The 226,379-nt window shown below is 67.2% G+C and carries 186 protein-coding genes, 14 tRNA genes, 1 other RNA gene and 20 pseudogenes (2 of these 221 only partly in view); 113 read left to right on the forward strand and 108 right to left on the reverse strand.

The annotated features are described in order from the left end of the window. Both N4G47_RS02780 and N4G47_RS02785 read left to right on the forward strand, forming a co-directional pair. Positions 1-510 carry the 3' portion of a LysR family transcriptional regulator gene (locus N4G47_RS02780; protein WP_475285077.1) on the forward strand. It extends 399 nt beyond the left edge of the window, so 510 of the gene's 909 nt are visible here — the last part of the coding sequence; its start codon lies off the left edge, out of view; its stop codon occupies positions 508-510. 25 nt (positions 511-535) lie between these two features. Further along, positions 536-1,286: pseudogene (locus N4G47_RS02785) on the forward strand (sulfite exporter TauE/SafE family protein). An 84-nt stretch (positions 1,287-1,370) separates the two neighbouring features. On the opposite strand, the gene N4G47_RS02790 reads toward N4G47_RS02785, so the two are convergent. Next, the gene (locus N4G47_RS02790; protein WP_475285079.1) at positions 1,371-2,129 is read right to left on the reverse strand and encodes a Bax inhibitor-1/YccA family protein; all 759 of its coding nucleotides are present in this window, start codon (positions 2,127-2,129) and stop codon (positions 1,371-1,373) included. A gap of 179 nt (positions 2,130-2,308) precedes the next feature. Between N4G47_RS02790 and N4G47_RS02795 the strand changes: the two genes are divergently transcribed. Further along, a tRNA-Pro gene (locus tag N4G47_RS02795) sits at positions 2,309-2,385 on the forward strand. Between the two features lie 39 nt (positions 2,386-2,424). Continuing rightward, a tRNA-Arg gene (locus N4G47_RS02800) sits at positions 2,425-2,501 on the forward strand. A 161-nt stretch (positions 2,502-2,662) separates the two neighbouring features. Here N4G47_RS02800 and N4G47_RS02805 read toward each other — a convergent pair. After that, a complete protein-coding gene (locus tag N4G47_RS02805) occupies positions 2,663-2,929 on the reverse strand; it encodes a hypothetical protein (protein WP_475285081.1) in 267 nt (88 codons plus the stop codon). Between the two features lie 232 nt (positions 2,930-3,161). Beyond that, the gene (locus N4G47_RS02810) at positions 3,162-4,094 is read right to left on the reverse strand and encodes a hypothetical protein (protein ID WP_475285083.1); all 933 of its coding nucleotides are present in this window, start codon (positions 4,092-4,094) and stop codon (positions 3,162-3,164) included. Between the two features lie 635 nt (positions 4,095-4,729). On the opposite strand from N4G47_RS02810, the gene N4G47_RS02815 reads away from it, so the two are divergent. From N4G47_RS02815 to N4G47_RS02890, 16 genes are all read left to right on the forward strand, one after another. After that, positions 4,730-4,806: transfer RNA gene (locus N4G47_RS02815), tRNA-His, on the forward strand. A gap of 79 nt (positions 4,807-4,885) precedes the next feature. Then, positions 4,886-4,961 (forward strand) — tRNA-Lys (locus N4G47_RS02820). 196 nt (positions 4,962-5,157) lie between these two features. Beyond that, positions 5,158-5,233 (forward strand) — tRNA-Lys (locus tag N4G47_RS02825). A gap of 224 nt (positions 5,234-5,457) precedes the next feature. Further along, entirely contained in the window at positions 5,458-5,775 is a 318-nt protein-coding gene (locus N4G47_RS02830) for a hypothetical protein (RefSeq protein WP_475285085.1), read from the forward strand. Between the two features lie 110 nt (positions 5,776-5,885). Continuing rightward, positions 5,886-5,969 (forward strand) — tRNA-Leu (locus N4G47_RS02835). A gap of 188 nt (positions 5,970-6,157) precedes the next feature. After that, a complete protein-coding gene (gene tig / locus N4G47_RS02840; protein ID WP_107230004.1) occupies positions 6,158-7,453 on the forward strand; it encodes a trigger factor in 1,296 nt (431 codons plus the stop codon). A gap of 74 nt (positions 7,454-7,527) precedes the next feature. Next, a complete protein-coding gene (gene clpP / locus N4G47_RS02845; RefSeq protein ID WP_004146318.1) occupies positions 7,528-8,154 on the forward strand; it encodes an ATP-dependent Clp endopeptidase proteolytic subunit ClpP in 627 nt (208 codons plus the stop codon). Between the two features lie 126 nt (positions 8,155-8,280). Continuing rightward, positions 8,281-9,570 (forward strand): ATP-dependent Clp protease ATP-binding subunit ClpX, encoded by a 1,290-nt coding sequence (gene clpX / locus N4G47_RS02850; protein WP_004154600.1) that lies wholly within the window; start codon positions 8,281-8,283, stop codon positions 9,568-9,570. Positions 9,571-9,711: 141 nt separating this feature from the next. Further along, a complete protein-coding gene (gene lon, locus N4G47_RS02855) occupies positions 9,712-12,162 on the forward strand; it encodes an endopeptidase La (protein WP_475285087.1) in 2,451 nt (816 codons plus the stop codon). Positions 12,163-12,379: 217 nt separating this feature from the next. After that, positions 12,380-12,652, forward strand: coding sequence for an HU family DNA-binding protein (locus N4G47_RS02860; RefSeq protein WP_004146343.1), 273 nt, complete (start codon positions 12,380-12,382; stop codon positions 12,650-12,652). Positions 12,653-12,663: 11 nt separating this feature from the next. Further along, a tRNA-Val gene (locus N4G47_RS02865) sits at positions 12,664-12,738 on the forward strand. A gap of 26 nt (positions 12,739-12,764) precedes the next feature. After that, positions 12,765-12,841: transfer RNA gene (locus N4G47_RS02870), tRNA-Asp, on the forward strand. Between the two features lie 83 nt (positions 12,842-12,924). Then, positions 12,925-13,001 (forward strand) — tRNA-Asp (locus N4G47_RS02875). 87 nt (positions 13,002-13,088) lie between these two features. Continuing rightward, positions 13,089-13,165 (forward strand) — tRNA-Asp (locus tag N4G47_RS02880). A gap of 106 nt (positions 13,166-13,271) precedes the next feature. Beyond that, a tRNA-Asp gene (locus N4G47_RS02885) sits at positions 13,272-13,348 on the forward strand. A gap of 147 nt (positions 13,349-13,495) precedes the next feature. Further along, complete coding sequence (locus N4G47_RS02890; protein ID WP_107230006.1) at positions 13,496-15,451, forward strand: peptidyl-prolyl cis-trans isomerase; 1,956 nt, start codon at positions 13,496-13,498, stop codon at positions 15,449-15,451. 281 nt (positions 15,452-15,732) lie between these two features. Here N4G47_RS02890 and N4G47_RS02895 read toward each other — a convergent pair whose 3' ends face one another. Together N4G47_RS02895 and gloB are read right to left on the reverse strand one after the other, a co-directional pair. Continuing rightward, the gene (locus tag N4G47_RS02895; RefSeq protein WP_475285089.1) at positions 15,733-16,932 is read right to left on the reverse strand and encodes a lytic transglycosylase domain-containing protein; all 1,200 of its coding nucleotides are present in this window, start codon (positions 16,930-16,932) and stop codon (positions 15,733-15,735) included. Then, a complete protein-coding gene (gene gloB / locus N4G47_RS02900; RefSeq protein WP_475285091.1) occupies positions 16,929-17,693 on the reverse strand; it encodes a hydroxyacylglutathione hydrolase in 765 nt (254 codons plus the stop codon). Before gloB ends, N4G47_RS02895 begins: the two co-directional genes overlap by 4 nt. A gap of 11 nt (positions 17,694-17,704) precedes the next feature. On the opposite strand from gloB, the pseudogene N4G47_RS02905 reads away from it, so the two are divergent. From N4G47_RS02905 to dnaQ, 3 genes and pseudogenes are all read left to right on the forward strand, one after another. Continuing rightward, a pseudogene (locus tag N4G47_RS02905) lies at positions 17,705-18,348 on the forward strand (methyltransferase domain-containing protein). Between the two features lie 13 nt (positions 18,349-18,361). Continuing rightward, on the forward strand, positions 18,362-18,814 hold the full coding sequence (gene rnhA / locus N4G47_RS02910) for a ribonuclease HI (protein WP_014036151.1): 453 nt from the start codon (positions 18,362-18,364) through the stop codon (positions 18,812-18,814). A 4-nt stretch (positions 18,815-18,818) separates the two neighbouring features. Then, on the forward strand, positions 18,819-19,550 hold the full coding sequence (dnaQ, locus tag N4G47_RS02915; protein WP_475285093.1) for a DNA polymerase III subunit epsilon: 732 nt from the start codon (positions 18,819-18,821) through the stop codon (positions 19,548-19,550). A gap of 87 nt (positions 19,551-19,637) precedes the next feature. Here dnaQ and N4G47_RS02920 read toward each other — a convergent pair whose 3' ends face one another. Next, complete coding sequence (locus tag N4G47_RS02920) at positions 19,638-20,342, reverse strand: PP2C family protein-serine/threonine phosphatase (protein ID WP_107230011.1); 705 nt, start codon at positions 20,340-20,342, stop codon at positions 19,638-19,640. Positions 20,343-20,507: 165 nt separating this feature from the next. Between N4G47_RS02920 and N4G47_RS02925 the strand changes: the two genes are divergently transcribed. After that, a tRNA-Ser gene (locus N4G47_RS02925) sits at positions 20,508-20,597 on the forward strand. A gap of 237 nt (positions 20,598-20,834) precedes the next feature. Next, entirely contained in the window at positions 20,835-21,239 is a 405-nt protein-coding gene (locus tag N4G47_RS02930) for a DUF6165 family protein (RefSeq protein ID WP_107230012.1), read from the forward strand. 46 nt (positions 21,240-21,285) lie between these two features. On the opposite strand, the gene N4G47_RS02935 is transcribed toward N4G47_RS02930, so the two are convergent. Next, on the reverse strand, positions 21,286-22,332 hold the full coding sequence (locus N4G47_RS02935) for a glycosyltransferase family 9 protein (RefSeq protein WP_475285095.1): 1,047 nt from the start codon (positions 22,330-22,332) through the stop codon (positions 21,286-21,288). Positions 22,333-22,352: 20 nt separating this feature from the next. Here N4G47_RS02935 and N4G47_RS02940 point away from each other — a divergent pair, with 20 nt between their 5' ends. From N4G47_RS02940 to N4G47_RS02950, 3 genes and pseudogenes are all read left to right on the forward strand, one after another. Next, positions 22,353-23,102 carry a 3-deoxy-D-manno-octulosonic acid kinase gene (locus tag N4G47_RS02940; protein WP_475285097.1) on the forward strand — a complete coding sequence of 250 codons (750 nt, stop codon included), beginning with the start codon at positions 22,353-22,355 and terminating at the stop codon, positions 23,100-23,102. Further along, positions 23,102-23,868: pseudogene (locus tag N4G47_RS02945) on the forward strand (MBL fold metallo-hydrolase). Before N4G47_RS02940 ends, N4G47_RS02945 begins: the two are co-directional and overlap by 1 nt. Continuing rightward, positions 23,865-24,254: a nuclear transport factor 2 family protein gene (locus N4G47_RS02950; protein ID WP_475285099.1), complete on the forward strand. Its 390-nt coding sequence runs from the start codon at positions 23,865-23,867 to the stop codon at positions 24,252-24,254. The pseudogene N4G47_RS02945 and the gene N4G47_RS02950 overlap by 4 nt, the downstream one beginning before the upstream one ends. A gap of 83 nt (positions 24,255-24,337) precedes the next feature. On the opposite strand, the gene ffs is transcribed toward N4G47_RS02950, so the two are convergent. Beyond that, an RNA gene (gene ffs / locus N4G47_RS02955) (signal recognition particle sRNA small type) lies at positions 24,338-24,428 on the reverse strand. A 299-nt stretch (positions 24,429-24,727) separates the two neighbouring features. Between ffs and N4G47_RS02960 the strand changes: the two genes are divergently transcribed. Then, positions 24,728-25,045 (forward strand): DMT family transporter, encoded by a 318-nt coding sequence (locus tag N4G47_RS02960; protein WP_107230015.1) that lies wholly within the window; start codon positions 24,728-24,730, stop codon positions 25,043-25,045. A gap of 366 nt (positions 25,046-25,411) precedes the next feature. Then, a pseudogene (locus N4G47_RS02965) lies at positions 25,412-36,301 on the forward strand (autotransporter-associated beta strand repeat-containing protein). A gap of 57 nt (positions 36,302-36,358) precedes the next feature. Here the strand turns inward: N4G47_RS02965 and N4G47_RS02970 are convergent. The 5 genes from N4G47_RS02970 to N4G47_RS02990 form a co-directional block, all read right to left on the reverse strand. Next, positions 36,359-36,802, reverse strand: coding sequence for a GNAT family N-acetyltransferase (locus N4G47_RS02970; protein ID WP_475285101.1), 444 nt, complete (start codon positions 36,800-36,802; stop codon positions 36,359-36,361). Positions 36,803-36,986: 184 nt separating this feature from the next. Beyond that, the gene (locus N4G47_RS02975; RefSeq protein ID WP_475285103.1) at positions 36,987-37,319 is read right to left on the reverse strand and encodes a hypothetical protein; all 333 of its coding nucleotides are present in this window, start codon (positions 37,317-37,319) and stop codon (positions 36,987-36,989) included. Between the two features lie 8 nt (positions 37,320-37,327). Beyond that, positions 37,328-38,218: an RHS repeat-associated core domain-containing protein gene (locus tag N4G47_RS02980; RefSeq protein WP_475285105.1), complete on the reverse strand. Its 891-nt coding sequence runs from the start codon at positions 38,216-38,218 to the stop codon at positions 37,328-37,330. A gap of 319 nt (positions 38,219-38,537) precedes the next feature. Next, complete coding sequence (locus N4G47_RS02985; protein ID WP_475285107.1) at positions 38,538-39,665, reverse strand: DUF3667 domain-containing protein; 1,128 nt, start codon at positions 39,663-39,665, stop codon at positions 38,538-38,540. Between the two features lie 527 nt (positions 39,666-40,192). Beyond that, positions 40,193-40,285 (reverse strand) — tRNA-Ser (locus N4G47_RS02990). A 142-nt stretch (positions 40,286-40,427) separates the two neighbouring features. Here N4G47_RS02990 and dnaX point away from each other — a divergent pair. The 4 genes from dnaX to N4G47_RS03010 all read left to right on the forward strand — a co-directional run bounded on the left by dnaX (position 40,428) and on the right by N4G47_RS03010 (position 44,048). Next, complete coding sequence (gene dnaX, locus N4G47_RS02995; RefSeq protein WP_475285109.1) at positions 40,428-42,491, forward strand: DNA polymerase III subunit gamma/tau; 2,064 nt, start codon at positions 40,428-40,430, stop codon at positions 42,489-42,491. A 6-nt stretch (positions 42,492-42,497) separates the two neighbouring features. After that, on the forward strand, positions 42,498-42,818 hold the full coding sequence (locus tag N4G47_RS03000; RefSeq protein ID WP_005408298.1) for a YbaB/EbfC family nucleoid-associated protein: 321 nt from the start codon (positions 42,498-42,500) through the stop codon (positions 42,816-42,818). A gap of 203 nt (positions 42,819-43,021) precedes the next feature. Then, positions 43,022-43,621 carry a recombination mediator RecR gene (gene recR / locus N4G47_RS03005; protein ID WP_154262515.1) on the forward strand — a complete coding sequence of 200 codons (600 nt, stop codon included), beginning with the start codon at positions 43,022-43,024 and terminating at the stop codon, positions 43,619-43,621. Positions 43,622-43,688: 67 nt separating this feature from the next. Next, complete coding sequence (locus N4G47_RS03010) at positions 43,689-44,048, forward strand: histidine triad nucleotide-binding protein (RefSeq protein WP_249844866.1); 360 nt, start codon at positions 43,689-43,691, stop codon at positions 44,046-44,048. Positions 44,049-44,141: 93 nt separating this feature from the next. Here the strand turns inward: N4G47_RS03010 and N4G47_RS03015 are convergent. The 4 genes and pseudogenes from N4G47_RS03015 to N4G47_RS03030 all read right to left on the reverse strand — a co-directional run bounded on the left by N4G47_RS03015 (position 44,142) and on the right by N4G47_RS03030 (position 48,506). Next, positions 44,142-44,668, reverse strand: a pseudogene (locus N4G47_RS03015) (Slp family lipoprotein). After that, positions 44,665-46,613 (reverse strand): annotated as a pseudogene (locus tag N4G47_RS03020) (transglutaminase TgpA family protein). The pseudogenes N4G47_RS03015 and N4G47_RS03020 overlap by 4 nt, the downstream one beginning before the upstream one ends. Next, positions 46,606-47,550, reverse strand: coding sequence for a DUF58 domain-containing protein (locus N4G47_RS03025; RefSeq protein ID WP_475285112.1), 945 nt, complete (start codon positions 47,548-47,550; stop codon positions 46,606-46,608). Before N4G47_RS03025 ends, N4G47_RS03020 begins: the two are co-directional and overlap by 8 nt. A gap of 2 nt (positions 47,551-47,552) precedes the next feature. Then, on the reverse strand, positions 47,553-48,506 hold the full coding sequence (locus tag N4G47_RS03030) for an AAA family ATPase (RefSeq protein WP_249844863.1): 954 nt from the start codon (positions 48,504-48,506) through the stop codon (positions 47,553-47,555). A gap of 41 nt (positions 48,507-48,547) precedes the next feature. Between N4G47_RS03030 and N4G47_RS03035 the strand changes: the two genes are divergently transcribed. Then, entirely contained in the window at positions 48,548-50,383 is a 1,836-nt protein-coding gene (locus N4G47_RS03035; RefSeq protein WP_475285114.1) for a glycosyltransferase family 39 protein, read from the forward strand. Positions 50,384-50,477: 94 nt separating this feature from the next. On the opposite strand, the gene N4G47_RS03040 is transcribed toward N4G47_RS03035, so the two are convergent. Beyond that, positions 50,478-51,047 (reverse strand): Maf family protein, encoded by a 570-nt coding sequence (locus tag N4G47_RS03040; RefSeq protein WP_475285116.1) that lies wholly within the window; start codon positions 51,045-51,047, stop codon positions 50,478-50,480. A gap of 114 nt (positions 51,048-51,161) precedes the next feature. Here N4G47_RS03040 and N4G47_RS03045 point away from each other — a divergent pair, with 114 nt between their 5' ends. The 14 genes from N4G47_RS03045 (at position 51,162) to N4G47_RS03110 (ending at position 62,658) form a co-directional block, all read left to right on the forward strand. Then, positions 51,162-51,671, forward strand: coding sequence for a YceD family protein (locus tag N4G47_RS03045; RefSeq protein ID WP_107230026.1), 510 nt, complete (start codon positions 51,162-51,164; stop codon positions 51,669-51,671). A 107-nt stretch (positions 51,672-51,778) separates the two neighbouring features. Continuing rightward, positions 51,779-51,973 (forward strand): 50S ribosomal protein L32, encoded by a 195-nt coding sequence (gene rpmF / locus N4G47_RS03050; protein ID WP_005408308.1) that lies wholly within the window; start codon positions 51,779-51,781, stop codon positions 51,971-51,973. 91 nt (positions 51,974-52,064) lie between these two features. After that, positions 52,065-53,042, forward strand: coding sequence for a beta-ketoacyl-ACP synthase III (locus N4G47_RS03055; protein WP_107230027.1), 978 nt, complete (start codon positions 52,065-52,067; stop codon positions 53,040-53,042). A gap of 75 nt (positions 53,043-53,117) precedes the next feature. Then, positions 53,118-53,900, forward strand: coding sequence for a BUD32 family EKC/KEOPS complex subunit (locus N4G47_RS03060; RefSeq protein WP_107230028.1), 783 nt, complete (start codon positions 53,118-53,120; stop codon positions 53,898-53,900). 229 nt (positions 53,901-54,129) lie between these two features. Beyond that, a complete protein-coding gene (fabD, locus tag N4G47_RS03065) occupies positions 54,130-55,074 on the forward strand; it encodes an ACP S-malonyltransferase (RefSeq protein ID WP_475285119.1) in 945 nt (314 codons plus the stop codon). A gap of 82 nt (positions 55,075-55,156) precedes the next feature. Then, positions 55,157-55,900 (forward strand): 3-oxoacyl-ACP reductase FabG, encoded by a 744-nt coding sequence (fabG, locus tag N4G47_RS03070; RefSeq protein WP_005408312.1) that lies wholly within the window; start codon positions 55,157-55,159, stop codon positions 55,898-55,900. 152 nt (positions 55,901-56,052) lie between these two features. Then, entirely contained in the window at positions 56,053-56,292 is a 240-nt protein-coding gene (gene acpP, locus N4G47_RS03075; RefSeq protein ID WP_005415509.1) for an acyl carrier protein, read from the forward strand. Between the two features lie 142 nt (positions 56,293-56,434). Continuing rightward, positions 56,435-57,697, forward strand: coding sequence for a beta-ketoacyl-ACP synthase II (gene fabF, locus N4G47_RS03080; protein WP_107230030.1), 1,263 nt, complete (start codon positions 56,435-56,437; stop codon positions 57,695-57,697). Positions 57,698-57,884: 187 nt separating this feature from the next. Beyond that, on the forward strand, positions 57,885-59,249 hold the full coding sequence (locus tag N4G47_RS03085; protein WP_475285121.1) for an aminodeoxychorismate synthase component I: 1,365 nt from the start codon (positions 57,885-57,887) through the stop codon (positions 59,247-59,249). A gap of 191 nt (positions 59,250-59,440) precedes the next feature. Continuing rightward, complete coding sequence (gene mltG / locus N4G47_RS03090) at positions 59,441-60,502, forward strand: endolytic transglycosylase MltG (RefSeq protein ID WP_475285123.1); 1,062 nt, start codon at positions 59,441-59,443, stop codon at positions 60,500-60,502. Next, a complete protein-coding gene (gene tmk / locus N4G47_RS03095) occupies positions 60,499-61,164 on the forward strand; it encodes a dTMP kinase (RefSeq protein WP_475285125.1) in 666 nt (221 codons plus the stop codon). Before mltG ends, tmk begins: the two co-directional genes overlap by 4 nt. After that, on the forward strand, positions 61,161-62,117 hold the full coding sequence (locus tag N4G47_RS03100) for a DNA polymerase III subunit delta' (protein ID WP_475285127.1): 957 nt from the start codon (positions 61,161-61,163) through the stop codon (positions 62,115-62,117). Before tmk ends, N4G47_RS03100 begins: the two co-directional genes overlap by 4 nt. Next, positions 62,114-62,467, forward strand: a complete 354-nt coding sequence (locus tag N4G47_RS03105; protein ID WP_004146965.1) for a PilZ domain-containing protein — start codon at positions 62,114-62,116, stop codon at positions 62,465-62,467. Before N4G47_RS03100 ends, N4G47_RS03105 begins: the two co-directional genes overlap by 4 nt. Positions 62,468-62,583: 116 nt before the next feature. Continuing rightward, positions 62,584-62,658: transfer RNA gene (locus N4G47_RS03110), tRNA-Val, on the forward strand. 84 nt (positions 62,659-62,742) lie between these two features. Here N4G47_RS03110 and N4G47_RS03115 read toward each other — a convergent pair. The 5 genes from N4G47_RS03115 to N4G47_RS03135 form a co-directional block, all read right to left on the reverse strand. Continuing rightward, the gene (locus N4G47_RS03115) at positions 62,743-63,306 is read right to left on the reverse strand and encodes a hypothetical protein (RefSeq protein WP_475285129.1); all 564 of its coding nucleotides are present in this window, start codon (positions 63,304-63,306) and stop codon (positions 62,743-62,745) included. Positions 63,307-63,358: 52 nt separating this feature from the next. Further along, positions 63,359-63,766 carry a hypothetical protein gene (locus N4G47_RS03120; protein WP_475285130.1) on the reverse strand — a complete coding sequence of 136 codons (408 nt, stop codon included), beginning with the start codon at positions 63,764-63,766 and terminating at the stop codon, positions 63,359-63,361. A 466-nt stretch (positions 63,767-64,232) separates the two neighbouring features. Beyond that, entirely contained in the window at positions 64,233-64,868 is a 636-nt protein-coding gene (locus N4G47_RS03125; protein ID WP_475285131.1) for an SMI1/KNR4 family protein, read from the reverse strand. Further along, positions 64,865-65,149, reverse strand: coding sequence for a NucA/NucB deoxyribonuclease domain-containing protein (locus N4G47_RS03130; RefSeq protein ID WP_475285133.1), 285 nt, complete (start codon positions 65,147-65,149; stop codon positions 64,865-64,867). The genes N4G47_RS03125 and N4G47_RS03130 overlap by 4 nt, the downstream gene beginning before the upstream one ends. Beyond that, entirely contained in the window at positions 65,146-65,934 is a 789-nt protein-coding gene (locus N4G47_RS03135; protein WP_475285135.1) for a hypothetical protein, read from the reverse strand. Before N4G47_RS03135 ends, N4G47_RS03130 begins: the two co-directional genes overlap by 4 nt. Before the next feature lie 276 nt (positions 65,935-66,210). On the opposite strand from N4G47_RS03135, the gene N4G47_RS03140 reads away from it, so the two are divergent. The 4 genes from N4G47_RS03140 to N4G47_RS03155 all read left to right on the forward strand — a co-directional run bounded on the left by N4G47_RS03140 (position 66,211) and on the right by N4G47_RS03155 (position 70,953). Beyond that, complete coding sequence (locus N4G47_RS03140; protein WP_180866944.1) at positions 66,211-66,591, forward strand: tautomerase family protein; 381 nt, start codon at positions 66,211-66,213, stop codon at positions 66,589-66,591. A gap of 190 nt (positions 66,592-66,781) precedes the next feature. After that, positions 66,782-67,168, forward strand: a complete 387-nt coding sequence (locus N4G47_RS03145) for a DUF2946 family protein (protein ID WP_475289882.1) — start codon at positions 66,782-66,784, stop codon at positions 67,166-67,168. Between the two features lie 129 nt (positions 67,169-67,297). Beyond that, positions 67,298-69,436, forward strand: a complete 2,139-nt coding sequence (locus N4G47_RS03150; RefSeq protein ID WP_475285138.1) for a TonB-dependent receptor — start codon at positions 67,298-67,300, stop codon at positions 69,434-69,436. Between the two features lie 11 nt (positions 69,437-69,447). Further along, a complete protein-coding gene (locus N4G47_RS03155) occupies positions 69,448-70,953 on the forward strand; it encodes a PepSY domain-containing protein (RefSeq protein WP_475285140.1) in 1,506 nt (501 codons plus the stop codon). A gap of 9 nt (positions 70,954-70,962) precedes the next feature. On the opposite strand, the gene N4G47_RS03160 is transcribed toward N4G47_RS03155, so the two are convergent. Then, entirely contained in the window at positions 70,963-72,096 is a 1,134-nt protein-coding gene (locus N4G47_RS03160) for an MFS transporter (RefSeq protein ID WP_309339231.1), read from the reverse strand. After that, a complete protein-coding gene (locus N4G47_RS03165) occupies positions 72,068-72,883 on the reverse strand; it encodes a DeoR/GlpR family DNA-binding transcription regulator (protein ID WP_475285142.1) in 816 nt (271 codons plus the stop codon). Before N4G47_RS03165 ends, N4G47_RS03160 begins: the two co-directional genes overlap by 29 nt. Positions 72,884-73,033: 150 nt before the next feature. Here N4G47_RS03165 and smqnr point away from each other — a divergent pair, with 150 nt between their 5' ends. Then, entirely contained in the window at positions 73,034-73,681 is a 648-nt protein-coding gene (gene smqnr, locus N4G47_RS03170; RefSeq protein WP_409461028.1) for a SmQnr family pentapeptide repeat protein, read from the forward strand. Between the two features lie 144 nt (positions 73,682-73,825). On the opposite strand, the gene N4G47_RS03175 is transcribed toward smqnr, so the two are convergent. Further along, positions 73,826-74,500: a class I SAM-dependent methyltransferase gene (locus N4G47_RS03175; protein ID WP_475285144.1), complete on the reverse strand. Its 675-nt coding sequence runs from the start codon at positions 74,498-74,500 to the stop codon at positions 73,826-73,828. Positions 74,501-74,586: 86 nt separating this feature from the next. Then, positions 74,587-75,285 (reverse strand): glutathione S-transferase family protein, encoded by a 699-nt coding sequence (locus N4G47_RS03180; protein ID WP_475285147.1) that lies wholly within the window; start codon positions 75,283-75,285, stop codon positions 74,587-74,589. A gap of 115 nt (positions 75,286-75,400) precedes the next feature. Here N4G47_RS03180 and N4G47_RS03185 point away from each other — a divergent pair, with 115 nt between their 5' ends. Further along, positions 75,401-76,345 carry a LysR substrate-binding domain-containing protein gene (locus N4G47_RS03185; RefSeq protein ID WP_475285149.1) on the forward strand — a complete coding sequence of 315 codons (945 nt, stop codon included), beginning with the start codon at positions 75,401-75,403 and terminating at the stop codon, positions 76,343-76,345. Here the strand turns inward: N4G47_RS03185 and N4G47_RS03190 are convergent. After that, positions 76,284-77,663, reverse strand: coding sequence for an aminotransferase-like domain-containing protein (locus N4G47_RS03190; RefSeq protein WP_475285151.1), 1,380 nt, complete (start codon positions 77,661-77,663; stop codon positions 76,284-76,286). The genes N4G47_RS03185 and N4G47_RS03190 overlap by 62 nt on opposite strands. Positions 77,664-77,794: 131 nt before the next feature. On the opposite strand from N4G47_RS03190, the gene N4G47_RS03195 reads away from it, so the two are divergent. The 3 genes from N4G47_RS03195 to N4G47_RS03205 all read left to right on the forward strand — a co-directional run bounded on the left by N4G47_RS03195 (position 77,795) and on the right by N4G47_RS03205 (position 80,612). Beyond that, positions 77,795-78,658, forward strand: a complete 864-nt coding sequence (locus N4G47_RS03195; protein WP_475285153.1) for a DMT family transporter — start codon at positions 77,795-77,797, stop codon at positions 78,656-78,658. 155 nt (positions 78,659-78,813) lie between these two features. Continuing rightward, entirely contained in the window at positions 78,814-79,695 is an 882-nt protein-coding gene (locus N4G47_RS03200) for an SDR family NAD(P)-dependent oxidoreductase (RefSeq protein ID WP_475285155.1), read from the forward strand. A 38-nt stretch (positions 79,696-79,733) separates the two neighbouring features. Beyond that, on the forward strand, positions 79,734-80,612 hold the full coding sequence (locus N4G47_RS03205; protein ID WP_475285157.1) for a LysR family transcriptional regulator: 879 nt from the start codon (positions 79,734-79,736) through the stop codon (positions 80,610-80,612). A gap of 13 nt (positions 80,613-80,625) precedes the next feature. On the opposite strand, the gene N4G47_RS03210 is transcribed toward N4G47_RS03205, so the two are convergent. Then, complete coding sequence (locus N4G47_RS03210; protein ID WP_475285159.1) at positions 80,626-81,525, reverse strand: LysR family transcriptional regulator; 900 nt, start codon at positions 81,523-81,525, stop codon at positions 80,626-80,628. Positions 81,526-81,631: 106 nt separating this feature from the next. Here N4G47_RS03210 and N4G47_RS03215 point away from each other — a divergent pair. Then, positions 81,632-83,148, forward strand: a pseudogene (locus N4G47_RS03215) (MFS transporter). Here the strand turns inward: N4G47_RS03215 and N4G47_RS03220 are convergent. Both N4G47_RS03220 and N4G47_RS03225 read right to left on the reverse strand, forming a co-directional pair. Further along, a complete protein-coding gene (locus N4G47_RS03220) occupies positions 83,132-85,219 on the reverse strand; it encodes a TonB-dependent siderophore receptor (protein WP_475285161.1) in 2,088 nt (695 codons plus the stop codon). The pseudogene N4G47_RS03215 and the gene N4G47_RS03220 overlap by 17 nt on opposite strands. Before the next feature lie 331 nt (positions 85,220-85,550). Next, entirely contained in the window at positions 85,551-85,955 is a 405-nt protein-coding gene (locus N4G47_RS03225) for a GFA family protein (RefSeq protein ID WP_475285163.1), read from the reverse strand. A 160-nt stretch (positions 85,956-86,115) separates the two neighbouring features. On the opposite strand from N4G47_RS03225, the gene N4G47_RS03230 reads away from it, so the two are divergent. Next, on the forward strand, positions 86,116-87,090 hold the full coding sequence (locus N4G47_RS03230) for an Lnb N-terminal periplasmic domain-containing protein (protein ID WP_475289883.1): 975 nt from the start codon (positions 86,116-86,118) through the stop codon (positions 87,088-87,090). After that, positions 87,090-89,111 carry an esterase/lipase family protein gene (locus N4G47_RS03235; RefSeq protein ID WP_475285165.1) on the forward strand — a complete coding sequence of 674 codons (2,022 nt, stop codon included), beginning with the start codon at positions 87,090-87,092 and terminating at the stop codon, positions 89,109-89,111. The genes N4G47_RS03230 and N4G47_RS03235 overlap by 1 nt, the downstream gene beginning before the upstream one ends. Positions 89,112-89,149: 38 nt before the next feature. Here the strand turns inward: N4G47_RS03235 and N4G47_RS03240 are convergent, their stop codons facing one another. Then, a complete protein-coding gene (locus N4G47_RS03240; RefSeq protein ID WP_475285167.1) occupies positions 89,150-90,568 on the reverse strand; it encodes an MFS transporter in 1,419 nt (472 codons plus the stop codon). 29 nt (positions 90,569-90,597) lie between these two features. Between N4G47_RS03240 and soxR the strand changes: the two genes are divergently transcribed. Beyond that, the gene (gene soxR / locus N4G47_RS03245) at positions 90,598-91,032 is read left to right on the forward strand and encodes a redox-sensitive transcriptional activator SoxR (RefSeq protein ID WP_107230054.1); all 435 of its coding nucleotides are present in this window, start codon (positions 90,598-90,600) and stop codon (positions 91,030-91,032) included. A gap of 50 nt (positions 91,033-91,082) precedes the next feature. Here the strand turns inward: soxR and N4G47_RS03250 are convergent, their stop codons facing one another. After that, complete coding sequence (locus N4G47_RS03250) at positions 91,083-91,685, reverse strand: short chain dehydrogenase (RefSeq protein WP_475285169.1); 603 nt, start codon at positions 91,683-91,685, stop codon at positions 91,083-91,085. A 97-nt stretch (positions 91,686-91,782) separates the two neighbouring features. Between N4G47_RS03250 and N4G47_RS03255 the strand changes: the two genes are divergently transcribed. Beyond that, positions 91,783-92,658 (forward strand): LysR family transcriptional regulator, encoded by an 876-nt coding sequence (locus N4G47_RS03255; RefSeq protein WP_475285171.1) that lies wholly within the window; start codon positions 91,783-91,785, stop codon positions 92,656-92,658. Positions 92,659-92,706: 48 nt separating this feature from the next. Here the strand turns inward: N4G47_RS03255 and proC are convergent, their stop codons facing one another. Then, entirely contained in the window at positions 92,707-93,528 is an 822-nt protein-coding gene (proC, locus tag N4G47_RS03260; RefSeq protein ID WP_475285173.1) for a pyrroline-5-carboxylate reductase, read from the reverse strand. A gap of 18 nt (positions 93,529-93,546) precedes the next feature. Beyond that, positions 93,547-94,224 carry a YggS family pyridoxal phosphate-dependent enzyme gene (locus N4G47_RS03265; RefSeq protein ID WP_475285175.1) on the reverse strand — a complete coding sequence of 226 codons (678 nt, stop codon included), beginning with the start codon at positions 94,222-94,224 and terminating at the stop codon, positions 93,547-93,549. 87 nt (positions 94,225-94,311) lie between these two features. Between N4G47_RS03265 and N4G47_RS03270 the strand changes: the two genes are divergently transcribed. From N4G47_RS03270 to N4G47_RS03280, 3 genes are all read left to right on the forward strand, one after another. After that, a complete protein-coding gene (locus N4G47_RS03270) occupies positions 94,312-95,349 on the forward strand; it encodes a type IV pilus twitching motility protein PilT (RefSeq protein WP_006422551.1) in 1,038 nt (345 codons plus the stop codon). A gap of 77 nt (positions 95,350-95,426) precedes the next feature. After that, positions 95,427-96,590 (forward strand): PilT/PilU family type 4a pilus ATPase, encoded by a 1,164-nt coding sequence (locus N4G47_RS03275; protein ID WP_107230059.1) that lies wholly within the window; start codon positions 95,427-95,429, stop codon positions 96,588-96,590. 172 nt (positions 96,591-96,762) lie between these two features. Then, positions 96,763-97,746, forward strand: coding sequence for an aldo/keto reductase (locus tag N4G47_RS03280; protein WP_475285178.1), 984 nt, complete (start codon positions 96,763-96,765; stop codon positions 97,744-97,746). A gap of 78 nt (positions 97,747-97,824) precedes the next feature. Here N4G47_RS03280 and N4G47_RS03285 read toward each other — a convergent pair whose 3' ends face one another. Beyond that, positions 97,825-98,721, reverse strand: coding sequence for a LysR family transcriptional regulator (locus tag N4G47_RS03285; RefSeq protein ID WP_475285180.1), 897 nt, complete (start codon positions 98,719-98,721; stop codon positions 97,825-97,827). A gap of 315 nt (positions 98,722-99,036) precedes the next feature. Here N4G47_RS03285 and N4G47_RS03290 point away from each other — a divergent pair, with 315 nt between their 5' ends. Continuing rightward, positions 99,037-99,249, forward strand: a complete 213-nt coding sequence (locus N4G47_RS03290; RefSeq protein ID WP_099553959.1) for a DUF4287 domain-containing protein — start codon at positions 99,037-99,039, stop codon at positions 99,247-99,249. A gap of 111 nt (positions 99,250-99,360) precedes the next feature. Next, positions 99,361-100,068, forward strand: a complete 708-nt coding sequence (locus tag N4G47_RS03295; RefSeq protein ID WP_029379885.1) for a YitT family protein — start codon at positions 99,361-99,363, stop codon at positions 100,066-100,068. A 76-nt stretch (positions 100,069-100,144) separates the two neighbouring features. On the opposite strand, the gene N4G47_RS03300 is transcribed toward N4G47_RS03295, so the two are convergent. The 3 genes from N4G47_RS03300 to N4G47_RS03310 are packed head-to-tail and all read right to left on the reverse strand — an operon-like array spanning position 100,145 to position 102,482. Then, a complete protein-coding gene (locus tag N4G47_RS03300) occupies positions 100,145-100,690 on the reverse strand; it encodes a DNA-3-methyladenine glycosylase I (protein WP_475285183.1) in 546 nt (181 codons plus the stop codon). After that, entirely contained in the window at positions 100,687-101,943 is a 1,257-nt protein-coding gene (locus N4G47_RS03305; protein ID WP_475285185.1) for a DUF4153 domain-containing protein, read from the reverse strand. The genes N4G47_RS03300 and N4G47_RS03305 overlap by 4 nt, the downstream gene beginning before the upstream one ends. After that, the gene (locus N4G47_RS03310; protein ID WP_475285187.1) at positions 101,880-102,482 is read right to left on the reverse strand and encodes a hypothetical protein; all 603 of its coding nucleotides are present in this window, start codon (positions 102,480-102,482) and stop codon (positions 101,880-101,882) included. The genes N4G47_RS03305 and N4G47_RS03310 overlap by 64 nt, the downstream gene beginning before the upstream one ends. A gap of 80 nt (positions 102,483-102,562) precedes the next feature. On the opposite strand from N4G47_RS03310, the gene N4G47_RS03315 reads away from it, so the two are divergent. The 4 genes from N4G47_RS03315 (at position 102,563) to N4G47_RS03330 (ending at position 105,206) form a co-directional block, all read left to right on the forward strand. Then, positions 102,563-103,129 (forward strand): YqgE/AlgH family protein, encoded by a 567-nt coding sequence (locus N4G47_RS03315; protein ID WP_107230064.1) that lies wholly within the window; start codon positions 102,563-102,565, stop codon positions 103,127-103,129. Beyond that, positions 103,122-103,589, forward strand: coding sequence for a Holliday junction resolvase RuvX (gene ruvX / locus N4G47_RS03320; protein WP_107230065.1), 468 nt, complete (start codon positions 103,122-103,124; stop codon positions 103,587-103,589). The genes N4G47_RS03315 and ruvX overlap by 8 nt, the downstream gene beginning before the upstream one ends. Before the next feature lie 16 nt (positions 103,590-103,605). Then, positions 103,606-104,556, forward strand: coding sequence for an aspartate carbamoyltransferase catalytic subunit (locus tag N4G47_RS03325; protein ID WP_107230066.1), 951 nt, complete (start codon positions 103,606-103,608; stop codon positions 104,554-104,556). 158 nt (positions 104,557-104,714) lie between these two features. Further along, on the forward strand, positions 104,715-105,206 hold the full coding sequence (locus N4G47_RS03330) for an REP-associated tyrosine transposase (RefSeq protein WP_475285190.1): 492 nt from the start codon (positions 104,715-104,717) through the stop codon (positions 105,204-105,206). 87 nt (positions 105,207-105,293) lie between these two features. Here N4G47_RS03330 and N4G47_RS03335 read toward each other — a convergent pair whose 3' ends face one another. The 16 genes from N4G47_RS03335 to N4G47_RS03410 all read right to left on the reverse strand — a co-directional run bounded on the left by N4G47_RS03335 (position 105,294) and on the right by N4G47_RS03410 (position 118,660). Continuing rightward, positions 105,294-106,091 carry a carboxylesterase family protein gene (locus tag N4G47_RS03335; protein ID WP_475285192.1) on the reverse strand — a complete coding sequence of 266 codons (798 nt, stop codon included), beginning with the start codon at positions 106,089-106,091 and terminating at the stop codon, positions 105,294-105,296. Positions 106,092-106,160: 69 nt separating this feature from the next. Further along, complete coding sequence (locus N4G47_RS03340) at positions 106,161-106,427, reverse strand: hypothetical protein (RefSeq protein ID WP_475285194.1); 267 nt, start codon at positions 106,425-106,427, stop codon at positions 106,161-106,163. A 91-nt stretch (positions 106,428-106,518) separates the two neighbouring features. Continuing rightward, entirely contained in the window at positions 106,519-107,880 is a 1,362-nt protein-coding gene (gene mgtE / locus N4G47_RS03345) for a magnesium transporter (RefSeq protein WP_005408383.1), read from the reverse strand. Between the two features lie 194 nt (positions 107,881-108,074). After that, the gene (gene ptsP, locus N4G47_RS03350) at positions 108,075-109,844 is read right to left on the reverse strand and encodes a phosphoenolpyruvate--protein phosphotransferase (protein ID WP_249844821.1); all 1,770 of its coding nucleotides are present in this window, start codon (positions 109,842-109,844) and stop codon (positions 108,075-108,077) included. A gap of 2 nt (positions 109,845-109,846) precedes the next feature. Beyond that, on the reverse strand, positions 109,847-110,116 hold the full coding sequence (locus tag N4G47_RS03355) for an HPr family phosphocarrier protein (RefSeq protein ID WP_107230071.1): 270 nt from the start codon (positions 110,114-110,116) through the stop codon (positions 109,847-109,849). Next, complete coding sequence (locus N4G47_RS03360) at positions 110,109-110,501, reverse strand: PTS sugar transporter subunit IIA (protein WP_057497257.1); 393 nt, start codon at positions 110,499-110,501, stop codon at positions 110,109-110,111. Before N4G47_RS03360 ends, N4G47_RS03355 begins: the two co-directional genes overlap by 8 nt. Before the next feature lie 426 nt (positions 110,502-110,927). Continuing rightward, positions 110,928-111,812, reverse strand: coding sequence for an RNase adapter RapZ (gene rapZ, locus N4G47_RS03365; protein ID WP_057497258.1), 885 nt, complete (start codon positions 111,810-111,812; stop codon positions 110,928-110,930). Between the two features lie 26 nt (positions 111,813-111,838). Then, complete coding sequence (gene hprK / locus N4G47_RS03370) at positions 111,839-112,789, reverse strand: HPr(Ser) kinase/phosphatase (RefSeq protein WP_057497259.1); 951 nt, start codon at positions 112,787-112,789, stop codon at positions 111,839-111,841. Continuing rightward, positions 112,786-113,238 carry a PTS sugar transporter subunit IIA gene (locus tag N4G47_RS03375; protein ID WP_475285197.1) on the reverse strand — a complete coding sequence of 151 codons (453 nt, stop codon included), beginning with the start codon at positions 113,236-113,238 and terminating at the stop codon, positions 112,786-112,788. The genes hprK and N4G47_RS03375 overlap by 4 nt, the downstream gene beginning before the upstream one ends. A 21-nt stretch (positions 113,239-113,259) precedes the next feature. Further along, positions 113,260-113,577: a ribosome hibernation-promoting factor, HPF/YfiA family gene (gene hpf, locus N4G47_RS03380; RefSeq protein WP_057497261.1), complete on the reverse strand. Its 318-nt coding sequence runs from the start codon at positions 113,575-113,577 to the stop codon at positions 113,260-113,262. A 58-nt stretch (positions 113,578-113,635) separates the two neighbouring features. Next, positions 113,636-115,057: an RNA polymerase factor sigma-54 gene (locus tag N4G47_RS03385; protein ID WP_475285198.1), complete on the reverse strand. Its 1,422-nt coding sequence runs from the start codon at positions 115,055-115,057 to the stop codon at positions 113,636-113,638. Between the two features lie 40 nt (positions 115,058-115,097). Next, the gene (gene lptB / locus N4G47_RS03390) at positions 115,098-115,817 is read right to left on the reverse strand and encodes an LPS export ABC transporter ATP-binding protein (protein ID WP_107230074.1); all 720 of its coding nucleotides are present in this window, start codon (positions 115,815-115,817) and stop codon (positions 115,098-115,100) included. Beyond that, the gene (gene lptA, locus N4G47_RS03395; protein ID WP_475285201.1) at positions 115,817-116,335 is read right to left on the reverse strand and encodes a lipopolysaccharide transport periplasmic protein LptA; all 519 of its coding nucleotides are present in this window, start codon (positions 116,333-116,335) and stop codon (positions 115,817-115,819) included. The genes lptB and lptA overlap by 1 nt, the downstream gene beginning before the upstream one ends. A gap of 101 nt (positions 116,336-116,436) precedes the next feature. Beyond that, positions 116,437-117,012, reverse strand: coding sequence for an LPS export ABC transporter periplasmic protein LptC (gene lptC, locus N4G47_RS03400; protein ID WP_475285203.1), 576 nt, complete (start codon positions 117,010-117,012; stop codon positions 116,437-116,439). Next, positions 117,009-117,551 carry a KdsC family phosphatase gene (locus N4G47_RS03405; RefSeq protein ID WP_475289884.1) on the reverse strand — a complete coding sequence of 181 codons (543 nt, stop codon included), beginning with the start codon at positions 117,549-117,551 and terminating at the stop codon, positions 117,009-117,011. The genes lptC and N4G47_RS03405 overlap by 4 nt, the downstream gene beginning before the upstream one ends. Before the next feature lie 71 nt (positions 117,552-117,622). Then, complete coding sequence (locus N4G47_RS03410; RefSeq protein WP_475285205.1) at positions 117,623-118,660, reverse strand: KpsF/GutQ family sugar-phosphate isomerase; 1,038 nt, start codon at positions 118,658-118,660, stop codon at positions 117,623-117,625. Positions 118,661-118,677: 17 nt separating this feature from the next. Here N4G47_RS03410 and N4G47_RS03415 point away from each other — a divergent pair, with 17 nt between their 5' ends. From N4G47_RS03415 to N4G47_RS03425, 3 genes are read left to right on the forward strand one after another with little or no spacing between them, the layout of a single operon-like run. After that, positions 118,678-118,908, forward strand: a complete 231-nt coding sequence (locus N4G47_RS03415; RefSeq protein WP_021202589.1) for a BolA family protein — start codon at positions 118,678-118,680, stop codon at positions 118,906-118,908. Positions 118,909-118,929: 21 nt separating this feature from the next. Next, the gene (gene murA / locus N4G47_RS03420) at positions 118,930-120,201 is read left to right on the forward strand and encodes a UDP-N-acetylglucosamine 1-carboxyvinyltransferase (protein ID WP_249844815.1); all 1,272 of its coding nucleotides are present in this window, start codon (positions 118,930-118,932) and stop codon (positions 120,199-120,201) included. Then, positions 120,198-120,524: an EF-hand domain-containing protein gene (locus N4G47_RS03425; RefSeq protein WP_475285208.1), complete on the forward strand. Its 327-nt coding sequence runs from the start codon at positions 120,198-120,200 to the stop codon at positions 120,522-120,524. Before murA ends, N4G47_RS03425 begins: the two co-directional genes overlap by 4 nt. Positions 120,525-120,628: 104 nt before the next feature. On the opposite strand, the gene N4G47_RS03430 is transcribed toward N4G47_RS03425, so the two are convergent. From N4G47_RS03430 to purM, 7 genes and pseudogenes are all read right to left on the reverse strand, one after another. After that, complete coding sequence (locus N4G47_RS03430) at positions 120,629-121,261, reverse strand: DUF3108 domain-containing protein (RefSeq protein WP_475285210.1); 633 nt, start codon at positions 121,259-121,261, stop codon at positions 120,629-120,631. 52 nt (positions 121,262-121,313) lie between these two features. Next, the gene (locus tag N4G47_RS03435) at positions 121,314-122,135 is read right to left on the reverse strand and encodes a DUF3108 domain-containing protein (protein ID WP_475285212.1); all 822 of its coding nucleotides are present in this window, start codon (positions 122,133-122,135) and stop codon (positions 121,314-121,316) included. 67 nt (positions 122,136-122,202) lie between these two features. Beyond that, entirely contained in the window at positions 122,203-122,865 is a 663-nt protein-coding gene (gene purN / locus N4G47_RS03440) for a phosphoribosylglycinamide formyltransferase (RefSeq protein ID WP_475285214.1), read from the reverse strand. Next, positions 122,865-123,440 (reverse strand): DUF2238 domain-containing protein, encoded by a 576-nt coding sequence (locus N4G47_RS03445; protein ID WP_475285216.1) that lies wholly within the window; start codon positions 123,438-123,440, stop codon positions 122,865-122,867. The genes purN and N4G47_RS03445 overlap by 1 nt, the downstream gene beginning before the upstream one ends. 114 nt (positions 123,441-123,554) lie before the next feature. Beyond that, positions 123,555-123,977, reverse strand: a complete 423-nt coding sequence (locus N4G47_RS03450; protein ID WP_475285218.1) for a hypothetical protein — start codon at positions 123,975-123,977, stop codon at positions 123,555-123,557. Continuing rightward, positions 123,974-124,460, reverse strand: a pseudogene (locus N4G47_RS03455) (hypothetical protein). The gene N4G47_RS03450 and the pseudogene N4G47_RS03455 overlap by 4 nt, the downstream one beginning before the upstream one ends. A 22-nt stretch (positions 124,461-124,482) precedes the next feature. Beyond that, positions 124,483-125,540 (reverse strand): annotated as a pseudogene (gene purM / locus N4G47_RS03460) (phosphoribosylformylglycinamidine cyclo-ligase). Positions 125,541-125,639: 99 nt separating this feature from the next. Between purM and N4G47_RS03465 the strand changes: the two are divergent. The 3 genes from N4G47_RS03465 to hda are packed head-to-tail and all read left to right on the forward strand — an operon-like array spanning position 125,640 to position 128,651. Further along, positions 125,640-126,779, forward strand: a complete 1,140-nt coding sequence (locus N4G47_RS03465; RefSeq protein ID WP_475285220.1) for a DUF2066 domain-containing protein — start codon at positions 125,640-125,642, stop codon at positions 126,777-126,779. Further along, positions 126,776-127,939: an AI-2E family transporter gene (locus N4G47_RS03470; RefSeq protein WP_475285222.1), complete on the forward strand. Its 1,164-nt coding sequence runs from the start codon at positions 126,776-126,778 to the stop codon at positions 127,937-127,939. The genes N4G47_RS03465 and N4G47_RS03470 overlap by 4 nt, the downstream gene beginning before the upstream one ends. Positions 127,940-127,943: 4 nt before the next feature. Beyond that, complete coding sequence (gene hda, locus N4G47_RS03475; RefSeq protein WP_295570273.1) at positions 127,944-128,651, forward strand: DnaA regulatory inactivator Hda; 708 nt, start codon at positions 127,944-127,946, stop codon at positions 128,649-128,651. A 591-nt stretch (positions 128,652-129,242) separates the two neighbouring features. Here the strand turns inward: hda and murU are convergent. The 4 genes from murU to N4G47_RS03495 form a co-directional block, all read right to left on the reverse strand. Next, entirely contained in the window at positions 129,243-129,953 is a 711-nt protein-coding gene (murU, locus tag N4G47_RS03480; RefSeq protein ID WP_475285225.1) for an N-acetylmuramate alpha-1-phosphate uridylyltransferase MurU, read from the reverse strand. After that, on the reverse strand, positions 129,950-130,975 hold the full coding sequence (locus N4G47_RS03485) for an aminoglycoside phosphotransferase family protein (RefSeq protein WP_475285227.1): 1,026 nt from the start codon (positions 130,973-130,975) through the stop codon (positions 129,950-129,952). The genes murU and N4G47_RS03485 overlap by 4 nt, the downstream gene beginning before the upstream one ends. A gap of 55 nt (positions 130,976-131,030) precedes the next feature. Further along, positions 131,031-131,300 (reverse strand): GlsB/YeaQ/YmgE family stress response membrane protein, encoded by a 270-nt coding sequence (locus tag N4G47_RS03490; protein WP_107230094.1) that lies wholly within the window; start codon positions 131,298-131,300, stop codon positions 131,031-131,033. A gap of 69 nt (positions 131,301-131,369) precedes the next feature. Continuing rightward, positions 131,370-132,863, reverse strand: a complete 1,494-nt coding sequence (locus N4G47_RS03495; RefSeq protein ID WP_309341209.1) for a M20 family metallopeptidase — start codon at positions 132,861-132,863, stop codon at positions 131,370-131,372. 201 nt (positions 132,864-133,064) lie between these two features. On the opposite strand from N4G47_RS03495, the gene N4G47_RS03500 reads away from it, so the two are divergent. The 4 genes from N4G47_RS03500 (at position 133,065) to N4G47_RS03515 (ending at position 136,201) form a co-directional block, all read left to right on the forward strand. Further along, a complete protein-coding gene (locus tag N4G47_RS03500) occupies positions 133,065-133,391 on the forward strand; it encodes a ComEA family DNA-binding protein (protein WP_249844800.1) in 327 nt (108 codons plus the stop codon). A 351-nt stretch (positions 133,392-133,742) separates the two neighbouring features. Further along, complete coding sequence (locus tag N4G47_RS03505) at positions 133,743-134,819, forward strand: L,D-transpeptidase (RefSeq protein ID WP_475285230.1); 1,077 nt, start codon at positions 133,743-133,745, stop codon at positions 134,817-134,819. 16 nt (positions 134,820-134,835) lie between these two features. Next, entirely contained in the window at positions 134,836-135,561 is a 726-nt protein-coding gene (locus N4G47_RS03510) for a murein L,D-transpeptidase catalytic domain family protein (protein ID WP_004147404.1), read from the forward strand. Between the two features lie 34 nt (positions 135,562-135,595). Next, positions 135,596-136,201, forward strand: coding sequence for a HutD/Ves family protein (locus tag N4G47_RS03515; protein WP_475285232.1), 606 nt, complete (start codon positions 135,596-135,598; stop codon positions 136,199-136,201). Positions 136,202-136,285: 84 nt separating this feature from the next. Here N4G47_RS03515 and N4G47_RS03520 read toward each other — a convergent pair whose 3' ends face one another. The 18 genes and pseudogenes from N4G47_RS03520 to N4G47_RS03605 form a co-directional block, all read right to left on the reverse strand. Further along, positions 136,286-137,890 carry a sulfite reductase subunit alpha gene (locus N4G47_RS03520; RefSeq protein WP_475285234.1) on the reverse strand — a complete coding sequence of 535 codons (1,605 nt, stop codon included), beginning with the start codon at positions 137,888-137,890 and terminating at the stop codon, positions 136,286-136,288. Further along, positions 137,887-138,857, reverse strand: a pseudogene (locus N4G47_RS03525) (FAD:protein FMN transferase). The gene N4G47_RS03520 and the pseudogene N4G47_RS03525 overlap by 4 nt, the downstream one beginning before the upstream one ends. 52 nt (positions 138,858-138,909) lie before the next feature. Further along, the gene (locus N4G47_RS03530) at positions 138,910-139,713 is read right to left on the reverse strand and encodes a DUF4198 domain-containing protein (RefSeq protein WP_475285236.1); all 804 of its coding nucleotides are present in this window, start codon (positions 139,711-139,713) and stop codon (positions 138,910-138,912) included. Positions 139,714-139,829: 116 nt separating this feature from the next. After that, positions 139,830-140,348, reverse strand: coding sequence for a DUF2271 domain-containing protein (locus tag N4G47_RS03535; RefSeq protein WP_099590125.1), 519 nt, complete (start codon positions 140,346-140,348; stop codon positions 139,830-139,832). A 26-nt stretch (positions 140,349-140,374) separates the two neighbouring features. Then, positions 140,375-141,013 carry a PepSY-associated TM helix domain-containing protein gene (locus tag N4G47_RS03540; RefSeq protein WP_475285238.1) on the reverse strand — a complete coding sequence of 213 codons (639 nt, stop codon included), beginning with the start codon at positions 141,011-141,013 and terminating at the stop codon, positions 140,375-140,377. Positions 141,014-141,174: 161 nt separating this feature from the next. Next, entirely contained in the window at positions 141,175-143,595 is a 2,421-nt protein-coding gene (locus N4G47_RS03545) for a TonB-dependent receptor domain-containing protein (protein WP_475285240.1), read from the reverse strand. Positions 143,596-143,743: 148 nt separating this feature from the next. Continuing rightward, positions 143,744-144,145, reverse strand: a complete 402-nt coding sequence (locus tag N4G47_RS03550; RefSeq protein WP_475285242.1) for a hypothetical protein — start codon at positions 144,143-144,145, stop codon at positions 143,744-143,746. A gap of 164 nt (positions 144,146-144,309) precedes the next feature. Further along, entirely contained in the window at positions 144,310-144,987 is a 678-nt protein-coding gene (locus N4G47_RS03555; RefSeq protein ID WP_475285243.1) for a Fe2+-dependent dioxygenase, read from the reverse strand. Positions 144,988-144,997: 10 nt separating this feature from the next. Next, positions 144,998-145,717 carry a tetratricopeptide repeat protein gene (locus N4G47_RS03560; RefSeq protein ID WP_475285245.1) on the reverse strand — a complete coding sequence of 240 codons (720 nt, stop codon included), beginning with the start codon at positions 145,715-145,717 and terminating at the stop codon, positions 144,998-145,000. A gap of 68 nt (positions 145,718-145,785) precedes the next feature. After that, positions 145,786-148,074 (reverse strand): TonB-dependent receptor, encoded by a 2,289-nt coding sequence (locus N4G47_RS03565; RefSeq protein ID WP_475285247.1) that lies wholly within the window; start codon positions 148,072-148,074, stop codon positions 145,786-145,788. Positions 148,075-148,220: 146 nt separating this feature from the next. Further along, positions 148,221-148,625, reverse strand: a complete 405-nt coding sequence (locus tag N4G47_RS03570; RefSeq protein WP_475285249.1) for a hypothetical protein — start codon at positions 148,623-148,625, stop codon at positions 148,221-148,223. Positions 148,626-148,800: 175 nt separating this feature from the next. Further along, positions 148,801-149,133 carry a non-heme iron oxygenase ferredoxin subunit gene (locus tag N4G47_RS03575; protein ID WP_475285251.1) on the reverse strand — a complete coding sequence of 111 codons (333 nt, stop codon included), beginning with the start codon at positions 149,131-149,133 and terminating at the stop codon, positions 148,801-148,803. Continuing rightward, complete coding sequence (locus N4G47_RS03580) at positions 149,130-149,669, reverse strand: GNAT family N-acetyltransferase (RefSeq protein WP_475285253.1); 540 nt, start codon at positions 149,667-149,669, stop codon at positions 149,130-149,132. The genes N4G47_RS03575 and N4G47_RS03580 overlap by 4 nt, the downstream gene beginning before the upstream one ends. Positions 149,670-150,277: 608 nt before the next feature. Continuing rightward, positions 150,278-151,534, reverse strand: coding sequence for a cysteine desulfurase (locus tag N4G47_RS03585; RefSeq protein WP_475285255.1), 1,257 nt, complete (start codon positions 151,532-151,534; stop codon positions 150,278-150,280). Further along, positions 151,531-152,793 (reverse strand): Fe-S cluster assembly protein SufD, encoded by a 1,263-nt coding sequence (gene sufD / locus N4G47_RS03590; protein WP_475285257.1) that lies wholly within the window; start codon positions 152,791-152,793, stop codon positions 151,531-151,533. The genes N4G47_RS03585 and sufD overlap by 4 nt, the downstream gene beginning before the upstream one ends. Continuing rightward, positions 152,793-153,557 carry a Fe-S cluster assembly ATPase SufC gene (gene sufC / locus N4G47_RS03595; protein ID WP_249844783.1) on the reverse strand — a complete coding sequence of 255 codons (765 nt, stop codon included), beginning with the start codon at positions 153,555-153,557 and terminating at the stop codon, positions 152,793-152,795. Before sufC ends, sufD begins: the two co-directional genes overlap by 1 nt. 75 nt (positions 153,558-153,632) lie before the next feature. Further along, a complete protein-coding gene (gene sufB, locus N4G47_RS03600; RefSeq protein ID WP_249844782.1) occupies positions 153,633-155,108 on the reverse strand; it encodes a Fe-S cluster assembly protein SufB in 1,476 nt (491 codons plus the stop codon). A 17-nt stretch (positions 155,109-155,125) separates the two neighbouring features. Further along, a pseudogene (locus N4G47_RS03605) lies at positions 155,126-155,579 on the reverse strand (SUF system Fe-S cluster assembly regulator). Positions 155,580-155,789: 210 nt separating this feature from the next. Between N4G47_RS03605 and N4G47_RS03610 the strand changes: the two are divergent. Further along, on the forward strand, positions 155,790-156,257 hold the full coding sequence (locus tag N4G47_RS03610; RefSeq protein ID WP_108748844.1) for an SET domain-containing protein: 468 nt from the start codon (positions 155,790-155,792) through the stop codon (positions 156,255-156,257). 152 nt (positions 156,258-156,409) lie between these two features. On the opposite strand, the gene N4G47_RS03615 is transcribed toward N4G47_RS03610, so the two are convergent. The 4 genes from N4G47_RS03615 to N4G47_RS03630 all read right to left on the reverse strand — a co-directional run bounded on the left by N4G47_RS03615 (position 156,410) and on the right by N4G47_RS03630 (position 158,671). Continuing rightward, on the reverse strand, positions 156,410-157,006 hold the full coding sequence (locus tag N4G47_RS03615; RefSeq protein ID WP_249844780.1) for a DUF1439 domain-containing protein: 597 nt from the start codon (positions 157,004-157,006) through the stop codon (positions 156,410-156,412). Between the two features lie 79 nt (positions 157,007-157,085). Continuing rightward, positions 157,086-157,622, reverse strand: coding sequence for a hypothetical protein (locus tag N4G47_RS03620; RefSeq protein ID WP_475285260.1), 537 nt, complete (start codon positions 157,620-157,622; stop codon positions 157,086-157,088). Positions 157,623-157,678: 56 nt separating this feature from the next. After that, positions 157,679-157,987, reverse strand: a complete 309-nt coding sequence (locus N4G47_RS03625) for a DUF3861 family protein (protein WP_107230117.1) — start codon at positions 157,985-157,987, stop codon at positions 157,679-157,681. Between the two features lie 285 nt (positions 157,988-158,272). Next, positions 158,273-158,671 (reverse strand): HU family DNA-binding protein, encoded by a 399-nt coding sequence (locus tag N4G47_RS03630; protein WP_053516661.1) that lies wholly within the window; start codon positions 158,669-158,671, stop codon positions 158,273-158,275. Between the two features lie 373 nt (positions 158,672-159,044). Here N4G47_RS03630 and N4G47_RS03635 point away from each other — a divergent pair. Next, positions 159,045-159,475 (forward strand): annotated as a pseudogene (locus N4G47_RS03635) (OsmC family protein). 90 nt (positions 159,476-159,565) lie between these two features. Here the strand turns inward: N4G47_RS03635 and N4G47_RS03640 are convergent. After that, a complete protein-coding gene (locus N4G47_RS03640) occupies positions 159,566-160,444 on the reverse strand; it encodes a PhzF family phenazine biosynthesis protein (protein WP_475285263.1) in 879 nt (292 codons plus the stop codon). Between the two features lie 97 nt (positions 160,445-160,541). Continuing rightward, positions 160,542-161,417 carry a PhzF family phenazine biosynthesis protein gene (locus N4G47_RS03645; RefSeq protein WP_475285265.1) on the reverse strand — a complete coding sequence of 292 codons (876 nt, stop codon included), beginning with the start codon at positions 161,415-161,417 and terminating at the stop codon, positions 160,542-160,544. A 71-nt stretch (positions 161,418-161,488) separates the two neighbouring features. On the opposite strand from N4G47_RS03645, the gene N4G47_RS03650 reads away from it, so the two are divergent. From N4G47_RS03650 to N4G47_RS03665, 4 genes are all read left to right on the forward strand, one after another. After that, positions 161,489-164,086, forward strand: a complete 2,598-nt coding sequence (locus N4G47_RS03650; protein ID WP_475289885.1) for a bifunctional aspartate kinase/diaminopimelate decarboxylase — start codon at positions 161,489-161,491, stop codon at positions 164,084-164,086. A 76-nt stretch (positions 164,087-164,162) separates the two neighbouring features. Continuing rightward, on the forward strand, positions 164,163-165,515 hold the full coding sequence (murL, locus tag N4G47_RS03655; protein ID WP_475285267.1) for a UDP-N-acetyl-alpha-D-muramoyl-L-alanyl-L-glutamate epimerase: 1,353 nt from the start codon (positions 164,163-164,165) through the stop codon (positions 165,513-165,515). Continuing rightward, positions 165,496-166,905 carry a UDP-N-acetylmuramoyl-L-alanine--D-glutamate ligase gene (gene murD, locus N4G47_RS03660; protein ID WP_475285269.1) on the forward strand — a complete coding sequence of 470 codons (1,410 nt, stop codon included), beginning with the start codon at positions 165,496-165,498 and terminating at the stop codon, positions 166,903-166,905. Before murL ends, murD begins: the two co-directional genes overlap by 20 nt. Before the next feature lie 97 nt (positions 166,906-167,002). After that, positions 167,003-167,536, forward strand: a complete 534-nt coding sequence (locus N4G47_RS03665) for a hypothetical protein (protein ID WP_475285271.1) — start codon at positions 167,003-167,005, stop codon at positions 167,534-167,536. Positions 167,537-167,624: 88 nt separating this feature from the next. Here the strand turns inward: N4G47_RS03665 and N4G47_RS03670 are convergent, their stop codons facing one another. After that, complete coding sequence (locus tag N4G47_RS03670) at positions 167,625-168,218, reverse strand: SMI1/KNR4 family protein (RefSeq protein WP_475285273.1); 594 nt, start codon at positions 168,216-168,218, stop codon at positions 167,625-167,627. A gap of 130 nt (positions 168,219-168,348) precedes the next feature. Here N4G47_RS03670 and N4G47_RS03675 point away from each other — a divergent pair, with 130 nt between their 5' ends. Continuing rightward, complete coding sequence (locus tag N4G47_RS03675) at positions 168,349-169,134, forward strand: dienelactone hydrolase family protein (protein WP_475285275.1); 786 nt, start codon at positions 168,349-168,351, stop codon at positions 169,132-169,134. A 117-nt stretch (positions 169,135-169,251) separates the two neighbouring features. On the opposite strand, the gene N4G47_RS03680 is transcribed toward N4G47_RS03675, so the two are convergent. Beyond that, complete coding sequence (locus N4G47_RS03680; protein ID WP_249844769.1) at positions 169,252-170,250, reverse strand: polyprenyl synthetase family protein; 999 nt, start codon at positions 170,248-170,250, stop codon at positions 169,252-169,254. 213 nt (positions 170,251-170,463) lie between these two features. Here N4G47_RS03680 and N4G47_RS03685 point away from each other — a divergent pair, with 213 nt between their 5' ends. Continuing rightward, positions 170,464-172,077, forward strand: coding sequence for an alpha-glucosidase (locus tag N4G47_RS03685; protein WP_475285278.1), 1,614 nt, complete (start codon positions 170,464-170,466; stop codon positions 172,075-172,077). A gap of 259 nt (positions 172,078-172,336) precedes the next feature. Here the strand turns inward: N4G47_RS03685 and N4G47_RS03690 are convergent, their stop codons facing one another. Next, positions 172,337-175,093: a TonB-dependent receptor gene (locus N4G47_RS03690; RefSeq protein WP_181358654.1), complete on the reverse strand. Its 2,757-nt coding sequence runs from the start codon at positions 175,091-175,093 to the stop codon at positions 172,337-172,339. 251 nt (positions 175,094-175,344) lie between these two features. Then, positions 175,345-177,390 carry a glycoside hydrolase family 97 protein gene (locus tag N4G47_RS03695; protein WP_475285280.1) on the reverse strand — a complete coding sequence of 682 codons (2,046 nt, stop codon included), beginning with the start codon at positions 177,388-177,390 and terminating at the stop codon, positions 175,345-175,347. Positions 177,391-177,630: 240 nt separating this feature from the next. Here N4G47_RS03695 and N4G47_RS03700 point away from each other — a divergent pair, with 240 nt between their 5' ends. The 7 genes from N4G47_RS03700 (at position 177,631) to N4G47_RS03730 (ending at position 185,946) form a co-directional block, all read left to right on the forward strand. Further along, a complete protein-coding gene (locus N4G47_RS03700; protein ID WP_475285282.1) occupies positions 177,631-179,823 on the forward strand; it encodes a glucosidase family protein in 2,193 nt (730 codons plus the stop codon). Continuing rightward, positions 179,820-181,307, forward strand: coding sequence for an MFS transporter (locus tag N4G47_RS03705; RefSeq protein ID WP_475285284.1), 1,488 nt, complete (start codon positions 179,820-179,822; stop codon positions 181,305-181,307). Before N4G47_RS03700 ends, N4G47_RS03705 begins: the two co-directional genes overlap by 4 nt. After that, positions 181,307-183,022 carry an alpha-amylase family glycosyl hydrolase gene (locus N4G47_RS03710; protein WP_475285286.1) on the forward strand — a complete coding sequence of 572 codons (1,716 nt, stop codon included), beginning with the start codon at positions 181,307-181,309 and terminating at the stop codon, positions 183,020-183,022. The genes N4G47_RS03705 and N4G47_RS03710 overlap by 1 nt, the downstream gene beginning before the upstream one ends. 134 nt (positions 183,023-183,156) lie before the next feature. Further along, positions 183,157-183,543 carry an SseB family protein gene (locus N4G47_RS03715; RefSeq protein ID WP_249844760.1) on the forward strand — a complete coding sequence of 129 codons (387 nt, stop codon included), beginning with the start codon at positions 183,157-183,159 and terminating at the stop codon, positions 183,541-183,543. Between the two features lie 94 nt (positions 183,544-183,637). After that, positions 183,638-185,149, forward strand: a complete 1,512-nt coding sequence (locus N4G47_RS03720; RefSeq protein ID WP_475285288.1) for an amidohydrolase family protein — start codon at positions 183,638-183,640, stop codon at positions 185,147-185,149. 45 nt (positions 185,150-185,194) lie between these two features. After that, positions 185,195-185,659, forward strand: coding sequence for a GNAT family N-acetyltransferase (locus N4G47_RS03725; RefSeq protein WP_475285290.1), 465 nt, complete (start codon positions 185,195-185,197; stop codon positions 185,657-185,659). Continuing rightward, on the forward strand, positions 185,656-185,946 hold the full coding sequence (locus N4G47_RS03730; protein WP_249844757.1) for a hypothetical protein: 291 nt from the start codon (positions 185,656-185,658) through the stop codon (positions 185,944-185,946). The genes N4G47_RS03725 and N4G47_RS03730 overlap by 4 nt, the downstream gene beginning before the upstream one ends. 126 nt (positions 185,947-186,072) lie before the next feature. Here N4G47_RS03730 and N4G47_RS03735 read toward each other — a convergent pair whose 3' ends face one another. The 5 genes and pseudogenes from N4G47_RS03735 to N4G47_RS03755 form a co-directional block, all read right to left on the reverse strand. Then, positions 186,073-186,381, reverse strand: a complete 309-nt coding sequence (locus N4G47_RS03735) for a hypothetical protein (protein ID WP_475285293.1) — start codon at positions 186,379-186,381, stop codon at positions 186,073-186,075. A 40-nt stretch (positions 186,382-186,421) separates the two neighbouring features. Further along, positions 186,422-190,006, reverse strand: coding sequence for an ABC transporter permease/M1 family aminopeptidase (locus N4G47_RS03740; RefSeq protein ID WP_475285295.1), 3,585 nt, complete (start codon positions 190,004-190,006; stop codon positions 186,422-186,424). A gap of 12 nt (positions 190,007-190,018) precedes the next feature. Continuing rightward, positions 190,019-190,920 (reverse strand): annotated as a pseudogene (locus N4G47_RS03745) (ABC transporter ATP-binding protein). Between the two features lie 144 nt (positions 190,921-191,064). Then, on the reverse strand, positions 191,065-191,523 hold the full coding sequence (locus N4G47_RS03750; RefSeq protein ID WP_475285297.1) for a GNAT family N-acetyltransferase: 459 nt from the start codon (positions 191,521-191,523) through the stop codon (positions 191,065-191,067). Positions 191,524-191,730: 207 nt separating this feature from the next. Continuing rightward, positions 191,731-192,759 (reverse strand): LacI family DNA-binding transcriptional regulator, encoded by a 1,029-nt coding sequence (locus N4G47_RS03755; protein WP_475285299.1) that lies wholly within the window; start codon positions 192,757-192,759, stop codon positions 191,731-191,733. Positions 192,760-193,016: 257 nt separating this feature from the next. Between N4G47_RS03755 and N4G47_RS03760 the strand changes: the two genes are divergently transcribed. From N4G47_RS03760 to N4G47_RS03810, 11 genes and pseudogenes are all read left to right on the forward strand, one after another. Further along, positions 193,017-195,155, forward strand: coding sequence for a type I secretion system permease/ATPase (locus N4G47_RS03760; RefSeq protein WP_475285301.1), 2,139 nt, complete (start codon positions 193,017-193,019; stop codon positions 195,153-195,155). 30 nt (positions 195,156-195,185) lie between these two features. Next, positions 195,186-196,589, forward strand: a complete 1,404-nt coding sequence (locus N4G47_RS03765; RefSeq protein WP_475285303.1) for an HlyD family type I secretion periplasmic adaptor subunit — start codon at positions 195,186-195,188, stop codon at positions 196,587-196,589. A gap of 84 nt (positions 196,590-196,673) precedes the next feature. After that, positions 196,674-202,193 carry a calcium-binding protein gene (locus tag N4G47_RS03770; RefSeq protein WP_475285305.1) on the forward strand — a complete coding sequence of 1,840 codons (5,520 nt, stop codon included), beginning with the start codon at positions 196,674-196,676 and terminating at the stop codon, positions 202,191-202,193. A 26-nt stretch (positions 202,194-202,219) separates the two neighbouring features. Further along, a pseudogene (locus N4G47_RS03775) lies at positions 202,220-202,303 on the forward strand (hypothetical protein); the annotation flags it as partial. A gap of 21 nt (positions 202,304-202,324) precedes the next feature. Further along, positions 202,325-209,485, forward strand: a complete 7,161-nt coding sequence (locus N4G47_RS03780) for a cadherin domain-containing protein (protein ID WP_475285307.1) — start codon at positions 202,325-202,327, stop codon at positions 209,483-209,485. Beyond that, positions 209,482-210,033 (forward strand): toxin-activating lysine-acyltransferase, encoded by a 552-nt coding sequence (locus N4G47_RS03785; RefSeq protein WP_475285309.1) that lies wholly within the window; start codon positions 209,482-209,484, stop codon positions 210,031-210,033. The genes N4G47_RS03780 and N4G47_RS03785 overlap by 4 nt, the downstream gene beginning before the upstream one ends. A gap of 193 nt (positions 210,034-210,226) precedes the next feature. Next, entirely contained in the window at positions 210,227-210,796 is a 570-nt protein-coding gene (locus tag N4G47_RS03790) for a single-stranded DNA-binding protein (protein ID WP_043396898.1), read from the forward strand. Positions 210,797-210,998: 202 nt separating this feature from the next. Further along, a complete protein-coding gene (locus tag N4G47_RS03795; RefSeq protein WP_475285312.1) occupies positions 210,999-211,895 on the forward strand; it encodes a hydroxypyruvate isomerase family protein in 897 nt (298 codons plus the stop codon). 27 nt (positions 211,896-211,922) lie between these two features. Then, positions 211,923-213,606, forward strand: a pseudogene (locus tag N4G47_RS03800) (GMC oxidoreductase). Continuing rightward, entirely contained in the window at positions 213,606-214,181 is a 576-nt protein-coding gene (locus N4G47_RS03805) for a gluconate 2-dehydrogenase subunit 3 family protein (RefSeq protein WP_475285314.1), read from the forward strand. Before N4G47_RS03800 ends, N4G47_RS03805 begins: the two are co-directional and overlap by 1 nt. Beyond that, positions 214,166-214,939: a 3-keto-disaccharide hydrolase gene (locus tag N4G47_RS03810; RefSeq protein WP_475285316.1), complete on the forward strand. Its 774-nt coding sequence runs from the start codon at positions 214,166-214,168 to the stop codon at positions 214,937-214,939. The genes N4G47_RS03805 and N4G47_RS03810 overlap by 16 nt, the downstream gene beginning before the upstream one ends. Before the next feature lie 79 nt (positions 214,940-215,018). Here the strand turns inward: N4G47_RS03810 and N4G47_RS03815 are convergent. From N4G47_RS03815 to N4G47_RS03840, 6 genes and pseudogenes are all read right to left on the reverse strand, one after another. Beyond that, positions 215,019-215,218: pseudogene (locus N4G47_RS03815) on the reverse strand (c-type cytochrome); the annotation flags it as partial. A gap of 45 nt (positions 215,219-215,263) precedes the next feature. Then, the gene (locus N4G47_RS03820) at positions 215,264-216,130 is read right to left on the reverse strand and encodes a sugar phosphate isomerase/epimerase family protein (RefSeq protein WP_475285318.1); all 867 of its coding nucleotides are present in this window, start codon (positions 216,128-216,130) and stop codon (positions 215,264-215,266) included. Positions 216,131-216,149: 19 nt separating this feature from the next. Then, positions 216,150-216,761, reverse strand: a pseudogene (locus N4G47_RS03825) (Gfo/Idh/MocA family protein); the annotation flags it as partial. A 52-nt stretch (positions 216,762-216,813) separates the two neighbouring features. After that, positions 216,814-217,272: pseudogene (locus tag N4G47_RS03830) on the reverse strand (Gfo/Idh/MocA family protein); the annotation flags it as partial. A gap of 12 nt (positions 217,273-217,284) precedes the next feature. After that, entirely contained in the window at positions 217,285-218,502 is a 1,218-nt protein-coding gene (locus N4G47_RS03835) for a nucleoside permease (protein ID WP_475285320.1), read from the reverse strand. A gap of 27 nt (positions 218,503-218,529) precedes the next feature. Further along, entirely contained in the window at positions 218,530-219,582 is a 1,053-nt protein-coding gene (locus N4G47_RS03840; protein ID WP_475285322.1) for a sugar phosphate isomerase/epimerase family protein, read from the reverse strand. A gap of 95 nt (positions 219,583-219,677) precedes the next feature. Here N4G47_RS03840 and N4G47_RS03845 point away from each other — a divergent pair, with 95 nt between their 5' ends. Then, on the forward strand, positions 219,678-220,685 hold the full coding sequence (locus N4G47_RS03845) for a LacI family DNA-binding transcriptional regulator (protein WP_475285324.1): 1,008 nt from the start codon (positions 219,678-219,680) through the stop codon (positions 220,683-220,685). A 15-nt stretch (positions 220,686-220,700) separates the two neighbouring features. On the opposite strand, the gene arsB is transcribed toward N4G47_RS03845, so the two are convergent. Genes arsB through N4G47_RS03860 form a run of 3 tightly spaced genes read right to left on the reverse strand, consistent with a single transcriptional unit; the run spans position 220,701 to position 222,591 of the window. After that, the gene (arsB, locus tag N4G47_RS03850; RefSeq protein ID WP_475289886.1) at positions 220,701-221,726 is read right to left on the reverse strand and encodes an ACR3 family arsenite efflux transporter; all 1,026 of its coding nucleotides are present in this window, start codon (positions 221,724-221,726) and stop codon (positions 220,701-220,703) included. 14 nt (positions 221,727-221,740) lie between these two features. Beyond that, a complete protein-coding gene (locus tag N4G47_RS03855; RefSeq protein WP_475285326.1) occupies positions 221,741-222,247 on the reverse strand; it encodes an arsenate reductase ArsC in 507 nt (168 codons plus the stop codon). A 14-nt stretch (positions 222,248-222,261) separates the two neighbouring features. Next, entirely contained in the window at positions 222,262-222,591 is a 330-nt protein-coding gene (locus N4G47_RS03860) for an ArsR/SmtB family transcription factor (RefSeq protein WP_309334628.1), read from the reverse strand. Between the two features lie 17 nt (positions 222,592-222,608). On the opposite strand from N4G47_RS03860, the gene arsH reads away from it, so the two are divergent. The 4 genes and pseudogenes from arsH to N4G47_RS03880 all read left to right on the forward strand — a co-directional run. After that, entirely contained in the window at positions 222,609-223,340 is a 732-nt protein-coding gene (arsH, locus tag N4G47_RS03865; protein ID WP_475285328.1) for an arsenical resistance protein ArsH, read from the forward strand. A 113-nt stretch (positions 223,341-223,453) separates the two neighbouring features. Continuing rightward, positions 223,454-224,505: pseudogene (locus N4G47_RS03870) on the forward strand (sensor domain-containing diguanylate cyclase). A 174-nt stretch (positions 224,506-224,679) separates the two neighbouring features. Beyond that, positions 224,680-225,645 (forward strand): AI-2E family transporter, encoded by a 966-nt coding sequence (locus N4G47_RS03875; RefSeq protein ID WP_475285330.1) that lies wholly within the window; start codon positions 224,680-224,682, stop codon positions 225,643-225,645. A 55-nt stretch (positions 225,646-225,700) separates the two neighbouring features. Then, positions 225,701-226,379 (forward strand): annotated as a pseudogene (locus N4G47_RS03880) (GGDEF domain-containing protein); it runs 1,063 nt beyond the window's last position.

Genomic DNA, 226,379 nt, shown 5'->3' on the forward strand with positions numbered 1-226,379 from the left:
GTGGTCGGCGGTGGCTTCGATCTGGCCCTGCGCATCGCCGCCACGTTGCCGGACAGCCAGCTGGTCGCGCGCGAACTGGCCAGCTGCCCGCGCATCCTGGTGGCTGCGCCGGCCTATCTGGCACGTCGTGGTCTGCCGCGGCAGGCTGCGGATCTCGAACAGCACACGCTGCTGGGATTCAGTCCCACGCCGTCAATGCCGCCCTGGCAGCTGCAGGGACCACGCGGTGCCAGCGTGAGCATCGAGGCCGGCCAGCGCCTGCGCGTGGATGCCACGCCCGCGCTGTATGCCGCCGCGCTGGCCGGAATGGGCATCAGCCTGTTCACTGCACTGACCGTACAGGAGGACCTGCGCGCGGGCCGCTTGATCCGCGTGTTGCCGGCCTGGCATGCCGGGCAGCGCCGCTACTTCGCGCTGTATCCGCATGCACGTGCGCTGGCGCCGAAAGTGCGCGCGCTGGTCGAGCACCTCGCAGCGCACTACGCTGCCCAGGTGGGCGCGGTAGGGTAGTCGCGCATCTGCAACCGAGGTGGTGATGGAGTCGGTGTATCTGCTGGTCGCGCTCGGCGCGATCGTCGCTGGATTCGTGCAGGGCTTGTCCGGCTTCGCCTTCGGCATGGTGGCGATGTCGTTCTGGGCATGGGGACTGGAGCCGAGATTGGCGGCCACGCTTTCGGTGTTCGGCGCGCTGGTCGGCCAACTGGTGGCGGTGTTTACCGTGCGCCGCGGCTTCAACCTGCGCCTGCTGCTGCCCTTCGTGCTGGGCGGGCTGGCCGGCATTCCAATGGGCGTGATGGTGCTGCCGCAGCTGGACATGGACTGGTTCAAGGCGCTGCTGGGCGGCTTCCTGGCACTGTGGTGCCCGGTGATGCTGATGGTGCGGTCGTTGCCGCCGATCACCGTGGGTGGCCGTGTGGGCGATGCGATCGCCGGCATGGCCGGGGGTGCTCAGTGGCATTGGCGGTTTCGCCGGACCGGTGCCGACGCTGTGGAGCACGCTGCGGGGCTTCGGCAGGGACGAGCAGCGCGCGGTCATCCAGAACTTCAATCTGGCGATGCTGGCGGTGACCATGGCCACCTATGTCGGAAGTGGCCTGGTGACGCGGCAGATGCTGCCGTACTTCGCCATCGTGGCACCGGCCATGCTGGTGCCGACGCTGTTGGGCGCGCGGGTCTACATCGGTATCAGCGAGACACGTTTCCGGCAGGTCGTGCTGAGCCTGCTGACCGCCTCCGGCATCGCGCTGCTGGCGTCGTCGCTGCCGGTGCTGCTGGCCGGGCGGTAGCCGTGGAAGGTCGTGGGATCCTGTTCCTACGAAAAAGCCGCGGCCCTTGCGGATCGCGGCTTGTCGTTTACGGCGCGCCAGGACTCAGCGCTGCTGGATCTTCGACAGCAGTCGCAGGAACTCCACATACAGCCAGACCAGGGTCACCATCAGGCCGAATGCGCCATACCATTCCATGTACTTCGGCGCGCGCTGGGCCACGCCGGTCTCGATGAAGTCGAAATCCAGCACCAGGTTGAGTGCGGCCACCACCACCACGAACAGGCTGAAGGCGATGCCCAGCCAGCTGGCGTCGTGGATTACCGGCACGTTGATGTTGAAGAAGCCGAGTACGAACGAGGCAAGGTAGAGCAGGGCAATGCCGCCGGTGGCGGCGACCACGCCCATCTTGAAGTTCTCGGTGGCCTTGATCACGCCGCTGCGGTAGGCGATCAGCAATGCGGCCAGCGTGCCGAAGGTCAGCAGCACGGCCTGGAACACGATGCCCGGGTACTTCATGTTGAACAGGGCCGAGACCGCGCCCAGGAACAGGCCTTCGACCAGTGCGTACATCGGTGCGGTGACCGGCGACCATTCCTTCTTGAAGACGGTGATCAGCGCCAGCACCAGGCCACCAATCGCGCCGCCCATGGCGTACAGGCCGGCACCGCCGGTCATCTGGCCGTATGCGTCGACCGACTGGTTCCAGGCGAAGGCGGCGGTCAGCACGGTCAACAGCAGCAGGATGCCGGTCTTGTTGGCGGTGCCGTTGAGGGTCATCACCTGGTCGGGGCGGGTCACCACCGAACCGTTGGCGAGGTCGAGGAAGGTCGACTCGGAAAGAGCCGGGCTGCCGCTGCGCATGCGCGTTCTCCGTGCGAATGAGGGTCTGGACGGCCATCCGGCCGATCACCGCGAGCATAGCCGATGACCGCGCACGGCGCTGTTGCCGGCGCCCGCGTCGCGCTGCCCGCGTTGACAGTTCGCAATGCGCTTGGCGACAATGGCCAGCTCCCGGGCCCGGCCCGAGGGGATTGCAAGACCGGGGTATAGCGCAGTCTGGTAGCGCGCCTGCTTTGGGAGCAGGATGTCGGGGGTTCGAATCCCTCTACCCCGACCAATCCCACATCACGTCGGATTGGACACCGTTCCGGTTCGGGCGCCCGTAGCTCAACTGGATAGAGCACCGGCCTTCTAAGCCGGCGGTTACAGGTTCGATTCCTGTCGGGCGCGCCATTGGAATCAATGGCTTATAGATTATTCTGATGCTGGCGGAGCCCCCGGGAACACCGGGGATGCGCGGATCGCGACATCGTGGGCAACAAAGAAAGGCCAGCGCGGTGCGCTGGCCTTTTTGCGTCCTGGCAGGGCACTGCGTTGAAGCGCCCCGTGTGGAATCACAGCTGTTCGAGTTCGCCCACATCAACCCTGCCGCCACCGCAGTTGCCGTGGCAGCCGCCGCCGATCGGGCCGCTGCCGCCACCGCCACCGCCACCACCGCCGCCACCACCGCCGCCGCCACGTGCAGGGGGCGGCAGGACGGTGGAAACAATCGTGCCACTGTCGAACACCTGGTTGTAGCGCAGGGTGTAGTCCGCGCAGACGATGCCATTGCACACCGTCAGGGTGTCGCCGGGCTTCATCCGGTTCGCGACCTGCCACACGGTCCCGCTCGAGGGGCTCTGGCGCTCACGCTCCCGGGACAGCACGCGATACGTTGCTTCATCCGGATTCGGTACGGTGACCGTGCACTCGCTGCAGTTGAGAACGCCGCGATTGGCCGCAGACGCCTCCCAGGCAGTCATAAGTACCAGTGCGCCGAGCAGGATCGAAAGATGCTTCGTTCGAAACCCTGGAGTGTCCTTGATTCCCACAGTTTTCATGTTTTCCTTTCCCCTATTTCAGGATGCAACAGTTCTGATAGATGTTTTCAGCAAGGGTTCGTGAGTTGGCCTTCTCCTCCTGAGTCAGGTCTTTCTCGTAGCGCATCAGATCGTCTTGGGTGACCAGGCGCGGGTTGACCCTCTGCAACGCGCGCGCGTATGCCCAGGCGCGCACAGGGTCGGGTTGCGTGAAGCTGCCGGCGGCGTACGCCCTTTCCAGATCACCGAGTGCGGAAATGTTTCCCTGTGCAGCCAGTGCATCGAGATAGTTGAGCGCGGTCTCCTTCCATTGGCTGAGCCGGGCTGGATCCCGAATGGCGTCATCCAGTGAGCCGATGACCTTCTCTGGAGAGAGCGAGTAGGCGCGCATGGCTTCCTGCGAGCCCATTGCAGCAGCCTTGGAGAGCCAGTCGGTGTGGTAGATGTCGCGCTCCAGCGCCAGCGATTCGCACTCCTTGAGCAGGCGCTCGGATCGTTCCAGGAACCAGCCGCCCGCACCGACGCTGGCGGCCGAATCGGCCAGTACGTCAGCGCGCTCCGAAGTGAAGGTCTGGCACTGTTCGATGGTCAGATGGATCTCGTACGTGGCCGTGGCATCGCCGGCATCGGAGCGCAGCATCAGTTGCCTGACGTGGGCGAGTGCATCGCCCGCAGGGCGGAATTCGTGTGCCCGGGTGATCTGGTAGGCCTTGGGTCCCACCGCGGTGTACGAGCCGGGCGGGATCCTGCTGTCCCTCTCAAGCCGCTGTGCGGTTGCCGCACCGGAGCCTTGCGGCTGCGCCTGCCGGGTCGATTCCTGCGTCGGGCCGACGCGTCTGGTTGCATCCGCGTGCATGGCATCTGCAGGCGCCTGCTGCAGGTGGACGAACAGTGCAACGGCCGCCACTGTCAGCACCGCTGTCAGTGCGATCACTCCGATTTGCCGTTTTCTCATCTGGTGTTTCACCTTCGTTGCCGGACGTGACAGGGTTTCAAACGTCCGCCTCGCCTTCCATGTCCCGCTGCTAACGGTGCATGAGCGGATCTCCCCAGCGTCATTCGCGATTTGTTCACTATTTATTCATCTTTTGTTCATGCCTCGGCTCGCCGATGAGGGGCGGGGCTGGCGCCCGGAACTGGGCGTCGGAGGCGTTGTGGTGGCGGGCCGTCCGTGCGCTGCGGCGCAATGCCACGACGTGGTGGGTGGACAGCCGTGTGTCGTGTTGTCTGGATGGCCGATCCGGTTCCGCGTCCATCACCGGACTGCGCGTTTCCGATCATGCGTGGCCAATGACGGAGGCGTGCATCGCACTGCGTCCACACCTGGCCGCAGGAGAGTGGAGAACACGCGTGATGTTGTGGGTCGCCGCAGAGCAGAAACGCGGCTGGCGCCGCTGACCGTTCGCGGCGCAGGGTGCGAAATTGTGGCCACGCACCGCTGATGCAGGTGCCTGCACATCAATGTGAAGAAACGCTTGCAATTCCTTCGCGACTCCCGGAAAATGCCGGACTCGCTTCGGGGGACGGACTTCTGGTTCCACCCGGTTGCAAAGCATCAGGTTCCAACGCCAGCCTCATCGGCGGGGAGCAGACGTTTCAGTGGTGGCTGTAGCTCAGTTGGTTAGAGTACCGGATTGTGATTCCGGTGGTCGGGGGTTCGAATCCCCTCAGCCACCCCACTGTTTCAACCGCGTCGGCGCAGCCGAAACGGTATTGCAATAAACAGAATGCACGCTACAATGTGCGTCTGAGTTTCACGGGCCGTTAGCTCAGTTGGTAGAGCAGTTGACTCTTAATCAATAGGTCCAAGGTTCGAATCCTTGACGGCCCACCAAGACGGAAGCCACCTGGTACGCCAGGTGGCTTTTTTCTTTAAGTGTGACTCCTTCTTTCTGTTGGATCACACGCCGCAGATCCCCGCCTGGCGTGGATCTGCCGCAGTAGCGGGATCGCAGTACTGGTTTCAACGATGTTGAAAATAGTGCTTGCGCCCACCGAGCGGATCGGGTCATAATTCGCGCCCCGATTTCGGGCTGTTAGCTCAGTTGGTAGAGCAGTTGACTCTTAATCAATAGGTCCAAGGTTCGAATCCTTGACAGCCCACCAGACGAAAGCCACTTGGTTTGCCAAGTGGCTTTTTCTTGCCCGCGCGCGTGGGCGGGGCGGCCTTCATCCACCCATGGCGTGGATCTACTGAAGCGGTGATGAAACCCGGGGCATACGCGTCATCGGTGTTTTCAATGCTGTGCGCTGCTTCTCACCGCATTGCCTCGTGCATCGCACCCAATGGTGGTTCCGCGCCGAAGGCGCATGCATGGAGGACGATCCTGATGGCCGATTTCAATCGACTGCGCCTGGCGCTGCTGTTGCCGTTCGCACTGGTGGCGCTGACCGCGTGTGAGGCGGTGAGTGAGGCCGGGAGTGAGGCTGCCGGACATGATGCCGCTGCGCAGAGTGCTCCGGCTGCTCCGGCTGCTTCGGCCGGGGAGGCGATGCCGATGCAGCCGACCGCGCCGATGGAGGGGGCGGCGCCGTCCGGGGCGGTGCAGATGCGCCGGACCGATGACGGTGGTGTTGAGATCCGCAGGATGGACGCGGCAGACGGGCAGGGCGCTGGCGCGGCGCCGGCCGAACCCCGCCAGCCCTGATCCATCAGCGTCCCGGGCGGCTGCCGGTCGCCCGGGGCGGCAGATTCAGCTTTGTGCAGGCCTTCCGCTTCCTGCGCCCGCCTGCGACAATGAACGCCTGTGCCGGCCACGCGAAAGTGGCGGAATTGGTAGACGCCCTGGATTTAGGTTCCAGTGCCGCAAGGCGTGGGGGTTCGAGTCCCCCTTTCGCACCAGTGCCGGCCTGTCCCCGCCCTGATCGGGCCATCGGCGCCCCCTTGACCGGCACGCGCTGGCAGTGCACGCCGAATTGGGCGAAACTAAAGGGCTGCGGCAAGCAGGCGCGTCCCAGACGTCGTGTCCTTACAACCGTTTCATCCCATCATCGAGCCGGGGGCCTGGGCCACCGGTGGCAGGAGTCAACATGCAAGCTTCGATCGAATCCACCGGCAACCTGGAACGCCGCCTGAGCTTCTCGCTGCCGGAAGACCGTCTGCAGAGCCACATCGTCGGCCGCCTGGGCGAAATCGCCCGTACCACCCGCATCAAGGGTTTCCGTCCGGGCAAGGTGCCGGCCAAGGTGATCGAGCAGCGCTTCGGCGCGCAGGTCCGTGGCGAGGCGCTGGACGGCCTGCTGCGCGAAACCTTCGACGCGGCCGTGCGTGAGCACGACCTGCGCATCGTCGGCAGCCCGCGCATCGACAAGGGCGAGGAGGGCGAGTTCTCGTTCGTGGCCACCGTGGAAGTGGTGCCGGACTTCGGCGACCTCGACGTCAGCAAGCTGACCGTGGTGCGCCACACTGCCGAGATCAGCGACGCCGACATCGACCAGATGATCGAGAACCTGCAGAACCAGCGCCGTACCTGGGCCCCGGTCAGCCGTGGCGCGCAGGACGGTGACCTGGTGGCGGTGGAGACCTGGTCGCAGGCCGGCGAAGAGCGCCTGCCGGCCGAAGGCACCGAGAAGGGTTCGATCGTGCTCGGCCAGGGCATGATGTTCGACACCATCGAGAAGGGCCTGGTCGGCCTGGCCAAGGGTGAAGAGAAGACCCTGGACGTCGACTTCCCGGCGGACTGGCGCGTGCCGGTGCTGGCCGGCAAGACCGTGCAGGTCACCGTCAAGGTGGCTGAAGTGTCCGAGCCGGTCGTGCCGGCGGTGGACGAAGCCTTCATCAAGAGCTTCGGCGTGAAGGGCGGCGACGTCGAGCAGTTCCGCAGCGACATCCGCGCCAACCTGGAGCGCGAGCTGAAGGGCGCGCTGATGAACCGCCTGCGCCGCGAAGTCGGTGAGCAGCTGATCGCCGCTTACTCTTCGGTGGAAATGCCGCCGCGCCTGGTCGACAACGAAGCCCGCGCCATGCTGGCCCAGCAGGTCGAGCAGATCCGCCGCAACGGCCAGAACGTCGGTGAGATCCCGGCCGACGCCCACGAAGGCTTCAAGGACGCGGCCGCCAAGCGCGTGCTGGTCGGCCTGGTGGTGGGTGAAGTGGCCCGCACCAACGACCTGCGCCTGGAACCCAAGCGCCTGAATGAAACGATGCGTCTGATCGCTTCGACCTACGAAGAGCCGGAACAGGTCATTGAGATGTACCGCAACGACCCCCAGCTGATGTCTGGCCTGCAGAACCGTGTGATGGAAGAGCAGGTGATCGACTGGATCGCCGAGCGTGCCCAGCACACCGAAGAGAAGCTGTCGTTCCAGGACGCGATCCGCCAGTAATCCCGGGCGGATCACCGCATCCCCCGCGTCGTTGCCGGCGCGGGGTTGTTTCCCCAAGACAGGTACCTCACGTAATGGACAACCGAACCAAAGCCCTGAACCTGGTTCCGATGGTGGTCGAGCAGACCAGCCGCGGCGAGCGTGCCTACGACATCTATTCGCGCCTGTTGAAGGAGCGCCTGATCTTCCTCGTGGGCCCGATCGACGATCACATGGCCAACGTGGTGGTGGCGCAGTTGCTGTTCCTGGAATCGGAAAACCCGGAAAAGGACATCAACATCTACATCAACTCGCCGGGTGGCGTGGTCACCGCCGGCATGGCGATCTACGACACCATGCAGTACATCAAGCCGAATGTGAGCACCACCTGCATCGGCCAGGCCGCCTCGATGGGCGCCCTGCTGCTGGCCGCGGGCGAAGCCGGCAAGCGCTATGCGCTGCCGAACTCGCGCGTGATGATCCACCAGCCGCTGGGCGGCTACCAGGGCCAGGCCACCGATATCGACATCCACGCGCGTGAGATCCTGACCCTGCGTTCGCGCCTGAACGAGGTGCTGGCCAAGCACACCGGCCAGTCGCTGGAGACGATCGCCCGCGATACCGAGCGCGACAACTTCAAGAGTGCCTTTGAGGCCCAGGCCTATGGTCTGGTCGACCAGGTGCTGGAGCGTCGTCCGGATGAGTCGATCCAGGCCGGTTGACCGGCCTTCACGGGGCCATGGAGGCCTCGTTCCTGCAGGGTCGGGCGGGACTGGTGTCCCCTCGGCCCTGTGCTATTCTCGAATCGAACCCCCGTTCAGCGGGTGGGGCAACTGGGTAAGCGAAGCATGAGCGAAGACCGCCAAGGTCGTTCCACGGACACCGGCAAGATCCTCTACTGCTCTTTCTGCGGCAAGAGCCAGCATGAAGTGCGCAAGCTGATTGCGGGTCCGAGCGTGTTCATCTGCGATGAATGCGTGGAGCTGTGCAACGACATCATCCGTGAGGAGCTTGAGGAAAAGGCGCAGTCGGCGCGCAGTTCGCTGCCCAAGCCGCGCGAGATCCTCGAGGTTCTCGACCAGTACGTGATCGGCCAGAACCGCGCCAAGCGCACCCTGGCCGTGGCCGTGTACAACCACTACAAGCGCATTGAGAGCCGGCAGAAGAACGACGACGTCGAACTGGCGAAGTCGAACATCCTGCTGGTCGGCCCGACCGGTTCGGGCAAGACCCTGCTGGCCGAGACCCTGGCCCGCCTGCTCAACGTGCCGTTCACCATGGCCGACGCCACCACGCTGACCGAAGCCGGTTACGTGGGCGAGGACGTGGAGAACATCATCCAGAAGCTGCTGCAGAAGTGCGACTACGACGTCGAGAAGGCGCAGCAGGGCATCGTCTACATCGATGAGATCGACAAGATTTCGCGTAAGAGCGAGAACCCGTCGATCACCCGCGATGTGTCCGGCGAAGGCGTGCAGCAGGCGCTGCTGAAGCTGATCGAAGGCACCGTGGCCAGCGTGCCGCCGCAGGGCGGCCGCAAGCACCCGCAGCAGGAATTCCTGCAGGTGGACACCAAGAACATCCTGTTCATCTGCGGCGGCGCGTTCGCCGGGCTGGACAAGGTGATCCAGGCCCGTTCCACCGACGTGGGCAGCATCGGCTTCGGTGCCAAGGTCAAGAGCAGCGAGCGCAAGCAGGAAGTGGGCAAGGTGCTGGCCGAAGTCGAGCCGGAAGACCTGATCAAGTTCGGCCTGATTCCCGAGTTCGTCGGCCGCCTGCCGGTGGTGGCGACCCTGGAGGAGCTGGACGAGCCGGCCCTGATCAAGATCCTGACCGAGCCGAAGAACGCCATCACCAAGCAGTTCAAGAAGCTGTTCGAGATGGAGAACGTCGAGCTGGAGTTCCGTCCGGACGCGCTGTCGGCCATTGCCCGCAAGGCGCTCAAGCGCAAGACCGGTGCCCGTGGTCTGCGCACCATCGTCGAATCGGTCCTGCTGGACACCATGTACGACCTGCCGTCGCAGGAAAACGTCAGCAAGGTGGTGGTGGACGAGTCGGTGATCGAGCACAAGTCCGAGCCGTACCTGATCTACCAGACCCCGGCGGCCCCTGAACAGAAGGCCGCAGGCGCCGAGTGATCCTTCCAGGTTGTTGATTGGAAAGGATTTTCAACGAACGCCTTGCATCTGAAAGCCGATGGCCCCATAACGGGGCCATCGGCTTTTTTGTCTCCGGAAGATGCCCTCCCGGAGGCGGTTTTCCCCTTCCCTGGAGCCCCCATGGCCCGTTCCCCAAGTGAAACCCTCGACCTGCCGGTCCTGCCGCTGCGCGACGTAGTGGTGTTCCCGCACATGGTCATCCCGCTGTTCGTCGGCCGTGACAAGTCCATGCACGCGCTCGAACAGGCAATGGAATCGGACAAGCGCATCCTGCTGCTGGCGCAGAAGTCGGCCGAGACCGACGACCCGCATGCGGCCGACCTCTACCAGGTCGGTACGCTGGCGCAGGTGCTGCAGCTGCTGAAGCTGCCCGACGGCACCATCAAGGTGCTGGTCGAAGGCCTGTCGCGCGTGCAGGTCACCCACGTCGACGAGCGCAACGGCTCGCTGCACGGCCAGGCGGTGGAGATCGACGCCGTTGACGGTCGCGAGGCGCGCGAGGTCGAAGCGATCGCCCGCTCGCTGATGTCGCTGTTCGAGCAGTACGTGAAGACCAACCGCAAGCTGCCGCCGGAACTGCTGCAGACGCTGTCGGGCATCGATGAGCCGGCGCGCCTGGCCGATACCATCGCCGCCCACATCAGCGTGCGCCTGGCCGACAAGCAGCGCCTGCTGGAAACGCTGGCGGTGAGCGACCGCCTGGAGATGCTGGTCGGCCTGGTCGATGGCGAGATCGACGTGCAGCAGATGGAAAAGCGCATCCGCGGCCGCGTGAAGTCGCAGATGGAGAAGAGCCAGCGCGAGTACTACCTCAACGAACAGATGAAGGCCATCCAGAAGGAACTGGGTGACCTGGATGATGCGCCGGGCGAGCTGGAAGAGCTGGCGCGCAAGATCGCCGAGGCCGGCATGCCCAAGGCCGTGGAAGCCAAGGCGCGCAACGAACTGAACAAGCTCAAGCAGATGTCGCCGATGTCGGCCGAAGCGGCGGTCGTGCGCAACTACCTGGAGTGGCTGCTGGGCGTGCCGTGGAAGAAGCGCAGCAAGGTGCGCAAGGACCTCAAGGCTGCGCAGGACACCCTGGACGCCGATCACTACGGGCTGGAGAAGGTCAAGGAACGCATCCTGGAATACCTGGCGGTGCAGTCGCGGGTGAAGCAGATGAAGGGCCCGATCCTGTGCCTGGTCGGGCCGCCGGGCGTAGGCAAGACCTCGCTGGGCCAGTCCATCGCCAAGGCCACCAACCGCAAGTTCGTGCGCATGTCGCTGGGCGGCGTGCGCGACGAGGCCGAGATCCGTGGCCACCGTCGCACCTACGTCGGTTCGATGCCGGGCCGCATCGTGCAGAACCTCAACAAGGTCGGCAGCAAGAACCCGCTGTTCGTGCTCGATGAGATCGACAAGATGTCGATGGACTTCCGTGGTGATCCGTCCTCGGCGCTGCTGGAAGTGCTCGATCCGGAGCAGAACAACGCGTTCAACGACCACTACCTGGAAGTGGACCTGGACCTGTCCGAAGTGATGTTCGTGGCCACCTCGAACTCGCTCAACATTCCGGGCCCGCTGCTGGACCGCATGGAAGTGATCCGCATCCCCGGCTACACCGAGGATGAGAAGCTCAACATCGCCACCCGCTACCTGGTTCCGAAGCAGATCAAGGCCAACGGCCTGCAGCCGGAAGAGCTGGAGATCGGCAGCGATGCCATCCAGGACATCGTGCGCTACTACACGCGCGAATCGGGTGTGCGCAACCTGGAGCGTGAGATCGCCAAGATCTGCCGCAAGGTGGTGAAGGAGATCGCGCTGGCCGGCCCGCAGCCGGCGGCAAAGGCGAAGAAGGGCGCCAAGAAGAAGGCGCTGGTGAGCGTGTCCGGCAAGAACCTGGACAAGTACCTGGGCGTGCGTCGCTTCGACTTCGGCCGTGCCGAGGAAGAGAATGAGATCGGCCTGGTCACCGGTCTGGCCTGGACCGAAGTGGGCGGCGACCTGCTGCAGATCGAATCGACGCTGGTGCCGGGCAAGGGCCAGCTGATCCTGACCGGCCAGCTCGGCAACGTGATGAAGGAATCGGCGTCGGCGGCGTTGTCGGTGGTGCGTTCGCGCGCGGTCGGCTTCGGTATCGATCCGGAGTTCCTGCAGAAGCACGACGTGCACCTGCACGTGCCCGATGGTGCCACGCCGAAGGATGGCCCGAGTGCCGGTGCGGCGATGGTCACCTCGCTGGTGTCGATGCTGACCAGGGTGCCGGTGCGTGCCGACGTGGCGATGACCGGCGAGATCACGCTGCGCGGTCGCGTCACCGCCATCGGCGGGCTGAAGGAGAAGCTGCTGGCGGCGCTGCGCGGCGGCATCCGCACGGTCATCATTCCGGAGGAGAACCGCAAGGATCTGGCGGACATCCCGGCCAACGTCACCCGCGATCTGAAGATCGTGCCGGTGAAGTACATCGAAGAGGTGCTGGATCTGGCATTGGAGCGTCCGCTGGCGCCCAAGAAGGCGCGCAAGAGTGCGCAGCGCGTCACTGTGCGCAGCAAGGCCAAACCGAGTGGAAGCGCGCGCGTCAAGCATTGACGCGCGCTGTCCAACGGCCCGAAACCCGCGTCGTTGCTGGCTTTCCAGCTTGCGTGGGGGTAGGGCCGCTGGTATAAAAGCAGCACTCGCGAATGAGTGATCGCTGTCAGCGATGACTGAATCGGCGAACCGTTTCCACATGGCGGCCGCATGCAGAACGCGTGCGGTTGCTTCCCTGTCGAATAAGCGGAACCCACCGCCAAAGGAGTTGTAGAGAATGAACAAGACCGAATTGATCGATGCCGTTGCTGAAGCTGCCGACCTGACCAAGGCCGAGTCCAGCCGCGCTGTCGATGCCGTCGTTGCTGCCGTCACCAAGGCGCTGAAGGACGGCGATGCGGTCACCCTGGTTGGCTTCGGTACCTTCCAGGTCCGCGACCGTGCTGCCCGCACCGGCCGCAACCCGAAGACCGGCGACACCATCAAGATCGCTGCTTCGAAGAATCCGTCGTTCAAGGCTGGTAAGGCCCTGAAGGATGCTGTAAACTAAGCGGCTCGCTGGGGTGCTTAGCTCAGCGGTAGAGCGTCTCCTTTACACGGAGAGGGTCGGGGGTTCGAAACCCTCAGCACCCACCACAGCACCGCGGTAAAAGTTTGAGTGTGGAGCGGTAGTTCAGCTGGTTAGAATGCTGGCCTGTCACGCCGGAGGTCGCGGGTTCGAGTCCCGTCCGCTCCGCCATTCAACGAGGCCTCCGGCCAAAAGCTGGAGGCTTTGTTTTCTCCCCGGTCCAGGCCGACAGAAAACAAAAGCAGCAACAACGCGGAGCGGTAGTTCAGCTGGTTAGAATGCTGGCCTGTCACGCCGGAGGTCGCGGGTTCGAGTCCCGTCCGCTCCGCCACTACATCGAGGCCCCCGGTTCAACGCTGGGGGCCTTGTCTTCTCCCCGGAAGGTTCGGGAGGAAGGCGAAAAGGTTTTTGCAAGAACGGAGCGGTAGTTCAGCTGGTTAGAATGCTGGCCTGTCACGCCGGAGGTCGCGGGTTCGAGTCCCGTCCGCTCCGCCATTGCAGAATTCTTAAGTCCCTGTGAAAAAACTTTGAAAAAAGTGTTCGCCGGGCTGGGTTTCCAGGGAGTCTTCGGATATACTGGGCGCCTGCAAAGTTTCAGCGCGGAGCGGTAGTTCAGCTGGTTAGAATGCTGGCCTGTCACGCCGGAGGTCGCGGGTTCGAGTCCCGTCCGCTCCGCCAACTCTAAAAGCCCTCGGCGCAAGCCGGGGGCTTTTTCTTTGTGTCGTTGCGAAGCGGTGCGCAGCCCACGCCGGTGCTGCTTTTGGTCCCTGCCACGAAGCGGGTTACACTGCCGGGCTCGCCAATCAGGCCTTGTGATTCCTCACCATGCTGCAGAAACTCCGCGACAAGACCTCAGGCTGGATCGTCACCGTGATCCTGGGGCTGCTGATGATTCCGTTCCTGTTCGTGATCGACAACAGCTACCTCGGTGGCGTTGGCGCACAGAACGTGGCCAAGGTTTCCGCGCCGCCGACCTGGTGGCGTTCGGCACCGTCGTGGTGGCCGGTGCGCATGCTGTGGCAGCACCATGAGATCAGTGCGCAGGATTTCCGTACCCGCTTCGAGCAGGAGCGCATGCGTGAGCGCCAGCAGCAGGGCGAGAACTTCGACCCACGCGCGTTCGAAAGCACCCAGAACAAGCTGGCCGTACTCGACCAGCTGATCGACGAGCAGGTGGTGCGCCTGGTCGGCGAGCAGGCCGGCGTGGTGATCGGTGATGGCGCGGTGCGCGAGTACATCGCCACGATGCCGGCCTTCCTCGATGCGAACGGCAAGTTCAACGAGAACAACTACCGTCTGGCGCTGGCCGGCGGCAATCCGCCGCGTACGCCGACCCAGTTCCAGGAACTGGTGCGCGAGAGCCTGCAGCAGTCGGTGATCCCGGCCGGCCTGCAGAACTCCGGCTTTGTCACCCAGGCCGAAACCGAGCGCCTGCTGAAGCTGCTGGGCGAGACCCGCGACGTTGAACTGGCCGCGCTGCCGGAAGTGCCGGCCGATACCGCGCCGGTCACCGATGCACAGATCAAGCAGTGGTACGACAGCCACGGCAAGGATTTCCGCCAGGCCGAAACCGTCTCGCTGGAGTATGTCGAGATCAACGGTGGCAATCTGCCGGCGCCGACCCCGGCCGATGAAGCAACCCTGCGCAAGCGCTATGAGGAAGAGAAGGCGAAGTTCACCTCGCCCGAGCAGCGCCAGGCCTCGCACATCCTGATCACTGGTGACGGTGCCGAAGCCAAGGCCAACAAGCTGGCGGCCGAAGCCAAGGCCGCCGGTGCCGACTTCGCTGCATTGGCCAAGGCCAATTCGGAAGATCCGGGTTCGAAGGCGCAGGGCGGTGACCTGGGCTGGGTCGAGCGTGGCGCGATGGTCAAGCCGTTCGAGGACGCCCTGTTCGCGGCCAAGGCGGGCGAGGTGATCGGCCCGGTCAAGACCGATTTCGGCTACCACATCATCAAGGTGGCCGCGGTGCGTGGCGGCCAGGGCAAGTCGTTCGAGGAAGTGCGTGACACGCTGGCCGCCGAGCAGCTCAAGGCCGATGGCGAACGTGGCTTCAACGATCTGGCCGGCCGTCTGGTCGATGCCATCAACAAGAGCCCGAGCGATCTGGCAGCGGCGGCCAAGGAAGTGAACCTGCCGCTGCAGACCCTGGGGCCGATCACCCGTGCCACCGCCAGCGGTATTGCCGCCGATCCGGCCGTGCTGCGTGCTGCGTTCTCCGACGTGCTGGTGCAGGACGGTACCGCCAGCGATCCGATCGCCCTGGGCGGCGCCACCAACCACAGTGTGGTGATCCGCGTGGCCGCGCACACCCCGGAACAGGCGCTGCCGCTGGACAAGGCGCGTGAGCAGGTGATCGCCGCGATCCGTGCCGACCGCCAGCGCCAGGCCAGCGACAAGGCCGCTGATGCCATTCTGGCAAAACTGAAGGGTGGGGCCACCCTGCAGTCGCTGGCGGCCAGCGAGAAGCTGCAGCTGAGCCCGATGCCGGGCCTGCCGCGCAGCCAGCCGGTGCCGACCCCGGAAATCAACCGCGCGATCTTCAGTGCGCCGGTGCCGGCCGAAGGCAAGCCGAGCTACGGCAAGGTGGATGTCAACGGCCACGCGCTGCTGTTTGCGGTGAACAAGGTCAACCCGGGCGACATCAAGGAAGTGACTGCCGAGCAGCAGAAGCAGCTGAAGGACCAGCTGAGCCAGATCGACGGCATGGCCGCTGCGAAGGGCTACATCGAGACGATGCGCAAGAAGTTCGTGATCCAGACCACCGAAGCGAACCTGTAAGCGCTACGCCATCGGTGAGCGGAAAAGGCCCGGCATTGCCGGGCCTTTTTTGTGGGTGTGCGTAAGCGCGGAGCTTGCTCGGCCACGTCTTGTAGAGTCGAGCTTGCTCGACTGGATACACAGAAGCAGTCGAGCAAGCTCGACTCTACGGGAAGCGCGGTCGAGCAAGCTCGACTCTACGGGAAGCGCGGTCGAGCAAGCTCGACGCTGCGAGGTGTGTTTCGAGGGCAAGAAAAAGCCGAGCGTGGGCTCGGCTCTACAGAGAGTGCCTGGCGGGCGCGTCAATCTTCGACGCGCAGCACCGCGCCCGGCTTCAGCACGCTGCTGCCGCTCAGGCCGTTCAGCGACAGCAGGGCCTTCACCGGCATGCCGTAGCGGCGTGCGATGGTCCAGGCCGACTCACCATCGCGGACGGTGTGGCGGCGGCTGCGCGGACGATCGGCGATCGCGGCAACGGTCTTGGCGACCTGCGGCGTGGGCGCTGCGGCAGCCACCGGTGCGGCGCTGGCGACCAGCGCGGTCGCCGTCTCGGTCACCGTCGCATTGGCGGCCGAGACCGGCGCCAGCACGCGGGTGGTGCCCGAGGCGCGGCCACCGCCGGCCAGGGCCGGATTGAGGCGGGTGATGCGGGCCGGATCCAGGGCGCGCTGTGCGGCCCACTGCTGCACGCTGGTACCGGCCGGCAGGGTGTGGTCCTTCAGTACCGGTACGGTGCGGTCCAGCGAGGCCATCACGCCCGGCTGGTCTTCCACGTCTTCCAGCACGCAGGCCAGGGCATGCAGCTTCTCGACGTAGGCATAGGTGACCGGCGACAGGCCGGGCAGGGCGGACGGCTTGGCGTTCTGCGCGTTCATGCCGGCCTTGCGCAGCGATTGCAGCACGCGGTACTCACCGGCGTTGTAGGCCATCGTGGCCAGGCGCCAGTCGCCACCGAACATGCCGTGCAGGGTCTTCAGGTAACGCACCGCAGCCTGGGTCGAATCCACCGCCGACAAGCGGCCATCGTAGCCGTTGCTCATCGGTACGCGGTGGTTGCGTGCGGTGGTGGCAATGAACTGCCACAGGCCGGTGGGGCCGCTGCCGTTGCGGGCGTTCGGCCGGTAGCCGCTTTCCACGAACGGGATCAGGGCGAACTCGGTGGGCAGGCTGGCCTTGCGCAGCTCTTCGACCACATAGCCGAACAACACCAGGGCATCGTCATCCTGGTTGGCCAGGCGCGAGGGCGCGTGAGCGAACTGTTTCTGCCAGCGCGGGCTGGTGGCCTCGGCGTCGCAGCTGGGCTCGGCCAGGCCGTCGCGGAAGCTGGTGAAGATCTCCTGGCCGTTGCGTACCGAGGGTGCCGGCAACGCTGCCGGATCCAGCGGCAGGGCCGCTGCGGCGGTCAGGTTCTGGCTGATGCCGGCGCCCAGCGACTGCGCGCCCGCGTTCCCGGCCAACCCCAGGGCAAGCCCCAGGGCCAGCGTCAGACTTCGGCGCATCATGCGCGGAAGCCGTCTTTCCAGTGCCGGAGACCGGCCATCACGTCGACGTCGTCCACGACGTCACGGCCCAGGTGTGCCGACACCGACGCACGGATCGGTGCGGTGTGCACACGCAGGAAGGGATTGCAGTCCAATTCGTTGGCCAGGGTTACCGGCAGGGTGGAACGGTCATCGCGGCGCATGGCCAAAGCCTCCTCTTGGCGCTGCCACAGGGCAGCGTTGGCGGGGTCGACATGCCGCGCGAAGACGGCATTTGACACGGTGTACTCGTGGGCGCAACAAAGCAGCAGTTGCGCGGGCAAGGCGCCCAGCTTGCGCATCGATGCCAGCAGCTGGGACGGCGTACCTTCGAACAGGCGTCCACAGCCCAGGCTGAACAACGAATCTCCGCTGAAAAGATGTTCAGCAGTGTGAAACGCGATGTGGCTGCGGGTATGCCCGGGCACGGATAGTACGTGGAACATCTGCCCCAGTGCCTGAACGCGTTCACCTTCGCCGACCCGCTCGGTCGCGCTCGCGATGCGTTCTTCCACGGGAGCCACCACCCGCACGCCGGGAAAACGGGCCTGCAACGCGGGCACGCCGCCGATGTGATCGTCGTGGTGGTGGGTGAGCAGGATCGTGTCCACGCGCAGGCCCTGATCGGCCAGTGCGAGCACCGGGGCAGCATCGCCAGGGTCGACGACCACGGCCGCGCCGTCGTCGCCGACCAGTGTCCAGATGTAGTTGTCCGCAAATGCGGGCAGGGCAGTCAGTCGCATAGAATTGGACCATGCCCGCGCTGCAGAGCACCCGTCAAGCGAGCCAGACCCCGTGGTTCGACAGCGAACCGGCGGCGGCCCTGCGCGTTCTGGAACGACAGTTGCTGCTGCCGCAGCTGTCAGCGCTGCCCACGCAGCCCTGGTTGTGGATCGCGCCGAGTGCGGCCTGGCTGGGCGACGCAGCACTGGGCGGGCGCGGCCTGCGCCTGTATCGGCAGGGGGCGGCTATGCCGGCGATACCCGTTGCGCGCTGCCGTTGCCGCTGGCCAACGAGAGCGTCAATGCCATCGTGCTGCAGCATGTCACCGCCGCCGATGCGGACCGGCTGCTGGACGAGTGCGAACGCGTGCTGATGCCGGGTGGGCACCTGTGGTTGAGCAGCCTCAATCCGTTCAGCCCCTACCGCACGCGCTGGCGCCAGCATGGACTGGTGGTGCGCACGCCGCAGCGGATCCGCCTGCTGCTCGGCCGTCATGGCCTGGAGTGCGACGATATGCGTTACCTCGGCCCGCTCTGGCGCGGCGCCGGCAGCCGCCGACCCGATGGCTGGGCGCCGCTGCGCGCCGCTTGCCTGTTCCATGCGGAAAAACGCACGCTGGCCCTGCCCGGGCCGAAACCGTTGCCGGTGCGCTGGCACGGCACCGTTGCTACCTGATCCTGGAGTTGTATTGAAAACCATTGAAATCCACACCGACGGTTCCTGCCTTGGAAATCCCGGCCCGGGCGGCTGGGCTGCGTTGCTGCGTTACAAGGGCCATGAGCGCGAACTGAGCGGCGGCGAAGCGCACACCACCAACAACCGGATGGAACTGATGGCGGCGATCTCCGGGTTGGAGACGCTGACCGAACCGTGCAACATCGTGCTCTACACTGATTCGCAGTATGTGCGGCAGGGCTTGACCCAGTGGATGCCCGGCTGGATCCGCAAGAACTGGAAGACCGCCGGCGGCGATCCGGTGAAGAACCGCGAGCTGTGGGAGCGCCTGCATGCGGCCACGCTGCGGCACCAGATCGACTGGCGCTGGGTGAAGGGCCACTCCGGTGACCCGGACAACGAACGGGTGGATACCCTGGCCCGCAACGCGGCGATCCAGATCCGCGATTCCAGCCCGGTAAACTGAGCCCATGCGTCAGATCATCCTCGATACCGAAACCACCGGCCTGGAATGGAAGAAGGGCAACCGCATCGTCGAAATCGGCTGCGTGGAGCTGTTCAAGCGCCGCCCGACCGGCAACAACTATCACCAGTACATCAAGCCGGACTGCGAGTTCGAACAGGGCGCGCAGGAAGTTACCGGGCTGACCCTGGAGTTCCTGGATGACAAGCCGGACTTCGCGCAGATCGCCGATGAGTTCCTGGCGTTCATCGATGGTGCCGAACTGATCATCCACAACGCGGCGTTCGACCTGGGCTTCCTCGACAACGAACTTTCGTTGCTCGGCCCGCAGTACGGGAAGATCACCGATCGCTGCACGGTGATCGATACCCTGGTGATGGCGCGCGAGCGCTTCCCGGGCCAGCGCAATTCGCTGGATGCGCTGTGCAAGCGGCTGGGCGTGGACAACTCGCACCGTGCGCTGCACGGCGGCCTGCTCGATGCGCAGATCCTGGGCGATGTCTACATCGCGCTGACCTCGGGCCAGGAAGAGATCGGCTTCGGCCTGGGGGATGACGAAGGCGGAGGTGCCGGTGCGGCGCTGCACGCGTTCGACACCAGCAAGCTGCTGCCGCGCCCGCGCGTAGTGGCTACGCCGTCGGAACTGGAAGCGCACACCGCGCGGCTGGAGCGACTGCGCAAGAAGGCCGGCCACGCCCTGTGGGATGGCCCGAAGGTGGAAGGGCCCGCCAGCGCGTAATGCATCGAGGTAGTGCCGGCCGCTGGCCGGCATCTGCGTGATACGAGGTTTTCCGATGAGCCGGCCAGCGGCCGGCACTACCGTGCGTCAGTGGCAGCGCACCAGGATCACGCTGATGTTGTCGCGGCCGCCGCCATCGAGTGCGGCGGCCACCAGGGTGTCCACGCATTCCTGCGCGCTGGCATCGTCGAAGGCCAGGGTGCGCGCGATGCCACGGTCATCCACCTCTTCGGTGAGGCCGTCGCTGCACAGCAGCAGCTGCATGCCCGGGCGCAGCTCACCGCTGGTGGTGGCCACATTCAGATGCGCCGGATCGGTCACACCCAGTGCCTGGGTGACCACGTTGCGGTGCGGATGCGCACGCGCCTGTTCGGCGGTCAGGTTGCCCTGCGCGACCAGCTCCTGCACCACGCTGTGGTCCTGGCTGAGCTGGGCCAGCTGGCCGTCGCGCCACAGGTAGGCACGGCTGTCGCCAACCCAGGCCACTTCATAACGATTGCCCTGCACGCGTGCGGCGACCACGGTGGTGCCCATCGGCAGCGTGTCATTGCGCCGGCGCGAGGTGCGGATGATCTCTTCATCGGCGGTGCGGATGGCCTGCACGAGCGGTGCACCGCGCCGCACTTCGCGGACGATGGTCTCGCGAGCCAATGCGCTGGCCACTTCGCCGCAGGCGTGACCGCCCATGCCGTCGGCCACCAGCCACAGGGCCAGCTCGCTGTCACCGTAGTAGGTGTCCTCGTTGAGCTCGCGGCGCAGGCCGGGGTGGGTGAGGTGTCCGAATTCAATCATGGTGGGTCGTGGGCGGGGTGTTGCGGGGGAGACAGGCATCATCGGGGGCCGCCGGCATCCGGCAAGGCATGCGCCGAGGAAATTTTCACTTCATTGGCTGGAATGACTTGTCGCCAGCCTCACTTCCTCGTATGATGCGCGTCCCCGGTCCGCCGGGGACCACCCGGAGAGGTGGCAGAGTGGTTGAATGTACCTGACTCGAAATCAGGCAGGCGTTTATAGCGCCTCGGGGGTTCGAATCCCCCCTCTCCGCCAGATTAAAGAAAAAGGGCTGCCGAAAGGCAGCCCTTTTTCTTTATCTGGCGCGGGACGCGCCGCCCCTGTCGGGGCAGCCCCTCAACAGAGGGGCTTGTTGCTCCAGATGCATCAGTAGATCCACGCCATGCGTGGATGCTGTCCTGCCGGGCTGGACCATCCACGCATGGAGTGGATCCCCCATCCCTTCGCGGGCCGCGGGTTAAACTGCCTGCATCACTTGCTGGAGCTTTCCCCATGACCGCTGAAATCCTCGTTCCCGTTTCTTTCGGCGAGCTGCTGGACAAGATCTCGATCCTGCAGATCAAGTCCGAGCGCATCAGTGACGAGGGCAAGCTGGCCAACGTGCGCAAGGAGCTGTCGGCGCTTGACCAGACCTGGATGGCGCACCCGGCGGCGGTGAAGGACATCGCCCGGCTGCGTGCCGAGCTGAAGACGGTCAACGAGCAGCTGTGGGACATCGAGGACGATATCCGCCTGAAGGAAAAGGCGCAGGCGTTCGACCAGGGCTTCATCGATCTGGCGCGCAGCGTCTACCTGCGCAATGACGAGCGCGCACGGATCAAGAAGGCGATCAACCTGGCGCTGGGTTCGGCCTATGTGGAAGAGAAGTCCTACCAGGATTACGCGCAGCGCGGGTGAGGTAGACCCGCCGGGCGTGGCCCGGCGCTACCGATGATCCATCGACTCAGGTGAGGTGGTCCGCCACGTAGCGTTCGAAGGCGGCGATACCGTCTTCGACGGTGATCAGTTCCATGACCTCGTCGAACTCGATCTTGGTGCCCCATTTCAGGTCGGCCGCCTGCTTGCCGAGGTACTTGCGCGCAGCATCGTCATAGCGGTCCACGCAGTAGCGGCGGTCCGAGTAGGGGCCGCTGCGGTGCGGGTTGCTGGCCGCATGCAGGCCTAGCACCTTGGTGCCCATCGCGTTGGCGATATGCATCGGGCCCGAGTCCGGGGTCATCACCAGGTTGGCGCGGGCCAGCAGGGCGGGCAGCTGCTTGAGCGTGTCCTTGCCGACCAGATCCAGTGCCGGTACAGGCAGCTGCGCCTGGATGGCATCGGCCATGCTGCGCTCCAGTTCGCTGCGGCCACCGCACAGCACGACCTGCCAGCCGCGCTGTGCGGCATGGTTGGCCACGGCGGCATAGCGGTCGGCGTACCAGTTGCGGCGCACGTGGCTGGAACACGGCGAAATCATCAGCACCGGGCGGCCGTCGTCCTGCCACTGCGCGGCAGCCCACTCATGCGCGGACGGTGGCACCGCCAGATCCCAGCTGACCTCGGTCTGGCGCAGCCCCAGCGGCTCGCAGAAGCTGCCGATCGCATCCAGTACGTGGATGCCCGGGCGGTCGGCGATGCGTTCGTTGATGAAGAGCCCGTGCAGGTCCTTGGAGCGGCTGCGGTCGTAGCCGATGCGGCGCTCGGCCGGAATGAAGGCCGACAGCAGATTGGCGCGGAACGCGACCTGCATCTGCAGCAGCGCTTCGAAACGCCCGGGTGGCAGCTGCTTGCGCAGCTCCTTGACGCCGGCCATGCCGCTCTTCTTGTCGTAGGCATGGAAGGTGACGCCCGGCAGGCCATCCAGCAGCTTGTGGCCGGCCTTGTCGATGATCCAGTGGATCGGCGTATCCGGGCGCGCGGCCTGCAGGGTGCGCACCAGGGGCACCACGTGGGTGACATCGCCGAGTGCGGACAGGCGCAGGAGGCACAAGGAAGAGGACGCTGATGCCATGTGTTGTTAGACTCAATGAAATGGTCGCATTCGACGCCAATGAAGCGCTGACGCCATGCCGCGAGGGTCGCGGCATCGGGGCCATTCTGTTCGACCGCGAGCGGCTGCGGCAAGCCGAGATCGGCCTGTTCTCGCCGCAGCACTGGGGCAGCAGGGCCCGGCCGGTGGGCGAGGGTGGCCGTGGCAGTGCCTGGTTCGTCGATGCGCCGTTCGGCGCCAGCGTGCTGCGGCACTACCTGCGGGGCGGCCTGGCCGCCAAGCTCAGCCATGACCAGTACCTGTGGCGCGGCTCGGACCGGACCCGCAGCTTCGCCGAATTCCGGTTGATGCGTGCGCTGCGCGAGAAGAAGCTGCCCGTGCCCCGGCCGATCGCCGCGTTCTACATGCGCGAGGGCCTGCGCTACCGGGCCGCGATCCTGATGGAGCGGATCGAGGGCGTGCGCTCGCTGGCCGATCGTGCACTGGTGGCCGGTCGCGGCGCGCCGTGGGAGGAGGCCGGTCGGCTGATCGCCCGCTTCCATCGTGCCGGGCTGGACCATGCCGACCTCAACGCGCACAACATCCTGTTCGATGGCAACGGCCACGGCTGGCTGATCGACTTCGACCGTGGCGTCATCCGCATTCCCGCCACCGCCTGGCGCGAACGCAATCTCAAGCGCCTGCTGCGCTCGCTGATCAAGCTGCGCGGTGAACGCAGCGTGGAAGACGTGCAGAAGGACTACGCGCGGCTGCGCCGCGCCTATGACATGGCCTGGAACCGGGGCACCTGATGGACTGGTCGTTGCGTTTCCTCGGCGTCGGCAATGCATCGGCGGTCGAGCTGGGGTCGCCGATGTCGGTGATCGAGCGCGAGGGCCGGCCGTGGCTGACCATCGACTGCGGCGGTGAAGGTCTGACCGCGTTCAAGGCGCACTACGGGCACATGCCGCAGGCGCTGTTCGTGACCCATGTGCATCTGGACCACGTGGCCGGCTTCGAGCGGCTGTTCGTCGATACCTTCTTCAATGCGCACCGGCGCGGCAAGGTGCGCCTGTACGTGCCGGCCACGGTGGTGCCGCTGCTGCACAAGCGCATCGGTGACTACCCGAACGTGCTGGCCGAGGGCGGTGCCAACTTCTGGGACGCGTTCCAGCTGATCGCGGTGGGCGATGCGTTCTGGCACGAGGGGTGCGCCTGGAGGTGTTCCCGGTGCGCCACCACTGGCCGGAGACGGCCTATGGCCTGCGCCTGCAGGGCGCGCTGACCTGGAGCGGCGATACCCGGCCGATTCCGGAGATGCTGGCCCGCTTCGCCAGCGACAACGAACTGATCGCCCACGACTGCGGCCTGCACGGCAACCCGTCGCACACCGGCGTGGATGACCTGGAGCGCGAGTACAGCGCTGAACTGCAGGCGCGGATGATGCTGTACCACTACGCCAGCGTGGCCGATGGTGCGGCGCTGGCCGCGCGCGGGCACCGCGTGGCGCAGCCGGGGCAGTGCGTGCCGCTGGCCAGCCCGACGGCGCCGCACGTGCTGGTGCAGGATCCGCCGTGAGCGGCTCCGGCCAGCCCGCCGACGCGGCGCTGGCCGCCGAACTTGAGGCATTGGAACGTGCGCTGCACGCACCGCAGGTGCGAGGTGATCGTGCGCGGCTGTCGGAACTGCTGGATGAGGATTTCAGCGAAATCGGCAGTTCCGGGCAGTGCTATGGCCGTGCGGCCGCGCTGGCGGAAATCCCGTTGGAGCGGGCGCAGGTACTCATCGAGTCGGACCAGTACGCGGTCTCGCTGCTGACGCGGGACCTGGCTCAGGTGCGTTATCGCAGCCGCTACCACCTCGATGGCCAGCCGCAGGGCTGGGTACTGCGCAGTTCGCTGTGGCGCAGGCAGGCGCAGGGGTGGAGGGTGGTGTTCCACCAGGGGACGCCGCAGGCACGGTAGCGCCGGGCCATGCCCGGCGAGGGGCGCCAACCAAGGTTGGCAGCTACCCGGGCCGGGCGTCGCCGGAAAAGGCGATGGCCCCGCCGGCTGGCCTCGGCGCCCGCGTCGATCGATACCGTTGCTGCCTTCCGGCCCTGGCGGGGTTTTCGACCTAGCGTCGCGAGGGGCCGACGGGGCCACCATAGAGACGTTGGCCGCCCGGTGGGCGGCCAGTTCACGGATCAGGGGAAGCAGCGCGGGTTGCGCCGGAGACCACAGCCGGACTGCGCATCGGCTGGCCGATGGCAGACGCGCATTCTACCGCACGCGCACGCACCGGCGCCAGCTTCACGCACTGAATCGGCTGTAACCCGTTCCCGGCCAGGCCGGCCGCGGGGTTCCCCGTTGCTAGAATGCCGGCCAGGAGGAACGACCTCCCCCACATCGGGAATCAAAGACCAGGACGGCCTGGCCCTACCAAGAGGAGGGCCGTCATGGCCTGGATCTATCTGTTGTTCGCCGGCCTGCTGGAAATCGTCTGGGCCGTGTCCATGAAGCAGTCCGAAGGCTTCAGCAAGCTCACCCCCACCGTGGTGACCATCATCGGCATGATCGCCAGCTTCTGGCTGTTGGCGGTGGCCATGCGCAGCCTGCCGCTGGGGACCGCCTACACGATCTGGACCGGCATTGGTGCGGTCGGCGCATTCGTGGTCGGCATCGTGTTCCTCGGCGAACAGGTCAGCCCGATGCGGATTGGTGCGGCGGTGCTTATCGTTTCCGGCCTGGTCCTGATGAAACTCTCCAGCAGCTGAGGGTTTATCCCGGCCGGATTATGCAGGGCAGGGTCTGCCTGCTGTGAATATGCAATGTGCATTTTCGGCAAAATAGATTTACCCGCCCGTTTTATTTGACGCGCGTCATGAAATTTCGTTGAGTGATTCACGCGGCACTGGCGGCATCCGTCGCACAGTGCCGCCATTCGTCGCGCGGAATCGGGGAGTTTCCGTGCCGATGGATACGCTGGAGCGCCGCTCTCGATGCGCGCCCGCGTGAAGATGTGAAGATTTTCCGAAGTTAATGCGCCAGGCCTTGTTTCCGCAGCGGGAACCGGGATGGGCCGCATCGTCTTCAAAAAACCTGCCCGCAGTGCCATCCGGTCTTTTCATGGAGATTTACCGATGAACCGCATTTACCGTCTGGTTTTCAATCGCGCCCTCGGCGTAATGCAGGTTGCATCGGAGGTTGCCCAGAATCCGGGTGGAAGCGCAGTTGCCAGCGGGCGGCCACCGCGCCTGCGGGCGCATCAGCTGGCGATGGCGTTGGCCGCCACGCTGGCCAGTGGTTCGGCGTTCGCTGCGTGCACGGGAACTACAACGGTCAATTGCGATGGCGCAACCAACCTCGTCAACTACGCCAATGGCACCAGCGGGCTGACCCTGAACATCGCCAGCGGTGCAGTGTTCAGCGTGCCACCGATCGTGGGTGGCAATGCGGTGACGCTGACCGGCAGCAACACCACCGTCAACAATGCCGGCACGATCGATCCGTTCCTGACCGGTGGGCTGAGCCTGGCCGCTGCCGGCCTGGTGGTCGGCAACAACACCGCCGGTGGCAGCACGATCACGGTCAACAACGAGACGGGTGGCCAGATCAAGGGCATCTTCAATATCGGCACGCTGCTCGGCTTCGGCGGCCAGGCGGTGACCGCGCAGAATGCTGCCGGTGGCACGACCACCCTGGTCAACGACGGTTCGATCGGAATGTCGCTGCTGGGCTTGGGCCAGGTGGCCGATGCGACCTCGGTGGTGACCTACGGCGGTGCACAGGCCAACGTGACCAACCGCGGCAGCATCACCGGCCGTGTCGGCCTGGGTGCTTCGGCCGGAAATACCTTCACCAATGCGGGTACGGTCAGCGGCAGCGTGCATCTGGGTGATTCCACCGGGGGCAATACCTTCACCGCCGTGGCCGGCTCCAGTGTCGCTGCGGGCGGTGGCCTGGCTGCAGCGGGCACGCTGGTGGGCGTGGCCGGGGTGAAGGTGGCGGCCGCCGGATTCGTCGACGCCGGCGCCGGTACCGGTGCGGCCAACAACACGCTGGTGCTGCAGGACAATGCCGGCAACAACGGACCGGCCACCAGCATCGGCTGGAGCAACTACGTCGGGTTCCAGAGGCTGACGGTCAACAGCGGCACCTGGAACCTGCAGGGACCGTGGTCGGGAACCGGCGCGATCACCCTCGGCGGCGGCCTGGTCAACTTCAACAGCAACACCTCGTTCGGCTCCGGGCTGTTCACCGTCAACGGCGGCACCATCGCTGCCAGCGGCGCAGGCCTGGCGCTGGGCAACACCTTCACCCTCAACAACACGTTGACCCTGGGCGGCACGCAGGGCTTTGCCTTGAATGGCGTGCTGTCCGGTGGCGGTGGCCTGACCATCAGCAACACGGGTGTGGTGACGCTGGGTGCTGCAAACCTGTTCGGCGGCGGCGTCAACCTCAATGCCGGCGGCCTGCTGCTGGGCAATGCCGGTGCGCTGGGCAGCGGCAACCTGACCGTCGGTGGCGCCGCCTCGCTCGATACCAGCGCCGGCTTCGTGCTGGGCAACAACCTGGTGATCAGCGGCAGCGGCTCGCTGAACCTGCTGGGCAACAATCCGTTGTCATTGAACGGCTCGATTTCCGGTGCCGGCAACCTGATCAAGAACGGTGCCGGCACGCTCACCTTGAACGGCGCCAATTCGCTGACCGGCAACTTCAGCCTTGCCGGGGCTCGCTTGCGCTAGGCGCGGGCGGCAGCCTGTCACCCACCGGTGCGATGACGCTGGGCGTTGGCACCACGCTGGACCTGACGGCAGCGGTCAACCAGACCATCGGCTCGCTGGCCGGCCTCGGCGGCGCGGTCAATCTGGGCAGCCACACGCTGACTTTGGGCGGGCTGGGCAACACCAGCTACAGCGGCACGTTCGGCGCGGGCACCGGTGGCCTGATCAAGCTGGGGACCGGCGTGCAGACGCTGTCGGGAGTCAACAATCTCAGCGGCGGTGTTGCGCTCAACGCCGGTGGCCTGGTGCTGGGCAACAACGCTGCACTCGGCAGCGGCGCGCTCAGTGTGGGGGCAACGTAAGTCTGGACGGAACCACCGCGCTGTCACTGACCAATGCGATCACGCTGGGCGCCGGTGGAACGCTGAACCTGCTGGGTAACCAGGCACTGACGCTCAACGGTGTGATCGGTGGCGTGGGTGGGCTGACCAAGAACGGCGCGGCAACGCTGACGCTCAATGGTGCCAATACGTTCGGTGGCGGGCTGGCGTTCAACGCCGGCAGCCTGGTGCTGGGCAATGCCGGCGCGCTGGGCACCGGTGCGCTGAATGTCGGTGGCGCGGTGACGCTGGATGCCGGTTCGGCGCTGAGCGTGGGCAATGGCATCAACCTGGGCGGCGGTGCGTCGCTCAATGTGCTCGGCGGCAATGCACTGACGCTGGGCGGTGTCATCGGCGGCAGCGGCAGTCTGGTGAAGAATGGCGCCGCAACGCTGACCCTGAGCGGTGCCAACACCTACACCGGCGGCACCGCCATCAATGCGGGCACGGTGGCGATCGGTGCCGGTGGCAGCCTGGCCGCCACCGGCGCGGTCACCCTCGGTGGCGTCGGTGCGGTGCTGGATCTGTCCGCCGGCGGCAACCAGACCGTCGGCGCACTCAGTGGCGTGGCCGGCAGCACGCTGGCGCTCGGTGCCACGACGCTGACCTTCGGCGACGCCACCAACCAGACCCTGGCAGGCGTCATCACCGGTACCGGCGGCCTGGTCAAGCAGGGCGCCGGCACGCAGACACTGAGTGGAGCCAACACCTTCAGCGGTGGCCTGAACCTGGCTGCTGGCGGGCTGGTGCTGGGCAACAACGGTGCCCTCGGCAGCGGCGCGTTGACGGTCAGCGGCAACGGCACGCTGGACGGCACCGCTGCGCTGAACCTGGGCAATGCGGTGAACCTGACCGGTTCGCTGACGCTGCCGGGCGCACAGAACCTGACCCTGGGCGGTGTGGTGGCCGGGACCGGCAGCCTGGTCAAGAACGGCGCTTCGGTACTGACACTGACCGGTATCAATACCTTCAGCGGCGGGCTGACGCTCAATGCCGGCAGCCTGCTGCTCGGCAACAGCGCCTCGCTCGGCAGCGGCGCACTGAACGTCAATGGTGCCGCCACGCTCGATGGCCTGACCGCGCTCAACCTGGCCAACAACATCGCACTGGGCGGCGGCGCCGCACTGACGCTGCCGGGCACGCAGGCGGTGACGCTCGGTGGGGTGGTATCCGGTGCCGGCAGCCTGACCAAAAATGGCGCCAGCACGCTGACGCTCAACGGTGCCAACACCTTCACTGGCGGCCTGGCGCTGAACGGCGGTGGCCTGCTGCTGGGCAACGCCGGAGCACTCGGCACGGGTGCACTGAATGTTGGCGCAAACGCGACGCTGGACAGCAGTGTGGCGGCCAACCTGGGCAATGCGGTGAACTTGGCTGGAGGCACGGTGCTGAACCTGCTGGGCAGCCAGGATGTGACGCTGGGCGGTGTCATCGCCGGAACCGGCGAACTGGTCAAGAACGGCGCTTCGACGCTGACCTTGAATGGCCCCAACACCTTCTCCGGAGGTGTCGGCCTCAATGCCGGTGTGCTGCGGCTGGGCAATGCCGGCGCACTGGGCACGGGCGCACTGGATGTGGGTGGCAATGCGTCGCTGGATGCCAGCGCTGCACTGAACCTGGGCAACAGCATCGGCCTGGCCGCAGGTGCCAACCTGACCGTGCTGGGCAGCAACGACCTGACGCTGGGTGGCCCGGTGTTCGGCGCCGGTGGATTGATCAAGGACGGTGCGGCACGGTTGACCCTGAGCGGTGCCAACCTCTATGCCGGCGGCACCACCATCAACAACGGCACGCTGGCGCTGGGGGCCGGTGGCAGCCTGGCGGCGGGCGGCGATGTGACGCTCGGCAACGCCGGTGCGGGCTTCGACATTTCCGCGGCCGGCGGCAACCAGACCATCGCTGCGTTGAACGGCGTGGCCGGAACCGCGCTGACGCTGGGCGGCAATTCGCTGACCTTCGGCAGCAATGCCAACGCCACCTTTGATGGCGTGATCAGTGGCACCGGCGGCCTGGTCAAAACCGGTACCGGCATCCAGACGCTGTCCGGTGCCAACACGTTCAGCGGTGGCCTGGCGCTCAACGGCGGCGGGCTGGTGCTGGGCAACGCCGATGCGCTGGGGAGCGGCGCGCTCGGTGTGGGTGGCTCGGTCAGCCTCGACAACACGGTGGCGCTGAACCTTGCCAACGCGGTGAACTTCGGTGCCGGCACGCAGCTGACCCTGGGCGGCAGCAATGACGTCACCCTGGGCGGCGTGCTGAGCGGCAACGGCAGCCTGGTCAAGAACGGTGCTGGCCTGCTGACGCTCAACAACAGCAACACCTTTGGCGGCGGCCTGACCTTGAATGGTGGCGGCCTGGTGGTCGGCGCCAGCGGCGCGCTGGGCACCGGTGCGTTGAATGTGTCCGGCAGCACCACGCTGGATGCCGGCGCTGCGGTGACGCTGGGCAACGCGGTGAACCTGGGATCGGGCGTGGCACTGACCCTGCCGGGCAGCAACGCGCTGACCCTGGGCGGCATCGTGGCCGGCAATGGCAGCCTGATCAAGAATGGTGGTGCGACGCTGACACTGTCCGGCGCCAACACCTATACCGGTGGCACCACCGTCAATGCCGGCACGCTCGCGTTGGGCGCGGGCGGCAGCCTGGCCGCGGCAGGTGATGTCACGCTGGGCGCTGCAGGGGCGACCTTCGACATCTCCGGCGCAGGCAGCAGCCAGACCATCGGTGCGCTCAACGGCGTGGCAGGAACTTCGCTGGCCCTGGGCGGCAATTCGCTGACCTTCGGCACCGCTGGCAACGGCGCGTTTGATGGCCTGATCAGTGGCGGCGGCGGGTTGGTGAAGGTGGGGGCGGGTGTGCAGACCCTGTCCGGCGCCAACACCTTCGGCGGCGGCGTGACGCTCAATGCCGGCGGCCTGGTGCTGGGCAATGACGCGGCGCTGGGTACCGGCGCACTGACCGTCGGTGGCGCGGCCACGCTGGATACCACCGCGCTGGCGACGCTGGCCAACAACGTTGTGCTCAACGCCGGGCTGACCGTGCTGGGCACCAACGCACTCACCCTCAACGGTGTGCTCTCCGGTACCGGCAGCCTGACCAAGAACGGCCTTGCAACGCTGACCTTGAACGGCATCAACACCTACACCGGCGGTACCAACATCAATGCCGGTACGCTGGCACTCGGCGCCGGCGCCAGCCTGGCCGCAAGCGGCACCGTCAATCTCGCCACCGGCGCCACGCTGGACCTGTCGGCCGGCAACGGCACGCAGGTGTTCGGCACACTGGTGGGCAACGGCACGGTCAACCTGGGGGCCAACAACATCGAAGTGGGCAGTGCCGCCAACGGCACCTTCAGCGGCTCGATCGCCGGCACCGGTGGCCTGACCAAGGTCGGCAGCGGTATCGAAACACTGACCGGCATCAACACCTACACCGGCGGCACCACCATCAACGCCGGCACGCTGGCGATCGGCGCCGGTGGCAGCCTGGCGGCGACCGGTGCAGTGAACGTGGCGGCGCCAGGTGCGGGCTTCGACATCTCGGCCTCCGGCGCCAACCAGACCATCGGTTCGCTGTCCGGCGTGGCCGGCTCGACGGTCAGCCTGGGCGCCAACACCCTGATTCTGGGTGGCGCCAGCAGCAGCACCTTCGATGGCGCGATTGCCGGTACCGGCGGGTTGGTCAAGAACGGCGCGGGCATTCTCACCCTCGGCGGCGCCAATCTGTTCAGTGGCGGCGTGGCATTGAACGGTGGCGGGCTGGTGGTCGGCAACAACGCGGCACTGGGCAGCGGCGCGTTGAGCGTCGGTGCCGATGCGTCGCTGGACAGCAGCCTGGCGGTGACCCTTGGCAATGCCATCGACCTCACCGCCGGTGCCAACCTCAACCTGCTCGGCAGCAATGCGCTCACGCTGGGGGTGTCATCAGCGGTGGCGGTGGCCTGATCAAGAATGGTGCGGCGACGGTGACCCTGACCGGCGCCAACACCTACACTGGCGGTACCGCCATCAACAGCGGCACGCTGGCCATCGGTGCCGGCGGCAGCCTGGCCTCCACCGGCGCGGTGAATCTTGCCGGTGCCGGCACGCTGGATATTTCCGGCGGTGGCAACCAGAGCATCGGTTCGCTGGCCGGTGTGGCCGGTAGCAGCGTGGCGCTGGGTGGCAACTCGCTGACCCTGGGCGGCGTGGCCGACAGCACCTACAACGGCGTGATCAGCGGCAGCGGCGGATTGATCAAGAACGGTGCCGGCGTGCAGACACTGACCGGCGCCAATACCTTCGGTGGAGGCGTCAGCCTCAACGCCGGTGGCCTGGTGGTGGGCAACAACGCCGCGCTGGGTACCGGCACGGTGACCGTGGGTGGCAATGCCACGCTCGATTCCAACAGCGCGATCACCCTGGGCAACAACTTCGTTCTCAATGCCGGCCTGACCGTGCTGGGCAGCAACGACCTGACCCTCAACGGCAGCCTCAGCGGCACCGGTTCGCTGACCAAGAACGGCGTGGCCACGCTGACCTTGAATGGCGCCAACACCTATACCGGCGGCACGTTCATCAATGCCGGCACGCTGGCGCTGGGGGCAGGGGCCAGCCTGCATGCCAACGGCATCGTCAATCTGGCCAGCGGCGCCACCTTCGATCTGTCGGCCGGCGCCGGTACGCAGCAGTTCGGCACGCTGATCGGCGACGGTACGGTGAACCTGGGCGCGAACACGCTGACCATCGGTGATGCCACCAACGGCACCTTCGCCGGTTCGGTGGCGGGCACCGGTGGGCTGATCAAGGAAGGCACCGGTACCCAGACCCTGACCGGCACCAACACCTTCACCGGCGGCACCACCATCAACGCCGGCACGCTGGCGATCGGCGCTGGCGGCAGCCTGGCGGCGACCGGTGCGGTCACCCTGGCCAGCGCCGGCACCGCGTTTGATATCTCCGCAGGCGGCAACCAGAGCATCGGCTCGCTGGCGGGCGTGGCGGGCTCGGACGTGTCGCTGGGCGGCAACACGCTCACCCTCGGCGGCGTCGGCAACACCACGTTCAACGGGGTCATCGGTGGCACCGGCGCGTTGATCAAGGACGGCGCGGGCGTGCAGACGCTGGGCGGTGCGAACACCTTCACTGGCGGGGTCACCCTCAATGCCGGTGGCCTGGTGGTCGGCAACAACGCGGCACTGGGCAGTGGTCCGCTCACCGTCGCCGGCAACGGCACGCTCGATGCCAACGCGGCGGTGACCCTGGCCAACGACGTCGCCCTGGGCGCCGGCGCCAACCTGGACGTGCTCGGCAGCAACGATCTGACGCTGGGCGGCGCGATTTCCGGCGCCGGCGGCTTGATCAAGGATGGCCCGGCCACGCTGACCCTGACCGGCGCCAGCAGCTATACCGGCACCACCACCCTCAACAGCGGCACGCTGGCCGTGGGCGCGGGCGGCAGCCTGTCCGGCGCCAGCACGGTGAACCTGGCCGGCACCGGCACCCTGGACATCAGCGCCGGTGGCAACCAGAGCATCGGTGGTCTGGCTGGTGTTGCCGGCAGTACAGTCGCGCTGGGTGGCGCCACGCTGACCACCGGCGGCAACAACGCCAGCACCACCTTCGCCGGCGTGCTCAGCGGTACCGGTGGCCTGGTGCAGGGCGGTACCGGCACGCTGACCCTCAGCGGCGACAACACCTATACCGGGGGTACCACCGTCAATGGCGGCAGCACGCTGCAGATCGGCAACGGCGGCAGCACCGGTTCGGTGCTGGGCGACATCACCAACAACGGCAGCCTGGTCTACAACCTCGGCAGCACGGCAACGGTGGGTGGCGTGGTCAGCGGCAGCGGCGGCCTCACCCAGGCCGGCAGCGGCACGCTGGTGCTGACCGGCAACAACACCTACACCGGCGGTACCACCATCAATGCCGGTGGCACGTTGCAGGTCGGCAATGGCGGTGCCAGTGGTGCGATCGTCGGTGACATCACCAACAACGGCGCGCTGGTCTCCAACGTGGCCGGCAACACCACGCTGGGCGGCACCATCAGCGGCAGCGGTGGCCTGACCCAGGCCGGCAGCGGCACGCTGCTGCTGACCGGCAACAACACCTATACCGGAGGCACCACCATCAATGCCGGTGGCACGCTGCAGGTCGGCAACGGCGGCGCGACCGGTGCGATCACCGGCAATGTCGCCAACAACGGCAGCCTGGTGTTCGACGTGGCCGGCAACACCACCGTTGGTGGCGCGATCAGTGGCAGTGGCGCGCTGACCCAGGCCGGCGCGGGTGTGCTGACCCTGGTCGGCAACAACAGCTACACCGGTGGCACCACCATCAATGCCGGTGGCACGCTGCAGGTGGGTAATGGCGGCGCCACCGGTTCGATTGCCGGTGACATCACCAACAATGGTGCGCTGATCTCCAACGTGGCCGGCAATACGCAGCTGGGCGGCACCATCAGCGGCAGCGGTGGCCTGACCCAGGCCGGCAGCGGCACGCTGCTGCTGACCGGTAACAACACCTACAGCGGTGGCACCACCATCAACGCTGGCGGCACGCTGCAGCTGGGCAATGGCGGCGCGACCGGCTCGATCGTCGGCGACATCACCAACAACGGTGCGCTGGTGTCCAATGTGGCCGGCAACACCACGCTGGGCGGCACCATCAGCGGCAGCGGCGGCCTGACCCAGGCCGGCAGCGGCACGCTGACGCTGACCGGCAACAACACCTACACCGGCGGCACCACCATCAACACCGGTGGCACGCTGCAGGTCGGCAACGGGGGCGCGACCGGCGCGATCGGCGGCAACGTCAGCAACAATGGCAGCCTGGTATTCAACGTCGGTGGCAACACCACCGTCGGCGGCACCATCAGCGGCAGCGGTGGCCTGACCCAGGCTGGCAGCGGCACGCTGATCCTGGGCGGCAACAACAGCTATACCGGTGGCACCACCATCAACACCGGTGGCACGTTGCAGGTCGGCAACGGTGGCGCCAGCGGTGCCATCACCGGCAATGTCAGCAACAACGGCAGCCTGGTGTTCAACGTGGGCGGCAATACCACGGTGGGCGGCACCATCAGCGGCAATGGCGGCCTGACCCAGGCCGGCACCGGTACCGTCACTCTCACCGGCAACAACACCTACACCGGCGGCACCACCATCAATGCCGGCGGTACCGTGCAGGTCGGCAACGGCGGCGCCAGCGGCGCGATCACCGGCAACATCACCAACAACGGTGGCCTGATCATCAATACCGGTGGCACCACCACGCTGGGCGGCACCATCAGCGGCGGCGGCAGCATCGTGCAGGCCGGCCCGGGTGGGCTGAACCTGGGCGGCAACAGCGGTGGCTTCAGCGGCACCGGCCAGGTCACCGGCGGCGGCCTGAATGTCACCGGCACCATCGGTGGCCAGTGGACCATCGGCAGCGGCACCACGCTGTCCGGCACCGGCACCATCGGTGGCACCGGCGGTGGCGTGACCGTATCCAGCGGCGGCGTGCTGTCGCCGGGCAATGGGCCGGGCAACGGCAGTGGCGCCGGCAACGGCACCGGTACGATCACCGTGGGCGGCAACCTGACCCTGTCGCCGGGCAGCACGCTGGGCATCGACCTGGGTGCCACCGGCAGCGACACCGTGCAGGTTGGTGGCAGCGCGACGGTGGGCGGCAGCACCGTGCAGGTGAACACCATTTCGCCCAGCACCAGCTACCAGCAGGGCCAGCAGTACACGGTGGTCAACGCGGCCGGTGGGGTGAGCGGGCAGTTCGCTTCCGCGACTTCGCCGTCGGCGTTCCTGACCATCACACCGGTCTACACCGCCAACACCGCCAATCTGAAGATCGACGTGGCGCAGACCGCGGCGTTCACTTCGGTGGCCAACAGCCGCAACCAGTACAACACCGCAGCCGCGCTGGACAGCCTGCCGCAGAGTGGTCCGGCGCTGGGCCTGTACAACACCGTGCTGATCTATGACGCGGCCACCGCGCGCAGCGCGTTCGACCAGTTGTCCGGTGAAGTGCATGCGGCCAGCCGTGCGGTGCTGCTGTACGACAACTACCTGGAAGAAGGCATCCGCCAGCGCCTGGGCAGTGAACTGCCGACCGTGCGTGGCGAGCGCGCCTCGGCCTGGCTGGCCGGCAGCGGCAAGGTGTTCAAGCAGGATGGCGATGGCAACGGGGATGAGATCCGCGCCAACCGCAATGCGCTGATGGCCGGCGTCGATTGGCAGCTGGGCGAGCACGTGGTGCTGGGTGCGGCAGCCGGCAATGAACGTCTGGATACGCGCCTGTACGATCGCAGCTCGCGCGCCCGCCTGCGTGGCAATACCTTCGGCCTGTACGCACAGGGCGAGTGGAACAACGGCTTTGCGGTTGGTGGCAGCGTGTCGCGCGGAGACTACCGTACGCGCACCACGCGTGAAGTGCCGCTGCTGGGCCAGACTCTGTACAGCCGCCAGGATTCGGACGTGACCATCGCCCAGGTCGAAGGCAGCTGGACCTGGAGCCACGGCCGCACCCAGCTGCAGCCGTACGTGCAGTTCACCAAGCACTGGGTCGACAGTGATAGCGCAGTGGAGCAGGGCGGGACTGCCGCGCTGGTGCTGGAAGGCGGCAAGGACACGCTCAATGTCAGCACCGTGGGCGTGCGTGGCCGCTGGGATGTGGGCAGCGGCGAGCGCTTCCCGGCGCAGCTGACGGTTGGCCTGGGCTGGCAGCACGCGTCGGGTGATTCCGACGTGGCCAGCCGCAACCGCTTCGCGGTCGGCGGCAATGCCTTCGATGTCTACAGCGCGGTGATGGCACGCAATGCGCTGGTCAGCCAGGTCGGCGTGGCGGTGGGCCTGGGCCGCAACAGCCAGCTGTCGATGTTCGTGCAGGGCCAGCACGGCGATGGTCGCCGCGATGTCGGCGGGCAGATCAACCTGCGCGTGGGCTTCTGAGGGGAGTAGGGCAGCAAGGGATCCACGCGCGGCGTGGATCCGGGCCGGGGCGGAGGGTTACACCCTCCGCTCCATCTCCACGGCGTCGATCCCGGCGCCGTGGCCATCGGCTACCAATCGTGTCACCTGGAAGCCGAGGCCGGCGTAGAACCCCTGGGTGTGCTGGCTGGTGCTGAGCGTGATGCGGGTGATCGACCGATCCGCTTCGGCCTGGTGCAGGCGCGCCAGGGCCAGTTCGCGGCCGATGCCGTGCCGGTGCAGGGCGCGTTCGACCATGCCCCAACAGAAGCCGGCACTGCCATCGTCGCGGCGCGAGAGCCCGCCGCAGGCCACGATGCGGCCATCGCGTTCGATGACCTGGAACGTGCAGGCCATTGCCTGCTCACGCAGGAAGCGTTCGAAATCACTGCGCTCTTCAGGCGCGAAATAGGTGGGCACGTTGCCGTCGAAGATAGACAGGCAGGCGTTGGCATCCGTGTGCCGGTAGAGTCGGAGTGTCATGCGTCCACGATAGACGATCGGCGGTAGATCCACGCCACGCGTGGATTCACTGCCTGGATGCCCTGCGTGTTCCCGCTTACGCCGAAATGCCGGCCAGCGTTGCGTACATCACCACGAAGCTCACCAGGCAAAGGTAGATGCCACCGATGATGAGATAGCGCGCGCAGCCGAGGCTGCATCGAACTTAGTTCCAGATCACGATGGTTCCATCTGGACTGTTCAACTGCATCGCCTCTGGGCCAGAGTAGCCGTCGTCACTTAGGTCGACTATGAGTGTTACCCCTCCAGAAAACTGCGCAACCATTGTCTCGTGATCGAACCGGCAATCCTCCAGCACCAAGCTCAGCGTTGAGGGCGGAGGGGTCTCCGCAATGCCATCGCCAAGGAGGCTGAAAGAGTTGTAGATGTGCAGCTCCCAGCCATCGTGCGTATCTATCGTGGCCATGCCATCTTCCACTACGAGTGTCACCTTTTTTCCGATCAGTGGCTGAAGGGCTTCCGTCTGGTGGTCGATCATGTTCAGGCCTATCTGACTGGGAAGTGAGACTTCGAATTGGGTAGCGTTTTTCCCGAGAGCGGATCTACGCCTTGCTTTCCAGCATTCTCGTACTTGATATAGCCAGCTGGATATCCGGGGCTGTTTCCCCTGGGAGGGGTTGGGTCCATCATCCGCATGGTGGCTACTTGCCCATTACTGCCTCCGGCACCCCCAGTGAATGCGACGCCGGTCTGTTTTCCTGCGGGGTTGATGACCGGAGTTGGTCCGCTCGCACCTGTGGGTACCGGAAATGCTGTTCCGTTCGATGAGACGACATAGCTGGGGCCAGAAGGTGTTGTCGGGGCAGCGGCAGGAGTTGGCACGGAGGGCACTGCAGGGGCTGGTGCTGGCAGGGCTAGTGGTTGCGCCGAATTAATGGAGCCAGACATTGCCGATGCAGCAGCAGGCCCAACAACTGGCGTCGCGCGCACAATCGCGGTTGTTACCGCAAGTACCGCAGGGCCGAACACGTCATATGCCGAGGGTGAGCTCGCCACCGAGTCGGCATGTCTCTCCGCCGCCCGCTCCTGGCGACCATCAGGATCGACGAATCTGTAGGGATTGCCCGCAGCGTATCGATAGCGGTTGAAGGCAGAGCCCGGGTTGTCGTTTGGCGGGACGGGATCTACAGAGAGAAAAAGCCCTAGTTGGGGATCGTAGTAGCGCTGCTGCATGTAGCTCAGCCCCGTGGCAGCATCGCTCACGTGCCCCGTGTAGCCAGGCCCATCCGTGGCGGGTTCGTCCACGACACCCCCGTAGGGCTCGTAGTCGTACCGCTTGATCACCTTGCCAGCTTCATCGGTTTCGGCAACGACCGAACCAAGTGCATCGGTATGGATGTAAGTGACCGTCTGGGCGCTCGCGGTTGGCGTGAGCATCAAGCAAGCCAGCAGCACGCAGCAGAGCCAAGCGCCCAAGGCGCTCGTCTTGCTGAAACGCGTTCTCAAGCCCCTGGCGAGAGCGGGAGCAACGCACGCGGTTCTCTCAAGCCGTCTCATCCTTCCAATCCTTGAAAGAGCCCTCCAGCAAGGCATTGCCTTCTTATCACAGTCTCCGTCGGCGTGACGATCGAAGGCGGCACCAGGCGCTGGCATCTTCGGGCAGGTAGAGGCGGCGTTTCATGGGGCCACGATAGACGATCGGCGGCAGGTCCACGCCCTGCGTGGATTCACCTGCGGAATGCTGTTCGCGCCCCGCTTACGCCGAAATGCCGGCCAGCGTTGCGTACATCACCACGAAACTCACCAGGCACAGGTAGATGCCACCGATGATGAGATAGCGCACGAGGGTCAGCACCTTGTTGCCGCCATAGACGCTGTGCTGCATCCACAGCAGGTAGATGGGAACGGCCAGCCACAGCAGCGCGTACAGCCACGAGCTGACCGCCGAGAACGCTGGCGAGGCGAAAGCCGTGCCCAGGCCGGCGATGAGGAACGTGGCCAGCAGCACCATCATCAGCCAGCAGTGGCTGTACAGCGCCACCACCAAATGCTCGAGATAGCCCATCGCACGTGGGATGTAGGCCACGCGCAGGACCAGTGCGAAGACCGGCATCAGGAAGAACAGCGCGCCGGGCAGCGCGGTCAGGATCGCCTGCATGTACAGATCGGTCTTGCCGCCCATGCGCTGGATGTTGGCGTTGCCGTTCTGCAGGCGCTTGTTGAGCCACTGGTTGGCGAACTGTGGCCAACCGGCAATGACGATCGGATTGCGGTCGGCGTCCCACGGTTTGCCGTTGACGGTGTGGCTGAAGAACGAACCCCCGCCGGAGGCGGTGTCCTCGCTGCCGGCATCCTGCTGCCCGCCGGTCAGCTCGGCCCGGCGTTGGGCCGCCGCGGCGTTCAGCGCTGCCCTGGCCATCGCGAAGGCGGCCGGGCCGGCCGTGGCCGCGTCGGCCTGCTGCCGTTCGAGCAGGGTGATCTGCTCTGCGCGCAGCGCATCGACCTGTTCGACGGTCGTGGCGCGGGCAAACAGGGCGTCGCGGCCACCGCCGCTGCTGATGCCGAAATCGTCGACATGCACCAACAGCTTGCCGATGAAGAAGGTGAACAGCGTGAGGATCACGAACAGGCGCAGCGGCTGTACGTAGCCGACCCGACGGCCGTTGAGGTAGTTCAGCGCGATGCGGCCGGGTATGCACAGATCGCGCAGCGTGCGGAAGATGCGTCCATCCAGATGCCAGAACGATTCGAACACTTCTTCGATGGCATGGCCCACGTGCTTGAGCGGGTTGTGCGCCGATTGCCCGCAGCGATGGCAGTAGTGGCCCTGCAGGGCGGTGTTGCAGTTCTCGCAGGCGGCGTGCGCGCTGTCGGTCGGGCTCATGGGCGATGGGCGACGCGTCGGATTGAAGGCGCCTACGATAGCGAATTTTCAGGTTTCGTTCAGTTTTGTTTGGGGGGAGCGAGAGTCTGGAAGGTGACCCGGCGCATCCACGCATGGCGTGGATCTACGGATCGGTCTGGAGGAACAAGCCCCTCTGTTGAGGGGCTGCCCCGACAGGGGCGGGGAGAGGCAGGCAGAGGGAGGGGCCCAATCGTTGCGCAGCAACGTTTGGGGCGAAGCGCGCGCAGCGCGTTTCGCGTCCCGCGCCAGATAAACAGGAAAAGGCGTCTGCCAGATCGGGGGCATCCGGTGGCGCGCCATCCACGCATGGCGTGGATCTACTGATCCGTCTGGGGGAACAAGCCCCTCTGTTGAGGGGCTGCCCCGACAGGGGCGGGGAGAGGCAGGCAGAGGGAGGGGCCCAATCGTTGCGCAGCAACGTTTGGGGCGAAGCGCGCGCAGCGCGTTTCGCGTCCCGCGCCAGATAAATAAAAAGGCCACCCAAAGGGCGGCCTTTTTTATTTATCTGGCGGAGAGAGGGGGATTCGAACCCCCGAAGCGCGGTTTAGACGCTTACACACTTTCCAGGCGTGCTCCTTCAACCACTCGGACACCTCTCCGGATCCCTGCCATCGGCAAACGCCTCAGCAGGGGCGCAGATTCTAGCGGGCGGCGCGGCAGGACACAAGCACCCCGATCAGGGATGCATCCCGGGGCGTTGAAGGCGAGGGGCTGGACAGGCATGGCACAATGGAACATCCGATGGAAAACGGTGGCCTGATGTCCTATCTCGTCCTTGCCCGCAAGTGGCGTCCGAAGCGTTTTGCCGAGCTGGTGGGCCAGGAACACGTGGTCCGTGCGCTCAGCAATGCGCTCGACAGCGGCCGGGTCCACCATGCGTTCCTGTTCACCGGCACCCGCGGTGTGGGCAAGACCACCATCGCGCGCATCTTCGCCAAGTCGCTGAACTGCGAGCAGGGCACCAGCGCCGACCCGTGCGGCCAGTGCGCGGCGTGCCTGGACATCGACGCCGGCCGCTATATCGACCTGCTGGAAATCGACGCCGCGTCGAACACCGGTGTGGACGACGTGCGCGAGGTGATCGAGAACGCGCAGTACATGCCCTCGCGCGGCAAGTACAAGGTCTACCTGATTGACGAAGTGCACATGCTGTCCAAGGCGGCGTTCAACGCGCTGCTGAAGACGCTGGAAGAACCGCCGGAGCATGTGAAGTTCCTGCTGGCCACCACCGACCCGCAGAAGCTGCCGGTCACCGTGCTCAGCCGCTGTCTGCAGTTCAACCTCAAGCGCCTGGACGAAGACCAGATCCAGGGCCAGATGACCCGCATCCTGGCCGCCGAAGAGATCGAGGCCGACGGCAGTGCCATTGTGCAGCTGGCCAAGGCCGCCGACGGCAGCCTGCGTGATGGGCTGTCGCTGCTCGACCAGGCCATCGCCTACGCCGGTGGTGCACTGCGCGAGGACGTGGTGCGCACCATGCTGGGCACGGTCGATCGCACCCAGGTGACGGCCATGCTCGATGCGCTGGCCGAGGGCGATGGCCCGCGCCTGCTGCAGGTGGTGGCCGCGTTGGCCGAGTTCTCGCCGGATTGGAGTGGTGTGCTGGAAGCGCTGGCCGAAGGCCTGCACCGCATCCAGGTGCAGCAGCTGGTGCCGGGGGCCGCGACTGCGGAAGGTCTGGATGCGACTGCATTCGCCGAGCGCCTGCGCCCGGAAGTGGTGCAGCTCTGGTACCAGATGGCCCTGAACGGCCGCCGTGACCTGCCGCTGGCGCCGAGCCCGCGCGCGGGCTTCGAGATGGCCGTGCTGCGCATGCTGGCGTTCCGGCCAGCCGCCGCGGTGCCGCCGGTGCCGAAGTCGGTCGACGCTGCTGGCGGTGGCGTGCAGGGCGGCACTGCTGCCGGTGGTGGCGGCGCCGTCCCCGAAGCGGCGCCGGCCGCCGCTGGCGCCTCGGCCGCCCAGGCCGCAGCGCAGACGCCCGCGCCGGTACAGGCTGTGCCGCGTGAGCCTGAACCCGAACCTGAGCCGGCCCCGCAACCGGAGCCGACACCCGACCCCGAGCCGGAGCCGGAGCCGGTTCCGGTCGAAGAGCCCGTGTCGCCGCCGCCGCTGAAGGCGGAGGCCGCGCTGCCGGCGGCCGCCGCTGACGCTGCTGGGGCGGGCGATGATCTGCCGCCGTGGGCCACCGGCGAAGCCGAGGCCCGTGATGCGGCGCTGGCGGCGGAGATGGCGGGCCCGGATGCGGCCATGGTCGCGCCCTGGCACGAGCCGCTGGCCCCGGCCGTCGCGCCTGCTGAAGCCGCGCCAGCCGAGGCGGGGCGTCCGTTCCGCGCCGAGGGCATTGCCATCGCGCCAGCCGAGCCCGTCGCGATGCTCGAGACTGCGCCGCAGGAAGGTGTCAGCGAACTGGCCACGGCCGAAGACTGGCTGGACCTGGTGGCCAACAGCGGCCTGAGCGGCCCGTCGCGGCAGCTGGCCGCCAACGCCGCGTTCATCAGCTGCCAGCACGGGACCTTGAAACTGGGCCTTTCGCCCGGATTTGAATACCTGCGTTCGGAGCGCGCGCTGACCGCCCTGGGCGAGATGCTGGCCAAGGCGCTCGGCCAGGCGCCGAAGATCGTGGTCGAGACCGTGGAGACCGAGCACGTTCCGGCCGAGACCCTGCACCAGCGTGCCGACCGCCAGCGTGGCGAGCGGCAGCAGCTGGCAGAGGCTGTTTTCATGGACGACCCGGAAGTGCAGGTGCTGATCCAACAGCACGGTGCGCGGGTCGTTTCCGATTCCATCCGTTCTTTTGACGAGTAAGACACCATGCGCGGAAACATCGCCCAACTGATGCAGCAGGCCCAGAAGATGCAGGAGAACCTGCAGAAGGCCCAGGAAGAAATCGCCAAGATCGAAGTGACCGGCAGCGCCGGTGGCGGCATGGTCAGCGTGACCCTGACCGGCGCCAAGGAGTGCCGCAAGGTGCGCATCGATCCGTCGCTGACCAGCGATCCGGAAATGCTGGAAGACCTGATCGCCGCCGCTTTCAACGACGCATCGAACAAGATCGATGCCGAGTCGAAGTCGAAGATGGGTTCGGCCACCGCCGGCATGCAGCTGCCGCCGGGCATGAAGCTGCCGTTCTGATAGCGGGTAGCGTCGAGCCTGCTCGACTGCCTTCCTCGTAGCGTCGAGCTTGCTCGACTGCATGCATGAAGCAGTCGAGCAAGCTCGACCCTACAACGCTCTTCAGTCGAGCAAGCTCGACCCTACAACGCTCTTCAGTCGAGCAAGCTCGACTCTACCAAGCCCTTCAGTCGAGCAAGCTCGACTCTACAAAGCCTGTCGCCGTGTCCGCACCCCTGCTTGAACAACTGATCGATGCGCTGCGGGTGCTGCCTGGCGTTGGCCAGAAGACCGCCCAACGCATGGCCTACCACCTGCTCGAACGTGAGCGCGAAGGTGGACAGCGCCTGGCCGAAACATTGGCGCTGGCGGTGGAGCGCATTGGTCATTGCGCGCAGTGCCGCGACTTCAGCGAAACCGAGCTGTGCCCGACCTGCGCCAACAGCAGCCGTGAGCGCAGCCAGTTGTGCGTGGTCGAATCACCGGCTGACCGGCTGGCCATCGAGAATGCTACCGGCTTCCGCGGTGTGTACTTCGTGCTGCAGGGCAGGCTGTCGCCGCTCGATGGTATCGGGCCGCGCGAGCTGGGTCTGGAGCAGCTGGAGCAACGCCTGGCCGAAGGCGAGGTACAGGAGCTGATCATCGCCACCAGCGCCACGGTCGAGGGCGAGGCGACGGCGCATTACCTGGCGCAGCTGGCACGGGCGCGCAAGGTGCAACCCAGTCGCCTGGCCCAAGGGCTGCCACTGGGCGGTGAGCTGGAGTACGTCGACCGCGGCACGCTGTCGCACGCGTTCGGAACGCGCAGCGAGTTCCGCGATTGAGCGTCAGCCGGGCATTGCCCGGCGCGGGCGGCCTACAATGCGGATGACATCTCCGCCGAGGCCGACCATGAGCACCGAAACCCTCTTCAGCAAGATCATCCGCCGCGAGATCCCGGCCACCATCGTCTATGAGGATGATGAGGTGCTGGGCTTCAAGGACATCGCGCCGCAGGCACCGGTGCACGTGTTGTTCATTCCGAAGAACGAGATCATCCCGACCCTGGATGACCTGCAGCCGTCGCAAGCGCACCTGATCGGCAAGCTGGCGCTGGCCGCGGCCGAATATGCGCGGCGCGAAGGCTTCGCGCAGGACGGCTACCGCATCGTGATGAACTGCCGCGAGGACGCAGGGCAGACCGTGTTCCACATCCACATGCACCTGCTGGCCGGTGCGCCGCTGGGGCATTTCGGTGCGCCGGGGCGGTGATGCGCCCGGCATCCCTCCAGTAGATCCACGCCATGCGTGGATGAAAAAGGCCGCCCGAAGGCGGCCTTTTCCGTCAAACGTGGCGCGTGGCGATCACCACCAGCCCCAACGGCCGTAGCCGCCCCAGTACGGGCCATACGGGCCCGGGCCCCACGGACCATAGGGGTAGGGCACCACGTCGACCTGGCGCTGTTCCGGCCACAGGTAGATCACATCGGCCGACAGCTTCGGCAGGCGGTAGTCGTAGTCGCCGATGCGGGTGTTCTGGTAGCCATCGATCTTGCCGATGAAGGTCACATCACGCCCGGCTTCGAACACGGCCGGATCGTAGAAGCCGGCGCGGCAGGCAATGAAGCGGCCATCGCTGGCATCGGAGGAGGTGGTGTTCGGGCGGCCGCTGGCGTTGAGCGGGCGCGAGATCATCTGGAAGCAGGTCTCGCCCTGGCCGGGCTTGGTTTCAATGATGCGGCCACCCCACCGGACCGGCGTGCCGACCTGCTGGGTAGCGACCGAGTCGCGGGGGAAACCAGGCTGAATTGTCCCTGCAGCGGCTTGGGGGCCGTGGCGCAGGCCGACAGGGCCAGCGTGGCCACAGCGGTGAGAAGGAACTTGGTGTTCATGGGGAGGCTCCGGAAGTCGGGCGATGCCTGCGCAGGTCCCGCAATAATGAAGCGAGGTCGGTGCAAGTTCCAGCGTAACGCGCGTCAGCGAAACGCTGGCTGAGTGCGAGCAGGGCCGGATCGGGCCGCGCGGCATGCACCCGCCGTGCCCAGTCGTGTGCGGTTTCGTGCGGCTCCCGGGCCAGCCCGAAGCGGGCGTAGCGACGGGCCAGGCGGTGCCAGGCGCGCAGTAGCGGGTCGCGCTCGCGTTCGCCCCGGGCCAGCAGCCAGGCCATCCAGGCCAGCGCCATCAACGCGGCGATCACAAAACCGGCCAGCAGCTGGGCAGGCGCCAGATCGTCCAGGCCGAACGGCTTGAGCAGCTGCTGCTGGCGCTGGGCGTCGAAGGACAGCACCAGGTCGTTCCAGCCGCGGCGCAGCCAGTCGCCCACCTGGCCCAGTTGCAGCCAGCGCTGCTGCAGCGGGGTATCGGCGGCGGCCAGCAGGCGGTCATCAAGCGTATCGAGGATGCGCTCCGGCGCCACCGCAGCGGTCGGGTCGATGCGCACCCAGCCGCGCTGCGGCAGCCACACTTCGGCCCAGGCGTGCGCATCCATCCGTCGCACCACCCAGTAGTCGCCGATCGGGTTGCGGGTGCCGCCGGCAAAGCCGGTCACCACGCGCGCGGGGATGCCGGCATTGCGCATCAGCACCACGAAGAGGAGCTGAAGTGTTCACAGAAGCCGGCCTTCTGATCGAACAGGAACTCGTCCACCGGGTCGCGGCCGGCCGGCGGCGTGTCCAGCGTGTAGGAGAAGTCGGTGCTGATCCATTGCAGTGCGCGCCGCACGAGGGCTTCATCGTCGGCGCCGGCCTGCTGCCGCCATTGTCGGGCCAAGGTCGCCGTGCGCGGGTTGAAGCCGGCAGGCAGCTGCAGGGTGGCGCGGCGCAGGTAGGGCGACAGGCTGGCGTCGAAGCGCTGCACCGGCGCCGAGTGCAGGCGCCAGCGGCTGAGCGAGGTGAGCGGGCGTTCGCTGCCCAGGCTCATGTCGGCATCGAGCTGGCTGCCGGCCGGCGCTTGGCTGGGCAGGTCCAGCGCCACCAGCTGGCGGCGGTCGGTCGGCTCGTAGTCGATCTGGTAATCCCATCCGCTGCCTGCGGCCTCCACCTGCGGCACCGGCCGTCGCGCGCTGGCACGGTCCCGGGTCCAGCGCCGGCCATCGAAGGCGGTCAGTACCGGGCCACGCCAGTAACGCTGTGCCGGCTCCGGTGTTGCGCCGAAGAACTGCACGCGCAGTGCCGGTGTGTCGTCGGACATCAGGTCCAGCCACTGGCCCGGCTCCATGCTGTCGGACAACCCCGGCGTACCCACCGCGCGCTCGGGCACACCCCAGAGCGGGGTGGCCAGCCGCGGGAACAGCCAGAAGCAGGCCAGTGCCAGCGGCAGGCCGATCGCCAGCAGGCGGCCGACACCCCGCAGTTGGCCACGCAGCGGCAGGCGGCCGGCGTGGCCCTCATCCTGTGCCAGTCGTTGCAGTGCCAGCAGCGCGCTGACCCCGGCCAGCGCGGCCAGGGTGGTCGTCAGCGGTCCCTGGTCGAGCAGAAACGCGGCAAAGGGTGAGAACAGGGCGAATCCGAGCAGGCTGCGGGCATCGCGCAGGCTGCGCAGTTCACTGGATTTGATGGCCAGCATCGCGGCCAGCAGCGCACAGCCGGTATCGCGTCCGGGTCGCACCAGGCCCATCTGCCACACGATCGCCGCAAGCATGCCCAGCACCAGCAGCAGACGCAGCGGCATCGGCAGCACCCGCCGCCACGACAGCGCGGTGGTCAGCAGGGCGGCCACGGCGATCAGCGTCGCCAGTACCGGCGGCAGCTGCAGCAGCAGCGGCAACAGGGCCAGCGCGGCACTGGCCAGCGTTGCGTTGCGCGTGGCGCGATCAAGTTCGATGGCGGTGTCAGTCATGGGGCATCAGGGCCAGTGCACGCAGGCACAGCTGATGGTGGCTGGCGCCCTGGCCGGGCCCGAAGGCAGGATGTGCCGGCAGCAGCAGCGTGTAGCGGCGTCCTTCGCGCTCGGCACTGTCGACCCAGCGTGCCAACCGCGCGATGCGTGCTTCGCCGCCCAGTGGCGCCAGCGTGTGCCAGTCCAACACCACGTCGATGCCGATGGGCTTCTCATACTCACGCACCAGCAGGCTGTCACGCCGCGCCGAGTGCTTCCAGGAAATGCTGCGCGGCGCATCGCCGGTGCGGTAGGCGCGCAGCTGGTGCAGTTCTTCACCGCTGGCGTGGGCGCGGGTGTGCAGCGGGTCGTTGCCACTCTCGGGTAGCGCCGGCGCCATCGCTTCGGCCAGCGGATGGACCAGCAGCGGTTGTTCCGGCCACACCCACGACCACGCCCGCACCAGCCCCAGCGGCTGGGTGGTGGACAGGCGGATGCGCGGCAGTTCCAGCCAGCCGCGTCGCTCGCTGGGGACATCCAGTTCCACCTCGCAGCGGCCGTGCGCCGGCAGCGATGCCCAGGCCTGGCTGTCGCCCAGTTGCAGATGCAGCCCATGCCGTGCGCGCGGATCACGCAGCGACAGGTCCACCCGCAGGCGCAACGGCTGGCCGGCCGGCACCGGTTCGGCGGCGATCGCATCGACCTGCACGCCGGACAGCTGCAGGTGCGCGGCGATGGCGCTGGCGATGGCCGCAGCGGCCAACAGCAGCGCCAGCAGCAGGGCCGGGTTGTTGTTGTAGTTCAACGCCCCCAGCAGCATCGCCGCCAACACGCCGGCGACGAACAGGCCGAAGCGGGTGGGCAGTACATAGATGCGGTGGCGGTCCAGCCGCTGCGGCAGGGCTTCGGGACTGCGTGGGCGGGCCAGCAGCTGGAGGCGTGCCCAACGCGAGGCCATGTTCAATCCACCGCGACGGTCTGCAGGATCGCCCGCGCCATGGCCGGTCCCGAACTGGATTCGGCCTCGGCAACCAGCCGATGCCCGGCCACCGCCACGAACAGGGTCTGCACATCCTCGGGGACCACGTGGTTGCGGCCGAGCAGCAGCGCGTGCGCCCGGGCCGCGCGCAGCAGCGCCAGGCCGGCGCGCGGCGACAGGCCCACGCGTACGCCGGCGTGCTGGCGGCTGCGGGTCAGCAGTGCCTGCACGTAGTCGATCAGCGCGTCGCTGGCATGCACCTGACCGACCGCCTCGCGCAGCGCACGCACCTGACGGTCATCCAGCTTCGGCACCGCACGCGCGATCAGGTCGCGACGATCGGTACCCCGCAGCAGTTCGCGTTCGGCCTGTGCGCTGGGATAGCCCATCGCCAGGCGCAGCAGGAAACGGTCCAGCTGCGAGTCCGGCAACGGGAACGTGCCGGACAGATCAACCGGGTTCTGGGTGGCGATCACGAAGAACGGATCGGGCAGCGGATGGGTCTGTCCGTCCAGCGTGACCTGCTGTTCGGCCATGGCTTCCAGCAGGGCGCTCTGAGTGCGCGGCGGAGCGCGGTTGATCTCGTCGGCCAGCAGCACATGAGTGAACACCGGGCCGGGATGGAACTGGAACTGGCGACTGCCGGCCTCGTACACCGATACGCCAAGCACGTCGGCCGGCAGCAGATCGGAGGTGAACTGCACGCGCTGGAAGCCCAGGCCGAGGCTGCTGGCCAGCGCGTGCGCCAGTGTGGTCTTGCCCAGGCCAGGCAGATCCTCGATGAGCAGGTGGCCGCCGGAGAGCAGGGCGACAAAGGCCAGCCTGACTTCCGGCACCTTGCCCAGCACCAGTGCGTTCACCTGATCCTGTGCCTCCCGCAGGGCCTGGCGCAGTTGATCGGTTAGCATGCTGGGATTGGGGGACGAAGCTGGCATGATCGTCTCACGTCTGGAATCCATCGATTATCCATAGAGCAATGCAAGGCGAACAGCGCGCACGGACGATATTTCTCTGGTTATGGACGCTGGTCACAGCGGCCAAGCTGGTGGTGGCTGCGCGCCTGCCGCTTTTTGTCGATGAAGCGTTCTATTGGCAGGAAGGCCAGCACCTGGCCGCCGCCTATTCCGATCTGCCCGGCTTGACCGCATGGCTGGCGCGGCTGGGCGCGGAGATCGGTGGCGGGCATGTGCTCGGGTTGCGGCTGCCGTTCCTGGCCATCGGCGCGTTGCTGCCGCTGCTGGTGGTACGCATTGCCACGCGCTGGTTCGGCAACGTCGCCGGCTGGCAGGCCGGCAGCCTGACCTTGTTGATGCCGCTGTCGGCCACGCTGGGCCTGCTGGCGGTGCCGGATGTACCGATGGCGCTGGCGGCGGTGATCTGCCTGAGTGCCGGCGCACGCCTGCTGCACAACGTGGATGCGTCCTCGGCGATGAAGCTGGCACTGGGCCTGCTGATTGGTGCGCTCAGCCACTACCGTTTCATCGGTGTCATCGGCGTTGGCTTCATCGCCTTGCTGGCGCTGCCGCAGGGCCGGCGCATGCTGGCCGACCCGCGCGTCTGGGTGGCGCTGGCGGTGGGCGTGCTGGCGTGGCTGCCGCTGCTGGCGTGGAATGCGGACAACCACGATGCCGGCCTGAAGTTCCAGGTGGTCGAGCGCCATCCCTGGGCCTTCGAGTGGAACGGGCTGTGGTTCCTGGTGATCCAGCCGATGCTGGTGACGCCGATCCTGTGCATCGCGATGTGGAAGGTGGCGCTGGCCGGTACCCGCAGCGGTGGCGGTGCGCGCGTGCAGTGGCGTTACTTCGGCCTGGTCGGCGGCGTGTCGACGCTGGGCATCTTCGTGCTCGGCTTCTTCACCGATGTCGAACGGATCAGCTTCCACTGGCCGCTGCCGGGCTACCTGGCACTGCTGGTGGCGGTGCCGGTGGTGCTCAACGGTTGGCCGCGCTGGTTGCGCCGTGCCGGGTGGTGGCTGGCGGCGGCCGGCGCGGTGCTGGCCTTCGGCTACTACCTGATGGCGTCGACCCCGGCGCTGCGCGAGCAGCTGGCCGGCAGCAAGTATTACCCGCGCAACTTCGCCGGTTGGCAGCCGCTGGCCGTGGCGGTGCGCGACGAACTGCGGCAGATGCCGCAGGGCACGCGCATTTTGGCGGGCAACTTCAAGGTGGGCGCCGAACTGGGCTTCCAGCTGCGTACCGGTGACATCGAGGTGCTGCCGCATCCGCTCAACGACAAGCACGGACGGACCGCGCAGCTGGCGCAGTGGAACCTGCTGCACGATGGCCAGCGTGGTGCGCCGATGCTGCTGGTGCTGTCACCCAGCGATCAGCGCTATCGCGATCTGCTGGCGCGCTACCACGCCATCTGCGAGCAGGTGGGGCCGTTGCCTGCACCGCGGGTGGTCAGCAGCGATCATGGATTCCAGCGCTTCCTGTTGTTCCGCCTGCCCGCGCAGCGCGCGCCGGGCCCCTGCGTCACCCCGGCCATGGCGTGGCTGGATTCGCCGGCCAACGGCCAACGGGTGTCCGGCACGCTGGCGATCAAGGGATGGGCGTTCAAGGATGGTGTCGGGCTGGAGCGCGTGGAGATCCTGGTCGATGGCCGCCGCATCGGCGATGCGCGCTATGGGCGCGTGTTCGACGTGCGTCACACCTGGCCGGACAGCACGGATCCGCAACATCCGGCGGTGGGTTTCGATTCGGCGCTGGATACCACCACGCTCGAACCCGGCCGGCACTGGCTGGGCCTGCGCCTGCACGGGCGTGATGGCAGCGTTGAAGAATGGCAGGAGCAGCCGTTCGAGGTTCGCTGAGGCATCCGCTTTCGTAGAGTCGAGCTTGCTCGACTGCTTCTGTACCAGGTGACGGTTGGCCGGAAGAGCAGTCGAGCAAGCTCGACTCTACCGTTCAGGGCACCGCGAACCCGGCCTTGCGCAGCAATCGGCACAGCGCGATCAGCGGCAGTCCGATCAGCGCGCTCGGGTCGCGGTTGTCGATCGCCTCGAACAGGCTGATGCCCAGACCTTCGCATTTGAAGCTGCCGGCGCAGTCCAGCGGTTGTTCGGCGGCCACATAGCGGGCGATCTCAGTCTGTTCCAGCGTGCGGAAGCGCACCTCGGTCATGTCGAGCGCGGCCAGGGATTCTCCGTCACGAGTGAGACTGATGGCGGTATGGAAGCGCACCGTCTGCCCGGACATCGCCGCCAGCTGCGCGCAGGCCGCCTCGGCCGTCCCAGGCTTGCCCAGCGGCTGCCCGTTCAGGTCCGCCACCTGCTCCGAGCCGATCACCCAGGCGCCGGGATGGCGGGCGGCCACCTCGGCGGCCTTGGCGGCCGCCAGGCGCACGGCCAGGGCCTGCGGTGCCTCGCCGCGCAGCGGAGTCTCGTCCACCTCCGGGCGTGCGCAGTCAAAGGGCAGCCCCAGCCGTTGCAGCAGCTCGCGGCGGTAGCGGGACGTGGAGGCCAGGACCAGTGACATGCGACAATACCGGGGCAGGGCGGGGCAGTCTGGCCCGTCGCTGGCGCCCGCAGCAAGACCCTGTATGGCGGGCATTTGACAGCCGCCGCCCCGATCCTTAGTATTCAGCGGCTTATGTCCGCGAACGTGCCCGAAACGCTGGATGCCTGGCGGATGGTTGTAGCGCGAAGGCGCTTCGACGGCCAGGTCTCCCTGGCTGAATTGACCCGCCTGCAGGGGTTGGTCGCCGATACCGACGGCGAGTGTGTCTACTCGCTTGAATTCGGTCGCGACGACGTCTTGCGGGTATCCTATGTGGAACTGACCATCGATACCGCGCTGCCGCTGATCTGTCAGCGCAGCATGCAGCGATTCCTGTTGCCGGTGAAGGTGACCCAGAGGCTTGGCCTGATCCGCGACGAGGACGAGGAATCGTCCCTGCCGGAGGAATACGAGGCGTTGCTGGTGCCGGAAGATGGCCAGCTGAAGCCGCTGGATCTGGTCGAGGACGAATTGGTGCTGGCGGTGCCGGTGGTACCGCTGTCGCCCGACGGTGAAGCAGTCGACAAGGACTGGGCGCCGAGCGAAGAAGAAACGAAGAAGGCCAACCCGTTTGCGGCGTTGGCGGCATTGAAGAAACAATAGCAGCCGGTTGTCGTCGGCGGCTGCGGCGAAAGCGAAAAGTGTGCTGGGCGCTGGCGTCCTGTGCGACGAAACGACGAAGCAAAACGAACCGAGTTTGGAGCAATCCCATGGCTGTCCAGAAATCCCGTGTTACCCCGTCCCGTCGCGGCCAGCGCCGTTCGCATGACGCCCTGAGCGCCAAGCAGCTGTCGACCGACCCGACCACCGGCGAAGTGCATCTGCGTCACCACATCACTGCTGACGGTTTCTACCGCGGCAAGAAGGTCATCCAGACCAAGACCTCGGCCGTCGAAGAAGATTGATGTGCCGGGAAGGCCGCTGCCTCCGGGCAGCGGCCTTTGCCTTCTTTCCCGGGCGTGCCGGTGATCGGCGGCCCGCGCAACAGGAAACATGATGAGCAAGCGGATCTACTCGAGGATCGCGGGCACCGGTAGCTATTTGCCGGAAAAAGTCCTGACCAACGCCGACCTGGAAAAAATGGTCGAAACCTCGGATGAGTGGATCCAGTCGCGCACCGGAATTCGTGAACGGCACATCGCGGCCGAAGGCGAAACCACCAGCGATCTCGGCTACCAGGCCGCGCTGCGCGCGCTTGAAGCGGCCGGCATCGACGCTTCGCAGCTCGACATGATCGTGGTCGGCACGACCACGCCTGATCTCATTTTCCCCTCCACCGCGTGCCTGATCCAGGCCAAGCTCGGTGTAGCGGGGTGCCCTGCCTTTGACGTCAACGCCGCCTGCTCGGGCTTCGTGTTCGCGTTGGGCGTGGCCGACAAGTTCATCCGTTCCGGCGACTGCAAGCATGTGCTGGTGATCGGCACCGAAACGCTGACCCGCATGGTCGACTGGAACGATCGCACCACCTGCGTGCTGTTCGGCGATGGCGCTGGCGCCGTCGTGCTCAAGGCCGACGAAGAGACCGGCATTCTCAGCACCCACCTGCATGCCGATGGCAGCAAGAAGGAACTGCTGTGGAACCCGGTGGGCGTCTCGACTGGCTTCAAGGGCGGCGCCAATGGCGGTGGCACCATCAACATGAAGGGCAACGACGTGTTCAAGTACGCCGTCAAGGCGCTGGACTCGGTCGTGGACGAAACCCTGGCCGCCAATGGCCTGGACAAATCCGACCTGGATTGGCTGATTCCGCACCAGGCCAACCTGCGCATCATCGAAGCCACTGCCAAGCGCCTGGACATGTCGATGGAGCAGGTGGTGGTGACCGTCGACAAGCACGGCAACACCTCGTCCGGTTCGGTGCCGCTGGCGCTGGACGCCGCGGTGCGCTCGGGCAAGGTCGAGCGTGGCCAGCTGCTGCTGCTGGAAGCCTTCGGTGGCGGCTTCACGTGGGGTTCGGCCCTGCTGCGCTATTGATAGTGCAAGTTACGACAACGTGAAGTCTGTCGTTACGGCCCCTCTGGGGCCGTAACGCGTTTAGGAGGTCCTGTCATGGTTGAGCCCATCGTCATTGAAGGGCAGCGCGCCTGGCTGAAGCAGTACGGCAAGGGAAGCCGCGCACTGGCCCTGGGCCTGCTCAATGTCATCGCTCGCCGTTTTCATCTGGATGCCCTGCGCCCGCCGCCGCACCGGGGCGGCGATGCCGCGCGTGAAACCGAGGCCCGTCGCCTGGCTGAACTGCAGGCGCAGGGTGTGAACGTGCCCGGTGTGCTGGGCAGCGGCCACGCCGCGCTGGTGATCGGCGACAACGGCAGCTCGTTCAACACCTGCCTGCGCGAGGCCGACGACGCACAGCGCGACCGCCTGGTGATGGCCGCGATGCAGTCCCTCGCCGAGGCACACGCGCGCGGCGCCTACTTCGGCCAGCCGCTGCCGCGTAATCTCACCTGGGATGGGGAAAAGGTCGGTTTCATCGACTTCGAGGAAGATCCGCTGGAAGTGATGGATCTGGCCGAAGCGCAGGCCCGCGACTGGCTGATGTTCGGCTACGGCGTGGCCAAGTACTACGCCGACCGCCCCGAGCAGCTGCAGGCGATGATGGCCGAGGCGATGGGTGAGGTTCAGGCGCCGGTGCGCGAGCACGTGCACGCCGTCAGTGGCCGCCTGCGCAGCCTGGCCCGGGTCTGCATGAAGCTGGGCCGTTCGGCGCGCGCGCTGGCCCATTCGATCTTCATCACCCATGGCGCCAGTACCGCTGGCGTGCTGATGCTGGTGGGGCTGTGCGTGGACTTCCTCGCCGACGGCGATCTGGACGTGCTGCAGCTGTTCTGCTGATGGCTGGTTCGCGCTGCGGTAAAGTCGACTGTCAGTCGACTTCCGCGCGCAGCGCGGGTTTTCAGGGGCTGATCGAAAGGCAGTCGACTCTACCCGGGCGGGGACACCGCGCCGGATGCCGGGTTGTCCCGCGGCCGCACTCCATACGCCTGCATACGCGCACGTACAGACGACACAGCGGATTCGCCCTTATCATGGCCCGCTTCGATTGCAGCAAGCGGATGACCGCGTGACCGTATCCACCCTCGCTTTTGTCTTCCCCGGCCAGGGCTCGCAGTCTGTGGGCATGGTGGCCGAGCTGGCCGAACTGCACCCGCAGGTGCGTGAAGCCTTCACCGAGGCATCCGACGGTGCCGGTGTCGACCTGTGGGCGCTGTCCCAGGGCGGCCCGGAGGAAATGCTCAACCGTACCGAATACACCCAGCCGGCCCTGCTGGCCGCAAGCATCGGCGTGTGGCGTGCCTGGAGCGCCGTCGGCGGTCCGCGTCCGTCGGTGCTGGCCGGCCACAGCCTGGGTGAGTACACCGCCCTTGTCGCTTCCGGCGCGCTGAGCCTGCACGACGGCGCCCATCTGGTGCGCCTGCGCGGCCAGCTGATGCAGGAAGCCGCGCCGGCCGGTGTTGGCGCCATGGCCGCCGTGCTCGGTGCCGAAGACCAGCTGGTGCTGGACGTCTGCGCCGAAGCCGCAGGCAGCCAGGTAGTGGTGCCAGCCAACTTCAATTCGCCGGGCCAGATCGTGATCGGTGGCGATGCCGAGGCGGTCGACCGCGCGCTGGCGCTGCTGGCTGAAAAGGGCGTACGCAAGGCGGTCAAGCTGGCCGTCAGCGTGCCCTCGCACACCCCGCTGATGCGCGAAGCCGCCAACCGCCTGGCCGAAGTGATGGCTGGGCTGTCCTGGCAGGCGCCGCAGCTGCCGGTGGTGCAGAACGTCGATGCCAAGGTGCATGACGGCGTCGATGCCATCCGTACCGCGCTGGTGCAGCAGCTGTACCAGCCGGTGCAGTGGACCGGTTGCGTGCAGGCGCTGGCCGCCCGTGGCATCACCCAGGTTGCCGAGTGCGGCCCGGGCAAGGTGCTGACCGGCCTAGTCAAGCGCATCGACAAGGCCATCGACGGCCGTTCGCTGGCCACGCCGGGCGACTTCGAAGCCGCCCGCGAGGCATGGTCGGCCTGACCTTCCCTGTTCCTGCCGACCGTACCGGTGGCCGCTGCACGCGGTCCGGGTGCGGCGGCCGCTCCCGCCTGAGGAAAACATCATGAGCAAGCCCCTGCAGGGTGAAATCGCACTGGTCACCGGTGCCAGCCGTGGCATTGGTGCCGCCATCGCCGATCTGCTGGCCGCCCAGGGCGCCACCGTCATCGGCACCGCCACCACCGAATCCGGCGCTGCCGCGATCGGCGAGCGTCTGGCCGCCCACGGCGGTCACGGCCGCGCGCTGAACGTCACCGACGCTGCCGCACTGGACAGCGTGCTCGATGGCATCGCCAAGGAATTCGGCCCGATCTCGATCCTCGTCAACAATGCCGGCATCACCCGCGACAACCTGCTGATGCGCATGAAGGACGAGGACTGGGCGTCGATCATCGACACCAACCTGACCAGCGTGTTCCGCACCAGCAAGGCGGTCATGCGCGGCATGATGAAGGCGCGCAAGGGCCGCATCATCAACATCGCATCGGTGGTGGGCGTGACCGGCAATGCCGGCCAGGCCAACTACGCCGCGGCCAAGGCCGGCATCATCGGCTTCAGCAAGTCGCTGGCCAAGGAAATCGGTTCGCGCGGTGTCACCGTCAATGTGGTCGCACCGGGCTTCATCGACACCGACATGACCAAGGCGTTGCCGGAAGAGGCGCGTACCGCGCTGATCAACGACATCGCCCTCGAACGCCTGGGTTCGCCCGAAGACATCGCCCATGCGGTGGCCTTCCTGGCCAGCCCGGCTGCCGGTTACATCACCGGCGAAACCCTCCATGTGAACGGTGGCATGTACATGCCGTAAGCAAGGGGCGCAGGGATTGCGCCGCAAGTGGTTGATCTGCTGAGGTTTTTGCTGCGATGCAAGGCCGCGCCGGTTTCCACTACACTATCCCACGGCCATCGCCTTTGATGGCGACCACTTTTGAACCACAACTCCATCTGGAGCGAGATCCCATGAGCACCATCGAAGAACGCGTCAAGAAAATCGTCGTCGAACAGCTTGGCGTCAAGGAAGAAGAAGTCACCAACAGCGCATCGTTCGTCGATGACCTGGGCGCTGACTCGCTGGACACCGTCGAGCTGGTGATGGCCCTGGAAGAAGAATTCGAGTGCGAGATCCCGGACGAAGAAGCCGAGAAGATCAGCACCGTGCAGGCCGCCATCGACTACATCAAGGCCCACGTCAAGGCCTGATGTCAGACGGCAGTGCGCGCGCGGGTCTCCGCTCGCCGCGCACCGCACCCCATGGGGCCGCAGTTGCGGCCCCGTGTGTTTGAGCATCACACCGAAGCAAACCGTGTTACCCGATTGAACCTTCGGGTCAGGAGAATCAGCAATGAAGCGTCGCGTCGTCGTAACCGGCCTGGGTATCGTCTCGCCGTTGGGCAATGATCTGGCCAGCAGCTGGGAAGGCATCACCCACGGTCGTTCGGGCATCGGTCCGCTGACCAACGTTGCCGATGCCTACCTGGACCGGTTCACCACCAAGATTGCAGGTGAGGTCAAGGGTTTTGACATCACCGCCGACAACGAACTGTTCGGCAAGTACCGGGTCAGCGGCAAGGATGCCAAGAAGATGGACCCGTTCATCCATTACGGCCTCGGTGCCTCGTTCATGGCCCTGCACGACTCGGGCCTGGAAATCACCGAAGCCAATGCCGAGCGCATCGGCGCCATCGTCGGCGCCGGCATCGGCGGCCTGCTCGGTATTGAAGAGCAGACCATCGAGTTCCACGAGGGCAAGAAGATCTCGCCCTTCTACGTGCCCAAGACCATCATCAACATGCTGCCGGGCCAGCTGAGCATCATCAGCGGCCTGAAGGGCCCGTCGTTCTCGGCGGTGTCGGCATGCGCGACCTCGAACCATTCGATCGGTACCGCGATGCGCATGATCCAGTACGGCGATGCCGACGTGATGGTGGTCGGTGGTGCCGAGCGTGGCTCCTCGCCAACCGCACTGGGCGGCTTCTGCGCGATGAAGGCGATGAGCACCCGCAACGACGCTCCGGAACAGGCCTCGCGCCCGTGGGACAAGGACCGTGACGGCTTCGTGCTGGGCGACGGCGCCGGCATCCTGATCCTGGAAGAGTACGAGCACGCCAAGGCCCGTGGCGCGAAGATCTATTGTGAGCTCGCCGGTTTCGGCGCCAGCTCCGACGCGTACCACATGACCGCCCCGAGCGAGAACGGCGAAGGCGCCGCGCGCTGCATGGTGATGGCCATGAAGGACGCCGGCGTGACCCCGGAACAGGTCGGTTACCTCAACGCGCACGGCACTTCCACGCCGCTGGGCGACCTCGGCGAAACGATGGCGATGAAGACCGCCTTCGGCGACCACGCCTACAAGATGATGGTCAGCTCCACCAAGTCGATGACCGGCCACCTGCTCGGCGCGGCCGGCGGCGTGGAAGCGATCTTCTCGGTGATGGCGCTGCAGGACAACGTCATTCCGCCGACCATCAACCTGCAGCAGCCGGGCGAAGGCTGTGACCTGGACTACGTGCCCAACGAAGCACGCCAGGCCAAGGTGGACGTGGTGATGTCCAATGGCTTCGGCTTCGGCGGCACCAACGGCACGCTGATCTTCAAGCGCGTCTGACCGGTGTTGCGACGTCGAGCGATGCTCGACGTCGCCTTGGTAGGGCCGAGCCATGCTCGACTCCGCCGTTGTGTAGAGTCGAGCTTGCTCGACTGACCGCGCAATGCAGTCGAGCAAGCTCGACTCTACGCAGCAGGAGGCCGCCGCAAGGCGGCTTCCGTGCATCTGAACCCCCGAACTGGCCGCCATGACCCACGCACCGCTGATCCACCCGCTACCGCACCCGATCGACCTGCTGGCCCTGCAGCAGCACGACCCGGCGCGTTTCCCGCTGCTGATGGAATCCACCGCCTCGGGCACCGCCCAGGGGCGCTGGAGCCTGCTGCTGGCCGCGCAGGGCGATGGCCTGCGGCTGGATGCCGATGGCCAGGTGCGCGATCTGCACGACGTGGTGCAGCCCGGCACGTTCCTGCAGGCACTGGACCGTGCCTGGCAGCATGAGCGCCTGCCGCATGATGGCAGCCACAGCCTGCCGTTCCGTGGCGGCTGGGCGCTGATGCTGGATTACGAAGTGGCCAGCCAGATCGAACCGGTGCTGCCGGCACGTGCGCGCGAGGACGGCCGCTCGACCGCGCTGGCGCTGCGCTGCCCGGCCGCCGTGCTGCATGACCATCACAACGACGCCAGTTTCGTCATCGCCGAAGCGGGCGAACAGGCGCTGCTGGATGCGCTGGTGGAACTGGCCGCGCAGGCACTGCCGGATGCGGGGCAGGGCTGGCAGCCGCCGCAGGCGGTCGGCGAAGACGCGCCGCAGCGCTTCACCGATGGCGTGCGCCGGGTGATCGACTACCTGCGCGCCGGCGACGTGTTCCAGGTGAACCTGTCGCGGCGCTGGAGCGCGCAGTTCGCCGCGCCGGTCAGCCCGCAGGCGCTGTATGCGCAGCTGCGCCGTGCCAACCCGGCGCCGTTTGCCGGCCTGTTCAGCGCACACGGCCGTCACGTGGTCAGCTCCTCGCCGGAGCGGCTGGTCTCCGTGCATGCCGGGCATGCGCAGACCCGGCCGATTGCCGGCACGCGGCCGCGCTTCGAGGGCGATGATGATGCCGCGCGCATCCAGGAGCTGGTCGGCCACCCCAAGGAGCGTGCCGAGCACGTGATGCTGATCGACCTGGAGCGCAATGATCTGGGCCGCATCTGCCAGCCCGGCACCGTGGTGGTCGATGAGCTGATGACCGTGGAGAGCTACGCGCATGTGCACCACATCGTCAGCAACGTCAGTGGCCACCTGCGCCCGGAAGTCACTCCCGGCGAGGTGATCGCCGCTACGTTCCCGGGCGGCACCATCACCGGCTGCCCGAAGGTGCGCTGCATGCAGATCATCAGCGAGCTGGAACAGGTGCCGCGCGGGGCCTACACCGGTGCGTTCGGCTGGCTGAACCGCGATGGCGACCTGGACCTGAACATCCTGATCCGCACCGCCGAAGTGGACGGCCATGAGGTGAGCTTCCGTACCGGTGCCGGCATCGTGGTGGATTCGGACCCGGACAAGGAACTGGACGAGACCCGCGCCAAGGCCCGCGGCCTGCTGCGCGCGCTGGGCCAGCAGGGCTGATTCGGCCGGGGTCGGATCCCTCGCGCACCGCGCGAGGGCTCTGACCCCGGCGGTCATGTTGGTGGGTGCCGGTGGGGGCCATTGTTCGGGTGGGTGCCGACCGTTGGTCGGCACGACGACGCCACCCCGGTCATGACCCCACACCACCGGCACGGTATCCTGCACGACGGAATCGAGTTCAGAGGTAGTCCATGGCGGGAGCCAAGCGCGGGTGTCTGTTCGTGGTAACGCTGGTGGTGGTGCTGGCCGCCGTCGTGGCCGGCGCGGGCGCGTGGTTCTTCTACCAGCAGACCCGCTTCGCCGACGCCCCGATCACCCCCTCCGCCGAGAGCGTGGTCATCGCCAGCGGCGATGGCATGAACAGCGTGCTGCGCAAGCTGCGCGAGGCCGGCGTGGATGAAGGCCAGGACACCCAGTGGCAGCTGCTGGCGCGCCAGCTCGATGCCGCCGGCAAGCTGAAGGTGGGCGAGTACGCACTCAGTGGCGAGCTGACCCCGCGCGAGCTGCTGCTGCGCATGCGCGCCGGCAAGGTGCTGCAGCACCGCCTCACCATCATCGAAGGCTGGAACATCCGCCAGGTGCGTGCCGCGCTCAAGCGCGCCGAACCGCTGCTGCACACCACCGACAGCCTGGATGATGCCGCGCTGATGCAGCGCCTCGGTTTCGGCGGCCAGCATCCGGAAGGCCGCTTCCTGCCGGAGACCTACATCTATCAGCGCGGCGACAGCGATCTGGACGTGCTCAAGCGCGCCCATGCCGCGATGGAAAAGGCACTGGACGAAGCCTGGGAAAGCCGCGCGCCGGACCTGCCGATCAACACGCCCTACGAACTGCTGACGATGGCCTCGATCATCGAGAAGGAAACCGCGCTGGCCAGCGAGCGCCCGCAGATTGCCGGGGTGTTCATGCGCCGCCTGAAGATCGGCATGCGCCTGCAGACCGACCCGACCGTGATCTACGGCATTGGCGCCGCGTACGACGGCAACATCCGCCGCCGTGACCTGACCACCGATACGCCCTACAACACCTATACCCGTGCCGGCCTGACCCCGACTCCGATTGCCATGCCCAGCCGCGACGCGCTGATGGCGGCCGCACAGCCGGCTGCGGGCGACGCGCTGTACTTCGTCGCCGTCGGCGATGGCAGTGGCGCGCACGTGTTCTCGCCCAGCCTGGACCAGCACAACGCCGCAGTGGCCCGCTACCTGCAGCAGCTGCGCCAGCAACGTACCCAGGAGACCCCGGCGCAATGAGTCCCGCGCTGCTTCGCCACCCGCGTTTCGTCAGCCTGGAAGGCGGCGAGGGCGCGGGCAAGACCACCGCCATCAATGCCATCCGTGATTGCCTGCGCAGCCACGGCCACGAAGTGGTGCTGACCCGCGAGCCGGGCGGTACACCGCTGGCCGAGCGCATCCGCGGCCTGGTACTGAAACCCGATGCCGAGATCGCCGCCGAGCCGCTCAGCGCCGAAGCCGAACTGCTGCTGGTGTTCGCCGCGCGCGCACAGCATGTGCGCCAGGTGATCCAGCCGGCATTACAGCGCGGTGCCTATGTGTTGAGTGATCGCTTCACCGATTCCAGCTACGCCTACCAGGGCGGCGGCCGTGGCCTCGATCCGCAGTGGATTGCCGACCTGGAGCGCCGTGCGGTCGGCCTGCTGCCGGGGCTGACCCTGTTGCTGGATGTGGACGTGGCCGTCGGCCGCGCGCGCGCCAACGGGCGCGACCTGTGGCCGGACCGCATCGAAAGCGAACAGGATGATTTCTTCCAGCGCGTGCGCGAGGTGTTCCGCAGCCGCGCGCAGCACGACCCGCAGCGCTTCGCGCTGATCGACGCCGGCCAGGTGCAGGAACGCGTGGCCGCCGATGTGGTCGCGCAGGTCGAGCGCTGGCTGCGGGACGGGGAGGGCGCATGAGCACGTTTTCGCCGTGGCAGCAGCGCGCCTTCGACCAGACCGTGGCGGCACTCGATGCCGATCGTCTCGGCCATGGCCTGCTGATCTGCGGCCCGGCTGGGCTGGGCAAGCGCGAGGTGGCGCTGGCGCTGGCCGACCATGTGCTGGCACGTGGCGACGCTGCGCATGCCACGCGCACGCGCCAGCTGATTGCGGCGGGTACGCATCCGGACCTGCAGCTGGTCAGCTTCATTCCGAACAAGAGCGGCGACAAGCTGCGCACCGAGATCGTGATCGAGCAGGTGCGCGAGATCACCGACAAGCTGGCGCTGACCCCGCAGTACGGCGTGGCACAGGTGGTGATCGTCGACCCGGCCGATGCGATCAACCGCTCGGCCGCCAATGCACTGCTGAAGACCCTGGAAGAGCCGCAGCCCGGCCGTTACCTGTGGCTGATCAGCAGCGACCCGGCGCGACTGCCGCAGACCATCCGCAGCCGCTGCCAGCGCCTGGAGTTCAAGCTGCCGCCGCAGCACGAAGCGCTGGCCTGGCTGCAGCAGCAGGGCCACAGCGAGGCGTCGGCGCGTGAAGCGCTGGAGGCCGCGCGCGGCCATCCCGGGCAGGCCGACAACTGGCTGCGCGAAGACGGCCTGAGCCTGCGCCGCGAGGTCGGCCGCGAGCTGGAACAGCTGGCCGCCGGCAAGACCGGTGCGGTGGAGCTGGCGCAGAAGTGGTGCGGCGATGACAACGCGGCGCTGCGCCTGCGCTTTGCCGCCGACCTGGGGCTGGCCCAGGCCAGCACCGATGCCTTGACCACGCCGGAGCGATTGCACAAGCTTGCAGCCTGGTTCGATGCGGCCAACCGCACCCGCGACCTGCTGCGCACCACGGTGCGTGCAGACCTTGCCGTGGTCGAGTTGCTGCTGGCCTGGAACAAGGTGAACGAGCGGCCTGCCGCAAAGGGAAATCGATGAGTGCCAGCAACGCCCGCCAGGGCATCCTGTCCCTGGCTGTGAAGGACAAAGCCGCGCTGTACAGCGCATACATGCCGTTCGTGAAGAATGGCGGCATCTTCGTGCCCACGCCCAAGCGCTACTTCCTGGGCGACGAGGTGTTCCTGCTGCTGACCCTGCCCGATTCCAGCGAGCGCCTGCCGGTGGCCGGCAAGGTGATCTGGGTGACCCCGGCCGGCGCGCAGGGCAACCGCACCGCCGGCATCGGCGTGCAGCTGGCTGACGGTGCCGAAGGCGAGGGCGTACGCCACAAGATCGAGACCCTGCTGGCCGGCCTGACCAGCTCGGACAAGCCGACGCATACGATGTGATTCCGGTAGCGCCGGGCCATGCCCGGCGGCGACCTCGAAACCCCCGTGAACACGAATGTGAAAAACTGTTGACGGCCTCTGAAAAGCCCCTATAATGAGCGGCTCAGCAACACACCGGGCGGTTAGCTCAGCGGTAGAGCATTGCCTTCACACGGCAAGGGTCACAGGTTCGATCCCTGTACCGCCCACCATGTTGCAGAACGAAAGAAGCCTCCAGCAATGGGGGCTTTTTTGTTGCCTGCGATCCAGCAGATCAGCCGAATGCGCGCACCGCCTCAACCGTGCTCCTCCAGCAGCTCGCGCGCGATCATCGCCGTAGCATCCAACAAGTCGTGGCCGCTACCGGCCTGCACCACTACCGCCAGCAGACCACGGCCCACCTCGGCATTGCCGCTGGTCAGTTCCATCTCGCCTTCAAAGCACAGATCGGCCAACCATTCATGGGCCTGTTGCAAGCCTCGCTTGCGGACGCGGCGGAACTCGGCGAGCAGCTTCGCCTGACCGGCCTCCTGCTCGCCCTCGGCCAGCAGGCCGATGGCACCGCCGTGCGCCGCGCGCCAGATGGCAGGCAATGGGCGACCGTTCGCATCCACCACATCCACCGAGAACTGGGCGCAGTACATTTCGTAGCGTTTGCCCGCCGTACTGCCGGGCACGATGCCGGCCTCGGCGAGCAGGCGTTCGGCTTCATCCAGTTTGCTGAACTTCAAGCGCAGCAGTGCAGGGCGGCTCAGCTGTTGTGCCAGCGCGTGCTGGTTTGCGGCAAACCATACGTTCCAACCCACGGTTGCGCGGCCTTCCAGTGCGGCTTTGAAGTACTCCAGGTGTTCGGCGTCCATTGCGGCCTCCTGCGTTCCCTGCGCGATTGTAGCGGGAGCGTATCCGGGCGGGTCAGGCGTCACCGCCGGAGAGGCAGTGATGCGCCTCGCGCACCAGTTGTCGCGCGGCCACGATCAGTCCATCAGTGTGGAAGGCACCCAACTGCTGGTCCGGTCCACCCTCGGCGCGCGCTCGATCGCCCGCCTGCAGAAGATCGAGCAATGCACTGAGCCTGGACAGCGAGCGGCGCAGTGACGCGTGATTGCTGGCGCAAAGGGTGAGGCTGCTGCACGGTTGTCCGTCATCGCCGTCGGCATGGTTGATGGCATTGAGGCAGGTGAAGAAGGCAGGCGACTGCACGGGCAGATTCTGTTCGTGCAAGGCGCACTCGATCTCGCGTGCGAGGTCCTCGGGCACGTCGGCGGCGATGTCGCCGATCAGAGCGTAGAGGCGGGGATGGACGGCGGTGCGGTTGGTCATGACAGAACCCTCACTGGCGTGGAGCCACCTCCCAGAGTGAAGGTGGCGGACGGTGCGGGTTGGCGTACCAAGGCAAACGAACTTCCACCGAGAGGAAGGCCTGGCGGATCTGTCGATCCCCACGCACCGGCCGCCATTGAAGGCAATCGGTGCATTCTCTCTGCTGCGGCGTGAACCGCAGTGGTGGAAGTTCGTTCGTTTATTCGAGACGCCAATCCCGACCAAGGCACTTTGCCTCGGCGGGGCCATCATCGAACTGCCCTGACTGACAAGTCAGTAAGGAAAGTTGCATTGAAACGGCGACAACGCGGGCATCTCCAGTTCTGTGCGCCATTGCCGCCCTCGCGTGTGCGCAGGGACAAGCCGGACAGTGTCGATCTGCGCACGTGACGTGATTCGCTGACCAGGAAGGGGCAAAAGCGTCAGCGTGCGATGGTTCACCCTCCCGAAGGAGGGTGCAATGGGGTCACAAGTTGAACGTTGCTTTCTCCGCCATCAGCTGTGCAAACGATGCGTACCAATCGATATCAACACGGCTGTAGAGGTGCGCATCGCATTCATTCAGTGCTGTGGAGTGATGGGTGTCGAGCAGAATGAAGTCATCGCCCATCTGCGGCGTGCCGCTGACCTGTATGGCGCGGTCCAGGTGATACTCGAACGCTTCCACCACCGGATCTACAACCAACTCTCGACGAATCTGCACGATCTCCTCGTTGTCCTGCCCGAACGGGCGGATCAACTCGACGGGCAACAGGATGTCGATGAAGCGTCCTGGCATCGCAAAGCCATTGCTGACCTTCAGGAAATCGCGATAGCTCTTTGGCAATCTGACGCCAAGGCGCGTTTCAGCATCAACGATGGCCTGTTCACTGGCGCCGGGCACGCCACACCAATCGAGGGTTCCGGTCAGCGCGCGCCGGGCTACATCCGCCAAAGGACTGTCCGGGTACCGCTCGGCGAACGGTTGCATGCCCATGTCAATTTCTGGCGCGGCGAGCCGTTCTTCCAGCGTGGAGAGCGCTTGTTGACTGAGCCGGGTGAGAAGATCGAGCCAATCATCTGCACTGGCGGGAACGCGAGGGTGTTCTCTCTGTGTACTCATGGGATGATCCTCACCCAGAACTCTTCACCATCGACGATGCGCTCGCTCCCACAATAGAACTGGCCAAGTTTCCCGCCGACGCGTCGGTTGTCCGATGAATCCAGGTACTGGACGGACATCTGGTCCTCTGGCACAAGACTGGCACCCTGATAAGTCGATGCGAAGGGATATTCGTCGCAATCCTTCCCTGCCCCTGGCTGCCCTGGGAACCTCTGCAGGCAAAGCATTTTGCTCGCGCGTTGATTTGCCAGTCTTGCGGTATCGTTTCGCATGCGCGTCATTGCCTTCCCCACAGTGAAACATCAGGATCCCAGCGTCCGATGTTGTTGGGCAGTGCGGCCTGCGCCGCAAGAATGTGAGCAGCCGACTCATCAACGTCCGGGTCTGAAAGGCTGAGTTCAAGAACACCCGGATAATCCGGATGTCGACAACCAGAGTGGCTGTTCGCCAGCCTCTCGCACCGCAGTTCCGGCGCCGACATTTCGATCAGCGTCTGCTCCACGTTGAAGCGGTTCAGAATAAGCTGGGTGTTCTGGCTGGTGCGTCCATCCTCGGTATCCATGCCCAGCGTCACGGCGAAGTCATAGGTACCCTGTCCTCCGAGCCCGATCATCTGGAACTGCTGCTTTTCGGTACAGCTGCCGCAGTACAGGAAGGGCGCCATGGTCAGCCCCTTGGACGCCTCGCCCAGCACGTCCTGGATCACCACGCGCACACGATGCGTCCAGGTGGTGCCTGTGCGTGGAAGGTAGGCGTAGTCATACATCGTGACGTCCGAATACTCCTCAGCGCCGATGTCGGTGTTGTAGGACACGTAGCGCGCGGTTCGCTTGACGCAGTAGTGCCGGCGCGACCCTGCCGCCTCCTCCTCGTCCTTGTCGGTGGCGTCATTGCAGAGCTCCTCGAACGAAGGCTCTTCATTGCGCATGTCCGCTTCGTACCGATCAAGTTCGGCGAAGGACATGGTGGCGATCATCTGCGCGTCGCTGGGGCAGTCATCTTCCTGCTGCGCGCGTGCGGTGAACGCGCACAGCGTCGCGGCCAGGGCCAGTGGCGTCAGTTTCATCGGGGTCTCCTTGGGTTGGACAGGTGACCGGCAGAAGTGCCGGTTCCCCTTGATGCGCCTGCCCGCAGGAGGAGGAGGGTAGGAGTACCCCGGCCGTTGGTCGGGGCGTGATGCCGAGCACGGCCCGGATGTGGCGTCGATCACTGGCGTGTGGGTGGCCAGTCACATTGGCCCGTTCACCCCTGGCCCGACGCGACAGCCGCGCAGCCCTTGCCGAGTGCCGCGCAGCGTGCTCCCATCGGCAGGGACACTTCGCCGCGCCTCTGGAGCCCCGCCATGCCGCTCGCCCGCATCGATCTTCGCAAAGGCAAATCCGCCGACTACCTGCAACGTGTCGGTGAAACCATCTACCAGGCCATGCGCGCGGTCGGCGTGCCGGAAAACGACCGCTTCCAGATCTTCCAGGAACACGCGCCCGGCACGCTGATCTACGACCCCGGCTACCTGGGCGTGGACCGTACCGACGATTTCATCTGCATCCAGATCACCTGGAACGAAGGGCGCACGCTGGAGCAGAAGAAGGCGTTGTACCTGGGCATTGCCGAGGGCCTGCACGCGGCAGTGGGCATCCGCCGCGAAGATGTGTTCATCAATCTGGTGGAAGTGAAGAAGGAAAACTGGTCGTTCGGTAATGGTGTGGCCCAGTACGTGAGTTGATGGGCGAAAAGCATCCACGCATGGCGTGGATCTACTGAATGGACGGCGTGCGCGGGGAGGGCACTCCTGCGTCACCGTGTCGCAGGGGGCAAACCCTGAACGGGGTCCAAGGTTGGCTGCGTGCCCGTAGAATGGCCGGGTGCGTCATTCTGTCCTCCACCGCCGGTTCCAGGCCCTGGCTTGGCTTGCCCTGCTGCTGGTGCTGCTCGCCCCGCTGGTGAGCCGCTGGCTGGCGCACGGGCACGTGGCCGCGGCGGTGCCGGTGGCGGCGATGGATCATTCCCAGCACGCACAGCACGCGATGGAAGGCCATCACGACCACCACGCGATGGCGATGCCGCACGGCGAATCGACGCCGAAGCCGCCCGCCGATCCCCATGCCGATCATGAGATGGGTGTGGATTGCGATTACTGCCTGATCGCAGCGCGGTTGATCACGCTGTTGGTAGCGGCGTTGTTGCTGCTGGTGCCGATGGCCGCGGTGTGCCGCGCGCTGCGCGGTGCGGTGCGGGTGTTGCCGCAACGCGTCAGTGGCACATTGGGAGCGCGTGGGCCGCCGGTCTTGATGGCCGTCTGAGACCTGCGCGTACGCCGTTGGATTGATGCTTCCGAGCTGCCAGGCATGGCCTGGCACTACTGCGTGCGCGATTCCCGAACTCCTTGAGCTGCCCTGCTACTGCGGGGTGGCCTTGCCTGCCGTGAAACAATGAAAACGAACCCCAACTCCGCGCGCCTGCGCCGGGCGGCGCTGTCTGTCGCCTGCGCGCTGCTGCTGCACTCCACTTCTGCCCTTGCTGCCGACGCAGCACCACCGACCACGCTGGATACCGTGCGCGTGATCGATACCCGCAGCGGCGAGCTGTCATCCACCGCCAGCGCCGGCTCTGCGTTGGGCCTGAGCGTGCTGCAGACGCCGGCCAGCCTGACGGTGATTTCGCGCGAACAGCTGGAGCAGCGCGGCGACAGCAACCTCAACGATGCGATCAGCCGGGCCGGTGCGATCAGTGCGATGCCGCATCCGGGCAACGGCCTGAGTGCGTTGTCCAGCCGTGGCTTTACCGATGGCGCTTCGGTGATGCGTCTGTACGACGGGCTGCGCCAGTACGGCGGCGTGGGCATCACCTTCCCGTTCGATACCTGGTCGATCGAGCGCATTGAGGTGCTGCGTGGGCCGGCCTCGGTGATCCACGGCGACGGCGCGATCGGCGGGGTGATCAACATCGTGCCGAAGAAGCCCTCGCGCGGGGCCATCGACAACGAGATCAGCGTGACGGTGGGCAGTGAAGACACCGCGCGCCTGGGCTTCGGCAGTGGTGGCGCGCTGACGCCGGAGCTGGCCTATCGGCTGGACGTGAGTGGCAACTACAGCGGTGGCTGGGTGGACCGTGGCCGCAACAGCGATGCCACCTTCTCCGGCGCGCTGCTGTGGCAGCCGCGTACCGACCTGCAGCTGACCCTGACCCATGCGCAGGGCCATCAGAAGCCGATGCGCTACTTCGGCACGCCGCTGGTGGACGGACGCCAGTTGGACGCGCTGCGCCACCGCAACTACAACGTGGAAGACAGTGACATCCGCTTCCGTGACCGCTGGACCCAGCTCGATGCGTTGTGGACGCCGAACGCGAAGGTGGAATGGCGCACGCGCGTCTACCAGATCGACAGCCAGCGCGATTGGCGCAACGCCGAGGCTTATGTCTACAACCCGCGCACCGGTTTGGTCGACCGCTCGGGCAACACCCAGATCACCCACAACCAGGACCAGACCGGGCTGACCTCGACGCTGCGTGTGCAGGGTGAGGTGGGCGGTCTGGCCAACAGTTTCGCGGTGGGGATGGATGCCAACCGCGCGCACTTCAAGCACACCAACAACACCTATGCGGGCAGCTCCGGCCCGGTCGATCCGTTCCATCCGGTGCCGGGCCAGTTCGCCAGCGATGCACCGAATCTGCCGCGCTACCGCAACGCCGCCGAGCAGTACGCGCTGTTCGTGGAAGACCACCTGACGCTGAGCGAGCGTTGGTCGGTGCTGGGCGGCCTGCGCCATGACCGCGCGCGCATCGATCGCACCGATCTGATCAGCGGCCAGAACGCGTTCTCGAAGACCTACAGCAGTACCGGCTGGCGCGCCGGCACGGTATTCGCGCTGCAGCCGACGCTGAGCCTGTACGCGCAGTATTCGCAGGCGGCCGACCCGGTCAGCGGCCTGCTGATGATCAGCCCGGCCAACGGTGCCTTCGATCTGGCCAAGGGGCGGCAGATCGAGGTGGGCCTGAAGCAGGCCTTCGACGGTGGCGAGTGGACGCTGGCGGCGTACCGGATCCGCAAGACCGGGCTGCTCAGCCGCGACCCGCTGCTGCCCGATCGCCGGGTGCAGGTAGGGGCGCAGACCTCGCGCGGCATTGAAGCCTCGTTGAACTGGGCCTTCGCGCCGCAGTGGTCGCTCGATGCCAACGCCACGCTGCTGAAGGCCGAGTTCGAGGACTTTCTGGAAACCACCGGTTCGCCGGCGGTGCTGGTCTCGCGCGATGGCAATGTGCCGCCGAACGTGGCCGAGCGGCTGGCCAATGTGTGGCTGAGCTGGCAGTTCCTGCCCGACTGGACCGTGGCCGGTGGCGCGCGTTACGTCGGCAAGCGCTATGCCGACAACGCCAACACCCTGCAGCTGCCCGGCTACAGCACCAGCGACCTGGCGCTGAGCTGGCAGGCGGCACCGCGCACGCGGGTGAGCGCGCGCCTGTTCAACGTGTTCGACAAGGCGTACTACGCGACGGCGTACTACACCAGCACACAGTGGCTGCTGGGCGCGGACCGCCGCGTCGAGTTCACGCTCGACCACCGCTTCTGAGGACGCCGGCCATGTCGCTGCGATCCACCGCCAAGCGCTGGACTTACCTGGTGCACCGTTGGCTGGGCATCGGGGGATGCCTGCTGATGCTGCTGTGGTTTGTCAGCGGCATGGTGATGCTGTTCGTGGGCTACCCGAAGCTGACGCCGGGCGAGCGGCTGGCGGCGTTGCCGGTGCTGGGCGATGCGCACGGGCTGCTTGGCTTGTCGGCGTTGCCGGCAGCAGTGCAGGCGGAGCCGGAAAGCGTGGCGCTGACCACGCTGCGCGGTGAGCCTGCCTACGTGGTGCGTAGTGGCAACCACGTGGGGGCGTGGTCGGCGCACACCGGGCAGGCCCTGCTGCCGGTCTCGGCACAGCGCGCCGAAGCCTCGGCGGCGCAGTTTGCCGGCGGCCCGGCGTTCGTCGGTGCGATGCGCGTGGATGAGGACCGCTGGACCCATTCGCGTGCGCTGGACGCGCATCGGCCGCTGTACCGGGTGGAGGTGGGCGGTGCGCAGCCGGGTGACCTGTACGTGTCTTCGCGCACCGGTGAGGTGGTACTGGATGCCCCGCATGTGCAGCAGCGCTGGAACTATGTGGGGGCGTGGCTGCACTGGCTGTACTTCCTGCGCATGCAGTCGGTGGACCCGGTGTGGACGTGGGCGGTGATCGTGCTGTCCGCGCTGTGCACGCTGGCGGCGGTCAGCGGCATCGTGGTGGGGGTGTGGCGCTGGCGCTTCGCTGGCCACTATCGTTCCGGTGCGAAGACGCCGTACGTCGAGCCGTGGATGCGCTGGCATCATCTGATCGGCCTGACGGCTGCGGCGTTCGTGTTCACCTGGATCTTCAGTGGCCTGATGTCGATGAATCCGCTGGGCGTGTTCAGCAGTACGCGCGGGGCGATCGACATGGCGCAGTATCGCGGCGATGCGGTGGCGGTGAATGGCGCACTGGGTGAGCCGGCGAAGCTTCTGGCGGTGGCCGATGCCGAGCGCTTCCGGCCGGTGGAGATCCAGTGGCGACGGATCGGTGGTGAGCTGTTCGCGGTGCTGCTGGATGGGCAGGGCGAGACCCGCATCGTGGCCGCGGGCGAAGGGCATCTTCGGATGATGCGGCAGCTGCCGCTGGCGTGGCTGCAGCAGAAGGCGCAGGCGATGTCCGCCGCGCCGATGCATCGGTTCGCGCTGCTGCCTGCAGCCGATGCCTATTTCTATCCACGTGTGCCGGAGGCGATGAACGGTGCGGCGGTGCGCCGCTTCCCGGTAGCGGTGGCGGACTTCGGTGATGCCGAAGCAACGCGCGTCTACGTCGATCTGGCCAGCGGTGACCCACTGCTGACGTTGGGGCATCGTGAGCGGGTCGGGCGCTGGCTGTTCTACTTCCTGCACAGCTGGGACCTGCCGGCGATGCTGCGGCAGGAGACGGCCCGGTTGGGCGTGCTGCTGCTGTTGAGCATGGCCGGCACCGCGCTGTGCGCGACCGCTACGGTGATCGGTTACCGCCGGGTGCGGATGAAGCTGCGGCGCCGGCGCCGTTGATGCCGCGCGCTACACCCGCAGCCAGCGCGTGGACACCGCCACCAGCAGCAGTGCGATGGCCACACCGATGAATGCAGCGATCAGGCCGAAGTGGTTGGCGGCAAAGCCGATCAGTGCAGGGCCGGCGAGGATGCCGGCAAAGCCCAGCGTGGACACGGCGGTGATCGCCAGTGCGCCGGGCATGCGGGTCTGGTGGCCCGCCAGTGAGAACAGCGCCGGCGCGATGTTGGCGCAGCCGAGGCCGACCAGCACATAACCTGCCAGTGAGGCCTGCCAGGGCGTGACCAGCGTGAGCACCAGTACGCCGCTGGCAGCGAGCAGGCCGCCGAACACGATGGCGCGTTCGCGTCCCACCCGCGCCACCAGTGCATCGCCGAACAGGCGCGCGACGGTCATGGTCAGGGTGAAGGTCACATAGCCGATGCCGGCCAGGCTGGCATCGACGCGACGCACGTCGCTGAGGAACACCGCGCTCCAGTCCAGCATCGCGCCTTCGCCGAGGAAGGCCACGAACGCGAGCACGCCGATGAACAGCACGATGCCATGGGGCATCGCCAGCATCGGGGTGTCGTGGGGCATGCGCTCGCTGTGCCAGTACGACGCCGACACCAGCATCGCGAGCAGCATTGCAGCCACACCGATCAGCACCGAGGCCAGCGGTGGCAGCTGTGCGGAAAGCAGCAGGGTCATCATCGCCGCACCGAGGAAGCCACCGATGCTGAAGAAGGCGTGGAAGCCGGACATCATCACGCGCCGTGCCTCGCGCTCGACGATCACCGCCTGTACGTTCATGGTGCAGTCCATCGCGCCCACGGCAGCACCGAACACGAACAGCACCAGGCCCAGCAGCCACGCCGAATCGGCCAGTGCCAGCCCGGGCACGGTCAGGCAGATCAGCAGGCTGCTGGCTACCATCACCCGGCGGCAGCCCAGGCGCGCGGCCAGCACGCCGGACAACGGCATCGCCAGCAATGAACCGGCACCGAGGCAGAGCAGCACCAGGCCCAATGTGGCGTCGTTGATCTCCGTACGTGCCTTGGCGAAGGGGACCAGCGTGGCCCACAGCGCGGTGGCGAAGCCGGGAATGAAGAAAGCAGCGCGGGTCGCGTGCTGTTCAGCACGCGCGCGGTTGGCAAGGGACATGAGCGGTACGGTCAGGGGGAGTGGGGTGCACCGCGATGCCGGCGGCGCGGAAGCGCGCGGCCAAGGCCGGCGGTGCGCTGGTGGTGAGCACCAGATCGTCGATCTCGTCCAGGCTGGCAATCTGCCAGTGGCCACGGGCGCCGAGCTTTTCGGTGGTGGCGGCGACGATGACACGGCTGCTGCAGGCCACCATGGCACGCTTCAATGTGGCTTCTTCGGCATCCATCGCCCACACACCGGTGTCGCCGTCTACCGCGCACGGGCCGGGCAGGTACACATCGGCCCGCAAGCGCTGCACCTGGGCCAGTGCTTCGGCGCCCACCGCACCTCCGCCGCTGGCCAGGCGGCCGCCGATCAGCTGAACGGAAGTGCCTTCATGCAGGCTGGCGGCGGTGGCGATCTGCGGCGCGTTGGTGATCACCGTCAGTGCCAGTTCGGGCGGCAACTGCTGGGCGATGGCCAGGTTGGTTGAACCGGCATCGAGCAGCACCACCTGGCCAGGTTGCAGCAGGGCACAGACGCGCGCGGCCAGTTCGGCCTTGTCGCCACGGTCGCGGGTGAGCCGCTCGCGCAGCGGGCGTTCCTTCGGCGGCGGCAGCACGGCACCGCCGTAGACGCGCTGGCACAGGCCCTGGGCGGCCAGTTCGCGCAGGTCGCGGCGGATCGAATCTTCGGAGACGGCATAACGACGCGCCAGCTCGGCGGCCACCACGCGGCCCTGCTCGCGCAGTTCCTCGAGGATCAGTCGGGTGCGCTCGGCGGGGAGGGAATTGGATTCGGAGCTCATGGTGTGAGTGTGCATGTTCGTGCATGAACGTGCAACAACAGGCATTGAGCGATGGCGCGGCCGATGAGCGGGTGAGCCCGTGCCGGCGTAGGGCTTTGGAATGTGGCAGTGGCCCGGCATCATGGCTGCGCTTCTGGCATGGAATCCCTGATGTCCCCCACCGTTCACCGCAGGCTTCGCATCGGCGCGGACCAGTACACCGGCCAGAAAGTGGTCGACCAGCAGTTCCACGAATGCGATTTTTCCGGCGTGGACCTGACCGGCACCGAGTTCATCAACTGCAGCTTCTACGATGCCGACAGTCGCCTGGGGTGTCGCTTCAACGGCGCCACGCTGAAGGAAGCCAGCTTCCGCAGCTGCGACCTCAGCCTGTGCCATTTCAACTTCATCAAGGCGCTGGGCCTGGAGATCAGCGAGTGCCGCGCGCAGGGCGCGGACTTCAGCAACGCCAGCTTCATGAACCAGATCACCACGCGCAGCTGGTTCTGCAGTGCGTTCATCAAGAAATCGAACCTGCGCTATGCCAATTTTTCGCGGGTGACGCTGGAAAAGTGCGAGCTGTGGGAGAACTGCTGGGACGGTGCGAATGTGAGCGGTGCCAGCTTCGCCGGCTCGGACCTTTCCGGAGGCCAGTTCGAGGGCATCGACTGGAACAGCGCAAACTTCACCGACTGCGATCTGACCAACTCGGAGCTGGGCGAGCTGGACCTGCGCAGCACCAACCTGCGTGGCGCCACGCTGGATGTGCAGCAGGTGGCGCTGCTGATGCAGCGCATCGGCATCACCGTGGTGCCCTGAGCGCACCCGTAGCGTCGAGCGTGCTCGACGGCTCTTCAGCCTTCGTAGCGTCGAGCGTGCTCGACGGCTCTTCAGCCTTCGTAGCGTCGAGCTTGCTCGACGGCCGACGCCGCATCCAGACCTGGCCTCGGCTGCACCAAGGCGTCAAGCCGCATAAGCCACCCAGCCCTTGAAGCTGAAACCTGCATAGAACAGCTCTGCGCCCTCGAAGCCGGCCTCCCGCAGTAGCGCGACCTCCTGCTCGGGTGCCAGCAACGGCAGCCGCTCGGCGATGGCCTCGATCGCGCGCTGCGCATCAGCATGTGCCACGCCGGATGCTTCGGCGAAGGCTGCATAGCGCTGCAACCAGCGCCGCTTGCCGGCCGGATCCTGCGGCACGCTGTGGTGGGCCACCACCAGTGGCGCGCCGCGTTGCAGGCGCCGGTGCAGCTCGCGCAGCGTGTGCAGGCGCTGCGCGGCGTCGAGGAAGTGAAGGGTCAGCAGGCAGCTGGCACCATCGAAGCGCATGTCCGGCGCATCGTCGATATAGCCTTCCAACAGCTGCACACGCGATAGCAACGGGCCCAGTGTCTGCTCCGCCAGGGCCAGCATCGGCGCAGCCGGGTCGACCCCCAGCAGCTGCCAACCCGGTTGCGCCTCGGCAAAGGCCTTCAGTTCCAGCCCGCCACCGGCGCCGAGCACCAGCACACGGCCCTGCGCTGGAACCCGTTCGGCCAGCAGCAACTGGCTCATCTGCTGCAGGGCCAGAAAGCCCGGCACCTGGCGCAGTGGGCCTTCGGCGTAGCGGGCTACCGCCTGCGGATCGGAGAACGTGGACATGCGCGGTTTCCTGCAACGGGCGACATACCACTGTAGCGCGGCGCGCAAGGGCATTGCGCGCCGCTGCCGCACAGGCAGGTGAGCGCTCAGGCCGCTTCCGCTTCCAGCACATCCTGCAGCCGCACCTCGCCAAGGAAACCGCCGCTGCTGGTTGCCGTCCGCTGCGCCTCGATGGCGTGGGCGAACTGCACGCCGGCATCGTCCTGGAGTCGTTCGAACAGCTGCTGCAGCTTCGGGAAGTCGCGGCGGTCGACCACCTGGTGGTAGTCGTTCCAGCGGGCGATGCCGGCGAAGTAGGCGTCGGCCAGGCTGCGCTGTCCGCCCAGCAGCCAGGGGCCGTTGCCGATCATCTGCTCAAGCGCCTGATGCACGTGGCGTACTTTTTCCGTGCCGTAGCGGCGCAGGGCTTCGCCGTCGGCACCTTCGGCATGTTCCAGCGCATGCCAGAGCGGGGCATAGGCACCAAAGAAGCTGGTGTTGAGGTAGGCCAGCGCCTGGTTGAGGCGGTCGAAGCCGGGCGTGCCCTGCGCGAAGCCCCAGCCCTGGGCGATGCCGCGCGCGGCCAGATGGTTGAGGATGGCCAGGCTTTCGCTGATCAGTTCGCCGTTGGCGGTGCGCAGGGTGGGCGTTTCTCCCAGAGGATTGAGGCGGCGATAGTCTTCGCCCTGTACCTGGCCGGGCATTTCGATGCGGCACAGCTGGTAGGGCTGGCGCAGCCATTCCAGGGCAACGATGGAGCCGAACGAGCAGCCCGAGGGCACGCCGTAGAAGAGGATCGGGGTCATGGCAGGTTTCCGGTTGAAGCCGCGGTGCGGCGGGTAGGGGAAGCGTGCCTGCATGGACATTGCGACAGAAGCCATTCGAATGGCATCCTGAAGTCCACATCTGTGGACGTTGCGCATGCTCAATCTCAACGACCTGGCCCTGTTCGTCACTGCCGTGGAGCAGGGCGGCTTTGCCGCCGGCGGTCGCCATCTGGGCCTGCCGCGCTCGACCCTGAGCAAGCGTGTGGCATTGCTGGAGGAGCATCTGCAGGTGCGCCTGCTGCAGCGCAGTTCGCGTCGCTTTGCGCTGACCGAGGTCGGTCAGGAGTTCTTCGAACGCGCACGCGCGGCGTTGTCCGAGGTTGAGGCTGCCGAGGCCATCGTCCGCGACCGCCAGGCCGAACCCAGCGGCAGCGTGCGCATCAGCGCTTCGATTCCGGTGGTGCAGGGCGAGCTCGCCGCATGCCTGCCCGCGTTGGCCCGGCGCTATCCGCGGCTGCGCATCGAAGTTGAAGTGAGTGATCGTTTCATCGATCTGACGCAGGAAGGCATCGACATCGCCCTGCGCAGCCACTTCGGCCCCTTGCCGGATTCGGGGCTGGTGCAGCGCACGCTGGGCAGCGAACGCATTGTGCTGGTGGCGGCGCCTGCGTACCTGGCCGCCGCGCCTGCGCTGGATGCGCCGGAGCAGCTGCGCGGGCATGCCGGGCTGCTGACCGCGCGCCATGCAACGCGCTGGACACTGCACGGGCCGGCCGCGCGCAGCGTGCAGGTGGAACCGCAGGTGGCGATGGTCGGCAACGAATCGCAGCTGCTGATCGCGGCGGCCGAAGCCGGCCTGGGCATCACCGTGTTGCCGCACAGCCTGTGTGCGGCGGCCATTGCCGCCGGCCGCCTGCAGCGGGTATTGCCGCAGTGGCATGCCGGAGAGGTGACCACCAGCGTGCTGCTGCCGCATCGTCGCGGCCAGTTGCCGGGCGTGCGCGTGGTGGTGGACGCGCTGGTGGCGCATTACCAGCTCAGCGCAGCGCCTGCGCCAGCACCTGCCAGATCCGTGGGTCCTGGCACTGCGAAACGTTGAAGCGCAGATAGTCGGCCGCGCGCTGCGACTGGCTGAAGGCATTGCCCGGTGCCAGCACGATGCCCTCGCGCAGGCATTGCCGCGCCAACGCAGCGGCATCGCGGCCATCGGGTAGCTGGCACCAGAGGAACAGGCCGGCTTCCGGTTGCAGCCACGCGGTGATGCCCAGCGCGTGCAGTTTCCGCAGCGTGTGCCGGCGCGCATCGGCCAGGCGCGAGCGCACCGACTGCATGTGGCGGCGATAGCCGCTGTCGGTCAATGCGATGTGCATCAGCTGCGCGGCCAGGTGGCCACCGCCGAAGCTGGTGGCCAGCTTCAGATCGGTCAGCGCTTCGATCCACTCCGGGCGCGCGGCGATGTAGCCGCAGCGCGAGGCAGCCGACAACGTCTTGGAGAAGCTGCCGACATGGATCACCCGCGACAGGCCATCGAGCGCGGCCAGCCGCGGCGCAGGGTGCAGCTCGAAGTCGGCGAAGATGTCGTCTTCGATGATGATCAGTTCGCTGCGTTCGGCCAGCCCCAACAGCCGATGCGCGGTGCTGGCCGAGAGGATCGCGCCGGTCGGGTTGTGCAGGCCGGAATTGGTGATGTACAGCCGCGGCGCGTGCGCCTGCAGCGCCTGCGCGAACGCGTCCAGATCCGGGCCGGTGTGCGTGTACGGCACCCCCACCGCCTGTACCTGGTGCGCCTTCAGCAGGGCGTGGTAATTGAAGTAGCTGGGGTCATCGACCAGCACGCAGTCGCCGGGCTTGAGCAGGAAACGGCAGATCAGGTCGACGGCATGCGTGCCCGATTCGGTGAGCAGGATCTGCTCCGTCGGCGCGTCGATGCCCAGCATCGCCGCACGCCGCTGCAACAGCTGGCGCAGGGCGGCCAGCCCGAGCGGTCCGGCGTAGTCGACCAGCTGCGGTGCATCGACGCGCGCCAGCCGGCGCAGGCCGCGACGCATGCCATCGTGGTACAGCCAGGTGCTGGGCATCCAGCCACAGCCGGGCTTGAGGTGGCCGGCGGGTGTTTCCAGCGATTGTCGTGACACCCACAGCGGATCCACCGCACGGTCCAGCCGCGGTTCCATCTCGGCCAGGGCCAACGGCGCCACCGGGCCGCTGACGTAGAAGCCGGACCCGGCGCGGGCGGCGATCACGCCTTCCGCTGCCAGGCGCTCGTAGGCCTCGACCACGGTGGACACTGACACCCCCATCGCCGCCGCCTGCGCGCGCACCGAGGGCAGGCGCGAGCCCGGCCCGTCCAGCCGTGCGCTGATGCGGCTGCGGACCATCTGGATGACCGATTCAATGCGGGTAAGGGGGCGGTTCATGGCGGGACTGTAGTGGAAGTGTGAGCAGTACAGTTTCTTGAAACTGTACTGGATTGTAGCTGGGGAGATGCGGCGGTCGATGCTTCCATGGACGTCCACCGGGCATCGCCCGGCATTGCGGGAGCACAGCTGTGGAACGGTCGGCGAGTGGGTGGGTCAATGGCTTCATTGGTGTGGTGATTTTTGCCGGCTCGTTGCCGGCCACTCGCCTGGCGGTGCTGCAGCTGGATGCGGGGTTCGTCACCGCCGCGCGCGCCAGCATCGCCGCCGTGCTCGGGCTGGGGCTTTTGCTGCTGCTGCGCCAGCCCTGGCCCCGGCGCGCAGACCTGCCCGGGCTGGCGGTGGTCAGCCTGGGCGTGGTGGTGGGCTTTCCGCTGTTGACCGCGCTGGCCCTGCGCCATGCGTCCTCGGCGCACACGATCGTGTTTCTCGGCCTGCTGCCGTTGAGCACGGCCTTGTTCGGCGTGCTGCGGGGCGGTGATCGTCCGCGCCCGGCGTTCTGGCTGTTCTCGCTGCTGGGCAGTGCCTGCGTGGTCGGCTACGCGGCCCGCAACGGTATCGAGGCCTCGCTGCAGGCCGACCTGCTGATGCTGGCGGCGATCGTGGTGTGCGGGCTGGGCTATGCAGAGGGCGGCCGGCTTGCGCGACATCTCGGTGGCTGGCAGGTGATCAGCTGGGCGCTGCTGCTGGCGCTGCCGGTGATGTTGCCGCTGACGGTACTGATGCGCCCGGTCTCGTTTGCTGCGGTGGATGCCTCGGCATGGTGGGCGCTGGGGTACGTGGCGGTGTTCAGCATGCTGCTTGGGTTCCTGTTCTGGTACCGCGGCCTGGCACAAGGCGGCATCGCGGCCGTCGGCCAGTTGCAGCTGCTGCAACCGTTCTTCGGCCTGGCGCTGGCGGCACTGCTGCTGCACGAGTCGGTCAGCCTGGGCATGGTGCTGGTGACGCTGGGCGCGGTGATCTGCGTGGCCGGCGCCCGACGCTTCAGCCGCTGAAAAAAGGGACGGAGGGGATCAAGTCGTTCCTGGCACTTCATGGGCGATTGCGCCTTAATCCCCACCGTCCCCTTTTCTGGCGATAGCGTGGGCGTATCGTGGTGGGTGGCCAACGGTATTGGCCAGCGCCGTCGCTCCTGGTTGAAGCTGGGCCGATGCAGCCGATTTCCCCTATTTCCTTTGAGGGCCAGGTGGGCCTGGTGACCGGCGCCGCCGGTGGGCTGGGCCTGGCCTACAGCCGCCTGCTGGCCCAGCGCGGTGCGCACGTGGTGATGCATGACGTGGGTGCGGGTACCGATGGCCGTGGTCGCGACCCGCAGCGCATCCTGCACAGTGTCGAGACGCTGCGGGCGCAGGGCCTGTCGGTGCAGGGCGCAAGCGGACCGATCGACGACCGCGCCGGTTGTCACGCTGTCCTGCATTCGTTGTTGCAGCAGCATGGCCGCATCGACTTCCTGATCCACAACGCCGGTTGGGTGGAGTACCAGGCGCTGGAAGCCATCGAGGACGAGGCGCTGGAGCGGATGCTGTGCCTGGCGGCGAAGACCCCGCTGTGGCTGGCGCAGGCAGCGTGGCCGGCCATGCGCGACGCCGGTGGCGGACGCATCGTCATCACCACCTCTGATCGCGCGCTGTATCCGCAGTACGCACAGCGTGGGCTGTCCGCCTATGCGATGGGCAAGCTGGCTGCGCTCGGGCTGGTCAATGTGCTGGCGCTGGAAGGGGCCGCACACGGCATCGTGGTCAACGCGGTGTCGCCGGTGGCCAAGACGCGCATGTGGGGCATCGACGGCGAGCCGGATGAACTGCATCCGGAGGCGGTCGCACACGGCGTGGCCTACCTCGCCTCGCCGCGCTGCCTGCAGGGCGGGTGGACGCTGCGCGCGAGCAACGGGCAGTTCCACGCGCTGCGCCTGCAGGAGGCCGAGCATGTGGCCTACCCACGCGATCTGCGCGCGATCAGCGCCGACAGCATCGAAGCGGTGGCGTTGCAGTGGCCGGCCATCGCCCGCGCCAGCGTGGACGTGCGCAGCTGAGGGCGTACGCTAGGCAGGTTTCCATCGGCTGCATCCAGATGATCGACCTGCGCCTGCTCCGCCAGTTCGTGGCCGTGGCCGAAGAACTGCACTTCCACCGCGCTGCGGCCCGCCTGCACATGTCACAGCCGCCGCTGACCGCGGCGATCCGGCGTCTGGAAGACGCGTTGGGCAGCGAGCTGATCGTGCGCGGCAACCGCACCCTGGGCCTGACCGCGGCCGGGCAGACCTTGCTGGTGGAAGCACGGGCGACCCTGCAGCAGGCCGAGCAGGCGTTGCAGCGCACCCGCGCTGCCGCCGCCGGGCACTGTGGCAGCCTGCGCGTGGGGTATGTGGGCAGCGCACTGTACGGACGCCTGCCGGGATTGATCCGCCACTTTCGTCAGCAGTATCCGCAGGTGCAGCTGCATCTGCACGAAGCCACCTCGCGCCAGCAGCAGCAATGGCTGCGGGAACAGCGCATCGACGTCGGCGTGCTGATTCCACCGATTCCGGCCGCCGAGCTGCTGCTGCACGACTTCGATCACGACCGCCTGGCGATTGCGCTGCCGCGTGCACATGCACTGGCCGACGCAGCGCAGGTCAGTGTGGCGATGCTGGCCGACGAACCGTTCGTATCGTGGCCAGCGGGCGAAGGCACCGGTTTCCATGCGCAGGTGCTGGGCCTGTGCACCGCCGCAGGCTTCACCCCGCACGTGGTGCAGGAAGCACAGGGCATGCACGCGGTGCTGTCGCTGGTGGCGGTGGAAGCCGGGGTGGCGATCGTGCCGGCCAGCATGGCCAGCTTCCGTCCGGAAGAAATCGTCTATCGCGAGCTGGAAGGCGATGCAGCGCGCTTCGCCCTGCAGTTCTGCACGCGCCCGCAACAGCCCTCGCCGGTGCTGGGCAATTTTCTGCAGGCGGCGACCAGCGGCTGATACGGCGGGTCAGCTAACCCTTGTCACTGCGGAACAGATGCGTAGCGGCATAGTCGATGAACACCCGCAGCCGTGCACTGGGGTGGCGCCCACCAGGCCATAGCAACGAGAACTGCCCTTCGTAGGTGGGCAGCGCGGGCAGCACCCGTTGCAGGCGGCCGTCGGCCAGTGCGTCGGCGGCCAGGAAGTCGGGCATCCAGCCCAGGCCCATGCCACCGATGGCGGCGGCCAGCAGGGCTTCCATGTTGTTGCAGGTCATCGCCGTTGGAAGGTGCGCTCCGGCGTCACCTTCAATCCCCGGCAGCCGCCACGGATGCAGCTTTCCGGTGGTCGGGTAACGGAAGCGCAGTGCTGCATGCATGCGCAGGTCGCCCACGTCGGCGGGCGTGCCATGCGCCTGCAGATAGCCGGGCGCGGCACAGAGCATGAAACGAAAGCCACCCAGCCGCCGCGCGGTCAAGCTGGAGTCGGCCAGTTCACCGCTGCGTATCACCGCGTCGAGGCCTTCGCTGACCACATCGACGATGCGGTCGTTGAAATCCAGTTCCAGCTGTACCTGCGGGTAGCGCTGCTGGAAGCCGGACAGCACCGGCAGCAGGAACCGGTAGCCGATGGTGGGCAGGCCGATGCGCAGCAGGCCGCTGGGCGCGTGCTGGCGCTGCGCCAGATCCGCCTGTGCCTCGGAAAGCTCGTCCAGTGCGCGCCGGCAGCGCTGCAGCAGCAGTTCGCCTTCGTCGGTGAGGTGCACGCGGCGGGTGGTGCGATGGAACAGGCGCGTGCCCAGGTCCTGTTCGAGGCGTGCGATGCGCTTGCCGACCGCCGAAGCGGACAGGCCGAGCACACGGGCGGCGCCGACGATGCTGCCGGCCTCGGCGGTTCGGACGAAGGCGAGCAGGGCAGAGATGGAGTCCATACGGGCATGATTGCGGAACATCTGGCCGTAATCAACGTCCATTCAGCCTGTTTTTCAGCAATAGCGGCCTGCCCATCATCAATGCCCCTGATGGAAGGAGGCCCGCATGGCCCCGGTTTCGATGCTCCCTGAATCTGATCGCACGCAGCAGCGCTGGGCGCTGCTGGCGGTCTGCCTGGCCGCGCTGGCGCTGCCGCTTTCGTTCTCGGCCGGCGCGGTTGCGGTCCCCGTGCTGGCCCGCTCCGCTGCGGCTTCGCCGACGGCCCTGGCCTGGGTGACCAATGCGTTCATGCTGACCTTCGGCAGCCTGCTGCTCGCTGCCGGTGGCCTGGCCGACCGCTATGGGCGGCGGCGGCTGTTCCTGCTGGGCACGGCCGGGTTCACCGCCGCCACCGGCGCCGCATGCCTGGCACCGGCGCTGCCCTGGCTGGATCTGGCGCGAGGTCTGCAGGGCGTTGCCGCCGCTGCGGCGCTGGCGTCCGGCACGGCGGCGCTGGCGCAGGCCTGGCAGGGGCCGGCGCGTGGCCGCGTCTTCGCCCTGCTGGGTACGACGTTCGGTGCGGGGTTGGCATTGGGGCCGCTGCTTGCCGGCCTGCTGCTGCAGGCACTGGGCTGGCGCAGCGTGTTCGCCGCCGGCGGCCTGCTGACGTTGGCGGCCTTCGCACTGGGTGCACGCGTGTTGCCGGAAAGCCATGGCGAGCGCGGCCGGCTGGACATCGCCGGCATGCTCGGCTTCAGCCTGATGTTGGCGGCGTTGACCCTGGCCCTGCTGTGGCTGGGCGAATTCGGCGTGCAGGCACTGCGTGTGCGGGTGGCGCTGCTGGCGACGCTGCTGCTGGGTGTGGCGTTCGTCGCCCTCGAACGTCGGCAGGCGTCACCGCTGCTGGACCTGACCCTGTTCGCGCAACCGGCGTTCCTGGGGTGCAGCTGCTGCCGGTGGCGACCTGCTTTGGCTATGTGGTGCTGCTGGTGGTGCTGCCGCTGCAGCTGATGGGTGTGCATGGGCAGAGCGCGGCCTGGGTCGGCCTGCAGATGCTGGCGCTGTCCGCACCGATGCTGGTACTGCCCCTGCTGGCCGCGCGCTGGGCGCAACGGATCGGCAGCGCACCGCTGTGCACGTTCGGCTTGTTGGCCGGTGCAATGGGCCTGTACCTGTTGTCGCGGCAGGCGGTACATCCTTCGCCAGCGCAGTGGATGCCGTTGCTGCTGCTGATCGGTGCCGGCACCGCACTGCCGTGGGGGCTGATGGATGGCCTGTCGGTGAGTGTGGTGCCGGTGCAGCGCGCTGGCATGGCGGCCGGCATTTTCGGCACGGTGCGGGTGGCCGGCGAGGGCATTGCGCTGGCGGCGGTCACTGCATTGATCGCGCTGTTGATCGGCCAGCGGCTGCACGGCGCGTCGCCGGCAACGGTGGCCAGGGCGGCGGCCTATCTGGCTACCGGCGCGCAGGCGCAGGCCGCAGCGCTGTTGCCGGCGATGACTGCCACGCAGCTGCAGCAGGCCAGCGCCCAAGCACTGGCGGCGCTGCTGCGCGTGCTGGCGGTGCTGACCGCCGCATGCGCGGTGCTGTTGCACCTGCTGCTGCGGCGGCCAGCGCCGGCGGTGCTCAGAACCGATAGCTGATGGTGCCGGTGACCACGCGCGGATAACCGGCGAAGCAGTCGCCGAAGGTGCGGCACGGTGCGTAGTAGCGCTTGTCGGTGAGGTTGGTGATGTTCAACGCCATCGTCCAATCGGTTACCTGCACCTCCAGCAGTGCATCGGCCAGCGTGTAGCTGGGGGTGACGATGCGCCCGCCGTTGCCCAGCGAGACCGTGTTGCCGACGTGGCGCACGCCCAGGCCCAGGCGCAGGCGTGCGGCATCATCCAGCTGGAAGCCCTTGGACACCCAGGCCGAGGCCAGGTCCTGCGGCGTATCGTTCAGACGCTCGCCCACTTCCAGCGCGAAGTTGCTGCGGCTGACTTCGGCTTCGTTGCGTGCAACGGCGGCGGTGACGGTGAGGTCGTTGGCGAACTGGAACTGGCCTTCCAGCTCGATGCCCTTGGAACGGATCTGGCCGGTCTGCACCACGTTCAGCACGTTGTCCGGATCGTTGGTCTGCCGGTTGGTTTCGGTGATGCGATAGGCCGCCATCGTCAGCAGCAGGTTGCGTGCCGGCTGCCACTTGATGCCGGCTTCGCCCTGGCGGCCGCGCATCGGCTTGAAGGCCTGGCCGAACAGGTCCTGGCCGGACACCGGCAGGAACGATTCGCTGTAGCTCAGGTAAGGCGACACGCCGGCTCCCACGTCGGCAATCAGGCCGGCGCGATAGGTGGTGGCGTTGTCGGTCTGGCTGGGCTGGCCCTCGGTTTTGGAGCGCGCATGGTCGCGACGCGCACCGAGCACCAGCGAGACGCGGTCGGCCCAGCGGATCTGGTCCTGCACGTACAGGCCCAGCTGGGTGGAGGTCTGGTCGGGCTGGCGTTCCCAGCCGCGCACCGTCGGCGCCACCGACACCGGGTTGTAGATGTCGATCGGCGTGCCGGTGGCATCCAAGCGCTGCAGCTGTTCCTTGTACTGGCTGTAATCCACGCCTGCCAGCAGCAGGTGCTGGAAGGCACCGGTGGCGAAGTCGAACTGCAGCGCGTTGTCGGCGCTGAGGATCTGCACGTCCGGGCGGGTGCCGTAGGCGGTGCGGTTGACCACGCGGCGCGCAGCGTCGATGAACGGATCGGCCGGATTGCTGTAGCTGTCCACGTACATCTGCTGCAGCGTGGTCCTGCCGTCGATGTAGCGCAGCGCCGAGCGCAGGCTGAGCACGTCGCTGAAGCTGTGGTCGAACAGTGCAGTGAGGCTGTAGACGCGCGAGTCGATGCGGTCGAAACCGGGGTCGCCGATGAAGGTGGACGGATCCAGGCGGCGCCCGGGCGGCGCCAGCAGGGTTGCCGCCAGGGGCAGGAACTGCTGGCTGGAGCCGGTCTTGTCATGCTGGTAGCTGGCCAGCAGGGTGAGGTTGCTGCGCTCGCCGCGCCAGCTGATCGACGGGGCCAGGTAGACGCGATCATCCTTGAGCGTGTCGGTCTGCATGTTCGACGCGCGCACCAGCCCGACGAAGCGTCCGGCTACGCTGCCATCGGCGTTCAACGTGCCGTTGAGATCGCCCTGCAGCTGGCGCCGGTCGAAGCTGCCGAGCTGTACGCCGAGCTCGCCGCTGGGCGAGGCGAAGGTGGGGCGCTTGCTCATCGCATTGATGATGCCGCCGGTGGCACCGGCGCCGTACAGCACCGAAGAGGGGCCGCGCAGCACCTCCACCCGTTCCAGGCCGTAGATCTCCGGTCGTGCCAGCGGGCTGAAGCCATAACTGCGGCGCAGACCATCGAGGTACTGCACCGGGTCCAGGCCGCGCACCGAGGTGGCGTCGTTGCGGGTATCCAGGCCCCAGGCGTCGGCGGTGACGCCGGCGCTGTAGCGCAGCACTTCCTGCAGATTGTGCGCGCCGCGATCGGTGAACAGCTGCTGGGTGACCACGCTGATCGCCTGTGGCGTCTGGGTCAGCGCGGTATCGGTCTTGGTCGCGGTGCTGGCACGGTCGGCGACGACGCTGACCCGGTCCAGGGTTCGCGCATCAGGCGCGTCATCGGCCAGGGCCAGCGGAGCGGTGAGACAGGCGGGAAGGCAGAGCGCAAGCGACAACAGGGTGCGGCGGGCGGGCATGGCGGTCGGTCCACAGGAGATCGCCGCGGATTATCGGGACCGGCTGCACATGATGCAAATGATTCTCAATGGCGTGTCATCTGGAGGTCGTCCGCGCATCACGCCGTGCATGCCGCCGTGGGCCCAGTATCGATCGTCCCCGTCCCCCACGGAGACCCGCCATGTGGCTGCTTGACCATCTCTGGCCCGGCCGCAGGCCCGTGCCCGCCCCGGTTGCCGCCGAGCCACCGGCGATGCCCCGCCGGCCCTGGCTGAAACGCCCCGCGCGGGCCGGCCGCAGCGGTATGGCGCCCTGGCAGAAGGTCGCCGCACCGCCGCGGCGCAGCCGCCACTAGGCGCTGCGGTCGGCGGGGTGGTTGACCCCGTCGTTGACCGGGATCACGCCCAGCGCGAACGGGTCGATGCCTTCCAGGCAGGCCACGTTGTAGCCGTACTGGTCGGGGTTGGAGCGCCGGCGATGATGGGTGTAGATGCCGCATACGCCGCAGAAGTAGTGCTCGGCCACGTGGGTATTGAACTGGTACCGCTGCAGGTGGTTCTGCCCGCGCAGCACCTGCAGGCCTGCGCGTGTGACGCTGGCGGCGATGGCGCCACGGCGGCGGCACATCGAGCAGTCGCAGCGGCGCGGGTCGACGATGCCATCGGGCAGATCGAGCAGCAGTTCGACCGCACCGCAGTGGCAGGTGGCGCGGTGCCGGGCTTGGACCGGAACGCCGGCCACGGACGTAATGCCCATTGTTGATCCTGTGTGGTGGAACGTGGTCCAAGACCCTGCGCCGGCCGGCCTGAACGGGCCGTAGATGCCACGCTGAGCCGGCTTGTGGCTAACTATGCGGCTTCAAGACCGCCACAGGATGCCAGTGAACGCCGCAGGACGTTGGATGACAGGAAGTGCCATGGCGCTGGCGGCGTTGTGGGTGACCGGCCTGCTGGCCTATCAGCTCCCCGGGCCGGGCTGGCTGGCCACGGGCGTGGCGATGCTGTGGCTGCTGCTCGCCCTGTGGGCCTCGTGGCAGGTGGCGCGCGGTCACGGCACGCGCCGCCTGGGCCTGGCGTTCAGCGCATCGTTGGCGCTGGCCGGGCTGTGGTGGCTGCTGCTGACCCCGCGCCAGGACCGGGTATGGGCCGACGATGTTGCCCAGCGCCTGCACGTGGTGTCTTTCGACGGCCGCCATGTGGTGCTGGACAACGTGCGTGACTTCACCTGGCGCAGCGAGACCGACTACGACGCGCGCTGGGTGCGCCGCCAATACGATCTTGACCAGCTGCGCTCGGCCGACCTGGTGCTGTCGTACTGGATGGGCCCGGCCATTGCCCACACGCTGATCTCGTTCGGCTTCGACGATGGCCGCCATGTGGTGTTCTCGCTGGAGATCCGCAAGGAACGCGGTGAATCGTTCTCGGCGTTGGGCGGCTTCTTCCGCAAATTCGAGATGACCCTGGTCGCCTCGGAGGAGACCGACATCATCCGCACCCGCACCAACGCGCGCGGCGAGGATGTCTACCTGTACCGCCTGCATGGCATGGACCGCGCGCAGCTGAAGGAGCTGTTTGCCGCGTACATCGCGCAGGCGCGCGAGCTGGATGCGAAGCCGGGCTTCTACAACACGCTGACCAGCAACTGCACCACCATCGTCTTCGACCTGGCCCGGCATATCGCGCCGCGTCTGCCGCTGGACTACCGCCTGCTGCTGTCAGGCTATCTGGCCGAGTACGCGCAGGACGTCGGCGCGCTGACCCCGGGCGTGACGTATGCCGAACTGCATGACAAGGGCCGCATCACCCAGCGTGCGCTGGACCTGGGCGACGGCGCCCATTTCTCCACCGTGATCCGCCAGGGCGTGCCCGGCACCGAGCAGGACCCGCAGTAATGACCCCATTCTTCCCGTCCCGCTGGCAGCGCCTGCTGCCGGCGTTGTTCGCCGCCTTCCTGCTGCTGGGCAGCAGCGGCTGTGCGATGGTCACCGTCAAGCAGGTCACCTCCAGCGATTCGCTGGTCAACAAGCGTGCCGACGTGCTCAACACCGGCAAGCTCAGCCCCGCCGCGCGCGAGACGCTCAGCGCGGCGGGACTGGACGAGTCGCAGTGCGAGAAGGACTTCTTGGTCTGCCGCAGCACGCTGCTGATGACCGATGACCTCAACGTCGAGCAGCGCCTGTCGGCGCTGTCCGAGCTGTGGGTGAAGGCGGCGCTGGCGCTGACCCCGAAGAAGACCGCTGCCGGCGATCCACCGATGAGCGACGCGGCGCTGGATGCCTGGCTGGAAGCCGCGCGTTACGCGTATGCCTACCTGTTCTACAGCGGCCGCTCGCCGTCCGACCGCGCCTTCGAGGATCGGCAGACCCAGGTGCGCGACTACTACAACTATGCGGCCGAGAAGGCAGCGGTGGTGCTGTTCGTGCGCGCGCGTGCGGCGGCATTGGCCGGCGAGGACTATACGAAGCCGCTCTCGGTCGGCAGCTGGTCACTGGCCTCCAACTACCAGCAGTTGAACCTGAAGAGCATCCCGGCGCAGCTGGTGCCGGCCGGCACGGTCAGCTTCGTCGGCCTGCGCAGCACCTATCGCCGCGACGGCTTCGGTGCCGAGCTGGTGATGGTGATGGACCCGCCGAAGCTGGTCGCACCAGTGATCGCACCCGATGGCCCCAAGGCCGATAGCGCGCCGGATGACGAAGACGATGCGCGCCGCGGTCGCCGCCATCGGCATGACGACTCGGTACCCGAGTTCAGCGAAATGTCTTCGATCAATGTCACCGCGCTGCTACGCTTCGAGGGCAGCAATCTGGACGATGTGATGCGCACGCGCCGGGTCGAGCTGGACGCTTATTCGCCCGAAGCCACCGAGCGCATCACCCTGCACGGCGAACAGGTGCCGCTGGCCGGCAACTTCACCGCCGCCTACGGCCTGTGGCTGGCGCAGAGTGGCTTCGCCCGGCAGTCGCTGCGCACGCTGTTTGGCATGAGCGAGGGCATCGGCGAACCGCACATCTACCTGATGCAGCCTTGGGACCCGAACCGGCGCATCATCTTCATGCTGCACGGCCTGGCCAGCAGCCCGGAAGCATGGGTGAACCTGGCCAACGAGATCATGGGTGATCCCGAGCTGCGCCAGCAGTTCCAGGTGTGGCAGGTCTATTACCCGACCAATGCGCCGATCGCGCTGAACCGCTACGAGATCGCCAACGCGTTCAATGACACACTCAAGCACTTCGATCCCAACGGCAGCACGCGTGCATCGAAGGACATGGTCTACATCGGCCACAGCATGGGCGGCGTGCTCGCGCGCCTGCTGGTCAGTGATTCCGGAGACGTGCTGTGGAATGACCTGCTGGCCAACTACGACCTGAAGGGCGAGCGCCTGAAGCGCGTGCAGAACAAGCTGGGGCCGTTGCTGCATTTCAAGGCGCAGCCGAACGTGGAGCGTGCGATCTTCATCGCCGCACCGCACCAGGGCACCGATATTGCCGGCAACAAGGTCGGGCGCCTGATCGGCCGCCTGGTGCGCCTGCCGCTGACCATCCTCGGCAAGTTCGAGGACGTGTTCATGGCGCTGGCACAGGCCGAGCAGCAGGTCGACGGCACCGCCAAGCCGAAGATCCCCAACAGCATCGACAACCTCAAGGCCAGCGATCCGTTCGTGAAGGCGGCCGCGCAGCTGCCGATCGAGGCCGGCCTGAAGTACCACTCGATCATCGCCCAGCGCAAACCGGAACTGCCGGTGCAGAAGTCCGACGATGGGCTGGTGCCGTACTGGAGCGCGCACCTGCCGGGCGCGCTGTCGGAGAAGGTGATCATCTCCGGGCACAGCGTGCAGGAGACGCCGCAGGCGGTGCTGGAAGTGCGCCGCATCCTGCATCGGGATATCGATGACATGGGAGCGGCTGCCCGGTAGTGCCGGCCGCTGGCCGGCAATCCCACAATGCGCCGGCGCTACACCCGCCGTGCGATCACCGCAGCCAGCACCGCCAGGCCGAAGGTGATCGCCAGGCACAGCAGGTAGCCGGTGTGCGGTGCGCTGCCCACGAACGCGAACAGCGCGCCGGAGACCGCCAGGGCGGTGGTCACCGACAATGCCTCGCTGAGTTGCAGCGCGGAGGTGTTGGCGCCCTGCTCATGCGGCGCCGACAGCGAAAGCGTCAGCACCGACAGGCTGGCGTAGATCATGCCCATGCCGAAGCCGGTCACGGCCCAGCCGAGCAGCGACAACGGCAGCGGCACTGCGTTGAACAGCACCGCCAGCGTGGTGGCGATACCGACCGTCATCATCGCGGTGCCGGCGCGCAGCAACTGCTGGCGCGACCAGCCCCGCTGCTGGTGGCCCTGCAGCCACGAACCGGCAAACCAACCCAGCGCGCCCAGACTGAGCACGGCGCCGGCACCACTGGGCGTGAGCCCGCGCTCGCGCTGCAGCAGCAGCGGCAGGTAGGCCTCGCAGGCGAAGAAGGCCGCAGCGGCGATGCCGCGCAGCGCGATCACGCTGGGCAGCCCGCGGCGCAGCAGCAGAGTCCCCGGCGGCAGCAGCCGGTACACGCAGAACAGCAGTGCCAGCATCGCCACGCCGATGCACAGCAGGGCGGTCACGCCGCGCTGCTGGCCGCCGAAATACAGCAGCAGCGCCGCCAGCGACGCACCACTGGCCCAGCGCACCACGTTGCCGCGCGCACCGTCGTCGCTGCCGGCCACCGGCGGCTGCAGCCGCGCCAGCGCCGGGCGCAACAGCAGAGCCGCGGGGACCGCCAGCAACGGGACCGCCAGGAACACCCAGCGCCACCCCAGGTGCTGCACGATCAGGCCGCTGAGCGCAGGGCCGATCATCGACGGCACCACCCAACCTGCGGAGAACGCCGCGAACACCTTTGGCCGCAGCGGTTCGGGGTAGCTGCGGCCGACCATCACATACAGCGATACCGAGATCGCGCCAGCGCCCAGGCCCTGCAGCAGGCGCCCGGCTACCAGCACGCCCATGCGCGTCGCCAAGCCGGCCAGCAGCAGGCCCAGCACGAAGCAGGCCAGGCCGTACCACAGCGGGCGCGCCGGCCCATGGCGGTCAACCCAGCGCCCGGCCAGAGTCATGCCGATCACGCTGGTGGCCAGCGTGCCGCCAAAGGCCAGCGCATACAGGCGCAGTCCATCCAGCGCCTCGGCCACGGTCGGCATCGCTGCGGCCACCGCCAGCGCCTCGAACGCATGCAGCGCAACCAGCGCCACCATGCCGAGGGTGGTGGCGCGGTAGCGGGAGGACAGGATCGACATGGCGGCCGGCGGGTGCGTGTCGGCGGGCGAGAGTGTTGTGTTCATACCAGGCAGGGGCGGGCCGCGCTTGTCAACGAGCGGCGAAGATAGCAGCATGACACCTCAACCGTAGTTGAGGTCAAGGCATGGCATCCCAGGAATTGAGCGTGGGAGAGGTTTCCCAGCGCAGTGGCGTGGCCATTTCCGCGTTGCACTTCTACGAGCGCAAGGGCCTGATCAGCAGCCTGCGCACCTCCGGCAACCAGCGCCGCTACAACCGCGACGTGCTGCGCCGGCTGGCGGTGATCCGTGTGGCGCAGCGGGTGGGCATGCCGCTGGAGGCGGTCGCGCGGGCGTTCGAGAGCCTGCCCGAGGGACGGACACCGACCAAGGCCGACTGGGCCAAGCTGTCCGCACGCTGGCGCACCGAACTGGAACAGCGCATCCATATGCTGCAGCTGCTGCGCGATGAACTGACCGGCTGCATCGGCTGTGGTTGCCTGTCGCTGAAGCGCTGCCGCCTGGCCAACCCCGAAGACATCCTCGGCGAACGCGGCGACGGCCCGATGCGCTGGGAATGACGCACAGCAGAGGGGGCGGCTCGCGGTAGCGCCGGGCCATGCCCGGCGGATCACCAGACGGTGAGGGTCTCGCCGCTCTGGATGCCCTCGACCGCGCGCTGGAACGCCAGCGCGGCGCGCTGTGCGGTCACCGCTTCGAAGCCCGGGAAGTAGGGGCCGTAGTCGGCCATCGACTCGACCAGCACGTTGGGGCTGATCACGTTGATGCGCAGGCCGCGCGGCAGCAGCTCCAGCGCGGCGGCACGCACGAAGCCTTCCAGCGCGGCATTCACCGCCGTGGCGTTGACGCCATCGCGGATCGGATGGGCGCTGATGATGCCGCTGGTCAGGGTGATCGAGCCGCCCGCGTTGAGATGATGCTGCGCGGCCAGCGCCAATCGCACCTGCCCCAGCAGCTTGTCCTGCAGGCCAAGGTTGAACTGCGCTGGCGTCATCTCCTGCAGCGGGCCGAAGTGCACTGCGCCGGTGGTGGAAATCACCGCATCGACCGTACCGGTGCGCGCGAACAGATCAGCGACGCTGGCATCGTCGGTCAGGTCGACGCGCAGTTCGCCGCTGTGGCGGCCGGCAGACAGGATCTGGTGCTGCTGGCCGAGCTGGCGCGCGACTGCCTGGCCGAGGGTGCCGTTCGCGCCGACGAGGAGGATCTTCATGGCCGTTCCTTGCGAGTGGGATGGGCGCAGTCTGCGCCGTCACAGCCAGGTTAGGTAAGTGGCGTATGCTTCGCAGATTCCTAACGGTGGGTTAGTAATGGATACCTTGCGCTGCATGCACGCGTTTGTCGCCGTGGCCGAGCGCGGCAGCTTCACCGGCGCCGCCGAACAGCTGCAGGTGTCGGCGGTGATGGTGGGCAAGTACATCCAGCAGTTGGAAGCGCACCTGGGCACCGCGCTGCTGCAACGGAACACCCGTCGCCAGCGCCTGACCGAAGCCGGCAGCGCCTACCTGGCCGGGTGCCGGCAGGTGCTGGAACAGGTGCAGCAGGCCGAGGCCGATGTAGCCGGCCTGCAGGTGCAGCCGCGTGGCCTGCTGCGGGTCAGCGCGCCGACCACCTGGGGCAGCTGCGTGCTGGCGCCACCACTGGCCGGCCTGTTGCGCGCGCAGCCGCAGTTGAATATCGAGCTGGATCTGAGCAACCGGCGTGTGGACCTGATCGAGGATGGGTTCGATGTGGCGATCCGGGTGGGTCCGCTGCCGTCGCAGGAGGTGGTGGCGCGGCCGCTGCCGCCGTATGCGATGAGCCTGTGCGCATCGCCGGCCTACCTGCGCCGGCGCGGCACGCCACGGACACCGGCCGACCTGGCCGGGCACGATTGCCTGAGCCATCTGGCCTGGCGCGGCGGCCATGGCTGGCAGCTGGCCAATGGCGAGCAGGTCGATTGGGAAGCGCGCCTGACCTGCAACGATGGGTTCGCGTTGCGCGAAGCGGCCGTGGCCGGAGCGGGACTGGTGCTGCAACCGACCGCGTTGCTGGCGGGCGAAATCGCCGCAGGGCGCCTGAAGCCGCTGTTGCGCGACTACCTGCCCGAACCGCGGCCGATGCATCTGATCTACCTGCCCGATCGTAGGCCGCGCCCGCGATTGCAGTGCTTCGTGGATTTCGTCATGACCACCTTGGGGCGATAGATGGGGTCAGATCCCTTTGCCTCGGCAAAGGGATCTGACCCCAGCGGATCAATCATTGGCCGCAGACAGTTCCTGCCCACGCACCTGCGCGGCGCGCAGGGCGTTGTCCACCAGCGCCTCGAAACCTCCGGCCTGGAAGCTCTCGATCGCGGCCTGCGTGGTGCCGTTCGGCGAGGTCACGCGACGGCGCAGTTCCGCCGGGCTTTCGCCGGCCTCATCGAGCATGCGCGACGCGCCCAGCAGGGTCTGCACCACCAGCGTGCGTGCCGCCTCGGCCGGCAGTCCCTGGGCGATGCCCGCCGCTTCCATCGCTTCGGCCAGCAGGAACACATAGGCCGGGCCGCTGCCGGAGACGGCGGTGACCGAATCCATCAGCGCCTCGTCATCGATCCACACGGTGCGCCCGGCACTGGCCAGCATCTGTTCGGCCTGCGCGTGCTGCGCCGCATCCACCGCCGGCGTGGCGAACAGGCCGGTCACACCGGCGCCGAGCAGGGCGGGCGTGTTGGGCATCGCGCGCACCACCGGCAGCTGGCCACCCAGCCAGCGCTGCAGCTGCGCGCTGGTGATGCCGGCGGCGATCGACACCACCAGCGGGCGGTTGTCCTGCGCCAGTGCCTGCAGCGACTGGCAGACCTCACGCAGCACCTGCGGCTTCACCGCCAGCAGCCAGGTGCTGCCCTGCGCGGCCGCGTCGGCGGCGTTGTCGTGCACCTGCACGCCGAAGTCGGCGGCCAATGCCTGGCGCAGTCCGGCCACCGGTTCGGCCACATGGATGCGTGCGGCAGGCACGCCCTGGCGGATCAGGCCGGCGATCAGGCTGCGCGCCATGTTGCCGCCGCCGATGAAGGTGATGGAATCAGTTGCCATGGAAGTCTCCTTCGAATGTCAGGCCGGGCGCGGGCGTGCGCCGAACAGGGCGGTGCCGATGCGCACCAGGGTGGCGCCCTCGGCGATGGCTTCGGCGTAGTCACTGCTCATGCCCATCGACAGCGTGTCCAGCTGCGGGTGCTGGGCGGCCAGTGACTGGAAAAGTGTGCGCATGCGCACGAACGCGTCGCGGCGGCGCTCGGCCTCGGGCCACGGCGCGGGAATGGCCATCAGGCCACGCAGGCGCAGGCGGGGTTCGGCGGCAATCGCGGTGGCCAGTGCCACCACGTCCTCCGGTGCACAGCCGTGCTTGCTGGATTCGTCGTCGATGTTGACCTGGATCAGCACGTTCAGCGGGCCACGCACCTCGGGGCGGTGCCGTGCCAGCGCGGTCACCAGCTTGGGCCGGTCCACGCTCTGCACCCAGTCGAAGTGGGCGGCGACGGCGTCGGCCTTGTTCGACTGCAGATGGCCGATCAGGTGCCATTCCAGCGCCAGGTGCTGCAACGCCTGCATCTTGGCCAGCGCTTCCTGCACGTAATTCTCGCCGAACGCCTGCTGGCCCTGGGCGGCCAGCGCGGCCACGGCCTCGGCCGGTTGGGTCTTGGACACCGCCAGCAGGCGCGGGTCGGGCCGGCCGGCCGCTGCGGCGGCGGCATGCAGGTTGCTCAGGATCTGGGGCAGGGGAGTGGCCACGTAACGCGTTCCATTGAATCAGGAGGCTATACTGCCGCCCGGGGAAAGATCCTTCCAGTCGAAGCCGTTATTGGGGAGTAGCCGCTCATGGATATCGCCGAACTGCTGGCGTTTTCCGTAAAGAACAAAGCGTCCGACCTGCACCTGTCCGCAGGCCTGCCGCCGATGATCCGTGTGGACGGCGACGTGCGCCGGATCAACATTCCAGCCCTGGACCACAAGCAGGTCCATGCGCTGGTGTACGACATCATGTCCGACAAGCAGCGCCGCGATTACGAAGAATTCCTCGAAGTGGATTTCTCGTTCGAGATCCCGTCGCTGGCGCGCTTCCGAGTGAACGCGTTCAACCAGAACCGTGGTGCCGGTGCGGTGTTCCGTACCATTCCCTCCGAGGTGCTGACCCTGGAGGACCTGGCCTGCCCGCCGTTGTTCCGCGAGGTGATCCAGCAGCCGCAGGGCCTGATCCTGGTGACCGGTCCGACCGGCTCGGGCAAGTCGACCACGCTGGCGGCGATGATCGACTACATCAACAAGAACGAATACGGCCACATCCTCACCGTCGAGGATCCGATCGAATTCGTGCATACCTCGCAGAAATGCCTGATCAACCAGCGCGAAGTGCATCGCGATACGCACGGCTTCAACGAAGCGTTGCGTTCGGCACTGCGCGAAGACCCGGACATCATCCTGGTCGGCGAACTGCGTGACCTGGAAACCATCCGCCTGGCGCTGACCGCCGCAGAAACCGGCCACCTGGTGTTCGGCACCCTGCACACCAGTTCGGCGGCCAAGACCATCGACCGCATCATCGACGTGTTCCCGGCCGGCGAGAAGCCGATGGTGCGCTCGATGCTGTCCGAATCGCTGCGCGCGGTGATCTCGCAGGCGCTGCTGAAGAAGGTCGGCGGCGGTCGTACCGCAGCGTGGGAAATCATGGTGGGCACCCCGGCCATCCGCAACCTGATCCGCGAGGACAAGGTGGCGCAGATGTATTCGGCCATCCAGACCGGCCAGCAGTACGGCATGATGACCCTGGACCAGCACCTGCAGGATCTGGTCAAGCGCAGCCTGATCACCCGCAATCAGGCCCGCGACTACGCCAAGGACAAGCGCCTGTTCGAGTAAGGCGGGACGACCACGGGCGGCGTGCGCCCCGCGCCGCCGTTGCCGTGCTGTTTCCTCCACCGACCGTTTCCTGGTACATGCCCCATTGGGAGCCCGCCGTGAACACCACCGCGACCACCATCGATTTCACTTCGTTCCTCAAGCTGATGGCGCACCAGCGCGCCTCGGACCTGTTCATCACCGCCGGCATGCCGCCGGCGATGAAGGTCAACGGCAAGATCTCGCCGATCACGCAGACCCCGCTGACGCCGCAGCAGAGCCGCGACCTGGTCCTCAATGTGATGACCCCGGCGCAGCGCGAGGAGTTCGAGAAGACCCACGAGTGCAACTTCGCCATCGGCCTGTCCGGTGTCGGCCGCTTCCGTGTCAGCTGCTTCTACCAGCGCAACCAGGTCGGCATGGTGCTGCGTCGCATCGAGACGCGCATCCCGACCGTGGAAGAGCTGAGCCTGCCGCCGATCATCAAGACGCTGGCGATGACCAAGCGCGGCATCATCCTGTTCGTCGGTGCCACCGGTACCGGCAAGTCGACGTCGCTGGCGGCGATGATCGGCTATCGCAACCATAATTCGACCGGCCATATCATCACCATCGAAGACCCGATCGAATTCGTGCACAAGCACGAAGGCTGCATCATCACCCAGCGCGAAGTGGGCATTGATACCGACAGCTGGGAAGCGGCGTTGAAGAACACCCTGCGCCAGGCGCCGGATGTGATCATGATCGGCGAGGTGCGCACCCGCGAGGGCATGGACCATGCCATCGCCTTCGCCGAAACCGGCCATCTGGTGCTGTGCACGCTGCATGCCAACAACGCCAACCAGGCGATGGACCGCATCATCAACTTCTTCCCGGAAGACCGCCGCAACCAGTTGCTGATGGATCTATCGCTGAACCTCAAGGGTGTGGTGGCGCAGCAGCTGGTGCCTTCGCCCGATGGTCGTTCGCGCAAGGTGGCGATGGAGATCCTGCTGGGCACGCCGCTGGTGCAGGACTATATCCGCGATGGCGAGATCCACAAGCTGAAGGAAGTGATGAAGGATTCGGTCCAGCTGGGCATGAAGACCTTCGACCAGAGCCTGTTCGAGCTGTACCAGGCCGGTGAGATCAGCTACGAGGACGCACTGCGCTACGCCGATTCGCAGAACGAGGTACGCCTGCGCATCAAGCTCAGCCAGGGCGGCGATGCGCGCACGCTGTCGCAGGGGCTGGACGGCGTGGAGATTTCCGAGATCCGGTGACCACCGATCCGTAGAGTCGAGCTTGCTCGACCACAAAAGCAGTCGAGCAAGCTCGACTCTACCGGGCGCGCGGGCGATTGATGAATTCCAGTCATGACCGACTGCCATCCAGTCGGTTCAATCCATTGCCATTGCAGGCGTATCGTCAGCGCTCCCCCTCTGGAGCACGACGATGCAGACACGTGAACTCGGCCGCAGCGGCCTGAAGGTTTCCGCCCTGGGCCTGGGCTGCATGGGCCTGAGCCATGGCTACGGCCAGCCGGTCGAGCGCAGCCAGGGCATCGCTCTGCTGCACGCCGCTGTCGAGCGCGGCGTGACCTTCTTCGATACCGCCGAAGTGTACGGCCCGTATACCAACGAAGACCTGCTCGGTGAGGCGCTGGCGCCGTACCGCGACAAACTGGTGATCGCCACCAAGTTCGGCTTCAAGGATGCGCGGGTGGATACCGGCCTGGACAGCCGTCCCGAGAACATCCGCGCGGTGGCCGAGGCCAGCCTCAAGCGCCTGCGCACCGACCATATCGATCTGTTCTACCAGCACCGGGTCGACCCGAACGTGCCGATCGAGGATGTGGCCGGCACTGTGCGCGACCTGATCGCCGAGGGCAAGGTCGGCCACTTCGGCCTGTCCGAGGCCAGCGCGGCCACCGTGCGGCGCGCGCACGCGGTACAGCCGGTGGCGGCGGTGCAGAGCGAGTACTCGCTGTGGTGGCGTGAGCCGGAGCGCGAGCTGCTGCCGACCCTGCAGGAACTGGGCATCGGCTTCGTGCCGTTCAGCCCGCTCGGCCGCGGCTTCCTGACCGGTGCGATCAACGCCGATACGACCTTCGACGCCAACGACTTCCGCAACACCGTGCCGCGTTTCGAAGTGGAGGCGCGTCGCGCCAACCAGGCGCTGGTGGATCGCATCAGCACGATTGCTGCTGCTCGCGGTGCGACCCCGGCGCAGGTGGCGCTGGCCTGGCTGCTGGCACAGGCGCCGTGGATCGTGCCGATTCCGGGCACCACCAAGGTTCATCGCCTGGAAGAAAACCTGGGCGCGGCCGCGCTGCAGCTGGCGCCGGAGGAACTGCAGCGCATCGCACTGGCGCTGGAGGAAGTCTCGATCGTCGGCGAGCGCTACAACGCGCAGCGTGCGGCACAGGCCAAGGGCTGACCGCCCGGTGGGTGCAGAGTGTGGTGGGTGCGGACCGTTGGTGGTGGGTGCGGACCGTTGGTCCGCACTCCTTAGCCCTCACCCCATCGGCCCACGCAGCGCATCCAGCACCGTGCGCATCGCCACCGTTACGTGCCGGCGGGACGGGTAGTACGCGTAGTACCCATCGAAGTGCGGGCACCAATCGTCGAGCACCGACAGCAGCCGCCCATCATCGAGCATCGGTTGTACCTGGTCTTCCGGCAACCAGGCCAGGCCGCTGCCGGCCAGTGCGGCGGCGCGGGTCATGCCCATGCTGTTGAAGATCCACTGGCCACTGACGCGTACGCTCAGTTCATTGCCGTCCTTGCCGAAATCCCACGGCATCAGCCCGCCGTGTGTGGGCAGGCGCAGGGTCACGCAGTTGTGCGCGGCCAGGTCATCCGGGTGCCGTGGCACCACGTGCCGGCGGAAATAGCTGGGCGCGCCGACCACGCGCATGCGCAGCGGTGGGCTGACAGGTACGGCGATCATGTCCCTGGCCAGCCGCTCGCCCAGACGGATGCCGATGTCGTAGCGCTCGGCGACGATGTCGGCCAGGCCGTAATCGGCGGTCAGTTCCACCTTCAGGTCCGGGTACTGCTGCAGCAGCGGCGCCAGTCGCGGCCAGGCGATGTACTCGGCGGCATGGCCGGTCGCGTTGATGCGGATGGTGCCGGCCGGGCGCTCGCGGTACTCGGCCAGCGCGGCCAGTCCGTCCTCGATCTCGGCCAGTCGCGGGGCGAGCGTTTCCAGCAGGTGTGCGCCGGCCTCGGTGGTGGACACGCTGCGCGTGGTGCGGGTCAGCAGGCGCACGCCCAGGCGCTGTTCCAGACCGCGCATGGCATGGCTGAGCGCGGACTGGGAGACGCCCAGCTGCGCGGCCGCCCGGGTGAAGCTGCCCTCGCGGGCGACGTGGACGAAGGCCTGCAGGTCGTTGAGGTTTTCACGGGGCATGCGGGAATGATACGGCCGGGCTGCGCCCGGCACCTGCCGAATCAACGTCAACGGCAACGTCAAAAGCTGGCTTCCCGTGGGAGGCGGGGTGGCTCAGGTCGCGGGGGACGGCGCAAGTACGTCCATGTAGCCTCGGTCGCGCCATCCATGGCGCTCACGCCCCCGCAACCTGAGTCACCCCGCCTTCGACAGTTTCCCGCTGCTGTTGGTGGGTGCCGCCCGCTGGTCGGCACGGGATCCGGCACCACTACGTGAGGGTGTGTCGATTTCTGCGTCTGTGGTTCGTCGAATGAATGACTTCAACCGGAGCTGCACATGAGCACTGACACCAAGCCGAAAGGCCCGGCCTCGTATTTCCCCTCCATCGAAAAGACCTACGGGCAGCCGGTGGCGCACTGGTTCGGCCTGCTGTCGAAGAAGAAGGGGCTCAAGCACATGGAACTGGTCAGCTTCCTGAAGAGCGAGCACGGCCTGGGCCATGGGCACGCCAACGCGCTGGTGGCGCACCACCTGGCCGGCAAGGGGTGACCGGCGGCCGGCGGAGGGCAGGGTGGGACGCATTCAGCTGAACGATTTCATCTGCAACTGTCATGCGGATCGTGTCTAATAGCGCTCCCCACCTGCTGTTCCCCCACCCGCATGTCCCTTCCCTCCCATGGCCCCGCGCCGTGCGACGACGCTGACGGCCACCTGGTCACCGCCGGTCCGCTGACCCCGCCGCCCGACAGCGCCGGCACCACCGCCGATGAAAAAGCGCTGCGTCACTCGATCGCCGAGGACGTGCAGGGCATGGTGCTGGCCACCATGGTGGCCTCGCTGGGCCTGGCCATCTTCGCCAAGAGCGGGCTGATGATCGGCGGCATGGCCGGCATGGCGTTCCTGCTGCACTACGCGCTGGACTGGAACTTCGGCGTGGTGTTCGTGCTGGTCAACCTGCCGTTCTACTGGGTGGCGGTGCGGCGCATGGGCTGGGAATTCACCCTGAAGACCTTTGCCGCGGTCACCGCCTGTGGCGTGCTGACCGACCTGCTGCCGCGCTGGATCGACTTCTCGCACATCCACCCGCTGTATTCGGCGATCGTCGGTGGCGCGCTGTCCGGGCTGGGCATCCTGTTCTTCATCCGCCACCGCGCCAGCCTCGGCGGCATCGGCATCCTGGCGGTGTACCTGCAGCGCACCCGTGGCTGGAGCGCGGGCAAGGTGCAGATGTCCTACGACGCGTGCCTGATGGTGGCTGCGTTCTTCGTGTTGTCGCCGTCGAAAGTGCTGTATTCGGCCATCGGCGCAGTGGTGCTCAGCCTGGTGCTGATGTTCAACCACCGCCCGGGCCGTTACATGGGGGTGTGATCGCGTTCGCCGGGCATGGCCCGGCGCTACCGGAACCACCACCTGGTAGCGCCGGGCCATGCCCGGCGGATTTGCATCAGCGGCCAGCCACCTGCAGCCACGGCGGTGACAGCTTCAGCAGCCGCGCCTGCACCGGGCAGTCCTCGGCATGGGCGCCGGGCAGGTAGCCCAGGCTCATCAGGAATTCGCCGGTGATCTCGCCACCGGTGAAGCGGAAGGTCTTCTTGAACAGCTTCACCCAGTCGGCCTTGCTGCGCGGGTGATGCGCATCCAGCCACGCCGCGAAGCTGCCATGGCTGGCCCGCAGCTGCTGGATCACCTGCGCGTTGTGGATCGCCGCCAGCACCTTCAGCCGGTTACGGATGATGCCCGCGTCCGACAGCAACCGCTCGATGTCCTGCTCGGCGTAGGCGGCCACGCGGTCCACGTCGAAACCGTCGTAGGCCGCGCGGAAACCCTCGCGCTTCTTCAGGATGGTCTCCCAGCTCAGCCCGGCCTGGTTGATCTCCAGCACCAGCCGCTCGAACAGTTCGCGCTCGTCACGCTGCGGGAAGCCGTATTCGTTGGCGTGGTAGTAGTCGTGCACCGGGTGGCCCGGGGCGATGAGGCAGTATCCACTCATGGTGCAGCCGCCTCCTCGCGGCCTTCGTCTTCATCCAGGGAAAGCTGTGCCGGAATGCCCTCCAGGCGCATCTCGGGCCAGCGTGGGGGCCGTGTTTCCAGCCCGCCGCCGCGCAGCGCACGGGTCAGCGTCTGCGCCTGTGCGCTGCTGTGTCGTGGGAACGATACGCTTCCCGCCGAATGCCATGCACCCTTGTGCCGCACGTGCAGTGCGCAGTCAGGCGGCAGATAGGGCGAAATCCGGCACAGCAGCACCTCATCTTCGCCGTCCTGGTCGAGATCACGACGCACCGCGATGCATTCCTCATCGGTGTCCAGGCAGCCATCGGCACGGATCTGGCGGGCGTGCAGCAGCGCCTGCCACCAGTCATCGGCAGGCATCGGGCTGCCCTTGGCCACGATGATGCGTGCATGCAGCTGGTCCAGCGAGCGTGGGGCGGAGGGCGCAGGCACATCGCGTCCTGCGGTGGGGCGCGGCAATGCCTCGGCCAGCACGCTGCGCGCGTGCGGGTCGGCAATGACGCCCGGTTGCTGCTGCAGTTCGTTCAGCGCGCGCACGCCGCGTATCCCCAGCTCGAAGCGCAGCATGCTGGCATCGCCACCGGTGATCTGGTCGGGCTGCGCGGTGAAGCGCGGTACCTGGCTGGCCAGGGTCAGCCGGATCGGGTCGATCAGCGGCGAGCTGCCGAGTATCGCCACCACCAGCACCAGCCCGCACATCCAACGGTTGACCGCTTCCAGGCCCTGCAGCCAGCGGCCCTGCCGGCGCAGCACGGCCAGCGCATATCCCAGCGCGTAGCCCGCCACCAGCAGCGCGGTCGCCAGGCCCCAGAACCGATCCACGGTCATGCCGTGCTGGCCCAGGCGCAGGCCGATGGCAAACAGCGCCAGCGCCGCGTACACCGGCAGTGTCAGCAGGCCGGCGTCCACCAGGCGGCGCACCCCGCGCGGATACACCGCAGTATCGCTGTCGTGCTGGTAGACCGCGTTGGCGAACGCGATCAACAGCAGGGCCATGGCCAGCAGCAGGCTGGCTGCAGAGCGGGTGCCCCACAGCGGCGCCAGGCCGGTGAACGGCAGCGCAGAGACGAACAGCAGCGCAATCAGCGCCAGCAGCGGCAGCAACCCGCGGCAGACGGCAAACAGCACCTGGCGGGTGATCTGGATGGCACGGTGCTGGGTGCGGCCGATCAACAGGCCGAACCCGGCCAGCAGTCCGGTCGCCAGCGCCACAAAGGCCGGGTGCAGGAACAACTGCTGGAAAAATCCACGCGCAGCAGGCTGAACAATGCGGCGCACAGCCACAGCAAGGCCCAGGTCAACCCGGTGAACGCGCCCGCCAGCGCCAGCGTGAGCCCGTTCTGCCAGGCGCGCTCGAACAGGGCCGCGTAGCTGGCATTCCAGTGCCCCTGCTGCAGGCGGAACTGCCACCACGGCAGCGCAATGAAGACGCCGATGCCCAGGCAAACGGACAGCGGCATCAGCACCGGTGTGGGGTTGAGGCCGGAGGCTCCCTGCAGATTCCACGCGGCCCAGGCCCCCAGCCCGAGTACCAGCAGCGATGCCAGCCCGGCATGCTGCCAGAGGCGGCGGTCCTTCACCTCGACCACGGTCAGGGCCAGTGCGGTGGGAACGCTCAGCAGCCACGCATACGCGCAGTAGCGCCAGACGCCATCGCGGACCTGCCAGCGCTCGGCCAGTTCCTGCATCGCATACAACACCAGGCCCTGCAGCAGCGCGATCAGCACGATCATGCGGCGCGTGCCCCGGGCCAACGGCACTTCCTGTTGCATTGTCCAACCTCCTTGCAAGGGCGCCATCCTAGCCGATCCCTTCGCGCCCGCGTCCCGGCCCCAGCGGGTAGAATGGGCGCATGCCTGTAACGCCGACCTCCCTTGCCGATCACCTGCTCGTCGCGCTGCCGTCGCTGCTCGACGCGACCTTTGCCCGCAGCGTCGCGCTGATCTGTCAGCACGACGAGAACGGGGCGATGGGCGTGCTGGTCAACCAGCCGTCCGAGTACACCCTGGGCGAAGTGCTCGCGCAGATGGATATCAGCACCGGTGATGGCGATCTGCAGGCACGCATGGTGCTCAACGGCGGCCCGGTGCATCCCGAACGCGGCTTCGTCATCCACGACGACGCACGGGCGTGGGATTCCAGCCTGATCGTGGGCGAAGGCCTGTACCTGACCACCTCGCGCGACATCCTCGAAGCGATGGCGCGTGGCGAAGGCCCGGCCAACGCCGTGGTCACCCTCGGTTGTGCGGGGTGGGGCGCCGGCCAGCTGGAAAGCGAGCTGGCCGAGAACAGCTGGCTGACCGTGCCGGCCGATGCCGAACTGGTGTTCCAGCTGCCGCTGGAGCAGCGCTGGCAGGGCGCGGCCTCGCGCATCGGCGTGGACCTGTTCCGGCTGACGGACTACAGCGGCCATGTCTGAGCCGGCCGTGATCCGCCGTGATGGCACCGTGCTCGGCTTCGATGTGGGCTCGCGGCGGATCGGCGTGGCCATCGGCAGTGCCTTCGCCGCGCATGCGCGCGCGGTGGCCGTGGTTGACGTGCATGGCAACGGCCCGGACTGGACCGCGATCGAACGCCTGCTCAAGGAATGGAAGCCCGATGGCCTGGTGGTGGGCGACCCGCTTACCCTCGACGGCCAGGACCAGCCCAATCGCAAGCGCGCGCAGGGCTTTGCCCGCCAGCTGCGGGAACGTTTCAAGCTGCCGGTGGTGATGATCGACGAGCGCTCCAGCTCGGTCGAGGCTGCCCGCCGCTTCGCTGTCGAGCGCGCCGAAGGGCGCAGGCGCCGCCGTGACGCGGCCGCCCTCGATGCGGTGGCCGCGGCGGTGATCATCGACCGCTGGCTGTCGTCACCGGACGACGCCACTCCCATTCCTTGACTGCACGACTCCCGCCATGACCGCCCAGCAACTCGATGCCTCCGGACGCCTGCGCCACCTGCTGACCCTTGAGGGCCTGCCGCGCGAAACCCTGCTGCAGCTGCTCGACCGTGCCGGGCAGATCCGCGATGCCGCAGTCGGCCGCGTCGGCAACAAGCGCCACGTGCTGGCCGGTTCTGCGGTGTGCACGCTGTTCTTCGAACCGTCCACGCGCACCCGCAGCTCGTTCCAGCTGGCGGCGCAGCGGTTGGGCGCCGACGTGCTGAACTTCGACGCCTCCACCTCGTCCACGCGCAAGGGCGAAACCGCCTGCGATACGCTGCGCAACCTGGAAGCGATGGGCGTGCGCGGCTTCGTGGTGCGCCACCCCGATGACGGCGCCGTGGCCGCACTGGCCGAGGCGGCGGGCGAGGGCACGGCGTTGATCAACGCCGGCGACGGCCGCAGTTCGCACCCGACCCAGGGCCTGCTGGACATGCTGACCCTGCGCCAGGCCAAGGGCCCGGATTTCTCGAAGCTGAAGGTGGTGATCGTCGGCGACGTGAAGCACTCGCGCGTGGCGCGCACCGACCTGCATGCGCTGCGCACGCTGGGCGTGGGCGAGATCCGCGTGTGCGGCCCGCAGTCACTGCTGCCCGACGATGAGACCCTGAAGGGCTGCGTGGTCGGCGACGATTTCGACGCGATGCTGGAAGGCGTCGATGCGCTGATGATGCTGCGCCTGCAGCGCGAGCGCATGGAAGAGGGCCTGGTGCCGTCGCTGGAGCAGTACCACGCGCAGTACGGCCTGACCAACGCGCGCCTGGCGCGTGCCGGCAAGGACGCGGCGGTGCTGCACCCCGGTCCGATCAACCGCGGCGTGGAAGTGACCGACGAGGTGGCCGACGGCCCGCAGTCGTGGGTGCTGCGTCAGGTCGCCAACGGTGTGGCCGTGCGCATGGCCGTGCTGGAAACCCTGCTGGGCTGATCTGCCTGCATTTGCCTGGGTAGGTGCCGACCGTTGGTCGGCACAGAGCAACACGTCACGTGAACTCCTGGGCGCGACCATTGATTGGCCGCAGCCCTACCTCCATCGGAGCGTTTACCTGATGGAAGCAAGCTGGCGGCGGGCACAAGCTTGGGCCCATGAGCCGTGCACGTCTACGCCTTGGCCGCCATTCCCGGATCGGGCAGACCTACATCCTGACCACCGTTACCGGGAGTCGTCGACGCTACTTCGACGATGCCAATGCGGCGCTGATGGTGATGGACGTGGTCCGCCGCATTGATGCTGAAGGTCTGACGCACTCGCTTGCCTATGTGGTCATGCCGGACCACATCCATTGGCTGGTGGAGCTCCGCGCGTTCTCACTGGACTACATCATGCAACGCTTCAAATCGAGCAGTGCATTGCGGATCAATCGCATGCTGGGTAGAACAGGACGATTCTGGCAATCGAGCTATCACGATCACGCCATTCGTTCTGAAGAATCACTGTTTCGCCATGCGGTGTACATCGTCGCCAACCCGGTCAGGGCGAACTTGGCGAGCTGCGTGGGGGAGTATCCGTATGCCTGGTGCCGATGGGAGATCGATGTGAGTTGCCAAGCAATGGATTTCCCCGAAGCGGAGAGATAGTGCCGACCAACGGTCGGCACCCACCAACATCCATGCCGACCAACGGTCGGCACCCACCAACAGATGTTTCCCAGCAGAAGCGGTGGCTCACCGCTTCTGCGCGAACAACCACGCCCACATCGCCGGATCGGCGTAGGTGGCATCCCAGGCGTTGTGGTTGCCGTCGGGGTATTCGGTATAGCGCACGTCGCGCGCGCCGGCAGCCTGGAAGGCGGTGTGCAGGCGACGGTCATCGGCAGGCGGCACCACGTCATCCAGCGCGCCGTGGAAGATCCAGATCGGGGTGTGCCGCAGGCGCTGGGCGATGGTCGCGTACGGGTCGGCCTCGTGGGCGACCTGTTCGACGAACAGGGTCGGGCGTACCGCACGCGGGGCCAGTACCGCGCCGCATACCGGCACGATCGCCGCGAAGCGGCGTGGGTCGTCCAGCGCGATGTTCCAGCTGCCATAGCCGCCCATCGACATGCCGGTCAGGTACTGGCGCGCCGGGTCGGCGCCGAACTCGGCAATGGCGGCGTCCAGCGCGGCCAGCGCCACGCGGTTGTTGCGTCCGCTCCATTCCTCGCGCCCCGGCACCTGCGGAAACACCGCCAGCGCCGGGAAATCGGCCGCATGCGCACGCAGGTACGGCCCCAGTCCAGCGTGGGTCTGCTTGACGCCATCGCCGCCGCGCTCGCCGGATCCGTGCAGGAACAGCACCACCGGCAGCGAGCCGGGTGTGCGCGCCGACGCTGCCGGAACGAACACCTGGTAGTAGGCCGTTTCGCCGTCCACCTTCACCGCGCGCGCTTCGAAATGTCCCCGCGTGCTGTCCGGCATCGAGGTGCAGCCGGTCAACATCAGAACGGCCAGGGCTGGCAGCCAGCGCGAGATTGAACGGAGCATGAGGCTTCCCGAAGCGGCGAGGTCACTGCATCGTAGTCCGCTGCCGTCAGCGCGGCATCGTGCGCCGCGTCACTGCGGGCGTGGAACGCTGGCGATGATGTCCAGCTGCTCCTGGGCCTCGGCATTGCCGTCGGCGGCCGCGGCCTGCACCTGCGCCAGGTCCGGGTGCAGGACCACCAGCAGCGGGTTCTCGCAGACCGGGCAGTCGTACTCGGTGGCGTCTTCGTCCAGCTCCATCTCCATTGCACGCGAGCTGCCCTTCCATTCGCAGGCTGGGCAGGTGTGCTGCTGGTCGCGCCAGCCGGGCTGGAAGTAGTTTTCGATGGTGGTTGCCATGAGGGGATCCAGTGGGGATCGGGTCAGAGCCCCGCGCAGCGGGGATCCGACCCTGGGTTTGGAGCAGGTCGGGAATCTGACCCTGCAGGGTTCAGTGCAGCAGCACCAGCGTGGCCAGGCCGAGGAAGGTGAAGAAGCCCATCGAGTCGGTCACGGCGGTGAGGAAGATGCCGCTGGCCAGCGCCGGGTCGAAGCCGAAGCGTTTCAGGGTCAGGGGTACCAGCACGCCGGCCAGTGCCGCAAACAGCAGGTTGCAGGTCAGTGCGATGGCGATCACCGCCGACAGCCCCGGCGAGTGGAACCAGGCCAGCACGATCAGGCCCAGCACCGAACCGAGCATCACGCCGTTCAACAGCGCGACCCGGACTTCCTTCCACAGCAGGGTGCGGGCGTTGGAGGCGCCCACCTGGCCCAGCGCCAGGCCACGCACCATCAGTGCCAGCACCTGGGTACCGGCGTTGCCGCCGAGGCCGGCGACGATCGGCATCAGCACCGCCAGCGCCACCAGCTTGTCGATGGTGCCTTCGAAATGGCCGACCACGCTGGAGGCCAGGAAGGCGGTACACAGGTTCACCGACAGCCACATCAGGCGGCGGCGCATCGCGCGCCAGACCGGGCTGAACAGGTCCTCGTCCTCGTCCAGACCGGCCGCGCCCAGCGCCTGGTGCTCGGCCTGGCCGCGGATGATGTCGACCACGTCATCGATGGTGATGCGGCCGATCAGGATGTTGTTGTCATCCACCACCGGCGCGGAGATCCAGTCATGGTCGGAGAACTGGCGGGCGACTTCCTGATCGCTCTCGCCGACATCGATCGCCGGTTGCTCGTCGTCGATCAGCCGGTTGATCGGCGTGGTGTCCTCGTGGGTCACCAGTGCCGCCAGCGACACCCGGCCCAGGTACTGATGGCGGCGGCTGACCACGAACAGGTGATCGGTGTGGTCGGGCAGTTCGCCGCGCAGGCGCAGGTAGCGCAGCACCACGTCGACGTTGACGTCGGCGCGCACGGTCACCACGTCCGGGTTCATCAGGCGCCCGGCGCTGTCCTCGGGATAGGACAGCACCTGTTCCAGGCGCTCGCGGTTCTCCCGGTCCATCGACTTGAGGACCTCGTCGATGACTGTGTCCGGCAGGTCTTCGACCAGGTCGGCCAGATCGTCGATGTCGAGGTCTTCGACCGCGGCGATGATCTCGTCCGGGTCCATGTCGGCCAGCAGGCTCTCGCGCACGTCGTCGCCGACGTGGACCAGCACCTCGCCGTCATCTTCCGGATCGACCAGGCCCCACACCACCTCGCGCTTGCCGGGCGGCAGCGATTCGAGCAGGTTGCCGATCTCGGCCGGGGCCAGGGTGTTGACCAGGCGGCGCACCGGACCCAGGCGGCCACTGTCCAGTGCATCGGACAGCATCCGCAGTTGGCGCGCAGTCTTGTCGTGGCGTACAGCTTCAGCCATCGCAGCTCCCGCGGGATAAGAAAAGCCGCGATCCCGGCAAGGATGCGGCAACAGGGGTGTTCAGCGCGTCATTATCGCAAGGGGATGTTTCAGCGCATAGCCGCCGGGCGGTGGTAGTGCCGGCCACTGGTCGGCAATCGTCCCCATCGACGTCCATGAGGTAGCCGGCCAGCGGCCGGCACTACCCTTGGGGGTCAGGGCGTGTCGGCCACCAGCGCCAGCCAGCGCTCGATGGCGCGGCGGTCGCGGGCGGCCAGCAACTTCGGTGCTCGCGCGCGCAGCGTGGCCAGATCGGCCTCGCGGATCGCGCGGCGCACTTCCAGCAGGGTGCCCGGATGCAGGCTGAACTCGGTCAGGCCCAGCGCCAGCAGCAGGGGCGTCATCCGTGCATCGCCGGCCATCTCGCCACACACCGCTACCGGAATGCGATGGCGCGCGCCGGTCTCGATCACCATCTGCAGCAGGCGCAGCACCGCCGGGTGCAGGGGCGAATACAACTCGCCGAGCGCTTCGTTGTTGCGGTCGGCGGCCAGCAGGTACTGCACCAGGTCGTTGGTGCCAACCGACAGGAAGTCGACCAGATCGATGAAACTCTCCAGCGCCAGCGCGGCGGCGGGTACTTCGATCATCGCGCCCAGCGGCACATGCTCGGACACCATGTGGCCTTCGCCGCGCAGCTGCTCGGTCAGCTTCAGCATGCGCCGGCGCACCGCCAGCAGTTCCTCGCGGGTGCTGATCATCGGCAGCAGCACGCGCAGCTTGCCGTAGGCCGATGCACGCAGGATCGCACGCAGCTGGGTATCGGCTACCTTCGGCCGCGCCAGCGACAGGCGTACGCCACGCAGGCCCAGCGCCGGATTCTCCTCGTTGCTCAGGGTCAGGCCAGTGCGGTCGGCCTTGTCCGCACCCAGGTCGAGCGTGCGGATGGTCACCGGCCGCCCGCTCATGCCCAGCGCGGCGTCGCGATAGGTCTGGAACTGTTCTTCCTCATCCGGCAGCTCGTTACGCTGCAGGAACAGGAATTCGGTGCGGTACAGGCCCAGGCCCTGGGCGCCCAGCGCATGGGCCTGGGTCACATCTTCCAGCGATTCGGCATTGGCCAGCAGGGCGATGTCGACCTGGTCGCGGGTGCGGCTGGGCTTGCTGCGCAGGCGCCCGAGCTCGCGCTGTTCGCGCGCGTGTTCCTTCAGGCGCGCGCGGTAGTCGCGCAGGTTGTCGGCCAGCGGGTTGGCGGTGATGCTGCCGTCGGCACCATCGATGATCAGCACATCGCCATCGGCGACGCGACTGAGCAGCTGCGGCACGTTCACGATCAACGGCAGATGCAGGCTGCGCGCCAGGATGGCGCTGTGTGACAGTGCGCTGCCGGCCGCCGTGACGATGCCGACCACGCCCTGTGCCTGCAGCTGGGCCAGCTCGGACGGGGCGATGTTGTCGCAGACCAGGATCTCGCCGGCCAGGCCCTTCACCACCGGCGCACGCTCGGGTTGCAGGAAGGCATGGATGCGGCCGATCACGTGGTCCAGATCGTCCATGCGGCTCTTCAGATAGGCATCGTCCATGCCATCGAAGACCTTGGCCAGACGGTCGCGTTGCACGCGCAGGGCATAGCCGGCGCTGTACGGGCCGCTGCGGATCAGCTCATCCAGCCCGTGCAGCAGCTCGGGGTCGTCCAGCAGCAGGGCGTGCAGGTCGAGGAATTCGCCCACTTCCTGGCTCAGGGCACCGTGCAGGCGCTGGCGCAGCTCGTGCATTTCGGTACGCGCGGCGGCCACTGCGTGGTGCAGGCGGGCCAGTTCGGCCTCCACCTGGCTGGGCGCCACCCGTTGTTCGGCTACCTCCAGCGCATGCGGCAGGCGCACCCGGGCGCGGCCCATCGCCGTGCCGCGTGCGGCGCCGTGGCCGGCCAGCAGCTGCACCGGCCGCAGGCCGGAAGAAGGCTGGCCGGCGCGCGCGCGTGGCACGCTCAGCTGTCCTCGTCGAAGCGGCGTTCGAACAGGTCCACCACCGCATCCATCGCGGCCGACTCGTCCTCGCCGGTGATGCGCACGGTGACCGGCGTGCCCTGGCCGGCGGCCAGCAGCATCACGCCCATGATGCTCTTGGCGTTGATCTCACGGCCCTTGGCGGCCATGGTCACGTTGCAGCGGAAAGGCGCCAGGGTCTGCACCAGCTTGGCGGTGGCCCGGGCATGCAGGCCCAGGCGGTTGCTCACGGTGAGTTCTCGTTCAAGCATCGTCGACTATCGCTCCATTACGGGTACCCGCCGCGGCTGTGGCGGGCAGTTGATCCAGTCCCTGTTCCGGATAATTCATCACCCGCAGCAACATCGGCAGGCTCAGCGCCGACACCCGGCGAACCGGGGTCCCCAGCCGGGCCAGCTGCCCGGCAAGATTGGCGGGGCTGGCACCGTACAGGTCGGTCAGGATCAGCACGCCTGCACCACCATCGACCCGCCGCAGGGCGGCCGAGGCGAGCGGGAGCAGGGCGTCCAGGTCTGCGTCGAACGGTACTTCGAAAGCTTCGGTCTTCAGCGGCAATTGCCGCAGGAGCCGGGTCGCCACATCAAGCAGGGCGGTCCCGACCCCAGGGTGTGTTACGAGGAGAATGCCACAGGTCATTACTGCACGTTAACAGGTCAAGGTGAATCGGCGATAGCAGCAGGCGAGGGGCACTGTGTCCCGTATTCAGCGATGCCGGGGTCGGATCCCTTTTCCACGGAAAAGGGCTCTGACCCGCCACGGGTTCCGATCCCTCCACGCATGGCGTGGGTCTGCAGTGTCGACCAAGGTCGACACCCACCAACAGCGGTCGACACGCACCAACAGCACACGGAGTCTGTCAGAGGCGGGGTGGGTCCGGTTGCGGGGTGTCCGCGGCATGGATGCCGCGGCCAAGCCCCCATGGATGGGTTTACTGCGTCCCCCGTAACCGGACCCGCCCCGCCATCCCACGGAATGCCGCTTCTGCTTTTGCTTTTGCAGATGCTGTTGCCGGCCAGCGACCGGCACGACCGGTCGGTGCCGGGCGCAGCCCGGCCGACGCCCTCAATCCTGTTCGCGGTGGTAGGTCGCCACGTCTTCCCAGCCCATCTCGCGCGCATGCCGCGCCATGCGCTCGGCCAGGAATACCGAGCGGTGCTTGCCACCGGTGCAGCCGAAGGCCACGGTCACGTAGCTGCGGGTGCCGTCGCCCAGCTTCGGCAGCCAGGTATCGAGAAAGTCCATCAGCTGGGCCAGATAGCGCTGCACATCCGGCTGCGCCTCCAGGTAGTCGCGCACGCCGGGTTCGCGGCCGCTGAGCGCGCGCAGGTCGGGATCCCAGTGCGGGTTGGGCAGCACCCGTGCGTCGAACACGAAGTCTGCTTCGGCCGGCACGCCACGCTTGTAGGCAAACGATTCGAACAACAGCGACAGGCTGGTGGCATGGCCCATCGCGAACTCGGTGATGATGCGACGGCGCAGCTGATGCACATTGAGGCTGCTGGTATCGATCACCGCGTCGGCTTCGCGCCGCAGCGGCGCGGTCAGTTCGCGTTCGCGGGCGATCGCCTCGGGCAGGGAAAGACCGAGCTGGCTCAGTGGATGCCGGCGGCGGGTGTCGGCATAGCGCTTGAGCACGGTCTCGTCGCTGGCCTCGAAGAACAGCACCTTCACTTCAACGCCGGCGTCGGTGGCCAGCTGCCGCCAGTCGCCCAGCTGGCTCAGGTCGGCCTGGCCGCGCACGTCGATACCCACCGCCAAGCGGCGCGGCGCGCGGCCGTCGTGGTTGTCCAGCAGGCTGCGCACGAAGTCCGGCAGCAGGTGGATCGGCAGGTTGTCCGAGCAGTAGTAGTCCTGGTCCTCGAAGGTCTTCAGGGCGACGGATTTACCCGAGCCGGACAGGCCGCTGACGATGATCAGGGTCGGGGCGGTGGGAGTGACGGTGCTCATGGACAGGCTCTTGGCAGGGCAGGGGGTCAGGGCGTTCGCCGTTCCAGCAGGTTGCTGTGGCGGGCGATGAACATCGCCGCAGGGTCGATGCCCTTGGTACGCAGGATATGCAGGCGGGTGGCCGCCTCGGTCAGCACGGCCAGGTTGCGGCCCGGCATCACCGGCAGGGTGATCAGCGGCACGTCCAGGTCCAGCACATGGCGGGTGCCCGAATCGCCGGTCAGGCGCTCGTAGCCATGCGGCGTGGGTTCGGTCATCGGCTTGGTCAGGTGGACGATCAGCCGAAGATACTTGTTCTTCTTTACAGCCGTGTCGCCGAACATCTCGCGCACGTTCAGCACGCCCAGGCCGCGCACTTCCAGCAGGTCCTGCAGCAGCTCCGGGCAGGTGCCATCGAGCACGTCGGGGGCGATCTGGGTGAACTCGGGGGCGTCGTCGGCCACCAGCCGGTGGCCACGGCTGAGCAGCTCCAGCGCCAGCTCGCTCTTGCCCGAGCCGGCCTCACCGGTGATCAGCACGCCGATGGAGTAGATCTCCATGAACACGCCATGCAGGATCACCCGCGGCGCCAGCGTGCGCGCCAGGTGGTAGGACAGATGGTTGAGCAGCTCGTGGCCGCGCTTGGGTGACAGCCACAGCGGCGTGCCGGATTCATCGGCGGCGGCGCGCAGGTCTTCCGGACAGGGCTGGTTGCGGGTCAGTACCAGCGCCAGCGGATGCGACTGCATGATCTTCTCGATCGTTTCCCAGCGCTGGCGCGGTTCCAGCGCATCCAGCCAGGACAGCTCCTCGGTGCCCAGGATCTGCACCTTGTTGGGGTAGATCGCATTGAGGTAGCCGGCCAGCGACGGGCGCCGCGAGACCGTGTTGCCGGCCTCCAGCTCGCGCTTCTCTCCGGACTGGCCGGCGGCCCAGCGCAGGCCGAGCCGCTCGCGCTGCTGTTCGAACAGTTCGCGTGCGGTGATGCTGGTATTCATGCGGCGCTCGCAGGTGGGGGCAGGTCCAGCGCCTGGCGCAGGGCCCGGGCGTCGCCGGCGTCACGCAGGGCCTGGCGGATCGCCGGCGAGGAGAACAGTTCGGCCAGCTCGGACAGCAGCATCAGGTGCTGGTGCGTGTAATGGGCGGGGACGGCGATCGCAAATACCAGGTCGACCGGTTCGTCGCCGCCGAAGTCGACCGGGGTGGCCAACCGCAGCAGGGCGCCGCGTGGGCGGTCCAGGGTCGGCGCGCGGCCGTGGGGGATGGCGATGCCGTGACCGATCGCCGTGCTGCCCAGCGCTTCACGCTGGCACAGGTTCAGGTAGATCTGTTCGGCGTTGGCCTGGCGGCAGGCCAGCAACCCGGCGGCGGCCTGCAGGACGCTGTCGCGGTCGGTGGCCGTGCAGAGCTGGGTCTGCACGGCCGCCAGGAGGTCATTCAGGGGCATGTCTGCGGGAAACGGTGGCGATCAGCCGCCATTGTCGCCCACCGGCAGCGGTGCGTGCTGCTGTTTTTTCTCCTTGTGCTTGATCACCAGGCGGTCAAGCTTGTCCGCAAGCACGTCGATCGCGGCATACATGGTCTGGCCGCCGGCCTCGGCGTGCAGGGTCTGCCCCGGAATGTTGAGGCTGGCGTCGACGTGGTGCTCGGTCTTCTGCAGCTTGAGGGTCACCCGCGCTTCGCAGTGCTGGTCGAAGTGTTTTCCGATCCGGGCCAGCTTCTCCTCTACATAGGACTGCAGGGCCGGGGTGACTTCGACGTCTTTGCCAAACGTTTCGATGCGCATCGGGTTTCTCCTGTGTTCGGATGTGCCAATGAACCTCTCCGCCGGGCGCGGCGGTGCGTCAAGCGATTCTGACCCTTTCGTGCGAGGCGGAGATGTTCATGGCTTCACGATACTTCGCCACGGTGCGCCGCGCTACTGGAATTCCCGACGATTTGAGCAGGTCAGCCAGCTTGGCGTCAGAAAGCGGCTTGCGCGGGTTCTCATCGTCGATCAGGCGCCGGATCATCGCCTGGATGGCGGTGCTGGAGGCCTCGCCGCCGCCGTCGGTATCGATGCCCGAGGCGAAGAAGGCACGCAGCGGCAGGGTGCCGCGCGGGGTGCGCACATGCTTGCGGGCGATCGCGCGCGACACCGTCGATTCGTGCAGGCCCAGTTCGGCGGCGATCTCGCGCAGGGTCAGCGGGCGCAGCGCCTGTTCGCCGAATTCGAGGAATCCGGCCTGTTGCAGGATCAGGCTGCGCACCACCCGCAGCAGGGTCTCGCCACGCTGCTGCAGGCCCTTGAGCAGCCAGCGCGCTTCCTGCAGCTGGGCGCGCAGATAGCCTGCATCGGCGTCGCCACAGCGGCGGATCAACTGTTCATAGCCACGGTGGATCACCACCTTCGGCCCGGCATGCCCGGCCAGTGCCGCGCGCCAGACACCGTTCTGCCGCCACACCACGACGTCCGGCACCACGTAGGTGTCCTGCGACAGCGGCGCGATCTGCGTGCCCGGGCGTGGGTCCAGCGAGCGCAACAGGGCCACGGCGGTCTCGACCTCGGCCAGCGGCTGCTTCAGTTCGTGGGCAAGCCCGGACACGCCACTGCGCGGCAGTCGTTCCAGCGGGCCTGCGGCAATCTGCCGCGCCAGCGCCAGGCCGGGCGTGTCCTCGTCCAGCACCTCCAGCTGCAGCTGCAGGCATTCGCCCAGCGTACGCGCGGCCACGCCCACCGGATCGAAACGCTGGATGCGATGCAGTAGCGCCAGGATCTCATCTTCGTCGGCATGGATCGCCGGCAGCAGGGTTTCGGCGATGGTTGCCAGCGGCTCGCGCAGGTAGCCATCGTCGTCCAGTGCATCGATCAGCGCCGCGCCGATGCTGCGGTCACGCGCCGACAGATGCGACAGGTGCAGCTGCCACAGCAGATGGTCGGCCAGGGTTTCGGTTTCGGCCACGCGCTCGGCGGCGCTGCCGGTGTCGTCATCGTCATCGAAGCTGCCGCCGCTGCCGGCGGCACTCCAGTCCAGCTCGGCCGGCGCCCAGTCGTCGCCGCTGTCGCTGCGTTCGGCCGGGGCCTCGCTGTCGCTGCCGTCGCTGCCCTCGTTGGCCGCGTTGCCGTCGCTGCCGTCGGCCCAGTCCAGCAGCGGATTGCTTTCCACCGCTTGGGCGATCTCCAGCTCCAGCTCGGTGGTGGACATCTGCAGCAGCTTGATCGCCTGCTGCAACTGGGGCGTGAGCACCAGGTGCTGTCCCAACGATGTCTGCAGCCGAGTCTTCATGCCAGTGCCGAACGGAAGGAAAGGGACCCGGCGCCTGCGATCACAGCTTGAAGGAATCCCCAAGGTAAACGCGACGTACGTCGGCGTTGTCCAGGATCGCCTCCGGCGACCCCTGGGCGAGCACGCTGCCCTCGGCGAGGATATACGCGCGGTCACAGATTCCCAAGGTCTCGCGCACGTTGTGGTCGGTGATCAGCACACCGATGCCGCGCTGCTTGAGATGGGTGACGATGCGCTGGATTTCGCCGACCGAGATCGGGTCGACACCGGCGAACGGTTCATCGAGCAGGATCAGGCGCGGCTGTGCGGCCAGGGCTCGGGCGATCTCGCAACGGCGGCGCTCGCCACCGGACAGGCTGGCGCCGAGCTGGTCGGCGACGTGGCCCAGCTGCAGCTCGTCGAGCAGGCTGTTCAATTCGCGCTCGCGGCCGGCCGAATCCAGGTCTTCGCGCAGTTCCAGCACCAGGCGGATGTTGTCGGCCACGGTCAGCTTGCGGAACACCGACGGCTCCTGCGGCAGGTAGCCCACGCCCTGCTTGGCGCGGGTGTACATCGGGTCGCCGGTGATGTCCTTGCCGTCGAGCACGATGCTGCCGGCATCGGCGGCGACCAGGCCGACGATCATGTAGAAGCAGGTGGTCTTGCCGGCGCCGTTGGGGCCCAGCAGGCCGACCACTTCGCCGGCATCGAGGGTCAGCCCGAAGTCCTTGACGACTTCGCGCTGCTTGTACTTCTTGCGCAGGCCCTGGGCGACGAGCATTACTTCTTGCTCCCGGCCGGCGCCGCCGCCGGCGTCTTGTTCTTGGGCGGGATAACGGTGCGCACGCGGCTGCCGTCGCCACCGGAGTTCATCTCGCCGCTGCGGGTGTTGTAGACCATGCGCTGGCCGGCATTGGTGCCGCGCGCGCTGGTGACCTTGTAGTTGCCGGTCAGGGTGATGATCTCGGTCTTGATGTCGTAGTCGATGCGGTCGGCCAGCGCGTCCATCCAGGTGCCGTCATCGAGCTGCTGCTTCATCTTGGCCTGCTTGCCGGTGAACACCACACGCACCGCTTCGCCGTCCTTGAGGTAGATCTCGGCCTCGGACGAGCGCAGGTCCAGCGTGCCCTGGGTGATGATCACGCCCTGCGACAGCACGGTCTTGCCGTCGCCGGTGAGCATGCCCGACTGTGCGCCGGAATCGATGTGCATGTCTTCGTTGCGGTCGGTGGACTTGGCGAAGGCAGCGCTGGGCACAAGAAGACCGAGCGCGAGTACGGCTGCAAAGGGAATCTTCATCGGGGTCCGTTCTACCGGTGGGGCCTCCCGGCGGACCGGGGGCGGGTGGGTGGGCTGTCCGCCTTGCGCCGGTCCGGAGACGTCGCAGGCGGGCGGCGGAATCAGCGTCGGGGCGTGTAGCGGCCCTTGGACTGGCTGAGGAAATGATACGTGTTGTTCTTCGAATCCACCTCGAAACCCACACCGGACTGTTCCATGCCCGGACGGGTCATGGTGACCAGGGCATCGGTGCGGGCGCGGCTGTCCTTGGGGAACACGTCCAGGTGGTCGGTGCGGAAGGTGGTGGGCACCACGCCCGGGCCGGCCGGGCTGTCGCCGGCGACGTTGCCGCGCAGCTTCATTTCATCGCCCTTGGCGCTGAGCCAACCGGTTTCGGCGCGCAGGGTCCAGTGCTTGCCATCCTTGTCGGGCATCTCGAACAACGGGGTGGCGATGGAGATGGTCTGGTCACCGCGCTGGCGCTCCAGCAGCGGCGCCCGCAGGGTGGTCGATTCCTTGCCGTGCTCATCCAGTGCCACGATCTGGAAATCGTGCAGCACGTAGTCCACGCCCAGTTCCTGGCTGTCGTTGGCCGGGCCCTTGTCGCGGTTGCGCAGGGCGGCCCAGCTGCTGAGCAGGGCCGCCAGCAGCAGGCCGATGCCCAGCACGGTGCGCCAGTTCAGTGTCGGCAGGTTCATGCGCCGAACCTCGCCAGCGCGGCGTCCACGTGGCCCTGTGCGGCCAGCAGGATGTCGCACAGTTCACGGGCCGCGCCACGACCGCCCTCGGCCCGGGTCTGCCAGTGCACGCGCTCGGCAATCCACGGGTGGGCATTGGCCGGGGCCACCGCCAGGCCCACCGCGCCCAGCGGCGCCAGGTCGGGCAGATCGTCGCCCATGAACGCCACCTGGTGCAGCCCGATGCCGTGCCTGGCGCACAACGCCTGCACGCTGGCCAGCTTGTCGCCCACTGCGATCTGGGTATCGATGCCCAGGTCGGCGCCGCGCTTGAGCGCGGACTGGCTGTTGCGCGCGGTGATCAGCACGGGGTGGATGCCGTGCTGCTGCAGCAGTTTCAGGCCCAGGCCATCCTGCACGAAGTACGCCTTGCTCTCGTTGCCGTCCTTGTCGTAGTACAGCCGACCGTCGGTGAGGGTGCCGTCCACGTCGAAGCAGGCCAGGCGGATGCCGGCCGCCGTGGCGTGCAGGGGAGCGGGAAAGGCGGACAGGGGGACCAGGGCATCAGGGCGACAGACTCGGTGGCGGCAGGAAGGGCATTACAGACTGAATGGGGTCTACGGACTGTCGGTTAAACCACCCGGGCCCGCAACAGGTCATGAATGTTCAGGGCGCCGACCGCCCGGCCCTGGCCATCAACCACGATCAGGCCGTTGATCTTCTGGGTTTCCATCTGCCGGGCGGCTTCCACAGCCAGCTGGTCGGCACCGATGGTGCGTGGGTTGCGGGTCATCACATCGGCGATCCTGGCGGTACGCACATCCAGCGCACTGTCCAGCGCACGGCGCAGGTCGCCGTCGGTGAACAGGCCGATCAGCACGCCATCGGCGTCCACCACGGCGGTCATGCCGAGCCGTTTGCGGCTCATTTCCACCAGCGCTTCGCTGAGGCTGGCGTCGGCCGGGACCTTGGGCAGGTCGTCGCCGGTGTGCATGACGTCGGTGATGTGCAGCAGCAGGCGGCGGCCGAGGCTGCCGGCCGGATGCGAGCGGGCGAAATCATCGGCGGTGAAGCCACGGGCGTCGAGCAGGGCCACCGCCAGCGCATCGCCCATCGCCAGCGAGGCGGTGGTGCTGGAGGTGGGGGCCAGTGCCAGCGGGCAGGCCTCGGCCGGTACGCTGACGTCCAGGTGCACGTCGGCCGCGGCAGCCAGGCTCGACTGCGGGCGGCCGGTCATGGAAATCAGCACGTTGCCCTGGCGCTTGAGCACCGGCAGCAGCATCAGCACCTCGTCCGACTCGCCCGAATAGGACAGGGCCAGCACCACGTCGTCCTCGGTGATCATGCCCAGGTCGCCATGGCCGGCCTCGCCCGGGTGCACGTAGAACGCCGGGGTGCCGGTGGAGGCCAGGGTGGCGGCGATCTTGCGCGCGATATGCCCGGACTTGCCCATGCCGGTGGCGACCACCCGGCCGCGGCTGGCCAGGATCACCTGGCAGGCCTGCTGGAAAGCCTCGCCGAGGCGGTCGGCGACGGCATCCAGGGCCTGCTGCTCGATCTCGAAGACACGGCGGCCACTGGCGACCAGGCTGGCCGGATCGACGGAACGGGGGGCAGGAGGGACTCGGCCATGCGGACGCCACGCAGCGGAAGTAGAATGAGCGCTCATTTTATTAGGAAAGCCCGTTGGACGCCGACACCATCCGCAACCTGATCGAAACCGGCCTGCCCGGCGCCCGCGCCGATGTGCGTGGCGACGATGGCGTGCATTTCGAAGCGACCGTGGTCTGCGAGGCCTTTGCCGGCAAGATGCCGCTGGCCCGCCACCGGATGGTCTATGCCACCCTGGGCGACCTGATGGGCGGCGCGATCCACGCGCTGGCGCTGAAAACCGTGACCCCGGCCGAAGCCGGCTGAACCGCAGAAGATTCCCTATACATGGCCAAGATCGTTGTGACCGGCGGCGCTGCGCTGCACGGTGAAGTGAGCATCTCCGGCGCCAAGAACGCCGTCCTCCCCATTCTCTGCGCGACCCTGCTGGCCGATGCGCCGGTGGAGATCACCAACGTGCCGCACCTGCACGATGTGGTCACCACGGTGAAGCTGCTGGGCGAACTGGGCGCCAAGGTCACCATCGACCAGGGCACCCTGTCGCGTGGCAGTGCGATCGTGGTCGACCCGCGTTCGGTGAACCAGCACGTCGCGCCGTATGAGCTGGTCAAGACCATGCGCGCCTCGATCCTGGTGCTGGGCCCGCTGCTGGCCCGCTTCGGCGCTGCCGAAGTGTCGCTGCCGGGTGGCTGCGCGATCGGTTCGCGCCCGGTGGACCAGCACATCAAGGGCCTGCAGGCGCTGGGTGCGGACATCGTGGTAGAGAACGGCTTCATCAAGGCCACCGCCAAGCGTCTGAAGGGCGGCCACTTCACCTTCGACATGGTCAGCGTTACCGGTACCGAGAACGTGCTGATGGGCGCGGTGCTGGCTGAAGGCACCACCATCCTCGACAACTGCGCGATGGAGCCGGAAGTGACCGATCTGGCGCATTGCCTGATCGCCCTTGGCGCGAAGATCGAAGGCCTGGGCACCGCCCGCCTGGTCATCGAAGGCGTCGAGCGCCTGTCCGGTGGCCGCCACGAAGTGCTGCCCGACCGCATCGAGACCGGCACCTTCCTGGTGGCCGCGGCGATGACCGGCGGCAAGGTCACGGTCAACCGTGCGCGCCCGAACACCATGGACGCGGTGCTGTCCAAGCTGGTCGAGGCCGGCGCGAAGATCGACACCACCGAAGACACCATCACCCTGGACATGCAGGGCAAGCGGCCCAAGGCGGTGAACCTGACCACCGCGCCGTACCCGGCGTTCCCCACCGACATGCAGGCGCAGTTCATGGCGCTCAACTGTGTGGCCGACGGTGTCGGCGTGATCAACGAAACGATCTTCGAGAACCGTTTCATGCACGTCAACGAACTGCTGCGCCTCGGCGCGGACATCCAGGTCGAAGGCCATACCGCCATCGTGCGGGGCAGCGAACACCTGAGCGGTGCGCCGGTGATGGCCACCGATCTGCGTGCGTCGGCGTCGCTGATCCTGGCCGGCCTGATGGCCAGCGGCGATACCACCATCGACCGCATCTACCACCTTGACCGTGGCTACGAGAACATCGAAGAGAAGCTGTCTTCGCTCGGTGCCACCATCCGGCGCGTGCCATGATCCTGCGCGGCAAATTCAGCCCGCGTCGCAAGGCGCTGCTGGCGCTGGTGCTGATCGTGCTGGCGTGGCTGGGCTATGCCTGGTACGCCAACCTGGCCATCACCCAGGGCATCGAGCAGAAGGACATGGACTGGAATGGCGATGGCACGGTCAGCCGTGACGAGATCATCCAGTCGTTCTACGCGGTGGCGGTGAATGACAGCCAGGACGGCAACCGCCATTGCCGCACCTTCGTCTGGCGCAGCACCGGTGAGCAGATCCGCGTGGACTGCCGCACCGAGTTCGCGCCGGCCGAAGCGAAGCCGGCCGAACAGAAGAAATAAGAAAACGCCCGCGAAAGCGGGCGTTTTTCTGTGCGGGCTCCGACCCCATCCACGCAACCGGGGGTCAGAGCCTGTCCCGTTGCGAAGGGATCCGACCCCCGCGGTCAGTTCATCGCCTTGATGGTCAGGTCCAGCGCGTCACGGCCTCCCTCACGCTGCAGCATGCGCGCCGGTACCGGGAACTCCGGCACGATCCAGGCGATCAGCTCCTTGTTGCCGTCGGCACGCGAGACCTTGGTGGCGTCGTAGCTCTTGCCGCCCACGGTGATCGATTCCTTGCCGATCACCCGGTAGGTCATGTTCTTGATCCGGCCTTCGTCGACCATGCGGTAGGTCAACGGCTTGCCGGCGGCCAGGTCGCGGGCGATCGCCAGGTTGATCAGCAATGCATCCATGTCACCGCTTTTCAGCGCGATCGGTCCGGCGCGGTCCGGCTTGATGTCGCCGGTCCAGGTGGCCTGGTTGCTGGTCCAGTTGTAGTTGGCCTGCACATTGCGCTTCTTCACCAGCAGCGCCGAACGGTCCTGGCTGCTGAGCGGGCGCAGCTGGCCGCGCACTTCCTCGAACACGGTGCTCTGGCTGAGGTCGGCCAGCTGGTTCTTCACCTGCAGGGTGTAGCGCCACTTGTTGGCGCCTTCGCTGCTCAGGGTCATGCTGCCGTTGGCCTGCATGCCCATGTAGCTGGCCAGGTAATCGGCCTTGAACGGCTGCAGGGCCATGGCCGGCAGACTGGCCATCGACAGTGCGGCTGCGGCGATCCAGGTGAGGGGCGGGTCAGGGTGCTCATGCTCAGACTCCTTGGTATTCGATCAGTCGAAGGTCGACGCGGTCTTCGCCGTCTTCGCGTTGCAGGATGCGCACCGGGGTGGGAACACCGTTGGCGATCCAGAGAATGGTTTCGTTGTTGCCGCCGTTGGTGCGGTACACCTTCAGCGCGTTGTAGGACAGGTCGCCGACCTCGACGTTCTCGGTCTGCGCCGCCGCCTGGTAGTCATGCTGGCGGACCTTGCCCATGTCCACGTAGCGGTAGTGCATGGCCGCGCCCGGACGCGCATCGCGCATGATCGCCAGGTTGATCAGCAGTGCGCTCTGGTCGCCCGGCTGCAGCGGGATCGGCTGCGCGCGATCCTTCTTCACATCGCCGGTCCACTGCGCGGTGCCGGCCTGCCAGTTGTAGGTGCCGACCGCCTTCTTGCCCAGGAACAGACCCTTGCGCACGGTGCTCTGGCTGAGCGGCGCGTAGCTGCCGCCGCGTTCCTCGAACACGGTGCTCTGCTCGATGTTCAGGCCCAGCACGCTGGCAAAGCCGCGGCGGCCGACCACCTGCATGTCCACCCGCCATTGGCTGCCGCCGGTGTGGGTGACCTGCATGCTGGCGTCGCCGGCCTCCTTGCCCTTGTAGAAGGCCTGGTAGGTGGCGCTGAACGGCTGCAACGGCGGCGGCTCCCAGGCCAGGGCCGCAGGCATCGGCACCGGCGGTTCGGCCGGCGCCTGCACCACGGGCACCGCAGCCGGTGCTGTGGCGGGCGCTTGCGCCTGTCCCCAGCCCGGGCCGGGGAACGCGGCAAGCGACAGCAACAATGAAGTGGACAGCAGGGTCGTGGTCTTCATGGAGGGCAGGGACCGCAGGAGGGGGCAGGATGCCAGCCGCGCAGTCAGCGGGGCGTGTGCAAGCCGGTTACCGGTTCAGGTTCCCGGCGGAATCTAGAGCCAACGGGTTAAACAGGGGGTGACCATCCAGCCAGGGTTGCCCGTCCCGTTCAGCCAGACGGCCGCTGCACAGCAGCTGCAGCGTGGCGATCAGCAGCGGATGCTCCACCGCCAGCACGCGAGCGGCCAGCGCCTGTGCGTCATCGCCGGGCCATACCGGCACGCGGGCCTGCGCCAGCACGGCGCCGGCATCCAGCTCGGGAACCACCAGGTGCACGCTGGCGCCATGCTCGGCATCACCGGCCTGCAGCGCCCGCGCATGCGTGTCCAGGCCCTTGTGCAGCGGCAGCAGCGAGGGATGGATGTTGACCAGGCGGCCAGCGAAGCGCTGCACGAAGATCGCGCCGAGGATGCGCATGTAGCCGGCGCAGATGATCCAGTCCGGCTGCGCTGCCGCCAGCGCATCGCCCAGGGCCTGCTCGTAGGCGGCGCGGTCACTGAATTCCTTCGGTGCGTGCGCCCAGCGCAGGCCCGGATCGACGCGTTGCAGCGCCTCGGCCGCGGGGCGATCGGAGAACACACCGACCACCTCGGCGGGCAGCCGGCCGCTGCCGATGGCGTCGAGGATGGCCTGCAGGTTGCTGCCACGGCCCGAGGCAAGCACGGCGATACGGGTGCTGGAAGCACTCATTACGGGGAACTCCGGCGGATCAGCGGCCAGGTGAGCAGGCTGCCCACGGTGGCCATCAGCATGTCGGCGTGGGCATCCCACAGGTCGCCCTGCTGGCCGTTGTAGGCCTCGGCGGCATCGGGGGACAGGGCCAGTGCGATGGCCCATTCAAACCACTCGTAGACCAGGCTGGAGCACATGATGGTCATCACCGCCAGGGTGAAGGCGTGGCCCCGGCGCAGTGCCGGCCAGGCGTGGCGGGCCAGCTGCAGCAGTGCCGGGGTGAAGCAGACGCCGTACAGGAAGTGGATGAGGCGATCGAAATGGTTGCGCTGCCAGCCGAACGCCGCATTGGGCGACCAGCCGGTCAGCGTCTGCATCCACGCGTCGTAGGGCACGTTGGAGTACAGCCAGCGCGCCGCCACGCAATGAAGGGCGATGAAGCCGCAGATGGCGATGAAGGCGCCATTGCCCAGCCAGCCACGGCGGTCCACCCACACCAGGGCGACCAGCCCGAGCACGGTCAGCGTGCTGTGCAGGGCCTGTTCGGTCGGCCACAGCGGCCGGAACCAGCTGATCGCGAACACCGCCAGCACGGCGGCGAACGCCAGCTTCTTGGCGCCCGATGCACGGTAGGCGGAGGCAGGGGGGCGAGGGCACGCGAGGACATGTCGGGTCGATCGGGAAGGGACGGGTATTCGCCGGCCGGCTCAGACGCTGAGATGGTCGCCGCGGTCGAACAGGGCAGCCATCTCCGGTTTGGACAGGAACACCAGCGCATAGGCGGTCAACGCCATGCCCAGCGGCCCGGCCAGCACGGCCAGCCAGGCCGCACGCCGGCACGCGGCCAGACCGGTGCGGCGCGACAGCAGGCGGGCGGTATGCAGCTGCACGAAGCCCAGCACTGCGGCCAGCACGGCGATTGCCGCATAGACCGTGGCCAGCACTGCGCCGTCGTCGAGCCCGCGCGAGCTGGCCACCAGACCGATGAAGGCGGTGAAGGCCAGTGCGGCCAGCCAGTGGAACCCCGCCAGCGCGTAGAACAGCACTTTCAGCGTCTGCAGATGGCTGGCCAGCTGCAGCTGGGCCAGGGTCTGCTGCGGCAGCGGTGGCGGATGGCCTGCGGCGTTCACAGGGCAGCGCCCGGTGCATCGAAGGCGGCCTTGACCTGCGGGCGCAGCAGGGTGATCAGGCTCAACACGCCCAGCGCGGTGCCGATCGGGGCGACCAGACAGGCCAGGCCGGCCACGATCAGGCACAGCAGATGACGGCGACGGCGTGTCAGGCAGCGCCCGGCATAGGCGACGAACGCGCCCAGCGTGACGCCCCCGAACACCATGACGCAGCCGAGCACGGTGAACACCCAGCCCATCAGCTGCTGCTCGGCCAGTGAGGAGGGCTCACCGCCGGACTTCATCGGCAGGCTGCCGGTCAGGGCGGCGATACCGATCACGATGTGCAGGATGAAGATCAGCGAGAACAGTGCGATCAGACCACCGACCACGTAGTGCGCGATGGCCAGCATGCGCAGGTGGTCGGCATCCTGGGAGGTGAACACCGGCACCGTCGCCAGCGGCGGCGGTACCGGAGCGGGTGGCAGGGGGCGTTGCGTCCATGCGGGCTCCTTGGTTGCCGGGATCAGCCGATGTGGACGCGCTCGGCGCCTTCGGCGCTGACCACCTGGCCGATGGTCCAGTGTTCCAGGCCCTGCGCCTTGACCGCCTCGGACACGGCCGCCACCTGATCCGGAGCGACGATCAGCACGAAGCCGATGCCACAGTTGAAGGTGCGCCACATCTCGCTGTCGGCCACCGCGCCTTCCTTCTGCAGCCACTGGAAGACCGGCGGCAGGGTCCAGGACGACGCCTGGATGTCCAGGCCGAGGCCGTCGGGCACCACGCGGATGATGTTCTCGGTCAGGCCGCCACCGGTGATGTGGGCCATGCCGTGGATGGCCGGACCGTGCGACTTCAGCAGCGACAGGATCGGCTTGACGTACAGCCGGGTCGGCGCCATCAGCGCATCGACCAGCTTCACGCCGCCTTCCAGTTCCAGATCGGCCGGGCGGCCGGCGCGGTCGTAGATGCGGCGCACCAGCGAATAGCCGTTGGAGTGCGGGCCGGAAGAGGCGATACCGATCAGCACGTCGCCGTTGGCCACGCTGGCGCCGTCCTTCAGCTCGCTCTTCTCGACCGCTGCCACGGTGAAGCCGGCCAGGTCGTACTCGCCCGGGGCGTACATGTCGGGCATTTCAGCGGTTTCGCCGCCGATCAGGGCGCAGCCGGCCTCGGTGCAGCCGTTGGCGATGCCACCCACCACGGCCGCGGCGGTGTCGATGTCCAGCTTGCCGGTGGCGAAATAGTCCAGGAAGAACAGCGGCTCGGCGCCCTGCACCAGCACGTCGTTCACGCACATGGCGACCAGGTCGATGCCGATCGTATCGTGGCGGTTCAGCTGGTGGGCCAGCTTCAGCTTGGTGCCCACGCCGTCGGTACCCGACACCAGCACCGGCTCGCGGTACTTGTTGGACAGGTCGAACAGGGCGCCGAAGCCGCCCAGGCCGCCCATCACTTCCGGCCGGAAGCTGCGCTTGACCAGGGGCTTGATGCGCTCGACCAGCGCGTTGCCGGCGTCGATGTCGACACCCGCGTCACGGTAGGTAAGGGGGAGGGGGCGGAAGACGGGGTGTTGGTCACGGGCGTCGGCGCTGGCAGGGGTTGAACGGGCGATTTTAACAGGCCGCATTGGCGCAAAGTCCGTATTCGGGCAACAATTCCCCCGGATACGTCGAGCCAATGGATGTCCTGATGCGCCGCAGCCTGATTCTGACCCTGCTCATTGCACTGAGCCTGCCGGTGGCCACGATGGCCCAGAGCGGCCTGCGCACCGAGGGTGATGTCGCCACCGCCACCGGCGCGTACGAGGCCGAAGTGCCCGTCAACAGCCAGGCCGAAGCCGATCGCAACGGCGCCCTGGCCCGCGCGCTGAGCGTGGTTCTGGGCAAGTTGTCCGGCGATCGCAGCGTGATGTCCCGCCCCGGTGTGGTGCAGGCGCTGCGCAACGCCAAGGATTACGTGGCCAGTTACGACTACAAACAGGACCAGAGCGTGGGCGCCAGTGGCGCGCCGAGCTTCCGCACCCTGCTGGTGGCCCGTTTCCGCGAGGATGACGTCGATTCGCTGGTCTCCGCCCTGGGCCTGCCGCTGTGGCCGCAGCCGCGACCGAAGCCGGTGCTGTGGCTGGCGGTGGATGACGGCAGCGGCCCGCGCCTGGTCAGCGTGCAGCAGGCCAATGCCGCCCGCCCGCTGCTGAACCGCGCCATCGAACGCGGTTACAAGCTGGGCCTGCCCAGTGGCGGTGCCGCCGAACAGGCGCTGGCCGGCGCCATCTGGCGCCAGGACAGCGCTGCGGTGGCCCGTGCCTCGTCGCGCTATTCGCCGCCGATGCAGCTGATCGGCAAGCTGTACCGCGCCAATGGCGGCTGGCAGGCGGACTGGGTGTTCGTCGACAACGGCCGTGAACTGAACAAGTGGACCAGCAAGGACGCCAACGCCATGCGTGCGATGGCCGCCGGTGCCGATGGCGCCGCCGACGCGCTGGTCAAGCGCTATGCCAAGGCCGGCGTGGCCACCGGGCAGGCCGGGACCTACCGCGTGGTGGTGACCGGCATCAACAGCGCCGACGATTACCTGCGCCTGGCCGCGGGCCTGCGCGAGGTGCCGGTGGTGCGCAATGTCACCCCGCTGCACGCCTCGGCCGGCCAGCTGGAGCTGAGCCTGGAGATGACCACCGGCCTGGCCGGCTTCAACCGCATGCTGGGCGACAACGGTGTGCTGGTGCCGAGTGCCACGCTGCCGGCGCTGCCGACTCCGATCGATGAGACCAGCGGCGCCCCTGTGGCCGCTCCGGTCAGCAACGAGTACCGCCTGCGATGACTCTGACCCCGGAAGCGGAAATCGCGCAGTTCCTGCGGCGGATGAAGTACATCCTGTTCGCCGGCCTGGTCGGCTGGATCGTCTGGCTGCTGGCGCCGATCCTGACCCCCTTCGTACTGGCGCTGGCCCTGGCCTGGCTGGGTGACCCGCTGGTGGACCGCATCGAGGCCACCGGCCGCTCGCGCATGACCGGCGTGGTGCTGGTGTTTGCGGCCATGGTGCTGGTGATCGTGGCCCTGCTGCTGGTGCTGGTGCCGATGATCGAACGCCAGATCACCACCCTGATCGCGGTCGCGCCGCAGGCGCAGGCGTGGCTGATGGAAAAGGGCATTCCCTGGTTCGAGCAGAAGACCGGCCTGGAAGTGATGCAGTGGCTGGACCCGGATCGTCTGATCGACTGGGTGCGCAGCCACTGGCAGCAGGCCGGCGGCTTTGCCACCACGTTCATGGGTTATGTCTCGCGCTCGGGCTTTGCGATGGTGACCTGGGTGGTCAACATCCTGCTGCTGCCGATCCTGGCGTTCTACTTCCTGCGCGACTGGGACAAGCTGGTGGAGCGGGTGGCGTCGGTGATCCCGCGCAACCACATCGGCACCATCAGCGCGCTGGCGCGCGAGTCCAACGACGTGCTGGGCGCGTTCATCCGCGGCCAGTTCCTGGTGATGCTGGCGCTGGGCGTGATCTACGCCGGCGGTCTGTCGCTGGTCGGCCTCAAGCTGGGCCTGCTGATCGGCCTGATTGCCGGCCTGATCAGCTTCATCCCGTACCTGGGCGCGACCACCGGCATCGTGATGGCGATCGTGGCCGCGCTGGTGCAGTCGCAGGGCTTCGACCTGAAGCTGCTGATCCTGGTCGGCGTGGTGTTCACCGTTGGCCAGCTGCTGGAGAGCTACGTGCTCACGCCGCGCATCGTCGGCGACAAGATCGGCCTGCACCCGGTGGCGGTGATCTTCGCGGTGATGGCCGGTGGCCAGCTGTTCGGCTTCCTCGGCATGCTGCTGGCGCTGCCGGTGGCGGCGGTGACCAACGTGCTGCTGCGCTACGCCCACCAGCGTTATCGGCAGAGCGAGCTGTACGTGGGCGAGAAGCCGGCAATCGTGCTTGATGGCGTGGTCGATACCCCCATATCATCATTCCGAACGACAAGGGCCCCGACCTGAAGTGATGGGTGTGCCGCAACTGCCGCTGGCCCTGCATTACCCGCGGGACCAGCGCCTGGAGACCTTCATCGGCGCGCCGGATGGCGCGCTGGCGCAGCTGCGTGCGATCGCAGTGGGCGCCAGCCACGATTGGGTCTACCTGGAAGGGGCGGCGGGCACCGGCAAGACCCATCAGGCGCTGGCGATGTGCTCCAGTGCCGAGCAGGCCGGGCGCCTGCCGACCTATGTACCGCTGGCCAGCGCCGCCGGCCGTGTGCGCGCGGCGCTGGACGGGCTGGAGTCGCGTGAACTGGTGGCGTTGGATGGCCTGGATGAGGTGGCCGGCCACCGCGAGGACGAGATCGCGCTGTTCGATTTCCACAACCGTGCGCGCGCTGCCGGGGTGACCGTGCTGTACACGGCGCAGAAGGCGCCGGAAGAACTGGGCCTGGTGCTGCCCGACCTGCGTTCGCGGCTGGGCCAGTGCGTGCGCGTGCTGCTGCAGCCGCTGGATGAGGAAGGCCGCGCGGCGGTGCTGCGCGAGCGCGCGTTGCGGCGTGGGCTGGCGATCGACGAGGCCGCCATCGAGTGGCTGCTGTCGCACACCGGGCGTGAACTGGGTGGACTGATCACGCTGCTGGACTGGCTGGACCGCGAATCGCTGGCGGCCAAGCGGCGGATCACCGTGCCGTTCCTGCGCCAGGTGCTGGAAGAAGGCCGCCCTCGTTATTGAGGGAGGGTGGGGAGGCAGGGCTGCGCCCTGCACCCGCGGTAGTGCCGGCCGCTGGCCGGCAACGGCAGACGCAACGTCAACGTCAACGTCAAATGCGGGCTATCCGTGGGATGGCGGGGCGCTGTGGGCTTGCGGGGCCGCCGTAAACCCGTCCATGGGGGCTTGGTCGCTGCATCCATGCGGCTCACACCCCGCAAGCCCACAGCGCCCCGCCTTCGACAGGTTCCCGCGGCTGTTGGTGGGTGTCGACCTTGGTCGACACCAGAGGAAGCGCAGCGCAGCGACCCGCTTTTGATTTTCTTTTTCTTTTTCTTTTCCGTGGCTGGACGTACACGGAAACTGTCAGAGGCCGGGCGGGTGGGCCATGCAGGGGCGTTGGCGCCATGGATGGCGCCATCGAGCTTACAGGGGTGAAGGCGCTTTGCTTGCGAAGCACTGCTTCGCAAGCGCCTGAACGCACAGCCGCCAGCGGCTGGGCCGGGCCCCGGAGGGGACTTGCAGCGTCCCCTGCATGGCCCACCCGCCCGGCCAAGCACGGCTTTGCAGTCGAGCAAGCTCGACTCTACCGATCGCGCGATCAGCCACGAGGGCTCAGCCGTTCGCTGCCAACTCCGCGTCCAGCGCACGCAGGCGATCCACGGTGCCGACATCGGTCCAGCGCCCGCGATGGTGCTGCCCGGTCATCAATCCCTGCGCCATGAAGTGCTTCTGCAGCGGTACCACCGAAAATTTCGGTGGCACCCGCTCGCTGCCCGGCGCATCCCCGATCACCGCGCGCCAATCGGCCACGATCGAAGGGCGGTACACGCCGATGCCCGCGTACGTCAGGCACGGTCCTTCGCGGTCGTGATGCAGCACGCCCTGCGGGTCCAGCCGGTAGTCGCCGTTGGGGTGCTGCACCGGATTGTCGACCAGCACCAGATGCGCCTGGCCCTGCGGTTCGCGCGGCAGGCCGGCAAAATCGAAATCGGTCCAGATATCGCCGTTCACCACCAGGAACGGGTCCTCACCCAGCACCGGCAACGCGTTGAGGATGCCGCCGCCGGTTTCCAGCGGGCTCGCCCCTTCGTGGAGGAAATGCAGGTGCAGCCCCCATTGGCTGCCATCGCCCAGCGCCGCCGGAAACTGCTCGGCCAGCCACGCGGTGTTGATCACCACCTCGCGCACGCCCAGCGCGGCCAGGCGCTCCAGGTGCCACACGATCAGCGGTTTGCCCGCCACGTGCAGCAGCGGCTTGGGCGTGTGCAGGGTCAGCGGGCGCATGCGCTCGCCCAGGCCCGCGGCAAAGATCAGCGCTTTCATCGGGCCACGCGCATCGGTGCAGCCAGTTCGGCCAGCGCCGGCTTGATGCGTGTCTCCAGCAGCTGCTGCAGCGGTGCCAGTTCGCGATAGCGGGGCAGCACTTCCTCCAGGTAGCCGATGAAGCGCGGCGCGTCATCCAGGTAATGGCCCTTGTTGTCGCGATAGCGCAGGCGGCAGAACAGGCCGAGGATCTTGACGTGGCGCTGGATGCCCATCCAGTCGGCATCACGCAGGAAGGTAGCGCGGTCGGGCACCGGCAGGCCGGCATCCAGCGCGCGCTGGTGGTACTGCGCCAGCCATTCGTCCACGCGCTGCAGCGGCCAGCTCAGGAACGCATCCTTGAACAGGCTCACCGCATCGTAGGCGATCGGGCCACGCACCAGATCCTGGAAATCCAGCACCGCAGGGCCATTGTCGACCGGCATCAGGTTGCGTGGCATGTAGTCGCGGTGGGTCATCAGCTGGGCCTGGCCCAATGCGTTTTCCATCAACCGGCGATGCACCAGCTGCAGGCCTTCGATTTCACCGCAGTCCAGTTCCAGGTTCAGATGGCGCTGCAGGAACCATTCGTCGAACAGCCCGGCATCGCGTTGCAGCAGTGCTTCGCCGAACTGGCCGAAATCAGCCGGCACCGGAATCGCCTGCAGGCGCAGCAACTGTTCGATTGAACGGCCGAACCATTCATCGGCATTGCGTTCGTCGAGGATCTTGGCCAGCGTCGGGCCACCAAGATCCTCCAGCAGCAGGAAACCGGCATCGAGATCCTGGGCAAGCAAGGCGGGCACGCGCAGGCCATGGTCATGCAGCAGGCCGCGCATGCGCAGCCACGGCCGCGGATCTTCCAGCCCCGGCGGCGCGTCCATCACGATGTGGCTGCCGCGCGTGCTGGTGGTGCGCCAGTAGCTGCGCATGCCGGCATCGACCGAGGCGCGCTCGACCACCGCGTTGGCATCATCAAGCTGGGTACGGGCCCACTGCAGGCGCTGCGCGCTGCGCTGGGGGTCGGAGGCGGGTTCGGTCATGCAGGCAGTTCCGGGCGCGCCAGGCGCGCCACGCTCAGGAGAGAGGAAAGGGGTGTCAGCGGCGTGGGCTGAACAGGCGCATCAAGGCCAGCACGGCCACCGCGCCGATCACGGCGCCGAGGAAACCGGCCGGCTCGCCGGGGCGGTACCAGCCCATGTACTGGCCGAACCAGCCGGCCACCAGCGCGCCGACGATGCCCAGCACGATGGTCAGCAGGCAGCCCATGCGGTTGTTGCCGGGCATGAAGAAGCGCCCAAGCAGGCCGACGAAGAAGCCGACCAGCAGGATGTACAGCCAGCTGCTGCTGCCGAACAGACCATTCATGCGCGCGGATTCCGCTTGAGTGTGGACGCAGCCTAGCAAGGCCAGGCTGCGTCCGTCACGGGTGCCGGATCAGCAGCAGCCGTGGTCGCCGTGGCGGGTGCCGCTGTCGGCAGCCACCGGCGAACCGCTGGTCTCGCCGCGCAGGCTGGCGGCGTAGTGCTCGCTGATCACCTTGGACACGCAGGCGGTGACCTTCTTGCCCATCGGAATGTGCAGGAACTCGTTCGGGCCGTGCGCGTTGGAGTGCGGGCCGAGCACGCCGGTGATCATGAACTGCGCACCCGGGAACTTCTCACCCAGCATGCCCATGAACGGGATCGAGCCGCCTTCGCCCATGTACATCGCCGGCTTGCCGAAGAAGGCCTGGCTGGCGTCGTCGATGGCCTGGGTCAGCCACGGCGCCATGGCCGGGGCGTTCCAGCCGGTGGAGGCCTTTTCCAGGTCCAGGGTGACCTGCGCGCCGTTCGGCGGGTCGCGCAGCAGCGCTTCCTTCAGCAGTTCGCCGCAGGTCTTGCCATCGGCGGTCGGCGGCAGGCGCAGCGACAGCTTCACCGAGGTCTGCGGGCGCAGCACGTTGCCGGCCGATTCCAGCGGCGGCATGCCACCGATGCCGGTGACCGACAGCGCCGGGCGCCAGGTGCGGTTGAGCACCAGCTCGGTCAGGTCTTCGTTCATCGGGCGCAGGCCGTCGACCATCGGGAACTTCTCGAAGATCTCGGTATCGACCACTTCGGCAGCACGCTTGGCCTGCTCCTGGCGCTCGGCGGGGATCTCCACGTTCATGCCGTCGATCAGGATACGGCCGGTGTCCTGGTCCTCGATGCGCGAAAGGATCTGGCGCAGCAGGCGGAAGCTGGACGGGATCACGCCGGAGGCATCGCCGGAATGCACGCCTTCGTTGAGTACCTTCACGGTGAAGTTGCCGCCGGTCAGGCCGCGCAGCGAGGTGGTGCACCACAGCTGGTCGTAGTTGGCGCAGCCCGAATCCAGGCAGACCACCAGCGACGGCTTGCCGATGCGGTCAGCCAGGTGGTCGACGTAGGCCGGCAGGTCGTAGCTGCCCGACTCTTCACAGGCTTCGATCAGCACCACGCAGCGGGCGTGCGGCAGGCCCTGGGCCTGCAGCGCCAGCACCGCGGCCAGCGAGCCGAAGATGGCGTAGCCGTCGTCGGCGCCACCGCGGCCGTACAGCTTGTCGCCGCGCAGCACCGGGGTCCACGGGCCGAGGTCGTCGTCCCAGCCGGTCATTTCCGGCTGCTTGTCCAGGTGGCCGTAGAGCAGGATGGTGTCGTCGCCGGTCTCGGCGCCGGTAGCCGGAATTTCCAGGAAGATCAGCGGGGTACGGCCTTCCAGGCGCACCACCTCGACCTTCAGGCCGGGCAGCTGCTGGGCCTTGGCCCAGTTCTCCATCAGCGTGACTGCCTGTTCCATATAGCCGTTCTGCACCCAATTGGCGTCGAACATCGGCGACTTGTTGGGAATGCGGATGTAGTCGACCAATTGCGGGACGATCTCGCTGTCCCACTTGTCATTGACGAATTGGCCGAGCTTGGCGCTGTCCATCTGAAACTCCGGTTGCATGGGCTGTGATCCGGCCATTCTACGCCTGTGCCGAGGGTAGGGTTTTTCCTACATCACGTCGGGTATTTGGCTGGCTTACTGGAACGCGGGAAACCGATAGGCTGTGCACATGTGGAGACGGACACTGTTCCTACCGGCGGGATTGCCGGGAGGGGCCACCCGAACCACAAGGAGATACACGTCGTGCCTTGGTTTGTCGTGTTAAGGGCACTGGTACTGGGAATGTGGATCGCAGGGGCGCACGCCGCCGCTCCGATCGACATCAACCGGGCCGATGCCCAGGCGCTGCAGCAGGGACTGACGATGGTCGGAGCCGTCAAGGCCGAGGCGATCGTCGAGCACCGGCGCAGACACGGCCCGTTTCACCGCGTCGAGGACCTGACGCAGGTGAAGGGGATAGGGAAAGCAATCGTCGAACGGAATCGACAGCGGATCACCGTAGGCAACAGGGCGTTGCCGGCGGATCCGGTACCCGGATCGGTACCGGTGCGAACCGTACCCAGGCGCTGACAGCAGGATCGTCGGAACCGGCAGGAGGCTGGTTCATCGGGCACGGGCAGGAAGGCCGTGCCCACCGACCGCCGCAGGACGCGGCACCAATCACCAGGACGGTGGCATCACAGACCTGTGGAAGGGGCTGAGATACAAGCAGGACGAACGCGGTCGCGTGCAGGATGCAACGCTGTCCCCACAGCGCAGGAAGCGAGGGGACGGCAGCAGGCCGACAGGGATGTAACGATTGCCCGGTACGACACAAGGCTGTGTCGCCGGGCAATTTCATTTGTGGCGTCCGTTCTTGCCGCGGCCACCACGCGCCGATGAGGTACGGTAACCGCCTCGCATGGAAAGGACCGCCGCTGGATGCCTCTGTACCGCCCCACGACGCTGATGTTTGCCCTGGCCCTGGCCCTGCCGCTCATGGCCCGTGCCGCCGCGCCCGCCAAACCGGTGGCTGCGGCCGCCAGCACGGCGGAGGTACGCGGTCCGACCGACCTCAAGCCGGGCGAGTACCTGTGGCATCCGGAAATCTCGCCCACCGGCCCGATCGTGCTGGTGGTCAGCCTCGACGAGCAGCGGGCCTACGTCTACCGCAACGGCATCGCCATCGGCTTGACCACGATCAGCTCGGGCAAGGCCGGGCATGAAACGCCCACCGGGGTGTTCACCATCCTGCAGAAGGACAAGGACCACAAATCCAACCTCTACAACAGCGCGCCGATGCCCTACATGCAGCGCCTGACCTGGGACGGCATCGCCCTGCACGGCGGCAGCCTGCCCGGGCATCCGGCCTCGCATGGCTGCGTGCGCCTGCCACAGGCCTTCGCGCAGAAGCTGTTCAGCGAAACCCAGCGCGGCGACACGGTGGTCGTGGCCGATGCCAAGAGCTCGCCGATGACCCTGGCCTACCCCTCGGTGCTGGCACCGGTGAACGCGCGCGGCCAGGCGCTGCCGGAAACCGAGGGCGGCGCCAGCGCGCAGGCCTGGTGGAACGACAGCGCGGCCCCGGCCGGGCAGGTCGGCATCCTGGTCAGCCTGCACGACCAGCGTCTGTACGTGCTGCGCGATGGCGTGATGATCGGCGAGTCGCCGCTGAAGGCTGACGCGCTGCCGGCGTTCCAGGGCACCACCCTGTTCGTGATGGGGCAGGGGTACAGCGACACGCCCAGCCCGCTGGATGTGAACCAGCGCCTGCACCAGTGGACGGCCTATCCGCTGCTGGGCCAGGACCGTGCCCAGGCCACCCCGGACCTGCTGGCCACGCCGTCGTTGCCGATGGCGCTGCCGGCCGATTTCGCCCGCCAGCTGTACCAGGTGCTGGTGCCGGGCACGACCCTGCTGGTGACCTCGCTGCCGGCGGTCCGCCCAAGCCCGGCTGAATCCGGAATGCAGCCGGTCTTGGAATCCGAGCCGCCAGGGTCCACCCTCAAGGGCAACTGAGCCCCTCGTCGTGCCCATGACTGCATCCCGCCTGTGCCGGCTGGCCGCGTTCGGCCTGCTGGCGACCTCGGCCAGCGCCCCGGCGCTGGCACAGACGCCCGCCCTCGCCACCTCTGCCGATGATCTGGCCGCGCTGCTGTCGCGTAGTGCGCCCAAGGCCGACCGCCACGTGTTGCAGCTGGCGGCGCACGCCATGCGCTGCGCATTGCAGCGCCCCGAGCTGGGCATCAACGGTGATCGCCTCAGCGTGATCGATTATTCGCGGCCGTCCACCGAGCCGCGCCTGTGGGTGTTCGACCTGGCCCACCAGCGCCTGCTGTTCGAGGAATGGGTGGCACATGGGCGCAACAGCGGCGAGAACCGCACCGAGCACTTCTCCAATCGCGACGGCAGTTTCATGTCCAGCCTCGGCGCTTTCACCGCGCAGGAGACCTACATGGGCGGCAACGGCTACTCGCTGCGCCTGGCCGGGCTGGAACCGGGCTTCAACGACCGTGCGCGCGAACGCGCGATCGTCATCCACGGCGCGCCTTACGTGAACCCGGCAACCGCGCAGCTGCAGGGACGGCTGGGCCGCAGCCTGGGCTGCCCGGCGGTGCGCCTGTCGGTGGCCAAGCCCCTCATCGACGCGTTGCGCGGCGGCACGATGGTGTTCGCGTATTACCCCGACCAGGACTGGCTGAAGCATTCGCAGCTGCTGGGCGGTGAGTGCGGCGGCCAGGGCACGCTGGCCACGCGGTGATGCACGATGGCGCGCGGCGTGATGCAATGCGCCGATGAACGTCGACTCCCTGCTGCACACTCCGAGCCAGGTCATCTCCCGCCTGGACTACCGCCGCGAACGCTGGCGCAACGGCCTGGGCTGGACGCGCGAGATCCTGCGCTTGCCCGCGCAGGGCGACGACTGGGCGCTGCGCCTGTCGGTGGCCGAGATCGAACAGGATGCCGCGTTTTCCGCCTTCCCCGGTGTGGAGCGCGAACTGGTGCTGTTGCAGGGCAACGGCGTGCGCCTGCGCTTTGAAGACGGCCGCGTGGCCGAGGTGCTGCCGCCACATGGTCGCGTGCGCTTTGCCGGCGAGGAAGCGCTGCAGGGCGAACTGGTCGATGGCACCACCCACGACTTCAACCTGATGTGGAAGCGCGATCTGCTGCAGGCCGAACTGCTGCACCGGCCGCTGGTGGGCTCGATGTTCTTCTTCTGCGAACCGGGCGTGGCCTGGGCGTTGCACCTGTTGGCCGGGCACGCGGAATTTGGCGGGGATAGCGGGCTGCCGCCGATGCAGGCTGGCGATACCGCGTGGCTGTCGGCCGGTGAAAGGCAGCGGCACGCGTTGCAGGGCGGTGGCGAGTTGTTGGCGATCCGGGTGAGTGCGGCGGCGTGATGATTCGTTGGCGCCGGTGGGCGCGGCCAGCCGAGCATGGCTCGGCTCTACAGTAGATCCACGCCATGAGTGGATGCGGCGACCTCAATACACATCCCGCCGGTAACGCCCGGCCAGCAGCAACGCTTCCTTGCCCTCCGCTCCCAGCACCTGCTCGATCACTGCATCCACCGCCGGGGCCATGCCCTGCAGGCTGCCGCAGACCAGGATCGTCGCGCCTTCATCCACCCATTGCCGCAGCGTCGCCGCCTCGGTCAGCAACCGGTCCTGCACGTAACGGTGCGCGCCACCGTCGCGGCTGAACACCGCGTCCAATCGCGCCAGCGTGCCGTCGGCCTGCATCGCCTGCAGTTCTTCACCGAAGTGGAAGTCGTGCGCTGCGGTGCGCTCGCCGAACAGCAGCCAGGTACGGCGCGCGCCACTGCGGGCACGTTCGTGCAGATGGGCTCGCAGGCCGGCGATGCCGGTGCCGTTGCCGATCAGCAGCAGTGGCACGTCGGGCGCCACGCCATGGAAATTGTCATTGCGGCGCAGGCGCAGCTGTACCGCCTCGCCGATCACGGCGTGGTCGCACAGCCAGCCGCTGCCGATGCCGGGCGTGCCATCGCTGCGCAGCTGGCGCCGCAGCAGCAGTTCCAGCGCGCCGTCGGCCATCACCGAGGCGATCGAGTATTCGCGATGCGGCAGCGGCTGCAGCGTCGCCAGCAATGCCGATAGATCTCCGGGAGGAACCAGCGAGGGCAGGTGCGAGCGTTCGACGCGGGCCAGCAGTGTCTGTCCATCTTCCAGCACGGTATCGGCATCGAATCCCTGCGCGACCAGCCACGCGCGCGCGCTGTCCCGTGCGTGCTGTGGACCGATCTCGGCGATGTCACCGGCCTGCCACTGCACATCGGCAGTGCCCGGCGGTTGCAGGCGCAGCCAGTACACCGCGCCGCCCGGGCTGCCGGGATTCAGATGCGCGCGCTGCTGCAGCGTCCATGGCTGGTACTCGGCCGGGCTCCAGTCGGGCAGCTCGCTGGCGCCGCCGCCGAGCTGCCCGAGCAGCTGCTGCCAGTGGCGCAGTGCGGCCGGGTCGGCGTTGTCGACTTCGATCGCGTCGAACAGCGGATGCGCACCGTGCTGGCGCAGCCACTGGTCAAGCTGATGGCCGAACCCACAGAAGTGGCCGTAGCTGCGGTCGCCCAGTGCCAGCACGCCGTACTGCAGGTGCTGCAGCGAAGGCGGCGCGGCCATCACCCCGCGCAGGAACGGCAGCGCATGATCGGGTGGGTCGCCTTCGCCAGTGGTGCTGGCGATGAACAATGCACGCTGGCTGTCGGCCAGCAGTGCGGCGTCCACCTCATGCAGACCGCGCACACGCACCGGCACGCCGGCACCACGCAATGCCTCGGCACTGCGTTCGGCCAGTTCGCGGGCAAAGCCGGTCTGGCTGGACCAGACCAGCAGCAGCGGCCGCGTATCGCCGGATGCAGCGTCGTCGCGCGGGCGCCCACGCCACCACAGTGCGGCGCAGGCCAGCGCATACAGCGTGGACGCGGCCGCGGCGATCAACTGCTGCCGTCCCGGCGGCGCGCCCTGCCACCAGGATTCGCCGAGGTGCAGGCGCAGCAGCGCCCAGCCGATCACCGCCAGCGCGATCAGTACAAGCGTGTTGCCGAGCAGTGCGCGCGACGGCCGTGCGCTCATGCGTCCTGCTCGTCGAGCAGGCGCTGGAAGGCGCTGCTGAGGAACTCGCGCGGGCCGTCGACGGCCCGTTGCAGGTAACGCACGGCCAGGCCTTCGCGCTCGGCCAGCGCCAGGCCCTGATCGTGGCCGAGCACGGTCAAGGCGGTGGCCCAGGCATCGGCGTGCATCGCGTCGTCGGCCACCACGGTTACCGCGGCGGCGACCTGGCGAACCGGCATGCCGGTGCGCGGGTCGAGGCTGTGGCTGTAAGCCTGGCCATCGGCCTGGTACTGGTGCCAGCGATCACCGGAGGTGGCGACCGCTTTGCCATCCAACGCCAGCACCCGCGGGGTGTTCCGGTGTGTGCGTCTTCTTCCGGCGCCGATTCCACCAGCACGCGCCAGGGCTGGCCGTCCGGCTTGCGGCCGTAACCGGCCAGTTCGCCACCGACTTCGATCAACGCGGCAGTGATGCCTTGGCTGCGTAGCCACGCCGCCACGTGATCGACGCCGAAGCCCTTGGCGATCGCAGAGAGATCCAGTTCCACTCCACCCGGTTGCAGCAGCGCATCGCCCTGCCATTGCAGGCGCTGCCAACCGCAGCGATCACGCGTGGCCTGCAAAGACGCGGTATCGGGCTGGCGGCGTTCACCGGCATGCGCACCGAAGCCCCACAGTGCAACCAGCGGACCGACGGTGGGATCGAAGGCGCCGTCACTGGCGGCGGCGATGGCCTGTGCGCAGGCCAGCACCCGGCGCGTCTCGGCCGGCAGCATGCACCACTGGCCGGCGGCGGCCAGATTGAAGCGGCTGAGGTCCGAGCCGGCCTCCCACGTACTCATCTGCGCGACCACCTCATCCAGTCGCGCCTGGATGCCGGCGTGCAGCGGGTGCAGGTCGCGCTGGCGCGGTGCGACCAGCGACACGCTCCAGGTGGTGCCCATGGTGGTGCCACCGAGGCGGGCGATGTCGTGCAGGGAATCGGTCATGGCGGGGCGGTGCGGGCGCGATGCCGGGGCCTGCCCGGCATCGCGATCCACGTTACTGCGGCAGCACTTCCAGCGTGGCCACGTAGCTCAGGCGACGCTTGGCAGCCTGCTTGACCGAGGTCTTGTTGTCTTCGGTGCCGGTTTCCAGCCAGTACATGCCGGCTTCCGGCCAGGTCACCTTGATCTCGCCCTTGGCGTCGCTGGTCAGCTTCAGCTCGTCCTGCGCGTTGCGGTAGCGGGTGGCGCCACGCACGATCTCGAACTCCAGGCCAGCGGTCGGCTTGCCATCGACCAGCACGCGGAAGGTCGCTTCCTCGCCGGCGAACAGGTCGTTCGGATGGCCCACGGCGATCAGCTCGATGCCGCGGTTGGTCGGCTTCAGCGCGGTGGCGTTCGGCGCACCGTTGGTGACGAAGGTCTCCACGCGGCCAACCGACTGGCTCACTTCCAGCTTCTTCGCGTCCTTGGGCAGTTCGCCGAAGGTGGCGGCGGTACCGCGCCAGCGCTTGCGCTCGCCGTTCTGTTCGTAGGTGGCGAACAGGCCGTCATTCACCGACGCGATGCGGTAGGTGCCCGGCTGCTTCAGTTCCAGGTCGAACACGCTGCGGTACTTGCCGGTGGCCGCGTTCTGCGGCTGCACGCTGCTGCCGTCCGGCGCGGTGATTACCAGCGATTCCAGGCGCAGCGGCACATGGTTGAAGTAGAACAGGTCGTTGGAGACCGCACCGTCGACGGTGATCCACGGCGCGTTACCGGCGATCACGGTCTGCGAGGGCAGCAGCCAGGCCTTGTGGGCCAGGGCGGAGAAAGGAAGGGCAGCGGCCAGGGCGGCGGCGAGGACGAGCGTGCGCTTCATGCGGAAGACTCCAGGGACGTTGGGTGGGTGGGGTCAGAGCCCTTCCTGCGGAAAGGATCCGACCCCGGGGTCGGATCCCTTTCCAACGGAAAGGGCTCTGACCCCGGCTCAGGCAGTTACGGCTTTACGGCGAGGGTGACCTGGCCCAGTTCGGTGGCGCCCTGCGCCTTGCCGTTCTGCGCGGCGGTGGCCGGCCAGGTGAAGGGGATCTTCAGCAGTTCGCGGCCGCCGACTTCGCGCACCGCTTCCACCACCAGGGTGTAGTTGCCCGGTGCCAGCTGCTTCAGCGCCGGCTGCTTGTCGTTGAACGACAGCGCGTGCTTGCCGGCCGGGCGGGTCGGGCCGGTCACGCCGTCCACCGGCACCTGCAGGGTGCGGCCGCTCTTGCGCCACCACTGGCGCAGGTCGGGCAGCCACTTGGTGCCGTGGCCTTCACTGTTGCTGGTCTGCTGATACCAGACCGACAGGTTGGCCGCGACCTTCTGGTCGGCGCCTTCCAGCCACACCGCCACATACGGGCGGTGGTATTCGGCCACGTTGAGCTTGGGCACTTCGACGTTGATGTCGAGGGTGGCGGCATAGGCCGGCGAGGTGGCCAGCAGGCCGCTGAGGGCGATGGTCAGGGTGACGCGCATGGGGCGGCTCCGGGAACGAGGGAAAGTCAGTGGATCAGCAGCAGGGCGATCAGCAGCGGGATCATCAGGCCCAGGCCGACCAGCGGCCAGGTCATGCGCCGCTGCCGCGCATGCAGATGCAGCAGGAACAGGCCGGTGATGCAGAACACCAGGCAGGCCACGGCGAACAGGTCCAGGAACCAGCCCCACGCCGGACCCGCGTTGCGGCCCTTGTGCAGGTCGTTGAGGTAGGACACCACGCCGCGCGAGGTCGATTCGTACTCCACCGCGCCGGTTTCGCGATCGATGCTCAGCCAGGCGTCGCCGCCGGGGCGTGGCAGCGACAGGTAGATCTCCTCGGCCGACCACTCGGCGGGGCGGCCGCCGATGGCGATGCCCAGCTGTGCATCCAGCCATTGCCGCGCCGGGCGCGGGATCGGTGCGTTGCCGTCCTCGCGCGTGCCGAGCTGGCCGAGCAGTTCGGGCGGCAGTTCCAGGTGCTGGTTCTGCACCTGGGGCGTGGCCTCGATCTTCGCCGCGTGGTTGAGGGTCAGGCCGGTCACCGCGAACAGCAGCATGCCGATCAGGCAGACCGCCGAGCTGATCCAGTGCCACTGGTGCAGCGTCCGCAGCCAGAAGCCACGGCTCTGTTGCTGCTGCACGGTGGAGGAGGCGGGACGGCTCACGGCACGGTTCGAGGCGGACGGGGACTGCCCATTACATCATTGATGAGAATAGCTCGCAATTGCGTATCTTTCTGTATCCCGTGAAGGAGAGCCCGGGTAGTGCCGGCCGCTGGCCGGCAAACCCGCAATGCCGGCCAGCGGCCGGCACTACCAGAACGTGGTCAGAACTTCGCGTTGAGCGAGATCCAGTAGCTGCGGCGCTGGTCCTTGGTCGCATAGTCGTCCACGCAGTTGAACTCGCTCTGGCTGATCAGCAGGCACGACTGCGAGACGAAGTCCTTGTCGAACAGGTTGTTGACCCGTGCGTTCACCGTCAGCCAGGGCGTGGCCTTCCAGCTGCCACCGAGATGGAAGATCGTGTAGTCCTCGTAGTAGCGGGTCTGGCTGGCGCCGTTGGCGTCCAGCAGCGTGTCGCGGTAGCGGTCGTAGCGGCCCTCGCCGATCAGCGACAGGCTGATGGCCTCGTTGAGCTGCCAGTTCAGGCTGGCGTTGGCCATGTGCTTGGCCGGGGTGGTACCGGTGATCGGCAGTCCCTTCTGCGGGCCGCTGGTCTGCTCACTCTTGGTCCAGGTGTAGTTGCCGCGCAGCTGCAGGTTGTCGAGCAGGTCGACGTGGCCAGCCAGTTCGGCACCACGGGTCTCGGCCTTTTCGATATTCACGCTCTGGGTGAAGGTGCTGTAGCCCAGCGCGGCCCAGCCCGGGCCGATGTCCACGCAGTAACCGCTGCCGGCCGGCGCCACTTCGCAGTTCGGGAAGGTGCCGCCGCTGGCGATCTTGTCCTCGAACTTGTTGATGAAACCGGTGACGTTGAAGCCCCAGCGCTGGCCTTCGTAGTAGGCGGCCAGCTCGTAGTTGGTGCTGGTTTCCGGCTTCAGGTTGGGCGAGCCCACCAGCGGCAGCACGCCCTGGCCACCGAAGCCGGTGATGCCCGGGAACAGCTGGTCCGGGCGCGGGGTCTTGTAGCCGGTGCTGACGCCACCCTTGAAGGTCCACGCATCGCTGGCGTTCCACACCAGGTAGCCGCGCGGGCTGAGATGGCTGCCGAAGATGTTGTGGTCGTCGTAGCGCAGGCCGAAGGTGGCGGTGAGGGTGTCGGTCAGCGCCCAGTTGTCCTCGGCGAACAGCGCCCACATGCGGTGCTTCTGTTTGGTGTTGCTGCGGTAGCCGGCGCCGTCCATGCCGAACACGCCGTCGATCATGTCGGTGTCGTTGTACTGACCGCCGACGGTGAGCGTGTGCGCGCCGAAGTCGAGGTCGAGCATCGTGTCGAGCACATAGCCTTCCAGTTCCATGGTGCGCAGCGGACGCGGCAGGAACGCCTGCAGGCGCGCCATTTCGCTGGGATTGAGCGCGGTCAGCGCATTGCCACGGCCGGCCGCGCAGTTGTCGGCCGCGCCGGTGCGGCGGCACACGTCGTTCCACAGCGTCTGCAGGTTGGCGCGCTCGTCCAGGGTCAGCGGCAGCGAGCGGCCCAGGTTGCTGCTCTTGCTGTGGGTCAGCGAGGTCTGCCAGGTGCCGAAGCTGTAGCGGCCCTGGTGGGTCAGCGACAGCTGGTCGCGCTCGTAGCGCTGGTAGGCGGTGTAGCCCACGCGCGGCTGCACCACGCGGCGGGTGACCGTGCCGTTGCCGTTCGGATTGGGGATGACGGCGTTGCCGACGCGCCACAGGCTGGCCAGGCTGTCCAGGGTGCCGGTCTGGCCTTCGCTGTTGTCGTACTTCTGCCGCGAGACGTCGTAGTCCAGCCACAGTTCGTGGTCATCGTTGACGTGGAAGTCCAGGCGCACGCCGGTGTTCCAGTTGGTGTTGGCCACCGACTTGCCGCCGCCACCGAAGCCGATGCTGCGCTCCCACAGCGTGCCGTCGGGCAGAGTCAGTGCATCCCATTCCGGGTTCGATGCCTTGGCATCGTAGTAGCTGCCGCGCACCGCCAGGCTCAGGCGATCCTTCAGCAGCGGGCCGCTGAGGTACAGGTCGGTGGTGCGTGCATCGCCGAACTGGTCGTCCTGCTGGACGGTGAAGCCCTGGGTGAGCGCGCCGTGCCAGCTGTCCTGGTTGCGGCGGGTGATGATGTTGATGACGCCGCCCATGGCGTCCGAGCCGTACAGCGTGGACATCGGGCCGCGCACCACTTCGATGCGCTCGATCGCGTCCAGCGGCGGCAGGTAGGCGAACTGGCCGCCACCGAAGTTGTTCGGGTACAGCTGGCCGACGTTGCTCTGGCGGCGGCCGTCGATCAGCACCAGAGTGTATTCGGAGGGCAGGCCGCGCATCGAGATGGTGGCGCGACCGTTCTTGTCGGTGGCTTCCAGGCCGACGTCGATGCCTTCGACATCGCGCAGCGCGTCGACCAGGTTGGTGTACGGGCGCTTGCTCAGTTCCTCGCGGCTGACCACGCTGATACTGGCCGGTGCGTCGATCACCTTCTGTTCGAAGCCGGAGGCGGTGACCACCACCTTGTCCAGCGTCTGCGGGGCGCCGGCGATCTCTGCATGGGCGAGAGCAGGGGCCGCCATCGCCGCCAGCACGGCGCTGGTCAGCAGGGGGCGGGACAGGGACGAACGGACACGATGGCGCTGGGCCATGGCAGATACCTCGAAGGATGTAAGGCAGCGCGATGCCGGGTGCGGAGCGCGCACGGCAGGGCAGGGAAAGCCCGGTCAGGGGCGGCAGGGATGAAACAGGCAGCGGCGTGTGCACGCGACCGCGCAGGCGGTCACGTCGGGCCGTGGATCAGGCGAGCGGCGGCGCCTGGCCGCGTTGCTGGCGACGCCCGGGCGCATCGGCCCAGGGCGTGTCCGGAGCGGCCAGCGGCCAGTCCGGGCGCACGCCGGGCATGGCCGGCGTGGCGGGTACGAGTTCAAGTTCGGTACGCAGCCACTGGCTGGCCAGCAACAGCGGCGGCGGCGCCTTCTCGGCCACTTTCACCGGGGTGGAGGCGCAGCGGCGCAGTTTGGCCGGGGCCTCTTCCTGCAACGGGCCTTCGCCACCACGTTCTTCCAGCGGGACCTGCACGGCCATCGCTGTGGCCGGATGCGGCAGCAGCGGCAGGGTGCCCAGCAGCAGCACCAGCATCGCCACCCACGCCAGCAGGCTGGCCAGCGCGGGACGCTGACCGCGCATGGCGGTGCCCATCTTGCGATGGATCAATGGGCGAGGGCGGAGCGGGCGCAGCAAGCAGGAATCCCCGGACGGTCGCCGGCAGCGGCCGGCATCAACGGGGCGTGATTGTAATGAGAGCCGTTAGCTGTTGCAAATGAGAATGATTGCCAAAAGATCGCGGGGCGGCCGCAAACGGCTCAGACCTCGCTCCAGCGCCGCAGCAGGTTGTGGTACACGCCGGTCAGCTGCAGCACCGCCTCGGCGTCGCCGCCGGTCTGGCGCAGGCGCTCGATCGAGCTGTCCATTTCCCACAGCAGGCGCCGCTGCACGTCATCGCGGATCATGCTCTGCACCCAGAAGAACGAGGCCACGCGGGCGCCGTCGGTGACCGGCCGCACCTGGTGCAGGCTGCTGGACGGGTACACGATCAGGTCGCCGGCCGGCAGCTTCACTTCATGCTCGCCGTAGGTGTCGCTGATGATCAGCTCGCCGCCCTCGTACTCGTCCGGATCGGACAGGAACAGGGTGCAGGAGATGTCCGATCGCAGCTGTTCGCCGTTGCCCAGGTTCATCACCGCGCCATCGACATGGAAGCCGTAGGTGCCACCGCCGGTGTAGCGGTTGAAGCGCGGCGGCAGGTACTTCAGTGGCAGCGCCGCGCTGAAGAACAGCGGGTGCCGGGCCAGCGCGACGAGAATGATCTCGCCCAGCTCGCGGCGCAGCGGCGAGGCTTCCGGCAGCTGCTGGTTGTGCTTGGCCTGGGCGCCCAGATGGCCAACCGTCTCGCGGCCATCGGTCCAGTCGGCGGCGTCGAGGTGGCGGCGGAACTCGGCCACCTGCGCGGCGCTGAGGATGTCGGGGATGTGCAGCAGCATGCGGAACTCCTCAGTGGGACGGCGGCGCGACCAGCGCGCGCACCTGCGGATGCGGGGACGCCGCCAGCTCCGGCACGATGTGCGCCATGAACGCCGGGCTGCCGTGGGCCAGCGCCAGCTGCAGCCAGTGCACGGCCTGGTCGACCTGGCCGGCCTGCAGCAGGATCGAGGCATAGTTGGCCTGGCCGCGGAAATCGCCGGTCTCGGCCGCACGCCGGTACCAGCCCAGCGCCGCCTGCGGATCGCGCTCGATCTCCAGCCCGTCTTCCAGGTGGCGCGCCAGCAGGTTCATCGATTTGGCGTGACCCAGGTGCGCGGCGCGGGTGTACAGCGCCAGCGCCTGCGCGCGGTCCTGTGGCACGCCGCGGCCGGTGGCCAGCAGGTTGGCCAGGTTGTACAGGCCCCAGTCCAGGCCGGTGTCGGCCGCGCGCCGGTACCAGACCGCGGCCAGCGTCGGGTCAGCGACAGTGCCCTGGCCCAGTTCATGGCAGCGGCCGAGCATGTTCGCCGCCATCGGCGCGCCATTGTTGGCGGCCGTTTCGTACCAGAGCAATGCGGCCGAGGCGTCCTGTGGGGTGCCTTTGCCTTCCATGTGCATCTGCGCAAGCAGCAGTTGTGCATCGACCTGACCGGCCTGCGCAGCATCGCGAACGTGCGCGAACGCGGCGGCCGGGTCGTGCTGCAGCAGCTCGGCCAGGGCATCGCTGTCGATGGGAGTACGGGTAGCCATGGAGTGAGTATCGCCGGAAACAAAAACGGCGGCAGGAGATCCTGCCGCCGTGGTGGAGCAACGCTGGATCAGAACTTCACGTTCAGTGCCAGGGTGGCCGAGCGACCCGGGGCGATGCTCGCGTAGTGCGAGGCATAGGCCTTGGTGAAATAGGTCTTGTCGGTCAGGTTCTGCACGTTCAGCTGCAGGCTGATGTTGTCCTGGATCGCGTAGCTGGCCATCGCGTCGAAGCGGGTGTAGCTGGCGATCCACTTGGTGTTGGCCACATCACCGTACTGCTTGTCCGAGTAGAACGCACCGGCGCCGACGGTCAGGCCGATCGGGAAGCGGTAGGTGGTCCACAGGTTGGCGCTGTGCTTGGCGGTGTTCGGGAACACGTTGCCGTTGTACGGCGAGGGCACGTACACGTTGGACGGGCAGGTACGGCCCGACACGGCGCACACAAAGCCGTTGTCCTTCAGTTCCGAGTCCAGGTAGGTGTAGCCGCCGTACAGGCTCCAGGCATCGGTCAGCTGGCCGTTGAAGCCCAGCTCGAAGCCGTTGATCTCCTTCTTGCCCGCGTTCTGGCTGGTGCCGTTGTCCACGGTCACGCGTGCGTTGTTCATCACGGTGTGGAAGATCGCCGCGGTCAGGTTCAGGCGGTTGTCCAGCAGGTCCCACTTGGTACCCAGTTCCAGGTTCTTGGTGTCCTGCGGCTTGAGGTCGGCCACCGCTGCGCTCAGGCCGTCCGAGCCGTCGCCACCGTCCATGCCCGGCGGGGTCGAGGAGGTGCCCCAGGACAGGTAGATGCTGCCGTTGGCCGCCGGCTTGAACACGACGCCGGCCTGGTAGTTCAGGAAGTCGTTGTCATTGCGCACGCGGGTCGGGGCCTTGCCCGCCACCGGGGTGGTCAGGGTGGTGCTGTAGTCGTCGTAACGCAGGCCGACGTTGAAGCTCCACTGTGCGTTGAGCTCGAGGGTGTCGAACAGGTAGGCCGACTTGGTCTTGGTGCGCTGTTCGACGTCCAGCGCCTTGTCGCTGCGGTACACCGAGTGGGTGGACGCCCACGGATCGTTCGGGTTCGGGTTGGTGAAGCTGGTGCAGTTGTAGCCGGTGGCCGCGCCGGTGGTCGGGCACTTGCTGTTGCCGGTCAGCGGGTTGCTGGTGCCCGGGGTCATCAGGTAGCTGCCGCGGGTCATCTTCTCGTCGCTGTACTCCACACCCGCGCTGTAGCTGTGCTTGAGCGCGCCGGTCTGGAAGGCACCGGTCAGGCCCAGCTGGTCGGCGAAGCTCTTGACGTCGACCGCGCGGCTGTTGGTACGGCGCCACAAGGTGCCGTAGTTGTTCGGGTTGCCCTGGCTGTCGTCCGGCTGGGTCCACAGGTAGTCGTTGCTGGTGTTGCCCAGGCGCGCGATGTTGCGCAGCTTGTGGCCACCGAAGTCGTAGCTGGCATCCAGCGTGCTGATGTCGGCGCGGGTGCGCTGGAAGTCACGGTCGACCAGGCCGTAGTAGTTGTTGCGGTCGGGCACCATCGGGCGGCCGTCGACCCACTTCGAGACCGGCGCACCGCCCGGGTTGCCGTACGGGAAACCACCGGCATCGGGCAGGTCATCGCTCTGCATGTGGTAGTGGCTGGCGATCAGCTGCGCCGGGCCGTTCAGGCCGAACGCGATCGACGGCGCGATGCCCCAGCGGCTGACGTTGGCTGCATCACGGCCGGCGATGTCCGACTCGTGTTTCATCAGGTTCAGGCGGGCGGCGATGCCGTCGCCCAGCACATAGTTGGCGTCGACGGTGCCGCGCGCGTAACTGTCGGTGCCGATGCCCATGCTGGCGCTGGTCTCGTTCTTCAGCTTCGGCGTCTTGCTCACCAGGTTCAGGCTGCCGCCACCGGAGTCACGGCCGCCGTAGGCCGAGCTCGGGCCCTTGACCACTTCCACCTGCTCCAGATCGAAGATTTCGCGGGTCTGCGAGCCGACGTCGCGCAGGCCGTCGACGAACACGTTGCTCTGCGAATCGAAGCCACGGATGAACGGGCGGTCGCCGGTCGGGTTGCCGCCTTCGCCGGCGCCGAAGGTGATGCCCGGCACCATGCGCAGCGCATCCTGCAGGTTGGTTGCACCGGTTTCGGCAATCAGCTTCTCAGACACGATCGACACCGACTTCGGGGTGTCCAGCAGTTCAGCGGTGAACTTCGGCGAGGACGGATTGAACCAGCTGCCGCGCACCTGCACCTTGTCCAGGTCGGTGGCCTTGTTGGCGCCGGAGGCGGCGCCGTCGGCGGCCTGTGCGGCCAGCGGTGCGAAGCCGGCGGCCAGGGTAGCCGAGGCGAGCAGGGAAACGCGCGGGGCGTACTTGCGGGTCTTGATATGGGTCATGGCGGTGGGTGGTGGCTTGGATCGGGAAAGGGCGCGGACCGGCACGCAGGCGTGGCGGCAGGCAGGAGACGGGTGCTGTAGAGCCGAGCCGATGCTCGGCTACGCGGTGAACGACTTCAGGCGCACGGCAACAGCCGCAGGGCGCCTCAGCTGGCGTGCGGTGCGGGCGGTGCGTGGCCGGGGTTCAAGCGCAGCGCAGGATCGTGCAGCTGCCAACGCAGGGCGTCAGAACGCCACAGCGGAATGTGCGCGACCAGGATGGCGCGCGGCGACGGTGTGCCGGTGCAGGGCGTACCGGCCTCGCCATCGAGCGGCGGCTCGGGGGCCGGCGCGGCGTGCTGCGGGCAGTCATCGGCCGGCGAGTCCGGCAGCGGCATGGCCTGCAGCAGAACGTCCGCGTGTGCCTGCCAACCGCGCGCGGCCGGGTTGCTGCCACGTCCTTCGTGCAGTGCCGACCAGCCCAGCAGCAGCGTCAGCAACCCGGCCACGAGCAGCGGCCACCCGTGGCGGGCGAGCTGGCACAACGTGGCGGTGGGCGCGGGCGAAGCCATGGCGCAGGGGCGGAGTCGTTACGAAGATGTTACGTAGAATAACATCAACGATAATGATTCGCATGTACGGAATGTGGCGGGCCGCCGGGGTGGCCCCGAAACGCCCTGGGAAGGCCCTCACGGCGCTGCTGTGGATCCACCCCACGGGTGGATGCCCACGGCCAGGGGCGCGGCCTCAATCGCGGTCGTCGCGCGTCCAGACTGCGTCGTGCTCGCGCTTGACCGGGAACTTGGGCACCGGGGTATAGGCCGGGGCGCACAGGGCGCGGCCATCGCGCACGTCGAAGCGCGCGCCGTGCAGCACACACTCCACGCTGCCTTCGGTGGTGTTGAACTCGCCGGAGGACAGCTCGAACTCTTCATGCGTGCACTGGTCCTCCAGTGCATACAGCTCGCCGTCGAGGTTGAACACCACGATCGGGGTGCCGGTCACTTCGTCGAACACGCTCTTCATTTCACCCGGCAGCAGCTCGCTGCCGGCACAGACGAAGGTCCAGGTATCGCTCACGCAGCGGCTCCGGCCAGCGGCTTTTCCAGGATCTCGAAGCGCAGGTCGTCGCGCTTGGGGATGCCGAAGCGTTCGTCGCCGTACGGGAACGGCTTCTTGATGCCGGTGCGGCGGTAGCCGCGGCGTTCGTAGAAGGCGATCAGTTCGTCGCGCACGTCGATGACCGTCATCTGCATCACCGGCACGTTCCACGCGCGCGCGGCGTGCGCTTCGGCCGCGTCCATCAGCTGCTTGCCGACGCCGCCGCCCTGCTGGGCCGGGTCGACCGAGAACATGCCGAAGTAGCCCTTGCCGTCGACATCGGCGACATGGGCGCAGGCCACCAGTTGGCCCTCGCGTTCGGCCAGCAGGATGGTGGAGCGCGGGCGGTCGAGGTCGCCCTGGATGCCTGCGGCGTCGATGCGGGCGCCGTCCAGCAGGTCGGCTTCGGTGGTCCAGCCGACGCGGCTGGCGTCGCCTCGGTAGGCCGAGGTGACCAGGGTGATCAGGGCGGGGATGTCGGCCGACGTGGCGGCGCGGAAGGTCAGGGTGCTCATCGGCCCATTCTAGGTGGGGTGGGGGCGGGCGCAAATGGGGCACCCCGGCAGTTCCGGCAACGGTATGCTCGCGCTTCAGCAATTGACATACAGGGCCATGGCGTGGACGCGTCGCAGGGAATCGCGCTGGTGTTGACCGCGGGGATGATGATGGCTCTGGTACGTCTGCCGGTGCATCTGGACGGCGGCGGCATGGCGCCCAACGGCCTGGGGTGCCCGGGTTTCAGTCCGTCCCGTGCGTTGCCGGTCACGCTGGAGGCGCTGCGGGCCGATCCCATGCGCTATCACGGGAGATTGGTGCGCGTGCGGGGGCCTACGTTGATGGTTTTGAAATGTCTGCGCTGCATCCCGGGCCGCCGGTACAGGACCCATGGGCGGCTGAGGGCGTGTGGGTGAATGGAATTCCCATCCTGGTGCTGCCGCCGGAGCAGGCGGTTGAACTTACCGGAATCGTAGCGGCGGGCCGGCCCGTTTTCCCTTTCGGCAAGGGGCATCTTGGGCAATGGCCTGCGGAGCTCTGCGTGTCTTCGATCCTGCCGTTGGCGCCGCCATGAAAAACGCCGCGGTTTCCCGCGGCGTTCTCGATGCGTCCGGCTGGCCGGGGAATCTCACCCCAGCAGCTTGCGTACCTTGGTCAGCGCGGTCATGAAGCGCTCGATCTCGGCGTGGGTGTTGTAGAACGCCAGCGAGGCACGGCAGGTTGCCGCCACCCCGAAGTACTGCAGCAACGGGTGCGCGCAGTGCTGGCCCGAGCGCACGGCCACGCCTTCCAGGTCGAGCAGGGTGGCCAGATCGTGCGCATGCGCGCCGTCGATCAGGAACGAGACCACCGCCGCCTTCTCCGGCGCTTCGCCGATGATGCGCAGGCCGTCAACGCGGCGCAGTTCTTCGGTGAAATGCGCAAGCAGTTCGGCTTCGCGCGCTTCCACGTTGTCCTGGCCCAGCTGCTGCAGGTAGTCGGCGGCCACGCCCAGGCCGATGAAGCCGGCGATGTTCGGGGTGCCGGCTTCGAACTTGTGCGGGGCATCGTTGAATACGGTGCCGTCGAAGCTGACTTCCTTGATCATCTCGCCACCGCCGAGGAACGGCGGCATCGCGTCCAGGTGCTCGCGACGCGCCCACAGCGCACCGGTACCGGTCGGGCCGCACATCTTGTGGCCGGTGATGGCGTAGAAGTCGCAGCCGATCGCGGCGACGTCGACCTTGCGGTGCGGCACTGCCTGCGAGCCATCGACCACGGTGATGATGCCGCGCTTGCGCGCTTCACGGCAGATCTCGCGCACCGGGTTGACCGTACCCAGCACATTGGACACATGGGTGACCGCCAGCAGCTTGACCTCGGGGGTCATCGCCGCACGCAGCGCATCCAGGTCCAGCGCGCCATCGGGGGTGATCTCGGCCACGCGGATGGTGGCGCCGGTGCGCTGCGCGACCAGCTGCCACGGCACGATGTTGGCGTGGTGCTCCATGCGTGAGACCAGGATCACGTCACCGGCCTTCAACCGTGGCAGGGCCCACGAATACGCCACCAGGTTGATGGCGAAGGTGGTGCCGCTGCACAGCACCAGGTCGCTGGGGCGCACGTTGAGGAAACGCGCCAGCTTGTTGCGTGCACCTTCGTAGGCGTCGGTGGCTTCGCTGCCCAGCGCATGCACCGCGCGGCTGACGTTGGCGTTGTAGCGGCGGTAGAACTCGTCCACCGCGCCGATCACCTGCACCGGCTTCTGGCCGGTGTTGGCATTGTCGAAATAGACCAGCGGCTTGCCGTGCACTTCGCGCATCAGCAGCGGGAAGTCGAGGCGGACGCGGTCCCAGTCGAGGGCGCCGCTGGGGGTTTCGATCGGGCGCGGGGTGGACAGGTTCATGCCACACCCGCCTCGGCCAGGGCCTTGTCCAGGCGGCGTGCCAGCTGCTCGCGCAGCGCGTCGGGCAGCACCTTCAGCGGTTCGTGGCAGAACGCGGCGCTCAGCAGCGCCTGCGCCTGGGCCTGCGGCAGGCCACGCGAACGCAGGTAGAACAGCGCATTGGCATCGAGCTGGCCGACGGTGGCGCCATGGGCGGCCTTCACTTCATCGGCGTCGATCACCAGCGTCGGCTGGGTATCGATCTCGGCGTCTGCCGACAGCAGCAGGTTCTTGTTGGACAGGTTCGCATCGGTGCCGTCGGCGCCTTCGCGGATCTGGATGCCACCATGGAACACCACGCGGCTGCGGTTGGCGGCGACGCCGCGCCACAGCAGTTCGCAGCTGGTATCGCGGGCGATGTGATCGATACCCAGGCGGGTCTCGACGTGGCGGCGGCCAGTGCCGAGCAGCACGCCATTGGCGGTCAGCTGGGCGTTGTCGCCTTCCAGGCGCACGTTCAGTTCATGGCGGCTGAGCGCGGCGCCCAGTTCCAGGTCCACACGGTGGTACTGGGCATCGCGTGCCAGCACCGCGTCGGTACGCAGGAAGCTGGTCTGGCGCGCGCTGCCGGCCTGCACGCGGGCATGCTTGAGCACGGCATCGCGGGCGACATGGGCGTGCAGCACGGTGTTGTCCAGGTGCGCCGAATCGCCCACGCTGAAGCGGTGTTCGACCACGCCCAGGCTGGCGCCGGCACGCAGTTCGATCAGGTGGCGGTGGTGCCAGGCCAGATCGGTATCACCGGCGACGCTGGCGAACACCAGTTGCAGCGGCGATTCGACCTGCACGTCTTCGTCGACACGCAGCACCACGCCTTCATCGGCCAGTGCGGCGTTGAGGCGCGCGAAGATCTCCTCACTGCGCTCGTAGCGGCGACCAAGGAAATGCACGGCATCCTCGCCAGCCGCCAGCGCAGCCGACAGCGGCTGCAACTGCACGCCGGCCGGCAGTGCCTGCACATCGCTCAGCGCAGCATCCAGGCGGCCGTTGACGAACACCAGGCGCGGCGCCGGGATGTCCTCCAGCAGCGCGGCATCCAGTGCCGGCGGGGCCAGCGGTGCGGCGGCGAACGCACGGCGCTCCAGCTGGCGCAGCGAGGTGTACTTCCAGGCTTCGTTGCGGGCGGCCGGCAGGCCGTCACGCAGGGCCGCGTCGAGCACTTCACGGCGCGCATCGCTGCCGCAGAAGGCCTGGGCCATCGAGTCGAGCAGCGCGCTCATCAGACCGCCGCCTCGCGCACCACGCGATCCTTGAGGAAATCGTAGCCGTGCGCTTCCAGTTCCAGCGCCAGTTCCGGGCCGCCGGTCTTGACGATGCGGCCATCGGCCAGCACGTGCACTACGTCCGGCTTGATGTAGTCCAGCAGGCGCTGGTAATGGGTGATGACCAGGAACGAGCGGTCGGCGGCACGCAGTGCGTTGACGCCGTCGGCCACGCTCTTCAGCGCGTCGATGTCCAGGCCCGAATCGGTCTCGTCCAGGATCGCCAGCTTCGGCTCCAGCACAGCCAGCTGGAAGATCTCGTTGCGCTTCTTCTCGCCACCGGAGAAGCCCTCGTTGACGCCACGGTGCAGCAGCTCGTCCTTCAGGTGCAGCACGGCCAGCTTCTGGCGTACCAGCTTGAGGAACTGCATGGAATCCAGTTCGTCTTCGCCACGCGCCTTGCGCTGCGCGTTGAGTGCGGCACGCAGGAAGTAGGTGTTGTTCACGCCCGGGATTTCCACCGGGTACTGGAACGCCAGGAACAGGCCGGCGGCGGCGCGCGCTTCCGGGTCCTGGTCGAGCAGGTCCTTGCCTTCGAACTGCACGCTGCCTTCGGTCACTTCATAGCCGTCACGGCCGGCCAGGACATTGCCCAGGGTGGACTTGCCGGCGCCGTTGGGGCCCATGATGGCGTGCACCTGGCCGGGCTTCACGTCCAGCGACAGGCCCTTGAGGATTTCCTTGTCGCCGATGCGGGCGTGGAGGTTTTCGATCTTCAGCATGGTGGGGGTTCCGTGGGGCGGGCCGTGGCCCGCCGGTAAAGAGAATGCGTTTGCGAGGGGGCAGGGGGCGGGCGATCAGCCCACCGAACCTTCCAGCGAGACTTCCAGCAGCTTCTTGGCTTCCACCGCGAATTCCATCGGCAGTTCGCGGAACACCTGCTTGCAGAAGCCGTCGACGATCATCGACACCGCGTCTTCCTGGCTGATGCCACGGGCGCGGCAGTAGAACAGCTGGTCGTCGGAAATCTTGGAGGTGGTGGCCTCGTGCTCGACGGTGGCGCCGGGGTTCTTCACCTCGATGTAGGGGAAGGTGTGGGCACCGCACTGCTTGCCGATCAGCAGCGAATCGCACTGGGTGTAGTTGCGCGCGCCATCGGCATTGCGGTCCACCTTGACCAGGCCACGGTAGGTGTTCTGGCCGCGGCCGGCGCTGATGCCCTTGCTGACGATCTTGCTCTTGGTGCGCTTGCCGACGTGGATCATCTTGGTGCCGGTGTCGGCCTGCTGGCGGTGGTGGGTCAGTGCCACCGAGTGGAATTCGCCCACCGAATCGTCGCCCAGCAGCACGCACGACGGGTACTTCCAGGTGATGGCCGAACCGGTCTCGACCTGGGTCCAGGTGACCTTGCTGCGCGCGCCACGGCATTCGGCACGCTTGGTGACGAAGTTGTAGATGCCGCCCACGCCGTTCTCGTCGCCCGGGTACCAGTTCTGCACGGTGGAGTACTTGATCTCGGCATCTTCCAGCGCGACCAGTTCCACCACCGCCGCATGCAGCTGGTTCTCATCGCGCATCGGCGCGGTGCAGCCTTCCAGATAGGACACGTAGGCCTTGTCCTCGCACACGATCAGGGTGCGCTCGAACTGGCCGGTGTGGCCGGCGTTGATGCGGAAGTAGGTGCTCAGTTCCATCGGGCAGCGCACGCCCTTGGGAATGAACACGAAGCTGCCGTCGGAGAACACCGCCGAGTTGAGCGCGGCGAAGTAGTTGTCGCCGACCGGCACCACGGTGCCCAGGTACTGGCGCACCAGTTCGGGGTGCTCCTTGATGGCCTCGGACATCGAGCAGAAGATCACGCCCTTCTCGGCCAGCTCCTTGCGGAAGGTGGTGCCGACGGAGACCGAGTCGAACACCGCATCCACCGCCACCCCGGCCAGCTTGGCGCGCTCATGCAGCGGCACGCCCAGCTTGTCGTAGGTGTCGAGCAGTTCCTTGGGCACGTCGTCCAGCGAGGCGTACTTCGGGCCCTTCGGCGCGGAGTAGTAGCTGAGCGCCTGCAGGTCGATCGGCGCGATCTCCAGCTTGGCCCAGTCCGGCATCGGCATGGTCAGGAAGTGGCGGTAGGCGTCCAGGCGCCACTGCGTCATCCACTCCGGCTCTTCCTTCTTGGCCGACAGGGCACGGATGGTGTCCTCGTCCAGGCCGGCCGGAAGCGAGTCCGATTCGATCTCGGTGATGAAGCCGGCCGAATACTTGCGGCCGAGCTGCTCGTGGATCTCGCGGTTGGGGGCGTCGTCGTGGGCGACGTTTTCGATGGTTTCGGTGGCCATGGGGGGCTGCCTACGGATCAGGAGACGACGTCGACAGCGATGGTGCGGCGCTGTTCGTCATCGACAAGGGGAAGGGGGCAGGATCTGGGCCAGGCTGACATCGCGCAGGGCCTCGGATACCACATCGTTGATCAGCCGCCAGCTGCTGCGCGCGCCGCACTTGGGCGCCATGCCGCACTGGTGGTGGTCGTGGCTGCATTCGGTCAGGGCCAGCGGCCCTTCCATCGCTTCGACCACTTCAAACAGCGAGATCTCGAGGGCCGGGCGGGTCAGGCGGTAGCCGCCACGCACGCCGCGCAGGCCCTCGACCAGGCCGGCCTGGGCCAGCGGCTTGAGCACCTTGCTGACGGTGGGCGGTTCCAGACCGGTGAATTCAGCCAGTTCGGTGGCACTGAGCACCTCGCCCGGGCGGGCGGCGAGCACGGTCAGTACGACGGTGGCGTAATCGGTGAGCTTGGTGACGCGCAACATGGGGATGCGAGTGGTTCTTAAAGCGGACTGAAATTGTACGCTTTTCTTCGCCGCCATCCAACCCGGGTATTCAGCCGGCGCTGGGGCCTGGCCGGGAGCACACACCGGGGCCGTTGCCGGGGGCGCCATGCTGCGCTACCGGGGTGATTTTCGCAATCACCCGGAATGGGCGAGAATCCCCCTTCCTTTCGCTGCAAACAGCCCGTGCCGATGCCGAAGAAGATCCAAGCCCGCAAGTCCGCCATCCATGGCAACGGCGTGTTCGCCGTGGCCCCGATCAAGCAGGGCGAGCGCGTGATCCAGTACAAGGGCCTGCTGCGCAGCCACGGCGACGTCGATGCCGATGACAGCGGCGATGTCGAAAGTGGTCATACCTTCCTGTTCACCCTCAATGACGACTGGGTCATCGATGCCAACTACAAGGGCAACGATGCGCGCTGGATCAACCACAGCTGCGACCCGAACTGCGAGGCGGTGATCGAGGAGGACGAGGACGGTGACAGCCGCGGCGACAAGGTGTTCATCGAGGCGCTGCGCGATATCAAGGCCGGCGAAGAGCTGACCTACAACTACGGCATCGTGCTGGCCGAGCGCCACACCGCGAAGCTGAAGAAGATCTGGGAGTGCCGTTGCGGCTCGCCCAAGTGCACCGGCACCATGCTGCAGCCCAAGCGCTGACAGGAATCGTAGAGTCGAGCTTGCTCGACTCTACGAGCAAAGGGCAGTCGAGCAAGCTCGACTCTACGAGCAAAGGGCAGTCGAGCGAGCTCGACTCTACGAGCAATGGGCCGTCGAGCGTGGCTCGACTCTACAAATGGCCTGGCGCTACCTCATTTGCCGAGGATGCCAGCCGGCACCAGGTTGCCCAGGTTCTGGTTGAAGGTCACCACCAGCTTGCCGTTCTTGACCTGCGCCGACTGCACCTGCAGGGCGCCCAGCACCCCGGCCACGGCCGGGTCCAGCTTGTAGATCGGTTCGCGCTGGGCGTAGTCGCTCAGCCATGCGTTGAGCAGGCCGCGGGTGCGCGAATCAAGGCGGCCGCCCTGGTTGGCCGGGGTGAAGTCATCCACGCTCGGCTGCTGCAGGTGGAAGCCCTGGGTCTGCGCGTCGTAGCGCAGGCCGCTGCTGAGCTTGACCGTGCCGAGCTTGGCCGGATTGCCGCCAGCGGTGGCCAGCGCCACGTCCATGCCCAGGTTCAAGCGTTCGCCAGCCGGCAGGCTCAGTTGCGGGTGGCTCATGGTCAGCGCGATCAGCCCACCCAACGCATCCTGGGTGCGCGGGAAGCTGCCGTCGAGGTACTGCTGCACATCGCTGGCGCCGACCGACAGTTCGCGGCCGGAAATCGAGGGCGCCGCCTGCGCGCCGATCGCCGCGGCGATCAGTACGGTGGACGCGGCGAGGCGGGTCATCAGGGAACGCAGGCGCATGGTGGTGACCGATGGCGGAATGGATGAAGGACAGAGTAGTCCTGCTGGCTGAATCGTGCGTGCATGCCGTTGCAACGGTTCAGTCCAGCGATGGCCGCAGTTGCGCCGACTGGATCTGCCAGGCGCGCCCATCGGCGCTGGGCTGCACGCGGTACCAGCCGCCGAAGCGGAAGGTGCCGTTGGCGGTGAGGGCGCGCACCTGCACGGGAACTTCCAGCAGCCGTGGTGGCTGCTGGCCATCGCGGGCGATCGGCAGTTCGGTGCTCAGGCGCATGCTGCGCACGCCCTCCAGCTGGCGCAGCGCGGCATCGTCGGCACGGGCGTCGTCGCTGGGAGGGAACGTCCAGGCGGCGTCGGCGGTGGCACGGTCGCGGTTGAGCAGCGCCATCACGTAGCGGTCCAGCAGCGCGGCCGGTGGCTCGGCATCGGCATCGACGGCGGCGAACAACGGCGCGACGGCCGGCGTCTGCAGCGCGGGCAGATCGGCTTCTGCGCGCGCCGTGGCGCTGCCCGCGTCGGTAGCGGTGGCAGGTTTGCCCGCAGGGTCCTGTGTCGTGGCGGGCCGGGAACAGCCCAGCAGCAACAGGGGGACGACCAGCAGCAGTTGGCGGTACATGCCTGCCTCCTCCCCGAGGCAACCTGGAAGGCGGCAGTGTATCGATTCCCTGGCCGTCAGCGCGAGGAGGGCAGTTGCTCCAGCGCGTCCAGCGCGGCCAGCGTCTGCGCGGCAACGGCGGCCAGTGCGTGGCCTTCGCTGCCGGCGTGGCGCTGCACGATGTCGCGCAGCAGCTGTGCCGCGATCACCAGGGTGGCGCGTTCGTCGCCGCCCAGCCCGGCCGTGCGCGGTGCGGCTTCCAGCAGGCGCATCAGGTCGCGGCTGGCGCGATGCTCCAGTTCGATGGTGCAGCGCCCGGTGCACTGCACCCCGTCCTTTTCGATGGGCGTCACCGAGATGCGGTAGCGGGTGGAGGGGCTGGCCATGGGGGATGCTCGCCGTAGCTGTGGAGGATGTGCCCACCATAGGCAAGCACGCGGCCGGCGGCGACGGCCGGCGCTGCACGCAGTGTTCCACCCGGTACGTTCCGCCGCTGCGGCAGGTGGGGCGCGGCCAACAGTGGCGGGCCTGCACAGGGGATGACGCAGGCCGGGAAACGCTGTGTTGCGGCCGATGGAGCCACGCGCGGCGGGGTTCCGCGCAGCCGTGGCGCGGGCAAAAAACGGGACGGCCAAGGCCGTCCCGTCGCGAACCAGCAGAAGGGTACGCGCTTACAGCGCGGCGTCCTTCAGCTTCTTCAGCGGGCGCACCTTCAGCTTGGTGGTGGCCGGCTTGGCGGCGAACCACTGCTCTTCCTTGGTGAACGGGTTGATGCCCTTGCGCTTCGGCTTGGCCGGCACATTGACGGTGGTGATCTTCAGCAGGCCCGGCAGGGTGAAGGAGCCAGCGCCCTTCTTGTGCACCGAGGAGGCGACTGCGCCTTCCAGCGAGGCCAGCACCGCGCGGACGTCCTTGGCGACAACGCCGGACGCTTCAGCGATGTGTGCAACCAGGCCCGACTTGGTCAGCACTTCCTTGATCGGCTTCGGAGCGGCCGGCTTGGCGGCTGCCTTCGTCGCGACTTTCTTCACTGCCTTCTTCGGGGCAGCCTTCTTAGCGGTCTTTGCCATGGTTTCCTGTTCCGTGAACGGTTGGTTGTTTGGTCGGCGCCGAACCCCGTCGGCAAGCGCAATGTAGGGCAACTCTCGGGCGCCGCCAATAGCCCGAAGTGCGGAAAGTGCATGTTTTTTCATATCCAGGCCGATTCAGTACATGGCCGGTGGTGGGGGATGGGGGCGCTCGGGCATGCCCGGTGGCGGCAGCCCGGAGCAGGGTGAAATGCGCGAAACCACTGAAATCAAGGGAAAAATGCGTGACGGCCTGGCGAGCAGACGTCCATCCGCAGCGCGCGCGGCGGACGCTCTGGCTGCGGCGGAGCGACGCAGGGCTAACGCGCCGCGTGCGAGGGTGAGCGTTCATCACCACCACGCAGGAGCCGCACGAATGGGAATCTCACGACACGCCACCGCGCACTGGGAAGGCGATCTGAAGTCGGGAAAGGGCCAGTTGAGCACGCCGCAGAGTGGCCTGCTGGACAAGACCCGCTACGGCTTCAACAGTCGTTTCGGTGAGGAAAAGGGCACCAATCCCGAAGAGCTGATCGCCGCCGCGCACGCCGGCTGCTTCACCATGGCGCTGTCGGCCAAGCTCGGCGAAGCCGGGTTCACCCCGACCTCGCTGGATACCGAGGCCAGGGTCGATCTGTCGCTGGAAGGGGGCCGCAACTGTCGCAGATCCGGCTGAAGGTGAAAGCGGTGGTGCCGGGCATCGACGCGGCCGCGTTCCGTGCCATCGCCGATGACGCCAAGCAGAACTGCCCGGTGTCCAAGGCACTGAGCGCGGTGCCGATCAGCCTGGAAGCCGAGCTGGGCTGAGCGGGTAGTGCCGGCCGCTGGCCGGCAATCGCACGATGCTGAAGCCAAGGTGGCAGCCGGCCAGCGGCCGGCTCTACCCTCCAGCAGCAATCACCAATCAAGGGTGCCGGTAATCACCGTCTGCACCTGGCCGCCCGACCAGACCTCTCCGTCCTCGTCGACCCGCAGCGTCAGGCGCGCATCATGGCCGACCTCGCGGCCCTGACTGACTTCGAACGGTGCACGGCCACGCGGCAGCGCATCGCGCAGGTCCAGCCACGCGGCCAGCACGGCGTTGGCGGCGCCCGAGGCGGCGTCCTCGAAGCGGCGTCCATTGCCGACGAAGGCGCGTACCGCCAGGTCGAAGCCCTCACGGCCATCGCAGAAGGCATAGGCGAACACGCCCATGCTGTCGGTCGATTCGGCCAGCGAGGCCACCGCGTCCCAGTCCGGGCGCAGCGCGCGCAATGCCGCTTCATCGGCCACCTGCACCACCCACCAGCTGCGGCCGCCCTGCATGCGTGCCGGTGGCAGCGGGCCCAGCGGCCAGCCCTTCAGCGCCGCCTGCAGCCGCGGATCGCTGGCCTCGGCGGTCTCGGCCAGCTGCGCGCGCGGGGTGCGGATGGCGATGCGCTGCTGGCCGCCTTCGCCACTGACGCGCAGCGGCAGCGCGCCGGCGATGCCGTCCTGCACCAGCACACCGTCCACCGGCACCGCCAGGCCCGCCTTGAGCACCGCATGCGCGGTGCCGACGCTGGGATGGCCGGCAAACGGCACTTCCTTCTGCGGGCTGAACATGCGCAGCCGGTAGCTGGCGCCGGGCGCCTGCGGCGGGAACACGAAGGTGGTCTCGGGCAGCCGCGTCCAGCGGGCGATGGCCTGCATCGCGGCATCGTCCAGGCCTTCGGCATCCAGCACCACGGCCAGCGGATTGCCGGCGCCGGCGCGCGGGGAGAACACATCGAGCTGCAGGAAACGGCGTGCGGACATCAGGGATAGCTCCAGCGAAATGGGGAAATGGTAGCGCGGGGCCATGCCCCGCGAGCGCGCATCGCGGCGCGGTGATGCCGCCGGGCATGGCCCGGCGCTACCAGTGGATGTGGCCTTCGATGACCGGCTGCACCTGGCCGCCGATCCACACGCTGCCCTGCGCATCAACCTGCACCTGCACGCGGCCATCGCGGCCGACTTCGCGGCCCTGGCTGGCCACGTAGCGGCCCTCGTGGCCGGGCAGGGCATGGCGCTGCCGCAGCCAGGCGCCGATCAGCGCATTGGCGCTGCCGGTCACCGGGTCCTCAGGTACGTTCACCGCGTCGCCCGGGCAGAACGCGCGCACCACGCGGCTGTGGTCGGTGGCGGCTTCATCGGCGAACACGGCAACGCCGGTCGCGCCGGTGGCATTGGTCCAGTCACGCAGCGCTGCCATGTCCGGGGCCAGGCCGCGCACGGCGGCGGCATCGCGCAGCGGCAGCAGCCACCAGCGCGGGCCGTTGTCCCACAGTTCCGGCCGATGGCCGGCGGCGACCAAGGCCAGCAGCGGTTCCGGTACCGCGCCGGGCGCGGTCGGCAGCTGGCGCGCCGGTGGGCTGGCCAGTTCGATGGTCGGCGCATCGGCGTTACCCCTCACCCGCACCGGCAACAGGCCGGCGGCGCACTGCTGGACCAGCGCGCCGCCCGCGCGCGGGGTGGCCAGGCCGCAGGTGACCGCTGCCCAGGCCGCACCCACGCTGGGGTGCCCGGCAAACGGCAGCTCGCTGCCCGGGGTGAAGATACGGATGTGGTAGTCGGCGCCCGGGGCGCTGGGGTGCAGGAAGAACACCGTCTCGGACAGGTTCAGCCAGGCAGCGAGCGCCTGCATGCGGGCGCTGGACAGCGCGTCGGCGCCCAGCACCACGCCCAGCGGATTGCCGCTGCCGGGGTGGGGGGCGAAGACATCCAGCTGCAGGTAACGGAAGGCGGCCATCGGCGGGTCCATTGGGCTTAGAATCGAAGGTTCCGCCCCCACGGGCGGCTTCCCCACATTACACATAGCCTATCCATGTCAGCTTCCCCCTTGTCGATCGTTGGATCGTACTGAAGTTCGGCGGCACCTCGGTGTCGCGTCGCCACCGCTGGGACACGATCGGGAAGCTGGCGAAAAAACGCGCGGAAGAGACCGGCTCGCGCGTGCTGGTGGTGGTTTCGGCACTGTCGGGCGTCACCAATGAACTGACCGCGATCGCCGACGGTGCGCCGGACAGCCGTGATCGCGTGGCGGCGCTGGTCGAACGCCATGAAGGCTTCCTGGACGAACTGGGGCTGGGCCGCGAGGTGCTGGCCGAGCGCCTGGCCGCGCTGCAGAGCCTGCTTGACAACGCACGCGCGACCGGCCGTCCGCTGGACTGGCAGGCCGAAGTGCTGGGCCAGGGCGAGCTGTTGTCCTCCACGCTGGGCGCGGCCTATCTGCGCGCCTCGGGCCTGGACATGGGCTGGATGGATGCCCGCCAGTGGCTGGACGCGATGCCGCCGCAGCCGAACCAGAGCGACTGGTCGCAGCGCCTGTCGGTGAACTGCCAGTGGCGTGCCGATGCGGAGTGGATGCAGCGCTTCCGCGCACAGCCGACCCGCCTGCTGATCACCCAGGGCTTCATTTCCCGCCACGCCGATGGCGGTACGGCCATTCTTGGCCGGGGTGGCTCGGATACCTCGGCGGCGTATTTCGGTGCACTGCTCGGCGCCAGCCGCGTGGAAATCTGGACCGATGTGCCGGGCATGTTCAGCGCCAACCCGAAGGATGTGCCCGACGCGCGCCTGCTGACCCGCCTGGACTATTACGAAGCGCAGGAAATCGCCACCACCGGTGCCAAGGTGCTGCACCCGCGCTCGATCAAGCCGTGCCGCGACGCCGGCGTGCCGATGGCCATCCTCGATACCGAGCGCCCGGAACTGCCGGGCACCAGCATCGATGGCAATGCCGCGCCGGTGCCGGGCGTGAAGGCGATCAGTCGCCGCAACGGCATCGTGCTGGTGTCGATGGAAGGCATCGGCATGTGGCAGCAGGTCGGCTTCCTGGCCGATGTGTTCGGCCTGTTCAAGAAGCACGGCCTGTCGGTGGACCTGATCGGTTCGGCCGAGACCAACGTCACCGTGTCGCTGGACCCGTCGGAGAACCTGGTCAACACCGATGTACTGGCCGCGCTGTCGGCCGACCTGTCGCAGATCTGCAAGGTCAAGGTGATCGTGCCGTGCGCGGCGATCACGCTGGTGGGCCTGGGCATGCGTTCGCTGCTGCACAAGCTGTCGGACGTGTGGGCCACTTTCGGTCGCGAGCGCGTGCACATGATCTCGCAGTCGTCCAATGACCTGAACCTGACCTTCGTCATCGACGAGGCCGATGCCGATGGTCTGCTGCCGATCCTGCATGCCGAGCTGATCGACAGCGGCGCGATGCCGGTGGAAGAGACCGAAGTGTTCGGCCCGCGCTGGCGCGAGATCGCCGGCAGCGTGCGCCCGCGTGGCACGCCGTGGTGGCGTGGCCAGCGCGCGCACCTGCTGCAGCTGGCCGATGCCGGCACGCCGCGCTATGTCTATCACCTGCCGACGGTGCGCGCCCGCGCCCGCGCGCTGGCGGCGATCAAGCCGATCGACCAGCGCTACTACGCGATCAAGGCCAACAGCCACCCGGCCATCCTGCAGCTGCTGGAGGCCGAAGGCTTCGGCCTGGAGTGCGTGTCGCACGGCGAGCTGAAGCACGTGTTCCAGCATCTGCCGGAACTGTCGCCCAAGCGCGTGCTGTTCACCCCCAGTTTCTGCCCGCGCAGCGAGTACGAAGCGGCGTTCGCGCTCGGCGTCACCGTCACCATCGACAATGTGGAAGCGTTGCAGCGTTGGCCGGATCTGTTCCGCAACCGCGAACTGTGGCTGCGCGTCGACCTGGGCCGGGGTGAGGGCCACCATGCCAAGGTGCGCACCGGCGGCAAGGAGTCCAAGTTCGGCCTGCCGATCGCCCGCGTGGACGAGTTCGTGCGCGCGGCCACCGAGCTGGGCACCCGCGTGGTGGGCCTGCATGCGCACCTGGGCAGCGGCGTGGAGACCGCGCAGCACTGGCGCCTGATGTGCGATGAGCTGGCTGGTTTCGCGCGCCGCATCGGCAGCGTGCAGACCATCGACATCGGCGGCGGCCTGCCGATTCCGTACTCTGCCGAGGATGAGCCGTTCGACCTTGAGGCCTGGGCCGAAGGCCTGGCCGAGGTCAAGGCACTGCACCCGGCGTTCCGCCTGGCGATCGAGCCGGGCCGCTACCTGGTGGCCGAATCGGGCGTGCTGCTGACCCACGCCACCCAGGTGGTGGAGAAGGACGGCGTGCGCCGCGTCGGCCTCGACGCTGGCATGAACGCGCTGATGCGCCCGGCCCTCTACGACGCCTGGCACGACATCGAGAACCTCAGCCGCCAGGGCGGTTACGCCGAAGCGGCGTTCGATGTGGTGGGCCCGATCTGCGAATCCAGCGATGTGTTCGGCAAGCGCCGCAAGCTGCCGGTGTCCACCGCGCCGGACGATGTGATGCTGATCGCCGATGCCGGCGCCTACGGTTACGTGATGGCCAACACCTACAACCAGCGGCTGTTGCCGCGCGAGGACGTGATCGAGTGATCACCACGCGCGCCCTGCACCCGCCCACCGACACGCCCCGCGCTGCTGCGCGGGCCCGTGCCTGACCGGATACACCATGACTGCTTTCGATAAACACCAGGTTTCCTGCTTCCGCTTCGTCCGCTGCGAATTTGCCGCGGATACCGGCGTGGCCCGGCTGGTCTACGCCTTCGATGACGGCCCGGAGATGGTGGAGACCATCACCGTGCCCGGCGCACCGTTCGTGCTGGATGATGCGCGCGCCGCTGCCGTGCAGCGCGCGCTGCAGCTGCTGCACCTGATTGCCGGTGTCAGCTACTACAAGGCGGGTGTGCCGGAGACGGTCAGCATCGACAGCTATGCCATCGATGCCGATACCGCCGCCCTGGTGGAAACGATCTACCTCAATGGTCTGGGCGAATTCGCCTACCGCAACGGCCTGAACCTGCGCGGGCGTTTCCGTCTGCCGGTGCAGGGCCAGGCGGTGCAGGCGCCGGTGCTGGGCCTGCAGCCGCACGCGCTGGTGGCCATCGGCGGCGGCAAGGATTCGCTGGTCAGCATCGAAGCGTTGCGCCGTGCCGGCGTGGACGAAACGGTGACCTGGATCGGCGGCTCGCAGCTGATCCGCGCCTGCGCCGAACGTACCGGGCTGCCGACCCTGAACCTGGGCCGCGCGCTGGCCCCGGAACTGTTCGAGCTCAACCGCCAGGGCGCGTGGAATGGCCACATCCCGGTCACTGCGGTGAACTCGGCGATCATGGTGCTGGCCGCGCTGCTGCAGGGCGTGGACCAGGTGGTGTTCTCCAACGAACGTTCGGCCAGCTATGGCAGTCAGATTCCGGGTACCGGTGAAGTGAACCACCAGTGGTCCAAGGGCTGGGCCTTCGAGCAGGCCTTCGGCAACTACGTGCAGCAGCAGGTGGCCGCCGATCTGCAGTACTACTCGCTGCTGCGCCCGATGTCCGAGCTGGCGGTGGCCCGCCAGTTCGCCAAGACCGATTTCTACGACGCGCATTTCTCCAGCTGCAACCGCAATTTCCACATCCTGGGCGAGCGCCCGGTGAACCGCTGGTGCGGCGTCTGCCCGAAGTGCCATTTCGTGTTCCTGGCGCTGGCTCCGTTCATGCCCAAGACCCGTCTGGTGCGCATCTTCGGCCGCAACCTGCTGGACGATGCCGAGCAGGCCGGTGGCTTCGATGCGCTGCTGGAATTCCAGGACCACAAGCCGTTCGAGTGCGTGGGCGAAGGCCGCGAATCGCGTGCGGCGATGGCGACCCTGGCGCAGCGCCCGGAGTGGAAGGAAGACGTGCTGGTGAAGCGCTTCTGCAACGAGATCCAGCCGCAGTTGGAGGCGGCCGAACTGGAACTGGCACCGCTGCTGCAGCTGCAGGGCGAGCACCGCATTCCGGCTGCGCTGTGGGAACAGGTGCGTGAAGATTTCGCAGCTTGAAGGAAAGCGCGTCGCGCTGTGGGGCTGGGGACGTGAGGGCCGTGCGGCGTTTGCCGTGCTGCGCGCTCGCCTGCCTTCGCTGGCCTTGAGCCTGTTCTGCCCGGCGGCCGAGGCCGAGGCGGCGCGCGCCGAAACGCAGGGCGGGCTGGACGTGCGCGGCGAGCCTTCGGCGCAGGCACTGGCGGCGTTCGATGTGGTGATCAAATCGCCCGGCATCAGCCCCTATCAGCCGATCGCGCTGGCGGCTGCAGGGCAGGGCACCGCCTTCATCGGCGGCACCGCACTGTGGTTTGCCGAACACGCCGGCGCCGATGGCATCGTGCACGACACCGTGTGCGTGACCGGCACCAAGGGCAAGAGCACCACTACCGCGCTGGTCGCACACCTGCTGCGCGCCGCCGGCCATCGCACCGGCCTAGTTGGCAACATCGGCCTGCCGCTGCTGGAAGTGCTGGACCCGCAGCCGGCGCCGGAGTACTGGGCAGTGGAGCTGTCCAGCTACCAGACCGGCGAAGTGGCGCGCAGTGGCGCCCACCCGCAGGTGGCGGTGGTGCTGAACCTGTTCCCCGAACACCTGGACTGGCACGGCAGCGAGCAGCGTTACATTGAGGACAAGCTGCGCCTGGTGACCGAAGCGGCACCGCGCATTGCCGTGCTCAACGCCGCCGACCCGCACCTGGCCGCACTGTCGTTGCCTGACAGCGACGTGATCTGGTTCAACCAGCCGCAGGGCTGGCACATGCGCGGCGACGTCGTGCACCGCGGCGGACAGCCCGTATTCGATACCCGCAACACGCCGCTGCCGGGCCGCCACAACCGCGGCAACCTGTGCGCGGTGCTGGCCGCGCTGGAAGCGCTGGGCCTGGACGCGGTGGCGCTGGCTCCGGCGGTGCAGGATTTCCGTCCGTTGCCGAACCGCCTGCAGCGCATCGGCGTGGCCGATGGCCTGACCTACATCAACGATTCGATCAGCACCACGCCGCACGCCAGCCTGGCCGCGCTGGAGTGCTTCGCCGGCCAGCGCATCGCGCTGCTGGTCGGCGGGCACGATCGTGGCCTGGACTGGACCGATTTCATGCAGCACATGGCGCACGACGTGCCGCCGGTGGAAATCGTGACCATGGGCAGCAACGGCCCGCGCATCCACGCCATGCTGCAGCCGCTGGCCGATGCCGGCCGCTTCGGTCTGCACGCGGCCGGTGATCTGCCGGAGGCGATGGCGCTGGCGCGTGCCGCGCTGGGTACGCAGGGCGGGGTGGTGCTGCTGTCGCCGGGCGCGCCGAGCTTCGGCGCCTACCGCGACTACGTGGCGCGTGGCCGCCATTTCGCCGAACTGGCCGGGTTCGACCCGGACAGCATCAGCGCGATTCCGGGGTTGGGCATCGGCTGAGGGGGCGGCTGAGGGGGCAGATCCCTTTCCGCAGGAAAGGGCTCTGGCCCCGCCATGGAATTACCATGGGCTTCCCCGGACGGATCCGGACACCCGCATGTGCACCTTCATCACCCTGTTCCTGCCGACGTCGTTTCCGCACGATGAGGCCGCCGCGATCATGCAGCGCAGCGGCCGACGTCTGTTCGCCCAGACATCGCCCAGCCTGCAGGCCGCGGTCGGGCCCGGATGGCAGCCGTGGCTGAGTGCCACGCACTGCGATTGCGGGACGGCGCTGGCATCGGCAGGTGCGGCGCCGGAATGGAAGGGCGATGCCGAACGCTGGCGGAAGAAGGGCTGGAGCGAGGCCAAGATCGCCCGCGCGCAGGCCGAGCAGACGGCGCGGCACGCGCAGGATCTACAGGTGCGTCGCGATGAAGCGCTGGGCGATGCCGACCAGTGGCTGCTGCGCATCGACGCGCTGCTGCGGTCCGGCGCCACGCGCATTGGCCTGCTGGTGCGTGACTACGACGGCGCGGTGGGGGCGCGGCAGGCCAAACCGCCGGAACGTTGTTGGTCGTGGACGCAGATGACGGCGGCGGATCTGCTGGCGTTCGAGCCGGGCACGTTGCATTGGGTCGAACGCGGGTAGTGCCGGCCGCTGGCCTGCAACCCCCGGGGAAACCCATCCACGCATGGCGTGGATCTACTGTAGAGCCGAGCCCACGCTCGGCTGGGTCTCAATCATCGTGCCGGATGAACGCGTAATCGCGATCAATCAGCTGCTGCAGGTACGCATCAAAGCTGGGGGCGATCACCACATAGCTGTCCGGATCGTGCAGGTAGCGCACCACCTGGCCGACGGTGCCGCCCGGCGCGGGATCGAAATCCAGGTACAGCTTCGAGGTACCGCCGTTGTTCGCGCAGTGCGAGAAGCACAGTCGACGGTCCATCGGCAGATCGGCATCGATGCCGTCGCCGAGGATCTCCGGTTCGTCATCCAACCATTCCTCGTAGATCGAGCGGATGCTGTCGTCCCACTGCTGCTGGTCCTCGAAGATCTGCGCCACCGAGCGCAGGTAGTACGGGTAGCCGCCGTCCTCCACGTCCGAGCCCAGCATCAGCACGCAGACCTCGCCACCGGGATATTCGCGGAAGTGCGTGCCGTCGACCCGTGACAGCAGCGCCAGCAGACTGCCCGGCACCTGCGGCCACTGCGCGCGCAGGCGTTGCAGGTCCTCGCTGCTGGCGCCCTGCACATGGGCCCACTGCGGCGCGTCATCGGCGGGCAGGCGTGGGATCAATCCCGACAGAAAGCGATCGACAAGGTTCATGCCAAAAAGGGACGGAGGGGATCAAGTCGTATCCCACCACACCTGCGTCACGCCGCCAAGGCAGAATGCGACGCGGGAGGGGCGAATACGGCTTAATCCCCTCCGTCCCCTTTTTCTGCGGAGCAGGCGCATGAAACGTTGGCGATGCGGTGTGGCGATGGTGCTGGGGCTGGCGGCGATGCCGGCGTGGGCGGCGATGAAGACCCAGCCGGTGGAGTGGAAACACCAGGGCACGACCTTCAGTGGCGTGCTGGTCTATGACGATGGCGAGCACGACAAACGCCCGGGCCTGGTGATGGTGCCGAACTGGAAGGGCGTGAACGAATCGGCCATCGAGAAGGCCAAACAGCTGGCCGGTGACGACTACGTGGTGCTGGTGGCCGATGTCTACGGCAAGGGCGTGCGGCCGAAGACCGATGCCGAGGCCGGCCCGGTGGCCAGCAAGCTGCGCAATGACCGGCCGCTGCTGCGCGCACGTGCGCTGGAGGCGGTGAACGTGCTCAAGGCGCAGGCCGGCAAGGTGCCGCTGGATGCCAGCCGGATCGGCGCGGTCGGGTTCTGCTTCGGCGGCACCACGGTGCTGGAACTGGCCCGTGCCGGTGCGCCATTGGCCGCTGTGGTCAGCCTGCATGGCGGATTGGGATCGCCGTTGCCGGCACAGGCCGGTGGCACGCACCCGTCGGTGCTGGTGCTCAACGGCGCCGACGACAAGAGCGTGACCGCAGAGGACATCGCCGGTTTCCAGAAGGAAATGGACGCGGCCAAGGTCGACTGGGAGTTCACCAACTACAGCGGCGCGGTGCACTGCTTCGCCGAGCGCGATGCCAACAGCCCGCCGGGCTGCCAGTACAACGAACGGGCGGCCAAACGCGCGTGGAAGGCGCTGGATGAGTTCTTCGAGGAGCGCTTCCGGTAAACAAACGCGTGCCGACCAACGGTCGGCACCCACCGATGTTCCAGTGCCGACCAACGGTCGGCACCCACGGGAATGCCGGTTTGGTGGGTGCCGACCGTTGGCCGGCACGCCTCCCCATCAATGCGAGCGCTGCACCGCGTAGCGGGCCAGGCCGCGCAGGGCGGCCACGGCGTCGTTGTCGCCCAGCCCATCCAGCGCGCGCTCGGCGGCCTCAGCGTATTCCTCGGCACGCGCGCGGCTGTACTCCAGGCCGCCGGTGGCGCGGATCGCGGCCAGCACTTCCGGCATCGCCGAGGCATCGCCGTCCTGCACGATGGTGCGCAGGCGCTCGCGGGTGGCGTCGTCGGAATGGGCCATGGCGTGGATCAGCGGCAGCGTCGCCTTGCCTTCGGCCAGATCGTCGCCCAGGTTCTTGCCCAGCTCGTCGGCGTTGGCCGAGTAGTCCAGCACGTCGTCGGCGATCTGGAACGCGTAGCCCAGGTGCATGCCATAGTCGAACAGGGCCTGCTGGGTGGCCTCGTCCACGCCGCTGGCCAGCGCGCCCAGACGGGTGCCGGCGGCAAACAGCACCGCGGTCTTGCGCTCGATCACGCGCAGGTAGGCGGCTTCGTCGGTGTCCGGGTTATGCACGTGCAGCAGCTGCAGCACCTCACCCTCGGCGATGCGGTTGGTGGCATCGGCCAGGATCTGCATCACCGACATGCGCTCCAGCTCGACCATCAGCTGGAAGCTGCGCGAGTACAGGAAGTCGCCGACCAGCACGCTGGGCGCATTGCCCCACAACGCATTGGCGGTGCTGCGGCCACGGCGCAGGCTGGATTCGTCCACCACGTCGTCGTGCAGCAGGGTGGAGGTGTGGATGAACTCGATGATCGCCGCCAGCTGGTGGTGGTCCGCGCCGACGTTGCCGACCGCGCGGCCGGCCAGCATCACCAGCATCGGGCGCAGGCGTTTGCCACCGGCGGAAATGATGTGGTCGGCGATCTGGTTGATCAGCACGACGTCCGAGGACAGCCGGCGCCGGATCAGGGCGTCGACGGCAGCCATGTCGGCTGCGGCAAGCGACTGGATCTGGGGCAGGCCCAGGGCGGGGCGGGTGTCTTCGGTGATGGTCATGCGATCAGGCTTTCAGGCTCACCGCTGATTATAGGCGTTGGCCGTGAATTCGGGCGCAAAGTGTGCCGGCCCGGCCGGTCGGCCCGCGGCGGCCGGCCGCCTGCGTGAATACGTATGCAGGCTGCGCCATGCCCGCAAGGCCACCGCTAAGCTTGCCGGAACAGGATTTCGGCCCGCTTCCGGCGGGCCCTGCATGCCCGGAGGGGGCTGTCGATGTCGCACTATCCATGGTGGCGCGGAGCCGTCATCTACCAGATCTACCCGCGCAGTTTCCTCGACGCCAACGGCGATGGGGTAGGCGACCTGCCCGGCATCATCGAGCGCCTGGACTACATTGCCGCGCTGGGCGTGGACGCGATCTGGATTTCGCCGTTCTTCAAGTCGCCCATGGCCGACTTCGGCTACGACATCGCCGATTACCGCGACGTCGACCCGCTGTTCGGCACCCTGGATGACTTCGATCGCCTGCTGGCCAAGGCCCACGGGCTGGGCCTGAAGGTGATGATCGACCAGGTGCTGAGCCATACCTCGATCGAGCATTCCTGGTTCCGCGAGAGCCGCCAGGACCGCCACAATCCGAAGGCGGACTGGTACGTGTGGGCCGACCCGCGCGAGGACGGCACCCCGCCCAACAACTGGCTGTCGCTGTTCGGCGGCTGCGCCTGGCAGTGGGAGCCACGCCGTGAGCAGTACTACCTGCACAATTTCCTGGTCGACCAGCCGGACCTGAACTTCCATCACCCGGAGGTGCAGCAGGCCACGCTGGACAACGTGCGCTTCTGGCTGGACCGCGGCGTGGACGGCTTCCGCCTGGATGCGATCAACTTCTGCTTCCACGACGCGCAGCTGCGCGACAACCCGCCCAAGCCGGCGGAGAAGCGGGTGGGGCGAGGCTTCAGCCCGGACAACCCGTACGCGTACCAGTACCACTACTACAACAACACCCAGCCGGAGAACCTGCCGTTCCTGGAGCGCCTGCGCGCGCTGCTGGACCAGTACCCGGGCGCGGTCAGCCTGGGCGAGATCTCCTCGGAGGACTCGCTGGCCACCACCGCCGAGTACACCCGGGACGGTCGCCTGCACATGGGCTACAGCTTCGAGCTGCTGGTGGACGACTACAGCGCGGCCTACATCCGCGACACGGTCTCGCGCCTGGAAGCGGCGATGACCGAAGGCTGGCCGTGCTGGGCGGTGTCCAACCACGACGTGGAGCGGGCAGTCAGCCGCTGGGGCGGCCATCCGGCCGATCCGCGCCTGGCGCGGATGCTGGTGGCGCTGCTGTGCTCGCTGCGCGGCTCGGTCTGCCTGTACCAGGGCGAGGAACTGGGCCTGGCCGAGGCCGAGGTGCCGTTCGAGGCGTTGCAGGACCCGTATGGCATCACGTTCTGGCCGAACTTCAAGGGCCGCGACGGCTGCCGCACCCCGCTGCCGTGGACCGAGGCGCCGCTGGCCGGCTTCACATCCGGCCAGCCGTGGCTGCCGATCCCGGCCGAGCACCGGGCGGCGGCGGTGTCTGTGCAGGAACCGGCCCCAGCGTCGGTGCTGTCCGCCTTCCGGGCGTTCCTGGCCTGGCGGGCCACCCAACCGACGCTGCAGCATGGCAGCATCCGATTCGTCGAAAGCGCCGAGCCAGTGCTGCTGTTCGAGCGTATGCTTGCAGATGAAACCCTCCTGCTGGCCTTCAACCTGTCGGCCGAGGCGGTGAGCCATCCGCTGCCGCCGGGCAACTGGCAGCAGGTGGCGGTACCGGGCCCGGATGCGGGCACGGTGCAGGGCAATGAACTCCAGCTGCCGCCGCGCGCGGTGATTTGCGCCCGACGCAGCTGACCGTTTTCTCCGGTGGCGGTACTTGCGGGGACGGGGCCGAAGCGCCCCGTCCCTTTTTTGTGGGTATGGTTGCGGTGGGAGGCATCCACGCATGGCGTGGATCTACCGGCGCGCAGAAGAAAACCCGCTGCCTGCGCAGCGGGTTTCCGGTCCTGCTCCCCGTTTTCTGTTGCCGGCCAGCGGCCGGCACTACCGAATGGCAGCCGGCCAGCGGCCGGCGCTACCGAGTCCGGGTCGCCGGGCAGGGCCCGGCGCGACCTCAGAACTTGTAGTTCACGCCCAGCATGTAGGTGCGGCCCCACTCGATGTACTCCAGCGGGCGGTCCTTGCTGCCGGCATAGGTGCGGTACGGTTCGTTGGTCAGGTTGCTGCCCTGCAACAGCACAGTCAGGCCACGCAGGGCGCTGCTGTCGCTGAAGGTGTAGCTGACCTGCGCATCGGTCACGTTCTCGCCCACCACGTAGCGCAGGCTGCGGTTGCCGTTGAAGTTGCCGATCTCACCGATGAAGTCCGAACGACGGCGCTGGCTGACGCGTGCCTCGAATCCGCTGCGCTCGTAGTACGCGGTGAAGTTGTACACGCGCTTGGACAGGCCCGGCAGGCTGATCGGATCGGTGCCCACGCTGGAGGCACTTTCCGGATCCAGGATGGTGATGTCGCTCTTGTTGAAGGTGGCGCTGGCCTGCACGCCGAACCCGCGCAGGCTGTCGGTCAGCATCTCCAGCGGGAACGACCCGGTCAGCTCCAGGCCCTTCAGCGTGCCGCCCTTGCCGTTCTGCGGCGCGGAGAAGGTACCGGTGGTCAGTACCGGCGAGGTCATGCCCGGCGGCGGCACGTAGCTGCCCAGCAGCGCGGTGAAGTCGTAGTTGTCCACCGACTGGGTGTAGACGTAGCTCTTCAGGTCCTTGTAGAAGATCGCAGCGGCGACGTAGGCCTTCTCGCCGAAATACTTCTCATAGGACAGGTCCAGCGCGGTGGCACGCCACGGGTCCAGCAACGGGTTGCCGCCACTGCCGCCGGGGCGGCCGGTGCCGGTATCCACGCCGAACTCCAGGCCGGCGCGCATCTGGTCCACGCGCGGGCGCGCGACCTGCTTGGCTGCGGCGAAGCGCAGCGTCTGCTGGTGCGGGAACATGAAGGCCAGGTTCAGGCTCGGCAGCCAGTCGTTGTACGTGCGGCCGTCGGAATAGGGCTGGATGTTGTTGCCGGCCGTTTGCGAGCTGTCCCAGTAGCGCGAATCCGAGCTCTGGTCGGTGTGCTGCATCTGCACGCCGATGTTGCCGCGCACGCCGACCACGCCGATGTCGGTGTTGATGTTCAGGCGCGCCCAGGCGGTGGTGATCTTCTCCTGCACCGTCCACGACTTGGGAATCAGGTAGTCCAGGTTGTCGACCGGATTGAAGGTCATGTAGCGAGCGACCGCGGCCGGCACATCCCACGCCGGAATGGTGCCCAGGCCGGCGAAACCGAGATTGACCGGGCGGTACTGCAGGTCCGCGGCGATGTTGGCATCGCCCTGCGCGCCGAGCAGGATGTTGCCCTCGGACTGGGTCTTCACCTTGCGACGGTCGGCATAGTTGACGCCGATGTCGATGTCCGGTGCCCACGAGGCGATCGCTTCGGGCAACGCAATCGTTGCGGCCAGCTTGCCGCCCTTCAGGCGGTCTTCCACCTGCGGCACCTTGCCGTAGCCGGAACCGTAGATGGTGTTGGTTAGGAACAGCGCATCGGGATTGGAGTAGTTCAGGCCCGGGCTGATCTGCGAGAAGCCGTTCTGGCGGATCGACACGCCGACCGTATCCAGCTGCGGCATCGGGGTCAGCTGCAGGTTGTTTTCCAGGTTCAGCTCATCGCGCGTGGCCTTGGAGTAGTTCAGGTCGGCGACCAGCTTGACGCCACTGAAGTTGAACTCGTTGTTCCAGCCGAACGCGTCGATCTTGTCCTTGCGCTTGTTGTACATGCCACGCACCAGCGGGTACACGCCGCTGGCGGTGCCGCCGGTGAACGAACCATTGGCGTTGACCTGCGGGTTGCTGACCAGCAGGCCGGGCGTGTAGTTGCCGTTGTAGTTGCTGAGGTTCAGCTCGAACTGGTTGGCGGTGTCGATCTGCTCGGCTTCGGTGTGGAACGCATCGAAGGTGCTGGTCCAGCTGTTGTTCGGCCGGAACTGGATCGTGGCCATCACGCCATCGCGCTTGTTGTTGCCGGTGCGGCGCAGGGCCTTGATGCCGTCGGAGAAGTAGGTGCCCGCGGCAACACCCGGGCGGTTGCCGTTGTCGGTGTGCTCGGTGGTCCACGGCTCGTACAGGCCGACCTGGTTTTCCTGGATCGGCATGTCGCTGTGCGCGTAGCCGATGGCGATGCCCAGCGTCTTGTCCAGGAACTGGTCGATGTAGCTGGCGCTGAAACGGTTGCCGTACGGGTCGACATTGGCGGCGCGGCCGAGCGAGCTCTTCTGGTAGCGGCCACTGACCGCGATCACGCGCTCACCGAAGCTGAGCGGACGCGCGGTCTGCATGTCGATGGTGCCCGACAGGCCCTGGCCCACCAACGCGGCATCCGGGGTCTTGTACACGGTCACGCCGTTGACCAGCTCGGACGGGTACTGGTCGAACTCGACGCCACGATTGTCACCGGTGCTGACCACTTCGCGGCCATTGAGCAGGGTGGTGGCGAAGTCCGGCGACAGGCCGCGCACGCTGATCACCTGCGCACGACCGGCCACGCGCTGTGCGGCCAGGCCGGGCAGGCGCGAGATCGATTCGGCGATGCTGACGTCGGGCAGCTTGCCGATGTCCTCGGCGGAAATCGCCTCGACCACCGAGGTGGCGTCCTGCTTGATGGCGATGGCGTTCTCGATGCCACGGCGGATGCCGGTGACCTGCACCGTATCCAGGTTGGTGGCGGCGGTGCCGGCCGGCGTGGTGGTGTTCTGCGTGGACTGTGCCGACGCCAGCGTCGGCGCCAGCACAACGGCCAGCGCGAGACTCAGCGCACTGCGCTTGTGGTTCAACATTTTCCCCTCCCAGGCAATGTTGCAGATCGATTCGTGAGCGTCCCGGCAGGGCCGAGGACGTGCGACGCGGTGGCCGCTGTCGTCGCCGCTATGGTAGGCAGCGCATTCTTCGCGGGAATCACCCTGCATACGTATTCAATGGCGTTTGCAGGGGTGTAATCGCTTTCAGGTCCTGCTTGCGGTAGTGCCGGCCGCTGGCCGGCAATCACGTTCACCGGGTTGCCGGCCAGCGGCCGGCACCACCCATGCATTCAAAGCGGCGTGAAGCGGATGGCCTGCCCACCGCCCGGCGCCAGCACCAGCGTCAGGGCATCGGCGCTGGTCACCTCGCGGGTTTCGCGGGCGAACGCGAACGGGTTGCTGCGGAAATCCGCGCCTTCACCATCGCGGTAGATCTCGGCGCGATAGCGCACGCCTGGTTCCAGGAAGCCCAGCGACACCGGCAGCACGCGGCCGTGCTCGTCGGTGATGCTGCCCAGGAACCAGTCACGGCTGTTGCGGTCGCGGCGCACGATCGTCACGTAGTCGCCCACTTCGCCCTCGAGCACGCGGCTCTGCTCCCAGTCCACCGCCACGTCCTCGATGAAGCGGAACGCCTCGCGATGCTGCAGGTAGTGCTCGGGCAGGTCGGCGGCCATCTGGATCGGGCTGTACAACACCACGTACAGCGCCAGCTGGCGCGCCAGCGTGCTGGGAATGGCCTGGCCGTGGCGTCCCTTCAGGCTGAGGATGCCGGGGGTGTAATCCATCGGCCCGGCCAGCATGCGGGTGAACACCAGGTTGACCTCGTGCTCCGGTGGGTTCGGTGGCTGTCCCCAGGCGTTGTACTCCATGCCACGTGCGCCTTCACGCGAGATCCAGTTGGGATAGGTGCGGCGCAGGCCGGTGTCCTTGATCGGCTCATGCGGGTTTACCGACAGGTGCCGGCGCGCGGCCTCCTGCACCACCTTCAGGTGGTGGCGGGCCATGAACTGCCCGTCGTGCCACTCGCGCCACAGCGGGCCACCGGCTGGATTGCGGCGGTCGACCTGGCCGTCGTCGCAGACGTAGCCGGTCTTGAACTGGTCCACGCCCAGCCGTGCGTACAGGTCCAGCGCGGCGCCCAGCTGGTCCTCGTAGTGCTCGATGGCGCAGCCGGTTTCATGGTGGCCGATCAGATGTACACCCTTTTCCAGGCCAAACGCCGACAGCGCTTCAATGTCGAAATCGGGCGTGGCACGGGTGAAATCGAAGTCGTAGCCATTGCCCACCCACATGCCGTCCCAGCCGGGATTCCAGCCTTCCACCAGCACGCCACGGAAGCCGTGGGCAGCGGCGAAATCGATCACCTTTCTGGTCTTGGCGGTGGTGGCTGCGTGCTTCGGCCCAGTCGCCCAGCTCTCGTTGTCCAGGTGCATCGACCACCACACGCCCAGGTATTTGGCCGGTTTCACCCAGCTGACATCGCCCAGCGCATTGGGTTCGTTGAGGTTGAGGATCAGGTCCGATTCGACCAGGCCGCCGGCGCGGTCGGCAATCTGCAGCGTGCGCCACGGCGTGGCAAAGGGCAGGGTGCGGCGCACCTTCCAGCCTTCGGCCGCAGGCGAAAGCTGCGCACGCAGGCGCTGGCCCTCGGTGCGGCGCAGCCACATGCCGGCGTAGTCCACCAGTGCGGCCTCGTGGATCGCCACGTGCAGGCCGTCACCGCTGCGCAGGGTCATCGGCGTATGCACCAGCGGCACTTCGCGCAGCGGGGTACGCTGGTACAGGTACTCGTAATGGATCGGCTCGCCGGCGGGAATCCACCAGGCGGTCGATTCCGGCGCGATGGCGAACTCGGTCAGCTCGTCATCGATGATCGCTTCGCGCAGGTTCGGCTGCTCGGGAAACACATAGCGGAAGCCGAGGCCGTCGTCGTAGACGCGGAACACCAGATCCAACCGCCGCTTGCTGCCCGTGGTCTCAGCCAGCTGCACGGTCAGCTCGTTGAAGTGGTTGCGGGTGACCCGGCGTTCGCCCCAAGGCTGTTCCCAGCGGTCGTCGACGCTGCGTTGCTGCTGCCCGATCACCGCGAAATCACGATCCAGGCGGCCGTCGCGCAGGGCGAAGCCGAGCTTCGAATCGTCCACCACGGTCTGACCGAAGCGCTCGACGCGATAGCGCGCCGTGCCGCCATCCAGCACCAGGCTGGCCCTGAGCACCTTGCCCGGCGAGTCGACGCTGACAACCAGCGACGCGGCCTGCGCCAGCGAGGCCATTCCCAGCAGCGCCAGGCCGAACAGATGCGCGAGCGCGGTACGTACAGCAATGGGTGACATCGGCATTTCCCTCCCAAGGCGCCGTTGGCAGACCCGGACCATAAGCCAGCGCGGCGGGCGTGCTGGCGCAGGGCGGCATGAATACGTATGCAGCTGGACGCAGCCGACAGCCCCGCGTCTACCATGGGCCCAAGGCACCTTGAGGAGGGGCCGCGCCCGCCCTCGGCAACGATGGTGCGGACCTACAACGCGTGCAGAGAGGGAGGGAGGCCGACGGGCGCAAGCCGGTCCGCCGCTTCGATGCTGAAGATCATTTGCCTGACCGCTGCCCTGGGGGCAGCGCTGGGATCGACCGCGCAGGCGGCCGACCTGCAATTCGACGGCCGCCACGCGCGCGCCGAAGCCGCAGCCAACGGCAGCTTCGTGCTGCATGCGCCGACGGGCGAGGTGCGCATTGCGCCGATGCCGATGCGCAGCCAGACCGGCAGCGTGATGTTCGATGCGCTGTTCGCGCTGGCCCAGCAGGACATGGATCAGGACCGCGTGGATGCCATCCGTGACCCGGCCTTCGACGAAGGCAGGCCGGTGCCCTGCGAATGCTTCCAGACCGGTGCACGCTGGCCTTACGTGTGGACCCGCGATGTGAGTTTTGCCGCCGATCTGGCGCTGGCGAAACTGGACCCGCAGCGCACGCGGCAGTCATTGCAGTTCAAGCTGTCGGCAGCCCGCGACGGGCACACGCCCGGCCTGTTCGTGGCGCAGGACACCGGTTCCGGCGGTAGCTGGCCGATCAGCAGCGACCGCGTGGTGTGGTTCCTGGCCGCGCGCCATCTGCTGGATGATGCGGCCTTTGCCGACCAGGTCTGGCAGGCGCTGCAGGGCACGCTGGCGCAGGACCGTGCGATGGTGTTCGACGCACAGATGGGCCTGTACCGCGGCGAGACCTCGTTCCTGGATTGGCGCGAGCAGACCTATCCGGACTGGACCCGCGAGAACGTGCGCTTCATCGGCGATTCCTACGCGCTGTCCACCAACGTGCTGCACTACCAGGCCCTGCGCCTGGGCCAGCAGATGGCCGCGCAGCTGGGCGATGAGCGCGCCGAGCAGTACAAGGCCTGGGCCGATGCGCTGGCGATGCAGATTGATGCACGCTTCTGGCGGCAGGACATGGGCCAGTACATGAGCTACATCGGCGAGGCCGCGCACCCGGTGCCTTATGCCAAGGTTGATCTGCTGGGCCTGTCGCTGGGCATCCTGGCCGACGTGCTGCCCGCCGAGCGCGCGCAACGGGCGCTGGCCGCTTACCCGATGGGGCCGGCCGGCAGCCCGGTGGTGTGGCCGCAGGAAGCGCAGCAGCCGATCTACCACAACCGCGCCATCTGGCCGTTCGTCAGCGCCTATTCGCTGCGCGCGGCGCGCCAGCTGGATGATGCGCCACGCATTGCCGCCGAGATCCGTTCGCTGATGCGCGGTGCCGCGCTGGCCGGTTCCAACATGGAAAGCTACGAGCTGGTCAGCCAGGCCGTGCATGTGGACGAAGGCGCGCTGAGCGGGCCAGTGGTCAACTCAGAGCGCCAGCTGTGGTCGGTGGCCGGCTATCTGGCCATGGTCACCGAAGGCGTGTTCGGCGTGCAGGACGATGGCCGCGTGCAGCCCAAGCTTCCGGCCGCGCTGGTGCCCGAACTGTTCGGCAAGCAGCGCCGCATCACCCTGGACGCCAACGGCAAGCGCTATGTGCTGGAGCGGCCGAAGCAGGTGGGTGATGGCCTGCTGGTGGCCGGCAAGGTGAAGACGCGTGGCACCACCACCACGGTGCAACTGGTGGCCGCACCCTCACGCGCGTTGCCCGCCAGCACCGCCGATGCCAATGCGCGCGCGCCGGCAACCCCGGCTGCACCGCAGGCGCGGCGCAGCGGCCAGGGCTGGACCGTAGCGGTGGCCGAGGGCCAGGTGCTGTGGCAGGACGGCCGCGCGGTGACCGCGATCAGCAAGGGGGTGGCACGCCTCGGCGATGACGGCCTGCAGCATTGCCTGAGTCTGACCCGTCGCGACGGTGCACTGGAATCGCTGCACAGCCCGACGCTGTGCGTGGGCTCGCAGCAGGTGCTGCGCGGTGCACGCCAGTGGCAGTTCGCCGCGGCCAAGGCCGGGCCGGTACGCCTGCGCCTGCAGTACAGCAATCCCAACGGCCCGATCAACACGGGGGTGACCGCCGCGGTGAAGCAGCTGGCGGTGCAGTGTGGCAGCCAACCCGTGCAGCGCTTGACGGTGACGCTGCCGCACAGCGTGGCCGCGCAGGAATCCACTGCCGCGACCTTCAGCGTGCCCAAGGGGCGCTGCAGCGTGAAGCTGGAAGAGGGCTTCAACATGAGCGCGCTGCAGCACTTCGCGCACTACACCGGCGGCAAGGGCGGGCGCGACGGCGTGCTCAACCAGGCCCGGGTGCAGGCGCTGAAGGTAGCGCCGGTGGTGGCGGACGAGGGCGCACGATGAATCGTCCCGCCAAGCCGCAGCTGTCGTTCTGGCAGATCTGGAACATGTGTTTCGGTTTCCTCGGCATCCAGTTCGGTTTTGCCCTGCAGAACGCCAATGCCAGCCGCATCTTCGAAACACTGGGGGCGGACATGGAGGCGGTGCCGGGGCTGTGGATCGCCGCACCGCTGACCGGTCTGCTGGTGCAGCCGGTGATCGGCTATCTGTCCGACCGCACGTGGACGCGCTGGGGACGGCGCCGGCCGTTCTTCATGATCGGCGCGGTGCTGACCACGCTGGCCCTGCTGGTGATGCCCAATTCGCCGACGCTGTGGATTGCCGCTGGCACGCTGTGGGTGCTCGATGCCTCCATCAACGTGTCGATGGAACCGTTCCGCGCGTTCGTGGGCGACCAGCTGGCACCGCGGCAGCGGCCCACCGGCTATGCCATGCAGAGCTTCTTCATCGGTGTGGGCGCGATCGTGGCCAGCTTCCTGCCGTTCATCCTGGCCCACTTCGGGGTGGCCAACACGGCCGCCGCCGGCCAAGTGCCCGATACGGTGCGCTATGCGTTCTACTTCGGTGCGGTGGTGCTGCTGGCCGCGATCACCTGGACCGTGGTCAGCACGCGTGAGTATTCGCCCACCGAGTTGGCCGGCTTCGAGGATGCCGAGCCGCCGGCCCACCACGCCGCCGCCGCGGTGAACGGTCCGGCGCCGTGGTCGCAGGTGGCGCTGTGGCTGGGCGTGGGCCTGCTGCTGGCGGTACTGATCGCCTGGCGCCAGGGCGACAGGATGCTGTACGTGCTGGCCGGCCTGTGTGCGGGTTACGGCCTGCTGCTGGCGGTGGCCCGCTCGTTGCCGGGTACCCACATGCTGGCGGCGATCGTCGACGATCTGCGGGCGATGCCCATCACCATGCGGCGCCTGGCCTGGGTGCAGTTCTTCTCGTGGTTCGCCCTGTTTGCCATGTGGATCTACACCACCGCTGCTGTGGCCGGCACCCACTTCGGTTCCACCGATCCGCAGTCGGCCGCCTACAACGAAGGTGCCAACTGGGTGGGCGTGCTGTTCGGCGCGTACAACGGCTTTGCCGCGCTGGCCGCGCTGGTCATCCCGCTGATGGTGCGTGCCGTGGGCCTGCGCTGGAGCCACCTGGTGAACCTGTGGCTGGGCGGCGCCGGCCTGATCTCGCTGATGTTCATCCGCGATCCGCACTGGCTGCTGCTGTCGATGGTAGGCGTGGGTTTTGCCTGGGCGTCGATCCTCTCGCTGCCGTATGCACTGCTGTCTGACAGCGTGCCGGCCAGGAAGATGGGCGTGTACATGGGCATCTTCAATTTCTTCATTGTGATCCCGCAGTTGGTCGCGGCCAGTGCGCTCGGCTTTGCCTTGCGCGCCTGGCTGGGTGGCCAGCCGATGCACGTGCTGGTGCTGGGCGGCTGCAGCCTGCTGCTGGCCGGTGTGTGCGTGCTGCGGGTTCCGTCGCGTTCGGAGGTGGTGTGATGCGTGCTGTATTGCCAGTTGCTGTCTGTGTAGCCCTGTTTTCCGGCCAGGCCCTGGCCACGCCGCGCCCGGCGTATGTCGGCACCACCGAACCGTTCGCCAGCGATGCGGTGTATTTCGTGGTGACCGATCGCTTCGTCAATGGCGATCCGTCCAACGACCACCGTGACCAGGGCGGCAAGCACCGTACCTTCGATATTCCGGTGCCGTGCCCGGACAAGGTGGACGGCAACATCGGCTACCTGGGCGGCGACTTCCGCGGCGTGCTGGACAACGCGCAGTACATCCGCAACCTGGGCTTCGGCGCGGTGTGGATCACCCCCATCGTCGACAACCCCGACGAAGCCTTCACCGGCAGCAAGGCGATCAGCTGCACCAGCACGCTGACCGACCGCGGCAAGACCGGCTACCACGGCTACTGGGGCATCAATTTCTACAAGCTCGATGAGCACCTGCCGAGCAAGGATCTGGACTTCGCCGGCCTGACAAAGGGCCTGCACGGCGCCGGCCTGAAGGTGGTGCTGGACATCGTCGGCAACCACGGCTCACCGGCGTGGACCATGCCGACGCGGCAGCCGCAGTTCGGCCAGATCTTCGACAAGGATGGAAAGCTGATTGCCGACCACCAGAACCTGCCGCCGCAGAAGCTGGACCCGAAGCACAACCCGCTGCATGCGTTCTACAACAACATCGGCCCGGTCGACGGCAAGAACGGCTCGATTTTCGATGGCAACCTGGCCGAGCTGTCCGACTTCAACCAGAACAATCCGGCGGTGATGGACTATCTGGTCGGCGCCTACCTGCAGTGGACCGCGCAGGGCGTGGACGCGCTGCGCATCGACACCATCGGCTGGCTGCCGCACCCGTGGTGGCATGAATTCGTCAGCCGCATCCGCGCCGAGCATCCGGGCATGTTCATGTTCGGCGAAGCGTTCGACTACGATGCCGCGCGCATCGCCGAGCACACCTGGCCAGCCAATGCCAACGTCAGCGTGCTGGATTTCCCGCTGCGCGGCGCGCTGGAGCAGACCTTCGGCACCGCCGGCAAGGGCTTTGAAACGCTGGCCGAACCGCTGCACCTGAGCGGTGGGCCGTATGCCAACCCGTACGAGCTGATGAGCTTCTACGACAACCATGACATGCCGCGCCTGCAGGCCAGCGACAACGGCTTCATCGACGCGCACAACTGGCTGTTCACCGCACGCGGCATTCCGGTGGTCTATTACGGTTCGGAAACCGGCTTCATGCGTGGCCGCGCCGAGCATGCCGGCAACCGTGCCTACTTCGGCCAGCCGCGCGTGGACGCCGCGCCGCAGAGTCCGATCTTCGCGCCGCTGCAGCGCATCGCCAGGCTGCGCGAAGCCACCCCGGCCCTGCAGCGCGGCTTGCAGGTGAACGAACGCCTGCAGGGTGATGAGGCGGTGTTCCTGCGCGTTCTGCAGCACGGCGATGTGGCGCAGACGGCGCTGGTGCTGCTGAACAAGGGCGATGCGGCGCGCACCTTCGAAGTGGAGCGCTACCTGCAGGCGGGCACCTGGCGCGACGCACTGGGCGGCGGCGAGCTGAAGGTGAAGGACCGCCTGCGGACTGAAGTGCCCGCCCACGGGGTGAAGGTCTACGTGCTGGATGCGCCGGTGCAGCAGCCGGCATTGCAGGCCGAACTGGACAAGGCGATGGCCGACCAGCGGGCACGGGACCAGCGGCTGCGGCGGTGATGGCCATCGGTAGTGCCGGCCGCTGGCCGGCAACCCCGGATTCATGGAACCTGCAGATGCCGGCCAGCGGCCGGCACTACCGGGTGTGACCGCATCCGGCACAATAGGCCCCCCTCACGCCTTGCCGTACCGCCATGACCGAACTCGCCCCGCAGACCCCGATTGAAACCCTGCTGAAGGCGGCGATGGACGGGGCCGTGCCGATCCGCGCGTTCATGGAAGCCTTCGTCGCCTCGGAGGTCGTGCTGCTGACCGGCAGCCTGGTCACCCCTGACGGCAGCGGCTTCGACCCGCTGCTGTTCGACAAGCAGGGCACCCTGCACGTGGCCGTGTTCACCGATCCGTCGCGCGTGGGCATCTACAGCCAGCAGGCACCGCACCAGATCCGCTGGCTGATGCTGGACGTGCTGCGCCGCGTACCGGGTGGCTACGGCGTGGTGATCAACCCGGGTACGCCGCTGGGCTTCGAGATCTCGCCTGCGGGTATCGGCGAGATCCTGAAGGACTTCGCGCAGGGCTGAATGTCCCATCGGACGGTTTCGTCCGTGGCATGCACTTGCGGGGATCGGGGGTTTGCTAGAGTCCGCGCACCGACAGGACGCAAGGAGCAGCGCCATGACAGCAGCGCAGGAAAGGCCCGCACGTGTCGTCGATCTGCACACCCATCTGTTCAACGCGCGGCATCTGCCGCTGGAAAGCATCATCGCCGGCGCGATGGGCGCGTGGTCGAGCCCCTTGGCCCGACCCTTGGCGAAGCTGCTGTATTTCCTGACCGACACAGGCGGCGAGCAGGCGGAGTTCTCCCGTCTTCAACAGCTGCATCCGCAGCGTCTTCATGGTCATGGCGGGCACGAGCAGATCGACTACATCGCGTCGATCAGCAACGTGGCCAGCCATGAGCTTCTGGCAGGCACTGCGGCAGCGCCGCTCGATGCTGACGGTCTGGCGGCGCTGGCGGTCGACTCACCGGAAGCACAGGCCATACGAGGCTCCGAGCTGATGGCGATTCTCCGCGAGCTGGATCAGGCCATTCCTGCGACCGGTGGGCCCGAGCCAGGCGCCTGGCCGCCCGTCGATTCCCTCGTGCAGGAAATGATGGCGCCGGCCGGTCTGGTCGATTGGGCACGCCGCACCGTGAAGCGCGCGCTGGAACGCTTCATGGCAATGGTGGTGCGTGATCCGACCAGTACGATCGGCAACTACGCCGAGTTCTTCTTCACCCTGCTGGGTTCGGAGGAAACGATTTTCCGTCGCCTGCAGGCGGCGTACGGCAGTTCCCTGCCGCCCATGGAGTACGCCCATCTGATGATGGACATGGAGCTGGCGTACCCGGGCGGGCCATTGGCCAACTATCACTTGCCGCAGCGCACCCGGAACATGCTGGAACTGCAGGCCAGGTTTCCTGCGCTGCATGGCTTCTTCGCATTTGATCCGCGTCGCGATGATGCGAAGGCGGGTGGCTGGCGACAGCTGCTCACATCTGCGCTTGAGGCGGGATTTGTAGGCTTCAAGTTCTATCCGGCGATGGGATACAGACCCGCCGGTGATGCGGTCCATGCCCGCCGGATCGACGAGTTCTACGATTTCTGCCTGGAGCACGATGCGCCGATCTTCGCGCATTGCACCCCGGTGGGGTTCCAGACCCCGCGCAAGGAAGGTGCGTTCGCGAACCCGGAGTACTGGGCCGAGGTTCTGGGCAGTCGCAAGGAACTGCGGTTGTGCCTGGGTCATGCAGGTGGGCAGCGTGCCCCCAGCGAGCGGCCGGTTTCGGCGGGCTGGGACGCCGAAGAGGTCGAGTGGAAGAAGGGCAACTACGCCTGGCAGGTGGTCGACCTGTGCGTCCGATACCCCAATGTCTACTGCGAGATCGGGCATCTGGAAGGTCTGCTTGATGGAGATATCGCTGCCTTCGAACGGAACCTCAGACGCGCCCGGCATACGCAGGCCGAGTACGGGTTCATGAGCAAGATCGCCTATGGGTCAGACTGGCACATGCAGGCGATGGTCAACTCGGCCCGTCCCTACCTGGATCTTTTCCTGCAGCTGTTTGAAAAGGAGGAGTGGCGGGACTACAGGGAAGGCTTCTTCTGGCGCAACGCATACGCCTACCTGCGGCTGCCGCGATAAGGTGGTTGCACACTGCAGTGATCCACACTGAAGCAGAGGGCATGGATGGAGTTCAACGTACTCACCGGCGATGCGCCGGAACGGCAGCAGCTGGCGCAGTGGTACCACGCGCAATGGGGCCAGGACGCCGGCCTGACACTGGAACAGGAACTGCAGCGGCTCAACCGGGCGCAGGATGCGGATGGTTTCCCGCACCTCATCGCAGCCTTCGACGGCGGGCAGGTGGTCGGCGCCGTGCAGTTGAAGCGGCGTGAGATGACGACCTTTCCGCAGTACGAGCACTGGTTGGGGAGCGTGTTCGTTGCCGACAGCCATCGTGGTCGCGGCCTGGCCGGCCAGCTGGTCGAGCGGGCCGCCGAGCAGGCCGTGCGGATGGGCGTTGCCGACCTGTACCTGCAGACCGAAGCGGCGGACGGCGGGTTGTACGCGCGCTTGGGCTGGACGCCGCTGCATCAGGCCGACAACCAGGACCACCGCGTGCTGGTGATGGTGCGCAGGCTCGCCGCATGAGCGCCGCAACGGCCCGGCATTCCCGATCTGCACTGTTGTTCCTGCTCGGCGCCATCGTCGCCGCGCTGGCATCCATGCCGCTGCTGCGCGCGCTGGGCCTGGTGCAGTGGCCGGTGCTGGTCATCGCCTGGCTGATCAACCTGGGCGCAGCCTGGCATCTGGGGCAATGGGCGCGCCAGCAGGGGCGTCCGGGCTGGGCGTTCGGCGTAGCGGCAGCGCTCGGAACGGTCGCTTCCATCGTGGTGTACGTGCTGTTGGCGTTGCTGGGGCCGAAGGCCGCGCGCTGAGTCCGCGCGGCCCGTCCGGCCCATGTGCCGAGCAGGGCTCGGCACTACAGTAGAGCCGAGCCATGCTTGGCTGCACCCAGCGGAACGTTCGAAATTCCGCAGCTGCATGCCCCGCACAACCGGGTGTCATGCAAGCGTCTGCGGGTAGTAGAGCAGAGCCGAGCCCGCTTCCAGGGTTTCTTCGTAGAAGACGGCAAAGCCACGGTAGGCGTCGCCGTTGAGTGCATCAACCTGCATGCGGCCACAACGCAGATCCTGTATTTCATCGAACCCGAAGCGGGTGCATTCGGCCAGCGCGAGGTCGAATGCATCGCGTTCGTCCTCCTGCAGCAGGAACAGCATGGCCCTGTGGCGTGCACCGATGCTGGGCGCGTCCCACTCGAACGCGCCGTTGCCGGTGTAGCGGCCGCTGAAGCCGTAGATCATCACGACCATGCTGTTTGCCGAGCATGGCCCGGCACTGCCGTCCCGGGGCTCACATCGTCACCTTGCGCCGGTTGTCGTCGCTCACCCGGTCGATCAGCTTGTTGTACGGGTCGAAGCCCGCCTCATCCGGCTTTTCATCCACGGTCACCGTGATCTTCGGTTCCGCCGTGGTGATGTGATGGCGCTGCAGGTACAGCACCTTCTGGTCGCGCTCCTTGCCGGAAGGGCCGCTGGCGAACACGCCGATCTCGACCCAGTCGTCCATCGTGCCAGTGCTCTCCTGGCCCTTACCGTCGGCATATTGCTTGGCCGCGTGCAGGTCCAGGGTCACGTCGTAGCGGCCGTCATCGCGTTTGCGTGCACTGGCGGCCATCACCCGGTTGTCGTAGAAGCTGATCTTCTCGAACAGGTCGGTGACCAGCTGCTGGCGGTCTGCCGGGGTCTCGGCGCGGATGTAGGCCAGCAGTTCGCGCGAGGTGGTGTAGGGCGGTTGCTGGTAACCCTTGTCCTGCAGGAAGCGTTTCAACGCGCGGTTCAGGGCCTTCTCGCCGATCTCCTCGCGCAGCCGGTAGAACACCAGCGAACCCTTCTGGTAGTGGATGTACTGCTGGTTCTCCACCCGCTCCAGTGGCTGCTCCTCGATGGCCTCGCCACCACGCCCGGACAGGTAGCCATCCAGCTCGCGCTTGAGGAACTGGCGCATGTGCTGGCGGCCGTACTCCTGCTCCATCACCATCAGCGCCGAGTACTGCGACAGCGACTCGGACAGCACCGTGGCCCCCTGCACGTTGGCACCGATCACCTGGTGCGCCCACCACTGGTGCGCGATCTCGTGCGCGGTCACGTAGAACACGTAGTCCACCTTGTCCGGATCACGCAGGTCGGCGATGAAGCCGATCGCTTCGGAATACGGGATGGTGTTGGCGAACGATTGCGCGAAACGCGCATAGCCCGGGAACTCGATGATGCGCACCTGGCGGTGCTGGTACGGGGTGAAGTTCGCTTCGTAGTAGGCCAGCGACTTCTGCACCGCCTCGATCATCCGGTCCACGTTGTAGCCATGTGCCGGGTCGAAGTAGACCTCGATCGGAATGTCCTTGTACGTGCCCTTGCGCACCTGCCAACGCGCCGACAGGTAGGCGTAGAAATTCAGCATCGGCCGGTCCATGGCGTAGCTGAAGCAGCGCCGGCCGTTCACCGTGGTCTGGTGGCGCAGGTAGCCCGGGGCCAGCGCGACCTGGTCGGGCGCAGTGCAGACGGTGGTGCGGAAATCGAGCCAGTCGGCATCGTTGGAAATGTAGGTGTTGGCGCGCGCCGCTTCGTCTTCCAGCTTGGGCATGCGCCGCGGCTCGCCGAGATCGCGCTTGCGCCGCTCGTTGCGGTCGGTGATCTCCGCGCCCTCGTTGTAGCCGAACGACGGCAGCACGCGGCTGTTGAAGAACGTGCCGTTGTCCACGAGGTTGCTCGGCGCCTGGCCGGCGGTGAGGCCGTTGGGCTTCTGCGCCACCCGGAAATGGACACTACGGCTTTCGCCTGGCCGCAGCGGCGTGTCCAGCCGGTAGATGCGGTAGCCCAGATCCTTGTCATGGAACGTCAGCTTCTGTCCGCCAAGGTCGGCCGCCAGCAGCTGCTTGTCGTCGCCCATCGTGACATGCAGGTCCTGGATCGGCTGCGCGTGCAGGTTGCGGATCGTCCAGTTCGCATCGATCACCATCGACTGCGATTCCGGGAACAGGTCCACGCGGTTGTCCACCGCCACGATGCGCGGCTGCGGCAGGTTGCGGTACTTGGACAGCTCACGCTCGTAGCGGGCCTGCAGGTCCAGCTGCTGGTCGGGCGAGAGGAACTCGTTGCGGATGTTAGTGCTCCAGTACAGCCAGCCGCCCACGCCGACGAACGCCAGTGCGGCCACGGCGGCTAACACGCCGGTCGGGCCGCGCAGGCGGCGGCCGGCCAGGGCCAGGCGCTGGCGCAGACCCTGGCTGACACCGCGTACCCAGAAGGCCGAGGCCAGGCACATCAACGCGAGCAGGAACAACGCCCAGTAGCCCTGGAAGGCCAGCTGTCCGGCCAGGAAGTGGCCGTAGCCATTCATGTCCGAATAGGGAGCGATCGGCCAGCTGCCGAAGTTGTAGATGTTCTGCGTGTAGTCCAGCAGGCCCAGCACGCCCTGGCCGATCATCACCACGATCAGCAACGCGTAGCCGATGAACTTGTTGTTGGTCAGCACCTGCAGCACCAGCGCCAGGCCCCCCATCAGCACGTACACCACCGAGTCCAGCGCCAGGCTGCGCAGGTACAGCAGCGGCTCCAGATGGGTGTAGCCCTTGGCCAGCTGTACGCCCATCGCGGCCAGCGCACCGGCCGCCTGGAAGCAGACGATCACCGCCAGCAGCGCGGTGAACTTGGCCAGCAGCGGAACCCAGTTCGGCACCGGCATGGCATCGGTGACTTCATTGATGCGTGCGCTGCGCTCCTTCCAGACCAGCTCGCCGGCGAAGAACAGCACGATGATCACCAGCAGCCAGCTGAAGGCGCCCTGCAGGGCCATGATCATCTGCGAGGTGACCGGCCAGATCGAGGTGCCGTACAGCGTCTGCCGGAACAGCGCGCTGGGCAGGAAGTTGGCCAGGCCCAGCACCAGCAGCACGATGAACGGCACGCTGCGCAGTACGCCGCGCGTGTCGAAGCGGACCTGGCGCAGGAACTGCTGCCACGCCGTGCCTGCCGTGAATGCCGGCGCCACGCGCGGAAGCGTCGCACGGCGGGGGCGGACGGCGCTGGCGTCGGCTGCCGGCAACGCGTGCCTGCGGCCCCAGCGGCGGCGCCCGCTGCCACTGCGCTCGGTACGGAACAGCGCGAAGGTGGCGGCGAACAGCACCGCGGTCACGCCCAGCCACAGCGCACGGTTGGCCAGCAGGTAACCGGTCAGCGCGGGAATACCACTGTTGCGCTCGGCGGTGGACCAGTAGCGGATGGTGCGGCCCAGCGCACGCATGCCCAGCGGCTCGCTCAGCACCGCGATCCAGGTGTTGTCGATGTCGCGCAGCAGCGCGGCGCTGGCACCGAACAGCACCAGATAGGCGACCAGGCCGATGTAGACCCACAGGATCGAGCGGGTCACCGCGGCCAGCAGCGACAACAGCGCGGTGCTGAACAGCAGGTTGGGAATGACGATGACCGCGAAGGTCCAGGCAAAGCCCTGCCAGCTGATCGGGCCCATGCGGTCGGGGTCGACCCAGGGCATGAACGGCGCCAGCCACAGGCCGAACGCGATCAGTACATAGACCAGCAGCCCGGCGGCCAGGGCTGCGGCAATGCGCCCGGCCAGGTAATCGCGGCGCTTCACCGGGCTGGCGAAAATCAGCTCGGCCGTGCCCAGTTCAAAATCACGCAGCAGCGCATTGCTGACAAACAATGCAGTGACCAGCATGCCGAGCAGGGTGAAGATGCCCAGCATCTGTGCGATCACCGTCGGCGCGTTGCTGTGCACGTTGCCGGTGCCGCCACCGATCTGTACCGCGTCGCTGGAGGCCGCGGCGAAGGCAAGCAGGGCGAACAGTCCGGCCAGCAGCCACAGCAGCGGAGAACGCAGCTGCTCGCGCAGCTCGAAGCGGAAGAAGTTGAGGATCATGGTGTGCTCCGCTCAGGCTGCCGCGCGGACACGGGCCTGCAGGCGCAGGCGCTGGAAGTACACGTCCTCAAGGTCGGGAGCCACGGCCGCGAAGCCATCGCCGGGGTCGTTGGCGCTGTGTACATGGATCACCGGGCGGCCCCCACCAGACGGGTCGACAGCACCACATAGCGTGCCTCGTGGTCGGCCAGCTCGGAAGGATCGACCTGCTTGCGCCAGACCTGCTGCTGCAGCGCATCGATGGCATCGGCCGGGCGCCCGGTCAGCAGCACCTGGCCTTTGTTCATGATCGCCATGGTCGGGCACAGGTCGGTCACGTCCTCGACGATGTGGGTGGACAGGATCACCGCCACGTTCTCGCCGATCGCCGCCAGCAGGTTGAGGAAGCGGTTGCGCTCTTCCGGGTCGAGACCGGCGGTGGGTTCATCGACGATCACCAGACGCGGGTCGCCGAGCAGCGCCTGGGCGATGCCGAAGCGCTGGCGCATGCCGCCGGAGAAGGTGCCCAGCTTGCGCTTGCGCGCGTCCCACAGGTTCACCTGCTGCAGCAGGCCGTCGACCACTTCGCGGCGCTGCGCGCGCTGGGTCAGGCCCTTGAGCACCGCGAAATGCTCCAGCAGGTCCAGCGCACTGACCTTCGGGTACACGCCGAAATCCTGCGGCAGGTAGCCGAGCCGGCGCCGCACCGCATCCTTGTCGCGCAACACGTCGATCGGTGCTTCACCGGGGATGCTGAGGACGGCCGAGCCGCTGTCGGCCTCCTGCAGGGTGGACAGCGTGCGCATCAGCGAGGATTTGCCGGCGCCGTTCGGCCCGAGCAGGCCGAACATCCCGCGCGGGATGTCCAGGCTGACGTTGTTGAGGGCATGCACGCCGTTGGCGTACGTCTTGGACAGCGAATCGATCTTCAGCATGCGACGTACACCTTTCCATGGGCGTGTCTGCGCGTTATCCGCGCATCGGCGCCGGTGCGCATCCGCCGTTGGTCATGGGGGAGAATCCTGCGGTTGCGCGTTGGGGGCGGCGGCGGCGGTGAGGCCGCCGCCCCGATCGACGCCTCAGTCGGCCGCCACATGCCGTCGCCAGCACAGCAGTGCACCGTCTTCGGCGTCGCTGCGTTGACCGACCACGGTAAAGCCATTGCGACGCAGCACCGCCTGCGAAGCGACGTTGCCCACCGCCGTTTCAGCGCTCAGGCAACGTACGCGCGCATCGTGCCGGGCCCAGTCCACCAGCTCGGCCAGGGCCCGGCCGGCAAGACCACGGCCCTGGTGTACCGGCGCAATGCCATAGCCGATATCGAGCACGCCCTGCTCGGGCGCGCGGGTAATCGAGAACAGGCCGACCGGCATGCCGTCCTCGGTCACCAGCCAGGCGGCGGGCGCGAACACCGGTTCGATATGCCCGGCCAGATCGGCCAGCATCGTCAGCACGGCAGGCGGGGCGATGGCATGCTCCTCGGAACACGGGGACAACAGCAGCTCGCGCAGATCCTGCGCGGAAGTGGGAACCAGCATGGAAACCTCGACAGGTTGAGTGGCCCAAGGCGGGCATGACCGGTACGAGGACGGGCGTGGGCGTCAGTCTCGACGCAGCGTGCCCTTCGCCGCCGTTACCGGTGCGGTATGGGTGTGCTGGCGGAGGACAAAGGCCTTCTCCCGAAGAGGGCGTGCGGTGCCGGGCCGGGCCCGGCGGTTGGGCGCAGCATAGCCGAAGCCGTGGCCTCAGCGCTGCGAGGATTCGCGCACCACCAGCTTCACCGGGATGCTCTGGCTGTCCACCGGCTGCCGGCCGATCAGCGCCAGCAGGCGTTCGACCAGCAGCTGGCCGGCCTGTTTGGTGTCCTGCTGCACCGTGGTCAAGGCCGGTGACACCGAGGCTGCCAGCGGGATGTCGTCGAAACCGGTCACTGCCACGTCGTGCGGCACGCGCAGGCCGGCCTCGCGCAGGGCGCGGATCGCGCCGATCGCGATCAGGTCGCTGGCCGCGCAGATCGCATCGATGGGTTCGCCGCGGGCCAGCAGCAGCTGGCAGGCTTCCTGGCCGGAGGCCTCGGTGGTGATGGCATCGTGCTGCAGCGCCGGTTCGGCGGCCAGACCGTGTTCCTGCAAAGCCGCCACATGGCCGCGGTAACGCTCCTGGAACTCCGGGTAGTGGCTGGAGGCATGGCCGAGGAAGGCGATGCGGCGGCAGCCCTGCTGCAGCAGGTGGGCGGTGATGTCATGCCCGCCCTGGAAATTGTCGCTGCCGATCGACACGCCGGGCTGGCCGGGCAGGGCGGCGCCCCAGCGCACGAAATGCGTGCCCTGTTCGACCAGCCGCTGCAGGCGGTCGCGCGATTGGTGGTAGTCGCCATAGCCGAGCAGGATGATGCCGTCGGCCTTGTTGCTGTCCTCGTAATCGGCCTGCCAGTCGGTGGACAGCTGCTGGAACGAGACCAGCAGGTCCTGCCCGTGCAGGGCGCAGGCACGGGTGATCGAGCCGAGCATCGAATGGAAGAACGGGTTGATCAGCGAGTCGTCGTTGGTCGGGTCTTCGAAGAACAGCAGGGCCAGGGTGCCGGCATTGCGCAGGCGCAGGCTGGAGGCGTTCTTGTCGACCTTGTAGTTCAGCTCGCGGGCGATGCGCAGGATGCGCTCGCGGGTCTCGGCGTTGACCATCGGGCTGCCACGCAGGGCCCGCGACACGGTGGGCTGGGAAACCCCGGCCAGGTGGGCGATGTCCAGGGAGGTGGCTTTGCCTTTGATCGTCATGAGAACGGCTTGGGAACGTGCAGCTATCATGATGCCATGATGCCGGGCGCCCGCCGTCGGCGAGGTCCCGTCTGGATGAACAGAAGGCGTGTTAAAAAATGTGATGAATTTGTCACTTTGACCTGATTTGCACAAAAGCTCATTCAGCAGATGGACAGCTGACATGGCCTGGGCCTAGAGTCCGCGCACCAGGGGACAACAAGGCAGTTGACGTGGGCAGCAACGGATCAGGGATCGATCTGCAGGAGTCGCCGTGCGTGGATGATGGGGGCGCACTTGCCTGTTTTGTCGCGTTGCTGGGATTCCTTGATCGGCCCGCCGATCCTGACCAGCTCCGGCACCAGCTGGGCCATCCCGAAGGACGCATCGCCACCCAGGAGCTGTTGCGCCTGGCCAAGCGCATGGACGTCAAGGCGCGCGTGGTGCAGGCACGGGTCAGCGCCCTGCGCGATCATCCTCTGCCGGCCATCGCCTGTCTGGCCGACGGGCGCTACACCCTGGTGCTCAAGGCCGATGCGGAAAGCGTGCTGTGCTTTGACGCCTCGGCCGAGGGGCGTCCGGTCACGCTGACCCTGGGCGAATTCTCGCAGGACTTCGACGGCCGCCTGCTGCTGATGACCACGCGCGAAAGCGTGACCGGTGCCGCCCGGCGCTTCGACGTCGGCTGGTTCATTCCGGCGCTGGTGAAGTACCGCCGCCTGCTGCGTGATGTGCTGGTGGCTTCGTTCTTCCTGCAGCTGATGGCGCTGATCACGCCGCTGTTCTTCCAGGTGGTGATCGACAAAGTGCTGGTGCACAAAGGCATCACCACGCTGGAGGTGCTGGCGTTGGGCCTGCTGGTGGTTTCGGTGTTCGAAGTGGTGATGGGCGGGCTGCGGACCTACCTGTTCTCGCACACCACCAGCCGCGTCGATGCCGAACTGGGCTCGAAGCTGTTCTCGCACCTGACCCATCTTCCGCTGGCCTACTTCCAGGCGCGGCGGGTGGGTGATTCGGTGGCGCGCGTGCGCGAGTTGGAGACCATCCGCGAGTTCCTCACCTCGTCGGCGCAGACCGTGGTGCTGGACCTGTTCTTCGCCATCGTGTTCCTGGCGGTGATGTGGTTGTACAGCCCGACGCTGCTGCTGATCGTGCTGATCACCCTGCCGCTGTATGCCGTGGTGGTGATGCTGGTGGGCCCGATGCTGCGCCGCCGGCTGGATGAGAAATTCGTGCGCGGTGCCGAGAACCAGTCGTTCCTGGTCGAGGCGGTGACCGGCGTGGAGACGATCAAGGCGCTGGCGGTCGAGCCGCAGGCGCAGAACCGCTGGGACAAGCAGCTGGCAGGCTACATCCAAGCCAGCTTCCGCGCCGGCATGCTGGCCAACTGGGGCTCGCAGGCGGTACAGCTGATCCACAAACTGGCCACGGTGGCGCTGCTGTTCTTCGGCGCGCGGCTGGTGATCGACGGCAAGCTGACCGTCGGCGAGCTGGTGGCGTTCAACATGCTTGCCGGCCAGGTGGCCGGGCCGGTGCTGCGCCTGGCGCAGCTGGCCCAGGACTTCCAGCAGGCGCGCATCGCGGTGGAGCGGCTGGGGGACATCCTCAATTCCCCTACCGAACCGGCCAGCTCGCCATCACGGGCCAGCCTTCCGGATGTCGAAGGCCGCATCGCGCTGGAACATGTGTCGTTCCGCTACCGGCCCGAAGGGCAGGAAGTGTTGTCCGGGGTCAATCTGGATATTGCCCCGGGCGAGATCCTTGGCGTGGTCGGGCCCTCGGGATCGGGCAAGTCGACCCTGACCAAGCTGATCCAGCGCCTGCACACGCCGGAACGGGGGCGGGTGCTGGTCGATGGCGTGGACCTGTCGATGGTCGACCCGGCCTGGCTGCGCCGCCAGGTGGGAGTGGTGCTACAGGAAAACCTGCTGTTCAACCGCAGCGTGCGCGAGAACATCGCGATGGCCGACCCGGCGATGCCGATGAGCCGTGTGGTGGAAGTGGCCAAGCTGGCCGGCGCGCACGATTTCATCCTGGAGCTGCCCGAGGCCTACGACACCCGCATTGACGAGCGTGGCGGCAATCTTTCCGGCGGCCAACGGCAGCGCCTGGCCATCGCGCGTGCGCTGGCGATCGATCCGAAGATCCTGATCTTCGACGAGGCCACCTCGGCGCTGGATGCCGAAAGCGAAGAAGTCATCCAGGACAACCTCAAGCGCATGTCCGCCGGTCGCACCGTGATCATCATCGCGCACCGCTTGTCAGCCGTACGCCAGGCCAACCGCATCGTCACCCTCGAACGCGGCCGGATCACCGAGACCGGCACCCACGAGGATCTGCTGCGCGCCGGTGGCCGCTACTCACTGCTCTACACCAAACAGATGGGCCTGCCCGCTGTGGCGGTTCCCCTGAACTGACCCCCGCGCGCCCAGCCAAGGACAGCACGCATGTTGAAAGGACTGAGGCATCACCTGGGCATCCTGCGCGAGAGCCTGCGTGCAGAGCGTGCGCAGCCGGACCTGCGCAGCTCGGCCGCACCGGACTTCCTGCCTGCCGCGCTGGAGGTTCTGGAAAAGCCACCGAACCCGATCGGGCGCACCGTGCTCTGGCTGCTGATCGCCTTCCTGGCCATCGCGCTGGTGTGGGCGTGCCTGGGCCGCCTGGACATGGTGGCGGTGGCCGAAGGCAAGGTGATTCCGCGTGGCAACGTGAAGGTGATCCAGGCCGCGGACCAGGGCGTGGTCCGGGCGATCCACGTGGTGGAAGGACAGCCGGTGAAGGCGGGGACGCCGCTGCTGGAACTGGACCCGACGGTCAGCCATGCCGAAGTCGAACAGGCGCGCCAGGCGCTGCTGACCGCGCAGATCGACGTGGCACGTGCCCAGGCCGTGGTGGACCACGTTGCCGGCCGCGCCGGCCGCTTCGTCGCCCCGCAGGGAACGCCTGACAGCATCGTGGCCATCCAGCAGGCACTGGTGGCCGCCAAGCAGCGCGAGTTCGATTCCACCGTAGGCGGCCTGCAGCAGGAGCGCAGCCAGCGCGACGGCGAGCACGGCATGATCCTGGCCGAGATCGCCAAGCTGGAAGAACAGCTGCCGTTGGCCACCGACCAGCTGAACAAGCTGGAGGAACTGAGCCGCGACAACTACGTGCCGCGGCTGCAGGTGGCAGAAGTGAAGGAGCGGGTGGTCGGCATGCGCCAGGACCTGGCGATCCGCCGCGAGGAACAGCGCAAGGCCGCCGCTGCGCAACAGGCCGCCAGCCAGCAGATGAGCAAGAGCCGCAGCGAGTTCGCCCGCGAAGCGCTGGATGCATTGACCGAGGCCGAAGCGGCGCGCGTGCTGCGCGCCGAAGAACTGAAGAAGGCCCATGACAAGGCCGGGCACACGGTGCTGCGCGCGCCGGTAACCGGCGTGGTGCAGCAGCTGCAGGTGCACACCATCGGCGGTGTGGTGAAGCCGGCCGACCCGCTGATGGTGCTGGTGCCGCACGACGGCGAACTGGTGGTCGACGCCATGCTGCCCAACCGCGATGCCGGCTTCGTCCGCGACGGGCAGCCGGTGGAGGTGAAGCTGGAGGCCTATCCGTTCACCCGCTACGGCGTGGTGGATGGGGTGGTCGAAACGGTGGGCCGCGATGCCGTGCAGACCGAGAAGGAAGGGTTGCGCTATCCGGCGCGCGTGCGCCTGCTGCAGCCCTGGATCGAAGTGGATGGCCGGCGCCGTGCGCTGGCGCCGGGCTTGGCCGCCACGGCGGAAATCAAGACCGGTGATCGACGGATCATCGAGTACCTGCTGTCGCCGCTGTCGCGGCGCGTGCAGGAAGCGGGGAGGAGCGATGAGCCGGCGTAGACCTCAGCCCTGAGTCCAACCACGTTTCTGCCAACCGGCAACGTGCCGAAATTGTTGTTCAACCCAATGGAGTGGAGAACTGACATGAGCGGTCGCACCATCACCCAGGTTCCGAAGCGGTCCATCACCACGATCGTCAGAAGGATGAAGACCGCCAGCGCGAGCGCCTCGATTGGCGACAACGCAGCGCTGATGGCGTCCATTGCCGAGCTCATGCAGTTTGACGAGATGTCGATCCGTGTCGCGCTCGATGGCACCGGCTGGTCGGTGATCTCAGCCTCCGCCGAAGAGAAGAGCGGTTACTTCGGGATGGCGCTCTATCACGACGCGAGCAACTCCTTCATTGTGGCCAACCGGCCAACACAGGCCAACCCGGTGGATTGGCGCGACATCATTACCGATGCTCTGGCCACGCTGAGGATTCCAACGCAGCAGCAGTTGGACGCCATCACATTCGGTCGACAGGCGCTGGCCGATGCCAAGGGGATCGGGCTGAACTTCGGCGATCTGTACTTCCCGGGCTTCTCGTTGGGAACCGCGCTCGCGCAGACGCAGATGATGGATCTGTACCTGACCCGCGACAACCTGCCGGTGGGCTTCGATATCAACCGGATGAGTGGCATTGGCAAAGGTTCAGCCGGCTTTGGCGTGGGCAATCCGTCCGACAGCCTTGGCATGATCATGGCGATGGTGCACGGCCAGGGAGTGAATACCGCGGCTGCGCAGGCATTCATCCAGAATCACTACACGCACTACGTGCGCCAATCGGACTTCGTGCCGGGTGGTGCGTGGACCGCCGGTGGACGGCTGGGCAATGTGGTGGTGCTGCCGGACCTGTACGTGCTGACCGAGAGTGGGAAGTATGTGATGGTGACAGGCGTGGGTGCCCACAATGGCCCCGCCTATACCCTGTCAATCGAGGCCTACAAGGAACATCAGGTCACCGCACAGGACTACATTGCGGTCATCCGCACCGACGGCACGCTCGCATTCCTGCCCAAGGCGGACAAGGAGCTCATCCTGCCATCGGCTGACTTCATCGGGCAGAGCCAGAGCTATCTGCCCACCGGCTACATCCTGACCATCGCCGAACCGCAGGGCGATGGCGTGAGGATCGTCGGCGAGACGATCAATGGCGACGTCATCGAGATCGTCCGCACCGATCTTGATGGTGACGGGGATTACGACCGCATCGAGCGCGTGCTGCAGGAGAAGACCAGCGGCAGTCGCAACTTCGGCAACAATCGCTTCCTGATCTCCGGCGGCGATGTCAGCGACGAGGACGACTATGTCCAGACCGCGCAGGTGAGGATCGACAGCAACGGAGATGGAAAAGTCGACCAGATCGACAACGTCACCACCCGCGGCAACATCCGCATCGAGGTCAATACCGTCATCGCTGCGGATGGCACGGTGACCACCACCGACGATGTGCTGTATCTGGGGGTGAACATCGGTTCAATCGGTTCAAGCTTCGGCAGCTCGCTCAGTTCGGTACTGTTCGACGACGCCCTGGTCAGCAGCATCGGTTCAATCGTGTTTTCCGCACTGGGCGAGAATCTGGCCGAAGCGCTGGCGCAGCTGAGGGTGACCGAATCGGCGTTCCAGGCATTCGATGCCGCGTTCCAGGATATCGAACTGGATCTGGGCGCCAACGCCACCGGCGTGGTTTCGTCCTATCTGGCCGGTGAGCTCATCCATGCCCTCGGCCTGGAGGGCACGGTGGTTGGCGAGCTGGGCCAGTCTGCGGCGGCGCAGGCGCTGGGGATGATCATCCAGAACATTTCCAACGGCGTACCGGCGCTGAGCAACATCAACCTGGGCAGCTTCAACATCAGCACGGTGGTGGCCACCTGGCTGGGCACCAAGCTGGCCTCCAAGCTGGTGGAGTTCGATACCATCGCAGGGCAGATCGGCGCGTCGCTGGGGGCGTCCATCGGTGCCATGATTGGCGCCGCCAGCGCGGGCTCCAGTGCGGCGATGGGGATGCGGTTCGGGTCCATGGCCGGGCCGGTCGGCGCGGTCATCGGTGCGTTCGTCGGCTACATTTTCGGCGGCGTGATCGGATCGATGTTCGGGGGCAAACCGCGTTCCGGCGCCGAGGTGACCTGGGACCAGGCCTCGGGCAAGTTCGCCATCAGCGGCGTCTGGCAGCGCTCGGGTGCCACCCCGATGGCGGCCATCAGTTTCGCGCAGACAGTCAGCGGAACGCTGAACAACGTACTGGAACTGGCAGGTTCACGCCTGATCGATCCCGCGTCCGTGGTGGCCGGTGGATACGGAACCCACGGCAAGGATTTCGTCTATCGGCGCAACGGGACGGTGGTCTTCAAGACGCGCGATGCCGCCGAGGTGATCGGCTACGGCTCCCTGGCGGCACTGCGTTCGCTGGTGCCGCAGATGGCAGGCGGTGACATCTACATCAAACGGGCCTTGTCCAACGGCCTGGCGACCACCCGTCCACAGGACTTCGATTCAACGCAGCTGGTGGGCGATCTGTCCGTGGCCCTGGACTATGGCCGCTACATGGCCGATCCCAGCGTGGTCAACGCCCTGCTGTCGACCGGATCGGCGGATGGTTTCGCCGCAGGCTGGGCCATTACCTTCGCACGTGCCCGCGAGCTGGGACTGCACCGGCGCGCCGCCAGCGACTGGACGGGCGGTTTCTCGGTGCTGATGGATGAGATCCTCGATGGCACCGTGGACGGCATCGGTATCGGGCCGGCCAATCTCTACATGGCACTCGACGGCAAGGAGCGCACGTTCACGGTGATGGCCGGTGATGAGCGCGCCGGAACGATACGCGACAGCATCGAAACCTCGATGAAGGATGAGATCGCCGGCAGCAGCGGGGCGGACCAGATCTCGCTGGAAGGCAATGTGCTGGCCGCTTCGGCAGCGCTCAAGGTCAACGGCGCGGCGATGAATGGCAGCCACAAGGTGGACGTGGCCGCGATCATCGATGCAGGCGACGGCGACGATATCGTCCGCGGCGGCGATCTTGGCAATGATCTGCTCGGCGGGTCCGGCAATGACACGCTGGTCGGCGGGCGCCTGGATGACTGGCTGCTTGGGCAGGACGGTGACGACGTCCTGTTCGCCGGCGCGGTTTCCAACACCACTTTTGCGGCCGGCGATGCCGCAGCGGAGGCCGCGGCGATCGCCGTCAACGGCGGCAACGGCAATCTGCTGCGCGGCGGCGCAGGCAACGATCGCCTCTATGGTGGCCGTGGCGCGGACTGGCTTGAAGGCGGTGCCGGCGTCGACCGGATCCTGGGCGGCGACGGTGCCGACATCATCAGCGGTGGTGCCGGTGACGACCGCTTCGGAAATGGCGCCGCGCTGTTCGGCGGCGGTGGCTCGGACCAGTACCTGTTCGGATTCGGCGATGGCCGCGATGTGATCTTCGACGAGGCGGACGGCGCGTCGGTGGCCAACAAGGGCGGTGACTCGCTGGCCTGGCGCATCCGCCAGATGGAGCAGGGGCTGCTGGCACGTGGCTGGGCAGGCGGTGGCGACTACCTTGCCGACGGCACGGTCCGTGGCGGCGAGGATGCGATCGTGTTCAGCGCCGGTGTTGCGTTCGAGAACCTGCGCATGCGCAGGGACGGCAACAACCTGGTGATCTCGCTGGTGTTCATCGATTCGGCCGGCCGTGCCAAGACCACCAGCGACGAGCTGGTGATCAGCGACTGGTTCGAGACGACCCACCGGGTGGAGTGGCTGCGGTTTGCCAATGGTGAGGAGGTCCGCATTGGTGACATGACGTCCTACATCATCGGCAGCGCCGGATCGGACGTCATCCTCGGTACCTATGGCGCCGACTTCATCTATGGCGGTGACGGCAATGACGAGATCCGTGGGCTGGCCGGCAATGACTTCGGCATTGGCGGGGCCGGCGACGATTTCGTTGCCGGCGACGGCGACCAGGACTGGGTGATGGGCGGCTCCGGCAACGACCAGGTGCTCGGTGGCGACGGCAACGACACCGTGTTCGGCGATGGTGGCAACGACCGTGTATATGGTGGTTCCGGCTCGGATCTGGTCGTCGGTGGACGCGGCAACGACGAGGTCGTGGGCGGCGAAGGCGATGATGTGTTCCGTTATCAGCGTGGCGATGGCGAAGACGTTCTTCTTGATGACTACGTCGACAACTGGGATCTGGTGTGGGAGAAGGGCAGCTACGTCAACGGCTACGTGCGCAACGCCGATGGCACGGTCAGCAAGGACGGCGTGGTGTACTTCGATGGCGCCAGCTGGATCAGCCACAACGACTGGAACGACGAGGCACAGGTACTGCGCCGCCACATGGGCGCCCTGGATGGCGTGATCGCGCGCAACGCCGGCGTTGATTCACTGGAGTTCGGTGCGGGCATCGACGTCCAGGACATCCTGCTGCAGCAGATCGACAACGATCTGCGCCTGACCGTGGGCCGTGATGGCGACGCGGGCCGTCTGTCGCAGTCCACAGACACGCTGACGATCAAGGACTGGTACGCGCTGGGCGGCTCCATCGAGAACATGGTGTTCGCCGCCACCGGTCGCCTGGGCGTTGCCGCGATGACGCTGCTGGGCGGCAGTGATGGCAACGACACCATCAATGGAACGTCCGGCAAGGACTGGCTGACCGGCAACGGTGGTGACGATGTCATCGACGGCGGTGCTGGCGATGATCTGCTCAACGGCAATGAAGGATCGGACCTGCTGAAGGGCGGTGCCGGTGCGGACATCCTCTACGGCGGGAGCGGCGACGACACGCTGGAAGGGGGCAGCGACGCCGATCTGCTGTTTGGCGGGTTGGGCACCGACATCGCATCCTATGCCGGCAGCAGCGCGGTCGTTGCCTATCTTGGCAACACCGTCGGCAATACCAGCCATGCCAAGGGCGATGTGTATGAGGGCATCGAGGGCCTTGCCGGCGGAAGCGGTGCCGACCGCCTGGGCGGTGATGCCTCCGACAACATCCTGCGCGGTGGCGGCGGCAACGATCTGCTGCGTGGTGGAGCGGGCGACGACGTGTATGAGTACAACGTCGGCGACGGTGACGACCAGATCATGGACGCGGCGTTCGATCTGGAGGAAGTGGTGGGCGCGGACGGCCAGGTATCCGGCGCGTACCTGGCATCGTGGGATTATCTGGGCGAGAGCGCGGGGCGGCATGCGTACCGGCTGACCCTGACCAACCGCCTCAGCGGAGAGGTGGCCTACCGCAGTTTCGATCAGGTCGATTTCCTGTTCTCGCAGCAGCAGGCCACGATCCCGCCGGCTTCGGCCTGGAACTACGGGGTGGGGCGCCTGCAGGGAACGACCTGGCGCAACACCGCCAACGGCATGCAGCTGCTGCGTGAGGCGCCGCGCCAGGACGCGTCGGGCGACGACCTGTTGTCGTTCGGAAAGGGCATCAGCCTGTCCAATCTGCGCCTGCGCATTGTCGGCGGCGAGAACCAGTTGGACGTGGTCGCGGCCCAGAATGGATCGGTGAAGATCGGCAGTGACGGCAACCCGCAGATCAGTGTGGAGCGCATGCAGCTCAACGATGGCCTCACCGTTGAACTGCGCAATCTCCGCCAGCTCGCGCAGGGGGCACGGCCGATGACGATCTGATCCTGGGCGGTACAGCGGCCGACGTCATCAACGGAGGGGCGGGTGAGGATGTCCTTTCCGGCAGCGACGGCAACGACACGCTGAGCGGTGGCGATGGCGATGACACGCTGGAGGGCGGTGCTGGCGCGGACGTGCTGGACGGCGGCAGTGACCGTGTGAGCCTGGGGCAGGCGATCCAGCCTGGGCAGGCCTACGGAGACACGATCCGCTACGCCTCATCCAGCGCGGCGCTGGTTGCCGATCTCGCCACCGGTTCGTTGTTCGGCGGGCACGCCACCGGTGACAGCATCGTGCTGAATGGGGGTGTCAGCTCGGTCGAGAACGTGGTGGGAACCGCTGACTTTGGTGACACGATCAGTGGCGACGCGCGTGCCAACCGGCTGCTCGGGTTGGGCGGCAACGACTGGCTGGACGGCCGGGCGGGCGACGACGTGCTCGTTGGCGGAGACGGCAACGATACGCTGATGGGAGGCGACGGCGACGATGCGCTGTCCGGCGATGACGGTGATGATCGTCTGGATGGCGGTGCCGGCAAGGACATACTGGCCGGTGGCACCGGCGCCGATGAGCTGTATGGCGGCCTGGGCAACGATCAGATCAGCGGTGACGCGGGCGACGACAAGGCCTGGGGCGGAGACGGTGACGACACGCTGGGCGGGCAGGAGGGCGCGGATCAGTTGTACGGCGAGGCCGGCGATGATGCCCTGTCCGGCGGCGCAGGCGACGACCTGCTGGAAGGCGGAGACGGCAACGACACGTTGTCCGGCGACGGTGGTGACGACCTGATGCGCGGTGGTGCGGGCGACGACACCTATGTTGTCGCCGGTCATGACGGAGCGGATCGGATCGAGGATTCGCTCGGTCGCAACCGGCTGGTGTTGCAGGACGCCGGTCCGGAATCGGTCTGGTTGCAGCGCAGTGGCGACGACCTGGTGGTGAGCGTGCTGGGCGGTGGATCGAGCGTTACGATCGCCGGCTACTACACCGGGGCAGGACGCCTGCGGGAGATCGCAACAGCGGCCGGCTCGCTGTTCCTGGCCCATGCCGAACCGCTGATCCAGGCCATGGCGCAGCTCTCCACGGAGGTGCCGGCCGTCCTGCCGGCCGCCATTGCGGCGCAGCTGACGCGCTACTGGCATCCCACCGGCAAGGCCGGCCCGCAGCTGGCCAACCAGTCGCTGTCGACTGACGAAGACGTGGCACTGGTGGGCAACGTCAATGCAGTCGACCATGACGACAACATCTCCGGCTACGCCGTGCTGCAGGGGCCGACGATGGGCAGCGTTGCGCTCGACGCGGCCACCGGTGCCTGGGTCTACACCCCCGCAGCCGATCGCCACGGCACCGACCGCTTCGTGGTCAGGGTCACCGATGCCGACGGCAATACCGCCGACCAGGTGGTGGATCTGGTGGTGCGCTCGGTCAACGACGTGCCCAGTGACATCCTCGCCCCGGGTCCGCTGGCGGTGGACGAGAACGCCGCCAACAACCTGTCGCTGGGCCGTTTCGGCCATGTCGACCGGGACGGCGCAGAGGATACGGCCACCTTCACCCTGATCAATGACGGCGGTGGCCGTTTCAAGATGGCGGCCGATGGCACGCTCAGCGTCCGCGATGGCAGCAAGCTGGACTATGAGACCGGCAGCGCACACACCATCCGCGTACGCGTGACCGACGGCGCCGGCGCGTGGTTCGAAAAGGACTTCACGATCGACGTGCGCAACATCAACGAAGCACCGTTCACGCCGACCCGCCCGCCGAACACCGCACCGGTTCTGGCCGGCGAGAAGACCGGGGCCGGCACGGTGGTGGGCACCTTCGTGATCGGCGATCCCGACACCACCACGCCGACTCTGCAGCTGGTGACCAACCCGGGCGGCCTGTTGGAGGTGGTGGGCAACCAGGTGCGCGTGCGTTCGGGCGTTGCGATCGACTTCGAGGCGTTGGCCACAGCGCAGGGCGCGACCCTGGTCGACCTGGATGGCGATGGCATCAAGGAAGTGCTGCTGACCGCCAGTGTCAGGGCATTCGACGGCGAGCTGGCCTCGGCCGGGACCCTCAGCTTCACCTATGCCATCGAAGACGAAAACGAAGCACCGACCGCGGTGGCATTCGCGGCCACAACCACCAGCTTCAACGAAACCGATCGGGTGGCCACCGGCACAGCGCTGCCCGCGATCCTGCTGGGCACGCTGTCGGCCACCGATCCGGACACCGTGGCGGGCAGCGACTTCGCCACCATGGCCTACAGCGTTTCGGACAGCCGTTTCGAGATCGTCAACGGCAACCAGCTGCGCCTGAAGGCGGGCGCGATCGTCGACTATGAAGCGGGAAGCACGGTGACGGTGACCGTCACGGCAACCGATCGTGGCGGCGCCGGATTGAGCGTCAGCAAGCAGCTGGTGTTCACGGTCGTCAACCGCGATGACTATCTGTATGGCACTGCAGCCGGCGAAACACTGGTCGGCCAGGCCAACCGCGACGTGATCCAGGGGTTGGGCGGCAACGACACCATCAACGGTGGCGGTGGCAATGACGATCTGTATGGTGGCGATGGCGATGACACCCTGCGCGGTGACGCCGGCGACGACAAACTGTGGGGCGAGCTCGGTCGCGATACCCTGTACGGTGGCGCGGGCATCGACGAACTGCGTGGCGGTGACGGCGATGACAACCTGTATGGCGAAGACGGCGATGACCGTCTGTATGGCGATGCCGGCAACGACATTCTCGATGGCGGTGCCGGCAACGATCTGCTGGAAGGTGGCATCGGCAATGACACGCTGAAGGGCGGCCTCGGCAACGACATCCTGCGCGGTGGCGATGGCGACGACCTTCTTGAGGGTGGTGCCGGTGCTGACACACTCTCCGGTGGGTCCGGTGTCGATACGCTGACCTATGCTTCGGCAACGGCCGGCGTGGTGCTGAACCTGGCGACGGGAACCCATGGCGGCGCAGCGGCCGGTGACGTGCTTGAGGATGCATTCGAGCGGATCATCGGCAGTGCATTCAACGACACCATCACCGGTAGCGCGGGTGATGACTACATCGAGGGCGGTGCCGGCAATGACACGCTCTACGGTGGGGCCGGCAATGACACGCTCTATGGTGGTGACGGTGATGATCTGCTGGATGCGCAGGCCGGCAACGATACGCTGTATGGCGGCGCCGGCAGCGACATCCTGATCGGTGGTGATGACAGTGACGTCTATCTGATCGATCGCGATTCGGGTGCGGATGAGATCCGCAATTACGATTCCAGTGGCGACGACATCGACGTCATCGGCTACCGCGACATCAGTCGGAATGATCTGTGGTTCAGCCGCACCGGCGATGATCTGGTGATCTCGGTGATCGGTACCAGCGTGGTGACCACGATCAAGGGCTGGTACACCACGACCAGCGCCAATGATCGCGCCAACTACAAGATCGATTTCATCCTGGCCGGCGAGCATGCCAGCAGTACCATCAATGCTGAGGCGCTGGTCACGCTGATGGCCGGCCGGACCAAGCCCGCCACCGTAGCCGCTTACCAGGCCCTGCATGCTGACGCGTCCTTCGAGAACCAATGGCGGCACCACTGGGATGGCAACGGTCTGCCCTCGGTCAGCGTCGTGGCGGACCAGTCGATCAACGAAGATGGACAGGTTGCCGTGCAGTTCACCGTGGGCGATGACCTGACCCCCGCATCCGGTGTAACCGTACAGGCGTTCGTACTGGACGCTACCGACCTCAGTTCCACTGTGGCCTGGATGAACGCGCCGACCATCACTGCCGGTGCCAACGGCGAGCGGACGGTGACCCTGGTGCCGAAGGGCAATGCCAGCGGACGGGTAGCGATCAAGCTGGTCGCCACCGATGCGGGTGGCCTAGTGACCGAGCGGGTGTTCTTCCTCGACGTGAAACCGGTGGTCGATGCGCCGGTGATCAGCCGCGCGGTGCAGGTCGGTACGACCCTCGATGGTGGCACGCTGGCCCTGGATGTGCAGGCTGCGTTGTCCGATACCGATGGTTCGGAGACCCTGGAGATCCGCATCTCCAACCTTCCGACCGGGCTGACCCTGAACAAGGGAACGAACCTGGGCAACGGCGTGTGGTCGCTGACGCCGGCGCAGCTGGCCGGCCTGGCGCTGGTCGGCCCGGCCACGTGGTCGGCCGACCTGACCGGCACTGCGGCGCTGACCGTGACCGCCATCGCCAAGGAGACCGCCACCGGCCTGACCAGCAGCAAGACGCAGACCCTGTCGGTCACCATCAACGCGCGTCCGACCGACATCACGGTCGACCGCGCGTTGAGCACGGTCGAATCCACGGCGGATGCGCCGGTGGCCAATGGTACGGTGCTGGGCAACTTCGCCCGCGTCGACGCGGACAACGATGGCTTCACCTTCAGCCTGACCGACAATGCCGGTGGCCGCTTTGCGATTTCCGCGGCGGGCGTGCTGACGGTGGCCAATGCCAGCCTGCTCGACTACGAGACCAACACGTCGCATCAGATCGTGGTGCGCGTGACCGACGCCGGTGGCCTCACCCGCGACAAGACCTTCACCGTGGCGGTGACCAACGTCGATGAAGCCCCGGCAATACCGACCGTGTCCAGCCAGCCGGTGGCCATCGCTGCCGAAAATGCCGCGTTGGGCGGCGTGGTGATTGCCAACCTGTCCTCCAGCGGCGGCAATGGCAGCTACAGCTATGTGCTGGAGGGAGACTCGCGCGGCTGGTTCACCCTGGTCGGCAACCAGCTCAAGTTCCGCGATGGCCTGGTGCTGGACTTCGAGGCGCTGAAGGCCGCCGGCATGACCCTGAGCGATGCCGACAGCGACGGCCGACAGGAGGTGGTGTACTCGGTGTCGGTGAAGGCCGTATCAGGTGGGTTGACCTCGGCCGGTGCGCGCACCATCACCGTGCGCCTGGAGGACGTCAACGACGCGCCTCATGGCATCACTGCCGACCGTACGCTCAGCATCGCCGAGAACTCGGGCAACGGTACCGAGGTCGGCAAGTTCAGTGGCCAGGACCAGGATGCGACCGACGGCCTGACCTTCACCCTGGTCAACAATGCCGGCGGCCGCTTTGCCATCACCGCGGCCGGTGTGCTGAGCGTCGCCAATGGCGGGCTGCTGGATTACGAGGCCGCCACGTCGCATGCAATCACGGTGCGGGTGACCGACAGCCACGGCGCGACCCGCGACCAGGTGTTCCAGGTCGGGGTGTCCAACGTCAACGAGGCACCGCGCACGCCGGATGTCGTGCAGCACGTGGCGCTCACCGCCGAGAACACCGGCGTGTCGGGGCAGGTGGTGGCGACCTTGTCTTCGTCCGATCCGGACGGAACCGCGCCCTCGTACCAGATCATCAACGACCCGTTTGCCTGGTTCGTGATCTCCGGCAACCAGCTCAAGTACAACGTGAACAGCTTCGATTTCGAGGCCGTGGCGCCTTACCTGCAGCTGATCGACGGCGATGGCGACGGCCAGCTGGAGGCGTACTACAACGTCACGGTGCGTGCGACAGACGGCGCGCTGGTGTCGGGCAACCGCGAGATCACGGTGCGTATCGAGGACGTCAACGAGGCGCCCACGACCTGGGGCCAGAGCGTGACGCTGGCCGAATCGGCACCGGGCGCTGGGCAGACCGTCTTCCAGTTCACCAACTGGTCCGACCCGGACAGCCAGTGGTACAACCGCGACCATCGTTTCGCCATCACCGGCGGTGCCAGCAACCTGTTCGGCATCAATGCCACCACCGGCCAGATCGCGCTGCACGGGCAGCTGGACTTTGAAAGCGCGCAGAGCCACCAGATCCAGGTGACGGTGACCGACCGCGCCGGCGCGTCCAGCAGCACCTGGGTGACGATCAACGTACAGAACGTCAATGAGAAACCAACGCTGGTCTACACGCAGGACAGCAACTTCGTCTACGTGCTATGGGGGAATGACCAGGAAGATTTCTACAGCAGCGTGGTGATCACCAGTGCGGTGGAGATTCTCAGTGTGACCCAGCAGTACTGGGATACGTACACCAACGAGACGTTCTACTACGACTATGGAACGACCACGCGTGCAATCTCCGGCGACGGGTTCCTCACCGGCTATTACTACAACGGCACGATTGCCACCCGTATCGCCAACCGCGGCAACCGGCGCCAGGTCAATGAAGGCAATTGGGGCGACCCGCGCGGTAGCGGTGCGGGCTATTACCAGGAGACCTACTACGACACCTGGTACGAGATCGTCGTCCAGTCGGTGGACAGTGCCGGCCTGTGGAGCGACCCGGTCAAGTTCGTCGTCAACGAGTTCGGCGCTCGCCTCGGCCCTGTGGTTCTCGATCTGGACGGCGACGGCGTGGAAACCGTGGGTTGGGCCCAGAGCGCCACGCGCTTCGACATGGACGGTGATGGCGTGCGCGACCTGACCGGCTGGGTCGGGCCGCATGACGGCCTGCTGGTGCTTGACCGCAACCGCAACGGCACGATCGATTCCGGCGCCGAGATCTCCTTCACGATGGATCGGGAAGGGGCGCGTTCCGACCTTGAGGGCCTGGCGGCGTACGACAGCAACGGCGACCGGCGCCTGGATGCCGGCGATGCGCGCTTCGGCGAGTTCCAGGTCTGGCGGGATGCCAACCGTGATGGCATCAGCCAGACCGGTGAGCTGCTGACGTTGCAGCAGGCCGGCGTGGCATCGATCAATCTCGACGCGCAGCGCACCGGGCAGACGCCGGGCACCTCGCCGGACAACACCACCTACGCCAACGGCCAGTACACCCGCACCGATGGCAGCCAGGCGGCCCTGTCGGACATGTTCTTCGCCTTTGGCGAGCGCGAAGAAGATGTTGATGGCGATGGGCTGGATCTGGATGCCGGCGCGGGCCGGAACGGGCGCGACCAGGGCAGTGGTGACGCTGCCTCCGGACGGGTGAAGCGCCGCGGCGGTGATCCGCGTGTTGCCATGGCCGGCGACCCGCCGGTGCCGACTGCGGCGCCGGCAGGGGTCGGTGCGGGCGACCGCTTTGCCGCCCAAGCGCCCACCGCAGCCGAACGCCTGCAGGCCGCACCGCGTTCCGGCGAACGCCCAGCCATCGAGGAGGACATTCCTTCCGGCCCGGCGGCACAACGCTCGGCGTTGCATGACAATCTGGCGCTGGCACAGAAGAAGCGGTTCCAGATGATCGAAGCGATGTCCACCTTCGACGCCCAGCCCTACGCACAGGGCATCAGCACGGCCGCACGCGATCCGGCTGCCCTGGAACTGTTGACCGCCATTCCCGACTACAGGATCTCGCAAGCATGATGACGTCCACGACCCCTTCTTCGGCCCCGGCCGAAGGCGCCCCGCGCACCGTTGCCGAAGCCCTGGGCCAGATCGTCTGGCTGCTGTCGCAGTCGCCGCTGCACCGGGAGATGCCGCTCAAAGACCTGGAATGGTCGTTCATGCCGCCGATACTGAAGGAGCAGTTCCGGGTGTTCCGCTTTGGCACCCTGCCACCGTTGCCGGGCCTGGACGAAGCCAGCCCGGTGTTTGCCGGGCTCACCCGGCAGGCACTGGAGCAGCTGCCGCTGGGAGTGGCGATCTGGGCCAACCTGTCCGAGGACGCCGAGCGCAAGCTGGAGCAGGGACAGCGGCTGGAACTGGAGGAGTGGAACAGTGGCGACCGCCTGTGGCTGGTCGAGTTCATCACCCCGTTTGCGCAGCCCGGCAACGGCCTGGCCGAAGCCATGCTGGGTGACCTGCTGACCGGCCCGTTTGCCGGGCGCAGCGTGTCCATGCATCGCACCGACCCGGTGACCGGGCGCCGTGACAGGGTCACGCTCGGAGGCGTGCCGTCGCAGGCGGCCTGATCCGGTGGCGGCCGGAGCGCCCTCCCGCCACCCGGGCGGAGGGCGTGGCCGGCACCACGGCGCTCGGTGCGGCCGGGGCGGGGTGGTAGAATGCGCCTTTTCTGGCAGTGCCCACCATGGGCGGCCGGGTTTCGGCAACTCCGGCTGTGTGCTATCACAGGCACCGGCCCCCGGACAATGGAATCACTTACCTATGGCGCGCGGCATCAACAAGGTCATCCTGGTCGGCAACCTCGGCAACGACCCGGACGTGAAGTACACCCAGAGCGGCATGGCGATCACCCGCATCAGCCTGGCCACCACCAGCGTCCGCAAGGACAAGGATGGCAACCAGCAGGAACGCACCGAATGGCACCGCGTGGTGTTCTTCGGCAAGCTCGGCGAGATTGCCGGCGAGTACCTGCGCAAGGGCAGCTCGGTCTACGTCGAAGGCAGCCTGCGTTACGACAAGTACACCGGCCAGGACGGCGTGGAGAAGTACTCCACCGATATCGTTGCCGATGAAATGCAGATGCTGGGCGGCCGCGGCGAAGGCGGCGGTGGTGGCGGTGGCGGCAATTACGGCGGCGATCGCCCGCAGCGCCAGCAGGCCCCGCGCCAGGAGTACGGCGGTGGCGGCCAGCGTGGTGGCCAGGGCGGCGGCTATGGCAACCAGGGCGGCAACCAGGGCGGTGGCTACGGCAACCAGGGCGGCAACCAGCGCCCGCAGCCGCAGCAGGCGCCGCCGATGGATGACTTCGCTGACGACGATATTCCGTTCTGATCGAACGCGCGTCTGCAGCAGAAAGGAAAGCCCCGCACATGCGGGGCTTTTCTTTTTCCGCGATGTCATCGCAGTGGTGCCCCGCAGCATCGATTTTCGTGCACTGCGACTTGCAAACAGACAATTTCCTCCCCTATGGTGCAATCGATTGCATTGCGGCAGATCCTCAGCGTTTGATGCCGGTTGGGAGGCCGGAAGGTGGATGTCCATCCCTACGATCAAGCCCAGCCCGTCCCCCGGGCTTACGCGACGTGATGCGCTGCGTCTCGCGGTGGCCGGCAGCATCGGCCTGGGGGCGACGGGCGCGCTGCCCGCATTCGCCGCCGATGCACCGCTGAAGGGCCACCTGAAGCACTCCGTGGCCCGCTGGACCTTCCCGCAGCTGTCGGTGGCCCAGCTCTGCCAGACGGTGAAGCGCATCGGCTTCGCCGCCATCGATCTGGTCGGCCCCGAAGACTGGCCCACGCTGAAAGCCCATGGCGTGTACAGCTCGATGTGCAATGGCGCGGAGCTGGGCCTGACCAAGGGTTTCGCCGGCCGCCAGTTCCACGATGAACTGGTGGAGCGCTACACGCGGCATATCGACCTGGTGGCCGATGCAGGCTATCGCAATCTCATCTGCTTCTCGGGCAACCGCAACGGCATGGACCCGCAGGAAGGCATCGCCACTGCCGAGGCCGGGCTCAAGCGCATCCTCGGGCATGCCGAGAAGCGTGGCGTGGTGCTGGTGATGGAGTTGCTGAACTCCCGGGTCGATCATCGCGACTACCTGTGCGACCACTCGGCCTGGGGCGTGGCGTTGTGCCAGCGGCTGGGCTCGGACAACTTCGGCCTGCTCTACGACATCTATCACATGCAGATCATGGAGGGCGACATCATCGCCACCATCGGCAGGCACCACGCGTTCTTCAAGCACTACCACACCGCCGGCGTGCCGGGCCGGCATGAGATCGGTGACCAGCAGGAACTCAACTATCCGGCCATCTGTCGCGCGATCCGCGACACCGGCTTCGAGGGGTATCTGGCACAGGAATTCATGCCTGCCGCGCCGGACCCGGTTGGCTCATTGCGCGAGGCGATCCGCCTCTGCGACGTCTGAAACGATATCCACCCAGGTGAGAAACCCATGGCAGATAATCACTACGACGCCATCGTTGTTGGCTCGGGAATCAGTGGCGGTTGGGCGGCAAAGGAACTGACCGAAAAGGGCCTGAAGGTCCTGATGCTGGAACGCGGGCGCAACATCGAGCACGTCAAGGACTACGTCAATGCGATGAAGGAGGCATGGGATTTCCCGCATCGCAATCGGCCAACGCAGGCGATGAAGGCCGACTTCCCGGTGCTGATGCGCGACTACGGCCTGGCCGAGAACCTGGAAGGGATGTGGGCCAACGAGCAGGAATCGCCCTATATCGAGACCAAACGGTTCGACTGGTTTCGCGGCTACCACGTCGGCGGCCGCTCGCTGATGTGGGGCCGCCAGAGCTATCGATTCTCCGACCTGGATTTCGAAGCGAACCTCAAGGACGGCATCGCCACCGACTGGCCGATCCGCTATGCCGACATCGCGCCCTGGTATGACCATGTGGAGAAATTCGCCGGTATCGCCGGCACACGCGAAGGTCTGGATGTGCTGCCGGACGGTGAGTTCCTGCCGCCGATTCCGTTGAACATCGTCGAGAAGGATGTGGCTGCGCGGATCAAGAAGGCGTTTGGCGGAACGCGGCACCTGATCCATTCGCGCACCGCCAACATCACCAAGCCGATGCCCGAGCAGGGCCGCGTCAACTGCCAGTACCGCAACAAGTGCATCCTGGGCTGCCCGTTCGGTGCCTACTTCTCGACGCAGGCGGCGATGCTGCCGGCGGCGATGAAGACCGGCAATCTGACGCTGCGGCCGTTCTCGATCGTCAAGGAAGTGCTCTACGACAAGGACCGCAAGCGCGCGCGGCGTGGAGGTCATCGACGCCGAAACCGGGCAGACCTACCAGTACACCGCCAAGGTCATTTTCCTCAATGCGTCGTCGTTCAACTCGACCTGGCTGCTGATGAACTCGGCCACCGATGTATGGGGCGGCGGGCTGGGCTCCTCCTCGGGCGAACTGGGACACAACGTGATGGACCATCACTTCGGTGCCGGCGCCTCCGGCCGCGTCGAGGGCTACGAGGACAAGTACTACTTCGGCCGTCGCCCCTGTGGTTTCTACATTCCCCGCTTCCGCAACATCGCCGCGGAAAAGCGCGGCTACCTGCGTGGGTTCGGCTACCAGGGCGGTGCCAGCCGCACCGGCTGGTCGCGCGAGATCGCCGAACTGAACATCGGTGCCGACCTGAAGGAGGCGCTGACCGTGCCCGGTGACTGGCGCATCGGCATGACCGGTTTCGGCGAGATGCTGCCGCACCACGACAACACCATCCGCCTGGATCGGCAGCGCAAGGACAAGTGGGGGCTGCCGGTGCTGGCGATGGACGTTGCCATGCGCGCCAACGAGCTGGCCATGCGCAAGGACATGGCTGCCGATGCCGCCGAGATGCTGGAGGCGGCCGGGGTCAAGGACGTGAAGATGCACGACAACGACTACGCGCCGGGCAAGGGCATCCACGAAATGGGAACCGCACGCATGGGCCGTGACCGGAAGAGCTCGGTACTGAACGCGCACAACCAGGTCTGGGACGCGCCCAACGTCTACGTGACCGACGGTGCATGCATGACCTCCAGCGCCTGCGTGAACCCCTCGCTGACCTACATGGCGTTGACCGCGCGCGCCGCCGACCACGCCGTGCGCGAACTGAAAGCGGGGAACCTGTGATGGATCGGCGCGAACTGCTGAAGATGATCGTGGCCGCCACCGGAGCGGCGATGGTGGGCCTGCCGGCGCTGGTGCACGGGCAGGGGGCGGCTGCACCCACACAGGTCCAATTCTCCGACGCCGATGTCGGCATGCTCGATGAGATCGCCGAGACCATCCTGCCGCGGACCCGGACGCCAGGCGCGAAGGATGCCGGCGCCGGCGCATTCATGGCGACGTTCGTCAGCGACTGCTACACCGCCCGGCAGCAGGCCACGTTCCGCGCCGGGCTGGCTGACATCGACAAACGCGCCGGCGGCCGCTTCGTCTCTCTCACACCGGAGGCCCGCACCGAACTGCTGCGTGTTCTGGACGCGGAGGCCAGGGCACGCCCTGCCGAGGTGACCGAGACCGGCACCGCCGAGGAGGGCGAAGCCATGCCGCATTACTTCACGATGATCAAGCAGTTGGCGATCTTCGGCTTCTTCACCTCCAAGGTCGGTGCGACCGGGGTGCTGCAGTACGTTGCCGTGCCAGGGCGCTACGACGGCGATCTGGCCTATGTTCCCGGCACCCCTGCATGGGGGACCAGCTGATGGAACGCACGATGAGGATCAAGCCTCTATTGATCGCCGCTGGCGTGCTCGCCGCTGCACCTGCGTTCGCGCAGGCCGCTGCCGATCCTGCGCGTGATCCGAAGAAGACCGAAGTGTGGTCACCGGTGCCGGCGATCGTGGCCACGCCGGCGGGCGCCGCGCCTTCCGACGCGATCGTGCTGTTCGATGGCAAGGATCTTTCGCGCTGGGAGTCCGAGCAGGGCGGGCGCGTGCCCTGGACCGTCGCCGACGGCGCGATGACCGTGGTGCCGGGCAGCAAGGGCATCCGTACGCGGCAGGACTTCTGCGATGTCCAGCTGCATGTCGAGTGGCGCACGCCGGTCGAAACCCAGGGCTTCGATGGCCAGAACCGAGGCAACAGCGGCATCTTCCTGCAGGGACTGTACGAGCTGCAGGTGCTCGACAGCTACAACAACGCGACCTACGCCAACGGCCAGGCTGGCTCGATCTACAAGCAGGCCATGCCGCTGGTGAATGCCTCACGGGCGCCGGGGCAGTGGCAGGCCTACGACATCATCTGGAAGGCGCCGCGCTTCTCGCCGGGCGGCGGGCTCGTCTCGCCCGCGCGCATCACCGTGCTGCACAACGGCGTGCTGGTGCAGGATGACGCCGTGCTGGCGGGCAAGACCGAGTACATCGGCGCACCGTCGTACTCGCCCCATGCCTGCGCGCCGCTCTATCTGCAGGAGCATGATTCGAAGGTCAGCTACCGCAACATCTGGGTGCGCGAGCTGTAATGCCGACCGACTACTTCGCCAGGTAACTGGCGATGTCGTCGATCTCCTGCTGCGACAGCTGTGGAAACGGCGGCATCAGTCCGCCGCCTTTCCGGATCTTGTCCTTGATCTGCGCGCCATCCAGGCGCTTGCCGATATCGGTGAGCGCGGGGAACGCCCCGGCATGCCGGCGCGGTCTGCCCCATGGCAGGCCGTGCAGTTCGCGCTGTAGAGCTTGGCGCCGGCAGCCGGATCGTCCTTGCTCCACCCGGTGGTCGCAAGCGTTGCGCCGCACAGCATCACCGCCAGTTTCAGTATCGTCTTCAAGCGAGTCTCCTTCGCGGGCTAGCGCTGTGCGCCGGCGGGCGGGCTGACAGTCAGGTGTTCACGCAGGTAGTCCGCGCCGGTCTGGATCACCTTGGCCGGATCGCGTGGCTGGTCGTGTTCGAGGATGTACCACTGCACGCCGGCGGCGGATGCGGCCGGCAGGATCGCGTTCCAGTCCAGTACGCCCTGGCCGACGGCGGCGAAGCCACCTTCGTCTTCGGCCTGGCCCTTGGCGGCGTTGTCCTTGGCGTGCACCGCGAACAGCTGGCCGCGGAACCGGTCCAGCATCACCACCGGGTCGTGACCGGCGCGTGCAACCCAGGCCAGGTCCAGTTCGGTCAGCAGATCGGGGCCGGCTGCGGCGAACAACCGTTCCAGGCCGGTCCTTCCGTTGACCTCGACCAGCTCGAAGTCGTGGTTGTGGTAGGCCAGGCGCATGCCCTTGGCGCGCACCTGCTTGGCGAGGCGGCCCAGCTCCTGGCCCAGTGCGGTCCAGCCCGCCGCATCGGTCGGCCGGTCCTTCGCATCCAGGTAAGGCACCACCAGCGTGGTGTTGCCGATCGAGCGGTTGAAGGCCACCACGCCGTCCAGGTCCCGGCGCAGTTCGGCCAGCGCCACGTGCGACGAGATGGCCCTGATGGAATACCGGTCCAGCAGCTGCTTGAGTTCGCTGGCGCTGACGCCCTGCGTGCCGACCGTTTCCACTGCATGCACGCCGGCGTCGTGGACGATCTTCAACTGCTGGTCGAGCGATCCGGCATTGCGCAGCGAGTACATCTGCACCGCAATGGGCTTCTGCGCGGCGACGGCTTGCCCTGCAAAGGCGGGCAGGGCAGCAAGCAGCAGAAGTGCGAGCGCCGCGGTTCGGCGGACAGGGGCTTTCATCAGGCATTCCTCCCGGGGTTCAGTCGATGGTGGTCCAGGCGCGTGTCCTGGCCGATGCGATGACGCGGTCAACGATCCGCGCTGAGCGCACGCCGTCGTCGAAGGTCGGCAGTCCCTCGGCGCGTTCGCCGTCGAGGGCGCGATAGGTGTCGGCGACAAATGCGTCGAAGCATGCGCTGTAGCCCTGTGCGTGCCCGGCCGGCAGCACCGACAGCCGGCGCTGATCGGCACTTCCCGCGCCCGGGCCGCGCACGAAGATTTCCTCGCGCTGGTCGGGCCGGCCGATCCACAACCGCTCTGCATCTTCCTGGTTGAAGGCCACGCTGGCGCGGGCACCATCGATCTCGAACCAGAGCCGATTGTGCCGCCCGGCCGAGACCTGGCTGGTCGTCAACGATGCCAGCGTGCCGGCGCCGGTCCTGAACAGGGCCATCGCCACATCTTCGCTGGCCACCGTCTGCAGCGCGCCGCCGGCGGCCGGGGTGCTGAAGCTCTGCGCTGTGCCGGCGCCGCGCTCGGCGATCACGGTGTCGAACGCCGCGCTGACCTCGGTGAAGCGTTCGCCGCTGACCCATTCCACCAGATCGCACCAGTGCGAGCCGATGTCGGCGAACACGCGGGAGGCCCCCCAGTGCCGGGTCCACGCGCCAGTTGTTGCTGGCCGGGTCCAGCAGCCAGTCCTGCAGGTAGCTGCCGTGGATCAGGTGCAACGGCCCCAGTTCGCCCTGTGCAATGCGCGCGCGCGCCTCGCGCACCACCGGGTGGTAGCGGTAGACGAAGGGGATCGTGGCCACAAGGCCGCGCGAGGCGGCCAGCGCCGCCAGCGCCTGGGCATCGTCCAGCGTGGTGGCCAGCGGCTTCTCGCAGATCACGTGCTTGCCTGCTTCCAGCACGGCTTGAGCCATCGTGCGGTGCAGGTGGTTGGGCGTGCAGACGTGCACGACCTGCACCTGTGGATCGGCGATGACCTCTTCGATATCCCGATAGGCGCGCGCGACATTCCACGAGTGCGCAACCTCGCGTGCACGGTCCGGCGAAGAGCCGGCAACACCGCAGATCCGGGCACCGGCCAGCAGCGCCGCACGGCGGTGCACGGCGCCGATCATGCCGGTTCCGATGATGGCGATTCCAGGTGTTGGCATCGGCAGGCGTCCTCAGGGGGTGGAAGGGGCGGCAGCAACGGCCGGCCGGTCGCGGAACAGCAGCAGGAAGGCGATCAGCACGACCAGCGCAACGCCGGCGGGGAACAGCCAGATCTGCTGCCAGTCCGGCCCTGCGGCGGTGGTGAAGTGCTCCACCACCGCGCCGGACAGGAAGGTACCGATCAGCATGCCCACGCCATAGGTGGCCAGGGTGATGAAGCCCTGCGCACTGCTGCGCGCGTCGGGGCCGGCATGCGCATCGGTGTAGATCTGGCCGGTAACGAAGAAGAAGTCGTAGCAGATGCCGTGCAGCACGATGCCGATCACCAGCAGCGAGAAGCCGCTGCCGGCATCGCCGAAGGCGAACAGGGCATAGCGCAGCACCCACGCGGCCATGCCAACGGCCAGCATCGTCTTCACCCCCAGCCGCACGAACAGGAACGGCATGGCCAGCATCAGCAGCACTTCGGACACCTGGCCCAGCGATTGCAGGCCGGCGGCGCCACGTACGCCGAGGTCGTTGAGGTAGGGGTTGGTGAAGTTGTAGTAGAACGCCAGCGGGATGCAGATGGCGATGGAGGCCAGGAAGAACACCAGGTAGGAACGTGACCTCAGCAGCCGCAGCGAATCCAGCCCCAGGATCTGCCCCAGCCCGGCATCGCGCTGCCGGGCCAGCGGCGGCGTGTGCGGCAGGGTGAACGCATACAGCCCCAGCACCAGTGATGCCACGGCGGCCATCTGGAAGGTGAGTTCGAGCCGGTGTGCCTGTTCCCAGCCCAGCCAGCCGATCAGCACACCGGCCACGATCCAGCCGACGCTGCCGGCCACGCGCACCAGCGGGAACTGCTTTTCAGGCGACTGCATGTGCCGCATCGCCACGCTGTTGGCCAGCGCCAGGGTCGGCATGAACAACAGCATGTAGCCCATCACGCAGGCGGAGAACGTGCTGAAGCTGCTCGCCGTGGAGGCCAGCCACAGCAGCACCGCGCCGGCCAGGTGCAGCACCGCCAGGATGCGCTGCGCGGCGAAGTAGCGGTCTGCGATCAGCCCGACCAGGAACGGCGCGACGATCGCACCGATCGACTGGCTGAGGAAGGCGGTGGCCACCTGGCTGGCGCTGGCCTGCAGCGGGCCCTGCACCAGGTAGGTGCCCAGGGTCACGAACCAGGCGCCCCAGATGAAGAACTGCAGGAACATCATCGCGCCCAAGCGCGACATGGCGTGCGTCATGGCTTGCCCTCCCGGGGCGGTAATGGCTCAGATTCCCAGCATGCGGTGCAGTGAAGCGGTGTCGGTGCCGCTGTCGGCGAAATCGTCGAAGGCGCGTTCGGTTACACGGATGATGTGGTCGCGGATGAAGGCCGCGCCCTCGCGTGCGCCGTCTTCGGGGTGTTTCAGGCAGCACTCCCACTCCAGCACGGCCCAGCCCGGGAAGTCGTACTGCGCGAACTTCGAGAAGATCGCCTTGAAGTCGATCTGGCCATCGCCCAGCGAGCGGAACCGCCCCGGGCGATCGATCCAGTCCTGGTAGCCGCCATACACGCCGCTGCGCGCGCTGGGACGGTACTCGGCATCCTTGACGTGGAAGATGCCGATGCGTTCGTGATAACGATCGATGAAGCCGAGGTAGTCCAGCTGCTGCAGCAGCAGGTGGCTGGGGTCGTAAAGGATCTTCGCGCGTGGATGCTGGTCGACCACCTCGAGGAAACGCTCGAAGGTTGCGCCGTCGTGCAGGTCTTCGCCCGGGTGGATTTCGAAACACAGATCGACGCCGCAGGCATCGAACGCATCGAGGATGGGCCGCCAGCGGCGGCCGAGTTCGGCGAAGGCTTCTTCCACCAGGCCGTGGGGGCGCTGCGGCCAGGGGTAGAAGTAGGGCCAGGCCAACGCGCCGGAGAAGGTGGCATGCGCGCTCAGCCCGAGGTTCCGGCTGGCCTGGGCCGCCAGCAGCAGCTGCTCGACCGCCCAGGCCTGCCGTGCCGCCGGATCGCCGCGCTTGTCCGCCGGCGCAAAGCCGTCGAACAGGCTGTCGTAGGCGGGGTGGACGGCCACCAGCTGCCCTTGCAGGTGGGTGGACAGCTCGGTGATCTGCAGCCCGTGCCCGGCCAGCATGCCGGCGATGTCATCGCAGTAGGTCTGGCTGCGCGCGGCCTCGGCCAGATCGAACAGGTGGGGCGCGTTGGTGGGGACTTGTACGCCAGAATAGCCCAGGCCCGCGGCCCAGCCGGCCAGCGTGTCCAGTCGATCAAAAGGAGCCGTGTCGCCGATGAACTGCGCCAGGAACAGCGCGGGACCCTTGAGCGTCTTCAAGAGGATTCGCCCTCGATGCAATCGATTGCATTATCCTAGCAGGGGCGCACGCAGGAGCTGTTGTGCACTGCACAGCGGACAGGAGGACTAACGCCATGGCCACCATCTACGACATTGCAAAGCACGTCGGCGTCTCCGCCGGCACGGTGTCGCGCGCGCTTTCGCGGCCGGACAAGGTACTGCCGGCCACGCGCACCCGCATCGAGCAGGCCGCCGCCGCGCTGGGCTATGTGCCCAACACGGTCGCGCGGACGCTCAAGACCCAGCGCAGCGGCAAGATCCTGGTCACCGTGCCGGACATCGCCAACCCGTTCTTCGCGCAGATCCTGCAGGGTGCCGAAGACGCCGCGCAGGCACTCGGCTACGCGGTACTGCTGGGCGATACCCAGGACCAACCCGACCGCGAGGAGCGCTACGCACAGATGCTCCGTCGCAACGAGGCCGACGGCATGATCGTGCTCGGGCATCGCCTGCCGCCCACCGCACGCGCCATCGTCGAGCAGCAGGGGGCCGCCGCACCGGTGGTCAATGGCTGCGAGTTCGACCCGGCGCTCGGGCTGCCCAGCGTCCACATCGACAATGCGGCCGCCGCACGCGCGGTGATGGAACACCTGTATGCGCTGGGCCACGAGCGGATCGCCGTGGTTGGCGGGCCGCCCGACAACCCGCTGCACCAGCAGCGACTGGAAGGGGTGCGGGCTGCTGCCAGGGCGCGTGGTCGCCTGCGCCAGCTGAATATCGTGCCGGGTGATTTCTCGGTCGATTCCGGCCATGCCGCGGCGAGGGCGCTGCTGGCCGCCACGCCCGTACCGACGGCGATCTTCTGCTTCAGCGATCAGATGGCGCTGGGGGCCCTGGCGGCCTGCCGCGATCTGGGCATCCGCGTGCCCGATGACCTGTCCATCGTCGGCTTCGATGATCTGGCGTCGTCGCGTTACCTCACGCCGCCGCTGACCACCATCCGGCAACCGATGCGGGAAATCGGCGAGCGCGCGGTCAACCTGCTGCTGGCCATCATCGAGCGTGCCGATGTGCCGCTTCAGCAGACGCTGGAGTTCAGCCTGATGGTGCGGGGCTCGACGGCGGCGCCACGGCGCGGGTGAGGGCGGGGCGCACGATCATCGCCTGCGCTCGTACCAGCGTTGCGACGCATTGACGATGCGGACCACCGACAGCATCACCGGTACCTCGATCAGCACGCCGACCACCGTCGCCAGTGCTGCACCGGAATGCACGCCGAACAGGCCCACCGCGGTCGCGACGGCCAGTTCGAAGAAGTTGCTGGCGCCGATCAGCGCCGACGGACCAGCCACGCAATGGGCAACGCCCAGCTGCCGGTTCAACAGGTAGGCCAGCCCTGCGTTGAAGTACACCTGGATCAGGATCGGCACCGCGATCAGCGCGATGACCAGCGGCTGCTGCACGATCTGGCGGCCCTGGAAGCCGAACAACAGCAGCAGGGTCAGCAGCAGCGCGGCCAGCGACAGCGGGCCGAGCGCGCGCAGCACGGCCTGCAGGCCGGCCTGGCCACGACGCGCCAGCAGCATGCGGCGCAGCACTGCGGCAGCGATCACCGGCGCGATGATGTACAGGCCCACCGACAGGATCAGCGTATTCCACGGCACGCTGATGGCCGACAGGCCCAGCAGCAACGCCACCACCGGCGCATAGGCCACCACCATGATCGCGTCGTTCAGCGCCACCTGGCTCAGCGTGAAGTTGGCATCGCCGCGGCACAGGTTGCTCCACACGAACACCATCGCCGTGCACGGCGCTGCCGCCAGCAGGATCAGGCCGGCGATGTAGCTGTCGACCTGCCCGGGCGGTAGCCAGCCGGCGAAGGCATGGCGCAGGAACAGCCCGCCCAGCAGCGCCATCGAGAACGGCTTGACTGCCCAGTTGATGAACAGCGTCACGCCGATGCCCTTCCAGTGCTGGCCGACCTGGCGCATCGCGCCGAAGTCGACCTTCAGCAGCATCGGGATGATCATCAACCAGATCAGCACCGCCATCGGCAGGTTGACCCTGGCCACTTCGGTGCGCGCCAACGCGGCAAATGCAGCGGGCAGGAAATGGCCCAGTGCGGTGCCCGCCGCGATGCACAACGCGACCCACACGGTGAGGTGGCGTTCGAAGCGCCCCATAGGAGCGGGACGACTCATGCGTCCGGGTCTGCGGGCTGCGCGAAACCGATCCGGTCCAGGGCGTGTTTCAGTTCGCCACGGTCGTTCCAGGTGGCAGCCGGCAGGGCCAGCAAGGCGAGCAGCCGGGCCTTCACGATGGCATGGGCCTGGGCAAACGCCTGGGCTTTGTCGGCGTCGCTGCCTTCGACTGCGGCAGGATCCGGCAGGCCCCAGTGCGTGCGCAGGAAATCGCCGAACACCACCGGGCAGGTTTCCACCGCAGCGGCGTCGCAGACGGTGATCACCAGGTCCATCGGTGCGGCGTGGGCGAACACGTCCCAGGATTTGCTGTGCAGCCCGGCGGTGGCGATGCCGTCGGCCTGCAGCTGGGCGATGGCGAACGGGTTGACCTGGCCGGTCGGCTGGCTGCCGGCACTGAAGACCTCGAAGCGATGCCCGGCCCACGCCCGCAGGGTGGCTTCGGCGAGCACACTGCGGGCGGAATTGCCGGTACACAGAAACAGCACGCGTAGGGGGTTCACAACGAGATCTCCGCTCAGCAGGCGCAGTCGGGCGCGTTGGGGCTGCAGCCCGGCGCGGGTGAGCCGGCACAGCAGTTGTGGGTGAGGTAATCGATCAGGCCGGTCATGGCGTTGAAGTTGGCGCGGTAGCAGACGTTGCGGCCCTGGCTCTGGCTTTCCACCAGGCCGGCCTGCAGCAGTTCCTTCAGGTGGAAACTCAGCGTGGCCGGTGGTACCTGCAGGATCGAGGCGATGTCGCCGGCCATGCGCCCCGCGGGCCCGGCTTCGACCAGCAGGCGGAAGGCGGCCAGGCGGGTGGCGTGGCCGAGGGCGGTGAGGGCCGCGATTGCATTCTTTGTTTCCATATTTCTAGAATAATCGAATGAATAAGCCGATCTCAAGTACCGCACTGCCGAATCTGCTCGAAGCTGCCCTCCCGCCGCCCGATCCCGCTCTGCTGGCCGCCGGCGATGCCGGGCCTCCCAGGATCCTGCTGCTGTATGGCTCGCTGCGGCCGGAATCGTTCAGCCGCAAGCTGGCACTGGAGGCTGAGCGCGTGCTGCGCCATCTCGGCTGCCAGACGCGGGTGTTCGACCCGCACCGGTTGCCGATGCTGGACAGCACCGACAAGCACCACCCGGAGGTGCAGCGCCTGCGTGCGTGGTCGCTGTGGGCGGAGGGCCACGTGTGGATCAGTCCGGAACGCCACGGCACGGTGACCGGCGTGTTCAAGAACCAGATCGACTGGTTGCCGCTGGAGGAGGGCGGGATGCGTCCTACCCAGGGCAGGACGCTGGCGGTGATGCAGGTCAGCGGGGGCTCGCAGTCGTTCAACACCGTCAACACGCTGCGTGTACTGGGGCGCTGGATGCGCATGCTGACCATTCCCAACCAGTCGTCAGTGGCCAAGGCCTGGCAGGAGTTTGACGATGACGGACGGATGAAGCCCTCCGCGTTCTATGACCGGGTGGTGGATGTGATGGAGGAGCTGGTGAAATTCACCCTGCTGACACGCGGTCGGTCGGATTACCTGGTGGACCGCTACAGCGAACGCAAGGGCAATCAGCAGGCGGCCGTGCTCGCCGGCGCTTCGGGAGCGGATGCAGCGAAGTAGTTCCACTGCGTCCGATACCACCTTGATCCCGAATTGACGCAAAGCTGTCAGACTCGTTGCAGGCCGCCCGCCAGGGCCGTAGTGGAACGTGCGATCACGCAAGGGGGTCGTCAATGCCTTACTTCACCGACTCGACGGAAGTGGCGGTCGAAGGCATTGGCGCGGCCCGGCGTATCGGCTGGATGCGCTTTGTCGGCAACGGGCTGGGTGCGGTTCCGATTGCCTCGATCATCCTCGAGCGCCAGGATGGCGCGCTGGCCTGGGGCCTGCTGCTGCTCAACGCGCTGGCCTGGCCGGCGCTGGCGCTGCTGCTGACCCAGCGTTCGCGCCAGCCCGCGGTGGTCCAGTTCCGCTGCATGGTGGCCGATTCCCTCTTCGGGGGCGGCTGGATCGCTTTCATGGGCCTCAGCGCGGTGCCCAGTGCACTGTTCGCCGCGTTGCTGGTGGCCGACAAGATCGCCGCCGGCGGCGTGCGCCTGGCACTGCGCGCAACGCTGGCGCTGGTGCTGGGTTTCGCGCTCACCTGGTGGATGCTGGGGTTCCCGTATCAACCGGTGTCGTCGCAGCGCACGATCGTGCTCAGCGTGCCCTTCCTGTTTGTCTACGGCATCGGGCTCAGCATCCTCAGCTGGCAGCTGGCGCGCCGGGTGAAATCACAGAACCGGCAGCTGCAGCGGTTGAGCCGGATGGATCCCCTGGTTGAACTGGCCAACCGTGGTTTCCTGATCGTGCGCGCGCAGCAGGCGCTGGACCGCGCACAGGGGCAAGGGGGCTTCGCCTGCCTGCTGATGCTGGACGTGGACGATTTCAAGCACATCAACGATTCCCATGGCCACCGCGCCGGGGACGAAGTGCTGCGCCACATCGCCGCCACCCTGCGCAGCTTCGCCCGGCCCGGCGATACGCCCGCGCGGCTGGGCGGCGACGAGTTCGTGGTACTGCTGCATGACTGCGCGCCGGTGGATGCGATGCATGTGGCCGAGCGCGTCCGGCTGCGCCTGCTGGAGGCGGCCCGGCAGGCCACCCCGGGCGTCGAGTTCAGCGTCAGCATCGGCATCGCGGCCACCCCCGGGGCGGCAGCGTGGAGGACTGGCTGGCGCTGGCCGACCGCGCCCTCTACCACGCCAAGCGGCAGGGCAAGAACACCGCCAGCTACGGCGAATGAGGCCACCTGCACCGCAGCGCCACCAGTCCGTGGCTGGCCCGGTGGCGGTTCAGCCTGCACGCGGCATTGCGCCGGCAATCCTCTACCATGGGCCACCCTGCCCGGACGTACCGCCATGCAAGACGCTCTCGTTGCCCAGCCCAAGCCCCCGTTGCACGGATCGCGGCCTGGTTGATGATGCTGCTGGGCATGTGGCTGGCGCTGAAGCTGGGGCTGGTGGTGACGCTGTTGTCGGGCCTGCTGGTGTTCCAGCTGACCCATGTGCTGGCCTCCACGGTGGAGGGCCGGCTGCCACCGGGACGGGCGCGGGCGATCGCGGTGATCCTGCTGTCCGCCGTGATCATCAGTGCATTGGTGCTGGCCGGGATCGGCATCGCCTCGTTCTTCCGCACCGAGACCGGTGGCCCGGACGCGCTGCTGGGGCACCTGATGGAGATTCTCAACAGTTCGCGCCACCAGGTACCGGCACTGTTGCAGCCCTATATTCCCGAAGACATGCCGGCATTGCGTGCGGCGCTCAATGAGTGGGCGGCCGAACACCAGCGCCAGCTGGGTGTGGCCGGTACCTCGGCGGTGCAGGTGGGCGTGCGCATCCTGATCGGCATGGTGCTCGGCGCCATGATCGCGCTGTACGACGAGCTGCCGCTGCCGAAGATGGGGCCGCTGGCGCAGGAACTGATCGGCCGTACCAGCCGCCTGGCCACCGCGTTCCGCCAGGTGGTGTTCGCGCAGGTCAAGATCTCGCTGCTCAACACGGTGTTCACCGGCATTTTCCTGCTGGGCGTGCTGCCGCTGTTCGGCGTGCACCTGCCGCTGTCCAAGACCCTGGTGCTGATCACCTTCCTGGCCGGCCTGCTGCCGGTGGTGGGCAACCTCATCTCCAACACCGTCATCACCATCGTCGCGCTGTCGGTCTCGTTCTATGTGGCAGTGGCCGCGCTGCTGTACCTGATCGTGATCCACAAGCTGGAGTACTTCCTCAACGCACGCATCGTCGGTGGCGAGATCCAGGCCCGTGCCTGGGAGCTGCTGCTGGCGATGCTGGTGATGGAAGCGGCGTTCGGCCTGCCGGGCCTGGTCGCCGCGCCGGTGTTCTATGCCTACGTCAAGCGCGAACTGGTGGATCAGCGCTGGATCTGATCCGCTGTGACGTGGTCCGGCTGATCCACTGATCCACATGCAGGGGGCTACATCGATGGGTCGCAGGGCATCGCCAATCAGTCTGCAGACATGGCTCTGGATACTGGGCGGCCTGTTCGTGCTGTGCACGCTGCCGTTGATGGCCATCGCGCTGGTGCAGGGGACGCAGCGCTTCGTTGAAGCCGAGACCAACCTGGTCAGCCTGCGCCAGCTGCGCCAGACCTTCGAGCTGGCCAATCTCATCTCGGCCGAGCGTGGCCCGGCCAACAGCCTGCTCGGCGCAGACCCGGCCGACGCAGGCACGCACGCGCGATTGGCCGCGCAGCTGGCGGCGGCACGGCAACGGGTGGATGCCGCGCTGCTGCAGCTCGATGTGGTCTTCAAGGCCGACCCGGGGAGGTGGATGGCCAGGGCCTGCTGGCCGATGCACGGCGCCGGCTGTCCTCGGCGCGCGCAGCGGTGGACCAGATCGTGGTACGACCACGCGATGCGCGGCGGGTGGAAGAGGTGGAGCGTGCGATCAGCAGCATGTTCGCCGTGGTGGATCGTCTGCATCTGCTGACCTCGGCACAGATCAACGCGCTGGTGCGCGCCGACCGTGAGGCTGCCATCCCGGCGATGCAGGGCCAGGTGCTGATCGACCTGCGCGAACACGGTGGCCGGCTGGCCTCCAACGTGATGGCGCCGGTGGCAGTACCCGGCGCGTGGCGCGATGAGCAGGTACGCGCCGCGTT

It is taken from the genome of Stenotrophomonas sp. GSD10 (genome assembly GCF_056172695.1).

What these genes read in the sequence shown, in the direction of transcription:
- N4G47_RS02940 (WP_475285097.1), top strand. Translation starts at nt 22,353, where the DNA reads ATGGTCGCATTCGACGCCAATGAAGCGCTGACGCCATGCCGCGAGGGT.
- N4G47_RS03360 (WP_057497257.1), bottom strand. Translation starts at nt 110,501, where the DNA reads ATGACCTGTGGCATTCTCCTCGTAACACACCCTGGGGTCGGGACCGCC.
- rpmF (WP_005408308.1), top strand. Translation starts at nt 51,779, where the DNA reads ATGGCTGTCCAGAAATCCCGTGTTACCCCGTCCCGTCGCGGCCAGCGC.
- N4G47_RS03470 (WP_475285222.1), top strand. Translation starts at nt 126,776, where the DNA reads ATGACTCTGACCCCGGAAGCGGAAATCGCGCAGTTCCTGCGGCGGATG.
- tmk (WP_475285125.1), top strand. Translation starts at nt 60,499, where the DNA reads ATGAGTCCCGCGCTGCTTCGCCACCCGCGTTTCGTCAGCCTGGAAGGC.
- N4G47_RS03790 (WP_043396898.1), top strand. Translation starts at nt 210,227, where the DNA reads ATGGCGCGCGGCATCAACAAGGTCATCCTGGTCGGCAACCTCGGCAAC.
- N4G47_RS03230 (WP_475289883.1), top strand. Translation starts at nt 86,116, where the DNA reads ATGGCGCTGGCGGCGTTGTGGGTGACCGGCCTGCTGGCCTATCAGCTC.
- arsH (WP_475285328.1), top strand. Translation starts at nt 222,609, where the DNA reads ATGAATAAGCCGATCTCAAGTACCGCACTGCCGAATCTGCTCGAAGCT.
- N4G47_RS03130 (WP_475285133.1), bottom strand. Translation starts at nt 65,149, where the DNA reads ATGACGCGCATGCGAAACGATACCGCAAGACTGGCAAATCAACGCGCG.
- N4G47_RS03155 (WP_475285140.1), top strand. Translation starts at nt 69,448, where the DNA reads ATGTCGCTGCGATCCACCGCCAAGCGCTGGACTTACCTGGTGCACCGT.
- hprK (WP_057497259.1), bottom strand. Translation starts at nt 112,789, where the DNA reads ATGAATACCAGCATCACCGCACGCGAACTGTTCGAACAGCAGCGCGAG.
- N4G47_RS03545 (WP_475285240.1), bottom strand. Translation starts at nt 143,595, where the DNA reads ATGGCCCAGCGCCATCGTGTCCGTTCGTCCCTGTCCCGCCCCCTGCTG.
- N4G47_RS03125 (WP_475285131.1), bottom strand. Translation starts at nt 64,868, where the DNA reads ATGAGTACACAGAGAGAACACCCTCGCGTTCCCGCCAGTGCAGATGAT.
- rapZ (WP_057497258.1), bottom strand. Translation starts at nt 111,812, where the DNA reads ATGAGCACCGTCACTCCCACCGCCCCGACCCTGATCATCGTCAGCGGC.
- N4G47_RS03210 (WP_475285159.1), bottom strand. Translation starts at nt 81,525, where the DNA reads ATGGACTCCATCTCTGCCCTGCTCGCCTTCGTCCGAACCGCCGAGGCC.
- N4G47_RS03270 (WP_006422551.1), top strand. Translation starts at nt 94,312, where the DNA reads ATGGATATCGCCGAACTGCTGGCGTTTTCCGTAAAGAACAAAGCGTCC.
- N4G47_RS03810 (WP_475285316.1), top strand. Translation starts at nt 214,166, where the DNA reads ATGGGGGACCAGCTGATGGAACGCACGATGAGGATCAAGCCTCTATTG.
- N4G47_RS03735 (WP_475285293.1), bottom strand. Translation starts at nt 186,381, where the DNA reads ATGGTCGTGATGATCTACGGCTTCAGCGGCCGCTACACCGGCAACGGC.
- N4G47_RS03140 (WP_180866944.1), top strand. Translation starts at nt 66,211, where the DNA reads ATGCCGCTCGCCCGCATCGATCTTCGCAAAGGCAAATCCGCCGACTAC.
- N4G47_RS03190 (WP_475285151.1), bottom strand. Translation starts at nt 77,663, where the DNA reads ATGAACCGCCCCCTTACCCGCATTGAATCGGTCATCCAGATGGTCCGC.
- lptB (WP_107230074.1), bottom strand. Translation starts at nt 115,817, where the DNA reads ATGCTCGTCGCCCAGGGCCTGCGCAAGAAGTACAAGCAGCGCGAAGTC.
- N4G47_RS03835 (WP_475285320.1), bottom strand. Translation starts at nt 218,502, where the DNA reads ATGACGCACGCCATGTCGCGCTTGGGCGCGATGATGTTCCTGCAGTTC.
- clpP (WP_004146318.1), top strand. Translation starts at nt 7,528, where the DNA reads ATGGACAACCGAACCAAAGCCCTGAACCTGGTTCCGATGGTGGTCGAG.
- N4G47_RS03010 (WP_249844866.1), top strand. Translation starts at nt 43,689, where the DNA reads ATGAGCACCGAAACCCTCTTCAGCAAGATCATCCGCCGCGAGATCCCG.
- N4G47_RS03135 (WP_475285135.1), bottom strand. Translation starts at nt 65,934, where the DNA reads ATGAAACTGACGCCACTGGCCCTGGCCGCGACGCTGTGCGCGTTCACC.
- N4G47_RS03030 (WP_249844863.1), bottom strand. Translation starts at nt 48,506, where the DNA reads ATGCCAGCTTCGTCCCCCAATCCCAGCATGCTAACCGATCAACTGCGC.
- sufB (WP_249844782.1), bottom strand. Translation starts at nt 155,108, where the DNA reads ATGGCCACCGAAACCATCGAAAACGTCGCCCACGACGACGCCCCCAAC.
- N4G47_RS03625 (WP_107230117.1), bottom strand. Translation starts at nt 157,987, where the DNA reads ATGGCCAGCCCCTCCACCCGCTACCGCATCTCGGTGACGCCCATCGAA.
- N4G47_RS02960 (WP_107230015.1), top strand. Translation starts at nt 24,728, where the DNA reads ATGGCCTGGATCTATCTGTTGTTCGCCGGCCTGCTGGAAATCGTCTGG.
- N4G47_RS03225 (WP_475285163.1), bottom strand. Translation starts at nt 85,955, where the DNA reads ATGGGCATTACGTCCGTGGCCGGCGTTCCGGTCCAAGCCCGGCACCGC.
- N4G47_RS03505 (WP_475285230.1), top strand. Translation starts at nt 133,743, where the DNA reads ATGCCTCTGTACCGCCCCACGACGCTGATGTTTGCCCTGGCCCTGGCC.
- N4G47_RS03720 (WP_475285288.1), top strand. Translation starts at nt 183,638, where the DNA reads ATGACAGCAGCGCAGGAAAGGCCCGCACGTGTCGTCGATCTGCACACC.
- N4G47_RS03570 (WP_475285249.1), bottom strand. Translation starts at nt 148,625, where the DNA reads ATGGCTTCGCCCGCGCCCACCGCCACGTTGTGCCAGCTCGCCCGCCAC.
- N4G47_RS03715 (WP_249844760.1), top strand. Translation starts at nt 183,157, where the DNA reads ATGACCGAACTCGCCCCGCAGACCCCGATTGAAACCCTGCTGAAGGCG.
- N4G47_RS03285 (WP_475285180.1), bottom strand. Translation starts at nt 98,721, where the DNA reads ATGCCCCGTGAAAACCTCAACGACCTGCAGGCCTTCGTCCACGTCGCC.
- N4G47_RS03730 (WP_249844757.1), top strand. Translation starts at nt 185,656, where the DNA reads ATGAGCGCCGCAACGGCCCGGCATTCCCGATCTGCACTGTTGTTCCTG.
- N4G47_RS03495 (WP_309341209.1), bottom strand. Translation starts at nt 132,863, where the DNA reads ATGGACAGCGCCAAGCTCGGCCAATTCGTCAATGACAAGTGGGACAGC.
- N4G47_RS03680 (WP_249844769.1), bottom strand. Translation starts at nt 170,250, where the DNA reads ATGACCATCACCGAAGACACCCGCCCCGCCCTGGGCCTGCCCCAGATC.
- arsB (WP_475289886.1), bottom strand. Translation starts at nt 221,726, where the DNA reads ATGGGGCGCTTCGAACGCCACCTCACCGTGTGGGTCGCGTTGTGCATC.
- N4G47_RS03875 (WP_475285330.1), top strand. Translation starts at nt 224,680, where the DNA reads ATGATGCTGCTGGGCATGTGGCTGGCGCTGAAGCTGGGGCTGGTGGTG.
- N4G47_RS03665 (WP_475285271.1), top strand. Translation starts at nt 167,003, where the DNA reads ATGTGCACCTTCATCACCCTGTTCCTGCCGACGTCGTTTCCGCACGAT.
- N4G47_RS03585 (WP_475285255.1), bottom strand. Translation starts at nt 151,534, where the DNA reads ATGAACCTGTCCACCCCGCGCCCGATCGAAACCCCCAGCGGCGCCCTC.
- N4G47_RS03240 (WP_475285167.1), bottom strand. Translation starts at nt 90,568, where the DNA reads ATGCTGCTATCTTCGCCGCTCGTTGACAAGCGCGGCCCGCCCCTGCCT.
- N4G47_RS03295 (WP_029379885.1), top strand. Translation starts at nt 99,361, where the DNA reads ATGTCCCTTCCCTCCCATGGCCCCGCGCCGTGCGACGACGCTGACGGC.
- N4G47_RS03630 (WP_053516661.1), bottom strand. Translation starts at nt 158,671, where the DNA reads ATGGCAAAGACCGCTAAGAAGGCTGCCCCGAAGAAGGCAGTGAAGAAA.
- N4G47_RS03535 (WP_099590125.1), bottom strand. Translation starts at nt 140,348, where the DNA reads ATGCGCGTCACCCTGACCATCGCCCTCAGCGGCCTGCTGGCCACCTCG.
- lon (WP_475285087.1), top strand. Translation starts at nt 9,712, where the DNA reads ATGGCCCGTTCCCCAAGTGAAACCCTCGACCTGCCGGTCCTGCCGCTG.
- N4G47_RS03770 (WP_475285305.1), top strand. Translation starts at nt 196,674, where the DNA reads ATGAGCGGTCGCACCATCACCCAGGTTCCGAAGCGGTCCATCACCACG.
- N4G47_RS03180 (WP_475285147.1), bottom strand. Translation starts at nt 75,285, where the DNA reads ATGACCCCGATCCTCTTCTACGGCGTGCCCTCGGGCTGCTCGTTCGGC.
- purN (WP_475285214.1), bottom strand. Translation starts at nt 122,865, where the DNA reads ATGAGTGCTTCCAGCACCCGTATCGCCGTGCTTGCCTCGGGCCGTGGC.
- N4G47_RS03435 (WP_475285212.1), bottom strand. Translation starts at nt 122,135, where the DNA reads ATGAAGACCACGACCCTGCTGTCCACTTCATTGTTGCTGTCGCTTGCC.
- N4G47_RS03675 (WP_475285275.1), top strand. Translation starts at nt 168,349, where the DNA reads ATGAAACGTTGGCGATGCGGTGTGGCGATGGTGCTGGGGCTGGCGGCG.
- N4G47_RS02895 (WP_475285089.1), bottom strand. Translation starts at nt 16,932, where the DNA reads ATGATGCGCCGAAGTCTGACGCTGGCCCTGGGGCTTGCCCTGGGGTTG.
- N4G47_RS03165 (WP_475285142.1), bottom strand. Translation starts at nt 72,883, where the DNA reads ATGAGCTCCGAATCCAATTCCCTCCCCGCCGAGCGCACCCGACTGATC.
- N4G47_RS03695 (WP_475285280.1), bottom strand. Translation starts at nt 177,390, where the DNA reads ATGTCACCCATTGCTGTACGTACCGCGCTCGCGCATCTGTTCGGCCTG.
- N4G47_RS03640 (WP_475285263.1), bottom strand. Translation starts at nt 160,444, where the DNA reads ATGTCCGCACGCCGTTTCCTGCAGCTCGATGTGTTCTCCCCGCGCGCC.
- N4G47_RS02890 (WP_107230006.1), top strand. Translation starts at nt 13,496, where the DNA reads ATGCTGCAGAAACTCCGCGACAAGACCTCAGGCTGGATCGTCACCGTG.
- N4G47_RS03410 (WP_475285205.1), bottom strand. Translation starts at nt 118,660, where the DNA reads ATGAGCGCTCATTCTACTTCCGCTGCGTGGCGTCCGCATGGCCGAGTC.
- N4G47_RS03785 (WP_475285309.1), top strand. Translation starts at nt 209,482, where the DNA reads ATGATGACGTCCACGACCCCTTCTTCGGCCCCGGCCGAAGGCGCCCCG.
- dnaX (WP_475285109.1), top strand. Translation starts at nt 40,428, where the DNA reads ATGGAAAACGGTGGCCTGATGTCCTATCTCGTCCTTGCCCGCAAGTGG.
- N4G47_RS02980 (WP_475285105.1), bottom strand. Translation starts at nt 38,218, where the DNA reads ATGCTCACGCCAACCGCGAGCGCCCAGACGGTCACTTACATCCATACC.
- N4G47_RS03355 (WP_107230071.1), bottom strand. Translation starts at nt 110,116, where the DNA reads ATGCTTGAACGAGAACTCACCGTGAGCAACCGCCTGGGCCTGCATGCC.
- N4G47_RS03315 (WP_107230064.1), top strand. Translation starts at nt 102,563, where the DNA reads ATGCCTGTAACGCCGACCTCCCTTGCCGATCACCTGCTCGTCGCGCTG.
- clpX (WP_004154600.1), top strand. Translation starts at nt 8,281, where the DNA reads ATGAGCGAAGACCGCCAAGGTCGTTCCACGGACACCGGCAAGATCCTC.
- N4G47_RS03025 (WP_475285112.1), bottom strand. Translation starts at nt 47,550, where the DNA reads ATGGCCTCGCGTTGGGCACGCCTCCAGCTGCTGGCCCGCCCACGCAGT.
- N4G47_RS03490 (WP_107230094.1), bottom strand. Translation starts at nt 131,300, where the DNA reads ATGAATGGTCTGTTCGGCAGCAGCAGCTGGCTGTACATCCTGCTGGTC.
- lptA (WP_475285201.1), bottom strand. Translation starts at nt 116,335, where the DNA reads ATGAAGATTCCCTTTGCAGCCGTACTCGCGCTCGGTCTTCTTGTGCCC.
- N4G47_RS03115 (WP_475285129.1), bottom strand. Translation starts at nt 63,306, where the DNA reads ATGGACGCCGAACACCTGGAGTACTTCAAAGCCGCACTGGAAGGCCGC.
- N4G47_RS03485 (WP_475285227.1), bottom strand. Translation starts at nt 130,975, where the DNA reads ATGACCGAACCCGCCTCCGACCCCCAGCGCAGCGCGCAGCGCCTGCAG.
- fabF (WP_107230030.1), top strand. Translation starts at nt 56,435, where the DNA reads ATGAAGCGTCGCGTCGTCGTAACCGGCCTGGGTATCGTCTCGCCGTTG.
- N4G47_RS02860 (WP_004146343.1), top strand. Translation starts at nt 12,380, where the DNA reads ATGAACAAGACCGAATTGATCGATGCCGTTGCTGAAGCTGCCGACCTG.
- hpf (WP_057497261.1), bottom strand. Translation starts at nt 113,577, where the DNA reads ATGCGCATCGAAACGTTTGGCAAAGACGTCGAAGTCACCCCGGCCCTG.
- N4G47_RS03620 (WP_475285260.1), bottom strand. Translation starts at nt 157,622, where the DNA reads ATGTACCGCCAACTGCTGCTGGTCGTCCCCCTGTTGCTGCTGGGCTGT.
- N4G47_RS03280 (WP_475285178.1), top strand. Translation starts at nt 96,763, where the DNA reads ATGCAGACACGTGAACTCGGCCGCAGCGGCCTGAAGGTTTCCGCCCTG.
- N4G47_RS03250 (WP_475285169.1), bottom strand. Translation starts at nt 91,685, where the DNA reads ATGAAGATCCTCCTCGTCGGCGCGAACGGCACCCTCGGCCAGGCAGTC.
- N4G47_RS03000 (WP_005408298.1), top strand. Translation starts at nt 42,498, where the DNA reads ATGCGCGGAAACATCGCCCAACTGATGCAGCAGGCCCAGAAGATGCAG.
- N4G47_RS03150 (WP_475285138.1), top strand. Translation starts at nt 67,298, where the DNA reads ATGAAAACGAACCCCAACTCCGCGCGCCTGCGCCGGGCGGCGCTGTCT.
- N4G47_RS03040 (WP_475285116.1), bottom strand. Translation starts at nt 51,047, where the DNA reads ATGTCACTGGTCCTGGCCTCCACGTCCCGCTACCGCCGCGAGCTGCTG.
- N4G47_RS03670 (WP_475285273.1), bottom strand. Translation starts at nt 168,218, where the DNA reads ATGAACCTTGTCGATCGCTTTCTGTCGGGATTGATCCCACGCCTGCCC.
- N4G47_RS03555 (WP_475285243.1), bottom strand. Translation starts at nt 144,987, where the DNA reads ATGCTGCTGCACATCCCCGACATCCTCAGCGCCGCGCAGGTGGCCGAG.
- fabG (WP_005408312.1), top strand. Translation starts at nt 55,157, where the DNA reads ATGAGCAAGCCCCTGCAGGGTGAAATCGCACTGGTCACCGGTGCCAGC.
- N4G47_RS03120 (WP_475285130.1), bottom strand. Translation starts at nt 63,766, where the DNA reads ATGACCAACCGCACCGCCGTCCATCCCCGCCTCTACGCTCTGATCGGC.
- N4G47_RS03750 (WP_475285297.1), bottom strand. Translation starts at nt 191,523, where the DNA reads ATGCTGGTTCCCACTTCCGCGCAGGATCTGCGCGAGCTGCTGTTGTCC.
- sufC (WP_249844783.1), bottom strand. Translation starts at nt 153,557, where the DNA reads ATGCTGAAGATCGAAAACCTCCACGCCCGCATCGGCGACAAGGAAATC.
- N4G47_RS03220 (WP_475285161.1), bottom strand. Translation starts at nt 85,219, where the DNA reads ATGCCCGCCCGCCGCACCCTGTTGTCGCTTGCGCTCTGCCTTCCCGCC.
- proC (WP_475285173.1), bottom strand. Translation starts at nt 93,528, where the DNA reads ATGGCAACTGATTCCATCACCTTCATCGGCGGCGGCAACATGGCGCGC.
- lptC (WP_475285203.1), bottom strand. Translation starts at nt 117,012, where the DNA reads ATGAACCTGCCGACACTGAACTGGCGCACCGTGCTGGGCATCGGCCTG.
- N4G47_RS03160 (WP_309339231.1), bottom strand. Translation starts at nt 72,096, where the DNA reads ATGTCCCTTGCCAACCGCGCGCGTGCTGAACAGCACGCGACCCGCGCT.
- N4G47_RS02790 (WP_475285079.1), bottom strand. Translation starts at nt 2,129, where the DNA reads ATGCGCAGCGGCAGCCCGGCTCTTTCCGAGTCGACCTTCCTCGACCTC.
- N4G47_RS02975 (WP_475285103.1), bottom strand. Translation starts at nt 37,319, where the DNA reads ATGATCGACCACCAGACGGAAGCCCTTCAGCCACTGATCGGAAAAAAG.
- N4G47_RS03765 (WP_475285303.1), top strand. Translation starts at nt 195,186, where the DNA reads ATGTTGAAAGGACTGAGGCATCACCTGGGCATCCTGCGCGAGAGCCTG.
- hda (WP_295570273.1), top strand. Translation starts at nt 127,944, where the DNA reads ATGGGTGTGCCGCAACTGCCGCTGGCCCTGCATTACCCGCGGGACCAG.
- N4G47_RS03615 (WP_249844780.1), bottom strand. Translation starts at nt 157,006, where the DNA reads ATGCGCCTGCGTTCCCTGATGACCCGCCTCGCCGCGTCCACCGTACTG.
- N4G47_RS03520 (WP_475285234.1), bottom strand. Translation starts at nt 137,890, where the DNA reads ATGAGCGCACGGCCGTCGCGCGCACTGCTCGGCAACACGCTTGTACTG.
- N4G47_RS03705 (WP_475285284.1), top strand. Translation starts at nt 179,820, where the DNA reads ATGAATCGTCCCGCCAAGCCGCAGCTGTCGTTCTGGCAGATCTGGAAC.
- N4G47_RS03185 (WP_475285149.1), top strand. Translation starts at nt 75,401, where the DNA reads ATGCTCAATCTCAACGACCTGGCCCTGTTCGTCACTGCCGTGGAGCAG.
- N4G47_RS03055 (WP_107230027.1), top strand. Translation starts at nt 52,065, where the DNA reads ATGAGCAAGCGGATCTACTCGAGGATCGCGGGCACCGGTAGCTATTTG.
- N4G47_RS03845 (WP_475285324.1), top strand. Translation starts at nt 219,678, where the DNA reads ATGGCCACCATCTACGACATTGCAAAGCACGTCGGCGTCTCCGCCGGC.
- N4G47_RS03740 (WP_475285295.1), bottom strand. Translation starts at nt 190,006, where the DNA reads ATGATCCTCAACTTCTTCCGCTTCGAGCTGCGCGAGCAGCTGCGTTCT.
- N4G47_RS03085 (WP_475285121.1), top strand. Translation starts at nt 57,885, where the DNA reads ATGACCCACGCACCGCTGATCCACCCGCTACCGCACCCGATCGACCTG.
- N4G47_RS03205 (WP_475285157.1), top strand. Translation starts at nt 79,734, where the DNA reads ATGATCGACCTGCGCCTGCTCCGCCAGTTCGTGGCCGTGGCCGAAGAA.
- N4G47_RS03645 (WP_475285265.1), bottom strand. Translation starts at nt 161,417, where the DNA reads ATGGCCGCCTTCCGTTACCTGCAGCTGGATGTCTTCGCCCCCCACCCC.
- N4G47_RS03290 (WP_099553959.1), top strand. Translation starts at nt 99,037, where the DNA reads ATGAGCACTGACACCAAGCCGAAAGGCCCGGCCTCGTATTTCCCCTCC.
- N4G47_RS03235 (WP_475285165.1), top strand. Translation starts at nt 87,090, where the DNA reads ATGACCCCATTCTTCCCGTCCCGCTGGCAGCGCCTGCTGCCGGCGTTG.
- N4G47_RS02920 (WP_107230011.1), bottom strand. Translation starts at nt 20,342, where the DNA reads ATGATTGAATTCGGACACCTCACCCACCCCGGCCTGCGCCGCGAGCTC.
- N4G47_RS03560 (WP_475285245.1), bottom strand. Translation starts at nt 145,717, where the DNA reads ATGGCTACCCGTACTCCCATCGACAGCGATGCCCTGGCCGAGCTGCTG.
- N4G47_RS03060 (WP_107230028.1), top strand. Translation starts at nt 53,118, where the DNA reads ATGGTTGAGCCCATCGTCATTGAAGGGCAGCGCGCCTGGCTGAAGCAG.
- N4G47_RS02830 (WP_475285085.1), top strand. Translation starts at nt 5,458, where the DNA reads ATGGCCGATTTCAATCGACTGCGCCTGGCGCTGCTGTTGCCGTTCGCA.
- N4G47_RS03860 (WP_309334628.1), bottom strand. Translation starts at nt 222,591, where the DNA reads ATGGAAACAAAGAATGCAATCGCGGCCCTCACCGCCCTCGGCCACGCC.
- dnaQ (WP_475285093.1), top strand. Translation starts at nt 18,819, where the DNA reads ATGCGTCAGATCATCCTCGATACCGAAACCACCGGCCTGGAATGGAAG.
- N4G47_RS03530 (WP_475285236.1), bottom strand. Translation starts at nt 139,713, where the DNA reads ATGAAGCGCACGCTCGTCCTCGCCGCCGCCCTGGCCGCTGCCCTTCCT.
- mgtE (WP_005408383.1), bottom strand. Translation starts at nt 107,880, where the DNA reads ATGGCTGAAGCTGTACGCCACGACAAGACTGCGCGCCAACTGCGGATG.
- murL (WP_475285267.1), top strand. Translation starts at nt 164,163, where the DNA reads ATGACTGCTTTCGATAAACACCAGGTTTCCTGCTTCCGCTTCGTCCGC.
- N4G47_RS03805 (WP_475285314.1), top strand. Translation starts at nt 213,606, where the DNA reads ATGGATCGGCGCGAACTGCTGAAGATGATCGTGGCCGCCACCGGAGCG.
- N4G47_RS03275 (WP_107230059.1), top strand. Translation starts at nt 95,427, where the DNA reads ATGCCCCATTGGGAGCCCGCCGTGAACACCACCGCGACCACCATCGAT.
- N4G47_RS03515 (WP_475285232.1), top strand. Translation starts at nt 135,596, where the DNA reads ATGAACGTCGACTCCCTGCTGCACACTCCGAGCCAGGTCATCTCCCGC.
- murU (WP_475285225.1), bottom strand. Translation starts at nt 129,953, where the DNA reads ATGAAAGCGCTGATCTTTGCCGCGGGCCTGGGCGAGCGCATGCGCCCG.
- N4G47_RS03580 (WP_475285253.1), bottom strand. Translation starts at nt 149,669, where the DNA reads ATGAGCACCCTGACCTTCCGCGCCGCCACGTCGGCCGACATCCCCGCC.
- tig (WP_107230004.1), top strand. Translation starts at nt 6,158, where the DNA reads ATGCAAGCTTCGATCGAATCCACCGGCAACCTGGAACGCCGCCTGAGC.
- gloB (WP_475285091.1), bottom strand. Translation starts at nt 17,693, where the DNA reads ATGCGACTGACTGCCCTGCCCGCATTTGCGGACAACTACATCTGGACA.
- murA (WP_249844815.1), top strand. Translation starts at nt 118,930, where the DNA reads ATGGCCAAGATCGTTGTGACCGGCGGCGCTGCGCTGCACGGTGAAGTG.
- smqnr (WP_409461028.1), top strand. Translation starts at nt 73,034, where the DNA reads ATGTCCCCCACCGTTCACCGCAGGCTTCGCATCGGCGCGGACCAGTAC.
- mltG (WP_475285123.1), top strand. Translation starts at nt 59,441, where the DNA reads ATGGCGGGAGCCAAGCGCGGGTGTCTGTTCGTGGTAACGCTGGTGGTG.
- N4G47_RS03425 (WP_475285208.1), top strand. Translation starts at nt 120,198, where the DNA reads ATGATCCTGCGCGGCAAATTCAGCCCGCGTCGCAAGGCGCTGCTGGCG.
- N4G47_RS03550 (WP_475285242.1), bottom strand. Translation starts at nt 144,145, where the DNA reads ATGGGCACCGCCATGCGCGGTCAGCGTCCCGCGCTGGCCAGCCTGCTG.
- N4G47_RS03685 (WP_475285278.1), top strand. Translation starts at nt 170,464, where the DNA reads ATGTCGCACTATCCATGGTGGCGCGGAGCCGTCATCTACCAGATCTAC.
- sufD (WP_475285257.1), bottom strand. Translation starts at nt 152,793, where the DNA reads ATGAGCGCGCTGCTCGACTCGATGGCCCAGGCCTTCTGCGGCAGCGAT.
- N4G47_RS03105 (WP_004146965.1), top strand. Translation starts at nt 62,114, where the DNA reads ATGAGTGCCAGCAACGCCCGCCAGGGCATCCTGTCCCTGGCTGTGAAG.
- N4G47_RS03100 (WP_475285127.1), top strand. Translation starts at nt 61,161, where the DNA reads ATGAGCACGTTTTCGCCGTGGCAGCAGCGCGCCTTCGACCAGACCGTG.
- N4G47_RS03565 (WP_475285247.1), bottom strand. Translation starts at nt 148,074, where the DNA reads ATGACCCATATCAAGACCCGCAAGTACGCCCCGCGCGTTTCCCTGCTC.
- N4G47_RS03700 (WP_475285282.1), top strand. Translation starts at nt 177,631, where the DNA reads ATGCTGAAGATCATTTGCCTGACCGCTGCCCTGGGGGCAGCGCTGGGA.
- N4G47_RS02930 (WP_107230012.1), top strand. Translation starts at nt 20,835, where the DNA reads ATGACCGCTGAAATCCTCGTTCCCGTTTCTTTCGGCGAGCTGCTGGAC.
- N4G47_RS03755 (WP_475285299.1), bottom strand. Translation starts at nt 192,759, where the DNA reads ATGACGATCAAAGGCAAAGCCACCTCCCTGGACATCGCCCACCTGGCC.
- N4G47_RS03465 (WP_475285220.1), top strand. Translation starts at nt 125,640, where the DNA reads ATGGATGTCCTGATGCGCCGCAGCCTGATTCTGACCCTGCTCATTGCA.
- N4G47_RS03430 (WP_475285210.1), bottom strand. Translation starts at nt 121,261, where the DNA reads ATGGCCAGTCTGCCGGCCATGGCCCTGCAGCCGTTCAAGGCCGATTAC.
- N4G47_RS03385 (WP_475285198.1), bottom strand. Translation starts at nt 115,057, where the DNA reads ATGAAGACTCGGCTGCAGACATCGTTGGGACAGCACCTGGTGCTCACG.
- N4G47_RS03035 (WP_475285114.1), top strand. Translation starts at nt 48,548, where the DNA reads ATGCAAGGCGAACAGCGCGCACGGACGATATTTCTCTGGTTATGGACG.
- N4G47_RS03710 (WP_475285286.1), top strand. Translation starts at nt 181,307, where the DNA reads ATGCGTGCTGTATTGCCAGTTGCTGTCTGTGTAGCCCTGTTTTCCGGC.
- N4G47_RS03795 (WP_475285312.1), top strand. Translation starts at nt 210,999, where the DNA reads ATGTCCATCCCTACGATCAAGCCCAGCCCGTCCCCCGGGCTTACGCGA.
- N4G47_RS03330 (WP_475285190.1), top strand. Translation starts at nt 104,715, where the DNA reads ATGAGCCGTGCACGTCTACGCCTTGGCCGCCATTCCCGGATCGGGCAG.
- N4G47_RS03375 (WP_475285197.1), bottom strand. Translation starts at nt 113,238, where the DNA reads ATGCCCCTGAATGACCTCCTGGCGGCCGTGCAGACCCAGCTCTGCACG.
- N4G47_RS03335 (WP_475285192.1), bottom strand. Translation starts at nt 106,091, where the DNA reads ATGCTCCGTTCAATCTCGCGCTGGCTGCCAGCCCTGGCCGTTCTGATG.
- N4G47_RS03300 (WP_475285183.1), bottom strand. Translation starts at nt 100,690, where the DNA reads ATGAGTGGATACTGCCTCATCGCCCCGGGCCACCCGGTGCACGACTAC.
- N4G47_RS03045 (WP_107230026.1), top strand. Translation starts at nt 51,162, where the DNA reads ATGTCCGCGAACGTGCCCGAAACGCTGGATGCCTGGCGGATGGTTGTA.
- ruvX (WP_107230065.1), top strand. Translation starts at nt 103,122, where the DNA reads ATGTCTGAGCCGGCCGTGATCCGCCGTGATGGCACCGTGCTCGGCTTC.
- N4G47_RS03340 (WP_475285194.1), bottom strand. Translation starts at nt 106,427, where the DNA reads ATGGCAACCACCATCGAAAACTACTTCCAGCCCGGCTGGCGCGACCAG.
- N4G47_RS03200 (WP_475285155.1), top strand. Translation starts at nt 78,814, where the DNA reads ATGCAGCCGATTTCCCCTATTTCCTTTGAGGGCCAGGTGGGCCTGGTG.
- N4G47_RS03175 (WP_475285144.1), bottom strand. Translation starts at nt 74,500, where the DNA reads ATGTCCACGTTCTCCGATCCGCAGGCGGTAGCCCGCTACGCCGAAGGC.
- N4G47_RS03820 (WP_475285318.1), bottom strand. Translation starts at nt 216,130, where the DNA reads ATGAAAGCCCCTGTCCGCCGAACCGCGGCGCTCGCACTTCTGCTGCTT.
- N4G47_RS03725 (WP_475285290.1), top strand. Translation starts at nt 185,195, where the DNA reads ATGGAGTTCAACGTACTCACCGGCGATGCGCCGGAACGGCAGCAGCTG.
- N4G47_RS02985 (WP_475285107.1), bottom strand. Translation starts at nt 39,665, where the DNA reads ATGAGCCCGACCGACAGCGCGCACGCCGCCTGCGAGAACTGCAACACC.
- N4G47_RS03690 (WP_181358654.1), bottom strand. Translation starts at nt 175,093, where the DNA reads ATGTTGAACCACAAGCGCAGTGCGCTGAGTCTCGCGCTGGCCGTTGTG.
- N4G47_RS02970 (WP_475285101.1), bottom strand. Translation starts at nt 36,802, where the DNA reads ATGACACTCCGACTCTACCGGCACACGGATGCCAACGCCTGCCTGTCT.
- N4G47_RS02935 (WP_475285095.1), bottom strand. Translation starts at nt 22,332, where the DNA reads ATGGCATCAGCGTCCTCTTCCTTGTGCCTCCTGCGCCTGTCCGCACTC.
- N4G47_RS03310 (WP_475285187.1), bottom strand. Translation starts at nt 102,482, where the DNA reads ATGCAACAGGAAGTGCCGTTGGCCCGGGGCACGCGCCGCATGATCGTG.
- N4G47_RS03610 (WP_108748844.1), top strand. Translation starts at nt 155,790, where the DNA reads ATGCCGAAGAAGATCCAAGCCCGCAAGTCCGCCATCCATGGCAACGGC.
- N4G47_RS03255 (WP_475285171.1), top strand. Translation starts at nt 91,783, where the DNA reads ATGGATACCTTGCGCTGCATGCACGCGTTTGTCGCCGTGGCCGAGCGC.
- N4G47_RS03325 (WP_107230066.1), top strand. Translation starts at nt 103,606, where the DNA reads ATGACCGCCCAGCAACTCGATGCCTCCGGACGCCTGCGCCACCTGCTG.
- acpP (WP_005415509.1), top strand. Translation starts at nt 56,053, where the DNA reads ATGAGCACCATCGAAGAACGCGTCAAGAAAATCGTCGTCGAACAGCTT.
- soxR (WP_107230054.1), top strand. Translation starts at nt 90,598, where the DNA reads ATGGCATCCCAGGAATTGAGCGTGGGAGAGGTTTCCCAGCGCAGTGGC.
- N4G47_RS03510 (WP_004147404.1), top strand. Translation starts at nt 134,836, where the DNA reads ATGACTGCATCCCGCCTGTGCCGGCTGGCCGCGTTCGGCCTGCTGGCG.